At 69.2% G+C, this 224,908-nt stretch carries 218 protein-coding genes, 3 tRNA genes and 7 pseudogenes (1 of these 228 cut by a window edge); 143 read left to right on the top strand and 85 right to left on the bottom strand.

Going from position 1 to position 224,908, the window contains the following annotated elements:
- Positions 1 to 691 carry the 3' portion of an RtcB family protein gene (locus AB0O76_RS11355; RefSeq protein ID WP_365487978.1) on the top strand. The gene continues 503 nt to the left of window position 1, outside the view, so only the last 691 of its 1,194 coding nucleotides appear in the window; the start codon falls outside the window, past its left edge; the stop codon is at positions 689 to 691.
- A gap of 76 nt (positions 692 to 767) precedes the next feature.
- Here the strand turns inward: AB0O76_RS11355 and AB0O76_RS11350 are convergent, their stop codons facing one another.
- The 3 genes from AB0O76_RS11350 to AB0O76_RS11340 form a co-directional block, all read right to left on the bottom strand.
- Positions 768 to 941: a hypothetical protein gene (locus tag AB0O76_RS11350; RefSeq protein ID WP_365487975.1), complete on the bottom strand. Its 174-nt coding sequence runs from the start codon at positions 939 to 941 to the stop codon at positions 768 to 770.
- Positions 941 to 1,720 (bottom strand): SDR family NAD(P)-dependent oxidoreductase, encoded by a 780-nt coding sequence (locus AB0O76_RS11345; protein WP_365487972.1) that lies wholly within the window; start codon positions 1,718 to 1,720, stop codon positions 941 to 943. Before AB0O76_RS11345 ends, AB0O76_RS11350 begins: the two co-directional genes overlap by 1 nt.
- Before the next feature lie 80 nt (positions 1,721 to 1,800).
- The gene (locus AB0O76_RS11340; protein ID WP_365487969.1) at positions 1,801 to 2,136 is read right to left on the bottom strand and encodes a YnfA family protein; all 336 of its coding nucleotides are present in this window, start codon (positions 2,134 to 2,136) and stop codon (positions 1,801 to 1,803) included.
- 131 nt (positions 2,137 to 2,267) lie between these two features.
- Between AB0O76_RS11340 and AB0O76_RS11335 the strand changes: the two genes are divergently transcribed.
- Complete coding sequence (locus tag AB0O76_RS11335) at positions 2,268 to 2,774, top strand: MarR family transcriptional regulator (RefSeq protein WP_365487967.1); 507 nt, start codon at positions 2,268 to 2,270, stop codon at positions 2,772 to 2,774.
- Here AB0O76_RS11335 and AB0O76_RS11330 read toward each other — a convergent pair.
- The gene (locus AB0O76_RS11330) at positions 2,771 to 4,213 is read right to left on the bottom strand and encodes an MFS transporter (RefSeq protein ID WP_365487965.1); all 1,443 of its coding nucleotides are present in this window, start codon (positions 4,211 to 4,213) and stop codon (positions 2,771 to 2,773) included. The genes AB0O76_RS11335 and AB0O76_RS11330 overlap by 4 nt on opposite strands.
- Before the next feature lie 163 nt (positions 4,214 to 4,376).
- Complete coding sequence (locus AB0O76_RS11325; RefSeq protein ID WP_365487962.1) at positions 4,377 to 5,231, bottom strand: helix-turn-helix domain-containing protein; 855 nt, start codon at positions 5,229 to 5,231, stop codon at positions 4,377 to 4,379.
- A gap of 102 nt (positions 5,232 to 5,333) precedes the next feature.
- Here AB0O76_RS11325 and AB0O76_RS11320 point away from each other — a divergent pair, with 102 nt between their 5' ends.
- Genes AB0O76_RS11320 through AB0O76_RS11310 form a run of 3 tightly spaced genes read left to right on the top strand, consistent with a single transcriptional unit; the run spans position 5,334 to position 7,589 of the window.
- A complete protein-coding gene (locus AB0O76_RS11320) occupies positions 5,334 to 5,951 on the top strand; it encodes a TIGR03086 family metal-binding protein (RefSeq protein WP_365487959.1) in 618 nt (205 codons plus the stop codon).
- Entirely contained in the window at positions 5,920 to 7,011 is a 1,092-nt protein-coding gene (locus AB0O76_RS11315) for an LLM class flavin-dependent oxidoreductase (protein WP_365487956.1), read from the top strand. The genes AB0O76_RS11320 and AB0O76_RS11315 overlap by 32 nt, the downstream gene beginning before the upstream one ends.
- The gene (locus tag AB0O76_RS11310; protein ID WP_365487953.1) at positions 7,008 to 7,589 is read left to right on the top strand and encodes an FMN reductase; all 582 of its coding nucleotides are present in this window, start codon (positions 7,008 to 7,010) and stop codon (positions 7,587 to 7,589) included. The genes AB0O76_RS11315 and AB0O76_RS11310 overlap by 4 nt, the downstream gene beginning before the upstream one ends.
- A 53-nt stretch (positions 7,590 to 7,642) precedes the next feature.
- Here the strand turns inward: AB0O76_RS11310 and AB0O76_RS11305 are convergent, their stop codons facing one another.
- From AB0O76_RS11305 to AB0O76_RS11270, 8 genes are all read right to left on the bottom strand, one after another.
- Positions 7,643 to 8,188: a Pycsar system effector family protein gene (locus AB0O76_RS11305; protein WP_365487951.1), complete on the bottom strand. Its 546-nt coding sequence runs from the start codon at positions 8,186 to 8,188 to the stop codon at positions 7,643 to 7,645.
- A 59-nt stretch (positions 8,189 to 8,247) separates the two neighbouring features.
- Complete coding sequence (locus AB0O76_RS11300; protein WP_365487948.1) at positions 8,248 to 8,628, bottom strand: hypothetical protein; 381 nt, start codon at positions 8,626 to 8,628, stop codon at positions 8,248 to 8,250.
- Positions 8,625 to 9,593, bottom strand: coding sequence for a hypothetical protein (locus AB0O76_RS11295; RefSeq protein ID WP_365487945.1), 969 nt, complete (start codon positions 9,591 to 9,593; stop codon positions 8,625 to 8,627). The genes AB0O76_RS11300 and AB0O76_RS11295 overlap by 4 nt, the downstream gene beginning before the upstream one ends.
- 110 nt (positions 9,594 to 9,703) lie before the next feature.
- Positions 9,704 to 11,971 (bottom strand): hypothetical protein, encoded by a 2,268-nt coding sequence (locus AB0O76_RS11290; protein WP_365487943.1) that lies wholly within the window; start codon positions 11,969 to 11,971, stop codon positions 9,704 to 9,706.
- Entirely contained in the window at positions 11,968 to 12,801 is an 834-nt protein-coding gene (locus AB0O76_RS11285) for a hypothetical protein (protein WP_365487940.1), read from the bottom strand. Before AB0O76_RS11285 ends, AB0O76_RS11290 begins: the two co-directional genes overlap by 4 nt.
- Positions 12,802 to 12,967: 166 nt before the next feature.
- Positions 12,968 to 13,645 (bottom strand): Crp/Fnr family transcriptional regulator, encoded by a 678-nt coding sequence (locus AB0O76_RS11280; RefSeq protein ID WP_365488095.1) that lies wholly within the window; start codon positions 13,643 to 13,645, stop codon positions 12,968 to 12,970.
- A 309-nt stretch (positions 13,646 to 13,954) separates the two neighbouring features.
- On the bottom strand, positions 13,955 to 14,077 hold the full coding sequence (locus tag AB0O76_RS11275; RefSeq protein WP_365488106.1) for a hypothetical protein: 123 nt from the start codon (positions 14,075 to 14,077) through the stop codon (positions 13,955 to 13,957).
- Between the two features lie 132 nt (positions 14,078 to 14,209).
- Entirely contained in the window at positions 14,210 to 14,896 is a 687-nt protein-coding gene (locus AB0O76_RS11270) for a transferase (RefSeq protein WP_365487937.1), read from the bottom strand.
- Between the two features lie 99 nt (positions 14,897 to 14,995).
- Here AB0O76_RS11270 and AB0O76_RS11265 point away from each other — a divergent pair, with 99 nt between their 5' ends.
- Complete coding sequence (locus AB0O76_RS11265) at positions 14,996 to 15,880, top strand: glycosyltransferase family 2 protein (RefSeq protein ID WP_365487934.1); 885 nt, start codon at positions 14,996 to 14,998, stop codon at positions 15,878 to 15,880.
- Between the two features lie 15 nt (positions 15,881 to 15,895).
- On the opposite strand, the gene AB0O76_RS11260 is transcribed toward AB0O76_RS11265, so the two are convergent.
- On the bottom strand, positions 15,896 to 16,996 hold the full coding sequence (locus tag AB0O76_RS11260) for an NAD(P)-dependent oxidoreductase (protein ID WP_365487931.1): 1,101 nt from the start codon (positions 16,994 to 16,996) through the stop codon (positions 15,896 to 15,898).
- A 366-nt stretch (positions 16,997 to 17,362) separates the two neighbouring features.
- Positions 17,363 to 17,809, bottom strand: coding sequence for a hypothetical protein (locus tag AB0O76_RS11255; protein ID WP_365487928.1), 447 nt, complete (start codon positions 17,807 to 17,809; stop codon positions 17,363 to 17,365).
- Positions 17,810 to 18,020: 211 nt separating this feature from the next.
- Here AB0O76_RS11255 and AB0O76_RS11250 point away from each other — a divergent pair, with 211 nt between their 5' ends.
- The 3 genes from AB0O76_RS11250 to AB0O76_RS11240 are packed head-to-tail and all read left to right on the top strand — an operon-like array spanning position 18,021 to position 20,207.
- The gene (locus AB0O76_RS11250) at positions 18,021 to 19,136 is read left to right on the top strand and encodes a helix-turn-helix transcriptional regulator (RefSeq protein ID WP_365487925.1); all 1,116 of its coding nucleotides are present in this window, start codon (positions 18,021 to 18,023) and stop codon (positions 19,134 to 19,136) included.
- Positions 19,137 to 19,149: 13 nt separating this feature from the next.
- Positions 19,150 to 19,734 carry an HD domain-containing protein gene (locus AB0O76_RS11245; protein ID WP_365487922.1) on the top strand — a complete coding sequence of 195 codons (585 nt, stop codon included), beginning with the start codon at positions 19,150 to 19,152 and terminating at the stop codon, positions 19,732 to 19,734.
- Positions 19,731 to 20,207: a hypothetical protein gene (locus AB0O76_RS11240; protein WP_365487919.1), complete on the top strand. Its 477-nt coding sequence runs from the start codon at positions 19,731 to 19,733 to the stop codon at positions 20,205 to 20,207. Before AB0O76_RS11245 ends, AB0O76_RS11240 begins: the two co-directional genes overlap by 4 nt.
- On the opposite strand, the gene AB0O76_RS11235 is transcribed toward AB0O76_RS11240, so the two are convergent.
- The 4 genes from AB0O76_RS11235 to AB0O76_RS11220 all read right to left on the bottom strand — a co-directional run bounded on the left by AB0O76_RS11235 (position 20,204) and on the right by AB0O76_RS11220 (position 24,749).
- Positions 20,204 to 21,880 carry a mobilization protein gene (locus AB0O76_RS11235; protein WP_365487916.1) on the bottom strand — a complete coding sequence of 559 codons (1,677 nt, stop codon included), beginning with the start codon at positions 21,878 to 21,880 and terminating at the stop codon, positions 20,204 to 20,206. The genes AB0O76_RS11240 and AB0O76_RS11235 overlap by 4 nt on opposite strands.
- Positions 21,870 to 22,373, bottom strand: a complete 504-nt coding sequence (gene mobC / locus AB0O76_RS11230) for a plasmid mobilization relaxosome protein MobC (protein WP_365488092.1) — start codon at positions 22,371 to 22,373, stop codon at positions 21,870 to 21,872. The genes AB0O76_RS11235 and mobC overlap by 11 nt, the downstream gene beginning before the upstream one ends.
- Before the next feature lie 428 nt (positions 22,374 to 22,801).
- On the bottom strand, positions 22,802 to 24,379 hold the full coding sequence (locus tag AB0O76_RS11225; protein WP_365487913.1) for a DUF3631 domain-containing protein: 1,578 nt from the start codon (positions 24,377 to 24,379) through the stop codon (positions 22,802 to 22,804).
- Positions 24,380 to 24,518: 139 nt separating this feature from the next.
- Positions 24,519 to 24,749: a helix-turn-helix domain-containing protein gene (locus tag AB0O76_RS11220; RefSeq protein WP_365487910.1), complete on the bottom strand. Its 231-nt coding sequence runs from the start codon at positions 24,747 to 24,749 to the stop codon at positions 24,519 to 24,521.
- Between the two features lie 424 nt (positions 24,750 to 25,173).
- On the opposite strand from AB0O76_RS11220, the gene AB0O76_RS11215 reads away from it, so the two are divergent.
- Positions 25,174 to 25,491 (top strand): helix-turn-helix transcriptional regulator, encoded by a 318-nt coding sequence (locus AB0O76_RS11215; RefSeq protein WP_365487907.1) that lies wholly within the window; start codon positions 25,174 to 25,176, stop codon positions 25,489 to 25,491.
- Complete coding sequence (locus AB0O76_RS11210; RefSeq protein ID WP_365487904.1) at positions 25,484 to 26,824, top strand: tyrosine-type recombinase/integrase; 1,341 nt, start codon at positions 25,484 to 25,486, stop codon at positions 26,822 to 26,824. Before AB0O76_RS11215 ends, AB0O76_RS11210 begins: the two co-directional genes overlap by 8 nt.
- A gap of 67 nt (positions 26,825 to 26,891) precedes the next feature.
- Here AB0O76_RS11210 and AB0O76_RS11205 read toward each other — a convergent pair whose 3' ends face one another.
- The gene (locus AB0O76_RS11205; protein WP_135332860.1) at positions 26,892 to 27,332 is read right to left on the bottom strand and encodes a hypothetical protein; all 441 of its coding nucleotides are present in this window, start codon (positions 27,330 to 27,332) and stop codon (positions 26,892 to 26,894) included.
- A 380-nt stretch (positions 27,333 to 27,712) separates the two neighbouring features.
- Here AB0O76_RS11205 and hemL point away from each other — a divergent pair, with 380 nt between their 5' ends.
- From hemL to AB0O76_RS11155, 10 genes and pseudogenes are all read left to right on the top strand, one after another.
- Positions 27,713 to 29,038, top strand: coding sequence for a glutamate-1-semialdehyde 2,1-aminomutase (gene hemL, locus AB0O76_RS11200; RefSeq protein ID WP_365487901.1), 1,326 nt, complete (start codon positions 27,713 to 27,715; stop codon positions 29,036 to 29,038).
- Positions 29,035 to 29,727, top strand: a complete 693-nt coding sequence (locus AB0O76_RS11195) for a histidine phosphatase family protein (protein WP_365487898.1) — start codon at positions 29,035 to 29,037, stop codon at positions 29,725 to 29,727. The genes hemL and AB0O76_RS11195 overlap by 4 nt, the downstream gene beginning before the upstream one ends.
- 284 nt (positions 29,728 to 30,011) lie before the next feature.
- On the top strand, positions 30,012 to 31,241 hold the full coding sequence (locus AB0O76_RS11190; RefSeq protein WP_365487895.1) for a hypothetical protein: 1,230 nt from the start codon (positions 30,012 to 30,014) through the stop codon (positions 31,239 to 31,241).
- A 66-nt stretch (positions 31,242 to 31,307) separates the two neighbouring features.
- Positions 31,308 to 31,937 (top strand): TlpA disulfide reductase family protein, encoded by a 630-nt coding sequence (locus tag AB0O76_RS11185; protein WP_365487892.1) that lies wholly within the window; start codon positions 31,308 to 31,310, stop codon positions 31,935 to 31,937.
- A gap of 10 nt (positions 31,938 to 31,947) precedes the next feature.
- Positions 31,948 to 32,715, top strand: a complete 768-nt coding sequence (locus AB0O76_RS11180) for a cytochrome c biogenesis protein CcdA (RefSeq protein WP_365487889.1) — start codon at positions 31,948 to 31,950, stop codon at positions 32,713 to 32,715.
- A 3-nt stretch (positions 32,716 to 32,718) separates the two neighbouring features.
- A complete protein-coding gene (locus tag AB0O76_RS11175; RefSeq protein WP_365487886.1) occupies positions 32,719 to 34,509 on the top strand; it encodes a cytochrome c biogenesis protein ResB in 1,791 nt (596 codons plus the stop codon).
- Positions 34,506 to 35,612: a c-type cytochrome biogenesis protein CcsB gene (ccsB, locus tag AB0O76_RS11170; RefSeq protein ID WP_365487883.1), complete on the top strand. Its 1,107-nt coding sequence runs from the start codon at positions 34,506 to 34,508 to the stop codon at positions 35,610 to 35,612. Before AB0O76_RS11175 ends, ccsB begins: the two co-directional genes overlap by 4 nt.
- A gap of 128 nt (positions 35,613 to 35,740) precedes the next feature.
- Entirely contained in the window at positions 35,741 to 36,334 is a 594-nt protein-coding gene (locus AB0O76_RS11165) for an RNA polymerase sigma factor (protein WP_365487880.1), read from the top strand.
- Entirely contained in the window at positions 36,331 to 37,254 is a 924-nt protein-coding gene (locus AB0O76_RS11160; protein ID WP_365487877.1) for a CU044_5270 family protein, read from the top strand. Before AB0O76_RS11165 ends, AB0O76_RS11160 begins: the two co-directional genes overlap by 4 nt.
- Positions 37,255 to 37,326: 72 nt before the next feature.
- Positions 37,327 to 37,710 (top strand): annotated as a pseudogene (locus AB0O76_RS11155) (SRPBCC domain-containing protein); the annotation flags it as partial.
- Here AB0O76_RS11155 and AB0O76_RS11150 read toward each other — a convergent pair.
- The 3 genes from AB0O76_RS11150 to AB0O76_RS11140 form a co-directional block, all read right to left on the bottom strand.
- Positions 37,694 to 38,701: a 2-oxoglutarate and iron-dependent oxygenase domain-containing protein gene (locus AB0O76_RS11150; RefSeq protein ID WP_365487874.1), complete on the bottom strand. Its 1,008-nt coding sequence runs from the start codon at positions 38,699 to 38,701 to the stop codon at positions 37,694 to 37,696. The pseudogene AB0O76_RS11155 and the gene AB0O76_RS11150 sit on opposite strands and share 17 nt — an antisense overlap.
- Before the next feature lie 36 nt (positions 38,702 to 38,737).
- Positions 38,738 to 39,730 (bottom strand): phospholipase, encoded by a 993-nt coding sequence (locus tag AB0O76_RS11145; protein ID WP_365487872.1) that lies wholly within the window; start codon positions 39,728 to 39,730, stop codon positions 38,738 to 38,740.
- A 94-nt stretch (positions 39,731 to 39,824) separates the two neighbouring features.
- The gene (locus AB0O76_RS11140; RefSeq protein ID WP_365487871.1) at positions 39,825 to 40,289 is read right to left on the bottom strand and encodes a nucleoside deaminase; all 465 of its coding nucleotides are present in this window, start codon (positions 40,287 to 40,289) and stop codon (positions 39,825 to 39,827) included.
- A 106-nt stretch (positions 40,290 to 40,395) separates the two neighbouring features.
- On the opposite strand from AB0O76_RS11140, the gene AB0O76_RS11135 reads away from it, so the two are divergent.
- Entirely contained in the window at positions 40,396 to 41,313 is a 918-nt protein-coding gene (locus tag AB0O76_RS11135) for a DMT family transporter (RefSeq protein WP_365487868.1), read from the top strand.
- Here AB0O76_RS11135 and AB0O76_RS11130 read toward each other — a convergent pair.
- Complete coding sequence (locus AB0O76_RS11130) at positions 41,258 to 42,169, bottom strand: LysR family transcriptional regulator (RefSeq protein ID WP_365487865.1); 912 nt, start codon at positions 42,167 to 42,169, stop codon at positions 41,258 to 41,260. The two genes, AB0O76_RS11135 and AB0O76_RS11130, sit on opposite strands and share 56 nt — an antisense overlap.
- Before the next feature lie 15 nt (positions 42,170 to 42,184).
- The gene (locus tag AB0O76_RS11125) at positions 42,185 to 42,511 is read right to left on the bottom strand and encodes a PLD nuclease N-terminal domain-containing protein (RefSeq protein WP_365487862.1); all 327 of its coding nucleotides are present in this window, start codon (positions 42,509 to 42,511) and stop codon (positions 42,185 to 42,187) included.
- A 71-nt stretch (positions 42,512 to 42,582) separates the two neighbouring features.
- Here AB0O76_RS11125 and AB0O76_RS11120 point away from each other — a divergent pair, with 71 nt between their 5' ends.
- The 9 genes from AB0O76_RS11120 (at position 42,583) to AB0O76_RS11080 (ending at position 51,097) form a co-directional block, all read left to right on the top strand.
- Positions 42,583 to 44,034, top strand: coding sequence for a menaquinone biosynthesis decarboxylase (locus tag AB0O76_RS11120; protein ID WP_365487859.1), 1,452 nt, complete (start codon positions 42,583 to 42,585; stop codon positions 44,032 to 44,034).
- A complete protein-coding gene (mqnP, locus tag AB0O76_RS11115) occupies positions 44,035 to 44,958 on the top strand; it encodes a menaquinone biosynthesis prenyltransferase MqnP (RefSeq protein ID WP_365487856.1) in 924 nt (307 codons plus the stop codon).
- 9 nt (positions 44,959 to 44,967) lie between these two features.
- Positions 44,968 to 45,648: a UbiX family flavin prenyltransferase gene (locus AB0O76_RS11110; protein WP_365487853.1), complete on the top strand. Its 681-nt coding sequence runs from the start codon at positions 44,968 to 44,970 to the stop codon at positions 45,646 to 45,648.
- 106 nt (positions 45,649 to 45,754) lie between these two features.
- Positions 45,755 to 46,210 (top strand): Lrp/AsnC family transcriptional regulator, encoded by a 456-nt coding sequence (locus AB0O76_RS11105; protein ID WP_190117749.1) that lies wholly within the window; start codon positions 45,755 to 45,757, stop codon positions 46,208 to 46,210.
- A gap of 54 nt (positions 46,211 to 46,264) precedes the next feature.
- On the top strand, positions 46,265 to 47,428 hold the full coding sequence (mqnE, locus tag AB0O76_RS11100) for an aminofutalosine synthase MqnE (RefSeq protein WP_365487850.1): 1,164 nt from the start codon (positions 46,265 to 46,267) through the stop codon (positions 47,426 to 47,428).
- 143 nt (positions 47,429 to 47,571) lie between these two features.
- Entirely contained in the window at positions 47,572 to 48,096 is a 525-nt protein-coding gene (locus AB0O76_RS11095; protein ID WP_365487847.1) for a GNAT family N-acetyltransferase, read from the top strand.
- A gap of 94 nt (positions 48,097 to 48,190) precedes the next feature.
- On the top strand, positions 48,191 to 48,481 hold the full coding sequence (locus AB0O76_RS11090; protein WP_365487844.1) for a DUF4229 domain-containing protein: 291 nt from the start codon (positions 48,191 to 48,193) through the stop codon (positions 48,479 to 48,481).
- Between the two features lie 429 nt (positions 48,482 to 48,910).
- On the top strand, positions 48,911 to 50,272 hold the full coding sequence (locus AB0O76_RS11085; RefSeq protein ID WP_365487841.1) for a dicarboxylate/amino acid:cation symporter: 1,362 nt from the start codon (positions 48,911 to 48,913) through the stop codon (positions 50,270 to 50,272).
- A gap of 207 nt (positions 50,273 to 50,479) precedes the next feature.
- Positions 50,480 to 51,097: a TetR/AcrR family transcriptional regulator gene (locus AB0O76_RS11080; protein ID WP_365488088.1), complete on the top strand. Its 618-nt coding sequence runs from the start codon at positions 50,480 to 50,482 to the stop codon at positions 51,095 to 51,097.
- Here AB0O76_RS11080 and AB0O76_RS11075 read toward each other — a convergent pair.
- Both AB0O76_RS11075 and AB0O76_RS11070 read right to left on the bottom strand, forming a co-directional pair.
- Positions 51,083 to 51,928, bottom strand: a complete 846-nt coding sequence (locus AB0O76_RS11075; protein ID WP_365487838.1) for a MaoC family dehydratase — start codon at positions 51,926 to 51,928, stop codon at positions 51,083 to 51,085. The two genes, AB0O76_RS11080 and AB0O76_RS11075, sit on opposite strands and share 15 nt — an antisense overlap.
- 57 nt (positions 51,929 to 51,985) lie before the next feature.
- The gene (locus AB0O76_RS11070) at positions 51,986 to 53,308 is read right to left on the bottom strand and encodes a 3-oxoacyl-ACP reductase (protein ID WP_365487835.1); all 1,323 of its coding nucleotides are present in this window, start codon (positions 53,306 to 53,308) and stop codon (positions 51,986 to 51,988) included.
- 72 nt (positions 53,309 to 53,380) lie between these two features.
- On the opposite strand from AB0O76_RS11070, the gene AB0O76_RS11065 reads away from it, so the two are divergent.
- The 5 genes from AB0O76_RS11065 (at position 53,381) to AB0O76_RS11045 (ending at position 59,653) form a co-directional block, all read left to right on the top strand.
- Positions 53,381 to 54,658 carry an acetyl-CoA C-acetyltransferase gene (locus AB0O76_RS11065; protein WP_365487832.1) on the top strand — a complete coding sequence of 426 codons (1,278 nt, stop codon included), beginning with the start codon at positions 53,381 to 53,383 and terminating at the stop codon, positions 54,656 to 54,658.
- Positions 54,659 to 54,732: 74 nt separating this feature from the next.
- Positions 54,733 to 56,652, top strand: coding sequence for an AMP-dependent synthetase/ligase (locus AB0O76_RS11060; RefSeq protein ID WP_365487829.1), 1,920 nt, complete (start codon positions 54,733 to 54,735; stop codon positions 56,650 to 56,652).
- An 84-nt stretch (positions 56,653 to 56,736) separates the two neighbouring features.
- Positions 56,737 to 58,395, top strand: a complete 1,659-nt coding sequence (locus AB0O76_RS11055; protein WP_365487826.1) for an alpha/beta hydrolase — start codon at positions 56,737 to 56,739, stop codon at positions 58,393 to 58,395.
- A gap of 56 nt (positions 58,396 to 58,451) precedes the next feature.
- Positions 58,452 to 59,111, top strand: coding sequence for a DinB family protein (locus AB0O76_RS11050; RefSeq protein WP_365487823.1), 660 nt, complete (start codon positions 58,452 to 58,454; stop codon positions 59,109 to 59,111).
- Between the two features lie 113 nt (positions 59,112 to 59,224).
- Positions 59,225 to 59,653 (top strand): hypothetical protein, encoded by a 429-nt coding sequence (locus AB0O76_RS11045; RefSeq protein ID WP_365487820.1) that lies wholly within the window; start codon positions 59,225 to 59,227, stop codon positions 59,651 to 59,653.
- Between the two features lie 986 nt (positions 59,654 to 60,639).
- Here the strand turns inward: AB0O76_RS11045 and AB0O76_RS11040 are convergent.
- The 5 genes and pseudogenes from AB0O76_RS11040 to AB0O76_RS11020 form a co-directional block, all read right to left on the bottom strand.
- The gene (locus AB0O76_RS11040; protein ID WP_365487817.1) at positions 60,640 to 61,053 is read right to left on the bottom strand and encodes a DUF4440 domain-containing protein; all 414 of its coding nucleotides are present in this window, start codon (positions 61,051 to 61,053) and stop codon (positions 60,640 to 60,642) included.
- The gene (locus AB0O76_RS11035; RefSeq protein ID WP_365487814.1) at positions 61,031 to 61,294 is read right to left on the bottom strand and encodes a DUF397 domain-containing protein; all 264 of its coding nucleotides are present in this window, start codon (positions 61,292 to 61,294) and stop codon (positions 61,031 to 61,033) included. Before AB0O76_RS11035 ends, AB0O76_RS11040 begins: the two co-directional genes overlap by 23 nt.
- Positions 61,291 to 61,824: pseudogene (locus AB0O76_RS11030) on the bottom strand (DUF5753 domain-containing protein); the annotation flags it as partial. The gene AB0O76_RS11035 and the pseudogene AB0O76_RS11030, both read right to left, overlap by 4 nt.
- Before the next feature lie 63 nt (positions 61,825 to 61,887).
- Positions 61,888 to 62,163 carry a DUF1876 domain-containing protein gene (locus tag AB0O76_RS11025; RefSeq protein WP_365488085.1) on the bottom strand — a complete coding sequence of 92 codons (276 nt, stop codon included), beginning with the start codon at positions 62,161 to 62,163 and terminating at the stop codon, positions 61,888 to 61,890.
- Between the two features lie 111 nt (positions 62,164 to 62,274).
- Positions 62,275 to 63,432, bottom strand: a complete 1,158-nt coding sequence (locus AB0O76_RS11020) for a lipase family protein (RefSeq protein WP_365487811.1) — start codon at positions 63,430 to 63,432, stop codon at positions 62,275 to 62,277.
- Positions 63,433 to 63,643: 211 nt separating this feature from the next.
- Here AB0O76_RS11020 and AB0O76_RS11015 point away from each other — a divergent pair, with 211 nt between their 5' ends.
- Positions 63,644 to 64,174, top strand: coding sequence for a hypothetical protein (locus tag AB0O76_RS11015; RefSeq protein ID WP_365487808.1), 531 nt, complete (start codon positions 63,644 to 63,646; stop codon positions 64,172 to 64,174).
- A gap of 53 nt (positions 64,175 to 64,227) precedes the next feature.
- A complete protein-coding gene (locus AB0O76_RS11010; protein ID WP_365487805.1) occupies positions 64,228 to 67,362 on the top strand; it encodes a tetratricopeptide repeat protein in 3,135 nt (1,044 codons plus the stop codon).
- On the opposite strand, the gene AB0O76_RS11005 is transcribed toward AB0O76_RS11010, so the two are convergent.
- The 3 genes from AB0O76_RS11005 to AB0O76_RS10995 form a co-directional block, all read right to left on the bottom strand.
- Positions 67,338 to 68,372: an AraC family transcriptional regulator gene (locus AB0O76_RS11005; protein WP_365487802.1), complete on the bottom strand. Its 1,035-nt coding sequence runs from the start codon at positions 68,370 to 68,372 to the stop codon at positions 67,338 to 67,340. The genes AB0O76_RS11010 and AB0O76_RS11005 overlap by 25 nt on opposite strands.
- A 114-nt stretch (positions 68,373 to 68,486) precedes the next feature.
- Positions 68,487 to 68,858: a hypothetical protein gene (locus tag AB0O76_RS11000; RefSeq protein ID WP_365487799.1), complete on the bottom strand. Its 372-nt coding sequence runs from the start codon at positions 68,856 to 68,858 to the stop codon at positions 68,487 to 68,489.
- A 46-nt stretch (positions 68,859 to 68,904) separates the two neighbouring features.
- Positions 68,905 to 69,453 carry a hypothetical protein gene (locus AB0O76_RS10995; protein ID WP_266863484.1) on the bottom strand — a complete coding sequence of 183 codons (549 nt, stop codon included), beginning with the start codon at positions 69,451 to 69,453 and terminating at the stop codon, positions 68,905 to 68,907.
- Between the two features lie 300 nt (positions 69,454 to 69,753).
- On the opposite strand from AB0O76_RS10995, the gene AB0O76_RS10990 reads away from it, so the two are divergent.
- On the top strand, positions 69,754 to 71,613 hold the full coding sequence (locus AB0O76_RS10990) for a long-chain fatty acid--CoA ligase (protein ID WP_365487796.1): 1,860 nt from the start codon (positions 69,754 to 69,756) through the stop codon (positions 71,611 to 71,613).
- On the opposite strand, the gene AB0O76_RS10985 is transcribed toward AB0O76_RS10990, so the two are convergent.
- Together AB0O76_RS10985 and AB0O76_RS10980 are read right to left on the bottom strand one after the other, a co-directional pair.
- Positions 71,579 to 71,893, bottom strand: a complete 315-nt coding sequence (locus tag AB0O76_RS10985; protein WP_365487793.1) for an AzlD domain-containing protein — start codon at positions 71,891 to 71,893, stop codon at positions 71,579 to 71,581. The genes AB0O76_RS10990 and AB0O76_RS10985 overlap by 35 nt on opposite strands.
- Entirely contained in the window at positions 71,890 to 72,660 is a 771-nt protein-coding gene (locus tag AB0O76_RS10980) for an AzlC family ABC transporter permease (protein ID WP_365487789.1), read from the bottom strand. Before AB0O76_RS10980 ends, AB0O76_RS10985 begins: the two co-directional genes overlap by 4 nt.
- Before the next feature lie 87 nt (positions 72,661 to 72,747).
- On the opposite strand from AB0O76_RS10980, the gene AB0O76_RS10975 reads away from it, so the two are divergent.
- Positions 72,748 to 73,326 carry an XRE family transcriptional regulator gene (locus tag AB0O76_RS10975; RefSeq protein ID WP_365487786.1) on the top strand — a complete coding sequence of 193 codons (579 nt, stop codon included), beginning with the start codon at positions 72,748 to 72,750 and terminating at the stop codon, positions 73,324 to 73,326.
- Between the two features lie 82 nt (positions 73,327 to 73,408).
- Here the strand turns inward: AB0O76_RS10975 and AB0O76_RS10970 are convergent, their stop codons facing one another.
- Positions 73,409 to 74,329: a MurR/RpiR family transcriptional regulator gene (locus tag AB0O76_RS10970; RefSeq protein ID WP_365487784.1), complete on the bottom strand. Its 921-nt coding sequence runs from the start codon at positions 74,327 to 74,329 to the stop codon at positions 73,409 to 73,411.
- A gap of 109 nt (positions 74,330 to 74,438) precedes the next feature.
- Here AB0O76_RS10970 and AB0O76_RS10965 point away from each other — a divergent pair, with 109 nt between their 5' ends.
- From AB0O76_RS10965 to AB0O76_RS10940, 6 genes are read left to right on the top strand one after another with little or no spacing between them, the layout of a single operon-like run.
- Positions 74,439 to 75,587, top strand: coding sequence for a C45 family peptidase (locus AB0O76_RS10965; protein ID WP_365487781.1), 1,149 nt, complete (start codon positions 74,439 to 74,441; stop codon positions 75,585 to 75,587).
- A complete protein-coding gene (locus AB0O76_RS10960; RefSeq protein ID WP_365487778.1) occupies positions 75,584 to 77,245 on the top strand; it encodes an ABC transporter substrate-binding protein in 1,662 nt (553 codons plus the stop codon). Before AB0O76_RS10965 ends, AB0O76_RS10960 begins: the two co-directional genes overlap by 4 nt.
- A 12-nt stretch (positions 77,246 to 77,257) precedes the next feature.
- Positions 77,258 to 78,208, top strand: a complete 951-nt coding sequence (locus AB0O76_RS10955) for an ABC transporter permease (protein ID WP_365487775.1) — start codon at positions 77,258 to 77,260, stop codon at positions 78,206 to 78,208.
- Complete coding sequence (locus AB0O76_RS10950; RefSeq protein ID WP_365487772.1) at positions 78,208 to 79,053, top strand: ABC transporter permease; 846 nt, start codon at positions 78,208 to 78,210, stop codon at positions 79,051 to 79,053. Before AB0O76_RS10955 ends, AB0O76_RS10950 begins: the two co-directional genes overlap by 1 nt.
- Before the next feature lies 1 nt (position 79,054).
- Complete coding sequence (locus AB0O76_RS10945; protein ID WP_365487769.1) at positions 79,055 to 79,996, top strand: ABC transporter ATP-binding protein; 942 nt, start codon at positions 79,055 to 79,057, stop codon at positions 79,994 to 79,996.
- Entirely contained in the window at positions 79,996 to 80,781 is a 786-nt protein-coding gene (locus AB0O76_RS10940) for an ABC transporter ATP-binding protein (protein ID WP_365487765.1), read from the top strand. The genes AB0O76_RS10945 and AB0O76_RS10940 overlap by 1 nt, the downstream gene beginning before the upstream one ends.
- Positions 80,782 to 81,069: 288 nt before the next feature.
- On the opposite strand, the gene AB0O76_RS10935 is transcribed toward AB0O76_RS10940, so the two are convergent.
- The gene (locus tag AB0O76_RS10935; protein ID WP_006138897.1) at positions 81,070 to 81,273 is read right to left on the bottom strand and encodes a cold-shock protein; all 204 of its coding nucleotides are present in this window, start codon (positions 81,271 to 81,273) and stop codon (positions 81,070 to 81,072) included.
- Positions 81,274 to 81,632: 359 nt separating this feature from the next.
- Here AB0O76_RS10935 and AB0O76_RS10930 point away from each other — a divergent pair, with 359 nt between their 5' ends.
- Both AB0O76_RS10930 and AB0O76_RS10925 read left to right on the top strand, forming a co-directional pair.
- On the top strand, positions 81,633 to 82,490 hold the full coding sequence (locus tag AB0O76_RS10930) for a menaquinone biosynthesis protein (RefSeq protein ID WP_365488082.1): 858 nt from the start codon (positions 81,633 to 81,635) through the stop codon (positions 82,488 to 82,490).
- Positions 82,491 to 82,594: 104 nt separating this feature from the next.
- Positions 82,595 to 84,310, top strand: coding sequence for a serine/threonine-protein kinase (locus tag AB0O76_RS10925; RefSeq protein WP_365488079.1), 1,716 nt, complete (start codon positions 82,595 to 82,597; stop codon positions 84,308 to 84,310).
- A 90-nt stretch (positions 84,311 to 84,400) separates the two neighbouring features.
- On the opposite strand, the gene AB0O76_RS10920 is transcribed toward AB0O76_RS10925, so the two are convergent.
- On the bottom strand, positions 84,401 to 84,700 hold the full coding sequence (locus AB0O76_RS10920; RefSeq protein WP_365487760.1) for a WXG100 family type VII secretion target: 300 nt from the start codon (positions 84,698 to 84,700) through the stop codon (positions 84,401 to 84,403).
- Between the two features lie 269 nt (positions 84,701 to 84,969).
- Between AB0O76_RS10920 and AB0O76_RS10915 the strand changes: the two genes are divergently transcribed.
- On the top strand, positions 84,970 to 89,601 hold the full coding sequence (locus AB0O76_RS10915; RefSeq protein ID WP_365487757.1) for an FtsK/SpoIIIE domain-containing protein: 4,632 nt from the start codon (positions 84,970 to 84,972) through the stop codon (positions 89,599 to 89,601).
- Between the two features lie 25 nt (positions 89,602 to 89,626).
- Here the strand turns inward: AB0O76_RS10915 and AB0O76_RS10910 are convergent, their stop codons facing one another.
- Entirely contained in the window at positions 89,627 to 90,310 is a 684-nt protein-coding gene (locus tag AB0O76_RS10910; RefSeq protein WP_365487754.1) for a hypothetical protein, read from the bottom strand.
- A gap of 157 nt (positions 90,311 to 90,467) precedes the next feature.
- On the opposite strand from AB0O76_RS10910, the gene AB0O76_RS10905 reads away from it, so the two are divergent.
- Genes AB0O76_RS10905 through AB0O76_RS10890 form a run of 4 tightly spaced genes read left to right on the top strand, consistent with a single transcriptional unit; the run spans position 90,468 to position 93,314 of the window.
- On the top strand, positions 90,468 to 90,779 hold the full coding sequence (locus AB0O76_RS10905) for a hypothetical protein (RefSeq protein WP_365487751.1): 312 nt from the start codon (positions 90,468 to 90,470) through the stop codon (positions 90,777 to 90,779).
- The gene (locus tag AB0O76_RS10900; protein ID WP_365487748.1) at positions 90,776 to 92,029 is read left to right on the top strand and encodes a putative T7SS-secreted protein; all 1,254 of its coding nucleotides are present in this window, start codon (positions 90,776 to 90,778) and stop codon (positions 92,027 to 92,029) included. The genes AB0O76_RS10905 and AB0O76_RS10900 overlap by 4 nt, the downstream gene beginning before the upstream one ends.
- Before the next feature lie 41 nt (positions 92,030 to 92,070).
- Positions 92,071 to 92,739, top strand: a complete 669-nt coding sequence (locus AB0O76_RS10895; RefSeq protein ID WP_365487745.1) for a hypothetical protein — start codon at positions 92,071 to 92,073, stop codon at positions 92,737 to 92,739.
- A complete protein-coding gene (locus tag AB0O76_RS10890; protein ID WP_365487743.1) occupies positions 92,736 to 93,314 on the top strand; it encodes a hypothetical protein in 579 nt (192 codons plus the stop codon). The genes AB0O76_RS10895 and AB0O76_RS10890 overlap by 4 nt, the downstream gene beginning before the upstream one ends.
- Positions 93,315 to 93,358: 44 nt before the next feature.
- Here the strand turns inward: AB0O76_RS10890 and AB0O76_RS10885 are convergent, their stop codons facing one another.
- From AB0O76_RS10885 to AB0O76_RS10835, 11 genes are all read right to left on the bottom strand, one after another.
- A complete protein-coding gene (locus tag AB0O76_RS10885; RefSeq protein ID WP_365487740.1) occupies positions 93,359 to 93,937 on the bottom strand; it encodes a hypothetical protein in 579 nt (192 codons plus the stop codon).
- A 470-nt stretch (positions 93,938 to 94,407) separates the two neighbouring features.
- On the bottom strand, positions 94,408 to 95,415 hold the full coding sequence (locus tag AB0O76_RS10880; RefSeq protein ID WP_365487737.1) for a hypothetical protein: 1,008 nt from the start codon (positions 95,413 to 95,415) through the stop codon (positions 94,408 to 94,410).
- Positions 95,412 to 96,056, bottom strand: a complete 645-nt coding sequence (locus tag AB0O76_RS10875) for a hypothetical protein (RefSeq protein ID WP_365487734.1) — start codon at positions 96,054 to 96,056, stop codon at positions 95,412 to 95,414. The genes AB0O76_RS10880 and AB0O76_RS10875 overlap by 4 nt, the downstream gene beginning before the upstream one ends.
- A gap of 368 nt (positions 96,057 to 96,424) precedes the next feature.
- Entirely contained in the window at positions 96,425 to 97,153 is a 729-nt protein-coding gene (locus AB0O76_RS10870) for a hypothetical protein (protein WP_365487731.1), read from the bottom strand.
- Positions 97,150 to 97,902, bottom strand: coding sequence for a hypothetical protein (locus AB0O76_RS10865; protein WP_365487728.1), 753 nt, complete (start codon positions 97,900 to 97,902; stop codon positions 97,150 to 97,152). Before AB0O76_RS10865 ends, AB0O76_RS10870 begins: the two co-directional genes overlap by 4 nt.
- The gene (locus AB0O76_RS10860) at positions 97,899 to 99,164 is read right to left on the bottom strand and encodes a putative T7SS-secreted protein (protein ID WP_365487725.1); all 1,266 of its coding nucleotides are present in this window, start codon (positions 99,162 to 99,164) and stop codon (positions 97,899 to 97,901) included. The genes AB0O76_RS10865 and AB0O76_RS10860 overlap by 4 nt, the downstream gene beginning before the upstream one ends.
- Positions 99,161 to 99,475, bottom strand: coding sequence for a hypothetical protein (locus AB0O76_RS10855; RefSeq protein WP_365487722.1), 315 nt, complete (start codon positions 99,473 to 99,475; stop codon positions 99,161 to 99,163). The genes AB0O76_RS10860 and AB0O76_RS10855 overlap by 4 nt, the downstream gene beginning before the upstream one ends.
- A 213-nt stretch (positions 99,476 to 99,688) precedes the next feature.
- Positions 99,689 to 100,774 carry a hypothetical protein gene (locus AB0O76_RS10850; protein WP_365487719.1) on the bottom strand — a complete coding sequence of 362 codons (1,086 nt, stop codon included), beginning with the start codon at positions 100,772 to 100,774 and terminating at the stop codon, positions 99,689 to 99,691.
- Positions 100,771 to 101,442 carry a hypothetical protein gene (locus AB0O76_RS10845; RefSeq protein ID WP_365487716.1) on the bottom strand — a complete coding sequence of 224 codons (672 nt, stop codon included), beginning with the start codon at positions 101,440 to 101,442 and terminating at the stop codon, positions 100,771 to 100,773. Before AB0O76_RS10845 ends, AB0O76_RS10850 begins: the two co-directional genes overlap by 4 nt.
- Before the next feature lie 231 nt (positions 101,443 to 101,673).
- Positions 101,674 to 102,423 carry a hypothetical protein gene (locus AB0O76_RS10840; RefSeq protein WP_365487714.1) on the bottom strand — a complete coding sequence of 250 codons (750 nt, stop codon included), beginning with the start codon at positions 102,421 to 102,423 and terminating at the stop codon, positions 101,674 to 101,676.
- 492 nt (positions 102,424 to 102,915) lie between these two features.
- Positions 102,916 to 103,083, bottom strand: a complete 168-nt coding sequence (locus AB0O76_RS10835) for a hypothetical protein (RefSeq protein WP_365487711.1) — start codon at positions 103,081 to 103,083, stop codon at positions 102,916 to 102,918.
- A gap of 164 nt (positions 103,084 to 103,247) precedes the next feature.
- On the opposite strand from AB0O76_RS10835, the gene AB0O76_RS10830 reads away from it, so the two are divergent.
- The 6 genes and pseudogenes from AB0O76_RS10830 (at position 103,248) to AB0O76_RS10805 (ending at position 106,051) form a co-directional block, all read left to right on the top strand.
- The gene (locus tag AB0O76_RS10830; RefSeq protein WP_365487708.1) at positions 103,248 to 103,475 is read left to right on the top strand and encodes a GntR family transcriptional regulator; all 228 of its coding nucleotides are present in this window, start codon (positions 103,248 to 103,250) and stop codon (positions 103,473 to 103,475) included.
- Between the two features lie 63 nt (positions 103,476 to 103,538).
- A pseudogene (locus AB0O76_RS10825) lies at positions 103,539 to 103,601 on the top strand (Arc family DNA-binding protein); the annotation flags it as partial.
- A 26-nt stretch (positions 103,602 to 103,627) separates the two neighbouring features.
- The gene (locus tag AB0O76_RS10820) at positions 103,628 to 103,840 is read left to right on the top strand and encodes a hypothetical protein (RefSeq protein WP_365488103.1); all 213 of its coding nucleotides are present in this window, start codon (positions 103,628 to 103,630) and stop codon (positions 103,838 to 103,840) included.
- Between the two features lie 262 nt (positions 103,841 to 104,102).
- Positions 104,103 to 104,381: a hypothetical protein gene (locus tag AB0O76_RS10815; protein ID WP_365487705.1), complete on the top strand. Its 279-nt coding sequence runs from the start codon at positions 104,103 to 104,105 to the stop codon at positions 104,379 to 104,381.
- Positions 104,378 to 105,283, top strand: a complete 906-nt coding sequence (locus AB0O76_RS10810; protein WP_365487702.1) for a hypothetical protein — start codon at positions 104,378 to 104,380, stop codon at positions 105,281 to 105,283. Before AB0O76_RS10815 ends, AB0O76_RS10810 begins: the two co-directional genes overlap by 4 nt.
- Positions 105,284 to 105,535: 252 nt before the next feature.
- Positions 105,536 to 106,051, top strand: coding sequence for a hypothetical protein (locus AB0O76_RS10805; protein WP_365487699.1), 516 nt, complete (start codon positions 105,536 to 105,538; stop codon positions 106,049 to 106,051).
- 81 nt (positions 106,052 to 106,132) lie between these two features.
- Here AB0O76_RS10805 and AB0O76_RS10800 read toward each other — a convergent pair whose 3' ends face one another.
- From AB0O76_RS10800 to AB0O76_RS10790, 3 genes are all read right to left on the bottom strand, one after another.
- Positions 106,133 to 107,473, bottom strand: coding sequence for a hypothetical protein (locus tag AB0O76_RS10800; protein WP_365487696.1), 1,341 nt, complete (start codon positions 107,471 to 107,473; stop codon positions 106,133 to 106,135).
- The gene (locus AB0O76_RS10795) at positions 107,463 to 109,634 is read right to left on the bottom strand and encodes a hypothetical protein (protein WP_365487693.1); all 2,172 of its coding nucleotides are present in this window, start codon (positions 109,632 to 109,634) and stop codon (positions 107,463 to 107,465) included. Before AB0O76_RS10795 ends, AB0O76_RS10800 begins: the two co-directional genes overlap by 11 nt.
- 271 nt (positions 109,635 to 109,905) lie before the next feature.
- Entirely contained in the window at positions 109,906 to 110,793 is an 888-nt protein-coding gene (locus AB0O76_RS10790; protein WP_365487690.1) for a serine protease, read from the bottom strand.
- Between the two features lie 569 nt (positions 110,794 to 111,362).
- Between AB0O76_RS10790 and AB0O76_RS10785 the strand changes: the two genes are divergently transcribed.
- The 11 genes from AB0O76_RS10785 (at position 111,363) to AB0O76_RS10735 (ending at position 120,400) form a co-directional block, all read left to right on the top strand.
- On the top strand, positions 111,363 to 112,103 hold the full coding sequence (locus AB0O76_RS10785; RefSeq protein WP_365487687.1) for an RcpC/CpaB family pilus assembly protein: 741 nt from the start codon (positions 111,363 to 111,365) through the stop codon (positions 112,101 to 112,103).
- A 17-nt stretch (positions 112,104 to 112,120) separates the two neighbouring features.
- On the top strand, positions 112,121 to 112,948 hold the full coding sequence (locus AB0O76_RS10780) for a hypothetical protein (RefSeq protein ID WP_365487684.1): 828 nt from the start codon (positions 112,121 to 112,123) through the stop codon (positions 112,946 to 112,948).
- The gene (locus AB0O76_RS10775; RefSeq protein WP_365487681.1) at positions 112,945 to 114,255 is read left to right on the top strand and encodes an ATPase, T2SS/T4P/T4SS family; all 1,311 of its coding nucleotides are present in this window, start codon (positions 112,945 to 112,947) and stop codon (positions 114,253 to 114,255) included. Before AB0O76_RS10780 ends, AB0O76_RS10775 begins: the two co-directional genes overlap by 4 nt.
- A 7-nt stretch (positions 114,256 to 114,262) precedes the next feature.
- Positions 114,263 to 115,321: a type II secretion system F family protein gene (locus AB0O76_RS10770; protein ID WP_365487678.1), complete on the top strand. Its 1,059-nt coding sequence runs from the start codon at positions 114,263 to 114,265 to the stop codon at positions 115,319 to 115,321.
- Entirely contained in the window at positions 115,318 to 116,247 is a 930-nt protein-coding gene (locus tag AB0O76_RS10765) for a type II secretion system F family protein (RefSeq protein ID WP_365487675.1), read from the top strand. The genes AB0O76_RS10770 and AB0O76_RS10765 overlap by 4 nt, the downstream gene beginning before the upstream one ends.
- Positions 116,248 to 116,327: 80 nt before the next feature.
- Positions 116,328 to 116,579 (top strand): hypothetical protein, encoded by a 252-nt coding sequence (locus AB0O76_RS10760; protein ID WP_365487672.1) that lies wholly within the window; start codon positions 116,328 to 116,330, stop codon positions 116,577 to 116,579.
- Between the two features lie 35 nt (positions 116,580 to 116,614).
- Complete coding sequence (locus AB0O76_RS10755) at positions 116,615 to 117,061, top strand: TadE family protein (protein WP_365487669.1); 447 nt, start codon at positions 116,615 to 116,617, stop codon at positions 117,059 to 117,061.
- Positions 117,061 to 117,507, top strand: a complete 447-nt coding sequence (locus tag AB0O76_RS10750; protein WP_365487666.1) for a TadE/TadG family type IV pilus assembly protein — start codon at positions 117,061 to 117,063, stop codon at positions 117,505 to 117,507. Before AB0O76_RS10755 ends, AB0O76_RS10750 begins: the two co-directional genes overlap by 1 nt.
- Positions 117,508 to 117,509: 2 nt before the next feature.
- Complete coding sequence (locus tag AB0O76_RS10745; protein ID WP_365488076.1) at positions 117,510 to 117,968, top strand: pilus assembly protein TadG-related protein; 459 nt, start codon at positions 117,510 to 117,512, stop codon at positions 117,966 to 117,968.
- Between the two features lie 1,311 nt (positions 117,969 to 119,279).
- Entirely contained in the window at positions 119,280 to 120,131 is an 852-nt protein-coding gene (locus AB0O76_RS10740) for a helix-turn-helix transcriptional regulator (RefSeq protein ID WP_365487663.1), read from the top strand.
- Complete coding sequence (locus AB0O76_RS10735; RefSeq protein ID WP_365487660.1) at positions 120,128 to 120,400, top strand: DUF397 domain-containing protein; 273 nt, start codon at positions 120,128 to 120,130, stop codon at positions 120,398 to 120,400. The genes AB0O76_RS10740 and AB0O76_RS10735 overlap by 4 nt, the downstream gene beginning before the upstream one ends.
- On the opposite strand, the gene AB0O76_RS10730 is transcribed toward AB0O76_RS10735, so the two are convergent.
- Positions 120,397 to 120,771: a DUF4345 family protein gene (locus AB0O76_RS10730; RefSeq protein WP_365487657.1), complete on the bottom strand. Its 375-nt coding sequence runs from the start codon at positions 120,769 to 120,771 to the stop codon at positions 120,397 to 120,399. The genes AB0O76_RS10735 and AB0O76_RS10730 overlap by 4 nt on opposite strands.
- A gap of 77 nt (positions 120,772 to 120,848) precedes the next feature.
- Positions 120,849 to 122,429, bottom strand: a complete 1,581-nt coding sequence (locus tag AB0O76_RS10725) for a substrate-binding domain-containing protein (RefSeq protein ID WP_365487654.1) — start codon at positions 122,427 to 122,429, stop codon at positions 120,849 to 120,851.
- 273 nt (positions 122,430 to 122,702) lie between these two features.
- Here AB0O76_RS10725 and AB0O76_RS10720 point away from each other — a divergent pair, with 273 nt between their 5' ends.
- From AB0O76_RS10720 to AB0O76_RS10710, 3 genes are read left to right on the top strand one after another with little or no spacing between them, the layout of a single operon-like run.
- Complete coding sequence (locus AB0O76_RS10720; RefSeq protein ID WP_365487651.1) at positions 122,703 to 123,017, top strand: hypothetical protein; 315 nt, start codon at positions 122,703 to 122,705, stop codon at positions 123,015 to 123,017.
- Positions 123,018 to 123,067: 50 nt separating this feature from the next.
- Positions 123,068 to 127,450 (top strand): DUF6531 domain-containing protein, encoded by a 4,383-nt coding sequence (locus AB0O76_RS10715; RefSeq protein ID WP_365487648.1) that lies wholly within the window; start codon positions 123,068 to 123,070, stop codon positions 127,448 to 127,450.
- 16 nt (positions 127,451 to 127,466) lie between these two features.
- A complete protein-coding gene (locus AB0O76_RS10710; RefSeq protein ID WP_365487645.1) occupies positions 127,467 to 128,027 on the top strand; it encodes a hypothetical protein in 561 nt (186 codons plus the stop codon).
- A 20-nt stretch (positions 128,028 to 128,047) separates the two neighbouring features.
- Here the strand turns inward: AB0O76_RS10710 and AB0O76_RS10705 are convergent, their stop codons facing one another.
- A complete protein-coding gene (locus AB0O76_RS10705; protein ID WP_365487642.1) occupies positions 128,048 to 128,356 on the bottom strand; it encodes a helix-turn-helix transcriptional regulator in 309 nt (102 codons plus the stop codon).
- On the opposite strand from AB0O76_RS10705, the pseudogene AB0O76_RS10700 reads away from it, so the two are divergent.
- The 8 genes and pseudogenes from AB0O76_RS10700 to AB0O76_RS10665 all read left to right on the top strand — a co-directional run.
- Positions 128,276 to 129,376: pseudogene (locus tag AB0O76_RS10700) on the top strand (RHS repeat-associated core domain-containing protein); the annotation flags it as partial. The gene AB0O76_RS10705 and the pseudogene AB0O76_RS10700 sit on opposite strands and share 81 nt — an antisense overlap.
- A 281-nt stretch (positions 129,377 to 129,657) precedes the next feature.
- A complete protein-coding gene (locus tag AB0O76_RS10695; RefSeq protein ID WP_365487639.1) occupies positions 129,658 to 130,251 on the top strand; it encodes a hypothetical protein in 594 nt (197 codons plus the stop codon).
- Between the two features lie 95 nt (positions 130,252 to 130,346).
- Positions 130,347 to 130,754 (top strand): annotated as a pseudogene (locus tag AB0O76_RS10690) (hypothetical protein); the annotation flags it as partial.
- A 284-nt stretch (positions 130,755 to 131,038) separates the two neighbouring features.
- Positions 131,039 to 131,242, top strand: coding sequence for a hypothetical protein (locus AB0O76_RS10685; protein ID WP_365487636.1), 204 nt, complete (start codon positions 131,039 to 131,041; stop codon positions 131,240 to 131,242).
- Between the two features lie 113 nt (positions 131,243 to 131,355).
- On the top strand, positions 131,356 to 132,159 hold the full coding sequence (locus AB0O76_RS10680) for a colicin immunity domain-containing protein (RefSeq protein ID WP_365487634.1): 804 nt from the start codon (positions 131,356 to 131,358) through the stop codon (positions 132,157 to 132,159).
- Positions 132,160 to 132,292: 133 nt separating this feature from the next.
- Positions 132,293 to 132,676, top strand: coding sequence for a hypothetical protein (locus AB0O76_RS10675; protein WP_365487631.1), 384 nt, complete (start codon positions 132,293 to 132,295; stop codon positions 132,674 to 132,676).
- Positions 132,677 to 132,756: 80 nt separating this feature from the next.
- Positions 132,757 to 133,398 carry a hypothetical protein gene (locus AB0O76_RS10670; protein WP_365487628.1) on the top strand — a complete coding sequence of 214 codons (642 nt, stop codon included), beginning with the start codon at positions 132,757 to 132,759 and terminating at the stop codon, positions 133,396 to 133,398.
- Positions 133,399 to 133,402: 4 nt separating this feature from the next.
- Positions 133,403 to 133,753 (top strand): annotated as a pseudogene (locus AB0O76_RS10665) (SMI1/KNR4 family protein); the annotation flags it as partial.
- A gap of 251 nt (positions 133,754 to 134,004) precedes the next feature.
- On the opposite strand, the gene AB0O76_RS10660 reads toward AB0O76_RS10665, so the two are convergent.
- The 3 genes from AB0O76_RS10660 to AB0O76_RS10650 are packed head-to-tail and all read right to left on the bottom strand — an operon-like array spanning position 134,005 to position 136,101.
- The gene (locus AB0O76_RS10660; protein ID WP_365487625.1) at positions 134,005 to 134,346 is read right to left on the bottom strand and encodes a hypothetical protein; all 342 of its coding nucleotides are present in this window, start codon (positions 134,344 to 134,346) and stop codon (positions 134,005 to 134,007) included.
- Positions 134,347 to 134,362: 16 nt separating this feature from the next.
- The gene (locus tag AB0O76_RS10655; protein ID WP_365487622.1) at positions 134,363 to 135,463 is read right to left on the bottom strand and encodes a hypothetical protein; all 1,101 of its coding nucleotides are present in this window, start codon (positions 135,461 to 135,463) and stop codon (positions 134,363 to 134,365) included.
- Positions 135,451 to 136,101 (bottom strand): hypothetical protein, encoded by a 651-nt coding sequence (locus AB0O76_RS10650; RefSeq protein ID WP_365487619.1) that lies wholly within the window; start codon positions 136,099 to 136,101, stop codon positions 135,451 to 135,453. The genes AB0O76_RS10655 and AB0O76_RS10650 overlap by 13 nt, the downstream gene beginning before the upstream one ends.
- Positions 136,102 to 136,531: 430 nt before the next feature.
- On the opposite strand from AB0O76_RS10650, the gene AB0O76_RS10645 reads away from it, so the two are divergent.
- From AB0O76_RS10645 to AB0O76_RS10620, 6 genes are all read left to right on the top strand, one after another.
- Positions 136,532 to 139,537: a BTAD domain-containing putative transcriptional regulator gene (locus AB0O76_RS10645; RefSeq protein ID WP_365487616.1), complete on the top strand. Its 3,006-nt coding sequence runs from the start codon at positions 136,532 to 136,534 to the stop codon at positions 139,535 to 139,537.
- A 71-nt stretch (positions 139,538 to 139,608) separates the two neighbouring features.
- On the top strand, positions 139,609 to 140,313 hold the full coding sequence (locus tag AB0O76_RS10640) for an A24 family peptidase (RefSeq protein WP_365487614.1): 705 nt from the start codon (positions 139,609 to 139,611) through the stop codon (positions 140,311 to 140,313).
- Positions 140,314 to 140,408: 95 nt separating this feature from the next.
- Positions 140,409 to 141,608, top strand: coding sequence for a cyclic dehypoxanthinyl futalosine synthase (mqnC, locus tag AB0O76_RS10635; protein WP_365487611.1), 1,200 nt, complete (start codon positions 140,409 to 140,411; stop codon positions 141,606 to 141,608).
- Positions 141,609 to 141,615: 7 nt separating this feature from the next.
- Complete coding sequence (locus tag AB0O76_RS10630) at positions 141,616 to 142,215, top strand: hypothetical protein (protein WP_365487608.1); 600 nt, start codon at positions 141,616 to 141,618, stop codon at positions 142,213 to 142,215.
- A 154-nt stretch (positions 142,216 to 142,369) separates the two neighbouring features.
- Complete coding sequence (locus tag AB0O76_RS10625; RefSeq protein ID WP_365487605.1) at positions 142,370 to 143,062, top strand: demethylmenaquinone methyltransferase; 693 nt, start codon at positions 142,370 to 142,372, stop codon at positions 143,060 to 143,062.
- A 152-nt stretch (positions 143,063 to 143,214) separates the two neighbouring features.
- Positions 143,215 to 145,929, top strand: a complete 2,715-nt coding sequence (locus tag AB0O76_RS10620; RefSeq protein WP_365487602.1) for a zinc ribbon domain-containing protein — start codon at positions 143,215 to 143,217, stop codon at positions 145,927 to 145,929.
- On the opposite strand, the gene AB0O76_RS10615 is transcribed toward AB0O76_RS10620, so the two are convergent.
- Entirely contained in the window at positions 145,919 to 146,248 is a 330-nt protein-coding gene (locus AB0O76_RS10615; protein ID WP_365487599.1) for a PASTA domain-containing protein, read from the bottom strand. The two genes, AB0O76_RS10620 and AB0O76_RS10615, sit on opposite strands and share 11 nt — an antisense overlap.
- Before the next feature lie 144 nt (positions 146,249 to 146,392).
- A complete protein-coding gene (locus AB0O76_RS10610) occupies positions 146,393 to 146,917 on the bottom strand; it encodes a GNAT family N-acetyltransferase (RefSeq protein WP_365487596.1) in 525 nt (174 codons plus the stop codon).
- A 97-nt stretch (positions 146,918 to 147,014) separates the two neighbouring features.
- On the opposite strand from AB0O76_RS10610, the gene AB0O76_RS10605 reads away from it, so the two are divergent.
- Together AB0O76_RS10605 and AB0O76_RS10600 are read left to right on the top strand one after the other, a co-directional pair.
- On the top strand, positions 147,015 to 148,304 hold the full coding sequence (locus AB0O76_RS10605; protein WP_365487593.1) for a geranylgeranyl reductase family protein: 1,290 nt from the start codon (positions 147,015 to 147,017) through the stop codon (positions 148,302 to 148,304).
- A gap of 225 nt (positions 148,305 to 148,529) precedes the next feature.
- On the top strand, positions 148,530 to 148,856 hold the full coding sequence (locus AB0O76_RS10600) for a putative quinol monooxygenase (protein WP_365487590.1): 327 nt from the start codon (positions 148,530 to 148,532) through the stop codon (positions 148,854 to 148,856).
- Positions 148,857 to 148,967: 111 nt separating this feature from the next.
- On the opposite strand, the gene AB0O76_RS10595 is transcribed toward AB0O76_RS10600, so the two are convergent.
- Entirely contained in the window at positions 148,968 to 149,792 is an 825-nt protein-coding gene (locus AB0O76_RS10595) for a C40 family peptidase (protein WP_365487587.1), read from the bottom strand.
- An 852-nt stretch (positions 149,793 to 150,644) separates the two neighbouring features.
- Between AB0O76_RS10595 and AB0O76_RS10590 the strand changes: the two genes are divergently transcribed.
- The 15 genes from AB0O76_RS10590 to recQ all read left to right on the top strand — a co-directional run bounded on the left by AB0O76_RS10590 (position 150,645) and on the right by recQ (position 168,680).
- Positions 150,645 to 151,004 (top strand): NADH-quinone oxidoreductase subunit A, encoded by a 360-nt coding sequence (locus AB0O76_RS10590; protein ID WP_003992243.1) that lies wholly within the window; start codon positions 150,645 to 150,647, stop codon positions 151,002 to 151,004.
- Between the two features lie 21 nt (positions 151,005 to 151,025).
- A complete protein-coding gene (locus tag AB0O76_RS10585; protein WP_365487584.1) occupies positions 151,026 to 151,580 on the top strand; it encodes an NADH-quinone oxidoreductase subunit B family protein in 555 nt (184 codons plus the stop codon).
- Positions 151,577 to 152,314 (top strand): NADH-quinone oxidoreductase subunit C, encoded by a 738-nt coding sequence (locus tag AB0O76_RS10580; protein ID WP_365487581.1) that lies wholly within the window; start codon positions 151,577 to 151,579, stop codon positions 152,312 to 152,314. Before AB0O76_RS10585 ends, AB0O76_RS10580 begins: the two co-directional genes overlap by 4 nt.
- Positions 152,314 to 153,636: an NADH-quinone oxidoreductase subunit D gene (locus AB0O76_RS10575; protein ID WP_365487579.1), complete on the top strand. Its 1,323-nt coding sequence runs from the start codon at positions 152,314 to 152,316 to the stop codon at positions 153,634 to 153,636. The genes AB0O76_RS10580 and AB0O76_RS10575 overlap by 1 nt, the downstream gene beginning before the upstream one ends.
- Entirely contained in the window at positions 153,633 to 154,406 is a 774-nt protein-coding gene (gene nuoE / locus AB0O76_RS10570; RefSeq protein ID WP_365487576.1) for an NADH-quinone oxidoreductase subunit NuoE, read from the top strand. The genes AB0O76_RS10575 and nuoE overlap by 4 nt, the downstream gene beginning before the upstream one ends.
- Positions 154,406 to 155,767: an NADH-quinone oxidoreductase subunit NuoF gene (gene nuoF, locus AB0O76_RS10565; RefSeq protein WP_365487573.1), complete on the top strand. Its 1,362-nt coding sequence runs from the start codon at positions 154,406 to 154,408 to the stop codon at positions 155,765 to 155,767. The genes nuoE and nuoF overlap by 1 nt, the downstream gene beginning before the upstream one ends.
- Positions 155,764 to 158,298: an NADH-quinone oxidoreductase subunit G gene (locus tag AB0O76_RS10560; protein ID WP_365487570.1), complete on the top strand. Its 2,535-nt coding sequence runs from the start codon at positions 155,764 to 155,766 to the stop codon at positions 158,296 to 158,298. The genes nuoF and AB0O76_RS10560 overlap by 4 nt, the downstream gene beginning before the upstream one ends.
- On the top strand, positions 158,298 to 159,656 hold the full coding sequence (gene nuoH, locus AB0O76_RS10555) for an NADH-quinone oxidoreductase subunit NuoH (protein ID WP_365488073.1): 1,359 nt from the start codon (positions 158,298 to 158,300) through the stop codon (positions 159,654 to 159,656). The genes AB0O76_RS10560 and nuoH overlap by 1 nt, the downstream gene beginning before the upstream one ends.
- Complete coding sequence (gene nuoI, locus AB0O76_RS10550) at positions 159,649 to 160,311, top strand: NADH-quinone oxidoreductase subunit NuoI (RefSeq protein ID WP_365487567.1); 663 nt, start codon at positions 159,649 to 159,651, stop codon at positions 160,309 to 160,311. The genes nuoH and nuoI overlap by 8 nt, the downstream gene beginning before the upstream one ends.
- The gene (locus AB0O76_RS10545) at positions 160,308 to 161,123 is read left to right on the top strand and encodes an NADH-quinone oxidoreductase subunit J (protein ID WP_365487564.1); all 816 of its coding nucleotides are present in this window, start codon (positions 160,308 to 160,310) and stop codon (positions 161,121 to 161,123) included. The genes nuoI and AB0O76_RS10545 overlap by 4 nt, the downstream gene beginning before the upstream one ends.
- Positions 161,120 to 161,419 carry an NADH-quinone oxidoreductase subunit NuoK gene (nuoK, locus tag AB0O76_RS10540; RefSeq protein ID WP_016640174.1) on the top strand — a complete coding sequence of 100 codons (300 nt, stop codon included), beginning with the start codon at positions 161,120 to 161,122 and terminating at the stop codon, positions 161,417 to 161,419. Before AB0O76_RS10545 ends, nuoK (AB0O76_RS10540) begins: the two co-directional genes overlap by 4 nt.
- 14 nt (positions 161,420 to 161,433) lie before the next feature.
- Positions 161,434 to 163,329 carry an NADH-quinone oxidoreductase subunit L gene (nuoL, locus tag AB0O76_RS10535; protein WP_365487561.1) on the top strand — a complete coding sequence of 632 codons (1,896 nt, stop codon included), beginning with the start codon at positions 161,434 to 161,436 and terminating at the stop codon, positions 163,327 to 163,329.
- Positions 163,330 to 163,334: 5 nt separating this feature from the next.
- Positions 163,335 to 164,906, top strand: a complete 1,572-nt coding sequence (locus AB0O76_RS10530; protein ID WP_365487558.1) for an NADH-quinone oxidoreductase subunit M — start codon at positions 163,335 to 163,337, stop codon at positions 164,904 to 164,906.
- Positions 164,903 to 166,567, top strand: a complete 1,665-nt coding sequence (gene nuoN / locus AB0O76_RS10525) for an NADH-quinone oxidoreductase subunit NuoN (RefSeq protein WP_365487555.1) — start codon at positions 164,903 to 164,905, stop codon at positions 166,565 to 166,567. The genes AB0O76_RS10530 and nuoN overlap by 4 nt, the downstream gene beginning before the upstream one ends.
- Positions 166,568 to 166,736: 169 nt before the next feature.
- Positions 166,737 to 168,680 (top strand): DNA helicase RecQ, encoded by a 1,944-nt coding sequence (gene recQ / locus AB0O76_RS10520; protein WP_365487552.1) that lies wholly within the window; start codon positions 166,737 to 166,739, stop codon positions 168,678 to 168,680.
- Between the two features lie 89 nt (positions 168,681 to 168,769).
- Here recQ and fahA read toward each other — a convergent pair whose 3' ends face one another.
- On the bottom strand, positions 168,770 to 170,065 hold the full coding sequence (fahA, locus tag AB0O76_RS10515; RefSeq protein ID WP_365487549.1) for a fumarylacetoacetase: 1,296 nt from the start codon (positions 170,063 to 170,065) through the stop codon (positions 168,770 to 168,772).
- Positions 170,066 to 170,273: 208 nt separating this feature from the next.
- On the opposite strand from fahA, the gene AB0O76_RS10510 reads away from it, so the two are divergent.
- From AB0O76_RS10510 to AB0O76_RS10500, 3 genes are all read left to right on the top strand, one after another.
- Positions 170,274 to 171,515, top strand: a complete 1,242-nt coding sequence (locus tag AB0O76_RS10510) for an ATP-grasp domain-containing protein (protein WP_365488070.1) — start codon at positions 170,274 to 170,276, stop codon at positions 171,513 to 171,515.
- Positions 171,516 to 171,610: 95 nt separating this feature from the next.
- Positions 171,611 to 172,813 carry an FAD-dependent oxidoreductase gene (locus AB0O76_RS10505; protein ID WP_365487546.1) on the top strand — a complete coding sequence of 401 codons (1,203 nt, stop codon included), beginning with the start codon at positions 171,611 to 171,613 and terminating at the stop codon, positions 172,811 to 172,813.
- A 235-nt stretch (positions 172,814 to 173,048) separates the two neighbouring features.
- Positions 173,049 to 173,855 carry an HAD family hydrolase gene (locus tag AB0O76_RS10500; RefSeq protein ID WP_365487543.1) on the top strand — a complete coding sequence of 269 codons (807 nt, stop codon included), beginning with the start codon at positions 173,049 to 173,051 and terminating at the stop codon, positions 173,853 to 173,855.
- Between the two features lie 109 nt (positions 173,856 to 173,964).
- Here the strand turns inward: AB0O76_RS10500 and AB0O76_RS10495 are convergent, their stop codons facing one another.
- Positions 173,965 to 175,953 carry a CocE/NonD family hydrolase gene (locus tag AB0O76_RS10495; protein ID WP_365487540.1) on the bottom strand — a complete coding sequence of 663 codons (1,989 nt, stop codon included), beginning with the start codon at positions 175,951 to 175,953 and terminating at the stop codon, positions 173,965 to 173,967.
- A 22-nt stretch (positions 175,954 to 175,975) separates the two neighbouring features.
- Positions 175,976 to 177,490, bottom strand: a complete 1,515-nt coding sequence (locus AB0O76_RS10490; RefSeq protein ID WP_365487537.1) for a peptide MFS transporter — start codon at positions 177,488 to 177,490, stop codon at positions 175,976 to 175,978.
- 280 nt (positions 177,491 to 177,770) lie between these two features.
- Between AB0O76_RS10490 and AB0O76_RS10485 the strand changes: the two genes are divergently transcribed.
- From AB0O76_RS10485 to AB0O76_RS10465, 5 genes are all read left to right on the top strand, one after another.
- Positions 177,771 to 178,781, top strand: a complete 1,011-nt coding sequence (locus tag AB0O76_RS10485; protein WP_365487534.1) for a polyprenyl synthetase family protein — start codon at positions 177,771 to 177,773, stop codon at positions 178,779 to 178,781.
- 180 nt (positions 178,782 to 178,961) lie between these two features.
- Positions 178,962 to 179,945, top strand: coding sequence for a CHRD domain-containing protein (locus AB0O76_RS10480; protein ID WP_365487531.1), 984 nt, complete (start codon positions 178,962 to 178,964; stop codon positions 179,943 to 179,945).
- Between the two features lie 302 nt (positions 179,946 to 180,247).
- Positions 180,248 to 181,507: a DUF2092 domain-containing protein gene (locus AB0O76_RS10475; protein WP_365487528.1), complete on the top strand. Its 1,260-nt coding sequence runs from the start codon at positions 180,248 to 180,250 to the stop codon at positions 181,505 to 181,507.
- Between the two features lie 123 nt (positions 181,508 to 181,630).
- Complete coding sequence (locus tag AB0O76_RS10470) at positions 181,631 to 182,557, top strand: ABC transporter ATP-binding protein (protein WP_365487525.1); 927 nt, start codon at positions 181,631 to 181,633, stop codon at positions 182,555 to 182,557.
- Positions 182,544 to 183,476 carry an ABC transporter permease gene (locus AB0O76_RS10465; protein WP_365487522.1) on the top strand — a complete coding sequence of 311 codons (933 nt, stop codon included), beginning with the start codon at positions 182,544 to 182,546 and terminating at the stop codon, positions 183,474 to 183,476. The genes AB0O76_RS10470 and AB0O76_RS10465 overlap by 14 nt, the downstream gene beginning before the upstream one ends.
- A 24-nt stretch (positions 183,477 to 183,500) precedes the next feature.
- On the opposite strand, the gene AB0O76_RS10460 is transcribed toward AB0O76_RS10465, so the two are convergent.
- From AB0O76_RS10460 to AB0O76_RS10440, 5 genes are all read right to left on the bottom strand, one after another.
- Complete coding sequence (locus AB0O76_RS10460; protein WP_365487519.1) at positions 183,501 to 184,097, bottom strand: NAD(P)H-dependent oxidoreductase; 597 nt, start codon at positions 184,095 to 184,097, stop codon at positions 183,501 to 183,503.
- Between the two features lie 100 nt (positions 184,098 to 184,197).
- On the bottom strand, positions 184,198 to 185,139 hold the full coding sequence (locus tag AB0O76_RS10455) for a M28 family metallopeptidase (RefSeq protein WP_365487516.1): 942 nt from the start codon (positions 185,137 to 185,139) through the stop codon (positions 184,198 to 184,200).
- Between the two features lie 74 nt (positions 185,140 to 185,213).
- Positions 185,214 to 186,761 carry a hypothetical protein gene (locus tag AB0O76_RS10450; RefSeq protein WP_365487513.1) on the bottom strand — a complete coding sequence of 516 codons (1,548 nt, stop codon included), beginning with the start codon at positions 186,759 to 186,761 and terminating at the stop codon, positions 185,214 to 185,216.
- On the bottom strand, positions 186,758 to 187,030 hold the full coding sequence (locus AB0O76_RS10445) for a GrpB family protein (protein ID WP_365487510.1): 273 nt from the start codon (positions 187,028 to 187,030) through the stop codon (positions 186,758 to 186,760). The genes AB0O76_RS10450 and AB0O76_RS10445 overlap by 4 nt, the downstream gene beginning before the upstream one ends.
- Positions 187,031 to 187,087: 57 nt before the next feature.
- Complete coding sequence (locus AB0O76_RS10440; RefSeq protein WP_365487507.1) at positions 187,088 to 187,657, bottom strand: dihydrofolate reductase family protein; 570 nt, start codon at positions 187,655 to 187,657, stop codon at positions 187,088 to 187,090.
- A gap of 139 nt (positions 187,658 to 187,796) precedes the next feature.
- Between AB0O76_RS10440 and AB0O76_RS10435 the strand changes: the two genes are divergently transcribed.
- On the top strand, positions 187,797 to 188,366 hold the full coding sequence (locus AB0O76_RS10435; protein WP_365487504.1) for a TetR family transcriptional regulator: 570 nt from the start codon (positions 187,797 to 187,799) through the stop codon (positions 188,364 to 188,366).
- Between the two features lie 48 nt (positions 188,367 to 188,414).
- On the opposite strand, the gene AB0O76_RS10430 is transcribed toward AB0O76_RS10435, so the two are convergent.
- Positions 188,415 to 188,903, bottom strand: coding sequence for a helix-turn-helix domain-containing protein (locus AB0O76_RS10430; RefSeq protein ID WP_365487502.1), 489 nt, complete (start codon positions 188,901 to 188,903; stop codon positions 188,415 to 188,417).
- A gap of 88 nt (positions 188,904 to 188,991) precedes the next feature.
- Here AB0O76_RS10430 and AB0O76_RS10425 point away from each other — a divergent pair, with 88 nt between their 5' ends.
- Positions 188,992 to 190,572, top strand: a complete 1,581-nt coding sequence (locus tag AB0O76_RS10425; RefSeq protein ID WP_365487499.1) for an MFS transporter — start codon at positions 188,992 to 188,994, stop codon at positions 190,570 to 190,572.
- Here the strand turns inward: AB0O76_RS10425 and rarD are convergent.
- Positions 190,476 to 191,423 (bottom strand): EamA family transporter RarD, encoded by a 948-nt coding sequence (gene rarD, locus AB0O76_RS10420; protein WP_365488067.1) that lies wholly within the window; start codon positions 191,421 to 191,423, stop codon positions 190,476 to 190,478. The two genes, AB0O76_RS10425 and rarD, sit on opposite strands and share 97 nt — an antisense overlap.
- A 232-nt stretch (positions 191,424 to 191,655) precedes the next feature.
- On the bottom strand, positions 191,656 to 192,516 hold the full coding sequence (locus tag AB0O76_RS10415; protein WP_365487496.1) for an SDR family oxidoreductase: 861 nt from the start codon (positions 192,514 to 192,516) through the stop codon (positions 191,656 to 191,658).
- A gap of 99 nt (positions 192,517 to 192,615) precedes the next feature.
- Between AB0O76_RS10415 and AB0O76_RS10410 the strand changes: the two genes are divergently transcribed.
- Positions 192,616 to 192,987 carry a helix-turn-helix domain-containing protein gene (locus tag AB0O76_RS10410; RefSeq protein ID WP_365487493.1) on the top strand — a complete coding sequence of 124 codons (372 nt, stop codon included), beginning with the start codon at positions 192,616 to 192,618 and terminating at the stop codon, positions 192,985 to 192,987.
- 38 nt (positions 192,988 to 193,025) lie between these two features.
- Here the strand turns inward: AB0O76_RS10410 and AB0O76_RS10405 are convergent, their stop codons facing one another.
- The 5 genes from AB0O76_RS10405 to AB0O76_RS10385 form a co-directional block, all read right to left on the bottom strand.
- Entirely contained in the window at positions 193,026 to 194,123 is a 1,098-nt protein-coding gene (locus AB0O76_RS10405; protein WP_365487490.1) for a 2-oxoacid:ferredoxin oxidoreductase subunit beta, read from the bottom strand.
- Positions 194,116 to 196,047, bottom strand: coding sequence for a 2-oxoacid:acceptor oxidoreductase subunit alpha (locus AB0O76_RS10400; protein WP_365487487.1), 1,932 nt, complete (start codon positions 196,045 to 196,047; stop codon positions 194,116 to 194,118). Before AB0O76_RS10400 ends, AB0O76_RS10405 begins: the two co-directional genes overlap by 8 nt.
- A gap of 340 nt (positions 196,048 to 196,387) precedes the next feature.
- Positions 196,388 to 197,047 (bottom strand): response regulator transcription factor, encoded by a 660-nt coding sequence (locus AB0O76_RS10395; RefSeq protein WP_365488065.1) that lies wholly within the window; start codon positions 197,045 to 197,047, stop codon positions 196,388 to 196,390.
- Between the two features lie 413 nt (positions 197,048 to 197,460).
- Positions 197,461 to 198,816 (bottom strand): sensor domain-containing protein, encoded by a 1,356-nt coding sequence (locus AB0O76_RS10390; protein WP_365487484.1) that lies wholly within the window; start codon positions 198,814 to 198,816, stop codon positions 197,461 to 197,463.
- Between the two features lie 132 nt (positions 198,817 to 198,948).
- Positions 198,949 to 200,139 (bottom strand): sensor domain-containing protein, encoded by a 1,191-nt coding sequence (locus AB0O76_RS10385; RefSeq protein ID WP_365488061.1) that lies wholly within the window; start codon positions 200,137 to 200,139, stop codon positions 198,949 to 198,951.
- Between the two features lie 248 nt (positions 200,140 to 200,387).
- Here AB0O76_RS10385 and AB0O76_RS10380 point away from each other — a divergent pair, with 248 nt between their 5' ends.
- From AB0O76_RS10380 to AB0O76_RS10315, 14 genes are all read left to right on the top strand, one after another.
- Positions 200,388 to 200,777 carry an NADH-quinone oxidoreductase subunit A gene (locus tag AB0O76_RS10380; RefSeq protein ID WP_365487482.1) on the top strand — a complete coding sequence of 130 codons (390 nt, stop codon included), beginning with the start codon at positions 200,388 to 200,390 and terminating at the stop codon, positions 200,775 to 200,777.
- The gene (locus AB0O76_RS10375) at positions 200,768 to 201,394 is read left to right on the top strand and encodes an NADH-quinone oxidoreductase subunit B family protein (protein ID WP_365487479.1); all 627 of its coding nucleotides are present in this window, start codon (positions 200,768 to 200,770) and stop codon (positions 201,392 to 201,394) included. The genes AB0O76_RS10380 and AB0O76_RS10375 overlap by 10 nt, the downstream gene beginning before the upstream one ends.
- A complete protein-coding gene (locus AB0O76_RS10370) occupies positions 201,391 to 203,166 on the top strand; it encodes an NADH-quinone oxidoreductase subunit C (protein ID WP_365487476.1) in 1,776 nt (591 codons plus the stop codon). The genes AB0O76_RS10375 and AB0O76_RS10370 overlap by 4 nt, the downstream gene beginning before the upstream one ends.
- The gene (locus tag AB0O76_RS10365; protein WP_365487474.1) at positions 203,163 to 204,131 is read left to right on the top strand and encodes a complex I subunit 1 family protein; all 969 of its coding nucleotides are present in this window, start codon (positions 203,163 to 203,165) and stop codon (positions 204,129 to 204,131) included. The genes AB0O76_RS10370 and AB0O76_RS10365 overlap by 4 nt, the downstream gene beginning before the upstream one ends.
- Entirely contained in the window at positions 204,131 to 204,691 is a 561-nt protein-coding gene (locus AB0O76_RS10360) for an NADH-quinone oxidoreductase subunit I (RefSeq protein WP_365487471.1), read from the top strand. Before AB0O76_RS10365 ends, AB0O76_RS10360 begins: the two co-directional genes overlap by 1 nt.
- Complete coding sequence (locus AB0O76_RS10355) at positions 204,688 to 205,332, top strand: NADH-quinone oxidoreductase subunit J (protein ID WP_365487468.1); 645 nt, start codon at positions 204,688 to 204,690, stop codon at positions 205,330 to 205,332. The genes AB0O76_RS10360 and AB0O76_RS10355 overlap by 4 nt, the downstream gene beginning before the upstream one ends.
- A complete protein-coding gene (gene nuoK, locus AB0O76_RS10350; RefSeq protein ID WP_365487466.1) occupies positions 205,332 to 205,736 on the top strand; it encodes an NADH-quinone oxidoreductase subunit NuoK in 405 nt (134 codons plus the stop codon). Before AB0O76_RS10355 ends, nuoK (AB0O76_RS10350) begins: the two co-directional genes overlap by 1 nt.
- A complete protein-coding gene (locus AB0O76_RS10345; RefSeq protein WP_365487463.1) occupies positions 205,733 to 207,727 on the top strand; it encodes an NADH-quinone oxidoreductase subunit L in 1,995 nt (664 codons plus the stop codon). Before nuoK (AB0O76_RS10350) ends, AB0O76_RS10345 begins: the two co-directional genes overlap by 4 nt.
- Before the next feature lie 6 nt (positions 207,728 to 207,733).
- The gene (locus AB0O76_RS10340) at positions 207,734 to 209,323 is read left to right on the top strand and encodes an NADH-quinone oxidoreductase subunit M (protein WP_365487460.1); all 1,590 of its coding nucleotides are present in this window, start codon (positions 207,734 to 207,736) and stop codon (positions 209,321 to 209,323) included.
- Positions 209,320 to 210,858, top strand: coding sequence for an NADH-quinone oxidoreductase subunit N (locus AB0O76_RS10335; protein ID WP_365487458.1), 1,539 nt, complete (start codon positions 209,320 to 209,322; stop codon positions 210,856 to 210,858). Before AB0O76_RS10340 ends, AB0O76_RS10335 begins: the two co-directional genes overlap by 4 nt.
- 175 nt (positions 210,859 to 211,033) lie before the next feature.
- Positions 211,034 to 211,897, top strand: coding sequence for a zinc metalloprotease HtpX (htpX, locus tag AB0O76_RS10330; protein ID WP_365487455.1), 864 nt, complete (start codon positions 211,034 to 211,036; stop codon positions 211,895 to 211,897).
- Entirely contained in the window at positions 211,894 to 212,286 is a 393-nt protein-coding gene (locus AB0O76_RS10325; protein WP_365487452.1) for a YccF domain-containing protein, read from the top strand. Before htpX ends, AB0O76_RS10325 begins: the two co-directional genes overlap by 4 nt.
- 64 nt (positions 212,287 to 212,350) lie before the next feature.
- Positions 212,351 to 212,881 carry an SMI1/KNR4 family protein gene (locus AB0O76_RS10320; RefSeq protein WP_365487449.1) on the top strand — a complete coding sequence of 177 codons (531 nt, stop codon included), beginning with the start codon at positions 212,351 to 212,353 and terminating at the stop codon, positions 212,879 to 212,881.
- Between the two features lie 90 nt (positions 212,882 to 212,971).
- Complete coding sequence (locus tag AB0O76_RS10315; RefSeq protein ID WP_266863265.1) at positions 212,972 to 213,238, top strand: GlsB/YeaQ/YmgE family stress response membrane protein; 267 nt, start codon at positions 212,972 to 212,974, stop codon at positions 213,236 to 213,238.
- Positions 213,239 to 213,416: 178 nt separating this feature from the next.
- Here AB0O76_RS10315 and AB0O76_RS10310 read toward each other — a convergent pair whose 3' ends face one another.
- Positions 213,417 to 213,575, bottom strand: coding sequence for a DUF6228 family protein (locus AB0O76_RS10310; RefSeq protein WP_365487446.1), 159 nt, complete (start codon positions 213,573 to 213,575; stop codon positions 213,417 to 213,419).
- A gap of 90 nt (positions 213,576 to 213,665) precedes the next feature.
- Between AB0O76_RS10310 and AB0O76_RS10305 the strand changes: the two genes are divergently transcribed.
- The 5 genes and pseudogenes from AB0O76_RS10305 to AB0O76_RS10285 form a co-directional block, all read left to right on the top strand.
- A complete protein-coding gene (locus AB0O76_RS10305) occupies positions 213,666 to 214,349 on the top strand; it encodes a DNA-binding protein (protein WP_365487443.1) in 684 nt (227 codons plus the stop codon).
- A gap of 13 nt (positions 214,350 to 214,362) precedes the next feature.
- Positions 214,363 to 214,839, top strand: a complete 477-nt coding sequence (locus AB0O76_RS10300) for a hypothetical protein (RefSeq protein WP_365487440.1) — start codon at positions 214,363 to 214,365, stop codon at positions 214,837 to 214,839.
- Between the two features lie 709 nt (positions 214,840 to 215,548).
- Positions 215,549 to 215,836, top strand: coding sequence for a hypothetical protein (locus AB0O76_RS10295; protein WP_365487437.1), 288 nt, complete (start codon positions 215,549 to 215,551; stop codon positions 215,834 to 215,836).
- Positions 215,837 to 216,044: 208 nt separating this feature from the next.
- Positions 216,045 to 216,230, top strand: coding sequence for a hypothetical protein (locus AB0O76_RS10290; protein ID WP_365487435.1), 186 nt, complete (start codon positions 216,045 to 216,047; stop codon positions 216,228 to 216,230).
- A gap of 695 nt (positions 216,231 to 216,925) precedes the next feature.
- Positions 216,926 to 217,198, top strand: a pseudogene (locus AB0O76_RS10285) (tyrosine-type recombinase/integrase); the annotation flags it as partial.
- A 28-nt stretch (positions 217,199 to 217,226) separates the two neighbouring features.
- Here the strand turns inward: AB0O76_RS10285 and AB0O76_RS10280 are convergent.
- Entirely contained in the window at positions 217,227 to 217,715 is a 489-nt protein-coding gene (locus AB0O76_RS10280) for a YajQ family cyclic di-GMP-binding protein (protein WP_055564526.1), read from the bottom strand.
- 197 nt (positions 217,716 to 217,912) lie between these two features.
- On the opposite strand from AB0O76_RS10280, the gene AB0O76_RS10275 reads away from it, so the two are divergent.
- Positions 217,913 to 217,994: transfer RNA gene (locus tag AB0O76_RS10275), tRNA-Tyr, on the top strand.
- Positions 217,995 to 218,062: 68 nt separating this feature from the next.
- Complete coding sequence (locus AB0O76_RS10270; protein WP_365487431.1) at positions 218,063 to 218,275, top strand: hypothetical protein; 213 nt, start codon at positions 218,063 to 218,065, stop codon at positions 218,273 to 218,275.
- Between the two features lie 71 nt (positions 218,276 to 218,346).
- On the opposite strand, the gene AB0O76_RS10265 is transcribed toward AB0O76_RS10270, so the two are convergent.
- The 3 genes from AB0O76_RS10265 to AB0O76_RS10255 all read right to left on the bottom strand — a co-directional run bounded on the left by AB0O76_RS10265 (position 218,347) and on the right by AB0O76_RS10255 (position 220,784).
- Complete coding sequence (locus tag AB0O76_RS10265) at positions 218,347 to 218,721, bottom strand: nuclear transport factor 2 family protein (protein ID WP_365487428.1); 375 nt, start codon at positions 218,719 to 218,721, stop codon at positions 218,347 to 218,349.
- Positions 218,722 to 218,757: 36 nt separating this feature from the next.
- Positions 218,758 to 219,414, bottom strand: coding sequence for an SDR family oxidoreductase (locus AB0O76_RS10260; protein ID WP_365487425.1), 657 nt, complete (start codon positions 219,412 to 219,414; stop codon positions 218,758 to 218,760).
- 74 nt (positions 219,415 to 219,488) lie between these two features.
- Positions 219,489 to 220,784 (bottom strand): amidohydrolase family protein, encoded by a 1,296-nt coding sequence (locus tag AB0O76_RS10255; RefSeq protein ID WP_365487423.1) that lies wholly within the window; start codon positions 220,782 to 220,784, stop codon positions 219,489 to 219,491.
- 284 nt (positions 220,785 to 221,068) lie between these two features.
- Here AB0O76_RS10255 and AB0O76_RS10250 point away from each other — a divergent pair.
- The 7 genes from AB0O76_RS10250 (at position 221,069) to AB0O76_RS10220 (ending at position 224,710) form a co-directional block, all read left to right on the top strand.
- Positions 221,069 to 221,141 (top strand) — tRNA-Thr (locus AB0O76_RS10250).
- Between the two features lie 47 nt (positions 221,142 to 221,188).
- Positions 221,189 to 221,261, top strand: a tRNA-Met gene (locus AB0O76_RS10245).
- Between the two features lie 91 nt (positions 221,262 to 221,352).
- On the top strand, positions 221,353 to 221,517 hold the full coding sequence (gene rpmG / locus AB0O76_RS10240; RefSeq protein ID WP_004571794.1) for a 50S ribosomal protein L33: 165 nt from the start codon (positions 221,353 to 221,355) through the stop codon (positions 221,515 to 221,517).
- An 84-nt stretch (positions 221,518 to 221,601) separates the two neighbouring features.
- Positions 221,602 to 222,054 carry a MaoC family dehydratase N-terminal domain-containing protein gene (locus tag AB0O76_RS10235; RefSeq protein ID WP_365487419.1) on the top strand — a complete coding sequence of 151 codons (453 nt, stop codon included), beginning with the start codon at positions 221,602 to 221,604 and terminating at the stop codon, positions 222,052 to 222,054.
- 3 nt (positions 222,055 to 222,057) lie between these two features.
- Entirely contained in the window at positions 222,058 to 222,486 is a 429-nt protein-coding gene (locus AB0O76_RS10230) for a MaoC family dehydratase (RefSeq protein WP_266863215.1), read from the top strand.
- A gap of 141 nt (positions 222,487 to 222,627) precedes the next feature.
- Complete coding sequence (locus tag AB0O76_RS10225; protein WP_365487415.1) at positions 222,628 to 223,185, top strand: TetR/AcrR family transcriptional regulator; 558 nt, start codon at positions 222,628 to 222,630, stop codon at positions 223,183 to 223,185.
- Between the two features lie 76 nt (positions 223,186 to 223,261).
- Positions 223,262 to 224,710, top strand: coding sequence for a DHA2 family efflux MFS transporter permease subunit (locus AB0O76_RS10220; RefSeq protein WP_365487412.1), 1,449 nt, complete (start codon positions 223,262 to 223,264; stop codon positions 224,708 to 224,710).
- Positions 224,711 to 224,908 lie beyond the last annotated feature (198 nt).

Genomic DNA, 224,908 nt, shown 5'->3' with positions numbered 1-224,908 from the left:
CCTCGACGAGTCGGGTTCGGTCTGGCTGATGCTGCACTCCGGATCCCGGAACATCGGCAAGGAACTCGCCGACCACCACATCGGCGTGGCTCAGAAGCTGCCGCACAACCAGGGCCTTGTCGACCGTGACCTGGCGGTCTTCGTCGCGGACACCCCGCAGATGGCGGCGTACCGGAACGACCTCTTCTGGGCCCAGGAGTACGCGAAGTACAACCGCTCGATCATGATGGGGCTCTTCCAGGACGTGGTCCGCAAGGAGTTCAAGAAGGCGAAGGTGACCTTCGAGCCGGTGATCTCCTGTCACCACAACTACGTCAGTGAAGAGCGGTACGACGGGATGGATCTGCTGGTCACGCGGAAGGGCGCGATCCGCGCCGGCAGCGGTGACTTCGGAATCATCCCGGGGTCCATGGGCACGGGTTCGTACATCGTGAAGGGTCTCGGCAACGAGAAGTCCTTCAACTCGGCCTCGCACGGCGCGGGTCGGCGGATGAGCCGCAACGCCGCGAAGAAGCGCTTCTCGACGCAGGACCTGGAGGAGCAGACGCGGGGCGTCGAGTGCCGCAAGGACTCGGGCGTTGTGGATGAGATTCCGGGCGCGTACAAGCCGATCGAGCAGGTCATGGAGCACCAGCGTGACCTTGTCGAGGTCGTGGCGAAGCTGAAGCAGGTCGTCTGCGTGAAGGGCTGAGCCGTGAGGTCAAAGGGCTCTGACGGCGGGCGTCAAGTCGCGTGGCTGGAGGGGAGTTCCAGTTTCGTGGTCGGAGTCATTTCGCGTTCTTGATGGCGAAGATCATGACGAACGCGATGATGTGGATGCCGAAGAGGAAGTACGCCAGGTACCACCACATCAGTTTCTCGTTCTTCGTCTCCTGGGTGAGGCGTTTCTGTTCGGCGGTCGGCTCAGGGCCCGGTGTCGGCGCCTCTTCGGGGGTCGGCATCACAGTTCCCTGTGGACCTTTGTGTTCGAGGCCTGGGCGCGGGGGCGGACCACCAGGAGGTCGATGTTGACGTGGGGCGGGCGGGTGACCGCCCAGGTGATCGTGTCCGCCACGTCGTCCGCCGTGAGCGGGGCGGCCACGCCCGCGTAGACCTTCGCGGCCTTCTCCGTGTCGCCGCCGAAGCGGGTCGTGGCGAACTCCTCCGTCTTGACCATGCCGGGGGCGACCTCGATCACGCGGACCGGGGTGCCGACGATCTCCAGGCGGAGGGTCTCGGCGAGGACGTGTTCGGCGTGCTTGGCGGCCACGTAGCCGCCGCCGCCCTCATAGGTGCCGTGGCCTGCGGTGGAGGAGAGGACCACGATCGTGCCGTCGTTGCTCGCGGTGAGGGCGGGGAGCAGGGCCTGGGTGACGTTCAGGGTGCCGATGACGTTCGTCTCGTACATCTGGCGCCAGTCGGCGGGGTCGCCCGCGGCGATCGTGTCGGCGCCGAGTGCGCCGCCCGCGTTGTTGACCAGGACCGCGACCTTGCGGAAGGCGGTCGCGAACTCGTCCACGGCCGTGCGGTCGGTGATGTCGAGCGCGTACGCCATCGCGTCGTGGCCCGCGGCCGTGAGCTCGGCGGCGAGTGCCTCGATGCGGTCCTTGCGGCGGGCGGTGAGGACGACGCGGTAGCCGGCGGCAGCGAGTTGCCGTGCGGTGGCGGCGCCGATGCCGCTGCTCGCGCCCGTGACGATCGCGATGCGGGATGCGGGCGCGGCGTTCGCGGCGGCGGTCATGGCTGCTCCTTGTGCGTCCTGATGCGTACGTACGTTCCTGTCCTGTCCTTCGCCAAGGATAGGCGGGGCCATCGATGTTCTCAGCGGCCTCTCGGGGCGTACATGATCACTGCCATGCCCGCGAGGCAGATCAGCGCGCCTGTCACGTCCCAGCGGCCGGGCCGGTAGCCGTCGGCGACCATGCCCCAGGCGATCGAACCCGCGACGAAGATGCCGCCGTACGCGGCGAGGATGCGGCCGAACTCGGCGTCCGGCTGGAGAGTGGCGACGAAGCCGTACACGCCGAGCGCGATGACGCCGGCGCCGATCCAGGCCCAGCCCTTGTGCTCGCGCACGCCCTGCCAGACGAGCCAGGCGCCGCCGATCTCGAAGAGGGCGGCGACGGCGAAGAGGGCGGCGGAGCGTGCGATGAGCATGGGGAGATCGTGGCATGTGCCGTCCTGGGGCCTCCCGCCTCAGTTCTCTGCGCCGTACGATTTCTGTCTGACGCAGATGTCTGATGGATGTCTGATGTAGATGTCTGATGGGTGGAGGAGGGTGGTCCGTCGTGGCCAGCAAGAAGACCGGTGGGCGGCGTGCGGCTCTGGTGGACGAGTTGTCCGTCGAGTCGCGGCGCTACACGGCCTCGTACGCCCTCTTCAATCAGGCAGTCGCTGATCATCTGAAGCTGCACCCCACCGATCTGCAGTGCGTGAACCTGCTCAGCCTGGAGGCCGAGCCCGTCACCACGGGCCGTATCGCCGAGCTGACCGGTCTGACGACCGGCTCGGCGACGCGGCTCGTCGACCGTCTTGAGAAGGCGGGCTATGTCGTGCGCGAGCGGGACGCCGCCGACCGGCGGCGGGTCCTGGTCTCGACCGTGCCGGAGAAGGTGGCGGAGTTCGGGCGGATGTGGGACCGGCTCGGCGGCGGCTGGTTCGCGCTCTTCGAGCGGTACGACGACGATGAACTGGCCCTGCTGATCGGCCATATGCGCCGCACCGTGGAGTTCAGTGCGGCGCAGGTGGCGCGGTTGCGGGGCGGGGAGTTGGATGCCCCGGCCGTCGGCGGCTAGTGATGCTGCTCCTCCTGCGCCTTGCGTGGAAGCAGTCGTACGAGGGGGCAGCACAGCAGCGTGATGCCCGCGACCACGGCGAGGCTGACGGTCATGGCGTGCGCGGGGCCGTCGTGGACGGTCTTGAAGAAGACCGTGGTGACGGTCGCCGCGCCGATCGCGTTGGCCAGCTGCTGCACCGCGCTCAGTGAGCCGCTTGCGCTGCCCGATTCCTCGGGGGCGATGTCGCCGATGGTGACGTCGTAGACGGTGCCGAAGCAGGTGCCCATGCCGATGCCGATGACCAGCATGGGCAGTACGAGGGCCCAACTGCCGACCCCCGTACCGGAGATGGCGACCAGCGCGAGCAGCGAGCCGGTGCCGGCCAGGGTGATCAGGAGGCCGGCGAGGATGAGCGTGCGGCCGAATCTGCCGATGAGCCGGTAGCAGGCGATGGATGCGATGACGATGCCCGCGGAGAGCGGCATCAGGTTCAGCGCGGCGCCGGATGGCGAGCGGTCGAGGCCGGTCTGCAGGAAGAGCGAGATGACGTAGAGCAGGCCCGATACGGCGGCGAAGAAGACGACGCCGAGGACGAGGCCCGAGGTGAAGCCCCGGTTGCGCAGCAGCGATGGCCGGATCAGCGGGCTCGCGGCGGTGCGCTGGCGGTGGCAGAAGAGCGCGAAGAAGACGAGTCCGGCGCCGGTCAGGGCGATCGGGGTGGTGGACCAGCCGTTGGTGGAGCCCTCGATCAGGCCGGAGAGCACGCCGAGCATGGTGGCGCCGAGCAGCCCGGAGCCGATGCCGTCGACGGAGGTGGCGCTGTCGCCGGTGTCCTTGGGGAGCAGCCGGGCGGCGGCGATGAGGGCGGCGCCGCCGAGGACGAGGTTGATCAGGAACATGGGGCGCCAGCCGAGGCCCGCGATGTCGGCGTCGATGAGGAATCCGGCGAGGATCGGGCCGCCGACGGCGGAGAGCCCCATGACGGGCCCGAAGAGGCTGAACGCCTTGCCGATCTCCTCGCGGGGCCAGACCGCGCCGAGGATGCCGAAGCCCTGCGGGATGACGAGCGCGCCGAAGGCGCCCTGGGCGAGCCGGGCGACGACGATCGATTCGGGGCTGAAGGCGAGGCCGCAGGCGACGGACGCGGCGGTGAATCCGGCGAGGCCGAGGAGGAAGAGGCGTCGCCTGCCGTACTTGTCGCCGAGGCGGCCGCCCACGACGAGGAGTACGCCGAGGGCGAGCGCGTAGGAGGCGCCGAGCCACTGGACGAGGGCGGGGCCGCCGTCGAGGTCCTTGGCGATGGTGGGGGCGGCGACGTTGGTGATGGTGGCGTCGACGAGGTCGAGGACGTCGGCGGCGAGGATCACGGCGAGGACGGCCCATGCTCGCCTCGGGGTCGTCGGGGGGTGGTCTTTGGTGGGGGCCTCGCTGGTGGGCGTGGCGGAGTCCGTGTGCACGGTGGGTCCTTACATCTGCGATGCGAGAGGTTTTGGGTACGCGGCCACAGCGGGGCAGGGGCAGATTTACGCGGCGCTGTGCAGAAGCTGCGTGACGCAGATAAATGTGCGGGAGGAGGGCCGGTGCTGTCAAGGCGGTTCCGTTACGGCCGGGATTCCTTGGCTACGGGCCGGAATTTCCGTACGCCGTCGGCGGTACCCCCACCGTCGCGGTGAAGTCCCTGATCAGGTGGGCCTGGTCGGCGTAGCCGAGCGTGGCGGCCAGGTCGGCCCAGTCCACATCCGTCTCCAACTCCGCTTGTTCCAGGGCCTCGTGGATCCGGTGTCGCAGGATCAGCCACTTGGGCCCGACCCCCACGTACGCCGCGAAGAGCCGCTGCAGTGCCCGTACCGACATGCCCTCGGCGTGTGCGAAGTCGCCGACGCGGCGGATCGTGCGGTCCGTGCGGATGCGTTCGGCGAGGGCGGTCGCGTGGTCCGCCTGGGGGTCGGCGGTGGGGCCGAGGCTCAGCAGGAAGGCGTCGAGTGCCGCCACGCGCGCGTGCTCGTCGTCGGGGGACAGGACCGCTTCCACCCAGTCGTCCCAGTCGCCGGGGCCGAAGACCTCCGTCAGGGGAAGCAGCCGGCGCCCCGTCCACGCGGACACCGGGGTCGACGGCGCGAACGGGCGGAAGCCGCCGGGGCGGAATTTCACCCCGCACACCCGGCCGCGGCCCTCCAGCTTCTGAGTGAAGAGGTCGAGCCCGATGCCCGCCACCTCGGCGAAGGGCTCCTGCCCTGGGAGGTCCTGGAAGACGACATTCACGGACGGGTGCGGCACGACGTGCGAGGCGTAGGGCTGGGTCAGGTCCCAGTCGATCAGCCAGTACTGCTCCACGTACGGGCGCAGTGCGGGCGCCGCCAGGTGGCGGCGGAATCGCGTGCGGGCGAGGAGCCCGGCGGCGTCGACGATGCCCTTGGTGTCGGTGCGGGGGCTGCTGTGCGGGGTGCCGTGCGGGGAGGGGGCGGCGTCGGCCATGGCTGGATCGTATGACGGGGCCCGGCGTCGTATGGCGGGGTCCCGGCGCATCCGTCGCGTTTCTTCAAGCCCGGGCGGGCCGGTCGCTCGTACGGTCGGAGCATGACTGACACCTCCGCGAACAAGGCCCCGGTGAACAAGCTCGGTGATCTGCTGAGCGTGGCCGTCGAGCGGGCCGTCCCCGTGGTCCGCGCGATCCCGGACGACCGTCTGGCCGCGCCCACGCCGTGTGCCAAGTACGACGTGAAGGACCTGGTCAACCACCTCCTCCAGGTGATCGTCCAGTTCCAGGCGCTCGCCGCCAAGCGGGACTCCGACTTCGATCAGAGCGTCGATTACGTCGCGCAGGGCCCCGACTGGCGCGAGCGTTTCGTCGACGAGACCGGAAAGCTGATCGCCGCCTGGTCCGTGCCCGGCGCCGAGGAAGGCACCACGGGCGCGATGAACATGCCCGCGCGGACCGTCGGCTCCATGGTGCTGCTCGACCTGACCGTGCACGCCTGGGACCTGGCACGCGCCACGGGGCAGACGTACGAACCCGCCCCGGAGGGCAGCGGCGTACTGAAGACGCTGCGCGAGACGGTGGCGGACCTTGCGCCCACCGCTCGGAAGATGGGCGTCCTCGGGGAGCCGGTCGTGGTGCCCGGCGACGCCCCTGAGCTGGAGAAGCTGCTGGCCGATACGGGGCGTGACCCGCGCTGGGTCGCTGCGGCGGCGTAGCCGGGGCTGCCGCACCCCCACCGAGCGCGAGCGGATCAAGGCCATGGTCGCGATCGCGCTCAAGGCGGAGGAGGTCGGGCTCGACGTCTTCGCGACCGGCGAGCATCACAACCCGCCGTTCGTGCCCTCGTCACCCACCACGATGCTCGGCTACATCGCCGCCCGCACCGAGAACCTGATCCTCTCCACCTCCACCACCCTCATCACCACGAACGACCCGGTGAAGATCGCCGAGGACTTCGCGATGCTCCAGCACCTCGCCGACGGGCGGGTGGATCTGATGATGGGGCGCGGCAACACCGGCCCGGTGTACCCGTGGTTCGGCAAGGACATCCGGGAAGGCATCAATCTCGCCGTCGAGAACTACGCGCTCCTGCACCGCCTGTGGCGCGAGGACGTCGTGACCTGGGAGGGCAAGTTCCGTACGCCCCTGCAGTCGTTCACGTCCACGCCCCGCCCCCTGGACGGTGTCGCGCCCTTCGTCTGGCACGGCTCCATCCGCTCCCCCGAGATCGCCGAGCAGGCCGCGTACTACGGAGACGGGTTCTTCCACAACAACATTTTCTGGCCGCAGGAGCACACCAAGAAGATGGTCGATCTCTACCGCCGCCGGTTCGCGCACTACGGACACGGCACCGAGGAGCAGGCGATCGTCGGGCTCGGCGGGCAGGTCTTCATGCGGAAGAACTCCCAGGACGCGGTGCGGGAGTTCCGGCCGTACTTCGACAACGCACCCGTCTACGGACACGGTCCTTCCCTGGAGGAGTTCACCTCCCAGACGCCGCTGACCGTCGGCTCCCCGCAGGAGGTCATCGAGCGGACGCTGTCGTTCCGCGACACCGTCGGCGACTACCAGCGCCAGCTCTTCCTGATGGACCACGCGGGCCTGCCGCTGAAGACCGTCCTTGAGCAGCTGGACATCCTCGGCGAGGAGGTCGTTCCCGTCCTGCGCGAGGAGTTCGCCAAGAACCGCCCGGCGAATGTCCCGGACGCGCCGACGCACGCTGCACGCGTGGCGGCGTCTCAGGCCGGGGACCAGACCGAGGAGGTCACCGCATGAAGCTCGTCGTCGTCTCCGCGGGGCTGAGCGTCCCGTCCTCGACCCGCCTGCTCGCCGACCGTCTGGCAGCGGCCACCGGACGCCACACCGACGTGGAGATCCAGGTCGTCGAACTGCGCGACCTGGCCGTGGAGATCGCGCACAACTACGTCACCGGATTCCCCGGCCCGCAGCTGAGCGCGGCGGTGGAAGCGGTCAAGGGCGCGGACGGCCTGATCGCCGTCACGCCGGTCTTCTCCGCCTCCTACAGCGGCCTGTTCAAGTCCTTCTTCGACGTACTGACCGTCCTCGACAAGGACGCGATCGCCGGTACGCCGGTCCTGATCGCGGCGACCGGCGGCACCCCGCGCCATTCGCTGGTCCTGGATCACGCGCTGCGTCCGCTGTTCGCCCATCTGCGGGCGGTGGTCGTCCCGACGGCCGTGTACGCGGCGTCCGAGGACTGGGGTGCGGACGGGCTCGACGAGCGCATCGAGCGGGCGGCCGGAGAACTGGCCGGAATCATGCGGCCCGCGCCGGTCCAGGAAGAAGAGCTGATCCCCTTCGAGAGGCAGCTCGCGGCGTTGCGGGCGGAGTAGATCGGTCGTAGACGCCGTCACGTCCCGACAGGGCCTGGTTGAAAGCCCGTGGCTCAGGCTCCCGCCAGCGCGCTCCCTCCGAGCGCGAGCGTGCCGAGAAGGAAGCAGGCAAGTCCCACCCTGATCCACCGGTGCTTGGCCGCGACGATGTGACTCGTGTCGCCGAGGGCGATCACCAGGCCGGTCAGCCGGTCCTCCTCGGTGCCGTGCAGTGCCTCGGTGAGTAACCCGGAACTGGCGGCGAGGCGGATGTCGAGGAAGTACGTCAAGGGACGACCTGCCCGCCACCGGCTGGCCCGGTAGCGGGGGGCCGTAGCGAAGAGCAGGAAGCCGAACGCGAGAGCCCAGGTCATGCCGCCTGCCACGCCGAGGAAATGACCGGCACCGTCGGCCGGCAGGGCATCCCAGAACCTGCTCACGACGGCTCCCGCGCAGACGCCGACGGCACCGATGAGCACGGACGCCTTGGTGTCGGCCCGGCTGATCTCCGCCCGCAGGTCGGCCAGCAGTTGTTCTGCCGTACGGATTCCGCCCGCCGTCTCGGACGGTGGGAAGGGAGTGCGCCCAAGAGAGGTGGTGGTAGGTGTCGTATCCGTCATGTCCGGTACTCCTCACCATTCGTTTGGGATCTGGCTCTCGTACCACCGCTGAGTGGTCGCTACCAGCGGAACAACAACAGGGCACCCGAGCCCAGCAAGGCGCCCCACAGCGCACCGCGGTGGCCGAGCCGGCCGATCGCCTCGCGCAACGCCGAAAGCAGAGTCCCCACGAGGCGGTGCCCGGCGCTCGCGAGCGTGCACACCGCGTCTCCGTATGTGTAGGCGAAGGGCGCGGCATGCCCGGAGAGCCGTCGCTGGGCCTTCGTCCAGCAGTACTCGGGGAACAGCAAGCCGACGACGACGACGTTCACCGCGTACTCGACGCCCGTCTCCAGGTGGGTCAGCAGGGACGTGGCCGCCCACCGCAGCAGTACGTAGCAGGCGGCACCCAGCAGGAGAGCGGGAACGAAGTCCCGCAGTACGTCCTGTTGCGTGCTCACCGCTCGTCCTCCGCCTCGTCTGGCCGCTCGACGTGTCCACGCTCCAGCTGTTCGCGGTAGATGGGCTGTTTGCGGGTGCGGCCCTGGCCGGCGTCGGAGAGTCGCTCCTTCACGCCTTCCAGAGCCATGCGCGCGGCGTCCTCCACCATGTGGTCCTCGACCGCGCCGGAGTCGAGGATCCGTTCGATGAAGCGGATCTGGTTGGCGCTGGCCTCGCGCTCGTCGTCCCGGATGGACGCGATCGCGAGCGGGATGTCACCCGGGTTCTGCGCCAAGTGGGCGCCCCAGCGTCCCATGTCGCCCTGGGCGAGCAGGCGGGTGTAGAAGGTGCTGTCTTCTTCCATGACCTCCTGCTTGTTGTGCGTGCGCAACCGTGTCAGCTCGTGCTCGCTACGGGTCCGCTCCTTGGTGTAGGTGAGGGAACGCAGTGAGGCGAGCTGGCTCATTGCCTCCTGATCGAGGCTGAGCCTGACCTCACAGTGGATCTCCAGCCCCTCCGCGTCCGCGAGAGGTTCGGCCGCGAGGGCGTCCATCACCGCGATCTCTGCAGGCGCGCTCTCCTCGATGGAGTACTGGCGGCTCTCGCGACGCATCCGAGTCAGCAGGCGCGGCTCGACCAGCGCGCGGATGTCACGGACCTGCTTCTCCACGATCTTGGCAGGGTCGGTGACCCGCCAGGTCAGATCGACCTCCGCGGAGAAGAACGACGCATCCCCGTCGCTTGGCAGGCGGTGCTCCAGGGACATGTGCTGTATGCCCATCTCCACCTCGTACAGAGTCCGGAAGTTGCTGGTCACGAGCTCACCGCGGGTGGGCTGCTGATGGGGGAGGTATGTCTGTGGCCGCCCTCCAGACGTGAGGAAGACCAGTGCGCGTTCCGCGTAGGTCGGTGGCCGGTGGCGCACGTATTCGAAGCGGCCCAGGTTGCGCACCTGGCGTACTGGGTCATTGACGATCGATGCCATGTCGTTCTCCTGCTTTCGGGTACACCGCACGGCGCACGGTGGGATGCGTGAGGGTGAGGAGCCGGGAAGAGCCTTGGTCCTCGGGGGAGGAGTGGTGGCCGTTCGGGCCGTCAGACGGTGCCGGGCAGTGCCGGGGGCTCGTCGTGGAGAACGGCCCGCAGACGAACGGCGGTGCGGCTCGGGGTTCGGCCGTGGTCGTTGAGCCGTCGCAGGAGGTAGTCCAGCCGGTCCCAGTCGTTGGGGGTCTCGACCAGCCTTGGCAGCAGCCGGGCCAGCGCCGACTCGACGTCCGACACCGCCTCCGGCAGCTCCATCCCTTCGGACAGCGGCATGCCCTCGAACGCGTGGGCCTGAGCAGCCCGCGCGGAGGCCCGCTCTGCCACGCGAACCCAGCGTTTCAGGCCGTTCTGGGCGTCGTTGCGGGCGGCTCGGTCCCCCAGCAGCTCCCGCCACATCGCGATGACCTGCTGCTGGGCACGACGGTCATGGTCCGCCAGCCACAGCAGCCGCGGCCAGGCGGTCGCGGTACCCGGCTCGCAGTGATTCCTGCGCGCACCCCGCAAGAAACCCGTCGTTGCCAGCTCGCCCAGCGCGCCGCGGTTTCTGTGCCAGTGCACCAGCTGCTCCAGGACAACCGGGGCAGCTGGTCCCTGCAGCAGCGATTCCAGGGTCTGTTCCAGCGCGGAGTGGAGTGGGGCGTCCGGCTCCGGTCCTGTCGTGGCCATCAGCTCGATGTCCCGAAGCGCGGTCATCACTGTGGCGCCCCCCAGGAGGGCGTAGGTGCGTGCCACCGTCCACCGCCGTGCGAGGTCGTGCCGCTTGCTCCAGTCACCGAGCAGGCGCCGGACCGCTGTGCCCATGTCGTGTTGGGCGGACGTGTACAGAGCCCACGCGGCGAGCTGCCGCTCCATAGGCCTAGGCGAAGAACCCCAACGGTTCAGGTACCTGTCGAAGGCGTACCCGAAGTCCGCGGCTGCCAGCACTCCCGCCGTCACCGCCGCCCGCAGCCGTACGACGGACCGCCGGTCCGACACCAGGTCGTGGAGCCAGTCCAGCAGAGGGATCCTGACCGCCGGATGGCTGGTCCAGACGTGCCGCAACACGGTGCTCCATAGCGAGCTGTTCTCGAACGCGACGACCCACTCGGGCAGTCGGCCCCACGGAGTGTCGGTCTCGTCCTCGTATTCTCTGGCCCTGGCAAGGGCCAGGCGGTCTGCCGGAGACGCGCCGAAGACCTCGTACCCCGCGGGGCGACCGGGTTCCTGCACGGCGAGCAACCGCCTGTAGAGCTGGTCCCCGAGATCGGCTATCAGCGAATAGGGCGAACCGTCGAACACGGCGAGTGAGATCAGGAACGCCTTGTCGCGCAAGGTGACTTCGCCCTCTGAAGCGCTGCCTTTGCCGAACCATCCGCTCGCGGTCAGCTCGGTCGACAGACGGCCGTATCCGGACAGAGCCGTCTCGTCGCAGTGGCCTGCGTCGTATTCGAAAAGCAGCTGAGCGAACCCAGCGGCTTCCCGAGGCGACGGACCTGCGCTCAAGTACCCAACGGTCACCTCCAGTTCCAGTAGCCGCTGGACCGTGTCGATCTCATCCGGTCCCCAGGATGGTCCGTCCGCTGCGGAGCGGCGGATCGCGTGGGACAGATGTGCTCGTACGACATCGGCGGGCGATGGCGGCACCCAGTCGCAGGCTTCTACATCGACAGTGGCGGTGCGATGGGTCGTTACGAGAATGAAGAGCCCGTGCTTGCCCAAGCGCCGACGGACGGCATTGAGGTGGATGTCCCGCAGCGGTCCGTCCTCATCGGTGACCGGGTCCAGCACGAGGTGGGCCCGGTCCGGCTTGATGTGGTCGGCGAAGTCGGCGGGCTCGATCCCCGGGTCCAACGCGATCACCTCACCGTCCTTGGAGCCGATCTGAACGAGCATGCGCAACGCCGCGGCCCTGCGACCGGTGTTGGGCCGCCCTCGCAGGACGATGAGGCGTCGGTCGGCGAGTTCCGCGCACAGGTCGCCGTACCGCTGGTTCGGCGCGAACGTCTCGGACAGGTCCAGCAGTTCCGAGGCAGGCAGCGGACCGACGGTGCGCAGCCGGGGCGAGGGCTCGCTGTGCAGGTGTACGCCGATGTGCTTGTCCCCGGCGACGACATCGCCGGACACCTCGGTGTCCCCCATGACATTGGCCCGGCCTGAACGCAGGTGGGGTACGAGCGCGAAGAGCTGCTCGATGGCCTCCCACGCCTCTGGGGCGGGGGCCTCCTCGGCCGTCGGCCGTGCGCCCTCGTCGTCGGTGCCCTGTGAAGAGGGCTCTTCCTCCACACCGTGTCCGCCCTCGGTGGCGTCGTCAGGGGGCGAGGCGTTCGCCTGCTGGTTCAACGCTCCGTCCTTCCCTCAGTCCGGTTCCGCGCCTGCTCGGCCGGGCCGGCTTCGACATGTTTGTCACCCGCCACGGCGTCTCCGGCGACGCGCGTGGTCCCGAAGAAGAAATTGCCCGTGCTCGTGTGCAACACGGGCGTGGGGCCCGCGCCGCCTGACGGCTCGCGTTCTGGTTCCCGTACTGGCTGTGAAGCCGGCGCCGGGGAAACGGCCGGTTGTGCGGCGGATTTCTCCCGCCCGGCTTTGTCGGCACGCGTGACGGATCCGCTGTCGTGGTACCAGGCCGTCAGCGTGACGTCTTCCTTGGTGTCGACGGTCATTTGGTGGAAGTGTTCGGGCCTGACCCCTGGGTATGCGTGGTCCACCACGCCCCGGTGGACGGCTTTGGACACACACAGGACACTCGGCTCAGATGTAGTGCGCAGTGCCTCCTTCAACGCCGGGGCGTCCAACAGCCGGAAGGCGTGGATGAGTTCGGCGCCGACTGCCCCGAAGTCGTCGAGTGCCACCTCGCCTGTGTGAACGACGATCCGCAGCCTGATCCGGGCACCCTCGGCGGCCAGTCGGTTGTTGCTGACGAGCCGCTCCCGGGTGGTGGTCAGCAGAGCTCTGAGGAGCGCAGGTTTGGGCACGGACGGGTCGATGAGGACCAGGACGCCGTCGCCCCTGTCCTCACAGTGGTACTGGGTCGGTTCGATCGAGGCGGCTGACAGACTCTCGTGGAGGACCGCGTACAACATGCGGTGGATGACGGCCTGTTCGGTGTCTCGACGTCGCCCGGATCCCTCCATATCCATGAGCAGGATCGTCTTGTTGCTGGGTTCCGCCATGTGGGCGTCTCCTCGGGTGTGCGCGGACCATCGCGTCAGTGTCAAAGAATGAAGGGGACGGAGCGGAAGGGTTCGTGACCCTGCCGGCCTTGTCTTCACCGTCACCCAGGGTTCAGCAGCTCGGTGTGTTCCGGGAGGACCGTTGCCGCACGGCCGATGTGACGGATTACGCAGATCCGCCGATGCGCCGCAGTATTTCTGGCCGGAGTACGACCAAGGCCTGACGGCGTGTGGTCACGCAACCACGTTCCCGCAGTTCGCGCAGGAGCCGGGTGACGGACTCACGCGATGAACCCACAGCCCCCGCGAGCTCCTGCTGTGTGAGTGGCACGTGGATGAGAACGCCCTCGGGAACCCGTTTGCCATGATGTTCCGCCAGTTCGAGCAGGAGTCGGGCCAGTCTCTCCTTGACGCTGCAGACGGCGAGTTCCAACCGTTTGCGGTCTCCGGCACGCATCCGGTCCGTGATCACGGCCATGAGTTGGCGTGCCGCTACCGGATGTTCGTCCAGGAAAGCGGTGAATCGGTCCGCCGCGATGACCACGGCCTTGACCGGCTCCAACGCCGTCACATAGGCGGACCGCGACGTGCCGTGCAGCGCCGCACTCTCTCCGATGACGTCTCCCGGTCCACGCAGGGCCAGCATCGCCTCATGTCCGGTGGGGGAGTCGTCTGTCACCTTCAGCCAGCCCTCGCGGATCAGGAGGACGTGGGAGGACGGCTCGCCCTTCCTGAGCACCATCGCACGGGACGGATACGCAAGTTCGACGCCAGCTGCTGTGAGAGCCGCCGAGGTCGCCTCCGGGAGCCGCGCGAGAAAGGGGACGCGGTCGTCAGGCAACAGGGGTACGGCAGCCTTGGCCGACGCTCGTAAGGCTCCCGAGTCCGCGCTTACAGCGGCGCTCTCCACAGCGATGTCCTTCCCACAGTGGCACGCTCTCGCCGAGGCCCAAGCCGTCGAGCACGCTCCGAAGAGCTCAGGGTTTCCTGCGGGGCACCTGCGGGACGCGGCCTTCTCAAGCGCTCGACGATTCTGGCGCATGCCGCTGATGGCGGGCAACGTTTCAAGGAAACGCGTCACCGGTACCGGCACGGTCAAGCGTTTCGTTGAGCGCTTCCGCTCATGACGGAGGCCGGGACCTAGAGTTCAGCCTCAGGGCCACACCAGGCAGTACGCCTGATGCCCCGCGTCGTGCAGCCGGTGGCTGAAGTCCTGCCATTCGTGCAGGAACTGGTGGGGGCGGTGGGGTGACCTGCGGCTTCGCTGCGAAACCACTGCGGACCAGGGAAAACTACGCTTGGTAGTTCTCACTGGTCCGTGGTGTTTTCCGGTGCGTTGTGCCCTGGTTGTGCCCGCTGGGGATGGAGACCTGAGCCTTGCGCGCGGTGGCGGTGGTGATGGCGGAGGTCATGGTCGTTGGCGTCTGACGTGGACGTCCGCGGTGTGCGGGGCGCTGACAGTGTGGTGAGCTGGGATGGCGCGGGCGGCGACGGTGACGCCGCTGGCAATGCGGCAGTAGCGGCCGACTGCGATGCCCGGACCGAGGCTGATGTTGTTGCCGGTCTGCACGCGGTCGCCGATGAGGGCACCGAACTGGGGCGTGCCGCAGCGGTACAGGCCCTCGGGGGTGCGCAGGATGATGTCGCGTTCCGGGCGGCGCATGTCGGGGCTCCACATGCTGATGGCGGCGACAGTGACGCCGGCGGAGAGGTGGACGTCGGCGCCGACGAGCGTGCGGTTGACGCCGATGCGGTGGCCGAGGACGGAGCCGTGGCCGATGAACGCTTTGGTGACCTCGCAGTTGAAGCCGATCGAGACATCGGCGCAGAGCACGGAGCCAGCTCGGACGGTGGAGAACTCCCAGACCTGGACGCGGGGCCCGATGATCACGTCGTCGCCGATGATCGCCGTGCGGTGGATCTGGGCGGTGGGGTGGATGCGATGCGGGAGGTGAGCGAGCGCCTGGTGGTGCAGGTCGTCCCAGTCGGTGAGGAAGTCGGCGAGCTCGTACTCCGCGAGGTGGCTGTAGGGGGTGTGGTGCAGGTCGTGGTCGGCGCGGGTGGTGAGGTAGTCGCCCAGCTTGATCGTCGGCATAGCGGGGCCTCCCTTGAACGAGTGGTGACGGGCGAGGGATGGACGGGTGAAGGGCTACGATCGCGGGCACCGCCGCCGAGCAAGCTGGGAGTGGCCGCTGTGTCTGATCCGCGTGTGGGTGTGGTCGTGGTGACCATGGGCAACCGGCCTGCCGAGGTCGAGGCGCTTCTCGCTTCGGTGGCCAAGCAGGACGCGCCACCCGAGCGGATCGTGATCGTCGGAAATGGCACGCCGTTGCCCGACTTCCCCGGTCTGCCCGGCGAGGTCACGGTCTTGGAGCTGGAGGAGAACCTGGGCTGCCCAGGCGGCCGGAACGTCGGCATCGCCCGACTGCGTGCCTTCGGTGACATCGACGCCGTGATCGAACTCGACGACGACGGACTGCTCGTCCAGACCGAGGTGTTCGACCAGGTGCGGCGCCTGTTCGCTGCCGATCCCCGCCTCGGCATCGTGGGCTTTCGCGTCGCCGACGAGCGCGGCGAGACGCAGCCGCGGCATGTCCCGCGCCCCGGCGGGCGCGATCCGATGCGACGGGGTCTGGTGACCGGATTCCTCGGTGGCGGGCACGCGTTCTCGATGCGCATGCTGAACGAGATTGGCGACTGGCCGGCGGAGTTCTTCTTCACCCACGAGGAGACCGACCTGGCCTGGCGGGCCCTGGACGCGGACTGGAAGATCCTTTACGAGCCTGACCTGTTGCTGCAGCACCCCAAGACCTCCCCGGCCCGCCATGCCGTCTACTACCGCTTCACCGCCCGCAACCGGGTCTGGCTGACCCGGCGTCGCCTGCCGCTACCCCTGGTCCCCGTGCACTTGGGCGTCTGGACGCTGATCACCCTGCTGCGTACGCGATCGCGGGGCGGGCTGCGGGCCTGGGCGGGCGGCTTCCTCGAAGGCTGGCGCACTCCGTGCGGCGAACGGCGACCGATGCGCTGGCGCACGGTGGGGCGAATGGCCCGGCTCGGCCGCCCACCTGCGATCTGAACGGCCCGGATCCTGTCACGCGGGTGCTGTCTGGCGCAGCCAGTCGGGGATCGCCTGCGGGGTGCGCTGAAGCCACGCGGCGTAGCGGGCGATCCCGTCCTCGACTGTGATCGCGGGCTGCCAGTCCAGCAGGTGCAGCATCCGGCCTGTGGCCGCATAGCCTCCCTGTGGGTCGCCCGGCGGCATCGGGGTCTCCATGAACTGCGCCTGCGGATAGTGGTGTTGGACCTGCTCGGCCACCTGGCGGATCGTCGTGGCGTGCCCGGTGCCCAAGTTGATCGTCTCGTTGTGCGCTCGCGGCGCGACCAGCGCCCGCACCGTTCCCGCGGCGACGTCGTCGACGTGGATCAGGTCGCGGACCTGGTGCCCGCCGCCGTTGAGGTGCAGCGGCAGTCCGAGGGCAGCGCGGGCGGCGAACCAGGCGACCACCCAGGAGTGGGAGCCGCGTTTGACGGTCTGCGGCTCTCCGTACACGGAGAAGTAGCGCACGATCGCGTACGAGGTGCCGACCTGGGCCAGGTGGAGCGCGGTCTGGAACTCGCCCCACAGCTTGGTGTTGGCATACACGGACAGCGGCTGCAGCACGGTGCTCTCACCGAAGCAGGGCGGCATGTGTCCGTAGACCGCCTCAAGGAGTTGGCGCATCGAGCGGGTCTCCGCACAGGCGGGGCGCTCGTCGCGGTTGCCATTGCCATAGACGCTGGCCGAGGAGACGTAGCAAAAGCGGCGCACCCGCTCGCAGGCGGCCACGGCGTCCAGCACGGTCTGGGTGCCGATCACGTTGGTGGTGATCGCGTTCATCGGGTGGCGGGTGCAGGCGGCCACGTCGGCGAGTGCGGCGGCGTGGATGACGTAGTCACAGTCGGCGACCAGACTCCGTACCAGCTTGGCGTCGGTGACATCGCCGATGGCGAAGTCCGCGTCGTCCTCATCGACGCCGAACAACTCCCGGTACACCGCTGGCGGGTAGGCGTCCAGACGGCACAGGCTCACTGGCCGCGCTCCCACCTCGCGCAGGTGAGCCGCGATACGGCTGCCGATCAGCCCGCCTCCACCGGTTACCAGTACGGTTCGGCCGCACAGTTCTGCGGTCAGGTCGTCGCGCGTAGCCTGCACAGTGCCTCCTGGCGTCAGGGGGTGGCGCGCGCCGGCGGGTAAGCGGCCCGATGGGCCGGTGCGCGCGGGTGAAGGCGTGGCTCGCGCAGGTGGCCGCCTGCCGCGAGTCACGCTGGTGTCGCTCGGTGCAGCGGGTTGCCCGGTGCCGGGGTGACGCGCAGGAAGGCGGTCACGATCTCCCGGAAGCCTGTGTGCCCGGTGGTCCCCGCATGCGCCAGAGCCCATCTGTCCGGCTGGAGTTGGCCGGTGCTCGGCTCCGAGCGTTCCAGGCACGTGGTGCACTCGATCTCCCGGATCGGCGCCGAGCGCCCGGTGTGCGGTCCCGCCCGATGGTCCAGTCGGCGAATCGGTAGACGGTGCCCGCGTTCATCCCGCGGCCTCCGTTCCCCTGACCGCCGTCAAGGCGGCAAGGCGAGCTCGGCCGGTGTCCGCTACGTCGGCGACGTCTGCCAGGTGGCACAGGCAGGCCGGTGACCGCGGTGCGACGGACCAGTACGTGCCGGGCGGCTGGGTGCGATCGGGGCGGGGAACCCCCAGCCAGGTGTCGACTCCCAGGTGCTGTACGCCGGGTTGTTCAACGTCCGGTCCGGCATCCGGGGGGACGAGGGCGTAGTAGTGGCGGTTTCCGCTGTCGTGGATCACCGGGCCGAGCTGGAGCCGTCCGGCCAAGTAGTCGGCCACCGACTCGGGTTCGACGCTCCCGGCGGCGGCGTGCACCAGCCTCTCCTCGATCCGCACCGCGGCGAACAGACGGCCCAGCGGCAGCAGCGCCACCGTCCATGTCGACCACTCCGACAGCGCCCGGCCTGGCATCGGATGAGCCTGTGCGAGCCATTCGGAGATCATCCTGTCCGTCGGCTCCTGCGGCATCACCGCGCACCCACATTCGTAACGGCGTCCATACCGGCTCTCTCCCTATTACGCTCAGTGGTCGATGGGTACGACGGTAGGCAGCGGTGATCTCCGCTTGAAGTGACCACCAGTACGGGTGGTCAGCCGCGGCCCACAGGGGAATGGGGGTGTCATGCCGTCAAGTTCCCGGCCAACCCTGACCGGCAGTCAGGGAACGACCTCCCGCCCCCGCACGGGGATCATCTCCGGCTACGTATTCCGGGTCCTCCGTGAGCAGTTGGGGCAGACGCAGGAGTCGGTGGCAGAGCGGTTATGGGTGGCCGCCGACACGATCGCGGGCTGGGAATCCGGTCGGCGCCCGCTCACTGCCGTGCCCGTCGGGCAGATGCTCGTGCACCGTCACCGGCTCCTGCAGCTGGGCACCGCTCCGGCCCTGCTGAAGGCTCTCGAACGAGCCATGGAGGCCGATGTCCTTCTGGCCAGTTCCCTGGACGACGCGGCGCCGGTCGAGGAGAGCCCGCTCGGTGCGTGGGTCTTGCAGCGCGACTTGGTCGAAGTGCTGTCCTGGCCCCTCACCGGCGTACCGCCGCAGCCGGTCCGCGATCTTCCCGCACCGCCCCGGCCACGGCGCGGGCCGGTTCCCTCGGCCCCGGAGCTGTCGTCCGAAGACCGTCGGCGGTTCTTCACGCGCATGCGCGGCGCGGCCGAACAGGCCCGCGAGGAGAGTCAGTTCCTCCTGCGTCGCCAGGCCCTGTACCTGTCGGGCTACGACGACCAGGACGACACCTCGGACTGGCTCGCCCACCAACAGGGCACCGAGCGGCCGAACGACTGGCTGACGCAGTGGCTCAACGCCCGCTCCGTCGCCGCCGTCGCGGCCCGCCAAGGCGACCTGGACCGGATGAGCCACTTCATCGACTCCGCCCTCGCGGACGACGACGCGGGCGAGGCCGCCAACCTCAACTACTGGGCCTACTGGATCGGCGAGACCCCGCATCTCGAACTGTCCGACGACTTCATCGCCTCACGCACGCCCGGCCCGTGGCCCGGCCACAAGCTCCTGGCCCACCTCGCACACGGCCTCGCGCCTCAGCACGGCTATCTCGACCTGAACATCCACAGCCTGTGGGCCCTGCTCACCATCCGCCCCAACCTGCTGCGTTCCGGTGCGGTGTCCCGCACCCTGCACGACCGACTTCCGATGATGTTGGATAGCCAGGAGCTGTCGGCGCGTGCACGCCACGAGCTGGAGAGCATCCGGTACGCGATCCGCCTCGCAGAGGCGTGAGAGGAGACGGACGGTGGCAGACGACCTGACCGCGGTGGCCCGATTCCTGTACGAGGCGGGAACGCTCAAGCAGGCCAGGCGCACCGGCTGGTGGATGGCCGGTGTCCGCGACCCCGAGAGCGTGGCCGAACACTCCTGGCGCACCTCGCTGATCGCCTCGGTCATCGCCAAGCTGGAAGGCGCGGACCCCGCGCGGGCCGCGTTCCTCGCCGTCTGGCACGACTCCCAGGAAACCCGCACCGGCGACGTGAACCACCTTGGCAAGAAGTACGCCGAAGGAGCCGACCCGGAGGCCGTCACCGCCGACCAGACCAAGGGCATGCCGGAGCTGCTCGCCTCCACCATCCGGGAGCTGGTCGCGGAGTACGAGGCCAAGGAGTCCGCCGAGACCCTCTGTGCCCGCGACGCCGACAAACTCGAATGCCTGCTGCAGGGCATCGAGTACAAGGCCCAGGGCTACCAGAACGCCCAGCGCTGGATCGACAACAGCCGCGCCCGCCTCACCACCGAGACCGCGAACCGCCTCGCCGACGAACTGCTCGGCATGGACTCCCTCGACTGGCTGCGTACCGCCATGGGCGAAGAGCCGACGTCTTGATCCTCCTCATACCGGTGGTGTTTCTCGCCGCCGTCGCTTTGGTCTTGTTCTTCCTGTTCCGGTCCCTGGGCGTTGCCTTACCTGGGGAGCGGCGCTGGTCTGGATGGCGCCGTGTGGTCGTCGCCGCCGCCTTTGCCTGCGCGGCCGTGGCCACGGCCGCGTACTCGTTGGGGGCTATGGCTCTGATGTCGACCGTGGCCGTGGCGCAGGACGGTGGGGCAGACTCAGCCCCGTTCCCCTACAACCACCCATGCAGGGAGCAGTTGAAGGGGGCGGTGGACTATGACGTCCAATTCCTCACCCTGCGCACCGTGTGTGTCATGGAGGACGGGGAGCGCAGAGCGGTGGAGGACGTACCGCAGGGGGTTCGGGTGACGGCAGCGGCATCGGCGGCCTCCGCAGCCGTGCTGGCGGGGATCGTGCTGGCCGCCGGAGCCTCGCATGCGCGTCCGACCGTCAGCGGGCGCCGTTAGCGACGTCGGCGCCGCTCTGTGATCTGCTCCGACGCTGTTGTATGCGTGGGCTGCCGTGTGGGTGTGACCGGTGCGGTGCTGCGGGTGCTTCGGCGGCGTGCTGCCTGCGCCCGCTTGTTCGGCTGGGCGGTGATGCGCCAGGTGAGAACTTCGGCGGGGCGTTCGGCGGTGTCGAGTTCTCGGCTGGCGGCCACCTCGGCGAGGAGGCGTTGGGCGTTGTGGCCGGCGGATTCCGCCATGGCGAGGGTGGTGGCCAGGGCGGGCCAGGCGGGGTCGGTGAGGATGCGGTCGGCGTGGTCGGGGACGGCTTGGCGTACGGCGGCCTCGAAGCCTTGGACGGTCTGGGGGCGGGGCGCGCGCTGGGTGAGGTCTGCCAGGTGGGGTTCGGCGGTTTGGCGGTAGGTCTCCTTCAGGTGGGGGAAGGCTTCCTCGGCCGCGGCGGCCTGCTGTTCGTGGCCGCGTTGGGCGTGCCAGTGGGCGGCGGCTCGGGCCAGGTGCAGGGCGGTGAAGATGAGGGCGATGGCAAGGCCGCCGGGAATGTTGGCGGAGTAGGTGAGTTCCCTGGCGGCTTGGCTGAGTTCGGTGGCGGCCTGGCGGTCGGCCCAGATCGCCGAGCGGCGTGTCCGGTTGAACGCCCTTGCTGCTACTTGCAGTTCGGCCTGGTGGGGGCCGGGGGTCTTGCGGGCCAGGTTGTGCAGGGTGTCCGCGAAGGCGTCCAGCTGGCCCTGGGCCACGGCATCGTCGCCCGAGTCGAGGACGGTGCGGGCCGTGCGCAGGGCGGTTTCGGTACGCCGCCACGGCTCGGCCGGGTCGGTCACCTGCTGGGGCCGGTCGGGCACGTCCTGGGTGGGGAGGCGCTCGCACAGGCGGGTGTAGGACAGGTCGGGGGCGAGTTTGGAGCCGCCGAAGAAGATGGTGTCGCCGGGGGCGGCCAGGCTGTAGCCGTCCACCTCGCCGGTCTCGGCGCTGATACGCGGCTTGACCTGGATGCCCAGCGAGCTGAGCACGGTGAAGTAGTCGTCGATGCCGCGCACGGCAGCGGCGACCTCGTACGCGCGCTCGCGCAGCCACTCCCGCGCGACCTGCTCCTGGCCCAGGCGCTCGGCTTTGGCTCGCTCGGCCCCGGTGGGCGTCTTGGGAGCGGTCAGGTCGCCGGACTTGAGCTGCCGCAGCCCGAACTCGGCCTCGATCCTTCGGCATTCCTTCTGGGCCCGCCAGCCGTCGCGGTTGGTGCGCGGGCGGCGGCCGTCGGCGCGGACTGTGGTGGCCAGGATGTGGATGTGGTCGTCTGCGTGGCGCACCGCGATCCACCGGCACGCCTGGTCATCGCCCTCGGGCGCGATGCCGGTGGCAGCCACGATCCGGCGGGCCACCTCGGCCCATTCCGTATCGGTCAGGTAGCGGTCGCCCGGCGCGGTGCGTACCGGGCAGTGCCACACGTGCTTGGGCGGCTTCTTCCCGCCCAGCTCGCGGGTGCGCAGGTCGACGTGGTGGTCCAGGCGGCGGGCGAGGTGGGTGTAGGTGGCGTTGGGGTTGCGGCCGGGGTCGGGGGCGTCGGCCATGTCCCAGGCGGCGACGATGTGCGGGTCGGTGTGCTCATCCCGACGGCCCTTGCCGAAGAGGTAGTTGATCAGGCCGAGGGTGTCGGAGCCGGTGGAGACGTCAGGAACCATGGCTGCCGCCTTCCGCCACGACCTCGTCCATCACCTCGTAGCTGCGCTGGACGGCCTGGTCGACGTGGTCCAGGACGGCCTCGGCCTGGTCGGGGATGGTGCCGCTGTGGATGGCCGTGGTGATCTGGTTGAGGTTGGTGCCGATCCGGTTCAGCGCCTTGGTGTGTGCCTCGACGGCTTCCACCAGCGGGCGGATGGGATCGTCCTCCGGGCTGCCGACCATGTTCGCTTTGCCGAGCGCGACCGCGAGGGCTGCGTCGCCGACGAACCCGGCGAATGTCAGATCACGCCGCTTGGCTGCCTCGTCGATGATGCGGACCGCGGTCGGGGTGAAGCGGATCTTCTTCTCCTGGTCGCGGTTCTCGGTGGTGCGCTTGCGGTTCCTCCGCGCGGGCAGCGTGGGGGCATCGGGCTCACGCCTGGAGGGCTGCTCGACGGGTAGCGGAGTCTGGGCAGGTGGCTCGGGCTGTGGAGCAGCGGTGTCGGCGGGCAGTTCGTCGTGCGTGGCGGAGGTGTTGGTGACGGACGTGGTGCTGGGCTCGGTCGTCACCTCCCCCTGCTCGGGTGCCCGCTGGCGCCCGGCCTCCTCCTCCGCCCCCGCAGGGGCGGGGGCAAGCGCGGACGAAGCCCCGTTAGGGGCTCGAACGCTCCAGCTTGCTGCTGTTCGTCGTCCCAGGCCGAACCATCCCCGGCGGCGGGAGGAAGCGGGGTTGCTGTCGTTGTCAGTGTGCATGGTGGTGCTCCGGTGGCGATGGGCTGGGGCGGTGTCACGTGCGTCGCATGCGTCGCATGGCTGGTCAGCACAGGTACGGACATCCGGGCAGGTACGGAGAAGTGCGTCCCGGCGAGAAAGTCCGTCCCCGCGCTGACCTGCGCGGGGACGGACGCGACGCAGAGATACGGACTACGCCCCTGGTGGGATCAGAGAGTCCGCTTGGGCCCGGCGACCCCGCCGGGCGGGCCGATGGGCAGCGCCCCGGTCGGGGCGGCGGGCGGCTTGCCCTGGGCCGGGCGGGCAGGCGCAACGCCGGGTGCGGGCTCGGGCGCTGCCTCGACGAGGTCGGGGCAGTTGCGCGCCCAGGCATCCAGGAACCGGTTGCGCTGATATGCCTTGGCCTGCCTGCCGCCCGCGAACCGGTAGTTGGCCGAGCCGATACCGAAGTCCCGCAGCAGGTTGCCCAGGTGGTAGGCGTTCAGCCCCTTGGTGCCGTACTCCGCCCACGGCGCATCGGCGTCCTGGATCAGGGCCGCGACCAGGTCCTGGGTGGACAGTGCCTCGGGGTTGTTCTCCCGCTCGAAGATGCGGTGGATGTCGCGCAGCAGCCGCGTCTTCAGGCTGCTCTGCACGTCCTGGACCGCCTCGTGCCGGGTCATCGTCACGCACGCCGCCCGCGCGCTCGCGGGCCAGTGGCCGCCGGCCAGGTCGGCGACGATGACCAGCGGCTCCCAGGTGTCCGCCGCCCGGTCCTCCACCGGCATGCCGGGCACCATGCGGGCAGCCGTGCCGCGCAACGGGCCCAGCCAGGCGGCCAACCGGTCACGCAGCGCATTGAGTTCGGGCACGGCGTACCGCGAGCGGAACGGGGCGACCTTCTCGCCCGGCTTGCGCTTCTGCATCCGCAGCACGACCGCCCGGTCCGTGATCGTGTCCGGCAGATCGCCGATCCCGGCGATGGCGGCCATGGCGAAGGTGGGGAACGGGGTGGGCTTGTGCTCCGGTCCGACGATGCGCCAGGCCGGGCGGTTGCGCTGGTGCCCGGCGTTCAGCAGGCCGCGCAGCTCCTCGTTGTCGCCACGCGCGTTGGGGCCGAAGATGGTGTCGGCCTCGTCCACCAGCAGCGTGGGCGGGTCCTGGCCGATGGACCGGAAGAGCACCGCCGTGGACATGTTCACCGTCATCATCGGCTTGTAGACGGTCTCGTGGAGCACGTCCAGGACACGGGACTTGCCGCACCCCTTGGTCGGGCTCATCACCGCCAGGCGCGGTGCGTGCTGCAGCACGGTCTGGATGTGCGTGGCCGCCACCCACAGCGTGACCGCGGTCAGCGCCTCCTCGCTCGGCAGCACCACGTACTTCCCGATCGCCGCCCGCAACTCATCCAGCAGCATGGCGCCTTCTCCGGAAGTCCGCTCCGTATGGCCTCCCGGCCCTTGTGGGTCGACGGGACCGGCCCCGTCCTGTTGGGGACCGTCGGCTCCCGGCAACGGTCGGGGACCATGATCACGGTCCCCATTGCGGTCCCCTGGTGTAACGTCCGCAGCTTGGGGACCGGTCCCCGTTGACATGCCACTGGCCTGCACGTTTAGACCGACTGTGGGTATCGGGACCGCAGCCTGCGGGGACCGGGGATCGGGTTCCTCGTGGGGACGGTCCCCAGCCGCCGTGTCGGCGTCCGCCTGGTCCCCACGGTGCCAGGGGATGCCCTCACCGGGGACGGCGGTGGTGGGCCAGACGGTCGGGGATGTGTTCGTGGTGGTGGGGGACGTAGAGTCCTCCATAGACGTTCCTCTCCGGTGAGAGGCAGGACGGGCAAGGTCCCGCCCCTCACCAGCTCGTTCGTTCAGGGATGGGCAATCTGTTGGGGAATCTGGGGCCCTCGGCGTTGGCGCGCCGGGGGCTTCGTCATGAGTCCGCCGGTCAGGCGGTGAGGTCGTACGAGGTCTGGGCGTCCAGCCACGCGTCCACCTCCTGCCAGCGGTAGCGCAGATGACGGCCGACCTTGCGGACGTTCGGGCCGGTACGGCGGTGCCGCCACTGGTAGAGCGTCTTCACGGGCACGCCGAGGTAGTCGGCGACCTCCTCCGGCGTGGCCAGCGGCGCACGGCCAGCACCACCGGCATCGGCTGTGGGGCGGGGGGTTCGGGGCATGGGGCTCCTTCACGGGAATGGTGGGGTGGACAAGACAGCCACAGGTTGTCTGCCGCGTCCAGCGGCATCGTGTGGAAATTCCACGGCCGCACCAAACGGCGGTTCGCCGAGTGGAGTCAAAACCGTAAACCCAAATCCCCGGTTGCCGAAATCATTCCGGAAAATGAGGTGAATCTGTCCGGCTTCTTTCCGGATTGCCCCCGCCTTGCGGGATGCTCCAGCCCGCGTTGAAGCTCCAGGCCAGAGCCATCAAGGCCCCCTCGGGCGGTCACTGTCGGATTCGCCCTCGATTCCGCGGCGCGGGACCATAGCACGGAAATCCGGCTTCACCGAACCGCCCGAATAGCCCGGCGCCAGCGAGTTTTCTGAAGTTCTTGAGTAAACCCTTGCCATGGCCAGTCTTTTCGAGTTACAGCTATCCGTCATGGCTACCCGACCAATTGAAATAGGCCCCGCCGGAATCCAAACCGCGTGCAATATCGAGCGCCAGCGCCTCGTGCGCGGCCTCTCCCAGCGACAGCTCGCGGAGCGCTGCGCCGCTCTGGGACGGCCGATGACCAACACCACCCTCAGCCGCACCGAACGCGCCCGCCGCCGCTGCGACGTCGACGACCTCGTCGCCATCGCGGCCTCACTCGGGGTTCCCCCAACGGCGCTGCTTCCCCAGTGGACTTCGCACAGCGTCGCCTCCCACTTCGCGGCCCAGGCCCTCACCCGCATCCAGGGGGTCCTGCATGGCTGACGTCTACGACCGCTGGCACAAGTCGCACCCCAAGCCCGACGAGGCCGACTGCGGCGAGCACAAGAGCCGTACGCGGCGCACGGTCCCCACCGGCGACCACGGCACCGGCAAGCGCTGGCAGGTCCGTTACCGCGACCTTGACGGGCATCAGCGCAAGGAGAACTTCGCGACCAAGGCGGACGCCGACAACCGCGCCGCCGAGGTCGATGTCGAACTGCGGCGCGGCACTTACCTGGTGCCGAGCGCGACCAAGCAGACGCTCGGCAGCTACGCGCAGGAGTGGCTCGACGCGAACTCCGCGGGCCCCACCACCGCCTTGCGGTACGAGGCCGCAGTCCGGAACCACATCGTCTCCCACCTCGGCAGGCGTGAGCTGCGCTCGCTCAACCAGCCCTCCACCATCCAGGGTTGGATACGCAAGCTGCAGGACGGCGGCCTCGGAGCCTCGACGGTCGAGGGGACCTTCGACATCCTCTCCAGCATCCTCAACGCGGCTGTCGACGACGGGCTGATGCCCAAGAACCCCTGCAAGGCGGCCTCGATCAAGCTGCCGACGGCGATCAAGAAGAAGATCGTCCCCTGGCCGATGGAACGAGTCCGTGCCGTCGTCGCGGGACTCCCGACGCGCTTCCAAGGCGGTGGCAGGCTCGCCTTCGGTTGCGGTCTGCGCCAGGGAGAGGTGTTCGGGTTCGCCGAGGAAGACATTGACTTCGACGGCGGCTGGGTGCACATCAGGCGCCAGGTGCGGCTGGTGGGAACCAAGCCCGTCTTCGCGTTGCCCAAGGGCAACAAGATCCGGTCAGTGCCGCTGCCCGCTCAGCTCGCAGCCGCCCTCAAGGCGCACATGCGGGAGTTCCCGCCGGTTGAGGTCACCTTGCCCTGGGGCAAGCCGGACGCAGAGTCGAAGACCTTCGGCCTGCTCTTCGCCGACGGGAAGGGGCGGGCGTACAACCGCAGCGTCTTCAACCAGGGTGTGTGGAAGCTCGCGCTGGCCGCTGCTGGCGTCATTCCGCCCCGCGAGCGTGGTGCGAAGTACCTGCGGGCGGCTCCGGAAGACGGCATGCACGCCCTGCGGCACGCCTACGCCTCGGTGCTCCTCGACGCGGGGGAGAGCATCAAGGCGCTCTCCGAGTACCTCGGCCACTCCGACCCCGGCTTCACGCTGCGCACTTACACGCACCTGATGCCGAACAGCGAGACCCGTACGCGCAAGGCCATCGACGCGGTCTTCGCCGAGGACAAGGACGGGGAGGCTGGAGAGGCCGACGCCACCCAAAGCGCCGACGAGGCACGACCTCACGCGGTGTGCCCTCAATGTGCCCTGGCGGCTTGACGGTCGCCTTCGTGGGTGCCTCGTCGGACCGGTGGAGAACCCTGCTGGCATCCCCCAAAGGGCCAGGTCAGGGCCACACCAGGCAGTAAGCTTGATGCCCCGCATCATGCAACCGATGCGAGAAGTCCTGCCACTCGTGCAGGAGTTGGTACACATTGAACGCGTCGCGCGGGCCGCCGCGGTCGGGGACCGTGGACCAGATGAACGCCGCGGCGCCGACCGACTCCTCGCCGATGCCGCGCAGCGGGTCGACGACCGTCATGGGGAGCTTCACCACGGCGTAGTCGGGGTGCAGGACGACCAGTTCGAGCGGGGGGACCTTGTGCAGGGGTATGCCCTCGATGCCGGTCAGGACCATCGCGGCCACCGTCTCCGGCTTGATCTTCGTGAACATGCCGCCCATGCCGAGCTCATCGCCGCCGAGCTCCTCGGGGCGCATCGAAATGGGCACACGGGCGGCGGTCGCGCCGTCCGGGGCTCCGAAGTATTTGTACGTCACCCCGCCCACCCGGCCACTCCTGGTTGCCGCCCGGTCATGCTCCGTCTCGCCCCGTGCCGACGTCCGTGGTGTCTCCGTCTCGGCCGCTTCCGCCTCGCGCCGGTGCTTGCCGATCCGCCGGGCACGCCGGGGACCCAGGCCGTCGGTCCCCTCGCCCAGTCCGCCACCGCGATGCATATCTCCACCCGACTGCTTTTCCAGGGCGCCCCGCCCCTGCTTTTCTAGGCCTCGCGGCCCCCGCCACGCAACCCGATCATCGTGTCAGTGACCTCCCCCACGGTCACCCGCTAAAACGTGGGGTGAAACACCTGTCCGCAGGATGCCCGCGCCCCGGGCCCGGAGCGAGACCGGACCAGGGCCCGAACACGATGCCCGGAGCCTCTGACACCATGGTTCATGTGAGCTTCCCGTATAGCGCCCCAGTTTCGCAGACTCTCTTCGACCGTGCGGCGGCCGTGACGCCCGGCGGTGTGAACTCTCCCGTGCGCGCGTTCCGCGCTGTGGGTGGTACGCCCCGCTTCATGGTGTCCGGTACCGGTCCGTACCTGACGGACGCCGACGGCCGTGAGTACGTCGACCTCGTCTGCTCGTGGGGGCCGATGATCCTCGGCCACTCCCACCCCGATGTGATCGCCGCCGTCCAGGAGGCCGTCTCGCGCGGCACGTCCTTCGGTACGCCGGGCGAGGGCGAGGTCGCGCTCGCCGAGGAGATCGTCGCCCGTATCGAGCCCGTCGAGCAGGTGCGCCTCGTCTCCAGCGGTACGGAGGCCACGATGTCGGCCATCCGGCTCGCGCGCGGGTTCACCGGCCGCGCCAAGATCATCAAGTTCGCCGGGTGCTACCACGGCCATGTCGACGCCCTGCTCGCCGCCGCCGGTTCCGGTGTCGCGACCCTCGGTCTTCCGGACACCCCCGGCGTCACCGGCGCCCAGGCGGGCGACACCATCGTCGTCCCGTACAACGACCTCGAAGCGGTGCACGAGGTCTTCCACCGGTACCCCGGCGAGATCGCGTGCGTGATCACCGAGGCGTCGCCGGGCAACATGGGCGTGGTGCCGCCGCGGCCGGGCTTCAACGAAGGCCTCAAGGCCGCGTGCGCCAAGAACGGCGCCCTCTACATCTCCGACGAGGTGATGACCGGCTTCCGCACGTCGAAGGCGGGTTGGTACGGGGTCGACGGCGTACGCCCTGACCTGATGACCTTCGGCAAGGTCATGGGCGGCGGCTTCCCGGCCGCCGCTTTCGGTGGCCGCGCCGATGTCATGGCGCACCTCGCGCCCGTCGGGCCGGTCTACCAGGCGGGCACCCTGTCCGGGAACCCGATCGCGACGGCCGCGGGCCTGGCGCAGCTGCGGCTCCTCGACGACGCGGCGTACGTGAAGGTCGACGCGGTGTCCGAGCAGCTGCGCGGACTCGTGACGCAGGCGCTCACCAAGGAGGGCGTGGCACACCGGCTGCAGAACGCGTCGAACATGTTCTCCGTCTTCTTCACCGAGCGTGAAGTGCGGAACTACGACGACGCGAAGGCGCAGGAGTCGTTCCGCTTCACCGCCTTCTTCCACTCGATGTTGTCGCAGGGCGTGTATCTGCCGCCGTCGGCGTTCGAGTCCTGGTTTGTGTCCACCGCCCACGACGAGCGGGCGATCGAGCGGATCGCCGCCGCCCTGCCGGGTGCCGCGCGCGCGGCCGCGGAAGCTACGGAGGTCACCGCATGAGCGGTACGGCAGCGGGCGACGAGCTCACCGTCGTCCACGTGATGCGCCACGGCGAGGTGCACAACCCGGAGGGGATCCTCTACGGACGCCTTCCCGACTACCACCTCTCCGAGCTCGGCCGGCAGATGGCCGACCGGGTCGCCGAGCATCTCGCGTCCCGCGACATCACGCATGTCGTCTCCTCCCCGCTGGACCGCGCCCAGGAGACGGCCATGCCGATCGCCAAGGTGCACGGCCTGGACCTGGCGACGGACGTCCGGCTCATCGAGGCGGGCAATGTCTTCCAGGGCAAGACCTTCGGCGTCGGCGACGGCGCGCTGAAGAAGCCGGAGAACTGGAAGCATCTGATCAACCCCTTCAAGCCGTCCTGGGGCGAGCCGTACATCGAGCAGGTCGTGCGGATGATGGGCGCGCTTGACGCCGCGAAGGACGCGGCGCGTGGTCATGAGGCCGTGTGCGTCAGTCATCAGCTGCCGATCTGGGTCGTGCGCAGCTTCGTGGAGAAGCGGCGGCTCTGGCACGACCCGCGCAAGCGGCAGTGCACGCTCGCTTCGCTGACGACGTTCACTTACCGCGGCGACAAGATTGTTTCGGTGGGGTACACGGAGCCTGCGCGGGATCTGGTCCCGGCCCATCTGCTGGCCGGGGCCAAGCCGGTCAAGGGGAAGGGCAAGGCCTTCGGGGCGTAACGCTTCGCTGGAATTGCCGTTCGGGGCCGTCGTTTGTCTGCGGCCCCGTCGTGGCTTGTCGCGCCCGCGCGGCGGAGCTGCATATGTAACAGCCCCGCGCCCCTAACGGGGCGGTGTTACCCACGCCGGGTAATCGGCTCGCGACTGTATGTCCGTTCTTGGTAAAAGGCACTAAATATATGCCTAGTTACCGGAACCCCTGTGTTCGTCGTGCCCTCTAACGAGGCGTCCGTCCTGTGTGACCTGCAGGGACGGGCCGAGGGCGCGACGAACAGGGGAATGGAATGCGCGACATCAGTCGCAGGGGAATGCTGGGCCTCGGGGCCGGCGCCGCAGCCGCTTTGGGACTCGCGGGCTGTGGAACAGGCGGCGGCAGCGACAGTCATTCGGCAGGGCCGGCCAAGGGCGGGAATGGCGGCGGCGACAAGCCTTCGGCGAAGCCGATCGGGGACGGTTCGACGGCGTATACGGGGCAGCAGCCCCGGCAGCCCGCCAAGCCCGTTCCGCTGGAGCCGGGGCAGACGCCCCCGCAGTTCGTGGTCTTTTCCTGGGACGGTGCGGGCGAGGTCGGCAACGGTCTCTTCCCGCGTTTCCTGAAGCTGGCCGAGGACCACGACGCGCGGATGACGTTCTTCCTGTCCGGGCTCTATCTGCTGCCCGAATCGAAGAAGCGTCTCTACCGGCCGCCGAACAATGGCGTGGGCGCATCCGACATCGGCTATCTCACCGACGGTCACATCAAGGAGACCCTCAAGTACGTCCGCCAGGCCTGGATCGAGGGCCATGAGATCGGCACGCACTTCAACGGGCATTTCTGCGCAGGCACCGGCAGCGTCGGCAACTGGACGCCCGCGCAATGGCAGGACGAGATCGACCAGGCCACGTCCTTCGTCAAGGAATGGCGGACCAATACCGGCTGGACCGATCTGCCGTCGCTGCCTTTCGACTACGACAAGGAACTCATCGGCGGCCGTACGCCCTGCCTCCTCGGCCAGGACAATCTGCTGCCGACGGCGAAGAAGCTCGGCTGGCGCTATGACGCCTCATCGCCGGGCGGCCGTCAGCGCTGGCCCGAGAAGAAGCTGGGAATCTGGGATCTGCCGCTGCAGGCCGTGCCGTTCCCCGGGCACTCCTTCGAGGTCCTCTCGATGGACTACAACATCCTCGCCAACCAGTCGCAGAACTCCACGAAGGCGCCGCCCCACAACTACCCGGGCTGGCGCAAGCAGGCGACCGAGGCCTATATAGCCGGTTTCAAGCGGGCCTACGAGACGAACCGCGCGCCGTTCTTCATCGGCAACCACTTCGAGGAGTGGAACGGCGGCATCTACATGGATGCCGTCGAGGAAGCCCTCAAGCACATCGCCGGGAAGAAGGACGTACGCCTCGTCTCCTTCCGGCAGTTCGTCGACTGGCTCGACGTCCAGGACCCCAAGGTGCTCGCCGAACTCCAGGGCCTCGACGTCGGACAGCGTCCCGGCGGCGGCTGGAAGGGGCTCGGAAAGGCCGCCTGAAATGGGACTTTCCGCTACCGCGGGGGGTGCGGAAGATCCCCGAAACAGACATGCGAAACTTTTCACATGAGTGCCGCCTGCCGCGCCCCCCACAGCACGAACCGCAGTCGTAGCCGCAGCCGCGCCGCCCTTCTGGGCGCTGGGGCCGCGGTCGCCGCGCTGACCCTGTCGGCCTGCGGCTCCGGCGGTACGTCGGGAGGCTCGGGCAACACCAACTTCGTGGCCGGCTCCGACGGCATCGCCACCCTCGACAAGCGGGAGCGCCAGGACGGCCCGAAGATCGAGGGCAAGACCCTGGAAGGCGAGAAGCTGAGCCTCGACGACTACAAGGGCAAGGTCGTCGTCCTCAACGTCTGGGGTTCTTGGTGCCCGCCCTGCCGGGCCGAGGCGCCGAACTTCGTGAAGGTCGCCAAGGACACCGAGGACGAGGGCGTGCAGTTCGTCGGGATCAACACCCGCGACAACGACAAAGGCCCCGCGCTCGCCTTCGAGAAGGACTACAAGGTCCCCTACCCGAGCCTGCACGACCCGATGGGCAAGCTGATGCTCCGCTTCCCCAAGGGCACGCTCAACCCGAACTACATTCCCTCCACGATCGTCATCGACCGGGACGGGCAGGTCGCGGCGCGCTCGCAGCAGCCGCTGAACGAGAAGAAGCTGCGCAAGATGATCGACCCGCTGATCGCGGAGAAGTGATGTCCTCGTGATGTCTCATCTTGCCGCCGCCGTCGGCGAACCCAACCAGACCGTGATGAACGGGGCGCTCCTCCTTGCGCTGCCCGTCGCCCTCCTCGGGGGTCTTGTCTCCTTCTTCTCGCCGTGCGTACTGCCGCTCGTGCCGGGCTATCTCTCGTACGTCACCGGGGTCGGCGGCACCGATCTCGCGGAGGCCAAGCGGGGGCGGATGGCCGCCGGGGCCGGTCTCTTCGTGCTCGGCTTCACCGCCGTCTTCGTCTCCACCGGCGCGCTCTTCGGCTACGCGGGACAGAATCTGCAGGACTACCAGGACGTCATCACCAAGGTGCTCGGCGCCCTGATGATCGTCCTCGGCATCTTCTTCATGGGGCTCATGCCCTGGCTGTCCCAGCGCGAGTTCCGCTTCCACAAGAAGCCCGCCGCCGGGCTCGCGGGCGCCCCGATACTGGGCGCGCTGTTCGCCGTCGGCTGGGCGCCCTGCGTCGGGCCGACCCTCACCTCCGTCAACACCCTGGCCCTGGACCAGGCGAGCGCGGGCCGCGGGGCCATACTGAGCGTCGCGTACTGCCTGGGGCTCGGCGTCCCGTTCATCCTCGCCGCCATCGCCTTCCGCAAGGCGCTCGGCGCGTTCAGCTGGGTGAAGAAGCATTACGTCTGGGTGATGCGCATCGGCGGCATCATGATGATCGCGACCGGACTGCTCCTCCTCACCGGCGTGTGGGACGGCATCGTGCAGCAGATGCAGGTCTGGTCGAACGGCTACACGGTGGGGATCTGATCCATGAGCGACACCAAGACGAACACCGAGGCCACCGACGACGGCAAGGCCACGGACGACAGCTCGCAGGACCTGGGAGCCGCGGGCGCCCAGCTGTCCACCGCCCCCGTGGACCGGGTGATCCCCGGCTCCTTCGGCGGGAAACGGGCGCCCGGCGCCGCCGGCTGGCTGGCCTGGGCGGGCCGCGAAGTCGTCGGCTGGGTGCGCTGGATGTGGCGGCAGCTGACCTCCATGCGGGTCGCGCTCCTTCTGCTCCTGCTGCTCTCGCTCGGCGCGATCCCCGGCTCGCTGATCCCGCAGACCAGCATCGACGAGCTGAAGGTCCAGGACTTCAAGAAGGCGCACACCACGCTCGCGCCGATCTACGAGAAGTTCCAGCTGTTCGACGTCTACAGCTCCGTGTGGTTCTCGGCGATCTACATCCTGCTCTTCGTCTCCCTCATCGGCTGCATCGTGCCCCGCACCTGGCAGTTCATCGGCCAGCTGCGCGGCCGCCCGCCGGGCGCCCCCAAGCGTCTCGACCGGCTGCCCGCGTTCACCACCTGGCGCACCGATGCCGAGCCCGAGCAGGTGCACGAGGCCGCCCTGACGCTCCTCAAGGGGCGCCGCTTCCGCGCGCACACCACGGGCGGGCAGGGTGCCGCCGGTGCTTCCGTCGCCGCGGAGAAGGGCTATCTGCGCGAGGCCGGCAACCTCTTCTTCCACATCTCGCTGATCGTGCTCCTGGTCGCCTTCGCCGTCGGCGCGCTGTTCAAGTCCGAGGGCGGCAAGCTCGTCGTCCAGGGCGACGGGTTCTCCAACACCCTCACCCAGTACGACAACTTCAAGTCCGGCAGCCTCTTCGACACCGACGAGCTCGCGCCGTTCAGCTTCAAGCTGGACAGCTTCGAGTCGTCGTTCGAGCGGTCGGGCCCCGAGCGCGGCACCGCCCGCACCTACCGGGCGAACGTCACCTACACCGAGGGCGCCGACGGTCCGGAGAAGAAGCAGGCGATCGAGGTCAACAAGCCGCTCGAGGTCGACGGCTCGAAGGTCTACCTCATCGGCCAGGGCTACGCGCCGACCGTCACCGTCCGCGACGGCAAGGGCAAGGTCGTCTACAAGGCGTCCGTGCCGCTGCTTCCCATCGACTCGAACGGCACCGCCACCGGCGCCATCAAGGTGCTCGACGGCTACCGCGACAAGAACGGCAAGAAGGAGCAGCTCGGCTTCAACGCCTTCTTCGTGCCGACGTTCGCGGGCTCCGGCCAGGGCAACATGTTCTCCCAGTTCCCCGCGCTCGACTATCCCGTGCTCGCGCTGTCCGCGTACCACGGAAGCCTCGGCGTCGACTCGGGTCTGCCGCAGAACGTGTACCAGCTGGACACCAGCAAGATGACGAAGTTCGAGGACTCCAAGGGCGAGCTGCTCAAGCAGCGGATCAGGCCCGGCGAGACGATGAAGCTCCCGAACGGCGCGGGCTCGATCACCTTCGAGAAGGACATCAAGCACTGGGCCACCTTCCAGATCTCCCAGCAGCCCGGCAGCATGTGGGCGCTCGTCGGGGCGGTCTCCGCCATCGTCGGGCTCGCCATGTCGCTGTTCATCCAGCGCCGCCGCGTGTGGGTGCGGGCCGTGCGGGGTGCCGACGGTGTCACCGTCGTCGAGATGGCCGGGCTCGGCCGCAGCGAGTCCGCGAAGCTGCCCGAAGAGCTGGCCGACCTCGCCGCACACCTTCATGAGAAGGCGCCCAGCGCACCTGACCCGGCCGACCCCACCCCCGATGTTGTTCCCGCAGAAGGGGCCGAGAAGTGAATCTCGCCACCACCCTCGCCGCCGAACCGAATGAGAACCTCGCGAACATCAGCAATGTGCTGATCTACTCCGCGATGGCCGTCTACCTCCTTGCCTTCTTCGCGCACATGGCAGAGTGGATCTTCGGCAGCCGCAGCAAGGTCGGCCGCACGGCCGCCGCGCTGACCGCCGAGACCGACGCCGCCGCCACGGCGCCCGCGGTCACCGTCAAGGCCACGGGCGGCACCGCCGTCCTGGAGCGGCCGAAGACGGCCCCCAAGGTCGTCACCCGGTCCGTGAGCGGATCGCGCGATGTGCCGGACGGTCCCGGTGCGGCGGCCGGTGACGAGAAGGGTGATCTCTACGGCCGTATCGCCGTGTCCCTGACCGTGCTCGCCTTCCTCGTGGAGTTCGGCGGTGTGCTCACCCGCGCGCTGTCGGTGCAGCGGGCCCCCTGGGGCAACATGTACGAGTTCAACATCACCTTCTCCACCATGGCCGTCGGTGTGTACCTCGCACTGCTCGCCCTGAAGAAGAACGTGGGCTGGCTCGGGCTTCCGCTGATCACCACGGTCCTCCTCGATCTCGGTCTCGCCGTCACTGTCTTGTACACCGCCAGCGACCAGTTGGTTCCCGCCCTTCACTCGTACTGGCTGTGGATCCACGTCTCCACCGCGATCTTCTGCGGCGCGACGTTCTACCTGGCGGGCGTCGGGACGATCCTTTACCTCTTCCGCGACTCCTACGAGAACAAGCTCGCGAACGGCGGTCGGCCCGGCCGCTTCGCGACCTCCGTCCTGGAGCGGCTGCCCGCCGCGGCCAGCCTCGACAAGTTCTCCTACCGCGTGAACGCCGCCGTCTTCCCGCTGTGGACGTTCACGATCATCGCGGGCGCGATCTGGGCGGGCGACGCGTGGGGCCGCTACTGGGGCTGGGACCCCAAGGAGGTCTGGTCCTTCATCACCTGGGTCGCCTACGCCTGCTACCTGCACGCCCGCGCGACGGCCGGATGGAAGGGCCGCAAGGCTGCCTACCTGGCCCTGATCGCCTTCGGCTGCTGGCTGTTCAACTACTACGGCGTGAACATCTTCGTCACCGGCAAGCACTCGTACGCCGGGGTCTGAACCCCGTACCGCTGCTGCCTCCAGAGGCCGGTTCCCGTGACCCAGGTCACGGGAACCGGCCTCTGTCGTACGGACAGATAAGGGGCGTGGAGATGAATCAGGGGGAACCTCAGGCACACCGGAGAGCCTTGCGCGTCCGCATCAGGGACGGTGACGCGGACGCCTTCGGTGAGCTCTTCGACGCGTACGCGCGCTCCGTCTACAACCACGCCTACCGGCTGACCGGCGACTGGTCGGCGGCCGAGGACGCCGTATCGCTGACCTTCCTGGAGGCGTGGCGGCTGCGCGGCAGGGTCGACGAGGACGGCGGTTCGCTGCGGCCCTGGTTACTGGGCGTCGCGACGAACGTGACGCGCAACGCGCGGCGCGCGACCCGGCGGCACGCGGCGGCCGTCGCACGGCTGCCGCGCGACGAGACCGTCGCGGACTTCGCCGACGAGGTCGCCGAGCGCATCGACGACAAGGAGCAGCTCGCCCTCGTACGCAAGGCGCTGAACGCCCTGCGCCGTCCCGAGCGTGAGGTGCTCGCCCTGTGCGTGTGGTCGGGGCTCGGCTACGCCGCGGCCGCCGATGCGCTCGGCATCCCGGTCGGTACCGTGCGCTCCCGGCTCTCCAGGGCCCGTACAAAACTCGCGAAACATATGGAACCGCCTTCCGGGCGCGGACAGATGAGAGGTGACCGCACCACCGTGGTCAGGCCCATCAGGGAGGGAAACCGATGAGTGAATTTCCCGAGCGCGACCTTCCGCCGGGCCGTCATCACCTGCTCAGGGAGCACCTGTTGACCGAGATCCGGCAGAGCGAGGCCGCGTCCGCGGTTTCGCCGAAGAAGACCTCCAAGCGCTGGTTCCGCCCCGCGCTCGTCGCGGGAGCGGTCGTCGCGTCCGTCGCGGCGGGCCTGCTCGTCGCCTCGCCGTTCGGCGGCCAGTCGGCGCAGGCCGCGCCGTCGGAGGAGACCGTGCAGATGTTGGAGGACATTGCCGCGGCGGCGAAGAAGCAGCCCGTGCCCAAGGACATCCGCGACGACCAGTACGTGTACATCAAGAGCAAGGGAGGCTACTCGGAGGTGGAGGAGGGCAAGCCCGCCAAGCTCGATCCCGTGCACCCGCGTGAGTTCTGGCTCTCGGTGGACGGCAAGCACGACGACCTGCTGCACGAGCCCGCCAACGGCTTCAACCACGAGGTCCTGAAGGCGGAGGGGCCGCCCATGCCGTCCGACACCAACTACCGCAACCTGGAGAAGTTGCCGACCGACCCCGTCAACATGCTGGACTGGCTCCACAAGGAGAGCGACGGCAGCTCCAGCGAGGACCAGGCCACCTTCGTGCTCGTCGGCGACCTCTCGTACGAGTCGCTGATGCCGCCCAAGCAGGCGGCCGCGCTCTACCTCGCGGCTTCGAAGATCCCCGGCGTCAAGCTGCTCGACGACGCGGTGGACGCCGAGGGGCGGCACGGCATCGCCATCGCCCGCGAGGACCAGGGGGAGCGTCAGGAGCTGATCTTCGACAAGGAGACGAAGCAGTTCCTCGGGGAGCGGCAGGTCGCGGTCGAGGATCTGCCGTACGCGAAGAAGGGTGACGTGATCGGCCGCAACGCGGTCCTGGAGCGCACGGTCGTCGACAAGGCGGGCCAGCGCCCGTAAGCAGTCCCGTCAGTGGTCCCGTAAGCAGTCGCAGGGGGTGCGGAACGGGACGTACCGGGCCAGGCTTGTGCCATGAACGCGACGATCGGGCAGGGCACAAGCCGGACGGAGGGCTCCACAGGTGCCGGGGGGCCGACCCAGCACCTGCACTTCGAGATCCACCTTCCCCACCCTGTGGAGGAGGTCTGGGCGGCGGTCGCGACGCCGGAGGGACTTCCGGGGTGGCTGGCCGCCGCCGACGTGCTTGAACCCCGGCTCGGCGGCGCGGTCACGCTGCGCTGGCTCAACGGGGGCGAGGCGGCGAGCCACTCCGGGCACATCACCGCCTGGGACCTCGAACACGTCGCGGAGTACACGATCGACCTGCACGGACGCTGCCGCTTCCACCTGGAGCCCGCCGACGGGAAGACCGGCACGACCGTCCGCTTCACCAACGAGTTCACCGGCGACGACGAGCTGCGCCTCGACTGCCTGGCCGGCTGGCACAACCACTTCGAGTTCCTCGTCGACGCGCTCGACGGGCACCCGAAGGACTGGTCGACGTGGAGCCTGGACCGCTGGCGCGAGCTGCGGGAGATGTACCGCGAAAGCGAGTGATCAGCACACGGCGACAGCCAGTGATCAGTCCACCGTGATCGAGTCCAGCTTCGCCCGCCGGTGCGTCGGCCGGGGGCGGCAGGACCCGGTGGCGGCCTGAGCGCCAGCGGTCGCCGGTCCAACGGGCCATCAGATCCCCGATGTTGATGGTGAAGGCGTCCGGGTCGTACGGCGCGTCCTCCCAGCCGCCCTCGTCGGTGAAGACCTGAAGGCCGCCGTTGCCCGACTGCCGGTCGAGGATGGTGACCGTGCCGACGACGTGCGTGCCCGGATACCAGTTGATGTTGAAGCCGTACGTGGGGTGGCTCATGTGCCGGGTGAAGAAGTCGGGTTCCTCACCGAGCGCCTCACCGAGCAGGGTCAGGAGCCGGTTGGTCAGCTCCTCCATCCGGGCCAGGTAGTCCGCGCACAGCGTCTTGAGCTCGCCGGCCTCCGCGGGCCAGACGTTCGGCTCGTACCACTCGGCGTTGATGGCCGGGTCGTCGAAGGGGCGGTCGGTCGCGAAGGTCAGGGACTCCTTCAGGTCGGGCGGCGTCTCGGTGCCCTCCGAGTAGGCGTTGGCCTCGGCGCCGGGGCCGAGCCAGCCGCGGCCGCCGACCTTCGCGGCGTAGGGCTTCTTGGCCGAAGCGGGCAGCACGAAGAACGCGCGGGCCGCCGCGCGGATCCGGGTACACAGCGACGGGTCCACGCCGTGGCCGGTGACCAGCAGGAACCCGGCCGTCTGCAGCGCGCGGTCGACGGTCCGCGCGACGGCGGCGCGGGCCGCCGGGTCGCCCGTGAGCCACGGCCGCAGATCGATGGTGGGGATACGGGGCTCGTCCCTGGCGGGTTCTCCGGAGGAGGTCGTCATGGTGACCACTCTCCTCCGGTGGCGGCGTCCGGAGGGTCAGCTGCCGAAGGGGATGTCCTCCGGTCCTGCCATGCGGCGGGTGTCGGGGTGGGCCTTCACGTAGTCCGTGATGTACGACAGTGACTCCCGCACCCCGCTGTCGTCGGTGCCGCAGCCCTTCAGACCGCTGACGCCGTCCGGGTAGCACGACATCCGGTTGCCGTAGATCAGGCTGTCGACGGCGGCGCTCCCGTCGGACGCGTCGAGCAGGGTGGCGGCGCGCTCCCCGTCGCCCTTGCCCACCGTCCAGCCGACGGTCTGCGCGAGCTCTCCGGCGTCCCGGGGCTTCCTCGCGGCCTCCAGCTCCTGGCGGATGGTGCCGAACTTCAGGGCCATGTTGAACAGGCCGTTGTCCATCACGCGCTGGTTGCCGGGGACGTTCGGCCCGTGCTCGGCGAAGCCGTCACGGACGTCGGCGTAGGCGCCGCTGTAGCTGACCGCTTCCTTGGAGTTCAGGGCGCCGAGGGCGTTCTTCCAGCCGCTGCCGCCCTCCTTGCCGTAGAAGCCGTACAGCACCCGGATGCCCCTGCTCTCCAGCTTCTCGCGCGCCATGTCCCGCAGCGCGGCCACGGAGCAGTGGCGCCACTCGGGGTCGGCGCTGTCGCACCAGTCGGGGTTCTTCATGTCCAGCCAGACGAAGGAGACGTGCCGCCCGGCGTCGTGCTCCTTGGCCACCTGGTCGAACATGTCCGACATGGTGTCCCCGGCGCTGGTGAGGGTGCCGTCGTGGTCCGCCCACCAACCCTGCTTCCAGGCCGTGGCGTCGATCTCCAGCGCGTTGGCCCCGTTCCCGAGCGCCGTGGTCACTCCGCCCGTGGTCAGCACCCGGTGGGCGATGGCCCAGGTGGGGCGCTGCTCGGCGGTGCTCGGCGCGGCCTGCGACGGCTCGCCCTCCGGTGCGGCCATGGCGGCTCCGGTGCCCAGGGTGGCCGCGGAGACGACCAGGGCCAGCGGTAGCAGTACGGAGCGAAGGCGGCGGGGGGCGGCCATGAGGACGGTCCTATCTGTTGCCTGGGCTGAGTGCAGCTTCACCGTACGTCAAGTTACCCGCGGGTAGTCGTCGGCTGCGCTCCGTACACGACCGCTACTCGCCGATGTCCTCGTTCCACAACTGTGGACGCGCCGCGATGAACTCCTTCATCATCGTCGCGCACTCCGGATCGTCGAGGACGACGATCTCCACGCCGTGCTCGGCCAGCCAGTCGTGCCCGCCGTGGAACGTCTCCGCCTCGCCCACCACGACCCGCGAGATCCCGAACTGCCGCACCAGACCGCTGCAGTACCAGCAGGGCGAGAGGGTGGTCACCATCGTCGTGCCTCGATACGTACGCTGCCGTCCGGCATCGCGGAACGCCGACGTCTCCGCGTGCATGGACGGATCGCCGTCCTGGACGCGCCGATTGTGCCCGCGCCCGAGCAGCGTGCCGTCGGCGCCGTAGAGCGCGGCGCCGATCGGGATGCCGCCCTCCGCGAGCCCCTGCCGGGCCTCCTCGACGGCGGTCGCGAGCCATGCGCGGGCCTGCGCCTTGTCCATCGGGGCCTGGTCCATGTGCACACCTTTCATCGGGACCCATCGTCCCCGCCGATGGCCCCATCGGCAGGACGCCCCACTGGCGCGTGGACCAGCACCTACGCCCGCTCGTAGCTTCATGGGCATGACCTCAGAGAACAAGGGCACGGCCCAGCTCACCGCCGCGATGGTGCTCTCCGGCACCCTCGGGATCTTCGTCGTCGAGTCCGGCGCTTCGGCCTTCAACGTCGTCTTCTTCCGCGTCCTCTTCGGCGCCCTCGCCCTCGGGGCGTACGCAGCCGCCCGCGGCTACTTCAAGAACCACGGCCTCACCCCGAAGAAGCTCGGACTCGCCGCGCTCGGCGGGGCGTTCATCGTCTTCAACTGGGTGTTCCTGTTCAAGGCGTACGAGGCCACCTCGATCTCCCTGGCCACCGTCGTCTATCACACACAGCCGTTCCTGCTGGTGCTCATGAGCGCCCTCATCTTCCGCGAGCGCCTGACGAAGCATCAACTAGGCTGGCTGGGAGCCGCGTTCGCGGGCCTCGTGCTCGTCTCCGGCGTACGCCCCGGCGATCTCGGCTCGCTCGCAGGCATCGGCTTCGCGCTCCTCGCGGCCCTTCTCTACGGCCTTTCCACGCTCGTCACCAAGCGCATCACCGGCGTCCGCCCCCACCTCATCGCCCTCGTCCAAGTCCTCGTGGGCATCCCGCTGTTGCTGCCCTTCGCCGACTTCGGCGCGATGAGCGGCACGGGCGCCGGATGGGGCTGGCTCGTCGGGCTCGGCGTCATCCACACCGGTCTGATGTACGTCCTGATGTACGCGGCGTACGCCAAGCTCCCCACCGCCAAGATCGCGGTGCTCGCGTTCACCTACCCGGCGGTCGCGATGGTCGCCGACTGGGCCGTCTACGGGCACCACATCGGGCTCGTCCAGGCGCTCGGCGTCCCGCTGATCGTGCTCGCGAGCCTGCAGATCAACCGCGCCAAGTCGTCGAGGACCGTGGTCAGTTCACCGGCTCAGCGGCCTGCTCCCGCACCAGCCGCACCGACTGCTCGATGAAGAGTCGCACGTGGGCGGGGAGCCGCTTCCCCGACCGCCACGCCAACTGCGTGTGCAGGACGAACGGCGGCTCCCACGGCAGTGCGACGAGCACCCCCGAGGCCAGCTCGTCCCGCACCGCCATCCGCGGAAGCAGCGCCACCCCGAGGCCACCGGCGACACCCCGCTTGGTGGCCTCGATCGTGCCGAACTCCATGAAGGGCGGCGGCGCGCCGTTCCGCTCGCGCAGCTCGTCCTCGAAGAGGTCGCGGTACGGACAGCCGGGCTCCGTGCCGACCAACTGGACCGCCGCCAGGTCGCCCGTGGCGAGCGAGTCCGCCCCGTGCGCGGCCAGCGGATGCGTCGGCGAGCAGACGAGCACCAGCGGCTCCTGAGCGAGCACCTCGGTCTCCAGGCCCTGGTGCGTGGTCTCCCGCTCCATCAGGAATCCGACGTCGTACGTTCCCTGCCGCAGCGCCTGCCGCGTCTCGTCGCCGAGGGTGGGGCGCAGCGAGAGCTGCACCTTCGGGTAGCGGTGGTGGAAGAGCTCAAGGAGCGGCGGAAGCCGGTAGGAGGTCAGCGACTCCATCGTGCCGACTGCGATCGCGCCGCTCGGCTCACCGGCGTCGACGACCGCCGCCCGCGCCTCGTCCGCCAGCTCGATGATCTGCCGCGCGTACGGCAGAAGGCGTTCGCCCGCGGCCGTGAGGCGGATCCGGCTGCCGAGCCGGTCGAAGAGCTCGGCGCCGAGCGAGGACTCCAGGGAGCGGATCTGGCTGGTGACGCTGGACTGGGCGTACTTCAGCTCGGCGGCGGCCTGCGTGAAGCTCAGGACGGTCGCGACTTTCTCGAAGGTGATCAGCAGCCGCAGTTCCATCAGCCCTCGCTGCCCCTAGTCCTTCTTCTTCTCGTCCGGGTCCTCGTCCCGCAGGGACTTCAGGAACTCGGGGTTGTCGTCCGGCGCCACCCACTGCCCGCCGCGCCCGCCGCGTACGGAACCGCCGCCGCCCGGAGCGTTGCGCACCTTGCCGGTGACGAACCAGGCGATCGGCCCGAGGAGCACCTCGCCGAAGAGCAGCACGATGATGACCCACACCACCTTCGGCAGATGCCTGACCTCCTTCTCCGGAGTGTTCAGGACATCGATGAAGGCGTAGATCCACACCGCGAGGACCAGCAGGAACGGCAGATACCTGAGCATGGTTGCGCGATTCCCCAAGGGACGAAGGTAGGGCGGTGTCAGGGCCCCGGTGACGGGGCCAGGGTAGCCGGTGACCGATACTGGAACGCATGGCTTATGACGATCTTCGCTCCCTGCTCCGGGCTCTGGAGCGCGAGGGCGATCTCAAGCGCATCAAGGCCGAGGTCGACCCGTATCTGGAGGTCGGCGAGATCACCGACCGGGTGCAGAAGTCCGGCGGCCCCGCGCTTCTCTTCGAGAACGTCAAGGGCTCGGCGATGCCCCTGGCCATGAACGTGTACGGGACGGACCGCCGCCTCCTGAAGGCGCTCGGCCTGAAGTCGTACAGCGAGATCAGCGACAAGATCGGCGGCCTGCTCAAGCCGGAGCTGCCGCACGGGTTCGTCGGAATCCGGGAGGCGTTCGGGAAGCTCGGCGCCATGACGCACGTACCGCCGAAGAAGGTGAAGGACGCTCCCGTACAGGAAGTGGTCCTCACCGGCGACGACGTCGACCTGGAGCAGCTGCCCGCGCTCTTCACCTGGCCCGAGGACGGCGGCTCCTTCTTCAACCTGGGCCTGACCCACACCAAGGACCCGGACACCGGCATACGCAACCTCGGTCTGTACCGCCTGCAGCGCCACGACAAGCGCACCATCGGCATGCACTGGCAGATCCACAAGGACAGCCGCAACCACTACCAGGTGGCCGCCCGCAGGGGCGAGAAGCTGCCGGTCGCGATCGCCTTCGGCTGCCCGCCGGCTGTCACGTACGCGTCGACCGCGCCGCTGCCCGGTGACATGGACGAGTACATGCTGGCCGGGTTCATCCAGGGCAAGCGTGTCGAGATGGTCGACTGCAAGACGGTCCCGCTCCAGGTGCCCGCGAACGCCGAGGTCGTCATCGAGGGCTGGCTGGAGCCCGGCGAGATGCTCCCGGAAGGTCCCTTCGGCGACCACACCGGGTTCTACACGCCGCAGGAGGACTTCCCCGCCCTGAAGATCGACTGCGTGACGATGCGGAAGCGTCCGCTGCTCCAGTCGATCGTGGTCGGCCGCCCGCCGACGGAGGACGGCCCGCTCGGCCGCGCGACGGAGAGGTTCTTCCTTCCCCTCCTCAAGGTGATCGTCCCGGACATCGTGGACTACCACCTGCCCGAGTCCGGCGGCTTCCACAACTGCGCGATCGTCTCGATCGACAAGAAGTACCCGAAGCACGCGCAGAAGGTCATGCACGCCATCTGGGGTGCGCACATGATGTCGCTGACCAAGCTGATCGTGGTCGTGGACAAGGATTGCGACGTCCATGACCTGCACGAAGTGTCCTGGCGCGCGCTCGGCAACACCGATTACGCGCGCGACCTGACGGTGGCCGAAGGTCCCGTCGACCATCTCGACCACGCCTCCTACCAGCAGTTCTGGGGCGGCAAGGCGGGCATCGACGCGACGAAGAAGCTGCCCGAAGAGGGATACGTACGGGACGGGGGCTGGCCCAACATGGTCGAGTCCGACCCGGAGACGGCGTCGAAGGTCGACCGCCGCTGGAAGGAGTACGGGCTCTAGATGAGTGCTGATTCAGCAACCCCGGATCTCTTCGGCCCGGAGCCCGCGCCGCCCGGCAAGGTCAAGGCCTTCCTGCGCCTCGTCATGATCGAGCACTCGGTCTTCGCGCTGCCCTTCGCGTACATCGCGTCCCTGACCGCGATGTACCAGTGGGACGAGAACATCCACTGGGGGCGGCTGCTCCTGGTGACCATCTGCATGGTCGGCCTGCGGACGTTCGCCATGGCGGCGAACCGGATCATCGACCGCGAGATCGACGCCCGCAATCCGCGCACCGCCCACCGTGAACTCGTCACGGGCGCGGTGTCGGTGAAGTCCGCGTGGACCGGCGCACTGATAGCGCTCGTCGTGTTCCTCGGCTCGGCTGCGCTGCTCAACCCGCTGTGCCTGGCGCTCGCGCCGATCGCGGTGATCCCGATGGTGGTCTATCCGTACGGCAAGCGGTTCACGAACTTCCCGCAGGCGATCCTCGGCTTCGCGCAGGCGATGGGCCCGGTCGGCGCCTGGATCGCGGTCACGGGGGAGTGGTCGGGGCAGGCGGTGATCCTCGGGCTCGCGGTCGGCGTGTGGATCGGCGGCTTCGACCTGATCTACGCCTGCCAGGACGTGGAGACGGACCGCGAGGTGGGCGTGCTCTCGGTGCCCGCGCGCTTCGGCATCCCGGCCGCCATCTGGGGTGCGCGCGGCTGCCATCTGGTGACCACGGTCCTGCTCGTCTGGTACGCGGCGTCCACCGACGCGGGGACGTTCTTCTGGCTGGGGCTCGCGGTCGTCGCCGGCGCGTTCGTCTACGAGCATTCCATCGTGAAGCCTCATGACCTGTCCCGGCTCAACCGCGCCTTCTTCCAGGTCAACGGCTTCATCGGCATCGCGCTGTTCCTCTGCGCGCTGCTCGATCTGCTGGTGCGTGGTCTCACCGTCTAGGCTCACAGTGTGAACCCAGGAGATACGCAGCGTAAGCCTTGGATCGTGGGGGTGTCCGGCGCCTCGGGGACCCCGTATGCCGCAGCCGTGCTGCGCGCGCTCCTTGCGGCCGGGGAGAGCGTGGACCTCGTCGTCTCGCGGGCCTCGCGCCTGACGCTGCTCGACGAGACGGGCATCGCCTTCCGGGACGCGCACTGGCGTGACGATCTGCACGAGTGGCTGGGCCGTGGCGCCGAAGGGAAGCCGGGGACGTTCGACGTGCCGGTGGACGACGTGCGGTACTGGGCGCCCGGTGATCTCGCGGCGGGCCCCTCGTCGGGGTCGTACGCGACCAAGGGAATGCTGATCGTGCCCGCGTCCACGGCGTGCGTGGCGGGGGTGGCGCTCGGCCTCTCGAAGGACCTGCTGCAGCGGTCGGCGAGCGTGACGCTCAAGGAAGGGCGGCAGCTGGTCGTCTGCGTACGCGAGACGCCGCTGAACGGGCCGACGCTGAAGCACTTGGTGAGCCTGGACGAGGCGGGCGCGGTCGTGCTGCCCGCCTCTCCGGCGTTCTACGCGGGGGCGACGCACATCCAGGACCTGGTGGACTTCGTCGCCGGGCGGGTGCTTGATGCGGCGGGAGTGCCGCACACGCTGTACCGCCGGTGGGAAGGGGAGCTAGGAGGCGCTTCCCGTGCTACCGCTTCTTAGCTGCCTGCGGCTTCTTGAGAAAGATTCACAGGGTGTTGACCCTGTTACGCCTTAGATTCAACACATAGACTCGCGGTATCGCTGAATAATGAAAGGCATCGCACCTATGGACGCCGTGGACAGGCAGCTCATCCAGGCACTGCGGGAGAACGGCAGGGCTTCGTACGCCGAACTCGGCCGCCTCGTCGGTCTCTCCGGCCCCAGCGTCACGGACCGGATCAACCGCCTGGAGGCGGCTGGTGTCATCACCGGTTACCGCGCGACCGTCGACTCGGCATCGCTGGGCCTCGGCGTCATCGCCCTCATCGGCATCTCGCTCTCGGACGCCGCCGACCACGAGGACGTGGCGCGCCGCCTGAAGGACCTGCACGAGATCGAGGACTGCTGGTTCATCGCGGGCGACGACTCGTACATGCTCAAGGTCAGGGCCAGTGACGTGGACGGCCTGGAGAAGACGATCCGCAGGCTGAGCGGCACGAAGGGCGTCTCCAGGACGCGTACGACGATCGTGCTCTCCACGAAGTGGGAGAACCGGGTCGGGGAGCTGCCCGAAGAGGTCTAGGCGTACCGTGGGCGAGGCCTGATTTACGTAGACATCGGAGAGGCGGCCAGAGGTATGGACGCGGGACTCAAGCGCGAGCTCGAGGAGAAGGTCCGGGCGGGTGAGCGGCTGTCCCGCGAGGACGGCATCGCGCTTTACGAGTCGGACGATCTGGCCTGGCTCGGCGGTCTCGCCCACGAGGTGCGCACGCGCAAGAACGGCGACGTCGTGCACTTCAACGTCAACCGTCACCTCAACATGACGAACGTGTGCACCGCTTCCTGCGCCTACTGCTCGTTCCAGCGCAAGCCGGGCGAGAAGGACGCGTACACGATGCGCATCGAGGAGGCCGTCCGCCTCGCCAAGGCGATGGAGGGCGAGAACCTCACCGAGCTGCACATCGTCAACGGCCTGCACCCGAACCTGCCGTGGCGGTACTACCCGCGTTCGCTGAGCGAGCTCAAGAAGGCGCTCCCGAGCGTCTCCCTGAAGGCCTTCACGGCCACGGAGATCCACCACTTCGAGACGATCTCCGGCATGTCGGCCTCCGACATCCTGGACGAGCTGATCGAGGCGGGCCTTGAGTCGCTCACCGGCGGCGGCGCGGAGATCTTCGACTGGGAGGTCCGCCAGCACATCGTCGACCACCGCACCCACTGGGAGGACTGGTCGCGCATCCACCGCCTCGCGCACGAGAAGGGTCTGAAGACCCCGTGCACGATGCTGTACGGCCACATCGAGGAGCCCCGCCACCGCGTCGACCACGTGCTGCGGCTGCGTGAACTCCAGGACGAGACGAACGGCTTCCAGGTCTTCATCCCGCTGCGCTATCAGCACGACTTCGTGGACATGAAGGACGGCAAGGTCCGCAACCGCCTCCAGGCGCGGACCACCATGGCGTCCGGCGCCGAGGCCCTGAAGACCTTCGCGGTCTCGCGGCTGCTCTTCGACAACGTCCCGCACGTCAAGGTCTTCTGGGTCATGCACGGGCTGCACACCACGCAACTCGCCCTGCAGCACGGCGCGGACGACATGGACGGCTCGGTCGTCGAGTACAAGATCACGCATGACGCGGACGACTTCGGCACCCCGAACAAGCTGACGCGCGAGGACCTCCTCGACCTCATCCGCGAGGCGGGCTTCCGCCCCGTGGAGCGCAACACGCGCTACGAGGCGATCCGTGAGTACGAGGGGCCCGACCTGTCGCTCCGTGAGACCCCGCAGGCGATGCGGGTCTGACCCCGCCGCAGTGCACCGTGCGCGAGCCCCGGCCTCCAAGGCCGGGGCTCGCTGCGTCGTCCGGGATGCGTCGTCCGGGCTGTGTCCGTCCGGGATGCGGAATGTGGTTGAGGCGAGGTGGTGGTAATGGTTACTCTCGCCCTATGACTCTTACCTTCCGTCTGGACCCGGAGATCGACCCCGCCCTCCGCGACGGCGTGCTCGCGCTCTGGGCCGATGTGTCCAACGCCGGCGGCGCGGTCGGTTTCGTACCGCCCGTGACGGTCGAGGACATACGCCCCGAGTGGCTCAAGCGCCTGGCCCAGCTGAGTCAGGGGGAGACCCGGCTGCTCGTCGGGTACGACGAGGACGGCGCCGTCGCCGCGACCGCGTTCCTCGCCTACAACACGCACCGCCTGATGAAGCACTGGATCTGGCTGTACGTGGTGATGGTGCACCCCAAGCATCAGGGCAAGGGCTACGGGCGGGATCTGATGGCCGCCGCGGCCGACGCCGCCCGGGGGATCGACGGCATCGATGCGATCCGGCTGACCTGCCGGGGCGGCACCGGAGTCGACCGCTTCTACGAGTCCTGCGGATACAAGGAGGTCGGGCGGGTGCCCGGCGCCATCCGGGTCGCCCCCGGCGACGACCGCGACGACATCACGATGCTGCTGCCGCTCGGCTGAGGGCTCACCCCCTTGCCGGGCGCGACCCCTCCCGTGCTTCACTGGAGGGGCTCGTCCTACTCGGGCCCATTTCGGAACGGAAGAGTGGATTGACATGCTCCGCTACACGCTGATGCGCCTCGGGATCTTCGTGGGCTGCTTTTTCGCGGTCTGGGGACTTGTCTTTGCCGGGGTCCTGCCCAAGGGTCTCGGGGACTCCAACCTCCTCTGGGTGCTGCTGCTCGCCCTCGTCGTCTCCGCGCCCATCAGCTTCGTGGTGCTGCGCAAGGAGCGTGACCGGGCCTCGATCCAGGTCGTCGAGCGCGTGGAGCGGACCAAGGCCAACCTCGAGGCGAACCGCACGCAGGAGGACCTCGCCGACGACGCGGCCCGCGCGCAGTCGTGAGGCCTCGTAAGACCGCGTAAGGCCCCCGTAAGGTTCGTCACACAGATCTCGGCCCCGGTACCGGAGCGATCCGCTCCAGTACCGGGGTTTTGTGCGTTTTGGGGGCCGGTCAGCCTCTGATTGGCCGCCTTTACCTCAAACAAGACCTTTGATGTTCCCAAAGTTTGAGTGTTAGCGTGTTCGACATGAAGACAGCAGCCGCGCCCCACGTCCCCATGAGCGTTCCGCTCGTGGCGCGCCTGCATGTCGATCTCTGCCGCTGCATGTCCGCGGCCTGTCGTTGCCGTCGTTGAACAGCGCGAGCGAGAACAGCGCGAGCGACAAGCACCAAGTGACATCTGCATTGCAGCGGCGCCGTTACGGCCGTTCCGTCTGACCCCTCGCGGTCGCCGCTCCCTCACGTCCCCTGCCATTACCCGGAGTGTGTCCGTGTCCGCGAACTCCCCCGTATCGACCGGCGACCAGCCGGACGCGAAGCCCAAGTCCGGCTTCCGGATACCCAAGTTCCTCAAGGTGCCCTTCTGGGCCCAGATCCTCGGCGGTCTGGTCATCGGCGTCCTGCTCGGCTGGCTCGCCCGCAGCCAGGACGTCTCCTGGCTGGTCACCACCCTGGACAAGGTGGGCGGCACCTTCATCGGGCTGCTGAAGCTCGCGGTCGCCCCGCTCGTCTTCTTCGCCATCCTGGTCTCGATCACCAACCTGCGTAAGGTCAACAACGCGGCGCGGCTCGCCTCGCAGACGCTGGTCTGGTTCATGATCACCTCGCTGATCGCGGTCGTCATCGGCCTCGCGATCGGCCTCATCACGAACCCCGGCGCCGGCACCGGACTCACCCCGAAGGACGGCGCCAAGCCGGACGAAGCGGGTTCCTGGATCGACTTCCTGACCGGGATCATCCCGACGGACGTCGTCACGCCGTTCACCGACCTCAACGTCCTGCAGATCGTCTTCATGGCCGCCGTCGCCGGTATCGCCGTACTGAAGATCGGTGACAAGGCGCAGCCCATCCTGGACCTGAGTGAGTCCGTGCTCGCCCTCCTCCAGAAGGCCCTGTGGTGGGTCATCAAGCTCTCCCCGATCGGCACCATCGGCCTCATCGGCTTCGCCATCGCCGACTACGGCTGGGACCTGATCTCCAAGTACGCGACGTTCACCGCCGACATCTACATCGGCTGCGCCCTGGTGATGTTCGGCGTCTACCCGCTGCTGCTCGCGTTCGTCGCCAAGGTCAACCCGCTGCAGTTCTTCAAGGGCGCCTGGCCCGCGATCCAGCTGGCCTTCGTCTCCCGCTCCTCGGTCGGCACCATGCCGGTCACCCAGAAGGTCACCGAGCGCCTCGGCGTCCCGAAGGAGTACACCTCCTTCGCCGTACCCTTCGGCGCCACGACCAAGATGGACGGCTGCGCCGCGATCTACCCGGCGATCGCCGCGATCTTCGTCGCGCAGATCTTCGACGTGAACATGGGCATCAAGGAGTACCTGCTCATCGCCTTCGTGTCGGTCGTCGGCTCCGCCGCCACCGCCGGTCTGACGGGCGCCACGGTCATGCTGACCCTGACCCTGTCGACGCTGGGCCTCCCGATGGAGGGCGTCGGTCTGCTGCTCGCCATCGACCCGGTCCTCGACATGATGCGCACCGCCACCAACGTGGCCGGTCAGGCCGTCGTGCCGGTGATCGTCGCCGCCCGCGAGAAGATCCTCGACCGCGAGGCCTACGAGAACGCGTCGGCATCGCCGCTCGACTCGTTCGACGGGGCCGACGAGCCGCGGGCGGTTCCCGCCGCCGCCTGATCTTCCCCGGCTCGTTCCCTCTGCCGCGCCCCGTTCCCGGATCTTTCCGGGGGCGGGGCGCGGTGGTCGTCGGGGGCTGACCGTAGGCTGGGCCGTCTGTGCACAAGTTGTGTGGAAGGCGGGCGGCCGGGGGTGGGCGAAGTGAAGGCCGGGGTGGCCGGAGGGGACAGCGTTCCCGGAGCGACGGCCGGGAAGCGGCAGAAGCGGATGCCGCGGGCGGTGCGTGAGCAGCAGATGCTGGACGCCGCCGTGCGGATCTTCGGGCAGCGTGGCTACCGTGCCGCGTCCATGGACGAGATCGCGGAGGTCGCCGGGGTCTCGAAGCCGCTCGTCTATCTCTATCTGAACTCCAAGGAAGAGCTGTTCACGGCGTGCATCCGGCGGGAGGCGGCGGCGCTTGTCGCCGCCGTGCGGCGCGGGGTGAGCGGCGGCGGGCCCGCCGACCGGCAGCTGTGGTCCGGGCTGCATGCCTTCTTCACGCACACCGCCGAGCGGCCCGACGCGTGGGTGGTCCTGCACAACCAGGCGCGGACGCAGGGGGAGCCGTTCGCGGCCGAAGTCGCCGTCATGCGCGAGGAGATCCTGGCGTTCGTGACGTCCCTGATCGCGGAGGCGGCGCGGGAGGCGCACAGGAATCCTGCCCTGGCCGAGCGCGAAGTGGCGGGGCTCGCCCAGGCGTTGGTGGGCGCGGCGGAGTCGCTGGCCGGCTGGGCCAACGAAGACGCCTCCGTCTCCGCGAAGGAGGCCGCGGCGACGCTGATGAACTTTGCCTGGGCGGGGCTCGGGGATCTGATGGAGGGGCGCCGGTGGTCAGCCGGGGGGTAGCGCCGTGCCGGTGAGGTGGACGGCCCCGGCGGGGGAGCGTAGTTCGAAGGCGGGGCCTTCGGCGGCGTAGACGACGGTGCCGGGGAGAAGTACGGGGGCCTTGAACTCGGCGCGTACGTGGACCGGGCCCGGGGTGTCGTGCTCCCGCCGCTCGGCGAGGCAGCGGGCGACCGTCCACATGCCGTGGGCGATGGCTCGGGGGAAGCCGAGGGCGCGGGCGGTCAGCGCGTACAGGTGGATGGGGTTGCGGTCGCCCGTGGCGGCGCCGTAGCGGCGGCCGAGGTCTGGGGGGAGCTGCCATTCGGCTCGCGCGGGGAGGGGCGGGGTGTCGGCCGGGGGCCGGACCGTGCTCGGCGTGCTGCTGGTCTTGTGCCGGTTGGTCTTGTGCCGGGCGAGGTAGGTGCTGCTTGACGTCCAGACGACCGCCCCGTCCGAGGCGCGCGCCTCGGTGACGACAGTGGCTTCGGTGCCGCGGCGGTGGGGGCTCAACTTGGCCGCGTGTACGCCGATTTCGAGCTCCTCGGTGGGGCTGAGGGGCCGCTCCTGTGTGATCTCGATGGAGGTGTGGACGAGGCCGAGCACGGGAAGCGGGAAGTCCCGGGCGGTCATGATCCTCATGGCGGGGGGAAAGCCGAGGATGTGCGGATACGTGAGGGGGAGCGCGGCGTTATGGGCGTCGCCGTACCCGCAGAGCTCCGAGTAGCGGGTGAGGTGGCGGGGGTCGGGGCGGGCTGCGGGGAGGGTTCGGGGGGTGGTGTCGAGGGGTGCGTCGGGGCGGGGGCGCTTGAGGGGGGAGAGGAGGGCGCCGCGTAGTAGTTGGGGGGCGAGCATGGGGGTCCTTGTCTGCTGGTTAACGGGCGGGTGGGCGGGTGGGTGGGAAATGCTTGTTCACGCACCCAGCAGGGACTGCCCGCAGACCCGGATCACCTGGCCGTTCACCCCGCCGGAGGCGCCCCCGCACAGCCACGCCGTCGTCTCCGCCACGTCCACCGGAAGACCCCCCTGCGCAAGGGAGTTCATGCGGCGCCCCGCCTCCCGGATGAGGAGAGGAACCGCCGCCGTCATCTTCGTCTCGATGAACCCGGGTGCCACCGCGTTCACCGTCACGCCGTACTCCGCAAAAGCCCGCGGGGCCAAGGCGCGCACCAGGCCGATGATCCCCGCCTTGCTGGCGGCGTAATTCGTCTGCCCCACGTTCCCCGCGATCCCGGCGATCGACGCCGTGGCGACTACGCTCCCGCCCCGCTTCAGCGTCCCTGAAGACAGCAGCGCGTCCGTCGTGCGCAGCACACTCGTGAGGTTGACGTCGAGGACCGGATCCCAGCGGTCCGCCGCCATGTTCGCCAGCTTCCGGTCCCGCGTGATGCCCGCGTTGTGGATCAGTACGTCAAGGCCGCCCCCGGCGGACACCGCCGCCGCGATGCGTTCGCCCGCGTCGTCCTTCGTGATGTCCAGCGGCAGCGCAGTCCCGCCGAGCCGGTCCGCCACCCGCACCAACTCCCCTTGCGCGGACGGCACATCGAGTACGACGACATGCGCCCCGTCCCTGGCGAGGACCTCCGCCACCGCCTCGCCGATACCCCGCGCCGCACCCGTGACCAGCGCCGTACGCCCGGCCAGCGGGCGGTCCCAGTCGCAGGGGGCGGGCTCCGCGTCCCCGATCTCGATCACCTGCCCGCTGACATACGCCGACCGCGGCGAGAGAAGGAAACGGAGGGGCGACTCCGCCGCCGACGCCGAGCGGATACGGATGAGGGTCGCGGTGCGGCCCTTCCCCAGTTCCTTGCCCAGCGACCGTACAAAGCCCTCCAACGCTTGTTGCGCTGCCGCCTGGTGGTGGTCGGAGGGCGAGACCGGCGCTCCGATGACGACGATGCGGCCGTTGTCCGCCACCTGGCGCACGACGGGGTGCAGCGCCGCGTGGACCTGGGCCAGGCCCGGAGTGTCCGAAAGGGCCGTCGCGTCGAGAACGACCGCCGCGGGGCGCCGGGCGTCGGTCGCGGTGACTTCCTTCAGGCCGGTACGGGCCAGGATCTCCGCCAGGGCCGGGGTGTGGATGGAATCCCCTGCCGTCAGGTGCAGCAACTCGCCCTCCAGCGTGGGGTGTTCGGCTGACCAGCGGCGCAGTGGCGCCGGCTGGGGGAGGCCGAGCCTGCGGGTGAGGAAGCGGCCGGGTGCGGTGCCCGTGAAGTTCAGATAGCGGTCGGCCATTGTCCAACTCCCAGCTCGGTCGTAAATTTACTTCAGAGTAAGGTTACTCAAGGGTCAGGAGCTGGTCGAGACATGAATCTGCCCACCACCCGCCGCGTGGCGGTCATCGGCGGCAGCCGCATCCCCTTCGCGCGCTCCGACGGCCCGTACGCGACCGCCTCCAACCAGGAGATGCTGACCGCCGCGCTCGACGGGCTCGTCGAGCGGTTCGGCCTTGAAGAGCCGGGCGCCGTGGGGGAGTTCGTCGCCGGTGCCGTGCTCAAGCACAGCCGCGACTTCAACCTCGCCCGCGAGACCGTCCTCGGCTCGCGGCTCGCGCCGACCACTCCCGCGTACGACATCCAGCAGGCCTGCGGCACCGGGCTGCAGGCCGTCATCGCCGCCGCCAACAAGATCACGCTCGGGCAGACGGAGTCCGCGGTGGCGGGCGGTGCCGACACGGCGAGCGACGCGCCGCTCGGCGTCAACGACTCCCTGCGGAAGATCCTCCTGGCCGCGCGGCGGGCGAAGTCCGCGGGCGCGCGGGTGAAGGTGCTCGCCGGGATCCGCCCCGGGCATCTCGTGCCGGACATCCCCCGCAACGCCGAGCCCCGTACCGGCCTTTCGATGGGAGAGCACGCCGCCGTCACGGCGGAGGCCTGGGGCATCTCACGGGCCGCCCAGGACGAACTGGCCGCCGCGAGTCATCGGCGGCTCGCCGCGGCGTACGAGCGGGGCTTCCTGAAGGGTCTCGTCGTTCCCTTCCGGGGGCTGGAGATCGACCAGAACCTGCGCCCGGCTTCGAGCGTGGAGAAGCTGGGCGCTTTGAAGCCGGTCTTCGGGGGGAAGCGGCCCAACCCGACGATGACCGCCGGGAATTCGACTCCCTTGACGGATGGGGCGGCCGTTGCGCTGCTTGCGAGTGAGGAGTGGGCGGGGGAGCGGGGGCTTGAGCCGCTGGCGTATCTGACCGCCCATGAGACGGCCGCCGTGGACTTCGTCGGTGGTGATGTCGTCGGGGGTGAGGACGGGCTGCTGATGGCGCCCGCCCATGCTGTTCCCCGGATGCTGGAGCGGGTGGGTCTCGGTCTCTCCGACTTCGACTTCGTCGAGATCCACGAGGCGTTCGCCTCGCAGGTGCTTGCGACTCTGGCCGCGTGGGAGAAGCAGGGGCTTGGCGCGGTGGACCGGGAGCGGCTCAACGTCGCCGGGTCGTCGCTGGCCACGGGGCATCCCTTTGCTGCTACCGGGGCGCGGATTGTCGCCACGCTGGCGAAGCTGCTTGCTGAACGGGGGGCTCCTGGGCGGGGGTTGATCTCCATCTGCGCGGCGGGTGGGCAGGGGGTGACGGCCGTTCTCGAGCGGCCCTAGCTGTCCCTGCGGGGCTTCCCCAACCCCGTCCACCTCTCCCCCCCCCGCCCCCCCGGACATAGGAGCCGCCACCCATGTCACCCAGCCCTGACACTCCCCAACCCGCCCTCGTAGAACCCCACATACGCCCCATCGACGGAGTCGTACGCGAATGCGCCACTCCCCCTCTCGCCGCCCCCGTAGCCACCGGCTCCCTCGCCGACATCCCCTTCGACAACGCCCGCGAGGCCCCCACCGAAGCCGTCCTCTCCCGCAAGGGAAGCGACGGACGCTGGCAGGACGTCAGTGCCGGTGACTTCGCCGAGGAGGTACTCGCCGTGGCGAAGGGGCTCATCGCCGAGGGCCTCGCCCCGGGCGACCGCCTCGCCATCATGGCGCGTACGACGTACGAGTGGACGCTCCTCGACTTCGCGGCCTGGGCGGCCGGACTCGTCACCGTCCCCGTGTATCCGACCTCGTCCGCCTATCAGACCCGGTGGATCGTCCAGGACTCCGGAGCCGTCGCCCTCGCCGCCGAGACCGCCGAACTCGCCTCCTCGCTCGGCCCGGAGCGCGACCGGATGCCCGACCTGGAGCACCTCTGGTCCTTCGAGAAGGGCGACATCCGGCGCCTCGCCGAACTCGGAAGGGGGAGCGCGCTCACCGACGACGAAGTCCACGCGCGCAGAGCCGAGTTGAGCCCGAACGACATCGCCACCCTCATCTACACCTCCGGCACCACCGGCCGCCCCAAGGGCTGCGTCCTCACCCACGGCAACTTCTTCGCCGAGGTGGACAACGCCATCGAGCTGCTCCATCCCGTCTTCAAGTCGGTCAGCAAGGAGCCCGCCTCCACGCTGCTCTTCCTGCCGCTCTCCCACGTCTTCGGGCGCATGGTCGCCGTCGGCTGTCTGCGCGCCCGCGTGCGGCTCGGGCACGCGCCGAGCATTCAGACCGAGGATCTGCTGCGGGACCTGGCGAGTTTCCGGCCGACCTTCCTCCTCGCCATTCCCTACGTACTCGAGAAGGTCTTCAATACCGGGCACGCCACCGCCGAGAAGATGGGGCGTGCTTCGTCCTTCGACCGTGCGGCGCGGATCGCCGTGCGGTACGGGGAGGCCGTCGAGGCGGCGCAGCACGGCACAGGCCCCGGGCCGGCGTTCGGGCTGCGGGCGGCCCGTGCGCTGTACGACCCGCTGGTCTACCGGCGGATCCGCGCGGCTCTCGGCGGCAAAGTGCGGTACGCGATCTGCGGCGGCTCACCGCTCGGGCGCCGCCTCGCCGCCTTCTACGCGGGCGCGGGCATCGAGATCTTCGAGGGGTACGGGCTGACCGAGACCACCGCGGCCGCGACCGTGACGCCGCCGCTGAAGCCGCGCCTGGGGACGGTCGGCTGGCCGCTGCCCGGCACGAAGGTGCGGATCGCGGACGACGGGGAGGTGCTGCTCGCCGGCGGGCAGGTCTTCGCGGGGTACTGGGACGGGCGTACGGGGCGTGCGGTGCCTGCCCAGCGGGAGTGGTTCGCCACCGGGGACGTCGGGGAGCTCGACGCCGAGGGGTATCTCTCGATCACCGGGAGGAAGAAGGACCTGCTCATCACGACCGGCGGCAAGAATGTCGCCCCCGCCCCGCTGGAGGACTGGCTGCGCGCCCATCCGCTGGTCGGCCAGTGCATGGTCCTGGGTGACGCCCGGCCGTACATCACCGCCCTGATCACCCTTGAGGCGGACGGCATCGCGCACTGGTGCCGTATGAAGAAGAAGCAGTCGAGCGCGGTGGCCGATCTTGTCGATGACGTCGAGTTGCGGGAGACGCTGCAGCGTGCGGTCGACGAGGCGAACAAGCTCGTGTCGCGTGCCGAATCCATCCGGCAGTTCACCGTTCTGCCCGTGGATTTCACGGAGGAGAGCGGTCATCTCACGCCGTCCCTGAAGCTGCGGCGGGCAGCCGTCGAGCGTGACTTCGCCGAGGAGATCGAAGGACTGTACGGACACGGAAACGGACACGGTCGGTAGTGGTCGTCACTGGCTGTTAGCTGGACGGGCGGGGCCGGACCTGCGCGCTTAGGGTGATCGAGGGGCAGACCCTGGGAGGTTGCCGTGCGCAGAGCTGTTGCGCTCGCCGGCGTCACCGCGCTGGCCGTCATGGGGACAGGTCTCGGACTGCCGGGCATCGGAGCGGCAGCGACCGCTGCTTTCGCTGCCGAGCTGTCCGCGTCGCAGGCCTCCGCCTTGCAGGACTCCCCGTCGCCCGATCAGCGGCCCGATCTCTCCCGGTACTACACGCAGAAGATCAAGTGGGGCGCCTGTGAGGAGGAAGGGGCGGCGGGTCTGGTCACCGAGAGCCCCGCCACTCCGGCTCCCGAGGACGACGACGTGCAGTGCGGCAAGATAACCGTTCCGCTCGACTACGCACAGCCCAAGCGCGGCAAGGTCGACCTCGCCATGGTCCGCGTCAAGTCCAGTGGCGAGAAGCGCGGTTCGCTGCTGCTCAACTTCGGGGGTCCCGGCGGTGCGGGGGTCTCCGGACTGCTCTCGTCGCAGAAGGAGTTCGCGTATCTCGGCAAGGGGTACGACGTCGTCTCCTTCGATCCGCGCGGGGTGGGCCGGAGTTCGCCCGTGACCTGCGGTGACGTCGACGCCGAAGATCCGACGGCGCCGGCCGAGGAGGCCGATGGCGACCCCGGCGCCGTGCTCGACGAGATCAAGAAGATCTCCGACAGGTGCGCCAAGGAGTCCGGGCCCGTTCTCCCGTACGTCGGGACCGTCAACGTCTCGCGCGACATGGACGTCATGCGGCAGGCGCTCGGCGACAAGAAGCTCAACTATCTGGGCTTCTCCTACGGGACGCGGCTCGGCGCCGTCTACGCCACCCAGTTCCCCAAGAAGGTCGGCCGGATGGTCCTCGACGGCGTGGACACCCTGACCGAACCGGTCGCCGAGCAGGCCCTGGTGAGCGCGGAGGGCCGGCAGACCGCACTCGACAACTTCCTCAAGTGGTGCACGGACAACGCGGGTTGTGTCTTCGGCACGGATGCGCGGGCCGCGCGCGAGCACATGGCCGAGCTGATCCGGGGGCTCGACAAGTATCCGCTGCAGTCCACGGACGGCGCGGAGTTCACCGGCCAGGACGTCGTCGACGTACTGGGACAGGCGCTCTACAGCAGGCAGGCGTGGCCCGCCCTTTCGCAGGCGCTCGGCGCGCTGATGGCCGACGGGGACCCCCGGGCGCTGCTGCGGATGAGCGGGTCGATGGCCCATCAGACGCGGGGCCTGAAGCCGGGCCCGAAAGACCTGACGGAGGACGTTCCCGCCGACAACATGGCTGCCGCGCTCATGGCCGTGAACTGCGCGGACGACCCCGACCGGCCGGACGCGGACAGCATCGAGAAGGAAGTCGGCAAGCTCCAGAAGGAGTTCGCGTCGACCTCCGCCATCTTCGGGAAGCAGATGCTGATGCCGGTGCTCTTCTGCTTCGGGCGGCCCGCAGGTACGGACTACATCCGTGACGAGGTACGTGATGTGAAGAGCCCCGACTTCCTGCTCGTCGGCACGCGCGGCGACCCGGCGACCCCGTACCGCTGGACCGAGGAGACGGCCGAGCGGCTCGGCTCGCATGCCATCGTCCTGGACAACAAGGGGGAAGGGCACACCGGTTACGCGGGGTCCAAGTGCGTGCGGGAGAAGGTGGACGGGTTCCTGCTGTACGGGGAGATGCCGAGGAGCGGGAGTTCTTGCGGGGCGGACGAGGAGGACTGAGGCTGGGCGCTGAAAGTCGGTGGGGTTCCGGGGCACCCGCGACTAGCGTGCCCCGCATGCGCCGAGAAGCCGAACAAGATGCCGCAACGCCTGGACCCGTCACCGCCGACGACCTCGACCAGTCCATCCAACTGGCCCTCGCCACCCTCCGCGAGGCTCCCGAGGAGGCCTGGCACAGCAAGGCGGGCACGCTGCGGTGGACCTGCTGGGAGACGGTCGAGCACCTGAGCGACGACTATTTCGCGTACGCCGCCCAACTGGGCCCGCGAGACCCGTCCTTGGACGGCCCTGTCCCCTTCATCTGGGAGCCGCGTCAGACGGAGGGCCCGTGGAACGCTATCCACGCGGACCGCGATTCGGGTCCGGAGGGCCTCCTCCAGGTCCTGGAGGCGACGGGCGCGATGCTCACCGCCATGGTGCGTACGGCGCCGCCGGAACTCCGCTCGTTTCACGGCTTCGGGGTTTCGGACCCGGAGGGCTTCGCCGCGATGGGCATCGTGGAGACGGTGGTCCACACGTACGACTTGGCCGAGGGACTGGGGCTGAAGTGGACCCCGCCGGCGGAGGTGTGCGCCCGGGTCCTCCACCGCCTGTTCCCCGACGTCCCGCAGGATTCGGACCCCTGGCCGACTCTGTTGTGGGCGACGGGGCGGGGGGAGCTGCCGGGACAGGAGCGACGTACGTCGTGGCGGTGGTACGGGAAGCCGCGGGGCTAGGTCTGCAGATGCTGGTCGCCAACTGATCTGTATTGGCAGTGCGTTGGGCAATTGTTGGGCGGTCCGGTGAAGATCCTTCCTGCTACGCATCTCGACCACAGAAGGAATCACCCATGCGCATATCCCGCCGGGCAGCAACCGTTCTGAGCTGCGCTCTTCTCGCCTCGGCCGGTGCCGGTCTGACGTCCACCCCTGCTTCCGCAGCGGCCGGAGTCACCTTCAAGACGGAGAGGTACGGCAACGGGGTGGAGATCACCGCCTACAGCGGAAGCAAGATGATCGCCTACACCGGCTGGCGCAAGGATGACAACGATGGTTACAAGGGCGACACGCTGTGCGTCGGGGACAAGGTGTCCGACGGGCAGAACGTGACCGGCTGGGCCAGCACCGGCAAGCACAAGGTGAAGTCTCAGGGGCACAATGCTCCGTTCCGCAAGTGTGTGACGAAGAACGTGCCGGAGAACCGTACGTACAAGATCAAGATGTGCGTGACCTCGTCGGATTTGCAGTGGTGCTCGGAGGCGGCGCGGGTCACCTCGTAGAGCGCTGACCGGGGTGGGGCGGAGGTTTTGGTCACTCGGTGCTTGATTGGTGCCGGGGCCGCCCGGTTGTCCGGAGGATGGCGGTTCCGGGCTGGGCGTAAAGGGCGCTCCGCTGCGCTGCGCGTCGGCTGCGCCGATTCCGCTGCGCTCCACCCTTGACACCCACCCCTCCACCGCGAGAAGCGTGATGACCGGGCGGCCACGAAGCGGGGCTCACGGGGTTGCGGGGTTGGGTCATCCGGCTTGGGCGCCGGGTGCGGACTAGTTCGTTTCACGTGCCGTCCGTCCGGCTGGAGGGGTGCGCGGCCGCTCGGGGATGGGTCCAGGTTTCGTCAAGCGGGTGCGGACCGGCCCTTGTGGGTGTGGGTGTGGGTGTGGGTGTGGTTCGGGTTCGGGTTCGCGGGGAGCCGTGCCCGTGCGGCGACTGGCAGTCCGGCGGGGTCGGGCTCGATCGGGCGGGGTCGGCGCGGGTGTGGGCTGGGGGTGGGGGACCTACTTTGGGAAAGTTGTGTTCTGGCACAAGGGGGGCGCGCGGGATTCGAAACGCAACTTTGCCAAAGTAGGTCCCCCACCCCCCCTCGCCAGCCAGCCCCGGGGGTCAACTGGCCATCAGCTTCGGTGAGTTACACACCTGACACCCTGCGCCCGCCCCGGAAGATCCGGTCGGCGGACGCTTGACGAAGCCGGGACCCATCCCCGAGCGGACCGCGCGCACCTCTCACCCGGTGCGCTGTAACGAACTAGTCCGCACCCGGCCGCGAAGCCGGATGGCCCGCCGGGTGGTCCCCGTGAGCCCCGCTTCCAGGGCCGCCCGGTCAATTCGCTTCTCGCGGTGGAGGGGTGGGTGTCAAGGGTGGAGCGCAGCGGAATCGGCGAAGCCGACGCGTAGCGCAGCGGAGCGCCCTTGACTCCCGGCCCGGAACCGCCAATCTCGGGACAACCGGGCGGCCCCGGCGCCAATGAACCGCCGGGTCCCCGAAGCTGCGCTACTCGTCGTCCCAGGCCATCGAACTCATCCGCCAGCCGTCGGGCGTACGGACGTACTGGGTGGTCTTGTGGCCGACTCCCTCGAACCACTCGCCGTCGAGGTAACCCGACTTCCGGTACTTGCTGAACCGGTGCGCGATGGACCCGAAGATCTCGGTCCGTTCGGCGACTTCCCACTCGGAGAACTCGGTCAGCTTCCCGCCGTCGCTCAGCATCTCCTCGCGGGGCGCGATGAAGCCCTCGATGTCGTACACCACGGGTGCGCCGTCGCCGACGTTGCTGATGATCATTCCTTGCGGGATGAATACGTCACGGACCGCGCCGAGGTTCGCCTTGCTGCCACCGGTGTTGGTGAACGCACCGAGGAACGTGCGCATCAGTTCGTCGAGTTCAGCCTTGGTGACGTCGGTCATGGGATCCCGTCTGCGTGATGAAGGCGGTCCAGGTGGCGGGGGCGACTGTGAAGGTGGGGCCTTCGGGGTTCTTGGAGTCGCGTACGTGGATGGCGTTGGGGGAGGGGGATACCTCGACGCATGAGCCTCCTTCGCCTCCGCTGTGGCTGGACTTGCGCCAGGTGTAGGCGACTTCGAGGCATTCGCCGCCCGCGCCACCGCTGTAGCTGGACTTGAACCAAGCGAGTGCCTCGGTGTTCATCGCTCCCCCAGAATCTTCTCGATCAGGGCGGACTCCCGTGGATTGAGAGCCAGTGCGCGCATGATCCCATAGCGGTCGACGATGAGCCGGACCTCTTCCGGATCGGTGATCAGGCGGGGGTACCCCTGGACCTCCGTGTACGCCACCTGCTGATGCCCCTTCGGGGTCACCAGGTTGAACGCGCCGTCCATATTGGGGTGTTCCTCGCGATTGGTCGGCAGAACCTGGATTGCTACCGTCCGCTTCCGGCCGAGACGCAGCAGCTGTCGCAGCTGGCCCTCGTGGACAGCCCGTCCACCGATTGGCCGTTGCAGTACGACCTCCTCCAGTACGTAACTGAAGGAGGGGGAAGGCCAACGCTCGAAGATCTGCTGGCGAGCGAGTCGGTCGACGACTCGCTTCTCGATAGTCTCCTCGTCCAGCAGCGGTCGCCGGTGGGAGAACACTGCCCGCGCGTAATCCTCCGTCTGAAGCAGACCCGGCACGCCCTGGTTGGCGTAGAAGTGCAGCTCAATAGCCTCCGACTCCAACCTCGGGCAGAGCTGAGGGTCCGCCCGAGGGACCAGTGATGCTCGGGCGGACCGCAGCCGGCGTCACTGCAGTGCGTGCGACGTCCTTCCCGATGCCTCGTCTATCTCGTCGTGCGCCTTCGTCAGCAACTGCATCGCCAGTTCGTTCAGGGCGCGCGCTCCCGCTATCTCCTCGCCGACCCGTGCCTGTTGCGCGTCGGAGGGGTGGCGGCTCGCGTATCCGTGGGCCCGGACCTCGTTGCCGTCGGGGAGCCGTACGAGCGCGGCCGCGCGCGTTCGGTGGTCGTCCTCCTCGAATTCCAGGTCGATGTGCCATCCGACTGCGGTCTTCATCGTCATCACCTCCGGAAGTGCTGATTCCAGGGTGCGCCCACCTGACCGGGTGGTCCAGCGGGCGGCCCTGACGGTCACCGTCGGTGTGGGACGGTATGCGAGCTGTCAGGGTCCCGGCTAGCAGTTGCCTCGGGGCGGCTTCCCCGCGAAACGGTCCGCCAGCCAGTTCGCGGCGAGGGGGGACTGTGTGATCACGCCGGAGACGTGTTCGCCCAGTGGGACCGTGTGCCACTCGACGTTCGCGCCCTTCGCGCACCAGTCCGTGCGGACCTGCTTGCCGACGCCGTACGGGATCAGCTCGTCGGTGATCACGTGGTACTGGTACACCGGCGCGTCCGGCGCCCGTGTGCCGACCGTCGACTCGCGCAGGCGTTGTTGCCAGTCCGGTTGGTCCAGGGGGTTTCTCGTCGTTACGTCGGTGATCTTCTTGAAGGCGCCGAGCACCGCGCCGTCCGCCACACAGCTGTTGCGCAGTGTGCCGATCAGCTTCTTGCCTGCCGGGTTGAGGTACGACTCCAGGTTCAGTTCGGGGAAGGCCGCGTTCTGGCCGATCGCCGCCATGAAGATCAGGCCCGAGCCGTACGAGCCGTCGTTGAAGTCCGCCACCTTCATCAGGTCGCCGGGGACGCCGCCGGTCGCCGTGCCTTTGACCTTCAGGTCTGGCGCGTACGAGCCGTGCAGTTCGGCCGCCCAGCCAGCGGCCTGGCCGCCCTGGGAGTAGCCCATGATGCCGACCGGGGTGTCTGAGGAGAGGCCCGCCTCTGGGAGGCGGATCGCGGCGCGGGCGGCGTCGAGCATGGCCTGGCCCTCGGCGCGGCCCACCGTGTAGGTGTGGTCGCCGGGGGTGCCGAGGCCCTCGTAGTCCGTCACCGCCACCGCCCAGCCCCGCAGGGTGAGTTGCTGGATGAGGTTGGCTTCCATGGTGGTGCCGCGCGGGAAGCCCGCGCTGGGCGCGCAGTGGTCGCCCATGCCGATCGTGCCGACGGCGTACGTGATGAGGGGACGGGGGCCATCGCGGCCGTCCTGCGGGACGATGACCGTGCCGGAGACCGTGTTCGGCTCGCCCTTCGCCGTTGTCGAGCGGTAATTCACCTTCCACGCCTTGGTGTTGGTGGGCTGGCCGGGGAGGGGGTGGAAGCTGCTGGGTTCGGAGGTGACGATGTCGCCGGGGGACGCGGTGTCCGCCGGGGTGGCGTCGGCCGTGACCGGGGTGATGGCCGACAGGCCGAGCGCGGCCACTACGGCGAGGGCTCTCGCGCCGGTACGTATGTGCATGCGGCTCTCCCAACTGTTCTCAGTGGGTACCAACTTGGTGTGGTGGCATGGGTGTTCAGCCTTTGCGTGTGTCGTGCAGGCGTCGACCGTAGTGACGCGCGAGGCGGTTTCGCGCTGACGGGACCGCTCAGCTTCGTTGACTCTGTGTCTCTCGCGCCGTTCCGGCGCTACGTTCGCAGGGGGAGCCTTCGGGCGTATGGAGGTGTGGGGGATGCTCGACAGCACGATGACAGCACTGGCCGCGGCGGGTGGCCTCGCCGTCGCGGGGGCCGCGGGCACGGACGCGTGGGCCGGGATCCGGCAGGCGGTGGCCCGGTGGTTCGGGCGGGGGAACGAGGAGCGGGAGCGGGCGGAACTGGCGCGGCTCGATCGGACTGCTGTGGCGCTGACCGTTGCCGGCGGCGGTGGGGAGGGAGCCCTGCGGGCCCGCATCGAGGAAGAGGCCTCGTGGCGTACGCGCTTCGAGGTGGTTCTGGAGTCCCTTGACGACGCCCGGCGCCGGGAGGCGGTGGCGCAGCTGCAGGCACTGATCGAGGGGCGTTCGGCAGCCGGCGTCGGAGAGATCTCGGTCTCGGGGACGGGTGCGACGTCTGTGGTGGGGTCGTACGAGAACCATGGCACCACCTTCAACATCGGCGAGGTGCATGGAGGGTTGTGGCCGGGAGGTCCCGGGCAGGGAGGTCCCGGGCAGGGAGGCGCGCCTCACGGAGGCCCTACTCCGCCGGCTCCGTCCCAGGGCTGAACGGACCGGCTGCGGGAAGCCCACCCCCTGGGGAGTGGCCGCACCTCGTCGGCGTGCTGCCCCAGGAAGCGCACTGTTTCCAAGGGCGGGCCGTCGGCGGGCGGCTCGCCCGGGAGATGGCCGACGGGGGGACGGCCGTGCTCGGCCAGGTGCTCGCGGGGACCGGAGGTGTCGGCAAGACGCAGCTGGCGGCGCGGTATGCGCGTGAGCTGCGGGACAGCGGCGAGATCGACCTGCTCCTGTGGGTCACCGCCGTCAACCGCGAGGCCGTCGTCACCGCATACGCCCAGGCGGCAGAGGAGTGGCTGGGCCTTGCCCGCTCCGACTCCGAGCGGGCGGCGGCCCGCTTCCTCGCCTGGCTCGAACCCCGGCCGGCCGGCGGCCCCAGCTGGCTGATCGTGCTCGACGACCTGGCGGACCCCGTCGACCTCCTCGCGGACCCGGCCCAGGGCCGCGGCGGCCTGTGGCCGCCGGCGAGCCCGCGCGGCCGGACGCTGATCACGACGCGGCGGCGGGACGCGGTACTGACGGGGCACGGCCGAAGGAGCATCGATGTGGGGCTGTTCGAGCGGGAGGAGTCGGTCCATTACCTGACACAGGTGCTTGCCCCGGGGCATGAGGGAGCGGGGTGGGAAGGGGCGGGGCGGGAAGGGCCGGGGCGAGAAGGGGCGGGGCGCGAGGGAGCGGGGCCGGAAGGGGCGGGGCGAGAAGGGGCAGGGCATGAGGGAGCGGGGCCGGAAGGGCCGGGGCGCGAGGGAGTGGGGCGAGAAGGGGCGGGGCACGAGGGAGCGGGGCCGGAAGAGGCGGGGCGAGAAGGCGCGGGGCGCGAGGGAGTGGCGGACGGGCCGGTGGCGCGTGCTGCCGCCGGATACGGCACCCCGGAGGGCGGCGCGGCAGGACGAGGCGCTGCGGGGCAGCCTGTCGGCGCCGGGCCCGGTTTCGCCGGGAGTGGCGGCGACGCGTGCGCTGCGGGTGACCGGGCCGCCCCCGAGCACCCGCCCGGCTGCCCCGCCCGTCACGATCCGCCCGGCTGCGTGGCCCAACTCGCCGCCGATCTCGGGGATCTGCCGCTCGCCCTCTCCCAGGCAGCCGCCTACCTGCTCGAAGCCAGGGACGTGACCTGCGACGCGTACCGGCGGCAACTCTCCGCCCGCTCCCGGGAACTGGCGCCGCTCTTTCCCGAGCGCGGCATGCTGCCCGACACCCAGGCCGTCACCGTGACCGCCACCTGGTCGCTGTCCGCCGAGCGTGCCGACGCGATGCGGCCCCGAGGTCTCGCCCGGCCCATGCTCGCCCTCATCGCCCTGCTCGACCCCAACGGCATCCCCGCGGCCGTCCTCGTCAGCCCGCCCGCCCTCGCTCATCTCGCGGCGCGCCGCACCCAAAGTACCCAAAGTGCCCAAAGTGCCCAAGGCGCCGTGACCGCCGAGGACGCCGTCGGCGCGCTGCGCGCCCTGCACCGCATGAGCCTCATCGACTACACGCCCGGCGTTCCGCATCAGGCCGTCCGCGTGCACCAGCTCATCCAGCGCACCTTCCGCGAATCCCTGGACCGGACCACCTTGGAGGAGACCGCCGTCGCGGCCGCCGACGCCCTCGTCGCGGCCTGGCCCGACGTCGAGCGCGACACCGCGTTCGCCCAGGTCCTGCGGGCCAACGCCGATGTCGTACAACGGGTGGCGGAGCCGGCCCTGTGGCGGTCCGGCATCCACCCCGTGCTCTTTCTCGCCGGAAACAGTGTCCAGGAGAGCGGGCAGGTCACGGCCGCCGTCGTCTACTTCCGCACCCTGGGGCGGCTCGCCCACACCCGCCTCGGTCCCGACCACCGTCACACCCTGCGCATCCGGCTCCAACTGGCCGATCTGCGGGGGATGGCGGGCTACCCGGACGAGGCGCTGACCGGACTCCGGGAGGCGCTGGTCGACTGCGAGCGGGTCCTCGGTCCGCACGACCGCGACACCCTGCGCGCCCGGCACGAACTGGCCCACGCACACGGTCTTGTGGGAGACGTGGCGGGCGCGTTGGCCAGCCTGGAACAGGTGCTCGTGGTCCGCCAGTGGGTGCTCGGCGACGACCATCCCGAAACCCTCGACACCCGGGGTTCACTGGCCCTGTGGTGGGGCGACGCGGGCGACACGGCAGGGGCCATCGCCGCGCTCGAACAGCTCATCGCCGACCGCGAGCGCGTCCTCGGCCGGGATCACCCCGATCTCTTCAGGGCCCGCCACAATCTCGCGCTCTACCGGGGTGAGGAGGGAGACAAGTCCGGAGCCGTCGCCGCGTACCGGCAACTGCTCGCCGACCGGGTGCGCGTGCTCGGGCCCGACCACGCGGAGACACTCGGCACCCGCCGCGAACTCGCCCACTGGCAGCGGGACTCCGGCGACGTGACCACCGCCCTTGTCACCTTCGAGCTGCTCGTCCCCGACATGGACCGCGTACTCGGCGCCGACCACCTCGACACCCTCACCACGCGCCGGAGCCTCAGCTATGCCTGGGGCGTGGCCGGGGACACGGCCGGATCGGTCATCGCGTACCGGCAGGTCCTCGCCGATCTGCGGCGCGTACTCGGCCCCGACCACGCCGAGACGCTGGCCACCGCCGCGGTGCTCGCGGGCGGTCTGGTGGACCGGGGCCGGCAGCACCTCGGCGGCGGAAGCCCGCAATTCCGGCACGCCCACCCGCACATGGGTCCGCGCACCGTCTGGTACGCGCAGGCCCTCGCCTGCTTCGAGGAGGCCAGGGGCCTGACGAGCCCCGAGGAATCTCCGGGCGTCTATGGCGGCATCCTGCACGACATCGCGGACACCTACCGACGCGCGGGGGAATTCAAGGAGGCCGTCGAGCACTACCACCAGGCCATCTCGTACCGACAACGAGGCGAAAGTCCAGGCGAGTTGGCCGCCACCATGAACGCCCTCGCGAACTGTCTGGTCGCGATGGGGGACCTGGGCGAGGCCTCGGCCGTCCTTCGCCGGATCACCGGAGAACTGCTGAACTTCCCGGAGCCCGCCGGACGTGCCTCGTTCCTCCGCGATGTGGACCTCACCTATGAGGAGCTGGGGGACGCGCTGAAGGCGCAGGGGCAGCTGGAGCAGTCGCATGTGGCGTACTCGCACCGGTGGGGGACGACGGCAGGCCCGCCGGAATCGCATCGCTCAGATCACTCGGACGAGTCGCAGTCGTAGGGATGCGCCATCCGATAGGCACCCGGCGTCGTCCCCGTCCACCGCCGGAAGGCCCGGTGGAAGGCGGTGTCCTCGGAGAAGCCGAGCCGTGCGGCGAGGTCGGCTATCGGCTCGCGGCCCTCCGCCAGGCCCGCGATGGCCGCGTCGCGTCGTACCGCGTCCTTCAACTGCTGGTAGGAGGTGGCCTCCTGGGCCAGGCGGCGGCGCAGTGTCGCGGGGCTCACCGCAAGGCGGGCGGCGATCTCACCCAGCGAGGGGAGGCGCGGCGAGGAGCGCAGGGCGCGGGCGAGGGTGCGCCGTACCTGCTCGGCGACCGTCGTGCCGTACTCGCGACGGGAGAGGAGGTCGAACGGCGCCCGGTTCAGCATCGCCTCCAGCGCCGCCTCGTCCCGGATCAGCGGGGCGGTCAGCCAGTGCGCGTCGAACCCGGCGCCGGTACGCGGCGCGCCGAAGCGGACGGGGCAGCCGAAGAGGAGCCCGTACTCGTCCTTGTGCGGGGGCGGCGGGTGGCCGAACTCGGCCCAGTGGAGGGGGATGCGGCGGCCGATGAGCCAGCTGCACAGCCGGTGCCAGATGATGAGGAGGCACTCGGCGAGGAAGTAGTCGTGTGCGAGGTCGTTGCGTACGGCGAAGACGGCGTCGCCGCTTTCGGGGCCCTCGCGGTGTTCGAGGGTGAGGTCGGGGCCGCCCGGAAACAGCCCGTAGAAGGTGACGCCTCGCGCTATCGCGGCTCCCAGGTCGCGGCAGCCGAGGGAGGCGTGGCACATCATCGCGAACGTCCCCGGCCGGCTGACGGCCGAGCCGAGGCCGAGGAACTCGTCACCGGTGGCGCGGTACAACTCCCTGAAGAGCCGGGCGAACTGGACCTCGGTGACGCGGGCCCGGTCGTCGCCGAGCAGGAGCGGGGGAATCTGGGCGGTGCGCAGGAGCGGAACGGTGTCCACTCCACGCCGCTCGGCGCCGCGGAGCACGGAGCGCACATGGTGCACGGTGATGGTCCGCCTGGGCATGAGGGTCCCTTCCCCGCCGCGCCGCCGCCCGAACCCGAAGGTGCCGCACGGCGGCCGGTCGAGTGCGGTGGGCGGGGGGACGTGTACGCCCCCGCCCACCGCACGTCCAGGGCGTCAGACGCCGGACAGGCCCGCGAGCAGACCGAAGCCGACGGGCAGCAGGAAGGCGATGCGCCCGTACTCGGGCCGCCCCTTCTCTCCCCGGCGCAGGAATGCCGCGAATCCGGCGGTGACGATGCCGAAGGTCACCGCGTACAGCAGGACGTCGCTCGTCGAAAGGCCGCTCCAGCCGTCCGAAAGCAGCGCGGTCAGCGTCATCGTGCCGCCGAACAGCGCGGCCGCCGCCAGCGCGTCACCACCGGTGAACACCAGGGGTGATGTGCCGCCGTGCCGCTCCTTGCGCGCGACCTGGAAGACCAGGACGGCCACCAGGACGACCTCGGCTGCCACGGCGAGCATGAACGATGCCTTGAAGGCGGTCTCCATGGTCAAGGCCTCCTCACATATCTAGGGCAGCGTGTCACGTGCGGACTCAGCCGCAGGCCGTTGCGACGGTCGACAGGCCGGTGACCTCGCCGAAGATGGCGACGAGGAGCTTGATGCGCTCCTCCTTGTTGCCCGCCTGCACGATGAGCTTGGCGCCCTTGAGCACGCCGCCGAACTTGGTGGCCTTGGTCACCAGGAGCGCGTTGCCCGCGATGAACGCGCCGATCGAGCCCACGCACTTGGTCACCTTCCAGGCGGTGTCCCAGCCGCTGCGCAGCTGCACGCCCTGCGGCTCCAGCTTGGCGAGCGCGGCCTGCTGTGCGGCCTCGTCGCCCGGGTACATCGCCTCGACGAGCTGCTGGGTCGTCGGGTTCTGCGGAAGCGCCCCCAGTCGCTCCTCCAGACCCTCTTCGACGATCTGCGGTGCGCCGGTGTCGTCGGCGACCGCCGTCAGCACACCGGCGGCGGCCTTGTGCTGCTCGGCACGGGCGTTCGCGGCCTCGGTGGCGGAGGCGATGGGTCCGGCCGCGGCGAGCGCGAGGGCGGCGGAGACGGATACCGCGGCGGTGCGCAGCACGGTTCTCGATATGGACATATGTGTTCCCCTTTTTGTTCATCGCGTGGCGATGCACCCGCGCCGGCTGGTTACGCCCTGGTCAGGGGCGTTGGGCTCGGGCTTGGGAGGGATACTGGTGCCGGGGCCGCCGGGGCAACAAGAGTTTTGAGGATCTTCTGAGCCTTGCGGTCAAACCTTTGGCACTTGCGGCGAGTTGCGCCGTGGAGTCGTGGCGGTCCCGCTGAGCTTCCGGCCGTCCTCTTGCTGAGCTTCCCGGCCAACCCCGCTGACGTTTCCCGTCATCCCGCACAAGGCCGCGGTGTCCCTAGCGTCGTACGCATGCAGCCGACCGAGCGCCCCGAGACCCTGGCCGTCCTCGCCGAGTGGGCGGCGGACCGCCACGGCACGCTGCCCGCCCTCCGCTTCAAGGCCGAAGGAGGGGCGGCGGCATGGGATCAAGTCGACTACAAGCAACTCCGGTCCCGGGTAAGGGACTTCGGGCATCAGCTCCTCGCTCTCGACGTCCGCGCGGACGACCGCGTGGCGATCCTCGCGGAGACCCGCCCCGAGTGGACCTACGCCCACTTCGGCACCTTCGCGGCGGGCGCGGTGGTCGTCCCCGTCTACCCGACCGCGGGGGACGAGGAGGTCGTCTGGGTCCTGGGCGACAGCGGCGCCTCGGTGGTGATCTGCGAGGACGCGGCGCAGGCGGCGAAGATCGAGCGGCTGCGGTACCGGCTGCCGGGGGTGCGGCACGTGCTGCTGATGACGGAAGTACCGGCGGGGCAGGGGTCGGGGGCAGGGCTGGGGGTGAGGGCCGAGCGGCCAGGTTCGGTCGCGGGTCCAGGGGCTGAGCCGCCGGATCCCGCCGACCTGTTGGCCCGCGCCCGCGCCCGCACCCCCGCCGACCTGGCCACCATCATCTACACCTCCGGCACGACAGGACCGCCGAAGGGCTGCCTCCTCACCCACGCCAACCTCGGCGCCGTCCAGTCCGCCACCCTCCCCCTGATCGAGGGCGGCCCGGGCGACTCCACATATCTCTATCTCCCGCTCGCGCACCTCCTCGCCCAGCTCATCGAGTTCACGACCCTGATCCAGGGTGGCGAGCTGTGCTTCTTCGGGGGGCGGATCGAGAACGTCGTGGCCGAACTGGCCGAGGCAAGGCCCACCCATCTTCCGTCCGTGCCACGGCTCTTCGAGAAGGTGCACTCCGTGGTTCTCTCCTTCGCGGAGGCCGAGCCCGGGGGCCGCGAGCGCTTCGAGGAGGCGGTGCGCATCGGGGTCCTGGCGGCGGACGCCGCCTTGCCGCCCGAACTCCAGGACGCGTACGAAGCGGCCGACAAGGCCCTCTATGGCCTGGTCCGGCAGGCGCTCGGCGGGCGCGTCCGGTGGGCGCTGACCGGCGGCGCCCCCATCGCCCCGCATGTCATCGACTTCCTGCGGGCCTGCGGTATCGCGGTCTTCGAGGGGTACGGGATGACCGAGTCGGCCGGGGTCATCAGCCTCAACCACCCGGGCGCGGTGCGGTACGGAACCGTCGGCCGCCCCGTCGAGGGCTGCGAGGTCCGCATCGCCGATGACGGGGAGATACTCGCCCGGGGCGAGATGGTCTTCCCGGGCTACCACGCCGACCCGGACGCCACCCACGAGGCACTGGACGGCGAAGGGTGGCTGCACACAGGGGACTTGGGTGCCGTCGACGCCGACGGCTTCCTCTCCGTCACCGGCCGCAAGAAGGACCTGATCATCACCTCCGGCGGCAAGAACATCACGCCCTCGCTGAGTGAACTGGCCGTCCAGCGCTCGCGTTTCGTGTCGCGCGCCGTGATGGTGGGCGACCACCGCCCTTACCCCGTGGCCCTGATCACCCTGGACGCGGAGGAGATCGGCGGCTGGGCGGCCCGCGAGGGCGTGGAGTTCAGCGGCCCGCCGTCCCGCGACCCCCGCGTCCGCGCCCTGGTCCAGGAGGCGGTGGACGCGGCCAACGCGGAGGTCTCGCGCCCGGCCCGCATCCGCGAATTCGCGCTCCTGGACGAGGACTTCACGGTGGAGGACGGACTGCTCACGCCGAGCCTGAAGGTGCGCAGGCGTGCTGTGGCCGAGCGGTACGCGGAGGTGGTGGAAGGGCTGTACGGCTCCGGGAGCGGCGCACCTGACGGGGCTACGCGACCCCCGCGAGACGCAGCAGCGCCGTAGTCGCGGCGGCGCCGATCACGACCACCGCGAACGGCGCCTTGCGCCAGGCGAGTACGCCGCCGACCAGGACACCGAGCGGGCGGGCCCACCCGGCGGGGCCGCCGCCCTCGGTGAGTGCGCCCGTGGCGAGCAGCGCCACGAGCAGGACCGTCGCGCCGACGGTCAGCAACTCCTGTACGCGGGCGGGGAGTTCGATACGGCCGTGGAGTGCGGGTCCGGCCAGGCGGAAGGCGTACGTTCCGGCGGCGAGGACGAGGACGCAGGCGAGCTGGGCGTTCACGAGGCGCTCCTCGGAGTGGTGCGGCGGCTGGTGGAACGGGCGGGGCGGCTCGGCCCGCGCCGGGCGGCGAGCAGGCCGAGCAGGGCGAGCAGCACCGGCACCCCGGCGGGCAGCAGCGGCGTCGCGACCACCGCGATCACGGCACCCGCGGCCGCGGCCCGCCGCGTCATGCTGTCGCCCCGCAGTGCGGGAAGGACCAGGGCGAGGAGGACGGCCGGGAACGCCGCGTCGAGCCCGAAGCGGGCCGTGTCGCCGATCGCGGAACCGGCGAGCGCACCGCCGAGCACGCTGACGTTCCATACGGCGAACAGGCCGACCCCGGATATCCAGAACGCCGCCTTGCGTCGCTTCTGGTCAGGCTGCGCGAGGACGAACGCCGCCGTCTCGTCGGTGATCAGATGCGCGCCCACGAGCCGCGCCGCCCAGGACCGCCCCAGGCTGTCGGCCACGGCCAGACTGAACGCCGCCGTACGGGAGTTGAGCAGCAGGCCGGTCGCCGCCGCGGCCACGGGGCCGCCGCCCGCCGCGAGGATCCCGACCGCGCTGAACTGGGCGGAGCCCGCGTACACGAGCAGCGACATCAGCACGGGCACCCAGACCGGAAGCCCGCCGGCGACGGCGATCGCGCCGAAGGAGGCGCCGACGACGGCGTCGGCGAGCCAGACGAGGGCGATGTCGCGCAGGACGCCGCGGGGGAGGTGGGAGAGCCGGACGAACCCCTCGCTCGTTCGGTCGGGCGGGCTGTCTGTTCGGTGTGGCGAACGCATACGTCGTAGGATGGGTGGGACGGGTGCTGTTCGTCAAGCCGAACGAATGGTCCCCTATAGCGAACGAATGAGAGAGAGCGGTACGGCATGACTGACGGCAAGGGCGACGCCGCCCGATCCCGGCTGCCCCGTGAATGGGTCGCGGCCGCGCTGCGCAGGGAGCGGGCCAAGGCGGGGATCTCCCTCTCCGAGCTGGCCAAGCGGGCCGGGATCGCGAAGTCGACGCTTTCGCAGCTGGAGGCGGCCACCGGCAATCCCGGCATCGAGACGCTGTGGGCGCTCGCGGTGGCGCTAGGGGTGCCGTTCAGCGTGCTGGTGGAGTCACCCGCCCCCGCCGTCACGGTGATCCGGGCGGGGGAGGGCCCGACCATGCACGCCGAAAAGGCCTCGTACGCGGGCACGTTGCTGTCGCCGGGTCCGGCCGGGGTGCGCCGCGACATTTACCATGGGGCTATGGAGCCGGGGGCTGCGCGGGAGTCGGACGCGCATATCCCGGGGTCCGTGGAGCACCTGGTCGTCTCCACGGGCCGGCTGCTGGCTGGGCCTCGCGGGGAGACGGTGGAGCTGGGGCCCGGGGACTACATGTCGTACCGAGGAGACGTCCCTCACCTGTACGAGGCGCTGGAGCGGGGCACGACCTTCGTGCTGGTGATGCAGCACAGCTAGTGATCCCCTGCGGGTACGTCGTGGCTGATCGCGCAGTTCCCCGCGCCCCTTCGGGGCGCTCCTGCAGCCGTAACTCGACCTGCTACCCCTTACGAGGCCTAGGGGCCAGCAACTGCTCCCGCAGGGCAGTCAGTTGATGCGAAGTCTCCACCGCCCGGGCCTCATCCAGCGTGGCCAGCGCCAGCAGCAACGCATCGGCCACGACCAGCGCCGTCAACGCCTCCGTAGTGATGCCGGTCGGCGTATGCGGCGCCGTGAGCACCGCATCCACCCGCGCCCCGTACAGCTCGGCCAGCTCGTCCGTGACCAGGACGACCCGCGCCCCGACCGCCCGCGCCCGCTCTATCAGCACCGTCAGCTCGGCAAGCGCACGCCCCGGCTGGAAGATCACCACCGCGTCGCCCTGCCGCACCGCCAGCAGATGGTCGGCCAGCGCGAAGCCCGTATCGCCGAAGTAGCGCGCCCTGCGGCCGATCCTGCCGAGCGCCAACGCCAGGTGCCGCGCGGCGAGTTCGGACGCCGCGATGCCGTAGCAGTGGATCTCGGGAGCTTCGGCGAGTACGCCGACCGCGTCCCGCAGCGCCTCGCCCGGCGTAAGGCGCCGCGCGTGCTCGATGCGCTCCTGCGCCTCGTCGAAGACCTCGCCCCAGATGCCGTCAAGGTCCCGGCCCACATGCGCGATGCGCTGCTTCAGGCGCACCTCCGGAGCCACCGCCGATGTGAAGTCCGACGCCAGTTCACGCTTGAGTGCGGGCAGGCCCGCGTAGCCGAGGCGCTGCAGGGCGCGCACGACCGTCGCGTTGCTGGTGCCGCTCGCCGAGCCCAGCTCCTGCGCGCTGGCGAAAAGGAGCGACTCCGCGGGGGCGCTGACCAGGTACTGGGCGACGGCCCGCTCGGACGTCGACAGCGTCTCCCACTGGTCCCGCACGGCAGCCCGCAGCCGGGCAAGGCCCGCTCCGCCGGAGGCCCCGGTCTCTTCCGTCCCACCCTCTGAAATTTCCATTACAGCTATTGACTCTCGTGTGATGGACGTTACTCTCCTGGGCAACGCATTCCAAAAGGAGAGCTGCTCGTAACGAACGTTACAGCAGCTCTCTGCCGCGAGGAGAACAATGGCACTGCCCCTCATCGAGATATCCGGCACCCCGATCGAACGCGGCCACCAGTACGGCGAAGCCGTCCGCCCGCAGCTGCACGCCGCGCTCGCCTACTACGAGGAGGCGTTCGGCCAGTCGTCGGGCCTGACCTGGAACCAGGTCGCCACCCGCGCCGCCCGCTGGCTCCAGCCGGTCCGCGACTACGCGCCCCACCTCGTGGAGGAGATGCGCGGCATCGCCGATGGCGCAGGAGTCGACCTCCCCGACATCCTCGCCCTCAACGCCCGCGGCGAGGTCATCTACGACCGTTCGTTCGCGGATATGGAGGCGCAAACACAGGCCGACGAGGAGCCCGCCGAGGGCTGCACCTCCTTCGCCGCGTACGGGGAAGCCAGCGGGGACGGTCACGTCTGGGCCGGGCAGAACTGGGACTGGCGGGCCGGGGTCGCCGACACCGTCGTCATGCTGCGTATCGTCCAGCCCCCGCGCCCGACCCTGATCATGCAGGTCGAGGCGGGCCAGATCGGCCGCCAGGGCGCCAACTCGGCGGGCATCGCGCTCAACGCGAACGGCCTCGGCGGCCGCTTCAGCGACGCCATCGGGCTCCCTCAGACCGTCGTACGCCGCAGTGTCCTTGACCAGCACACCATCACCGACGCCCTCGAAGTGCTCTGCCGCACCCGCGCCCACATCGCGTCCAACGCCCTGCTCACCTGCCGCGAGGGCTTCGCCGTCGACCTGGAGACGACACCCGTCGGGCACGGCTGGATGTATCCGACGGGCGGGCTGCTCGTGCACGGCAACCACTACCAGGCGGGCGTCCCGGCCGCGATCGCCGCCAACTACCGCCCCATGTCGTCCGATTCACTCGTCCGCGTCCCGCGCGCCGAGCTCGGCCTGAAGGCCCTGCGCTCCTCCACAGGACCCGACGAGTCCCGGAAGCTGATCAAGCAGGCCATGTCCGACCACCTCGGTTACCCCGAGTCGCTGTGCACGCACCCCGACCGGCGCAGGCCCGAGGTCAAGCACTGGACCACGCTCGTCTCCTCCTGCGTGGACCTGACCAGCGGCGACTACCACGTCACCGCAGGCACCCCCTGTGACCGCGACTACCAGCACATGCCCTGGAACCTCTACGACGGCCCGTACGGAGACAGCAGATGACGACGACCCGGACCATCAGCAGGCCCCTGGTCGCGGGCCTCACCGCGGCCACCCTCCTCACCGCCGCGGCCTGCAGCGGCGCCGACACCGCCGCCACCGGCGGGAAGCCCGCCGACGCGGCGAAGCTGAAGCTGAGCGCGACCACCACGGCCGCCAAGGGGCAGCTGGACAAGGCCAATTGGCTCCTGGAGGACGAGCCGGACTCGCTCGACCTCGACACCCAGGGATCGAGCGCGGGCCGCGTCGTCCTCACCAACGTCTGCGAGCGGCTGTATCAGTTGCAGCCCGACATGACGACGAAGCCCTTCCTCGCCGAGAAGGCCGCCACCCCCGACGACAGGACCCTCGTCCTGACCGTCCGGGACGGTGTCACCTTCCACGACGGCTCGCAGCTCACCGCCGACGACGTGCTCTGGTCGCTGAAGCGGCACGCGGACCCGGACATGGAACAGGCCGACGAGTTCGGCAACGTCAAGTCCATGAAGAAGACGGGCGATCGCGAGATCACCGTCCGCTTCAAGGCCCCCGACGCGCTCTTCACCAAGGCGCTCGCCGGTGACGCGGGCATCGTCTGGAACAAGGAGCAAGTGGCCGCCGCCGGAAGGGACTTCGGCACGCCGGGGCAGGGCGACGCGTGCAGCGGACCGTACGCCCTGAAGGGCTGGAAGTCCGGCGACTCCATCACCATCGAGCGCTACGGCAAGTACTGGGGCGACGAGCCGCTGACCCGGCAGGTCGTCTTCCGCTGGGCCTCCGACAGCGCGCTTGTCAACGCGCTGAAGACGGGCGCCGCCGACGGAACGTACGCGGAATCCCCGAACACCGCCTCCGCCCTGCGCTCCACCAAGGGCCTCGACCAGCACTACGGCCCCTCCACCGCGTCCCTCGTCCTCATCCCGACCGCGCGAGGCGGCCTGAAGGACCCGCAGATCCGGCAGGCGCTGTCCCTCGCGCTCGACCGGTCGGGCATCGCCAAGTCGGGCTACGGCGGACTCGTGCAGCCGTGGGCCACTCCGGTCGGTTCAGGCGCCTGGGGCTACGAGAAGCCCGAATTCGCCGCCGCACAGAAGGAGTTGGAGGCATCGGCACCCGCCACGCCTTCCGCCGACGACCTGGCCGAGGCCAAGGAACTTGTGAAGAAGGCAGGCGCGCCGAACGACCCCATCGTGATCGGCACGGACAGCAGCCAGGGCCGCACGGTCGTCGCGAACGCGGTGCGCTCCGCGCTCCAGCGCATCGGGCTCAAGGGGCAGATCAAGACCGTCCCGACCGCCCAGTTCGAGGAGTTCTACAGCGATCCGGCCCCGCGCGGGGACATCGACGTCCTGGTCGGCGACTGGTACATCTCCAAGGCCGACCCCATGGGCTTCTACGACAACGGCCTCTCCGACTCCGCCAACAACTGGGTCGGCTTCAAGGACGCCACGTACGACAAGAAGGTGCGCGAGGCGCTCAGCACGCTGGACGACGCCAAGCGGGCCGAGCTCGCCATCGACGTACAGAAGAGGTTCGTGGACGCGGGTGTCTGGATCCCCGTCGCGCAGGTGCCGTCGACGCTCGTCATCAGCGACAAGCTGACGGGACCGCCCGCCTCACAGGCCTACCTCTACTACCCGTGGGCGGCCGGACTCGGCGCCAAGAGCGCCAAGAAGGGCTAGGTGAGGAGCGCCATGCTCGCCTCTCGACTGCTGCGGCGCCTGGCCGGTCTTGTCGCCACGCTCTTCGCCGCGTCGTTCGTCATCTTCGCCGCCGTGTACGCGGCACCCGGTGATCCCGCGGTGTTCCTCGCGGGCGGCCGCGACAAGCTGACACCCGAGCGGCTCGCGCAGGTCCGCTCGCAGTACCACCTGGACGAGCCGCTGGTCGTCCAGTACGGCCGCTGGCTGTGGGACTGCGTCCACTTCGACCTGGGCCGGTCCTTCAAGTACAGCGACCAGGTCGCCGACCTGATCACAGCCCGCTTCCCGACCACGCTCCAACTGGTCGCCTACGCAACGGTATTGTTCGTGGTCCTCGGCGTGGGCGCCGGAATCCTGGCCGCCGTCAAGCGCTCGACGTGGATCGACTCGGCGGTGGTCGGCGGCACGACACTCGCGGCCTCGGTCCCGTCCTTCGTGGCGGCGATCGCGCTCGTCTCGCTCTTCGGCGTGCAACTCGGCTGGTTCCCTGTCACGGGATCGGGCGAGGGCTTCACCGGAACGCTCCACCATCTGACGCTGCCCGCCCTGTCGTTGGCGCTCGGCGCGCTCGCCATCATCAGCCGGGTCACCCGGCAGGCGATGGCGGACGCGGCGGCATCGGACCACGTGGAGGCGGCACGGGCGTCAGGGATGCCGGAGCGGGACATCATCCGCCGCCACGTCCTGCGCAACGCGCTCGGCCCGATCATCACCATGTGCGGTCTCGTCATGGCCGGAATACTCGCGGGGACAGTGGTCGTGGAGACGGCCTTCGGCATCAGCGGCATCGGCTCGCTCCTGGTGGGCGCGATCAACACGCATGACTTCCCGGTGGCGCAGGCGGTTCTGCTGCTCATGGTCACCGGCTACATCGTGGTGACGACGCTGGTGGACGTCGTCCATCCGCTGCTCGACCCGCGCGTCAAGGAGGCGAGGGCCTGATGGCTTCTGCTGTTGTGGGGCTCACGCCCTTGGTCGTACGTCGCAGGCGCCCCGTCGGAGTGATGGTGGCCGCCGGTCTGCTCGCCCTCGTGGTCCTCGCGGCGGTGTTCGCACCGCTCCTCGCCCCCTACGCCCCGGACGCCATCGACCTCTCGGCGTCGCTGGTCGGCACCTCGGGGGACCACCTCCTGGGCACCGACTCCTCGGGCCAGGACCTCCTCTCCCGCGCCCTGTACGGCACTCGCACGAGCCTGATCGCCCCGATCCTGCTCCTCGCCGTGGCCGCCGTACTCGGCGTCACGCTCGGCGTGCTCGCGGCCTGGCGCGGGGGATGGGTGGACGCACTGGTCTCACGGATCACGGACGTGATGTACGCGTTCCCCGGCCTGCTGTTCACGGTCCTGATCATCGCGGTGTTCGGCGCGGGCATGACGACGTCGGTCCTGGCCCTGGGCCTCGCCTTCACTCCGACGATCGCCAAGTACGTACGCTCCCTTGCCCTTTCGGAAGCACGCAAGCCGTACGTCGACGCCTACCGGGTGCAGGGCATGGGCGGGGCGAGGATCTGCGTCGCGCACATCGTCCCGAACCTGGGCCGAGCGATCCTCGGCTACCTGGTCGTCCTCTTCGGCGAGGCGCTGATGTCACTGGCGACCCTCTCCTACCTGGGCTTCGGATCCCAACCCCCGTCCTCCGACTGGGGCTTGATGGTGCAGGAGGGCCAGGCGGCGGTCGTCCAGGGAGCCCTCCTCCCCGCACTCGTCCCCGGCACGGCCATCGCGCTGGTCGTCGTGTCCTTCAACGTGGTCGGGGTCTGGGCCGCCGACCGGCTAGGGAGGCAGTGAAATGACACTGCTCGAAATCGAAGACCTGACCCTGCGGGTCCCGGCCGCCGCACGCCCCCTCCTGGACACCGTGTCTCTGTCCGTCTCGCCCGGTGAAGTCGTCGGCCTGGTCGGCGAGTCGGGCTCGGGCAAGTCGACCACGGCGAAGGCGGCGGTGGGCCTGCTGCCGGCCGACGCGGTGACGTCGGGCTCGGTCCGCGTGAACGGCACGGAAGTCCTCGCCCTCACCGGCGAGGCCCTGCGCACCCACCGCGCGCGGACGGTCGCGATGGTCCACCAGGACCCGCGGGCCGCGCTGAACCCCGTACGCAGGATCGGCGACTTCCTGGTGGAGCGGGGCGCGAGCCGCGAACAGGCGGTCGAACTCCTGGACGCGGTAGGCCTTTCGGACCCTTCCCGCCGCGTACGCCAGCGCCCGCACGAACTCTCCGGCGGCATGCTGCAACGCGTGGTCATCGCGGGCGCGCTGGCGGCGGAACCGAGCCTGCTCCTGGCGGACGAGGCGACGAGCGCGCTTGACGTCACGACTCAGGCGGAAATCCTCGCCCTCCTCCGCGAGCTGCGCGCGACCCGCGACCTGGGCCTCCTCTTCATCACCCACGACCTCCACCTGGCGGCCGCGTACTGCGACCGGGTGTACGTGATGTACGCGGGCCGGGTCGTCGAAGAGCGTTCGGCCGAGGCCCTGTTCAAGTCCCCGGCGCACCCGTACACCCGAGGCCTGCTCTCCTGCTCCCCGACCCTGGGCGAAACGCACCACACCCTCCGCCCCATCCCCGGCCGCCCCCCGTCCCTCTCGGACACGTTCGAGGGCTGCCCCTTCGTCTCCCGCTGCGAGGACGCGGAACCGGGCTGCGAAACATGGACTCCGGAGCGACTGAGGCTCCCGGACGGGGGGACAGCGGCCTGCCCCGTCTCTGTTCAGCGAAAGGTGAACGCCTGATGCCGTCAGACCTGCTGGAAGTCTCCGGCCTCAGCAAGAGCTACCCCCTGCCGGGCGGCGGCCGCCACCAGGCCGCCGAGAACGTGACGTTCACCCTGCCTCCCGGCGGCTCCATAGGAATCGTCGGCGAATCCGGCTCGGGCAAGACGACGGTCGCCCGCATGCTGGTGGGCCTTGCCCGGCAGGACACCGGCACGGTGTCCATCGCGGGCCGCCCCCGCGCATCCCGTACGCCACGAAAGCGAACCGCGCGCCTGGCCAGGGCCAGAGAGATCCAGATGGTCTTCCAGGACCCCTACCTCTCCCTGGACCCCCGCCTCACCTCGACCCAGTGCCTCCGTACGGCACTCACCCTGCACGGCAGGGACGAGTCCCTGGCGTCAGCGCTCCTGGACCAGGTGGGCCTGGGCCCACGCGAGGCCGACGCCCGCCCCCGCGAACTCTCCGGCGGCCAACGCCAACGCCTGGCCATAGCGCGAGCCCTGGCGGTGGACCCGCAGGTCCTGGTCCTGGACGAGGCGGTGGCAGCACTGGACGTATCGATCCAGGCCCAGATCCTCCAACTGCTGGCCGAAATCCGCCGGGACACGGGCGTGGCCCTGGTCTTCGTGAGCCACGACTTGGCGGTGGTCCAGCACATCACGGACGAGGTCCTGGTGATGCGCAGGGGCAAGGTGGTGGAACAGGGCAGGACAACCCAAGTCCTGACAACACCAGAGGACCCGTACACAACCCTGCTGCTCGCCGCGGTCCCCCACGAGGGCTGGACCCCGAGGACGGGATAGCGCCCCAAAGGGGCGCGGGGCTGTGACATTTGCGGCTCCGCCGCGTGGGCGCGAGCAACGCCCCGTAAGGGGCGCGGGGAACTGCGCGAGCAACCACAACGCACCCGCAGAAAGAAAAGCACCCCCACCGCTCAAGGCGCCCACGCCAGCAAAGGCGCCCCCGCCAGAAAAAGGCAGGGGCCCCGCGCCTCACCGTAAAGGTGAGGGCAGGGCCCCTTGGGTACTGCTATCCATGTCCGGATCAAGTCACCGGAACTGTCACACGCCCCACGCGAATGGGGCGCCCCACTACATGGGGGTGACGTTCTCCGCCTGCGGACCCTTCGGGCCCTGCGTGACGTCGAAGCTCACGGCCTGGTTCTCCTCAAGGGAGCGGAAGCCGTTCGCGTTGATCGCGGAGTAGTGGACGAAGACGTCGGGGCCTCCGCCTTCCTGGGCGATGAATCCAAAGCCCTTTTCGGCGTTGAACCACTTCACGGTTCCGGTAGCCATAAGCCCTCCTTGGGCCAAAGGGTTGCCCTGCTCCAGAACCTGCGATTGTTGAAACAACTGCATAAGTCTGAAAACGACGAGAGCCCGCGGGTCACATGCTCCGCAGGCTCTGTACTGCAAGGGAAACCAAACTGCAACTTGCGGCGAGCTTAGCACGCAGGCAGCCGAAAGCAATAGGGGGCAAGATCACGTCACCCGGATGTTTGACGGACCCCCCAGAGGGGTTGACGGACCAGGTCCGAAGGGGTTGACAAGGGCGCATTTCAGCCCCGCTCACTGCACGGTACAGCAAGGGGGCTAGCCTCCCCGATGTGGACAATTCTCCCGTTGACACCCTCGCGGGGGCGGGCGCCGATCAGCTGCCCAGCCCCCGCCGCACGCCCCGGCCGCGCGTCGGTCACATCCAGTTCCTGAACTGCCTGCCCCTCTACTGGGGACTCGCGCGCACCGGAACGCTCCTCGACTTCGAGCTGACGAAGGACACCCCGGAAAAGCTCAGCGAGCAGCTGGTGCGGGGTGAGCTCGACATCGCGCCGGTGACGCTCGTCGAGTTCCTCCGCAACGCCGACGACCTGGTCGCCTTCCCCGATCTCGCGGTCGGCTGCGACGGCCCCGTCATGTCCTGCGTGATCGTCTCGCAGGTGCCCCTCGACCGGCTGGGCGGCGCCCGGGTCGCGCTCGGCTCGACGTCACGCACCTCGGTGCGCCTGGCGCAGCTGCTGCTCGCCGAGCGTTACGGCGTACGTCCCGATTACTACACGTGTCCGCCCGACCTCGGCCTGATGATGCAGGAGGCGGACGCCGCCGTGCTGATCGGGGACGCGGCGCTGCGGGCGAACCTGATCGACGGGCCGCGGCTCGGCCTCGACGTCTACGACCTGGGCCAGATGTGGAAGGACTGGACGGGTCTGCCGTTCGTCTTCGCGGTCTGGGCGGCGCGGCGCGAGTACGCGGAGCGCGAGCCCGCCGTGGTGCGCGAGGTGCACAAGGCGTTCCTGGCCTCGCGTGATCTCTCGCTGGAGGAGGTCGGCAAGGTCTCCGAGCAGGCGGCGCGCTGGGAGGCCTTCGACGCGGGGGTGCTCGAGCAGTACTTCACGACGCTGGACTTCCGGTTCGGCAGCGACCAGTTGAAGGGCGTCGCGGAGTTCGCGCGCCGGGTGGGGGAGACGACGGGCTTCCCCGCGGATGTACGGGTGGAGCTGCTGGAGCCCCAGTAGGACAACTGCGTGGCCGCAGCCGAGCGGACTACGCTGAGCTGCAGACAATGCCCGCGGTCCCAGTGGCCGCGGCCGCGCGGCACCGTCTGGGGGAGGCCTTCGTCATGCACCCGCTCGATCCCGGCGAACCGACCGTCATCGGGCCCTACCGGCTGCTCGGCCGGCTCGGCTCGGGCGGCATGGGCCGGGTCTATCTGGGGCGCAGCACGGGCGGCCGTACGGTCGCGGTGAAGGTCGTCCATCCGCACTTCGCGCTCGACGAGGAGTTCCGCGCCCGCTTCCGGCGCGAGGTGGACGCGGCCCGGCGGGTCGGCGGCGACTGGACGGCGCCGGTCCTCGACGCCGATCCGGAGGCGGCCGTCCCGTGGGTGGCCACGGGGTACGCGGCGGGGCCTTCGCTGGCGGAAGCGGTGCGCGATCTCGCTCCACTTCCCGCCCATTCGGTACGAGTCCTGGTGGCGGGCCTGGCCGAGGCGCTGACGCACGTACACGGACTCGGCCTTGTCCACCGCGATGTGAAGCCGTCGAACGTGCTGCTCACGATGGACGGCCCGCGCTTGATCGACTTCGGTATCGCACGGGCGACGGACGGCACGGCCTCACTCACCTCGACCGGTGTCTCCATCGGTTCGCCCGGCTATATGTCGCCGGAGCAGATCCTCGGCAAGGGGGTCGCCGGGGCTGCGGACGTCTTCTCGCTGGGCGCGGTGCTTGTGTACGCGGCGACAGGGGCGTCACCGTTCCCCGGCGACTCGTCCGCTTCCCTCCTCTACAAGGTCGTACACGAAGAGCCGGAACTGGACGGCCTCGACGGTGAGTTGCGCGACCTCGCGCTGGAGTGCCTGGCCAAGGACGCGGCCGCGCGGCCGGCTCCCGCGGAGATCGCGCGGCGCCTGGCGCCCTCGGGTGCGGACGGTCTGGTGGCGGCGGGGTGGCTGCCGGGACCGCTGGTGGAGCGGGTCAGCCGGAGCGCGGTGCGGATCCTCGACCTGGACACGGACGGGACGGGCATCGCGGAACAGCCTTCGGGGCCCGTGCCGTTCGGCAATTCGATGGTGGGCGGGCCGCCGTCGACGGTGGGCTCGGCGGGAGGGTCTTCCGATGCGCGGGTCACGGGACGTGAAGTGCCGCAGGGCAGCGGCTCGTTCGGCCCGCCGGACGCGTCGTACGCACCCGTCCCCGAGGCGTATGTCCCCACACAGACGTCAGCCCCGTCGGGACCTCCCGGCCGGGTCAGCGTCTCGGTGGCCGCGACCTCGGCGCCCAGCGGCCTCGACGGCAAGGGCCGCAAGGTCAGTTGCACCCTCGTACTCGGCGTCGCGGGCGCGCTCGCCGCGGTGACGGTCGGCTCCGTCTTCGTACTGGGACTGCTCCCCGGGGACGGCGGGGAATCGAGCGACGCGGGCAAGCGGCCCCCGAACGCGACCGCGAGCCAGCAGCCCGGCGACGGCGCGGACCAGGGCGGCGGCAAGGTCCCCGCCTCCTACCGCGGCACCTGGGAAGGCCAGGCAGTCGCGGCCAACGGTGCTGTCCCGATGGGCACGTTCAGGCTCAAGGTCGAGCAGGGCAAGGTCGGCGAACGCTTCGCGGTCATGACCCAGACCGACCAACTGGGCGGCACCTGCGCCGTGGACCTCGTCCTGAAGTCCGTGTCGGCGAAGGAGATCGTCGCTCAAGGCAAGGGGCAGGCGAAGAGTGCGGCCCAGTGCACGAAGAACGCGCACACGGTGCGACTGCGGCCGGTGGGCGACGACTTGCGCTATCTCTCGGAGAACGCCGAGTCCGGGAACCCGGAGGCTCGGATGTCGCGGGTGGAGTGACCCCCGGCGTATCTGGCATAAGGAGACGGCCCGGCTCAAGTCTCGCTGATCCGGGCCGTCCCCTTGAACTGCCGCCAGATGCCTGGCTTGTTACTTGTTCGAGTTGGCGAGCTCCTGGTCCAGGTCCTCGTAGGCCTTGCGGGCCTTGGTGATGAACTCGGACATGCCCTGGAGGCCCTCAAGGGTCTTCTTCGCGCCCTTGGTGAACTCCTTGAAGGACTTCTCGAAGGCCGCGGAGCCCTTCTGGGTGGTGTAGCCGTTCTCCACCAGGAGGTCGATGCGGCTGTCGATCGCGTCGAGTTCGCGGTGGAAGTCGTCCATGTCCTTCAGAAGCTTGCCGGCTTCCTTGTCCATCTCGGCGTATGTGAGATCGGTGTCCTTCTTGGCCATTGGCGCACACTCCCTTTTCCGACTTGCCGCAGGGCCAACCCCCGTGGCTCCCGTGTTCGCTGATGCGGAAGATCCGATCGTCAGCGTGGCACAGAAGCTTACGGGGGACGGGCGGGGGGCGCACAGCCCTCTGGGGAGCGAGGGCTCTGTGGGGTCGTGCACAAGGTGGTTGCGGATGGGAAGTGCGGGGTGGGTAGGGTGCGCTGACACCATGGGCAGTGGTCCGTGCTCCGGCCGGGGCGGGCCTCGGTCTGATGAGGAGGACGTTCGTGCGCCTGAACCTGACCGTCGTCGATCCCATGAGGGGCATGAGCTCTGATGTGGTGCTCGATGTCGACCCCGAGTCCGTTGTCGGGGACATCGCGCGCGAGTTGGGCCGACATGTCGGGTATGTCGATGAAGGGTCGCAGGCGCAGGTCATTCCCATCGGCGACGGACGCGCCGGGATCGGCGGGACCGGGCTGCCGAACGGCGGCCCCCCTGCCGTCTTCGTCGACGGGTACGCGGTCGACCCCCATGCGACGGTGGGCGGGTCCCCCCTGCGCGAGGGGGCCGTCGTCAGTCTGCATGACCCCGCGGGGTGCCTCCCCGGAGAGCCGGCCGGCCTGGTTGAGCTGCGCGTCGCGAGCGGGCCCGCCGCCGGGGCCGTGCACCGGCTCGGGGTCGGGCGCTACGAGATCGGCAAGGGCGCGGCGTCGTACGTACGCATCGACGACCCCGAACTCGCGGACCGAGCCGTCGCGTTGTCGGTGAACGTGAACGGGATATGCCAGGTCGCCATACATGGGGACAAAGAGGGTGTAACTCTCGACGGTGAAGAGCTCGACGGTGACGAATGGCCGGTGGGCGGGCAGCTGGCCGTCGGCAACACGCTGCTCGAACTCCACCGCTACACGCCGCCGGACGCCGCGCTCAAGTGGTCCGAGGACGGCACCGGACTCGACTACAACCGACCGCCGCGGCTGCGACCCTCCGAGCGGCAGACCACGTTCCGGCTGCCCCAGTCGCCGCGGGAGTTCGAGGCCCGGCCGCTGCCGTGGCTCATGGCCTTCATGCCGCTGGTCGGCGCCGTCGTCTCCGCCTGGGTCTTCGGGCGCTGGCAGTTCCTGATCATTGCTGCCCTGAGCCCGATCATGCTCTTCGGCAACTACTTCATGGACAAGAAGCACGGCCGGCAGTCGCATGCGAAGCAGGTGAAGGAGTACAAGGAGCAGAAGGCGCGCATCGAGCAGGACGCGCGAGACGCCCTCGTCACCGAGCGTCTCGACCGGATCAAGGCCATTCCGGACCCCGCGCTCGTGCTCGCTCTGGCCACCGGCCCCCGGAGCCGGCTGTGGGAGCGCAGGCGCGCCGACGCCGACCATCTGCTGCTGCGCCTCGGCACCGGCCGGCTGCCGTCCGAGGTCGTGCTCGATGACCCGGAGCAGGACGAACACCGGCGCCAGGTCACCTGGAAGATCGAGGACGTCCCGGTGGCCCTGCCGCTGCGGGAGCTCGGGGTGGTGGGCATCGCCGGTCCCGACGACACGGCACGGTCCCTGGGACGCTGGGCCGTCGCCCAGACCGCGACGCTGCACAGCCCGATGGACGTGCTGTTCTACGTCCTCACGGAGAACTCGGCGCAGGAGAGCTGGGACTGGGTGCGCTGGCTGCCCCATTCCCGCCCCGGCGGCGACCACGCCAATGTCCTGATCGGCGTCGACTCCGAGACCGTGGGAGCCCGCATCGGTGAGCTGACGCAGATCCTCGACGCCCGCCAGAAGGCCGCGAAGGAAGGCGGCCAGCGGGACGCCACCTCGTTCGGCGACCCCGACATGGTCATCTTGTGGGACGGATCGAGGCGGCTGCGGTCGATGCCCGGTGTGGTGCGGCTCCTCCGCGAAGGTCCCACGGTCTCGATGTTCTCGCTCTGCATCGACGCCGAGGAGCGGTTCCTGCCCGGCGAGTGCCAGGCCGTCGTTGTGGCCGAGCCGCGTCCGGTTGAGGCCGAGGGGACGGAGACGGGCGCCGGGAAGGGTACGAGGACCACCTCCGATCGGCTCAGAGGCAGGCGGCCCGCGAGTGCGGCGCCCGAGGCCCCGCCTGGTGGGTTCCCTTCCTTCAGCGCCTGGGATCACGCCGGGTCCGCTGCGGCCGACGTCGATCACAGCTCGGGCCTGCGGCTGCGCGTCCACCAGACCGGCGCCCCGGTCATCAGTGGCGTACGGCCGGACTTCGTCGCGCCCGCCTGGTGCGCCCGGCTCGCCCGCTCCCTCTCCCCGCTGCGGGACATCAGCGGCGAGACCGAGGACTCGGCACTGCCCGCGTCCAGCCGTCTGCTCGACGTCCTCCAGCTGGAGCCGCCGACCGGCGACGCGATCACGGCGCGCTGGCGCATGGGCGGTCAGTCGACGATGGCGGTCATCGGAGAGTCGTACGACGGCCCGTTCGGCATCGACCTGCGGCGGGACGGACCGCACGGATTGATCGCGGGCACCACCGGATCCGGTAAGTCGGAGCTGCTCCAGACGATCGTGGCCGCGCTCGCGGTGGCCAACACTCCGGAGTCCATGACCTTCGTACTGATCGACTACAAGGGCGGCTCGGCGTTCAAGGACTGTGTGAAGCTGCCGCACACGGTCGGCATGGTCACCGACCTCGACGCGCACCTCGTCGAGCGCGCCCTCGAGTCGCTGGGCGCCGAACTCAAGCGGCGCGAGCACATCCTGGCCGCGGCCGACGCCAAGGACATCGAGGACTACCAGGACCTCGTACGCCGCGACCCGTCGCACGCGCCGGTACCCCGACTCCTCATCGTCATCGACGAGTTCGCGTCCATGGTCCGGGACCTGCCGGACTTCGTCGCAGGACTGGTCAACATCGCTCAGCGAGGCCGGTCCCTCGGCATTCACCTGCTGCTCGCCACGCAGCGGCCCAGCGGTGTCGTCTCGCCCGAGATCCGGGCCAACACCAACCTGCGCATCGCGCTGCGCGTGACCGACGGCGGCGAGTCCAGCGATGTCATCGACTCTCCCGAGGCCGGGCACATCGCGAAGAGCACGCCGGGACGCGCGTATGTCCGTCTCGGACACGCCTCCCTGATCCCCTTCCAGTCGGGCCGTGTCGGTGGCCGCAGGCCCGGGGCCGCCGACCCGCAGGCCCTCGCCCCCTGGTCGAGCCCGCTGCAGTGGCAGGACCTCGGCAGGCCCGCGCTCGTGAAGCCCAAGGGCGAGTCCCGCGAGGACGAGGAGATCACCGACCTCAAGGTCCTTGTCGACGCCGTACGCGACGCCAACGACAGCATGCGCATCCCGGCTCAGCACAGCCCCTGGCTGCCCGCGCTCGGCGACACCCTGCTCCTCGACGAGATCCCGGCCGCGCAGGGCGCGGGGGCGCTTCCCCCGGCCCCGTACGGCATCGCGGATCTGCCCTCCGAGCAGGCGCGCATCCCGGTGGCGGTGGACTTCGCCACCTTCGGCCACCTCCTCATCGGCGGTGCGCCCCGCAGCGGACGCTCCCAGGTACTGCGGACCATTGCGGGCTCGCTGGCCCGCACGCACTCCACGGCCGACGTGCACCTGTACGGCATCGACTGCGGCAACGGCGCGCTCAACGCCCTGTCCCGGCTGCCGCACTGCGGCGCGGTCGTCAGCCGCGCGCAGACGGAGCGGGCCATCCGCCTCATCAACCGGCTGAGCGGCGAACTCACGCGCCGCCAGGACGTGTTCGCGGAGAAGGGTTTCGCGGATATCGCGGAACAGCGGGCCGCCGTACCCGAGGACGATCGACTGCCGCACCTGGTGATCCTTCTCGACCGCTGGGAGGGCTGGCTTCCCGGCCTCGGCGAGTACGACCACGGTGTGCTGACGGACGAGCTCATGGCCATGATGCGGGAGGGCGCGAGCGTCGGCATCCACCTGATCATGACGGGTGACCGGCAGGTCCTCTCGGGCCGCATCTCCTCTCTCACCGAGGACAAGTACGCCCTGAGGCTCTCCGACCGTGCGGACTTCTCGATGCTGGACATCAACGCGCGCAAGCTGCCCGAGGAGATCGCCCCCGGCCGCGCCTTCCAGAACGGAACCGCGACCGAGACCCAGTTCGCGCTGCTGAGCGAAGACGTCACGGGCCAGGGACAGGCGGCGGCCCTCACCGCCATCGGTGAGGCGGCGGCCGAGCGGGATGCCGAAGTCCCGCGCGCCCGCAGGCCGTTCAGGGTCGACGTACTGCCCTCCCGCATCTCCTTCGACGACGCCTGGCGGCTGCGGGACACGTCCGTTCCGACGTCCCCGCTGTGGGCCCTGGTGGGCGTCGGCGGCGACGAACTGACAGGATTCGGCACGGACTTGAGTCAGGGCATGCCCACCTTCGTCATCGGCGGTCCCGCCAAGTCCGGCCGCAGCACGGTCCTGATGAACTTCGCCCGTTCCTACCTGGGCCAGGGCGTACGCCTGGTGATCGCGGCGCCGCGCCAGTCGCCTCTACGTGAACTGGAGGGCCGCGAGGGCGTCTTGAAGGTGTTCACGGAGGATGACATCGAAGAGGACGACCTCAAGGAGGTTCTGGAACCGGCGACGCGAGAGGAGCCGATCGTGGTGCTCGTCGACGACGCGGAGGCGCTGGACGACTGCGACGCGGAGGACGTGCTCAAGCGCATCGTCCAGCGGGGCGGCGAGGAGGGACTCGCCGTCGTCATCGCCGGTGACGAGGAAGAGATCTGCGGCGGCTTCTCCGGCTGGCAGGTCGACGCGAAGAAGGCGCGGCGCGGCATCCTGCTGTCTCCGCAGGACAGTTCCGCGGGTGACCTGATCGGCATTCGCACGACGCGCAGCACGGTCGGTGGGCCGATCTCGCCGGGCAGCGGTCTGCTGCACCTTGGGGACGGGGAGACGCGGACGGTTACTACGCCTATGCCGGTGTAGAGGAGATGAACTGGTGGGGGAGGCGTCAGTTGTCTTCGGGCAGGGGCTGGCGGAGCAGGTACTTGTGCAGGTCGCTGTGGGTGTCCTCCGTGTCGATCCGCAGCCACGAGCCGTCGCGGAAGCGCAGGAGCAGCATCCGAGTCTCGAACTCCCAGTTGAACGGGTCGACCAGGCCGGCCTCCTCGGCGGCGAGCCGGGCGACGACCTCCGTGTGCTTCTCCCGGGACAGGACGGCACGCACAGGTGGTGCAGCGAGGACGATGCCGTCCTGGGTGATGAGCACGAGACGCTGGTCGTCGGTGGAGTGGGTGTACCAGTGCAGTAGGAACTGCCCTGCCGCACCTTGCCAGTTCCCGTCGAAGACGCGGTCGAGCCCCTGCTCGACGATGAAGGCCTCATGCCGCTGGGCTTCGGCCTTCTTCCCCCGCAACCGCTCCTTCTCGCTCCCTGGGTCGAGAGTGCGCAGGACTGCCTCCCTCGCTTCCGTCACGAGCTCCGCCAGCCAAAAGATCAACTTGAACGGAGCGGCGAGCACCTCGAAGACCATCTCCAGGGGGTGCATCCGCCCCGGCCGGAGCCGCGGGGACCCGGCCGCCTGGAACACGTCGGCGGGCGGCGTGGGAATCTTGCCGACCGTGCACCACTCCGCGGCTTCGGCCTGAATGCCCAGCCGGTCGGCGATTACGCGTTGTTCGTCCCTGGATGTCACGTCAGGCACTCCTCATGTGCGTCGCAGAATGGCTTGGTGTTTCGTTAGGCTATCCGGTACAGGGTGCTGTGAAGAGGGCGGACGGCGGTCATTTTCCGCCCCATTGTCTCCAGATGTACGAGCAATATGGTCAGGGAAGCGAACGGGGAGGGGTCCCGTGGCGGATCATCAGAAGGCGGATATCGCCCTTATCAAGCAGGCGTCGCGAGATATGGGAAAGATCCACAACGAGTTCGAGCGCAACGGCAACCCTGCCGACGAATACGGCAGCGCCGTGGGCCATGGCGGCCTGAAAGACGCCTTCTCGGACTTCGGGGACACATGGAAGAAGACCAGGAAGAAGCTCATGAAGGAGCTTGAGAAGCTGGCCGAGTTCACCTCGATCGCCGCCAAGGAGTACGAGAAGATCGACCACAAGCTGGCCGAGGCGATCCGCGGCGCCAAGGCGGAAGGCAAGGGCAAGAAGTGAGCAGGACGGACAGCGACTGGCCACCCCTCTGGCACGACGACCCCACCCCGGGAGATCCCGAGGAGGTGGCGGAGCTGGGGCGCAAGCTGCGCAAGATGGCCAAGATGATCGACGGGCAGTCCCGCGTCATCAAGGCCCTTGGTTCCGTGGAGGGTTGGGACAGCGAGGCGGGGCGGGCCTTCCATGACATGGCGGGCGGCACCGGGGACAAGCTGAAGAAGTCCTTCGAGCGCTACGACGAGGCCGCCAAGGCTCTTGGTGAGCAAGTGCGGGAAGGCGAGTCGAACGAGTTCGCCGGCGAAATGCGCAGAGCGCAGCGCAAGGCGGACAAGGCGCTGGCTGACTATCGCGAAGCCAAGGGTGACTTTGACCTGGCGGAGCGCGAGGTGGAGAAGTACGACAAGAAGTACCCCACCCACAACGTTCCCGCAGGGGAGAAGGAGGATTACGAGCGCTGGAAGGAGAAGAAGGCCGACGCGCTGCTTCGCATCGGCGGCTCCCGGAAACTGGTGAAGGAGGCCAGGGAGATATATGACGACGCGGGCGACAAGGCCGCTCGGCATATCAGGGATGTCGTGCATCATGACGACGTCCGGGACCCCGGGGGCTTCCTCAACTTCCTTGCGGACTGGGCCGATGCGCTATCGAACATTTCTGCCGTACTGTCTGTTCTGGCGGTTATCTGTGCATTTGTTCCTCCATTGCAGTTCCTCGTTCCCATCTTCACGGCACTCGCGGTGATCAGCAGCGCTGGGGCGCTGGCCGGGCACGCGTACGACATGACGGCGCGTGGCGGAAAGGTCAACTGGCTGAAGCTGGGCGCCGACGTGCTGGGAGTGATGCCTGGATTTGGTGCTCTTAGGGGGTTCACGGCGCTTAAAGGGCTTAAAGGCCTCAAGGGCCTGTCGAAGCTCAAGGCCTTCAGGTTCAGCGGGGGAGCCGCTGCCGAAGGCGTCGGGTACAAGTTCATGAACGGCCTTGGCGTCACGATCATCAACGGTACCCGCGCGCGGTTCGGGAAGGGCGCCATCGAAGGCTTGAAGCTCACGGCGGTCATGAAGGGGGCAGGTCTCGCGAGTGCCCTGAATCGGATGGCGCACGGGGAGAACGGCGAGAGGACCGGATACCAGGAGCCAAAGCCGGCCCAATCCACCACGCCCACGCCCACTCCCGCTCCCTCTCCTCAACCTTCCCCCACCTCCACCCCCAACGCTTCGCCGAAACCGTTCAACGCGGCCTTGGCGGCTTAGGTCGTGTTTGGCGGCATGCCGACCGAGAGTAGGTTCCACAGTTGACTACCGACACCATCGAAGACAGTCGGCGTAGCCTCACAGGAGGCGACGGTATAGAAGTTCGTTGGATCATGCCTGAAGGGTTTCTCGAGCTCCCCTTCGAGGCGGATGACCTGGACGAACTAATCGACAAACTCGTGGAGTTGGCCCAGCGAGCGCTGCCGGGGGGCAGCGAGGAAGTGCAGTACGAGTGGGCTGCCATGTGCGGGGCGAACTATGACGAATTCATGGAGGCGGGAGTTCAGTACGCCGGTTTCGTCACGACGGAGGTCGACGGCGTTCGCTGTACGGCCACGGTGAACGTCAGCCTCGTAGACCTGGACGAACGGGCCGGGACCAATCCGGCGGGCTTCATCGCAACCACGATGCGACACCTGGAGATGGGGCAGGTGGACGAGGTGAAGCTGCCCTGTGGTCCGGCAGTGACCTGCATCGGCATCCGGCAGGCCAGCGTGGACGGCAGCCTCACGGAGTCGGGAAAGGACGAGCCCATCTGGACATCGTTCATCCAGGTCCAGATTCCATTGAGCAACCAGACCGTGCTGCTCTTGGAGATGGGAACACCGACCGCCGAAGGGTGGGACACCTTCTCTGCCATGTTCGCCGGCGTCGTGAAGAGTGTCCGGTTCTTCGACGAGCACGGGCTGCCTCTGGTGATGCCAGGGTGAACGAATCGCCAGAGGTCGCAGCTTCGCCGCCCGCTGCGGCCCCCAAGGACTACCGCCTGCTGGTCCCCCGCGAGTGGTTCCGCGTCGACCTGACGCAAGAACGCTGGCGCGGCCAGCTCAAGACCTTCGTGGACCGTCAGATGCAGGGGCGCAGCGCCTCCCCGGACCTCGCACGGAACGTATGGACGACCCTGCGCAACACTGCTGAGGTCGGCCGGGCGCGTGGCGCCATGGAGTTCTTCCTTCTGACGACCTCGCAGAACGGCGGTCTGCCCGCCTCGCTGCTGGTGTCCTTGGTGCCGCTGGGCGAGTCGCCCGCCGACCCGCAGGAGTACGCGACTTGGCTCGAAGCGAGAGAGCCCGAAGGCGATGCCGGGCGACAGGTGTCCGTGGTGGATCTCACTGCGGGTACCGCTGTGCGCGTTCTGGGCATCACGAGTCTGGACATCCATGTCCATATGCCGGGCGGGACAGGCTACTTGACGCTCTCCTTCTCGGCACCACTCACAGGGATGTCCGGCCCCATGGAGCAGCTGTGCGACGCCATGGCCGGCTCGCTGCGGTGGGTGATGTGACGGTGCCCGCCCGCTCCTGAACGGAGCGGGCAGCACAGAGCGCCTCAGAACCTGTTCTTCTCCGGCAGGTCGAGGTCGGCGGCGTCGGCATGGAAATTCGCGGCGAATGGGTACGGCCCGTAGTGGGGGTAGAAGGCCGGCACATCGCCGCCGTTCTCTGCTGCGATGTGCGCGATCTTCCGGTACGCGGCTGCCCTGGCCCGGACTTTCTGGCGGGGGCGGTTGCTCCACTGCCGGATCGCCATGACGGCGAAGAACGCAAGGGTGCACGCGATGACCAGTCCAGCCCCTGCGTAGAAGAGGGACTGTTTTCTGGCGGACTCCCAGTACTGGACGTAGGCGCCCCAGTAGAAGAAGAGCCCGGAGAGGATCAATGCTGTGGGGATTCCGGCTTTCAATCCGGAGTTTTGCAGCTGCACGTCATCGATATGGCGAAGGCGAAGCATCTTCAGGACCGCATCGTCGTCGAGGAAGTCGAACTGCAGCCTCCGGCCCTCGGATTCGGCGGCCTCCAGGGCAGCCGGAACCGCGGCGATGACGTCACCGGGAATCATCTTCCTGATGATTCCCTTATGCGCCCTGTACTCCCACGGTCCGGGTTCACGATCTTGATCGTCCGACATGTGGCTTTCTACTCCTTTTCCAGGGTGATCAGCGGCGCTTTCACCGGGCTTGTGGTTCGCCTGGCTTCGATCTCTCGTCGTGCCCACTCCAGTTGGAGCTACCCCGCAGGCCGTCAGCGGGCGACGGTGGTTGCGTCCGGCGCGGTGGGATCTGTCAACCGACGCTATCGGGGTGACCGCCGGTTTCGCCAGAGCAAACTCTGTCGCGGGGGTACGGCTCGGGGTGCCTGAGGTGGCGTGCATGCCGTAGTGCCGATAGAGAAGCGAGATGTTGGTGGATGAACATCCGGATCCCGGCCTGGCTGACGAGGGGGGGGCGAACCGCACCTCTCGCCCGTACCGGTCGGCAGCCTTCCGCGCCGCCGGGAATGAGGCGATGACGATGACGGAGGAGGGGGCCACCGTCATCGCCGAACTCCCCGCACCAGCTTCCAAGCCAAGCCACGCCAGAACCCGATCGCGGAGTGTCTTCAGCGGTTGATGGACTGGATTTCCTTGACCGTGACGTCCTGCTCGAAGGTGGACAAGCCATCAGGCAGCGTCGGCTGCTGCACAGGGCCGTCAGGGTCGGCGGAGTTGGTCCAGGTCACCTTCCAGGTGATCTGAGCCTGCAGCGGATAGGAGCCATCGCCCGAGGATTTCCGGTAGGCGATGTTGCAGCCGGACTTTGAAGTGTCCACCTGGTAGCCGGATTTGGACTTGGTGAGGTCGTAATCGCAGGTCTTGGGGTCGGCGAAGTCCGTTCCCGCATCCACGCGTAGGGCGACAGGGGTCGCGACCGTGGTGGCGGCGAGGTTGACGCCGAGGTGGTTGAAGCTGGCCGTGACCCAGACCCGCTCTAGGGGGGCGTCGAACTTTACGCGCGTAGCCAGGTTCACGATCTGGTTGTCGGCGGCAGGACGAAGTGTGACCGGAGGCGCGGGGAGCTTCGTCTCGGCGTAGGCGAGGCCTGCGAGCGCCAGGGGGGAGATGGCGTTCTGGGGAGGGTCTCCTTGCTCAACCCATTGCACGCCCTTGATGGTGGTGCACTTCTCCATGTCCCCGAGCTTGATGTTCCCCGACTTGAGCTGGTCTACGGCGTAGGTCCGATACCACCAGGCGCCCTTGTCGCCCTCGTGGAATTCCTTTCCGTCGTTCCAGCCGGGAAGGGTTTTTCCTGTGTTGGGGTCAATAGGGGCGGTCTTTTTTTGCTCTTCCTTGTACTGCTTGGGTGTGAATTTGGGCTGAGTCCAGCACAAGGGCGGCTCCCACGGCCCTTCGCTTGGGGCTATGTAGTCAGACCCTGAGGTGCCCTTGAAATTGGTCTCATACTGCACTTGAGCTCCGATGGAACCGCTGCCGGACGAGCCCTCTCCGTCACCACCAGGCGGTTTTCCCGAGCTACCGGTACCGTCGCCGGCGCTCGCCACTCCCGCGCACCCAAAGGTCAGCAGGGCTGCGATGCCTGATGCGGCCGCAGTGCGAGTCAAACCATTCACTGGCACTCCTTCGCCGAGGTTTCTCCGCGGAAGGATTGAACCAGCCAAGTGTTGTGCTCGGTCTTCCTGAGCGTTGCGGTATTGCGGATGAAGTCCTCTGGGCTTGGCTCTACCTTCAGCGTCTTGCCCGACTTGATGTCTTTGGCGAACGCCTTGGAACGGTCCTCGCAATAGGTGACGATCGCGCGGTCGTCGGTGTTCTGCTCGACCTTTCGGTCGTAATACCGGTAAGTTCCGGTGATGGTGCGGCCTGCAGACTTGGACTTTTTGATCTCCGCGACGTAGAACTCTCGTGCCTCGTCGGCGTAATAGCGCGTCAGATAGGGCGAATTGGGGTCCAAGTCCACGTAGAGCCGTTGCCGAGCCATGAGCCCTTCGGCTTGCTCCTTGAGGATCTGATCCTTCGCCTTGTTGCCCGTCTCATCCGACTCGATCTCGACCTTGATGTCATCAGGGAGGTCGAAGTCGGAGACCTTGGCTGAGGCGGTGGGGGATGCCTTGGGGCTCGGCGGGCTCGAACTCTCCTCCTGCCCTGCTCCCTCAATCTTGTCGTCTGGGCCGGAGTCACTGCTGCAGCCTGTCAGGAGAAGAGCCGCGGCTGCGGCGAGTGCGGTGGTGACGGGCATGGTGCGGCGGTTCACAGTCGGCTCCCGGTGGGGCGAGGGGTGTCTCCAACAGGTCGACGTTATCTGTGGGGTTGCTGGTCCCGCCAGGGCCGATTGCGGGCAAGTCGCCGCATCTCGGTGGATTGTCATCGTGTCGTGACGCGAACGGCACGGCGGCGTATAACCCCGGCAGCCTTGGGGCTGCCGGGGTCATGGTGCGCGGTGCGTGTTTGCCGGTGCTATCGGTCGGCGCAGTGCGGGCAGGCGCAGATCGGGTACGCCGATGTGTGTGGCAGTGGATCGATGCGGCTGCCGGTCCAGGTGTGGATCTTGCCCCGGTCCTCGACCGGTCTACGAAGGGCTTGAGGTCGGTGTGATGGACTTGAACCGCTGAGCCCGCTCCGTCAGCGGGGGCCGGGTGGCGGCGGAGGCGGTGGCGGTGATGCGTGGGGCAGGGGGGTGTGGGACAACTCCCAGGACCAGCGGGCGCGTTCGCGGCGGATGCCGATCGCCGCCGACCAGGTGACCGATGCCGTGAACGCGACGTTCGCGGCTGCCGCAAGGGTGAGCCAGAGCGCGACATCGGGGGCGGTGTTGCTCGCGCCAACCTCGCCCTCGGGGTCCACGTACAGGCGAATGCGTTCGCCGACGCCCGTACCCCGGCAACCGCCCATCGGGCCCTCCGCGACGCGGCCGTCGTCGAACCGCACCCGGCAGGAGGTCCGGTCGCCCTCCTGCGAAGTGTCGACGACGACACCCCCGACCGTCCGGCCCCGGTCGTCGAGGACCTTGTCCTGGACGAGGAACAGGCCGAGGAGGACGAGTGCGGCCGTCGCGAAGATGAAGGACGCCATCGGCCACAGTCGCTGGTTCGTCAGCATGGCGATGAACCAGAGCAGGGCCAGGGCGAGTGCGATGCCGGGGAGCACGAGCCATTGGCTGATGACCGTGGAGATCATGGCGCCCACGGTGAAGGCGACGACCGCGACAGCGGTGTGGAATGGGGCCGGAGGCGTCCCGCGCAGCAGGCGCGCCAGCCAGGCCGGCGGGCGACGGGTGTCGATGCCACGGGGTTTGTCCGCCGGGTCGTAGGCCGCGAAGTCCTCGTAGTCGGCGTTCGTCGGCGGCTTCACCGGGTGACCTCGCCCTCACCCTCGTACCGCCGCACCTTCGACTTCCCGCAGATCAGCGCCACCAGCGCAGCCAGCGAAACCACCTGCTCCGGGTCGAGGCAGTTGCCCACGACCAGGAGACCCGACCCGCCCCCCACCGGGCAGGACAGCGCCGCCGACATGCCCAGCTGCGCCGCGTACCGGCTGCTCACCGGCGCCCCTCCGGGCGGCGGAAGTTCGGGGAACGTGTCCACCTCGCCGGAAGGGGTGATGCCGGGCTGGGAGACCAGGCCGAAGCCCGTGCCCATCTCCGTGGGGAAGGACTCCACGTACACCTGTTTGCCCTCAAGGCGTTCGCCGAAGTGGCGGGACAGCACCTCGCCCGCGTTGATGTCGGGGTCCAGCGGGCTCACGTCGATGACTCCCGCGCAGATCTGCCAGGTCACCGGCCCGTCCTCCTCCGTGGTCGGCAGCGCGATCAAGCCGCAGCTGATCATGCCGTCGTCGAGGAAGAGGCGGCGGGCCGTGCCGAAGGTGTCGGCGATGGAGTCCCGGATCCCCTGGTCGCGGTGTGCGTAGGCCTGTGCCACCAGCTGCTCGATACGTGCCTGTGCCGCCTCGTCGTCCTGCCCGTCGGTGAGCAGGTCGAACCAGTCCGTCGGCGCGAAGAGACTGACCTCGCCCAGAGGGGTGGGCAGTTCACGCAGGGATCCCGCTGTTGTGCCCCCGGTCGCGGTCGCTGTCGCGGTGGCTTCTGGCGTGCTCGTCACTTGTTCGCCGCCTCCTTGAGTGCCCACGGGTTGAGCGCGTCCGGCCAGACATCCTTGCCGGGGCCCTTGGTCTGGTCCCCGGGGATGGCCTTCTTGCCCACGTCGATGCCGATCTGTGCCGCACCGCCCGGTCCGAGGCCCACCGAGTTCACACCCCAGTTGCCCACGAACTGCACGCCCTTGAGGCCGAGTTCGGTGCCTCCCATGACCCGGCCCGGCTGTGTCAGCACAGTCTTGAAGAGTCCGGCCGCAGGCGCACCCATGCCCTTGAGCCCCTTCATCGCGGCGAACGCCCCGCCGCCGAAGGCCAGTCCGGCCGCGTCGACCAGGACCGTCGGCGAGGTCAGCGCCTTGCCGAAGCTGCCGGTCTCGCCCACTGCCTGGAGGTAGTGGGCAAGCAGCCCCACACCCGCGAGGGCCAGGCTCAGCCCCGCGAGGGCCGGGAAGGCGAGTGAGAGGAGGCCGATGACCGAGCTCAGGAAGCCCGCCACGTTCCCGATGAACGCGAAGGCCCAGGAGTACTCCTTGAGGAAGTCCTTGATCCCATCGAGGATCATGTCGTCGAGCTTGTCGATCGCCTCCGCGAAGTCCCCGATGGCCTTGCCGACCTTGTCCCAGAACCCGGGCTCGTTCGGCGCCATGTCCATCGCGTGCTTGAGCCGCCCAGCGACCGCCTCCCCCTCTTCCGTGTACGCCGACCGCAGGCGCTCGGCCCGCCCCCGGATCTCCTCAAGTTCGGCGTTGGCCGTGTGCGCGGCCTTCTCCTTCTCGCTCCGGTCCGCCTCCTGGCGTTCCTGTTTCGCCTTGTCCTCATGGGACTTGTCCTTCGCGAGGTCCAGCACGCCCGGTTTCGGAGGCAGCCCGTCAAGGGCCTTCTGCGCGGCGCCCGCGCGCTCCTTGGCGCGCCGGGCCTCGTCCTCCAGCTGTTCGGCGTACTCCCGCTTCGCCTTCATGTACGTCGCCCAGTCCTCCAGGGCCTGCGCGGCCTGGCGGAAGGAGTCGCGGGCGTCGTTCACCTTGGGCCGGAAGTTGTCGTGGAACTGCTCGCGGAAGGCCTCCGCCGCCTTGCCCTTCCAGTCACCGCGGCCCGTGCCGTTCAGTACGTGGGCTATGTCGCGCAGGGCGTTGGCGGTGCGCCGCACAATGCCGGCGACGTCGGTGGCGGTCCGCTGGTCGCCGGGGCAGGGGCAGTAGCCGATCGCGGGGAAGCGGGCGTCGGCAGCGGGATCTGGGCGGAGCCACGGCGGCTGGTCACCACTCACGCAGCGGCGCCCCGCGTCGGCTCGGGCTTCTTGCGCAGCTCCGTGTCGATCTGATCGTCGAGATCCTCGAAACTCTTCTTGATCTTGCCGAGGGCCTTCGACGCGGATTTGGAGAACTTCGCCAACTGCTTGATCCCGTACGACCATTCGTCGCCGAAGTCGTCCATGCGGCGGGCGAGTCTGAGCACCCCCATCGACGCGCCGTCGACCTCCTCCATCTCGCGACAGGGCTTCTTCATGACGTCGGAGATGTTCCCGATGTCGCGCTGGGTCTGCTCCAGCATGGCGTAGTCGATGTAGAGGTCGCTCATGGGGCAAGTGGACTATGGGGCGGGCGGGTCGGGCAGAGGATCACGCCCTGTTTGATGTCCGGCTGATGCGGAATTGACGCGGTGTTGACGGTGCTTCTGTGCCGGACCGGCGGCTGGATGCCGTATCCCGGGGTCGGAGGTTCAACAGAAAGTCCCGCCGGCGGCCGCATATCGCGGTGTGCCGGCGGGACTCTGCTGCGACTGGCCATGGCCTCAGCGGTTGATGGACTGGATTTCCTCCACCGTGATGTCCTGCACCGCCTCGATCGTGCCGTTGGGCAGACCGACCGGTGCCGCCTGGCCCGTACCGACCCAGCTGATCTCCCAGGTGAGGGAGGCCTTCAGCGGGAAGGTGTCGCCGCCGGACGAGCGGCGGTAGGTGACGCCGCAGGGCGGGGTCTCCTTGGACTTGCCCTTGGCGTAGGGCTCACCGATCTTGCCGTCGACGATGGGGCATTCGCCGTTGGCGGGGATGGTGGTGGCGTCCTTGGTGCCGGGGTCGAGCGTGAGCGACTTGGGCTTCGCGGTCGTCGTCGCCTGGAGGTTGAAGCCGGGGACGTTGATCTCCGCCGTGGCCTTGACCTCGTCGAAGACGGCCTTGTCGAGCCAGGCCCACGTGGGCAGATTCACCTTGGTGACGGCCTCGGGCGCGAGGGTGACCTTGGTGCCCGGCAGCTCCATGTGCTGGTAGGCGAGGGCGGCCAGCATCTCGGGGGTGATGGCTTCTTCGTGCTGGGGCGGCGGGGGCTCGCCGTTGTCGACCCAGAAGGGCAGGTCTGTGCACCCGGTCCGCTTCAGGTAGTCCGGCTCGTTGGGGTTCTCGACCCCTGCCCAGAACATCCCCTCGCCGTCCTTGTCGACGTTGTAGTCCTTGTAGCCGGGGGTGTCCGTCCAGCCGTAGTCGTCCTCGTAGTGACGTTCCATCTCGTTGATTGCCGCGCCGGCGTGGCCCGTCATGCCGGGTGTGTTCTTGGCGTCCTTGATGTTCTTGGACATCTTCTTCTTGAAGTCCTTGGCGCCGAGGTACGGGGCGTACCAGCAAGGCGGCGGCGTCCAGTTGACGTGTGCCGAGGAGACGTTTCCGCTGCCGCCGTCCTTGGTGACGGCTCCGGAGTACTGGACCTTCGCGGCGGCGTAGATGCCGGTTCCGTCGCCGCCGCCCTTCTCTTCAGTGCTGGCTCCGTTGCCGTTCTTCTCCGGCTCTCCCGCGTAGGCGGGGCCCGTGAGGGTGAGGGCGCCGAGGGCGAGTGTCAGAGCGGCGGTACCAGTACCGAGGGCCGCACGTCGTGGTCTGTTCACTGGCACTTCTCCGCCTTCTCTTCGACGAACACCTTGGATGCCTGCCAAAGACCCTTGCCTGTGGGGAACTTGACCATGATGATCTTGAAGTGGTCGAAGTCCGAGATGCTGGGCTTGGTCTTCTGGACCTTCCCGGTCTTGACCTCTTTGCCGTAGAACTTGCTCGAGTCCGCGCAGAACGCGACCTCCACCGAGTTGCCGTTCGCCGTGGACCGCGTGGTCGCTTCGTAGTGCCGTCGCGTGCCAGTGGCGGTCCAGCCGTCTTCGACTCGGCTGTCGATCTGCACCTTCGCGTAGTGCAGACCCTCACCGGTGGCGTAGGTGGTCACGGCCGCGTTCTTGGCCGTGCGCTTGTCGACGCCGTGGTAGATGGCCCGGACGAAGTTGGCGGCATCGCCCATCGCTGCCGCCTCGTTCTTGTCCTTCGGCTTCTCCCAGTCGAAGACCAGCTTCATGTCCTTGGGCAGCGTCAGGTCCACGCCGTCCGGCTTGTCCTCGGCCGGTGCGCCTGACGGCTCGGCCGACTTCTTCGGCTTCTCTGCGCCCTGCTCGGCGCCGGCGATCTTGTCGTTGTCCTTGGCGCCGTCGTCCCCGCTGCCGCAAGCCGTCAGGAGCAGGGCTGCGGTCGCGGCGAGCGCGGCGGTGACGGGCATGGTGCGGCGGTTCACGGTCGGCTCCCGGTGGGGCGAGGGGTCTCCAAGGGGCCGACGTTAACTGTGGGGTTGTTGGTTCCGCCAGGGTCGATAGCGGGGCAAGGCGCGCCATTTCGGCGAACCGTCATCGTGTCGTGACGCGAAGAAGGCCGCTATGAAGGGCCTCGGCCGCTATGAGGGGCCGGGGCTCTGCGGTGAGGGGCGTTCCGTGGGGACGTCTGGGTCGGCCGAGACGGCCCATTGGCCTCAACTGAGCTTCTTCTCTTGCGACTTGACCACTGCGGGGAAGATCTTGGCGTCGCCGGCACGTGACTGGAGGTACGCGTTGCCGTCCACCGCGAAATAGATGGCGATGGTGTCACCGTGCCGGGTGGCCTGAGTGCGCACGGTATGCGTGTTGCCCTGGTGCTTGCTCGTGGCCCTGAAGGCCAGGGACTCGTCGGCGCCGGGTGTGGGTGCGATCCCGGTGCTCTCGGAGGCGACGGACTCGTACACGTTGGAGGCGGCCTTGTCCCCCTTCGCCGTGAAGCCGCCCGTGCAGGCGCCGACCGCCTTGGTCATGTCAGCCATGGCGTCCTGCGCTTGACCGGGTGCGTACGTGGCGAGCGTGATGTATGTGAAGGTGCCGTCGAACTCCTTCGCCTCCGCGACGCGGACGAAGCTGTCCTGCGAGTCGCCGACGGGGAACTGGCTCATCGCGTACCCGAGCGGGGCGCAGACGGGCTTGCTGAGCTTGATGTTGGCCCTCGACTTGGCGAAGACGTAGTCGTCGGCGGGCTCCACTATGGCGTGGGCGGGCACTTCGTTCTTGGTGAGGGCGAGTTGGGCAGCCGATTCGGTGGGCTTCTCCTCGGCGGGGGGCGCGGAGGAGTCGGTCGCCTTGTCGGAGTTGCCGTCCTTGCTTCCCTTGTCGCCGTCACCGCCCCCGCAGGCCGTCAGAAGCAGGGCTGCGGTCGCGGCGAGCGCGGCGGCGACGGGCATGGTGCGGCGGTTCACAGTCGGCTCCCGGTGGGGCGAGGGGTGTCTCCAACAGCCCGACGTTATCTGTGGGGTTGTTGGTTCCGCCAGGGTCGATTACGGGGCAACTCGCCTTATTTCGATGGGCTGTCATCGTGTCGTGACGCGAAGGGTGAGGTGGGGGGAGACCCCGGCTGCCGCGGAGTTGCCGGGGTCGTGGTGCTCGGCCGGGGTGTCGCGTCGAGGAGTTCCAGTGCGTCGGTGGGTGGCGGGTAGTGCGTGGCGCAGGCCTGGCACGCGTAGACGTTGAAGCCGGGACCCGTGGCCGCGTGCACCTCGTGTACGAGGACGGGGGCGTCGGTGGTGTGTTGGCAGCGGGCGCACATGCGGACCGGTGGGCGCGGGTGTGGGGTCATCCGGCGGCCACCCGTACGCCGTGGATGTTCTGCGGGCCTACGTCGATGCCGAGCGTGGCCAGGTACAGGGCGCGGCGGCGGGCGCGTTGGCGGCGCAGTTCCTCCGGGTCAAGTACTAGGGGCGTACGAGGAGTTGGGTGCTGACGTCGAGGAGTTCGGTGAAGGGGCCTGGCAGGGAGGGGGCGTGCCGTACTGGTGCGGCGTCGGCGCGGTGCCGACCGCGCGGATGCGGGGTGCAGTACGTGAGGGTCCAGCGTAGGAAGCGGGCGATAAGGTCGCGCATGTCGGCGCTCCTTCGAAGCGTTCGGCCATGCCCCGGGGCGGCCTTCATCCGTCGCCGGGGTCTCTTGTTGGCTTACCGTAGAGCGAGATGTAAAGACCTGTCTATACCTAGGCTATGACAGCAGCTTCTATGCCTGGATCGCGCCGCCTACGTACAGTTCGGTCGTGTTCGAATTCAATCCGACCAGGCCCAAGTGGGAGCAGATCGCCGAGGAGATCCGGAGGCGGATCGCCGACGGGACGTACCCCGTGCACGGACTGATCTCCGAAGTGAAGCTGGAGCAGGAGTTCGGCGTATCCCGCGTCACTGTCCGCAAAGCCACCGCCGCCCTCCGCGCCGAAGGCCTCATCGTCACCACGCGCGGGATGGGCTCCTTCGTCGCCGACAAGTGATGTCGCCGCCGAGGGGGCCACGTCCGCGTATACGCGCCGGATGCCGACTGCCTCGCCGACGTCATGATCCGCGTGCCCGCCGAGGTGCGAGACCAGCTTGCCGCTGTCGCCGAAGCGCGCGGCCGATCCAACCCGCACTCGGCAGTGATGACGTGCTGCTCTGGGTTCCGGTCGTCTGCTCCTTGGAAGCGGAGCGGGAGCGGCCGGGAATCGTCGAGTACATCGGCGTCATGGTGGACGTGCTGCATCTGATCGACGACGACTACGCGATGGCTGTGACGCCGGCGGCACTTCAGCGCGACGGCGTGCCATACGGCATCGGCGCTGCCGTGCATGCGGCGCGGCCGAATCACGTGTTGCCTTGAACCGCTGACGCTGAGCGTCGAACCGGTGTGGCGCGTTAAGGCTGCGTGAGTGGTGTTGTCCTGAACTGCCGTTGTGGCAACGGTAGTCGTACGGTTGCGCTCTGGCCCGGTCACCCGCGGAAAGTAGCGGTGACGGGTGTCGGTGAACTGGGGGCGGTATGAGTGATTTATCGGTCGACTATGCGGTGTTGCTCAGGGTGAAGGGCAACCTTGACCACATTGCCCACCTGATGAAGCAGCCCGGCCGCGACACCGGGACCTGATGCTGCCCGGCGCGCTCTGCGGTCTGGACGAACCCGTCCCCACCACGATCCGGTTCGTGGAAGTCTGCGTGCCGCTGAAAACCGGTCCCGGTTCGGCGCTCTTTCTCTTCATGACGGAGGACAGGGAGCACTGGGACGATTACCTCCAGATCCTGAGCGTCATCATGAAGTCGGTCTCGGCGGACGAGGCCTCGGCGGACGAGGTCCCGGTGGACGAGGTCCCGGCGGACGAGGTCCCGGAGGTCCCGAGGGGAGAAGGAGCGTCGCGCCGGCCATGAGCGTTGACACAGGCGGCCTGGCGCGGCCACGGCGTACGCGGTATCGCGCCGTGGCGGCGATCGTCGTCGGCTGCTACGTGACCGCGGTGATCGTGGGAATGTATCTGGTCGCGGGCGCCTTCGGTCTCGGCCTCCAGGTACCCCTGTGGATTCTGCACGGGGTGCTTCTCGTCGTGCTGATCCACCGGCTCGGCGTCTCCGGTGAATCCAGCCTGTACGCAACGCTGTTCATCGTGTTCACCTCTGTGCTCTCCGTGGGGGTCGCAGGCATGGCCCGCGACGACCTCACCCTTGAGCGGCGCGGCGAGCAGATCACCGCCACGGTCACGAAGGAACGCCTCGATCCGGCGCAGGGGCGCAAGGCCCGGCACTCCCACTACACGCTGGAGCGGCGGGACGGCACGAAGGTGTTGGGGCCGGAGCTGGAAACGACCTCCGATGTGTACGACATCGGGCAGGTCCTGACGGTTCTGGAGGATCCCGAGGGCGAACTCGCCCCCCGGACGCTCGGCGAGGCGAGCGCAGCAGGTGAACTGCTCGGCGCCGGATCGTTCGCCCTCGCCGCACTCGGCTCTGTCGGTTGGATGACATGGCGAGGCTCGGCGGCAGCCAGGCGCAGGGCCGCCCGCGAGCCGGCCAACAGGATGCGGAAGGCGTACAAGGTCATCACTCGCAACCACGCCACGCAGGACGAGCAGGAACTGAAACTCCGCGAGGCCTTGCGCACGTACCCCGCTGACCGTCGTGGCTACATCACGGTGTATCCCGAGGACTACCCCGACGTATCGCATCACCGGGCCGCCCGCATCGCTTGGGAGACGGGGCTGCGCGCGGAGGCTTATGGCAACCGGGGCTCGTGGCGCTTCCGGGAGACCGTGGTCGAGGAAGTCCCGCACGACTGAGTGCTGCCCGGGGCGTGCGGCCCGGTGGGTGCGTTTGCCAGCAGCGCCGGGTCGTTCCAGGCGTACGTGACGGACAGCATCAGGACGCCGTCGGGGCCCGTCCAGCTGCGCAGGCAGCGGATGCCCTCGCCGAAGTGGGGCGCGGCCTGGGGCGGCATTGGGCCGAAGATGAAGCCCTGGGTAGGGCAGGGTGCGGAGTTGCCGACCGCCACTGGCCGCGTGCGCCGCAGGGGCCTCGCCTAGGGTGGCCGCATGTTTGTCGCGCGCCAGGCCCTTGATGGCAGCCGTCGATACCGTCTCGCCGTCGGCATGCTGCTGTTTCTCATCATGCTCGTGCTGTCGGTGGGGCTGACGTCCGGGGCGCTCGGCCGCGGTGTCGAGCCGTTGGCACGGTGCGCGCTGGGGGCTGCGGCCGTGTCTGTGTATGCCGTCGGCTGGTGGTGTGCCCGCTATTGGTACGCAGCGTTCTGCGAGGGGCGGCGGGAGGAGCCGGTGGCGGAGCCGCATCCGTGGCCGTGGCTGCTGCCGGTGACGGTGTTGTCCGTGACGTTTCTCGTGAGCGGGGTGCGGCAGTTGGGGCGGGGCGAGAGCGGGGGGTGGTTCTCGCTCGGCTTCGGGGGGTTTCTGGCGATCCTGGCCGCCCTCGGGGTTGCGGCGGCCGTGTCGTTGCGGGTGGGGGCGCGGCAGGATGCGAGGAGGGCGGCGTCCCGCACCGCAGCTGCCGCCGAGCCGTCTCGGCCGCGGCGGAACTGGGGCCCCGTCGGGTGACGGGCCGCTCTCGGTCGGCGTAGGGCCGGCGCAGGGCTGTCTTCCGGCCGGCTTCCGGCTGTCTCTCGGGGCGGCGCCCCGTCACCCCCGCCCCCGCGAAAACTCCCCCCGCCCCACTCGCCCCGCGAGCCCGTCCTCCCCGTCCCGCAGCAGTGAGCCGTACCCCGTCGCCGCCCACACGCTCCGGTCCGCCGGGATCTCGAAGTACGGGACCGAACGCCCATCGGCGTCGGTGTCCGTCAGTACCTCCGGGGCGCGACGCGTGCGCACTGCCGTTCCGCACGCCTCGCATGCCGCGATGTGCAGGTGATCGCGGCGGCCCAGCGGGCGCCACCGGATGCGGCGTTCGGCGCGGCCGTGCAGGGGGTTGAAGAAGCAGAGGGGGAGCGGGGTCGACGTGCCCTCCAGGGCGTCGTCCCGGCCATCTGCCACCAAGGCGTCCCGGCCCTCTGCCACCAGGGCCAGCACCCCCGCCAGGTCCGGCAGACCGCGGGCCGCGTCGAGAACCGTGCCCGCGGCCGCGTAGGCATCAAGTGCCTGCTGGAGAGCGGGAGTTGACGTGTCCGCTGCCTGCGCCGCATCGCCGAGCGCCACGACCTCCGCCTCCGTCTGGCGGCGCAGAGCCGCCTCATCCGCCTCCCGCGCCGCGGCGAACACGGCCTGGGGGAAGGCGAACGGGGAGCCGGTCGTACCCGGGCCGCGCCGCCGACGACGTACGAAGAAGAAGAGGACGCCGGCGGCGAGGGCGAGGGCGAGGGCGAGGGCGAGCGCGGCTGTGATCAGCGGCTGCCATGTGGAGTCGCCCGCACCGGAGTCGCTCTTGTCGGACCCCGCCGCGCCATCATCGGGCCGCGCACTGCTCCCGCCACCAGAATCCGGGCCCAAAGCCTCGTCCGTGGCCTCCTCGTACGCCTTCTCCCCGTCCCCCCGCTCGATCAACTCGACCGCCTTCGCGGTCTGTTCGGCGAGACCGGCGTCCTTCATCTCGTCGAGGAAGCCGACGGTGCGGACCGCGTCGGCGGCCTGCTGTTCCTCGCCAGGCCACTCGAAGCCGTTGAGGTCGCCGGTCCATCGGTCGCCGGCGGTGACGAGGATCAGCTCGCGCTCGTCGAGCCGGTCGTGCACGACCTCCGCGAAGACGTCGGACTCGCCGTCGTACGCGTCGCCCTGGACGATCGGTACGAGGGCCACCTTGATCGGCAGGCCGGTCTTCTCGATCTGCCGTACGAGCTGCTGCTGGCGGGCGGTCGGTACGGAGTCGGCGTACGCGGCATCGACGTACACCGGTGAACGGCGCAACGCGTCGGCGATCTTCTCGCCCGGGCTGGGAGCGGCGGGCGCCTGCGCGGCGGCCGGGGGCGCTGCCACGACGAGAACCGTGAGGGCCATGGCCGCTGCGGCGCGCTTCAGGTCACTGAACACCGGCGTACTCCCGTACCTGGCGGATGAGTTGGGGGATTCCCTGCTGTATCGAGGGCAGCGGGCCCGGTGCCTCCTCGTACGGCACGCGTACGAACCGTGCTGACCCCGGCAGGGTCAGCCGCAGCGTGTGCGCCTGGCGCGGCTGCGCGCCGACCAGGACGCGGCACTGCGCGCACACCGGGATGGTGCGCAGCCGCTGCTCCTCGGGTGCGTACTGGGCGTCACGCCAGCCCGTCGCGGGGCCGTGCAGCGGATTGAGGGCGCAACATGGCTTGTCGGCGCCGGCGAGCACGGCCCGGCCCGTCCGTGCGAGGACGATGGCGGCGGCGAGGTCGGAGGGCGTGGCGTCGTCGTCGACGTGCCCGTCGGGGTCACGGTCGACGAGCAGCGTGGCGGCGTCGAGACAGTCCCAGACGCGGGTGCGGAGACTGGAACGGAGAGCGGCGTCGGGATCGAACTCCCGCCCGAGCGCATCGAGTTCGTCACGCGCGGTGCGACGCAGGAAGTCAAGGGAAGGCGCCGGGGGCGCGTCGAATTCGGGATGGGAGGTCGCAGACGCGCTAGTGGTGTTCGCACGGGGCCGCCTCAGGCTCGGCACGGCGAGGCGGGTGATGCCGAGCAGCGAGGCGACGACGCCGAAGAGGATCCCGGCCGCGAAGGCACCGACCAGCAGCCCCGGCCAGAAGTCCCCGGAGAAGAGCGACGCGAGCTCGCCGTCCTCGACGGGTTCGGGAGCGTCGTCCATGCCGAGCGAGGAGGTCTCAGGCTGCTTGACGCGCGGCGCGTCATCGAGGAGCGTCATCAACTTGCCGAGGCGCTGGCCGAGTTGGTGGTCGCGTGACCGGTCGTCGTCATCGCCGTAGCGAAGGGAATCGGGAATCTCGAAGGCGACGAGATTGGCATCGATGCGTACGTCGTACGTGACGACGTCGATGTACCCGCCGAGGGGATCGGCGACGACGTAGACGCCACGCTCCCCGGCCGCCCCGATCCGCTTGCGCACCGCCTCGACGAAGATCTCGGGCTCGCCCGCGGACTCGTCCTCGGTCAGCTGCGGGACGAGGGCCACGAAGACGGGACCACGGTCGAAGTCCTTGATCTGGCCGCGGAGTTCGCGCAGCTGCCGCGCGTCGAGGACGCGCGGACTCTCGGGGTCGCTGTAGACGGGGCTCCGCTTCAGGCCGTCGGCGACTCGTTCGACGCGGGTCGACAGATCGGCGGCGGTGGGTTGCGGGGAGGCGCTCGACGTCTCCTGGTCGAAGACGAGGGTGGCGCTCAAGGCGATGGCGACGGCGGCGAGTGCGGCGAGGCCGGCTTCGACACGCAGGGGAGTGAAGTGCCGCTTCTGCGCAGCAGTTTGGGGAGGGGCTGGGGCCGCCGTCACCCTCCGCCGCCAACGACGTACATAAGGACTGATGGCAAGAATGATGAGGGGTACGCCGGTCAGCGCGATCCCGGTGGCGAAGGACTGATTGTCGCGGTCGACCGGATCGATGTGCATCTCCGCGGCCTCTTCACCGCTGTCGCCTCCGTACTTCTTACGGGCTGCCTCCGCACGCTGGGCGGCCTTCTCGCGTCCCTGGGCGACGACGTCGACGAACCGCTCGAACGTCCGCAACGGCCCGGCGTCGTGCGGCAGTTCATAGAGGGAGACGGTGTACGCGTCGTCGGCGGGCGCTCGCACTCCGAAGGCCTCGGCGTCCGTGACCCCCATGTAGTCGACGAGCACGTACAGACCGTCCCGCCCGAGCCGGTCGTGCACGGCCCCCAGCAGCCGGTCGCCGCCGATCCCCTGATCGGGGAGCACGAGGACGTAGGTGGGAACACCGGTGCGCTTGGCGAGCTTCGCGAAGTCGGGCGCGGTGGAGCGGGGGATCTCGCGGGGCAGTTGGTCGGATACATAGATGGGGTCGTCGCGGAGCCGGTCGGCGAGGGCGGCGGCCTGGGTGGGGGTGTCGTCGGCGGGGGCGGCGGTGGCCGGGGGTGCGGTGAGGCCGCCGAGCAGCGTCAGGAGGAGACAGATGCCGGCTGTGGCGAGCAGCGCGAGATCGCGTCTGCCACGGCCGCCGCGCGCAGGGTCCGCCCCTGCGGACGTGTCCTCGACCCCGCGGACGGCCTTGGCCACCCCGACCCCTGTCACCCGTCCCGCCCCTTTGCTCATTGGGCGCACTTTACTGTCGCTACGGTCGACGGGACACTCGCCATCAGCGGTTGATGGACTGGATCTCCTCGACGGTGATGCATTCGGGATGATGCCGAGCAATGTGCCCTATTGGCGCGATGGGTCACAGAATGGAGAGGGGCGGAGTAAGACGCCTGTGGGAGACGCCTGTGGGAGAACCTCACCGCCGAGGGTGAGGCTCTCCCGTCCGCGGGATCAGCTCCGCGGGATCAGCTCCGAGTGGTCAGCTCCGAGCGATCAACTCGGCGGATCAGCGGCGGTTCATCGCCCGCTTGATCTTCTTCCCCCCAGCCGACTCATCCAGCGTCTTCCACAGCTTCGACGAGCTCACCGACGTGTAGACACCCGGAGCGCCCTGCGCACCGCAGCCCTCGCCGTACGAGACGACGCCCACCTGGATGGGGGCGCGGCGGCCGGGGACGTGGCGGAAGATGGGGCCGCCGCTGTCGCCCTGGCAGGAGTCCTTCGTCTCAACTCCCGCGCAGAAGTTGACCTTTGAGTCGTACTCCCCGTAACTCGTCTTGCATTCCGCGTGCGAGAGGATCGGGACCTTCACCTCGCGGAGGCGGTCAGGGGTGTTGGGGAGTTCCGTGTCCGTGTTTCCCCAGCCGGCGACCGTCGCCTTCTGGCCCGGGCGGATCAGCGCGTCCGTGCCCTGGGTGGGGAGGGCTATCGGGCTGATTCCCCTTACTGGCTTGCTGAGTTGGATGAAGGCTACGTCGTACGCCTCCTGGCCCTTGAGGTAGCGGGGATGGACGACCACACCGCCCTTCGCGGCGTTGCGGACCTGGCCCTGGCCGGAGGAGGAGAGGACCGTACGGCCGACCGCCACCTGCAGCGTCTTCGGGCTCGCGGGCTTGCCCGCGTCGTCGACGAGGCAGTGCGCCGCCGTCATCACCGTGTCCGCGGTGACGAGGCTGCCGCCGCAGAACTGGCGGTCGAGCGCGCTGCCCTGGCCCTTGTCCATGACGGCCACCATGAAGGGGTAGGCGTCGTTGGAGACCTCGGTGCCGCCGATGATGGCGTGCGCGGCGGGGGTGCTTGTGGCCAGCAGGGCCAGGGCAGCCGTGGCTACGCCGGTCGCCGCCACCGTCTTGCGCGAGCCGCGTCGTGCGCGTGAGGGAAAGGAAAGTCTCATGGGGGTTGAATTTCTCTTTCGTGTGAGCAGGAGTTTCCGGCGCGCGGGACCGTGCCGCTGCTGCCGCCCGTTCAACGAGCGTTCGCCGCGCGGCCCTTGCGCCGGACTGTGAGACGGGGGATAAGTGGCCGAGGTTCATTGGCCGCCCCCGGGAACCGGCCCCGGGAACCGGCCCCGGGAACCGACCCCGGGAACCGGCCCCGCCCCTTCCGGCGTCATCCGTGCGGCTGATGGATCAGCGGTCCAGTTGTCACGGATCGGTCGGTGTTCCTCATCACCGAGCCCCGCGCCGCCCGTTGCGCAAAGGGCGTCTATTCGCGTACGCACATCTTTGCCTCTCCAGAGGTTCCAGGAATGGGTGGGAACCATGGAGCGGGGATTGCGCGTGGATAACGATGAGGGGTGCGGGCTCCGGCAGCCTTGACGCGCCTTGAGGGGCTTATGTGCTGCTGATACGGTGCGATGACTTGACACTGTGCCTGGGGCTGAATAGCCCGCCCGAGGCGGGCGAGAGAGTCGCGAGTGTCCGAAAATGACCGAATCTTCTTGGGCGTGCGGGGAGCAGTTGCGTGAAGATCCAAGAGCGTACGGGGGCGGGCAACAGCCGTTCTGCCGCGCCGGTTCAGCCAGCGGTCGGTGAGCGCCTTCCCGCGCCGCCTCGCGAGCGCAAACCGGCACTCGCCGCCCTGGCCGTTCTGCTCATCCTCATCGGCGCGCTCGGCGCCACCGTTCTCGTGCTGCGCGCAGGGGAACGTATCGAGGTCGTGAAGATCACGAACGAGATCCCGGCGGGCGAGTCCGTGAACGACGGCAACGTCACCTCGGTGATGGTCGCCGACGACTCCGGCATCAACTACGTGAAGTGGTCCCAGGTCGACAGCCTGAAGAAGCTCAAGGCCACCAACACCATCCCCAAGGGCGCCGTCGCCGTCGGAGAGATGTTCTCCAGCAAGAGCGGGCTGCCCGCGGGCAAGTCGGCCGTCGGCGTCTCCCTCAAGGAGGGGCAGTACCCGGCGGACGGCCTGAAGACCGGCGACACCGTGGACGTCTACCAGGTCGGCGACTCGGCATCATCCGGGTCCAACGACAAGGAGACCGGCGGCTCCGCCGGAGCCGGTGGCGGCGCGAGCGACAGCCCCATCGTCGCCGCCGCCCGCGTCAGCTCCATCGCCGACAAGAGCGACGCGACCGTGAGCACCGGCGCCCTCGGCGTCACGCTCCTGGTGGACAGCGCCGATGCCGCCGCCGTCACCAGGGCCGCGTCCGCGGGGCAGGTCTCCCTCGTCCAAGTGTCTCCCAACGGCAACTAGAGGCGAGTAGAAGAGACATGGCGCTCATTGCTCTCGCCGCAGACAAGGGGTCTCCCGGGGTCACCACCGCGGCCGTCGCACTGGCGGCCGTCTGGCCGCGGCGCGTCCTCGTCGCGGAGACCGACCCCGCCGGCGGCGACCTGGTCTACCGCAGTGCCGCCGCGCACGGCGGACCGCTCAACCCCAACACCGGCATGCTCAGCATCGCCGCCACCGCGCGTCGGGGACTTGTCCCCGATCAACTGTGGGACCACACCCAGCCGTTGGCCGGTGGGCTCGAAGTCCTGGTCGGGCTCGGGGTGGCCGAACAGGCCGCCGGGCTCGCGGGGCTCTGGCCCACCCTCGGTCGCGCCTTCTCGCAGCTCGCCGACTCGCCCCACGCTCCCGCCGACGTGATCGCCGACTGCGGTCGCATCAGTGGGGACACCCCGGCCGTCGAACTCTTCCCGCAGGCGGCTCTCGTGCTGCTCGTCTCGCGGACCGAGCCCGAGGCCATCGCCCGCGTGCGCGACCGTGCCGCGGCGCTCGCCGCCAAGCTGCACGGCGGATCCCGTGGGGCCGCGTCGCTGGCGACCCCACTCATCGGCGTACTCCTCATCGCGGATCCCTCGACATCCGCCAAGCTCGTCCACCAGGTCAACGACATGCTGGTGGCCGGGCAGACCGGCGCGCGCGTCGTGGGCACGCTCGCCGACGACCCTGCGGGCGCCGACCAGTTGGCAGGACGCAAGCGCGGCCGCCTCGACAAGTCGATGCTGATCCGCTCCGCCCGCAAGGTGACCGTCGACCTGTACCAGCAGTACGGCGCCGCCTGGGCCAACCCGACCGCCGGGGCGGGCCGATGAGCGTGCCGGTCGATCACCAGCTCGTCAAGCGGTTCCGGCAGGACGCCGGTGACCGCATCGCCGAGCAGCGCCGCCTCGACCAGATCTCCGGTGTCACCCCCATGTCGGGCGAGGACGAGCGGCAGTACGCCCGTGCCGTGATCGCCCAGATCCTGGAGGAGTACGCCCGGATAGAGATCAACGCCGGGCGCACCCCGCTGGATGCCGAGACCGAGGAGAAGTACGCGGCCGCCGTGCACGCCGCGCTCTTCGGCGTCGGCCGCCTCCAGCCGCTCCTGGACGACCCCGAGGTCGAAAACATCGACATCAACGGGTACGACCAGGTCTTCGTCGGATATGCCGACGGGCGTGAGGTCAGGGGCGACCCGGTCGCCGAGACGGACGAGGAGCTCATCGAGCTCATCCAGATCCTCGGCGCCTACTCCGGTCTCTCCTCCCGCCCCTTCGACTCCGCGAACCCGCAGCTCGACCTCCGGCTCCCCGACGGCTCGCGTCTGTCGGCCGTCATGGACGTCACGCGGCGCCCCGCGCTCTCCATCCGACGTGCCCGCATGGGCAAGGTCTTCATGTCGGACCTGGTGGGCAACGGCACGGTGACCCCCGAGGTCGCGCACTTCATGGCGTGCGCGGTGCGGGCTCGCAAGAACATCATGATCGCGGGCGCGACGAACGCCGGTAAGACGACGCTCCTGCGTGCCCTCGCCAACGAGATCCCGCCGCACGAGCGTCTGGTGACCGTCGAGCGAGCCCTGGAACTCGGTCTCGACCAGTACGCCGATCTGCACCCGAACGTCGTCGCCTTCGAGGAGCGCCTGCCCAACTCCGAGGGCCAGGGCTCCATTTCGATGGCGGAGCTCGTGCGCCGTTCCCTCCGTATGAACCCTTCCCGCGTCATCGTCGGTGAGGTCCTCGGCGACGAGATCGTGACGATGCTGAACGCGATGTCGCAGGGCAACGACGGGTCGCTCTCCACGATCCACGCCAACAGCTCGAGTGAGGTCTTCAACCGCATCTCGACGTACGCCCTCCAGGCCTCCGAGCGGCTGCCCATCGAGGCGAGCCAGATGCTCGTGGCCGGAGCCGTCAACTTCGTCGTCTTCATCCAGCGGCGCAACAACTACCAGACCGGCGGCAAGCTCCAGCGCATGGTGACCTCGGTCCGCGAGGTCAACGGCGTAGACGGCCGTGTCCTTTCCAGCGAGGTCTTCGCGGAGGCCGCGAACGGGCAGGTCGTCGCGCATGCGCCGATAGCTTGCATGGACGACCTGGCCGCCTTCGGCTACCGCCCCGCCGGGCAATGGGGGTGAGCACGACATGAACTCGACCGAGCTTGCGGCTTTGAGTGGACTCGGCTCGATGGGCGGCCTCTTCTCGCTGCCCGTCCTGTACGCACTGGGCTGCGGCATCGCGGTCGGCGGAGGCCTCGCGGTCCTCGCGATCGCGCTGCGCGGGCTGCCGGTGAAGCCGGAGCACGAGAAGCAGAAGGCCAGCGAGCGGATGAGCGAACTGATCCGCTTCGCGGGCCAGCGCGGCTCGTTGGCCGTCGGCGTCGGTCTCGTGGTCCTCCTCCTCACCCGCTGGGCGGTGGCGGGCATCGCGTCCGGCATCCTCGTCTTCTTCTGGGACAAGCTGTTCGGCGGTGCGGCGGAGGAGCGCGCCCAGATGAAGCGCGTCGAGGCCCTCGCCGCCTGGACGGAGTCCCTGCGCGACACGATCGCGGGCGCGGTCGGCCTGGAGCAGGCGATCCCCGCTTCCGCGCGGGCGGCGGCGCCGGTGCTCCGGCCCCATCTCGACGCTCTGGTAGACCGGTTGCGGGCGCGTACGCCGTTGCCGGAGGCGCTGCAGGTCCTTGCGGACGAGATCGACGACGCGTCGGCCGACATCATCGTGGCGGCGCTGATCCTGAACGCGAAGCTGCGGGGGCCGGGGCTGAGGCAAGTTCTCGGCGCTCTCGCCAAGTCGGCGCGTGAAGAGGTCGACATGCGGCAGCGGGTCATGGCGCAGCGGGCGTCGACGCGGCGGTCGGTGCAGATTGTCGTGGCGGTTTCGATCGCGTTCGTCCTGGGCCTGTCCATCTTCAACCGCGACTTCGTCTCGCCGTACGGCACGGCGGTCGGTCAGCTCGTACTCGCCTGCGTCTGCGGTCTGTTCGCGCTCGGCTTCTGGTGGCTGCGGAAGCTGTCGACGGTGGAGACGCCGGACCGCTTCCTGGTCCGGGACGAGCCGGGGGTGCAGTTCGTGCGGCCTCGGGGGGCGGGTGCGCCGGGTCCGGGGGAGCCGCAGGCGCCGTTGACCGGACAGGCGGGGCCTTACGGCCAGCCTGGCCAGCCGGCGCAGCCGGGCTTCTCGAATCCTGAGGGGGTACGTCGATGAGCCTGACGATGCCGATCGTGATCGGCGCTGTCATCGGCCTGGGGATCTACGTCCTCGTACGCGCGTTGATGCCGTCCAAGCGGAGTGCGGTTGCCACTGTCGCGCGGATCGATGCGATGCGGGCGAGGGGCGCGGCCTACGAGTCGCACCGTTCCCCGGACAGCAAGCCGGAATCCGGCCGGCTTGGTTCGGCGCGGGCCCGCGTGGGCGAGAGGGTCGCTGAGTTCTATCTGCAGCAGGGCTGGGAACAGCGCTCGCTGCGGGCCGACTTGGCAGTGCTTGATCGGAGCTGGGAGAAGTTCCTGGCGACGAAGACGTTGCTGGCGGCCACGGGTGTCGTCTTCGGGCCGTTCCTCTTCGCCATCGTCTGGACGCTGGGATTCGGCAGCAGCCCGATCATCCCGGTGTGGCTGGCGCTGGTGTTCGGTGTTCTGTTCTTCTTCCTCCCCGACCTCGAGGTGCGGCGTGACGCCCAGGACAAGCGGCGTGATCTGCGCCGTGTCATCGGCGCCTATCTGGACCTGGTGTCGATGAGCCTGGCGGGCGGCCGCGGCCTCCCCGAGGCCCTGATGGCGGCGGCGGAAGTCTCCGACGGATGGGCGACACAACGTATCCGGAACGCGCTGGCCGATGCCCGGATCACCGGCATCAGCCAGTGGCAGGCGCTCGGCACGCTCGGCGAGCAGCTGGGCGTCGAAGAGCTCAAGGACTTGTCGGCTTCTCTCGGCCTGGTGGCGGACGACGGAGCCAAGGTGCGCGAGTCGCTCGCCTCCCGAGCGGAGACGATGCGGCACCGCGAAATGGCCGAGATCGAGGGCAGTGCGGGCGAGAAGTCCCAGTCGATGCTCGTCGCGCAGTTGCTGCTGTGTGCCGGTTTCCTGGTCTTCCTCATCTTCCCGGCGGCGATGCGCGTGTTCCAGGTCTAACGAACTTCACGGCGACGGACGGATCCGCCGGACGGTAAGTGTCCGGCGACCTCCCCCCACTCCTGAGAGGACAACTCACCATGAATGGACGGAACTTCAACACCGGGATCCCGGCTGTGGACTTCCTTGTCACCTTCCTGAAGGGCCGCGTCGAGCGTGCCCGCTCGGGCGAGCTCGACCGCGGTGCGTCCGCAGTCGAGTGGGTCATCATCTCGGCGGTCGTCGTGGCGATCGTCGGCGTGGTCGCCGCCGTCATCAACGGCGCGCTCAAGGGCGGCGCGGAAGACGTCAAGGACTGCATCGAGGGCGCCGACGCCGGCAAGACCTGCTGATCAGCGGTTGGCCGGGGAGCGAAGGGCGGGGACGAGTGCGCGGGAGCGTGAAGCGATGGGTACGCCGCAGGGTGGAGGCAGCCTCCACCCGCGGTGAATCCGGCATGACCGCGATCGAGTTCGTGCTGCTCACCCCGGTACTGTTCTTCATGATCTTCGCGACGGTGCAGTTCGCTCTGTACTTCTTCGCGGACCATGTCGCCCAGGCGGCGGCCCAGGCGGGCGCACGCAAGGCCCGCGCGACGGCCGACGAGAACCCGGGCGGCTGGCGGGGCGAGGCGCGCGACGTGGTCGACGACTACATCCAGCAGCTCGGTCCGCAGCTGGTGATCGGCCCGGACGTGAAGATGCTGGAGCCGAAGGCGAACACGGTCGGAGTGGAGATCACCGCGAAGGTGCCGTCCGTCTTTCCCGGCCTCGACATGACGGTACGCGCGCAGTCGGCGGGCCCGGTTGAGCGGTTCGTGGAGGACAACGGCTGATGAGGAACGCATGGGCCCGTGCTGTCCTCAACGGGATGCGCGCGTCGGGCCGTCGGTCGGATCGAGGGCTCTCGACCATCGAGGTGGTCATCCTCGCACCCGTGATGATCCTCTTCATTCTGATCCTGGTGGCCTTCGGCCAGCTTGTCGACGCCCGGGGGGCTGTTGACGGGGCGGCGCGTGACGCCGCGCGTGCCGGTTCGATCCAGAAGGATCAGGGCACGGCGATGGCCGAGGCGCGGGCTGCGGCGCAGGCCGACCTAGAGGGCGTGTGTGTCGGGCCGATCAACGTCGACCAGACGAGCACCGGCTTCGTCTCCGGCACATTCTTCACGGTCGAAGTGAGCTGTCAGGTAAGGGGCTTGGCCATTCTCGGCCTCGACATGGAGACGACACTGAAGGCCAGCTTCAGCTCTTCGCTGGACCCCTACAGGAGGTCGGCGTGAGCATCGCTCCTCGTATCCGTTCATGGGCTGCTGACCGTCGCGAACGCCTGGACGACCGAGGCTCGGGCGCGGGTGCCGTCATCATCTTCGCGCTCGTCTTCCTCACGCTCTCGGCCTTCGTCATCGACGGCGGTCTGTCCATCTCCAAGCGGGAGCGGGCCGCCGACATCGCGGAACAGGCCGCGCGCTACGCCGCCCAGGACCTCAACACCGAGGGCATCTACGAAGGTGCCAAGGGCGCACCCATCAACTACGAGAACTGCGACGCGCGCGCCAAGAAGTTCGCCGGAACGATGGGCATGCGGGGCGCGGACATCGCGGCGACGCACTGCGTGACGGCCAACGCTGCCCAGGTCGAGGTCGAGGTCCAGATGACGTACAGCCCGGTGTTCACGGGGATGTTCTACGGCGGCGACGTGACGGTGCGGGGACGCGCGGTCGCGGAGAACGCGGTCGGCTAGCGACGCCGAAGGCTACTCGGCCTTCCTCTGGGTGGCCGTCATCGCGTACGTACGGAGATTGTCGTTCTTCGCCGGCTCCTTGTTGACCTTGGTGATCCACAGGTGGGCCACGCGCAGATCCGCTCCGCGCGCGGCGGTCTGGCACGCGCTGAGTGTGGGGCGCGGAAACCTCGATGCGGGGCTTCGGCGAGCCGGTGCTTGGTTGGCGCCGGGGCCGCTCGGTTGTCCCGAGAGTGGCGGTTCCGGGCTGGGTGTAAAGGGCGCTCCGCTGCGCTGCGCGTCGGCTTCGCCGATTGCGCTTCGCTTCACCCTTGACACCCACCCCTCCACCGCGAGAAGAGATTTGACCGGGCGGCCACGAAGCGGGGCTCACGGGGACTGGGGGGTTGGGTCATCCGGCTTGAGCGCCGGGTGCGGACTAGTTCGTTTCACGTGCCGTCCGTCCGGCTGGAGGGGTGCGCGGCCGGTCCGGGGATGGGTCCCGGTCTCGTCAAGCGTGTGCGGACCGGATCTTCTGGGGCGGGCGGGCGTCAGAGGCGCAACTGACCGCACACGACGGCCAGTTACTCCGCAGTGGCGGACTGGTCAGGGGGGTGTGGGGGACCTACTTTGGCAAAGTTGCGTTTCGAATTCCGCGCGCCCCCCTTGTGTCGGAACACAACTTTCCCAAAGTAGGTCCCGGACCCCCGCACTCGTGACGCGAGACGGTCACCTCGGAGGGTCCGGTCGGTAGACGCTTGACGAGACCGGGACCCATCCCCGGAGCGGCCGCGCGCCCCGTCTGCGATGCGGCGCGCTGCTCCGAACTGGTCCGCACCCGGCCGCGAAGCCGGGTGGCCCGCCGGGTGGTCCCCGTGAGCCCCGCTTCCAGGGCCGCCCGGTCATCTCGGTTCTCGCGGTGGAGGGGTGGGTGTCAAGGGTGGAGCGAAGCGGAATCGGCGAAGCCGACGCGCAGCGCAGCGGAGCGCCCTTGACTCCCGGCCCGGAACCGCCAATCTCGGGACAACCGGGCGGCCCCGGTGCCAACTCGATGCCGGGACGCCACCGTCAAGTGGCCCCGGAAGGTCGGTTTCCGCCCAGATTGTTTTGCAGGGGGTCTGGGTCGTCCGAGTCCGGACGGTTTCTTGGTTCACGTCACTCAGCGTGGTCGTCCGTGCGTACCGTGAATAGCGGTGCGGGCTGTGCGTACCGCGTTTGTCCGGTGCTTGTCCCGGGTTGTCCCGGCTGTCCCGGGTGACGTCTGGGTACGAGTGCGCGTTGGGCTTGGACGGCACGTCGGAGGTGGGCGCGGTGGACGTTGGGCGTGGTGGCGTGGAGCGTAACGACGGGGCGGATGAGCCTGGTTGGGACGTCGACCCCGAAGACGAGATCAGTGCGGTGGTCGAGATGGCGGGCCACCATCTGAAGCTGCGGCGCGAGGCGGCGGGTCTTCGGGTGGCTGAGTTCGGGGAGGCCATCGGGTACGGGGAGGACCTGATCCGGAAGATCGAGCGTGGGGCGCGGATTCCTCGTCCCGAGTATCTGGACAAGGTGGACGAGGTGTTGGGCGCGGGTGGGCTTGTCTCCGCGATGAAGAAGGAGATGCGGGAGGCCCGGTATCCGAAGAAGGTGCGGGAGCTGGCGAAGCTGGAGGAGCGGGCGGTGGAGTTGGGGTTGTACAGCAACCACAGCGTCCATGGGTTGTTGCAGACGGAGGGGTACGCGAGGGCGCTGTTCGGGATGAGGAGGCCCGCGTACTCGCAGAGCGAGGTGGAGCGTGTCGTGGCCGCACGCTTGGCTAGGCAGTCAATCTTCGAGCGTTCGCCTGCTCCCGAACTCAGCTTTATCCAGGAAGAGGTAACGCTCCGACGCCCGCTTGGAGGGAGAATGGTATTGCGGCAGCAGCTCGAACGCCTCCTTGAGGTGGGGCAGTTGCGGAACGTCGAGATTCAGGTGATGCCGATCGACCGCGAGGAGCATGCAGGGGTGGATGGTGGGATCGAGGTGCTGAAATTCGGCGACGGCACGGCGGTGGGGCGCTCCGATGGAGCGTTCAATGGCCGCCCGGTCTCCGACCTGAGGCAGCTCCGTATCCTCGAACTGAGGTATGGCATCATCCGGGCCCAGGCTCTTTCGCCACCGGAGTCGCTGGCCTTCATCGAGCAAGTGCTGGGAGAGACATGATCCGCAAGGCCTCTGCCGGGGACACCACCAAGCTGAGCTGGTTCAAGAGCAGTTACAGCAGCGGCAGTGAAGGTGACAGCTGCGTCGAGATCGCCCTGGAGTGGCGTAAGAGCAGTTACAGCAGCAGCAGCGACCCCAACGATTGCGTCGAGGTAGCCACCACCCCCACCACCATCCACCTCCGCGACTCCAAGAACCCCCAAGGCCCCCAACTGGCCTTCGTCCCAGCCGCATGGGGCGACTTCGTCACGTACGCATCCGGCAGCTAAGCAGCTGCGGCCAGCAGCCCGGCTGCCCCCACGACCTCGACCCAGAAGTAGAACCACGCCGGATAGAACGCCGACGGGCGCTCCACCGCACGCGCCGCAAGACGCCCCAGAGCCATCCCCGCAAGCGCCACAGCGGCCGCCAGCACGATCCCTCGTCGCAGATCGCCGGAAGCGTGGAGAGCCGCCCAGCCGAGCAGGCATCCGAAACCGATACCGAACCCGCCGTAGACGGCGCGGACCTCGGCACGCGCTTCCGCGACGGTCAGCTCGACACCGAACGGCCGGATGAGCGCGGCGGGCGCGATGAGGCCGAAGCCGCCCATGCCGAGGAAGAAGAGGGCAACGACACCTATCCAAAGGTCAGAGAACATGGCGAAGAGGCTGCCGCCGAGGCGGATATGCCTTCAATTATCCCCGGGGTAAAGGGCGATGGCCCACAGGACTGCGCTCAGCCGACCGGGCGGCACAGCAGCGGCTTCTCCAGCTCCGAGCACGGGCGGTGGCCGTGGGACGGGAGGCTGTCCTTGCCGGCGCCCTCCGTCAGATAGCGCAGGAAGCCGGCCGCGATCGAGTCGGCGGGGGGCTCACCGTAGGTGTACGCGAACTCCGTCTGCCAGTACGGGTACGCACCCGCGTCCGCACCCTCCACCGTGGCCGGGTAACCGGCGATGCGGACCTGATTGATGCCCTCGTGGGTGAGCGCGGCGCCAGCCTCGCTGTGGCCGAGAGCTCCTGGGACCGAGGAGACGGTGTCCAGAAGCATCCCGGTGTCACCGACCTCGCAGCGGCCCGGCTTGCTCCGGTCCATGCCCGCGCAGTCCCCCGAGGTGACCTCCAACAACTCCTTGCCGTCGAGGACTTGCTTGACGAGGGTGGAGCGGGTGCCGGAGCCGGGGTGGCGGCTGACGAGGTGGATGGGGACGTCGTTGCCGTTCACCTGGCGCCAGTTGGTGATGGCTCCGGAATAGATCTGACGTACCTGCTTGAGGGAGAGATCCTGGACCCCGGCGTCCTTGTTGACGGCAAGGGTGAAGAGGGAGAGAGCGACCGGCCGGGGAAGCAGCTGAGGACGCCCGTCACCTTTCGCCCCATCCGTGAAGGCAAGCCGATCGGGCAGACCGCCACCACCCGCCTTCCCGGCCTTCTGGACGGTCTTCGACTTCCTTCCCGCGGTCGCCAGCGAGTCGAGCCCCGCGACGCTCCCCGTGAAGGTGTCGTCCGAGATCGGAATCCGCGCGCCGGTGCACTTCTTCACGTACCGTTTCGCCGCCTCCGCGACGGCGTCCTTGAAGGCGGTGGAGCCGGAGAGGGTGAGAGTCCCCTCGGCGCAGTCGACGGGAGCGGCCTGGGCCGGGCCGTCGTCCCTCGTGAATGAGGTGAAGGACTGAGCGGCGGCGACAAGGACAAGCAGCGCGATGAAGACCATGACCGGCCGCGAGGCGAACGTATGGCTCTCGGTCTTCTTGATGCGTCCGCCGCGTACGCCGCCCTTTATGCCGGCGAGGACGTCGGGGTCGGGGAACTTCCGCTCGGGCGGGAAGTCGGGGTCGCGTTCCAGGACCGCGAGGACCTTGTAGTGGGTGCCGCGGTTGAGGGGGACGCGGGGCAGCTCGATGAGCCCGTCGTTCATGCGGAGCCCGGCGGCGCCGTCGAAGCACGGGCCCAGATAGTCGTGGCTGTACTCGGTGACGACCATGCCCTCGACGCGCCGGCCGGGGAAGCTGATCCGGATGCCGACCTGGTCGTCGTCGCGTACGACGTAGTCGTTGGCGTCGATGTGCGTCCAGCCGCTGTTCTGGATGCGGAGCAGGACGAACGAAGGGTCGACGAGCGCGGTGCCGTGCTGCTGCATCTGCCGCAGCACTCCGGCGTGGGGATGGGTGTCCGCGTTCTTCGCGGTGGTGTCCATCTGCACGCGGTAGCCGAGCCGCTTGCGCCCGGCGAACCCGAACTCCCACAGGGCGGCGCCGACAGGTATCGCAAGCCCGAGGGCGGCGACCACCGACTCCCAGGAAAATCCACCACTCATCGCCGAACGACCCCCCGCTGGCTGAACGCTCAGTTGTTTGGGTGGCCAAGCTATGAGCGGGGAGGCGGGGGGAGCCGGTCAATAGGCCCTGTTTCAGGGGGAGTTCATCGGGTGGCCGCCTGTGACGGCCGGGGGTTCACCGGTTGTTGGGGCGGGTGTTGCCGTGGGCGCTGATCGCCGCCCGATGGGCAAAGGATTACCTTTCGTAAACACCTGGCGATTAGTGTTGGGTCGGCACATGAACACGGTCGGACGCGGGGGCGGACAACAGTCATGGGTGATCTGGGCAAGGACTCGGAGTCGATAGCAAAGGCGGCACCGCTGTTGCGGCGGGCTCCGCATCACATCGCCAAGCCGCTGCACGATTTCAAGGCGGCGTCGCACGATCTGTCGGCGCTGGGCGCGCTGGGTGCGTTGATGAGCGCGACGGACGATGTGCGCGAGGGCATGGAGACGCTCTCCGAGCTGGCGAAGGACCTGGTCGGTGAGTGGCACGACGAGGCGAAGCTGATGACGGACCTGTCCGAGGCCTTCGATGTGCTGGACCTCATGATCGAGGCCGCCACGCGCGGTGAGAAGCAGGGCTGAGCGCCGTGGTCGACCTCAACCCTTTGCACTACATCAACAAGTTCAACCACATGGCCGGCGACAGTATGGCCAGCATGATGGAGTTCCTGGGGATCTCCGACCCGGCGGTGGATCCCGACGGCGTACGCGAGATCGCCAAGAAGTGGCGCGCCCTGGCCAAGGCGATCGATGCCTCCGTCAAGGAGGCCGAGCACGCGCTGAAGGATGTGACCTGGGAGGGCAAGACCGCCACCGCGTTCAGCAAGCGGGCGAAGAAGGCGCGTTCGCAGGCGACCACGATGGCCGACTCGCTGCGTGACGGCGCGGACGCGCTGGACAAGTTCGCGGACGAGGCCCACGAGCTGCTGACCGAGCTCAACGTCATCATCCTCGAGATCATCGAGGTCGAGATGGCGGGTCTGGCGCTGTCGGTCCTGACGGGCGGGGCCAGCGCGGTGGTCGGCAGCCTGGCGGCGGGCGCGCGGTTCGCGAAGGCGATGGCGCTGATCGGCCGGATCGAGCGCTCCGGTACGGCGATGGCGCGCACGATCCGGGTGGTGCTCGAAGTCATCCGCGGTCTGTCGCGGGCGCTGAAGGCGCTCAAGGACATCAAGTCGATCGCGAAGGCCGGCAAGCTGGCGGGTTCCGGCGCCAAGTACGCCGCGCTGGATGCCCTGTTGCAGGACCCGGCCACGTTCAAGGACCCGGGCAAGCTGGCCGAGACGCTGGCGCTGGGGGCCGCGCTCGGGGTGGGCATCGGAGGCCTGGGCAAACTGCTCGGCAAGGGTCTGGGCAAGCTCAAGCCCAAGGACCTGGCCAAGCTCCGCAGCGCGATGAAGCTGAACTGCGCCTCGTTCAAGCGGCTTTCGATGCGGCCCGGCTTCGACAAGCTGCCCGCCTCGGTGCGCAACGCACTCAAGAAGTTCGTGCGGGACCCCATCGACGTGGCCACCGGCGACATGGCGCTGCCGCGTACGGACATCCAGCTGCCCGGCGTCCTGCCGCTGCTCCTGGAGCGCACGCACATCTCCTCCTACCGCTTCGGCGGCTGGTTCGGCCCCTCCTGGGCCTCGACGCTCGACCAGCGGGTGCAGGCCGACGACGAGGGATTGGTCTACGCGGCCGCGGACGGCGCCCGCCTCTGCTTCCCCATGCCCGATCCAGAGGCAGAGGCGGGCGGCCCGGTCGCGCCGGAGACACCGGGCTCGCGCCTGACCCTGTCCTGGGACGGCGAACTCGACGGCGCCGTCCGGGTCACGGACCCCGACAGCGGCCTGACCCAGGTCTTCCACAGCCCCGTCCCCGCAGCCGACGGCGAGGCGGTCGACCTGCCGCTGCAGTACGTCCAGGACCGCAATGGCAACCGCATCACCATCGAGTACGACGAGGCCGACATCCCCGCAGCGGTGGTGCACTCGGGCGGCTACCACATCGCCCTGGACCGCGACGCCTCCAACTCCCGCATCATGGGCCTGCGCCTGCTCGACCCCGCGTCACCGTCGAGCCCCGGCACCACCATCGTCACCTTCGGCTACGACGAGACCGGCCGCCTGAGCGAGGAGACCAACTCCTCGGGCCTGCCGATGCGTTACACCTACGACGAGGCCGGCCGCATCACCTCCTGGACCGACCGCAACGGCACCACCTACTGGTACACCTACGACGAGCGGGGCCGCGTCACCGAGACCGGCGGCACCGGCGACGCCCTCGCCTCCACCCTCGTATACGACGACACCACCCACACCACCCGCGTCACGGACTCACTCGGCCACACCCGCATCTACGAACACAACGACGCGTGCCGCCTGATCCGCGAGACCGACCCGCTGGGCCACCTCACCACCCAGGAATGGGACGAGGACCTTCAACTGGTCGCGGTGACGGATGCACTCGGCCACACGACTCGTTACCGCTATGACCACAACGGCCGGATCGTGCTCGTCACGCGTCCGGACGGCCATGAGCTCAGATCCGAATACAACGAACTCGGCCTGCCCACTGTCATCACGGGACCGGCGGGCGATGTATGGAACCAGCAGTACAACGAGTACGGCAACCGCGTCGCCGTTACCGACCCGGCCGGGGCAACCACCCGCTTCACTTACACCTCAACAGGCCATCTGACCTCGATCACCGACGCACTTGGCAATCTGACCCTCTTCCGGTGCGACACCACGGGCCTCCCGCTCGACATCACCGACCCGCTCGGTGCACGCACGCGGTACATCCGTGACTCCTTCGGTCAGCCGACGACCATCACAGATCCCCTGGGCAACAAGACCCGGCTGCAGTGGACGGTCGATGGCAAGCCTGCCCGGCGAACCGCTCCAGACGGCACCGAGGAGACATGGACGTACGACAACGAGGGCAACTGCCTCAGTCACAGCGACCCCAAGGGGGCCGTCACCAGGTTCGAGTACACCCACTTCGACCTGATCTCAGCCCGTACTGATCCGGACGGCGCACGACACACCTTCCGCTACGACACCGAACTGCACCTCATCGAAGTCACCAATCCGCAGAAACTGACGTGGAGTTATCACCACGATCCGGCTGGTCGTCTGGTATCCGAGACCGACTTCGACGGTCGCACCCTCACCTACACACTCGATGCGGCGGACCGACTCACCGCCCGCACCAACGCCCTCGGCCAAACCACCCGCTTCGAGCGGGACGCCGCCGGCCAGACCATCCGGAAGACAACCGAAGACGGAGACACCAGCTTCGTCTACACCGCCGCCGGGCAGCTCGTCACAGCCTCAGCGCCGGACACAACCGTTCATCTGGAGCATGACGCACTGGGCCGTGTCCTCTCCGAAACGGTCAACGGCCTTACCACCGCCTACGAGTACGACCAGCTCGGGCGGCGCATTCGTCGCACCACGCCTTCCGGCGCCCGGAGCAGCTGGAGCTATGACGCCGCCGGCAACACCACACAGCTGGACAGCGGAAACCACACCATCGCCTTCGAGCGTGACGTGAGTGGACAAGAGCTGACCCGTCATATCGACGCCGTCACCACTCTGTCCCACACCTTCGACGAGTTGGGCCGCCTCACCTCGCAGAGGGTTCGCAACGCCGACGGCCGGGATATTCAGCGGCGCGACTACACCTATCGGGCCGATGGCCATCTCATCGGTCTCAACGACCACTTGAACGGCCAGAAGCACTTCACCCTGGACAGGGCGGGCCGCGTCACGACTGTCGACTCGGCCAACTGGGCTGAGCGCTACGCCTATGACACGGCAGGCAATCTGACCGACGCGGCCTGGCCCGCCACTCACCCTGGTCACGACGCCACCGGTGAACGCGCCTACGCCGGCACGCGCATCATGCGCGCCGGCCACGTCCGTTACGAACACGATGCGCTAGGCCGCATCACCCTGCGCCAGAAGAGCCGAGTGTCGCGGAAGCCCGACACCTGGCGCTACACCTGGGACGCCGAAGACCGCCTCGTCGCCGTCATCACGCCTGACGGAGCGCAGTGGCACTACCTCTACGACGCTCTCGGGCGCCGCATCGCCAAGCAGCGGATGGCGCCCGACGGCACAACCATCGCCGAGCGGACCTTCTTCACCTGGGATGGATCCACCCTCTGCGAACAGACCACCGTCACACACGACTGCCCTGACCCGGTCACCCTCACCTGGGATCACGCAGGGCTCCAGCCGCTCGCGCAGTCCGAACGCATGGTGGCCGCCGACTCCTCGCAAGATGAAATCGACTCGCGCTTCTTCGCAATCGTCACCGACCTCGTCGGTACCCCCACCGAGCTCCTCGATGAACAAGGGGTCATCGCGTGGCGCTCCCGCTCCACGCTCTGGGGCACGACAGCATGGACGGCCGGCAGCACGGCTTACACCCCGCTGCGGTTTCCCGGCCAGTACTTCGACCCGGAGACCGGCCTCCACTACAACAACCAGCGGCATTACGACCCGGAGACAGCTCGATACCTGACGCCGGACCCGCTGGGACTCGCCCCGGCCCCCAACCCCACGGCCTACGTTCAGAATCCACACCGGTGGGCCGACCCGCTGGGGCTCGCCCCAGAATGCACCGTCGATGGCTACCGCAAGCAGACCGATCACCCGCTGAGCCGACGCATCCATATCGGCGAGGACGGAAAGGTGACCATCACCGGAAAGGGATCGCTCTACGTGAACCTTAGTGGGGACATCCGCCATACCGTCGAATTCCGCGGCGAAGGTGGACAGATCGTGCAGTTCAAGATCTCCGAGGAATTCCGCGACAAGATCAGGCGACTGGCAGTTCCACAGAAGCAACCGGCGGGTCTCGGTTTCACGGATGCGGAGTGGAAGCAAGTGAAGAAGATCTACCCCGAGATTTCGGATCCCACCAGGGGCGATGATCTGTACGGGATCCCGAGCGGCATGCTCGACGAATTCAGGAGAGAAGTGGCCAAGTACCCTGGTCGGGTCGTTCAAGAAGGCTGATGAGGAACCTGCTGACATGCTGCACGAGATCGAGGACATCGAGCGGGAGAGGCTCCGCGTCGCCCAGCGCCCCTCTCCTCAGGACACACCGCCGGTACTGAGCTTCTTTGATGTGACACCGACCGTGCCGGCCGATGAGTACGAGGCTCGCCTGCGGCCCGTACTCGATGCCGCGCTGGCCCTGGCCCTCTCCGAAGACTTCGACACCGACTTGCCCGTGGACTCCGTCCCCCAGTGGTTCGCCACGGTGAGCGGCCCTCTGTCCGGGGAGTCCCCTGAATTCGCGAGGCGCGGCAGAGAGCGCTACATCTCCGCGTTCCAGGGAGGACCTTGGAGGCTTCAGGAGTGGCTTTACGAGTTCGATCCCGAGTCCGAGACCAGAGGCTGGGCCTGGTGGGATCTGACGCGGTCGGCAGAAGGCAGGATCCGGATCTGGGTCGACACCTGGGGTGAATCCTTCTTCGCCTGTGACGAACTGCGCTGGCTCGTGCTCGTCGCGGGCGCCGATGAGGTGAGCGGGCCGCATCTCGCGGGCGCGAAGGCGTACACGGACACCCGTGAAGGGGATGAGGGCTAAGCCGTCGAGGACGCGGCGCCTCACCCAACCTTCCGCAGCTCCCCGTCCCCGAACACCGCGACCATCACCAGGCTGCCGCCCAGCGCCTCGACATAGCGCGCCACGACATCCGTGCCGGACACCTGGCCGCTCTCGATCTGGGAGACCCTGCCCTTGCTGACCCCCATGCGCTCGGCCACCTGCGCCTGGGTGCAGCCGCGCTCCTGCCGCATCTCGGCAAGGCGCCACGCGCGAGCCTCGGCGAGCATGCCTACGACGCGGTCGGGAACGTGACTGCGCTGACGACGGCCGGACGAACACTGGCCTTCGAGCACGATGCGATGGGCCATGAGATCACCCGCCGTGTCGGCGACCGACTCACCTTTACCCGCACCTTCGACGAAATGGGGCGGCTGGCGACCCAGGCTGTCACAGGCCTGGGAGGGCGGCGCATCCAGGAGCGCACGTACCGGTACCGCAGGGATGGATACCTGAGGGGCATCGAGGACGAACAGCCGGGTGGGACCAGGGACTTCGAGCTCGACGTGGTCGGTCGTGTCACCGCTGTGCGTGCTCAGGGGTGGCGCGAGACGTACGCGTACGACGCGGTGGGCAACCAGACGGAGGCTTCCTGGCCCGTGGAGCACCCCGGCCAGGAGGCGCTGGGTCGGCGCGGATACACAGGGACGAGGATCCTGAGGGCCGGCGGCATCCGGTACGAGCACGATGCCGCGGGCCGCATCGTGGTGCGCCGGCAGACCCGGCTGTCCCGCAAGCCCGCCACATGGCGGTACACCTGGGACGCCGAGGACCGACTCACTTCTGTGATCACCCCGGACGGCACCGAGTGGCGCTACGCGTACGACCCTCTCGGGCGGCGCATCGCCAAGGAGCGGATCGCGGACGACGGGCAGACGGTCGCCGAGCGCTTCGACTTCACCTGGGACGGCACCACACTCTGCGAGCAGACCAGCCAAGGCGAGGGGCTTCCCGCCCCTGTCACGTTGACGTGGCTCCACGACGCGACCCGACCGCTCGCCCAGACCGAGCGAATATCCGGGGGCGGCGCGGACCAGGAGCAGGTCGACGAGCGTTTCTACGCCATCGTCACCGACGTCATCGGCACTCCGACGGAGCTGGTCGACGAGGACGGCGACGTCGCTTGGCGCACGCGCTCCACCCTCTGGGGCACTACAGCGTGGCCTGCCGAAAGCGCCACCTACACCCCTCTCCGTTTCCCAGGGCAGTACTTTGACCCGGAATCCGGCCTGCACTACAACTACTTTCGGTACTACGACCCCGCCACGGGCCGCTACCAGTCGCCGGATCCGCTCGGACTCAGCGGAGACCCACCTCCGAGCAATTGGGTCCAGGATGAGAACTATTCCGGTCCGGCCCACAGCCCGAAGCCCGACTTCTATCAGGGTGGTAATTCTCGCGCCGGCAAGCGGTGGAAGGATTCGCCCATCTACGACAACGGTGATCCGTCGAGTCAGGCGCGAGTAGTGGTCGACAAGGACGGCAACATCGCCTACTTCGGCAGGCGTAAGGACGGGTCGCACAATTACGATCAAGTCATTCGTCATCCTTGGGCGAAGAGGCCATAGCCGGGGCGGCTGAGGGTCGTCACGATGATTCTTAGGGGATTCCCGTGCGGGAAACGGAACTTGCACAGTCACTGGCGGATGCCGGCCTGAAGTACCTGGGCATGGCTGATGATTCCGCTCCATTGATGCCGCCCAACCTTGCGTCTTTTGCGAACTCGACAGCTGCCGAAGGCCGGGCAGTCGGTGTCGGTCTGGAGAATGGTCTCCCGGACCTTCAGGCGACGGCGAACAGCGAGTGGTACAGGCTCGCCATGAACGAGGGGTTGTTTCCGGCGGACGATCCGGAGTTCCTGCTGTCCGTCAGCGCCGGTGACCCCGAGAGCCCGCGCGTCCTGTGGTGGGCCCGGGTGGCGCTGGAGGCGGAATGGGACCTGGCCGGTGCCGGTGCTGCCTCCAGGGTCACGGGGAACGGATGGGGGCATCCAGAGTTTGTGATGCTGTCTGTCGACGGTGATGTCGTCGCCAGGGGGTCGACCGGCGAGGAGTACACAGACCTTGTGTTCTTGAGGGATCCGCACCGAATCCAATCGATCAGAAACTTCGGTGCCGACATGGCCCACTGGCCGGATCTCCCGAAGGCCACGCGAGACGCTGTGGCGCGCTGGCTGGAACACACCGCATGTCCTGGGCCGTCTTGAAGGCGCCGTCGGGCAGGTCGTCGCCCGTGGGCCTCCGTGCCCACGCTGCCGGGCTCCTGCCGACGACACTTGGGCTTCGTCGGCACAGGCTCCTTTTGTTGGAGCTGGCCCCGTACCGGGAGACTTTCGAGGCGTTCCTGCGCCAGGCGTCGAAGGACGCCTGGCAGTCCGGCGCCCTGTACTGCGGCTGCATGGCGGAGAGCTTCGGCGGTGATACGCCGGTCACCGGCTCGGTCACGGTCTCCCTGGTCGGCGCCCGCACGCCGGACGGCGACGTCTTGCCGACGGACCCGGACCGCATCGTCGCCCAGCTCGGCGTGCGCCAGGCCAAGCGGGAGGGCGATGCGTGGCGGAAGGTGAAGACGGTCGACATCCCGGAAGTCGGCCTCGCGGCGCGGACGTACGGCCTAGAGGACATCTCCGTACTGGGCGACGAGCGGACGATCCGCGTCGTCCTGATGCAGACGTTCATTCCGGTGCCGGGGCAGGAGGGGAAGGTGGCGGCTACAACCTCCTCCATGAGGCGCAGGAACACGCGGAGATTCTGGCCGGTTTGTGGGACTTCGAACCCAAGCCGCCGCAACTGCTGCGGGACGACGGGGCCGAGGTCCTGCCCTGGGCGTACATCGAGGGAAGCGGCGCTCTTCGGAGAGGATGTGACCTGGGAGGGCAAGACCGCCACCGCGTTCAGCAAGTCAATTCTCGTTCGTGGCATAGATGAGGTATGGGCTCCGTGAATGGATTGAACCCCGATCCGTCAACCGTGACTTCCCGTGAGGATTTGTCAATGTTCCTCTTGGAGTTGGCGCGAAATGTGGAGGACGGCCGATTCCCCATGGAAAATGAGACGTCGGTCGATTACGTGCAGGCGGCCGGCTACTGGGTGCGCTCCATGGAAGGTTTCTTCGCGAATCGCGGGGAGGAGATTCCGGAGACGCCGGACTGGAGCACTATCGCCATGATCTTCTCTGCCGCGTTCGTCTACGAGTGACAGGCTGCGGGCGGCCGGTTCGACGACGACCTGTTGTACGCGGTCGTCTCACGCTACGTCAAACAAGAGATTGAACAACTTCTCGCGTCACTTCCTGAAGACGGGTGAATGCAATGGCAGGATCGCTGAACCTTGTCGTCTCCGGGGCGCTCTCCTTTAGACGCGAGTGGATTGCCGAGGGCGGTAGGCGGGTTGTGCCACTGGCATCCCGCTCTCATCTGGACGAGCATCTGGCGCGCCGCTTGAGCTCCGGAGCCGGTCAGGCAGGTCACGATCACTTCATCGCAGGCCGTGTGGGGAGCGCGAGCGTCGTGCAGCCGGAGATCGAAATCCCTGCGTCGCAAGAGCAGATTCTTCAGCAACTCCCTTGGAGAGAAGGGAGCTTCCTGGTAGCGCTTCCCGACCTCTCTGGCGCGGTCCTCGTGACGGACCAGGGGTATTCCTTGATCGCGGGGGAGGGGGATTTCCTCAGGTACGGGGTTCCTGAAGGGTGCGATCAAGCGGTCGTCGACTTCAAGCGGTATGCGAAGCGTGTCGGGCGCAGCCATCCGGTCGTTTTCCAGGTCTCGAAGGAGTTTCAGCCGAACCAGGTGGCGTGGGCGTCGAGAAGCGACGTTTCCGCGGGGTCCGCCACCGCGGAACAGGTATCGCTCATGGACGCTTTCGCGGCCAACGACATCAGCGGCGAAGACTTCGCCACGGCATGGCTTGACGCCCGGCGACGCGCGCTGCAGCTGCGCGAGCGCTTGCGGGAGCCCTTTTCCAGGATTCTTGACCAGGTCTTCTACGCGCTTGACGATTACGTCATTGATCCGAGACTCCGTGACCCGGACGACATGACGAATGAGCAGCTACGGATGATCATTCGTGGACAACTCGTTGCGCTCAACTCTCTTGAGCGCAACGAGAATCCCTGATGGGGGATTCCCGTGCTGGCCGGATCTCCACTTCAGCCGAAGCGCCGTCTCTATTACAAGCAAGGGGGTAATTGTGGTTAGTGAACTGCAGCGCAAGCTCATGGAACGGCGCGAAAGGCAGGAACTCGACCGGATGCTACGTGCTGCCTCCGAGGTGGTCACGGCGCGCACGCTGGCGTCCGCAGAGGTGCCCGACGGGGTTCTGGAGGCCGTACGGGGATTCTGGGGTATGTCCGCCGAGCCCGCCGCGACACTGGACGACGAGGCCCCCGACGAGCGTCTTGACTCCTGGGTGGAGGAACTCCTCGCAGGGCACGGCTTCCGTGCATCGGCCTTCCTGTTCACCGACCTCGACCTCGCACCGTGGATCGAGGTCCGGATGCCGCCCGCCTGGTTTTCCTCGATCCGCCGGGCCAAGGAATCCTCGTGGGTCTTCCTAAGGAGCGACCTCCGCGCGGTGGCAGCGGTCAGCGAGCAGGAGTACCGGTTCGAGTTCATCGTTTCGCACCTGACGTAGAGCCACGGGGTAGCGGCCCGATGACAGCTCGTAAGCTGGCCCGGACCCGGCGAGCGCCGACGGAGGAGACAGGAACAGCCATGGCCCGGTACACGGAACCGCAGACCATCGCACGCGGCGGATTCAGCATCAAAGTGCCGGAGACGTGGTGGGAGTTCGACGTGCGGCCGGAGTCGCGCGATGCCGCCATCCGGCAGATGATCAACGATCGCGTGCGCGCACGCCCGGAGCTGGCCCCGTACCGGGAGACTTTCGAGGCGTTCCTGCGCAAGGCGTCGAAGGATGCCTGGCAGTCCGGCGCCCTGTACTGCGGCTGCATGGCGGAGAGCTTCGGCGGCGATACGCCGGTCACCGGCTCGGTCACGGTCTCCTTGGTCGGCGCCCGCACGCCGGACGGCGACATCCTGCCGACGGACCCCGACCGCATCGTCGCCCAGCTCGGCGTGCGCCAGGCCAAGCGGGAGGGCGATGCGTGGCGGAAGGTGAAGACGGTCGACATCCCGGGAGTCGGCCTCGCGGCGCGGACGTACGGCCTGGAGGACATCTCCGTACCGGGCGACGAGCGGACGATCCGCGTCGTCCTGATGCAGACGTTCATTCCGGTGCCGGGGCAGGAGGGGAAGGTGGCGCTGGTGTCGGGCAGCAGCCAGATGCTTGAACTCGCGGACTCGTTCTTCGACATCTTCGATGCGGTGACTTCTACGTTCCGGTTTGCGGAGTAGGGGGATGCCGAGTCAGATGTCCCCCGCCGTGGAACGCCTCGCCGCGATCATTCCTCCCGCCGGCCCTCGCCGCTCGCGAGACTGGGCCGCGGTGGAGCAGCAACTCGGCACCCCGCTGCCGTATGACTACAAGGAACTCGTCGAGACCTACGGAGGCGGAGTCTTCGACGAGACCGTCTGGCTCCTGGACCCCGAATGCTCTGACGAGGGCTACAACCTCCTCGACCAGGCGAAGGAACGCGCCGAGATTCTGGCCGACTTGTGGGAGTTCGAGCCCAAGCCGCCGCAGCTGCTGCGGGACGACGGGGCCGAGGTGCTGCCCTGGGCCTATATCGAGGGAAGCGGCGCCTTGCTGTATTGGCTACGACGGCCGGGGCAGAAGCCGGAGGAGTGGACCGTCATGTTCAACGAGGGCCGGGGCCCGGAATGGGAATACCACCCCACTCAGTGCGCGCCCTTCCTCCTTGCCGCCCGACAGGAGAGGCGGACACGGTGTACTTCCCCGACTTTCCCCCTGATGAGCATCAGTTCGACTCGAATGACGACATCCTCGGGTAGCGGTCCGGGCCGTGACCAACGGGCGCCTGATACCCGCCGCCCATGGGGCTACTTGCCGCCGTCCTTGCCGCCCTTGGGCTTGTCCGCCTTCACCGCGTCGTTGGCTTTCTTGTCCAGCTTGTTGTCCAGCTTCTTGAACTCGCGGACGACGGCGTCGGACATGTTGGCGAGGGCGGTCAGTTGCTGGCCGATGTCCTCGCGACCGTCCTCCCAGTTGGACTCGAAGTCCTCAAGGGAGTCGTAGACGCCGCCGTCGCCGATGTCGTCCTTGTAGGACTCGAAGGTCTTTTTCGTCCGGTTCATGCGGTCCTTGATGGAGCGCAGCCGGCTGCCGTAGTCCTCCAGATCGGTCAGCGGAACCGCGAGGTCACTCTTGCCCTTGCTGCCCATGTGCGCCTTGCCCCCGTCAGCGGTTGATCGACTGGATCTCCTGTACGTCCATGTCCTGCGTCGTCTCGAAGGTGCCGTCGGGCAGGTCGTCGCCCGTGCCCTGTGAGCCCTCCCAGGAGATCTCCCAGGTTACTGATGCCTTCAGCTGGTACGGCTTCCCGTTCGTGGCGCGGAGGTAGTTGATGCCGCACGGCGGGTCCTGCTTGGACTTGCCCTTGGTGTACGGGGTGCCGATGCTGCCGTCTTCGTTGATCTTGCACTCGCCCGATGCGGGGAAGGTCTCCGCGTCCGCCGTGCCGGGCTCCAGGTGGAGGCTCTTCGGCTTTGCCGTGGTCTCCGCCCACAGGGGAGTGTTCGGGAGCTCCGCGCGGACCTTGACCTCCTTGAAGGTGCCCTTGTCCAGCCAGACCCAAGTCGGCAGGTTCACCGTCGACTTGGCCTCGGGCTTCAGCTCGACCTCGGTGTCGGGGACCTTCACCTTGTCGTAGGCGTACTCGGCGAGCATCTCGGGTGTGGGCGCGTTCGGGTCGTCCGGGATCTCGCCGTCGGGGACCCAGAACATGATCCGGCCGCAGTCCCAGGACTTGGGGTCCGAGTCGTCGGGCGCGACGCCGCGCCAGAAGCGGCCGTCCTTGCCCTCGTTGTAGTCCTTGTAGCCGTCGGCCGAGCTGTTCGTCGGCTTGTGCAGGTCGAAGTTGTCGGCCGGCTTGCCGTCGCGGTAGTGGTCGGTCCAGAGCTCCTTGCCGAACCAGGACTCATGGATGCCGACGTCGCCGCCGCCGTCCGTGTCCACGAACTTCTTGAGCTCGGCGGAGGTGAAGGCCGGCTCGTACCAGCAGGCCGGGGGCTCCCAGTTGGGGTCGATCGGCGCGAGGTTGCCCTGCTTCCCGCCGCCGTCCCCACCGCTGGGATAGCTGAGCTTGATGGAGGAGACTCCGGCCGACAGATTGCCGTTCTTGTCGGCGCCTCCGGCCGGTTCTTCGGTCGGGGGTTTCGTGGTGCCGCCGGGGATGTCGTCGGCGTGCGCCGTTCCCGCGGCCCCGGCCCCCAGGATCAGTACCGCCGCGCCTGCCGCGACGCAGCGCCGTGCGCGAAGGTTCTTGGTCATCCCCGGCATTCCTTGACCCTCCCCTGGACCTCGATCTTCTGTGCCTTCCAGATCTTGTCCTCGCCCCTCGGCGGGCTCATCAGAACGCTGAACTTCTGATAGCTGTCGAGGGATTCCTTGCTGTAGTGGATCTTGTCGCCCTTGATGTCCTTGCTGAACGACTTCGCCTGGTTGCGGCAGAAGGTGACGAGTACGGCCTTCCCGCCGCTCAGCTCGGTGGCCTCGGACTTGAAGTAGCGGTCCGTCCCCGTGGGCACCCAGCCGCCGTCGATCCACGCCTTGATCTGGGTCTTCGCGTACGTGGACGCCTGCGCGCCCGAGTAGTACTTGTAGGCGGGGTCGTTCACGTCCTGCTGGACGATGCCGTGCTTGAGCGCCCGGATGTAGTTGGCCGCGTTGTCGACGGCCTTCGCATGCTTCGGGTCCGAAGGCTTGGCGAAGTCGAAGACGAGGTTCAGGTCCTTCGGGACGCTGACGTCCGGACCCTCTCCTTCGGGTGACTCCGACGCCGCCGGCTTCTCCGACCCCTGCCCCGCCCCCTCGATCTTGTCCGAGGATTTGTCGTCCCCACCGCCCCCGCAGGCGGTCAGGAGCAGGGCCGCGCTGGTCACCAGCGCGGTGACGGCGGGCATGGTGCGACGGGCCACGGTTGCAGTCCCCCAGAGGTCGGCATGTGTGCAGGAGAGAATGAAGCCGGACGAAGCTATCAGGAGCGGTTACCGGCACTGGTGCGCTGTGTGAAGGCTCCCGCGTCCGGCGTGATGACGGAAGCGAATGGTCCTCAAGTGCTACGCGGGCGCAGCGAATCCGTGCCGGAACTGTGACGAGGGGGACGTGCGCGGTCGCCTGCCCGGTCAGCGCGGGCGCCTGCCCGGTCAAAGGGGAGGCCCGACAGTTCATCAGCACGCAGAACGAGTTGGGCCTTCGGTGCAACTCGGGCGTAAACGGGCACCCGTAAGGGCCGCTGCCCCTGTTTGACCTTCCGTCGCTTCCGTACCATCGCCTAAGAAGGTCGAATCGCCGACCTCCAGCCGCTCATCCGCTCCCTCCCCAGCAGAGGACACCAGGACTCCCGCCATGGCGCGCACCACTTCAAGCTCTACGGGCCCGTCGGCTCCGCGGAACCGGACGCCGCAGCCGCTGCCCCGGCGTCGTCGTACGTTCGGGGACTTCGTCAAGGCGTTCTTCGCCTTCGTCGCCCTTGTCGCGCTGGTCGTCGGCGTGCCCGGAGCCCTCGCGTACGCCGTGGGGTGGCCGCTGCCGGGCGGTTCGCCATCGCTGGACTGGCTGCAGCAGGAGATCACGGTCGGGACGTTCATCAACGTACTGACCGTCGTCGTCTGGCTCGCCTGGGCCCAGTTCACCGCCTGCGTGCTCGTGGAAGTGAAAGCCGCGCTCTCCGGTGTCGGCATGCCGAACCGGATTCCCGGTGCCGGTGGGAGTCAGCTTCTCGCCCGTCAGCTCGTCGCCGCGCTGCTGCTCGTGGGTGCCACCGCCGCCAGCTTCGCGCCGGGGCTCTCGCAGTTCGGGCAGTCGTTGGAGGGGAACCAGAAGCCCGCTTCCGCCGCCTCCGCCCAGCAGACGCCCGGTGGTCTCTTCGGGCAGGAGCAGGCCGGGAGCGCCGCGAATGCCATCGCCGAGCAGGCCGACCAGGCCGCCGCCCACGCGGAGGGCGGTGGCAGCAACAAGAAGGACGGGGACACCAAGTACTACCGGATTCAGCCGCCTGAAGGGCGTCATCACGACTCCATGTGGGAGATCGCCGAGCGGCACCTTGGCGACGGGCGCCGGTACAAGGAGATCTACCAGCTCAACAAGGACCGTGAGCAGCCGGACGGGTCGCGGTTGTCCGAGGCCAGTCTGATCCGGCCCGGCTGGATCATGGAGATGCCCGCGGACGCGCACGGCGGCGAGCTCGTCGAGATGCCCGACGAGGCGCCCGAGATCTCGCAGGACGTGAAGGAGCAGATCTCCGACTACGCCAAGTCCGGGGATCACAAGGAGGGTGGCGGCGCCAAGGAACAGGGCGGCGGCCAGGAGCAGGGTGGTGGCGGGTCCGTCGATCGCGATACCGCGCACATCACCATTCCTGAGCAGCGGCCCTCCGAAGGGGGCGGGCAGGGGCAGCAGGAGGCGCCCGTCGCCGGCAGTGGGAATGACTCCGAAGGGTTCTCCTTCGGGCTCCCCGAAGCGCTCATTGGCGCGCCCCTCCTCGCCGCCGGACTGCTCGGCGCGCTCGGACGCCGCCGGCGCCACGCGCTGTGGCAGTCGGCCATGGGTGCCGTCGGCGGCCGCCGCGGCATGGAGCCGCCGACGCCGACCGGGGGTGCCGCGGCCGCGCAGGACGCGCTGCTCGTGGGCGCCGACCCCGACGGCGTACGCCTGCTCGACCTCTCGCTGCGCGGGCTCGCCGCATCGCTCGCCGAGGAGTCGCGTGCCCTGCCGACCGTCTACGCGGCCTGGCTCAGCAACGGCGACCTGCATCTGCAGCTCGCCCAGCCCGCCGGGCGGCCGCCCGCGCCGTGGCAGCTGGGACAGGACCAGACCTTCTGGATGCTGGCGCGCACCGACGCCGAGCGGTACGAGGATGTGGATACCGCCGCTCCCTATCCGGGGCTCGTCAGCCTCGGCACACTCGACGACTCGCGACTGCTCCTCAACCTTGAGGCCGTGCCCGGCGTCGTGTCGCTGAGTGGACGTGAGGCCGACCGCGCCGCCGTGTTCGCTTCCGTCGCCGCCGAGCTCGCCACCAACGGCTGGTCGGACCGCATGACCATCACGCTCGTCGGCTTCGGCCAGGACCTGACGCCGCTCGCGCCCAACCGGCTGCGGCACCTCGACGACATCGAGGCGCTGATCGAGACGATGGAGGCCGAGACGCGGCAGCGGCGTGGTGCGCTGGGGGCTGCCGGGCACGACTCGGTGCTCACCGGGCGTACCGGCCCCGCCCAGCACACCCGCTGGGCGCCGCACCTCGTGCTGCTCGCCGCCGAGCCGACCGGCGACGACGCCGTGAAGCTAGCCGAACTGGCCGCAGACGCCGGTCGGTTGGGGATCGGCTATCTCGTCGGGACCGAGTCCGGTGATCTGCCTGGCGCCGCCTGGGAGATGGAGATCACCCGCGAGGGCAAGCTGCTCGCACCGCTGCTCGGGCTCGAACTGGAGGCGCAGACGCTGCCGGAGGCCCTGCAGCGGTCCGTCGTCGAGCTGTTCGTCGAGGCCGACCCGGGGGACGGGGCCGGCGGCTCCGGATCCGCCGGTTCCGGTCGTGCGGCGACCGCTCCGCCGTTCCTCGTCGACGTCACCGAGCAGGGCCGGCCCGCGGTGTACGCCCGCCTTGTCGGTACGTACGAGATCATCGGCCTCGACACTCCGGACGGCGAGCGCAGTCCGCTGATGCACGAGGCGCTCGCGTTGCTCCTGCTGCACCGCGAGGGTGTGCACCCCCGGGTGCTCGCCTCCGCGCTGTGGCCGCGCGGTGTCACCGAGGACGTGCGGGACGCGCTCGTCGACCGGCTGCGGGAGTGGCTGGGGACAGAGCCGGACGGGTCGCCGCGGCTGCGGACCGACCAGAGCGGGCGGCTCACGCTCGCCAAGTCCGTCGTCTCCGACCTGGATGTGCTGCGCTCGCTCTACCACGAGGCCACGCAGGGGCGCGGCGCCAACAGCCGGGCCGTGCGCGGGCGGATGCTCACCGACGCTCTGGTGCTGGTGCGGGGGCCGCTGCTCGCGGACCGGCCGCAGGGGCGGTACGGCTGGCTCACGCACGAGATCATCGACGCGCAGCTGCCGCTGCTCGTCGCCGACATCGGGCTCGCCCTCTCCGAGTTCCACCTGGAGAAGGGGCGCGCGGCGAAGGCCATCGAGGCGCTGAACGCTGCGCTCGGCTCCGCGCCGGGCGATGAGCGGCTCTGGAACGAGTTGCTGCGGGCCACGCATGCCACGGGCGACTCCGCGCGGTTGCAGGCGGTTGCCGCGGATCTCGTCGCCCGTAGCGGGGCGCGGGGCGTGCCGCCCCGGACGGAGGCCTTGCTGGACGAACTGCTTCCTGCTTGGCGCAGTGGGTTGACCGCAGCCAGCTGACGCCTGGCTGTATCGGAACTCGGCAGCCGGGATGCAGAACGCCTGCCCACAACGGGGGAGTACGGAGTCTCTTGGAGCTGATCCTCGCCCTCGGCGGCGCCCTCTGGGGCGCCCTCGCCGGGCTCTTCGTGCCGCGTGCCGCCTATCGGCTGTCCGTACCGCCCGACGAGAACTGGCGCGCCGAGACCCCAGAAGGGGCTGCCCTTACCTCCTGGGTCGGGCTCGCCGGGGGGTACGGTCCCCGGACCTCCGGGACCGTAGTCACCACCGCCCTCGTCTGCGCCGCCCTCGCCCTTACCACCGGCGCGCGCCCCGAGCTCGGTGTCTGGATGCTGCTCGCGCCCTTCGGCGTGCTGCTCGCCGTCGTCGACTTCACCGTGCACCGGCTGCCGGACGTGCTCACGCTGCCGCTCGCCGGCGCGGCGCTGGTGCTGCTCGGGGGCGCCGCGCTCCTTCCCGAGCACGGCGGTTCCTGGCTGAACGCGCTGTACGGGGCGCTCGCGCTCGCCGGTGCGTACTTCGTGCTCTTCCTCATCAGCCCCAACGGCATGGGCTTCGGCGACGTGAAGCTCGCCCTCGCTCTGGGCGCCGTACTCGGCTGGTACGGCTGGGGCGTGCTGCTGCTCGGCACCTTCGCCGGATTCCTGCTCGCCTCGCTGCACGGCGTGGGTCTCGTCATCGCCCGCCGCGCCGGGCGCAAGACGGCGATTCCGTTCGGTCCCTTCCTCATCGGCGGCGCGTTCGTGGGCCTCATGATCGGGGCGTACGCCGCCTGACGTGGCAGCGGGGCGGACGCCTGACGTCGGTTGGCTGAAAGGGCTGGCGTACGCTGGATCAGTCCGTCCGCAACCCCTATGAAAGGGACCTCCCGGTGACCGAGAAGGCCGACCTTCAGTCCGTCCTCGACCGTGCCGCCGCAGGTGGGCGGATCACCCCGGAGGAGGCGCTCGTCCTCTACCGCGACGCCCCGCTGCACGCGCTCGGCGCCGCCGCCGACGCCGTGCGCCGCCGCCGGTACGCCGGGACCGAGCACATCGCGACGTACATCATCGAGCGCAACATCAACTACACGAACGTCTGCGTGACGGCGTGCAAGTTCTGCGCCTTCTACGCCGCCCCGAAGGACACCAAGAAGGGCTGGAGCCGCGACCTCGACGACATCCTGCGCCGCTGCGCGGAGACCGTCGAGCTGGGCGGCACCCAGGTCATGTTCCAGGGCGGTCACCACCCGGACTACGGCGTCGAGTACTACGAGAAGCACTTCGCCGCGATCAAGAAGGACTTCCCGCAGCTCGTCATCCACAGCCTGGGGGCGAGCGAGGTCGAGCACATGGCCCGGATCTCCAAGGTCAGCGTCGAGGAGGCGATCCAGCGCATCAACGCCGCCGGCCTCGACTCCTTCGCCGGTGCCGGCGCCGAGCTGCTCCCCGAGCGGCCGCGCAAGGCCATCGCCCCGCTCAAGGAGAGCGGCGAGCGCTGGCTGGAGATCATGGAGACCGCCCACAACATGGGCGTCGAATCCACCTCCACCATGCTCATGGGTACGGGCGAGACAAACGCCGAGCGCATCGAGCACCTGCGGATGATCCGTGACGTACAGGATCGGACCGGCGGCTTCCGCGCCTTCATCCCGTACACGTACCAGCCCGAGAACAACCACCTCAAGGGCCGCACCCAGGCGACGATCTTCGAGTACATCCGCATGATCGCGATCGCCCGGATCTTCCTCGACAACGTCGCCCACATCCAGGGCTCCTGGCTGACCACCGGCAAGGAGGCCGGCCAGCTGACCCTGCACTACGGCGCGGACGACCTCGGCTCGGTGATGCTGGAGGAGAACGTCGTCTCCATGGCCGGCGCCAAGCACCGGAACAACCTGCGCGAGATGATCGACATGATCCGTACCGCGGACCGGGTCCCGGCCCAGCGCGCCACGACGTACGAGCACCTCGTCGTGCACGACGACCCGGCGAACGACCCGGTCGACGACCGCGTCGCCTCGCACATCTCCTCCACGGCGATCGAGGGCGGCACGGCCCACCCGGAGCTCAAGCTCCTCGCCTCCAACTGAGGTTCCGTTGCTGACACTTCACGTCGCCGAACGCTCGCCGGAGGCGGCGGTCCTGGCCGACGGCGCGAGCATCGCCGCCGTCGGCCCGTACGAGGAACTGGCCGCCGCGCACCCTTCGGCCCGGGTCCGGCACTGGCCCGGCATCCTCACGCCGGGCCTGCTCAACCCGTACGGCCCGGAGCTCCTGGAAGCCACGTACCACCCCGACCCGCGCGAGGCGGACCGGCTCGGTACGGAGCCCATCGGCGGGGAGCGGGCGGCGGCCATCTTCCGCGCGGACCCGTCCCGTCTGGGCGCCAGCGCGCGCCGGGGCGTGCAGCGTCTCCTGGCGCACGGCACGGTGGCGGTAGCGGGCGAACTCCGGGCCCGCCCCGTCATCGACGCGGTCCGCAGGGCGGGCCTGGCGGTGGGCCAACGCCCACCGCGCCTTCCGGGCCCGCCGTCCCTGTCACCGACCCCGCTGGTCCTGCTGCCGCCGCTGGCCGCGGGAGGTCCGGCCCGCTTCGCGGTCTTCGATGTGGCGGACCGGGGGGAGCTGGTGCGACGCGGGGCGGGAACGTGCGTGGCGACGGTGGTGGGCGGTCGTCTGGTGTACCGCAGCCGCTGAGTACTTCCGAGGAGGGGCGCTGAGGGGCGCCCCGTAGGGGCGCGGGGAACTGCGCGAGCAACCAAAAACCGACCCGCAGCCGCAGGCGATGCGCGACACGGCAGACGCGGACGCGCCCGAAGGGAAAGAAGACCGGCCTGCCACAATAGGCCGGGTGACCCGAGCCTCCTTGGACAAGCAGCCGCACGAAGTCGCCTCGATGTTCGACGACGTGGCGGAACGGTACGACCTCACCAACGACGTGCTGTCGCTCGGGCAGGCCCGGCTGTGGCGCAAGGAGGTCGCGAAGGCCGTCGACGCGCGCCCCGCGCAGAAGATCCTCGACCTCGCAGCGGGCACGGCAACCTCGTCCCAGCCGTTCGCCCGAGCGGGAGCGTACGTCGTGCCCTGCGACTTCTCCCTCGGCATGCTGCGGGTAGGCAAGGGGCGGCACCCCTGGATGCCGTTCACCGCGGGCGACGCGACGAAGCTGCCGTTCAAGGACGACACGTTCGACGCCGTCACGATCTCCTTCGGCCTTCGCAACGTCCAGGAGACGGACCAGGCGCTGCGCGAGATGTACCGCGTGACGAAGCCCGGCGGCCGGGTCGTCATCTGCGAGTTCTCACACGCCACGTGGGCGCCGTTCCGCACGGTCTACGAGGAGTACCTGATGCGGGCGCTGCCGCCGGTGGCGCGCGCGGTGTCGTCCAATCCCGATGCGTACGTCTATCTCGCCGAGTCCATCCGCTCCTGGCCGGACCAGCCGGAGCTGGCCGCGCGGCTGCGGGGCGCGGGCTGGTCGAAGGTGGCGTGGCGGAATCTGACCGGCGGTGTGGTGGCGCTGCACCGGGGGTTCAAGGCGTAGCTCCGGGGGCTTCCTGAAGGGGAGTTGACGGGAACCGGCCACGGGGCAAGATGTGTCCGTTGATACGACTCTGCCGAACCGCCTCGGGCGCTGCGAGCTCGGTGGGCACGAGTCGGTCCTTCTGGTCATCTCCCCAATGACGGAGCGTTCCCATGGCGTCGCCGCAATGTCCCCAATGCGGGTCATCCATTCCTGATGAGGCTCGCTTCTGCATGAAGTGCGGGCGGGAGCGGGTGCGGGACACGTCTGTGGACGCGGGGCCCGACGTGCCGCCTGAGGCCGAGTTGGGCGTACCCACGGGGGTTGAGCCCAGCGGCGACGAGGCTGCTGCCGGAGCAGAACCGGCGGTCCCTGCCGCGCCCCTCTCACCACCACCGCCCCCACCACCGCCCCCACCCCCGCCCGCGTACGTCCCCGCGCCGCCGTCGCCGGTAGGAGCCTTCCTCGGGCGGGCGTTTCGCGGGGACTGGGCCGGAGCCGCGCAAGCCGCGCTGTGGCCCGTAGGTCTCGTCCTGATCGCGGCCGTGGCGCTGGCAGTTCCCTCCTACGGGCAGGGCGACGACGGGGACGTCGTCGTCGGGTTCGGCACTCGGATGCGGATCGCGCTCGCCCTGCTGCTCCAGGCGGTCGGCGGCGGCTTCGAGGTGTCGGGCGGCGAGCGGCAGGAGTCGATCTTCGGCGGGAGTTCCGGGGACGTCGCGTTCGACGGCAGCGCCACGCTGCACCTGATTCCGCTGACCGCGACCGCGCTGTGGATCGGGGCCCTCTTCATCGGCGTACGCATCCTGCGCAGTCGTGTTCTCGTACGCGGCGGGGGACACGGAGGCGGCACCGCGGGTCTTGAAGCGGCCCTGCGCGTCACGCTGTTGGTGACCGGCGGGATCCTCGTGCTCGGTCTCTTCGCGCAGCCCGAGATCGAGGGCGTCGAGATCTCCTCGTCGCCCGTGCTCGCCACCCTCGGCGCGCTGGTCCTCGCGCTCGCCGTCTCCTGCGGTGTGCTGCACCGTGACGATTTGGGCCAGTGGCTCGCCCAACGCCCCGCCTGGCAGGCGCTGTTCCGCGCCACCGGCACCGCGTTGCGCGCGCTCGCCGTCGTGCTCGTGCTCTGCTCGGTCGTCGCGTTCATCAGCCTCACCCAGATCGATGACCTGGCCGGCGCCATGGACCTCGACGACGCCGATGTGTCCCCGCTGGTCATCGCCCTGCTCGTGCTTCCGAACCTCGGCGCCGCGCTCCTCGGTCTCGGCTGGGGGGCGCCGCTCGACGCGTCGGTGCAGAGCAGCAGTTCGGGGTTCGGCGGCGGCTACGAGAGGGAGTCGTTCGGCCTCTCCGAGCTGGGCGATGTCACCAACTCCTGGGCCGTCGTGGGTGCGTTGGCGCTCGGTCTGGTCTGCGCGCTGACCCTCGGCGTCCTCGCCGCGCGCCGCTCCGCGCACCGGGGTGAGCAACTGCTCGCCGCCGGAGTCTTCTTCGGGCTCGTCCTGCTGCTCGCCGGGGTCGGCGGAGTCAGTGTGGAGGCGACCGGGAACGCGTCGTCGGAGTTCGGCGGCGGCATGGGCGGCTCGGGCAACGGCAGCTTCGATGCGGGCGTGAGCGTGCCGGACGCGCTGCTGTTCGGGCTGCTCTGGGTGTCCGCGGCGGCGTTCGTCGCGCCGTATCTGCTGCAGATGGCGGGGCAGCGGACGGGGCTTGTCCCGGCGCCGGTTCCGCCGATGCCGGGGGCGCCTGCGGGTGCGGCCGGATCGGCGGCCGTCCTTCCGGCTGGTCCAGGCGTCCCTGCGGGTGGCCCCGTCGGACCTGCGGGTGGCCCGGCCGGGCCTCCGGCTGGCCCCGCCGTCCCTGCGGCTGGTCCCGCTGCCGGGCCGGCGGGAACTGGCGCTCCGGCACCGGGAGTTGCGTCAGCCACACCGCCAGCCGCATCGCCAGCCACACCGCCAGCCACACCGCCAGCCACACCGCCATCCGCACCTTTGGCCACCCCCTCAGCCACACCGCCGACCGCACCCCCGAACGCGTACGACCCGGCAGCCACCCCCGCGCAGACGCCGGCCGCATCACCTGTCCCGGCCGCATCCCTCGTACCGGCAGCCGCCTCACCCGCATACGACCCCCACACCTTCCACCTCGGCCAGCGGCCCCCCAAGCCCCGCAGCCGCACCGGCCTCTGGGTCGGCACCCTCGCCGCCGCCTTCCTCGTCGGCGGCGGCGCCACGGCCGGTGTTCTGCTCTGGCAGAGCAACGGCGACGACAAGGCCGACAATGCGGGCAAGGACGACAAGCCCGCCGTCAGCCGCACCGAGGAGCCCGACGGGTCGCCGTCCCCCTCGGCCACCCCCACCTCCACCCCCACGGACGAGCCGACCGCGACCCCCGACGCCGTGGACGACGAAGAGGGCGCCGGCGGTCAGGTGCCCGCGGGGTCCGAGCTCGTGAGCGACGTCAGCGGCTTCGAGTTCGCCGTGCCCGAGGGGTGGACCCGGCAGGGCGAGGACCGGCCGGGGCAGATCGTGTACGCCGGGTCGACAGGCCGCGAGGAGTTCCTCGTCGGCGTAGTGCCAAACGCCACGTACACCTCGTACGAGAACTTCACGACGATCGAGAAGGACGCCAAGAAGGACCCGGAGAAGTCCGACTACGAGCGGATCCGCCTTGAGCCGAACACCTTCCAGGGGCGCGGCGGCGCCATCTGGGAGTACACCTACACCGATACGGCGGGCCGCGAGATCCATGCGCTGAACCAGAGTTACGTCGCCGACAACGGCACCGAGTACGCCATCCAGCTCTCCTGGCGCGCGGACTTCTGGCCCGCGGGCGAGGGCGAGAAGATCCACCGGATCGCGCTGGAGCACTGGCGGGTCAACGGCTGACGCGGCCCGGCTCGTCCAGCTCCCGGAGCAGTCCGCCGTCCGGCGGGGCGGGGCGGCGCGGTTCACGGACCCCCGCGCCGCCCTCGCCCTCGCCGGGCCCGAGTTCGAACCAGACGGTGACGACGGCGTTGCGCGGGATCCACGTGCCGGGGAGCGGGTACTGCCGCACCACGTAGTCGGTGACGGCGAGCCGGAAGTCCGGGAGGTCCGGCGCCACGAGCAGCACGCCGTGCCGCGCGGCCGACTCGCGCGCGTCGACGGCCATGAGCCCGACCAGCCGCGGCACGCGCACTTCGGCAGTACTGGGCGTGTTCGTCACGGATGTCACCCCCCAGCGGCACGCGCCCCGAAGGGGCGCGGGGCTGTCACATGTGCGGCTCCGCCGCGTGGGCACGACAAGCCACGACGGCGCCGCGGACAGAGAACGGCACCCCGTCGCCTCCCCAGCGAAGCACTCAGCGAGCTAAAGAACCAGACCGAAGCGATGCCCCTGCCGTTGGCCCCCCGGAAGCGTGAACGTCTCCTCAAGCCGCATGCCCAGCCGCCGCGTAACCGCCACCGACCGCTCATTACGGACGTCGACCATAGCCACCACATCCGCTGTCCCCGCGGCGCGAACCCGCTCCAGGGTCGTCCGCGCCGCAGCCGTTGCGTACCCCTTGCCCCAAGCGGCCCGCCCCAGCCGCCAGCCGATCTCGATCTTGCCCTTGGGGCCCCAGTCGTGCGGCCACGGCTGCGCACCGACAAAGCCGAGCGGCTCGCCCCCCGCGTCGAGCAACGTCCAGAAGCAGAAGCCCAGTTCGGCGTCGTGTCTGCGTTGCCGGGCCGTCAGCTCCTCGTACACGGAGATCTCGGCCGACACACCGCCGTGGAACTCCATGACGTCCGGGTCGTCGAACAGCCGGTGCCAGACGAAGGCGTCTTCGTCGGTGGGGACGCGCAGCTGTACGGCGGGCAGGGTCTGATGCGGCGGTGCCTGCTTTGTCACGGGTGGCCCTTCGGCTGGTGGATCAGTACCGCTGCATAGACTGCCCATATCCCGTGCCCGCCGGCACACAGATTTCGAGCCTTGGGGAGAACCCGCCGTGACCGAGCCCCAGCCCCTCACCGAACACACCGCAGATGTGATCGTCGTCGGGGCCGGGCCCGCCGGCTCCACGACGGCGTACTACCTGGCGAAGGCCGGACTCGACGTACTGCTGCTCGAAAAGACCGCGTTCCCTAGGGAAAAGGTCTGCGGCGACGGTCTGACGCCGCGTGCGACCAAGCAGCTCGTGTCCATGGGGATCGACATCTCCGAAGAGGCGGGCTGGCTGCGGAACAAGGGCCTCCGCATCATCGGCGGCGGCGTTCGGCTCCAGCTCGATTGGCCGGAACTCGCCTCCTATCCGAACTACGGCCTGGTCCGTAAGCGCGACGACTTCGACGAGCAGCTCGCCCGGCAGGCCCAGAAGGCGGGCGCGCGCCTGCACGAGCGCTGCAACGTCGGAGCCCCGATCGTCGACGACCGCACCGGCCGCATCACCGGCGTGCACGCCAAGCTCGGCGAGGAGAAGACCCCGGTCACCTTCCACGCGCCGCTCGTCGTCGCCGCCGACGGCAACTCCACCCGGCTCTCCCTCGCGATGGGTCTGCACCGCCGCGACGACCGTCCGATGGGCGTCGCCGTCCGTACGTACTTCACCTCGCCGCGCCACGACGACGACTACCTGGAGTCCTGGCTGGAGCTGTGGGACCGCCGCGGCGCCCAGGACCGGCTGCTTCCCGGCTACGGCTGGATCTTCGGCATGGGCGACGGCACGTCGAACGTCGGGCTCGGCATCCTCGACTCCTCGGCCGCCTTCAAGGAGCTCGACTGGCGCGAGGTGTTGAAGGCCTGGTGTGCGTCGATGCCGGAGGACTGGGGTTACACCCCGGACAACATGACGATGCCGATCCGCGGCGCGGCCCTGCCGATGGCCTTCAACCGCCAGCCGCACTACACCAAGGGCCTGCTCCTGGTCGGCGACGCGGGCGGCATGGTGAACCCGTTCAACGGCGAGGGCATCGCGTACGCCATGGAGTCCGGGCAGATCGCGGCGGACGTCATCGTCCAGGCGCACGCCCGCTCGACGCCCGCCCAGCGGGAGTTGGCGCTGCACCGCTACCCGAAGGTCCTCAAGGACACCTACGGCGGCTACTACTCGCTCGGCCGCGCCTTCGTGAAGCTCATCGGCAACCCGAAGGTCATGAAGATCGCCACCCAGCGGGGCCTCACCCACCCTCTTCTTATGAAGTTCACGCTGAAGATGCTGGCCAATCTCACCGATCCGACGGGCGGCGACGCGATGGACCGCATCATCAACGGCCTGAGCAAGGTGGCTCCGAAGGCCTAGGGCCTGTCCGATGGGTCCTGCCGGGGTCGCGGGCCCTGGCACGCGCATCTGCGGCGTTGTCGTCGGTTGCCAACGCTCCGCGTTGTCGCCCTCCTCCGCCTTGCAGCTGCACGCACCAGGGCCCGCTCGGCCCTGCTGAATCGGCACCCGGCGCGAAGACCGGCCTGACCCATCGGACAGGCCCTAGCGGCGCGGGCTCCGGGCGAGACGGTGCAAAATGGACGCATGATTTTTATTGCCGTCAAGTTCACCGTCCGCCCCGAGTACAGCGACAGCTGGCTGGAGCGGACCGCCGCGTTCACCGCGGCCACCCGCGCGGAGGAGGGCAACCTCTTCTACGACTGGTCCCGCAGCGTCGACGACCCCAACCAGTTCGTCCTCCTTGAGGGCTTCGCCTCGCAGGAGGCGGGCGCCGCGCACGTCAACTCCGACCACTTCAAGGCCGGCATGGAGACGATGTCCGAGCTGATCGCCGCGACCCCGGAGATCATCCACATCGAGATCCCGGGAAGCAGCTGGTCCGAGATGGGCGAGCTCTCCCCGAAGGCCTGACCGAAGGGCTGGCCGAAGGGCTGAGCCTTCACCAGAAGCGCACAGAAGGGCCGGGAACCCCGCTGAGGGTTCCCGGCCCTTCTCTGTGGCTGTGTGCGGCTGTGAGGGCCCTTAGAGGACGCGCACGGCGCCGTCGGCCGGGTAACCCGACAGATCCTGGATGACAACGCCCTTGCTGGGGTTGGCGGCGTCGAGGTACTGACCGTTACCGATGTACACACCGACGTGGTACGCGGAACCGGCGCCACCCCAGTAAAGGATGTCGCCCACCTGGACGTTGGAGAGCGCGACCGGCGTACCGGAGACCGACTGGTCCTGCGAGACGCGCGGAAGGTCCACGCCCGCCTGCTTGAACGCGGCCTGGACGAGGCTGGAGCAGTCCCAGGCGTTGGGCCCGGAGGCACCCATGACGTACGCGTCGCCGAGCTGGGCCTTGAGGAAGCTGATGACCGTGCCGACGCTGCCGCTGGCCGGGGCGGCCACATCGGCATCGGCGGAAGCGCCGGAGCCGGATCCTGCGGTGGCGCTGAGCGTGGTGCGCTCGGCGGCGCGCGACGCGCGCTCCTCTTCCGCCTTCTTCTTGGCGGCGGCCTCGGCCTTCGCCTTGGCCTCGGCCTTCTTCTCGGCCTGCGCCTGGTCTTCCTTGGCCTGCTTCGCGGCCTTCACGGCGGCCGCGTCCTGCTCCGCGCGGAGCTCGTAGCTGTCGGCGGCCTGCTGCGTGGCGTCCGCGGACTGCGCGATCTGCGTGGAGAGATCCGTGGTGAGCGTGGGCATTTCGATGGTCTCGGTCACCGGCTCGGCGGCGTTCGCCGTGCCAGCGGCGGCGGCCACTGCCAGGGTGCTGAGGACGCCACCGGCAACTCCGGCGCGCAGGGCCATCTTCGAGGCGCTGCGACGGGGCTTCCGGTGGCTGGGTATGTGAGCGGTGTGGGACATGAGAACAACCGCTATCAGGGAGTCAGGGTTCCCTTCAAGAAACGTGTGCTGCGCCACAGTTGCTCCCGGCGGCCCTGAATCCCGGGCGTGTCACTTCTTATTGACGCCGTAACGGGCAATCCAGACAACGGTGATCACGCCTGTGATCATGGGCTTTCAGTGATACGTCCGAATTGCCCATGGACTACCACCCGTTGAGGCGGTTGGCCAAGCCCGGCTTCTTGAGCGCGATTGGTGCTGTGGCGCAGGTCACATCGGCGACCCTAGGGGATCTCCCTGAGATCCCGCCGAGACCTTCCTGAGATCTCCCGCGGATTTCGGGGGTGTTGCCCGGCACGGAATCGCCGCGTGCCGAGCACCGAATCCCCGCACGGGGGTCACCGCTCCTTCCGCGTTCCCTCTGCGCTCCTTCCGTGCTCCTTCCGTGCGTGAGATGGCGCCGCTCTCGCTCGTGAATCGGTGCACACGTCCACATCCGTCCACACCTCGCCCGCCAAAGCGTGAACGGGGCGCCACTATCAAGCTGATGTGTCCAGCGCCAATTTGCTTGCGGCCGCCATCCCTTGATAGGGCGACACCCTCTCGACCAGGGGTAACTCGCTGAGATGTCACCTCTGGTGATCACTCAGGCGCTTCGCGTATGAAGATCACCGCTCATCCGACTTCATGATCCTTCGTCAGGTGGTGGAGATCACAAAGCCGTTGTCGCACCCCGTGTCGCAGATCACAGACCGGCGGGCATAAGATGCGAGGCAGTTGGGCTTGTGACCTGCTTCACATGTACGCGATCTTCGCGGGCCTCGGCCCAACGCAACCGCCAACAGTCAGTGCCGACTGAGAGGAGCGAGGAGCGTGAACGCCTATGCGCCCATCCTCGTGCTGGGAGCCCTCGGGGCAGGCTTTGCGATCTTCTCCGTGGTCATGGCCACGCTTATCGGTCCAAAGCGGTACAACCGCGCCAAGCTCGAGGCGTATGAGTGCGGTATCGAGCCGACGCCGACTCCGGCCGGCGGTGGGCGATTCCCCATCAAGTACTACCTGACGGCGATGCTCTTCATCGTCTTCGACATCGAGATCGTCTTCCTTTACCCCTGGGCCGTCACCTTCGACGCCCTTGGGATTTTCGGGCTCGTGGAGATGCTGCTCTTCGTGCTCACCGTCTTCGTCGCGTACGCGTACGTATGGCGGCGTGGCGGCCTGGAATGGGACTAAGGGTCTGAGGGGCCAAAGAGCATGGGACTCGAAGAGAAACTGCCGAGCGGTTTTCTGCTGACCACCGTCGAACAAGCCGCGGGCTGGGTGCGCAAGTCATCCGTCTTCCCCGCGACCTTCGGCCTGGCGTGCTGCGCCATCGAGATGATGACGACGGGGGCCGGGCGCTACGACCTGGCGCGCTTCGGCATGGAGGTCTTCCGCGGTTCGCCGCGCCAGGCGGACCTGATGATCGTGGCCGGGCGGGTGAGCCAGAAGATGGCGCCCGTCCTGCGGCAGGTCTATGACCAGATGCCGAACCCCAAGTGGGTCATTTCCATGGGGGTTTGTGCGTCATCAGGCGGGATGTTCAACAATTACGCGATTGTGCAGGGCGTGGACCATATCGTCCCCGTTGACATCTATTTGCCCGGCTGTCCGCCGCGGCCCGAGATGTTGATGGACTCCATCCTCAAGCTCCACCAGAAGATCCAGGGCTCCAAGCTCGGGGTCAACGCGGAGGAAGCGGCCCGCGAGGCGGAGGAGGCGGCCCTCAAGGCGCTCCCCACCATCGAGATGAAGGGGCTGCTGCGGTGAGCGACGAGCACCGACACGGGAACGCGAACGGGAACGGTGACGCGAACGGCGTCCCGGCTCCCCGTGACGCGGCCGGCGAGGTCATCGGCGTACGCAAGGGCATGTTCGGCGCCGAGAACGGCGGCGACACGTCCGGCTACGGCGGACTCGTACGGACCATCACCCTGCCGGGCGCCTCCACGCGCCCCTACGGCGGCTGGTTCGACGAGGTCGCCGACGAGCTGGAGGGAGCCCTGGAGGAGCAGGGCCTCGTCCCGGAGAACGCGATCGAGAGGACGGTCGTCGACCGCGGCGAGCTCACCTTCCACATCGCGCGCGAGCATCTGCTCCGGGTCGCCCAGACCCTGCGCGACGACCCGGCCCTGCGCTTCGAGCTCTGTACGGGCGTCTCGGGGGTGCACTTCCTCGAGGACAAGGGCCGCGAGCTGCACGCCGTCTACCACCTGCGCTCGATCACCCACAACCGCCTGATCCGGCTCGAAGTCAGTGCCCCTGACGCCGATCCGCACGTCCCCTCGCTGGTCTCGGTCTATCCGACCAACGACTGGCACGAGCGCGAGACGTACGACTTCTTCGGCCTGATCTTCGACGGCCATCCGGCCCTCACGCGGATCATGATGCCGGACGACTGGCAGGGCTTCCCGCAGCGCAAGGACTACCCCCTCGGCGGCATCCCCGTCGAATACAAGGGCGCCCAGATCCCGGCTCCGGACCAGCGGAGGTCGTACAGCTGATGTCTACTTCTCACGCTTCCGCCCGGGAGACGACCGAGGGGACTGTATATACAGTCACCGGCGGCGACTGGGACGAGGTCGTCCAGTCCGCCGCCCGGTCCGACGACGAGCGCATCATCGTCAACATGGGGCCCCAGCACCCCTCCACGCACGGCGTGCTGCGGCTGATCCTGGAGATCGAGGGCGAGACCGTCTCCGAGGCCCGCTGCGGCATCGGCTATCTGCACACGGGCATCGAGAAGAACCTCGAGTACCGCACGTGGACGCAGGGCACGACGTTCGTCACGCGCATGGACTATCTGACGCCGTTCTTCAACGAGACGGCGTACTGCCTCGGGGTCGAGAAGCTCCTCGGCATCGAGGACCAGATCCCGGACCGCGCCACGGTCCTGCGGGTGCTCCTGATGGAGCTCAACCGCATCTCCTCGCACCTGGTCGCCATCGCCACCGGCGGCATGGAGCTCGGCGCGACGACGATCATGATCTACGGCTTCCGTGATCGTGAACTCGTTCTCGACATCTTCGAGTTGATCACCGGCCTGCGGATGAACCACGCGTACATCCGGCCCGGCGGACTCGCCCAGGACCTGCCGCCCGGCGCGGTGGACCAGATCCGCGAGTTCCTGAAGAAGATGAAGAAGAACCTTCCCGAGTACGACAAGCTCGCCACCGGGAACCCCATCTTCAAGGGCCGCATGCAGGACGTCGGCTATCTGGACCTCGCGGGCTGCATGGCCCTCGGCGCCACGGGCCCGGTGCTCCGCTCCGCGGGCCTGCCGCACGACCTGCGCAAGTCGCAGCCCTACTGCGGTTACGAGAACTACGAGTTCGACGTGCCGACCGCCGACACCTGTGACTCCTACGGGCGCTTCCTGATCCGCCTGGAGGAGATGCGCCAGTCGCTGCGCATCATCGAGCAGTGTCTTGACCGGCTCGCCCCGGGCCCGGTCATGGTCGCCGACAAGAAGATCGCCTGGCCCGCCCAACTGGCGCTCGGTCCCGACGGTCTCGGCAACTCGCTCGACCACATCAAGAAGATCATGGGCACCTCCATGGAGGCCCTCATCCACCACTTCAAGCTGGTGACCGAGGGCTTCCGGGTCCCGGCCGGGCAGACATACGCCGCCGTCGAGTCGCCCAAGGGCGAGCTCGGGGTGCATGTCGTCTCCGACGGCGGCACCCGCCCCTACCGGGTCCACTTCCGCGACCCGTCCTTCACCAACCTGCAGGCCATGGCGGCGATGTGCGAGGGCGGCCAGGTCGCCGACGTCATCGTCGCCGTCGCGTCCATCGACCCCGTGATGGGAGGCGTCGACCGGTGACCACCACTCCTTCCCAGCAGGGTGCGGGCGTCAGCCTGGGCATGCCCCAACTCCCCGCCCCCGACTACCCGGACGACGTACGGGCCCGGCTCGAAGCGGACGCCGAGGAAGTCATCGCCCGCTACCCGGACTCCCGCTCCGCGCTCCTTCCGTTGCTGCACCTGGTGCAGTCGGAGGAAGGCCACGTCACGCGCACCGGCATGGCGTTCTGTGCGGACGTGCTCGGCCTGACCACGGCCGAGGTCACCGCGGTGGCGACCTTCTACACGATGTACCGGCGCAGGCCCTCCGGTGACTACCAGGTCGGCGTCTGCACCAACACGCTGTGCGCCGTCATGGGCGGCGACGCGATCTTCGAGTCGCTCCAGGAGCACCTGGGTGTCGGCAACGAGGGGACCACAGAGGACGGCAAGGTCACGCTGGAGCACATCGAGTGCAACGCGGCCTGCGACTTCGCTCCCGTCGTGATGGTCAACTGGGAGTTCTTCGACAACCAGACCCCCGAGACCGCCAAGCGGCTCGTCGACGACCTGCGCGCGGGAGTGCAGGTCGAGCCGACCCGCGGCGCCCCCTTGTGCACGTACAAGGAGACGGCCCGGATTCTGGCGGGCTTCCCCGATGAGCGCCCGGGCGCCGTCGAGGCGAGCGGCGGCGCAGGGCCCGCCTCGCTGATCGGACTGCGGCTCGCCAAGGGCGAGTTGGCACAGCCGCGGGTGGTCCACCCGCGGGACGAGTCGACGTCGGACGCGGTCACCGAGGAGGGGGAGTGATGACCTTGGCAGCCGAGATCGACCACGAGACGAGCCCCGAGAAGGTGCTCGCGCCGGTCCTTTCGGCGTTCTGGGACGAGGAGAAGTCCTGGACGCTGGAGACCTACCGGCGGCATGACGGGTACGAGGGCCTGCGCAAGGCCCTGGCGATGGCGCCGGACGACCTCATCGCGTACGTGAAGGACTCCGGCCTGCGTGGTCGGGGCGGGGCGGGATTCCCCACCGGAATGAAATGGCAGTTCATTCCGCAGGGCGATGGAAAGCCTCACTATCTAGTTGTCAACGCCGACGAATCGGAGCCGGGGACCTGCAAGGACATCCCGCTCCTCTTCGCGAACCCGCATTCCCTCATCGAGGGGATCGTGATCGCCTGCTACGCGATCCGTTCTTCGCATGCCTTCATCTATCTGCGTGGTGAAGTCGTCCCCGTGCTCCGACGGTTGCACGAGGCCGTGCGTGAGGCGAAAGAGGCGGGATTCCTGGGCGAGAACATCCTGGGCAGCGGACTCGATCTGGAACTCACCGTGCACGCGGGCGCGGGCGCGTACATCTGTGGTGAGGAGACCGCGCTGCTCGACTCGCTCGAAGGCCGCCGTGGCCAGCCGCGACTGCGTCCCCCTTTCCCTGCCGTCGCGGGCCTCTACGCATGCCCCACTGTTGTCAACAACGTCGAGTCCATCGCGTCGGTTCCCGCGATCCTCAATCGCGGAAAAGACTGGTTCAAATCGATGGGCAGCGAGAAGTCCCCGGGCTTCACGCTCTATTCACTCAGCGGGCATGTCACCAATCCCGGTCAGTACGAGGCGCCGCTCGGCATCACGCTGCGCCAGCTGCTCGACATGAGCGGCGGGATGAGGGCGGGCCACCGGCTCAAGTTCTGGACGCCGGGCGGCTCTTCGACGCCGATGTTCACCGACGAGCACCTCGACGTCCCGCTGGATTACGAGGGCGTGGGCGCCGCCGGTTCGATGCTCGGCACCAAGGCGCTGCAGTGCTTCGACGAGACGACCTGCGTCGTGCGGGCCGTCACCCGCTGGACCGAGTTCTACGCCCATGAGTCCTGCGGCAAGTGCACGCCCTGCCGCGAAGGTACGTACTGGCTGGTGCAGTTGCTCCGCGACATCGAGGCCGGCAAGGGCGTCATGGCCGACCTCGACAAGCTGAACGACATCGCCGACAACATCAACGGCAAGTCCTTCTGCGCACTCGGCGACGGCGCGGCCTCGCCGATCTTCTCCTCGCTCAAGTACTTCCGCGAGGAGTACGAGCAGCACATCACCGGCAAGGGCTGCCCCTTCGACCCGGCCAAGTCGACGCTCTGGGCCGGCCGGCCCGCCGACAATTCGGAGGTGAACGCATGACAGTACTGCATTCGAATAGCGGCTCCGCCGCGGGCCAAAGCGCTCCCTCCGGGGGCGGTGAGGCGGCGGTTCCGCCGGAAGATCTCGTCTCGCTGACGATCGACGGCATCGAGATCAGCGTCCCCAAGGGGACGTTGGTCATCCGGGCCGCCGAGCTCCTCGGCATCGAGATCCCCCGGTTCTGCGACCATCCGCTGCTCGACCCGGCGGGCGCCTGCCGCCAGTGCATCGTCGAGGTGGAGGGCCAGCGCAAGCCGATGGCCTCCTGCACCATCACCTGCACCGACGGCATGGTCGTGAAGTCCCAGCTGACGTCGCCGGTCGCCGAGAAGGCCCAGCGCGGTGTGATGGAGCTGCTCCTCATCAACCACCCGCTGGACTGCCCGGTCTGCGACAAGGGCGGCGAGTGCCCCCTGCAGAACCAGGCGATGCAGGTCGGCGACACGGACACACGCTTCGAGGGCAAGAAGCGGACGTTCGAGAAGCCGGTGCCGATCTCCACGCAGGTGCTTCTTGACCGCGAGCGGTGCGTGCTGTGCGCGCGCTGCACCCGGTTCTCCAACCAGATCGCGGGCGACCCGATGATCGAGCTGCTCGAGCGCGGTGCGCTCCAGCAGGTCGGCACGGGAGAGGGCGACCCCTTCGAGTCGTACTTCTCCGGGAACACCATCCAGATCTGCCCGGTCGGCGCGCTGACCTCGGCGGCGTATCGCTTCCGCTCCCGGCCCTTCGACCTGGTGTCGTCGCCGAGCGTGTGCGAGCACTGCTCGGGCGGTTGCGCGACCCGCACCGACCACCGTCGCGGCAAGGTCATGCGGCGCCTCGCCCAGGACGACCCCGAGGTCAACGAGGAGTGGATCTGCGACAAGGGACGCTTCGGCTTCCGTTACGCGCAGAAGCCGGACCGGCTGACCACTCCCTTGGTGCGCAACTCGGACGGCGTTCTGGAGCCCGCCAGCTGGCCCGAGGCCCTGGAGATCGCGGCCCGCGGTCTCGCCGATGCGCGCGGCCGTGCCGGTGTCCTCGCCGGCGGCCGGCTCACCGTGGAGGACGCCTACGCGTACAGCAAGTACGCGCGCGTGGCGCTCGACACGAACGACATCGACTTCCGCGCGCGCGTGCACAGCAGCGAGGAGGCCGACTTCCTCGCGGCGCGCGTCGCGGGCCGTGGCCTTGACCTCGACGGCACCGGAGTCACGTACGCGGCACTGGAGAAGGCGCCCGCCGTCCTGCTCGTCGGATTCGAGTCCGAGGAGGAGGCGCCCGGGATCTTCCTGCGTCTGCGCAAGGCCTGGCGCAAGCACGGCCAGCGGACCTTCTCCCTCGCGACACATCAGACCCGCGGTCTGGAGAAGGCGGGCGGCACGCTGCTTCCGGCCGCTCCGGGCACCGAGACGGAGTGGCTCGACGCGCTCGCGGCCGGGGCCGGCCTGGAGGGTGACGGTGCCAAGGCGGCCGAGGCGCTGCGCACTTCGGGTGCGGTGATCGTCGTCGGCGAGCGCGCCGCCGGTGTGCGCGGCGGGCTCACCGCCGCCGTGCGGGCCGCGTCCGCGACCGGCGCCCAGTTGGTGTGGATCCCGCGCAGGGCGGGGGAGCGCGGTGCCATCGAGGCGGGCGCGCTGCCCTCGCTGCTGCCCGGCGGCCGTCCGGCCACCGACCCGCGCGCACGGGAAGAGGTCGCGGCCGCCTGGGGCGTCGCCGAACTCCCGCACCGCTACGGCCGCGACACCGGCCAGATCGTCGAGGCCGCAGCGACCGGCGAACTGCGGGCGCTCCTGGTGGCGGGTGTGGAGGTCGCCGACCTTCCCGACCCGCCGCGCGCGCGTGAAGCCCTCGCGGAGATCGGCTTCCTGGTCTCGCTCGAACTGCGCCCGAGCGAGGTCACCGAGCACGCCGATGTCGTACTGCCCGTGGCGGCGGTCGCGGAGAAGCCGGGCACCTTCCTCAACTGGGAGGGCAGGGCGCGTCTTTTCGCCGCCGCGCTCAAGCCCGACCAGATGACGCGCCCGCTCGCGCCGAGCGACGCGCGGGTGCTGCACATGCTGGCCGACGCCGGTGACGTACACCTGGGCCTCCCGGACCTGACGACCGCACGGCGCGAGCTGGACCGGCTCGGCGGCTGGGACGGGCCGCACGCCACCGAGCCCCTGGAGACGGGTGCTCAGCCGCCGAGGCCCGCCTCCGGAGAGGCCGTTCTCGCGGGGCACCGGCTGCTGCTCGATCAGGGGCGCCTCCAGGAGGGCGACGAAGCGCTCGCGGGGACGCGGCACGCGGCGCTCGCCCGGCTCTCGGCGGCCACCGCGGCGGAGGCTGGCGTCAAGGACGGCGACACCCTCGCCGTCACCGGTCCTGCGGGCGCGACCGAACTCCCGCTCCAGGTCACCGAGATGCCGGACCGTGTGGTGTGGCTGCCGCTGAACTCGACCGGGGGAGGCGTCGCTTCGGACACCGGAGCGCGCCCAGGCGATCTCGTCCGCATCGGCCCGGCGGTCCTGCCGGAGCCCACTGAGGCCCCGGAGGTGACGTCGTGATGCACACCGTGGTGCCGCTTGCGGCGGAAGACCTGTCCATGTTCGGCCGTGACCCCTGGTGGCTCGTCGCCATCAAGGCGGTCTTCTGCTTCGCGTTCCTGATGGTGACGGTGCTCTTCTCCATCGTGTGGGAGCGCAAGGTCGTCGCCTGGATGCAGCTGCGCATCGGCCCCAACCGGCACGGCCCCTGGGGCATGCTGCAGTCCCTCGCGGACGGCATCAAGCTGATGCTCAAGGAAGACGTGATCGTCAAGCGCGCGGACAAGGTGGTCTACATCCTTGCTCCGATCGTCGCCGCGATCCCGGCCTTCATGGCGATCGCGGTGATCCCCTTCGGGCCCGCGGGCAACGAAGTCTCGATCTTCGGCCAGCGCACCACGATGCAGCTCACCGACCTGCCGATCGCGATGCTGTACATCCTCGCGGTCGCCTCGGTCGGCATCTACGGCATCGTGCTCGCGGGTTGGAGTTCTGGATCCACCTATCCGCTCCTCGGCGGTCTGCGCTCCTGCGCGCAGATGATCTCGTACGAGATCGCGATGGGTGCGGCCTTCGCCTCCGTCTTCCTCTACTCCGGGTCGATGTCGACCTCGGCGATCGTGGAGGCGCAGGCGGACCGCTGGTACATCCTGCTGCTTCCCGTCTCGTTCCTGATCTACATCGTGACGATGGTCGGCGAGACCAACCGCGCGCCGTTCGACATGCCGGAGTCCGAGGGCGACCTCGTCGGTGGCTTCAACACCGAGTATTCCTCCATCAAGTTCGCGCTGTTCATGCTCGCCGAGTACGTCAACATGGTCACCGTCTCGGCGGTCTCGGTCACGCTCTTCCTGGGCGGCTGGCGGGCCCCGTATCCGGTCAGCACCTTCTGGGAGGGCGCGAACCACGGCTGGTGGCCGATGCTCTGGTTCGTGATCAAGGTCCAGCTGCTGCTGTTCTTCTTCATCTGGCTGCGTGGCACGCTGCCACGCGTCCGCTACGACCAGCTGATGAAGCTCGGCTGGAAGGTCCTGATCCCGGTCTCGGTCGTCTGGCTGATGCTCGTGGCCACGGTGCGGGTGATGCGGAACGAGGAGTACGACTTCACCTCGATCGCGCTCTATGTGGGCGGCGGAGTCATCGCGCTCCTGTTGCTCTCCGTCGTCGTCGACATCTTCCGCGACAAACGCGAGAAGGAAGCGGCCGTCGAGGAGAAGCCGGTCGCCTTCGACCCGATGGCCGGTGGATTCCCGGTCCCGCCGCTGCCCGGACAGAGCCTGCCGCCCGTGCCGCGCCGACGCTCGCGCCAGGAGCGGGAGTTGATTGTCAGTGGTGGGCCGGATACTCAAAGTGATGGAAAGGAGGCGTCCGATGGCTGAGCCGAACGAGGGCTCGACCCACGAGTCGAACCAATCGAAGCAGGGGTTCCAGAACCCCGTCGCGGGCTTCGGCGTGACCTTCAAGGCCATGTTCAAGAAGCGGCTGACCGAGCAGTACCCGGAGCAGGAGAAGACCACCGCTCCCCGCTTCCACGGCAGGCATCAGCTCAACCGCCATCCGGACGGCCTGGAGAAGTGCATCGGCTGTGAGCTCTGCGCCTGGGCCTGTCCCGCGGACGCCATCTATGTGGAGGGCGCGGACAACACGGAGGAGGAGCGCTACTCCCCGGGCGAGCGGTACGGCCGCGTCTACCAGATCAACTACGCCCGCTGCATCCTGTGCGGCCTGTGCATCGAGGCGTGCCCCACGCGCGCGTTGACGATGACGAACGAGTTCGAGCTGGCGGACAGCACCCGCGCGAACCTCATCTACACCAAGGAGCAGCTGCTCGCCGGCCTGGAGGAAGGCATGGTCGAGTCACCGCACTCGATCTTCCCGGGCACGGACGAGCAGGACTACTACCGCGGCTTGGTGACGGAAGCGGCGCCCGGCACGGTTCCCCAAGTGGCCCTCTCCAAGGGGGAGACGCCCCAGGAAGCCGCCTCCACCTTCGGCGACGACGAGCCCGCGTCGGAGAAGGTGATCAAGCGATGACGCAGCTCGCCGCCTACACCACCTCCACCGGTGAGGCCGTCCAGTTCTGGGTGCTCGGCACGGTCGCCGTGATCGGCGCCCTGTGCACGATCCTCATGAAGAAGGCCGTGCACAGCGCGCTCTGCCTGGCCGGGACCATGATCGTCCTGGCGGTCTTCTACCTCGCCAACGGGGCGTACTTCCTGGGCATCGTCCAGGTCGTCGTCTACACCGGCGCGATCATGATGCTCTTCCTCTTCGTGGTCATGCTCGTCGGCGTCACCGCCGCCGACTCCCTGAAGGAGACCATCAAGGGCCAGCGCTGGCTGGCGGGTCTCTGCGGCTTCGGCTTCGCCATCCTGCTCTTCGCGGGGATCGGCAACGCCTCGGTGAACGAGTTCGCGGGCCTCTCGAAGGCAAACGCGGGCGGCAACGTGGAGGGTCTCGCCGAGATCATCTTCACGAAGTACGTCTTCGCCTTCGAGATCACCGGCGCCCTGCTCATCACCGCAACGGTCGGCGCGATGGTGCTCACCCACCGCGAGCGCACGGAGCGCGCCAAGACGCAGCGCGAGATGTCCGAGGCGCGCGTGCGCTCCAGCCACCTGCCGCCGTTGCCCGCCCCCGGTGTCTACGCACGGCACAACGCCGTGGACATCGCGGGACTGCTCCCGGACGGCACCCCGTCGGAGCTCACGGTCAACAAGACGCTGCGTGAGCGCGGCCAGATCCGTGATGTGTCGGACGAGGCGCTGGCCGATCTGCGGGCGCTTGAGCAGCGCTCCACGGAGCGTCTGGAGCGGTCGCCCGAGGCCGAGGAGGCGTCGAAGTGAATCCGGTCAACTACCTGTATCTCGCGGCGCTGTTGTTCGCGATCGGCGCCACCGGCGTGCTGATCAGGCGGAACGCGATCGTGGTGTTCATGTGTATCGAGCTGATGCTCAACGCGTGCAACCTCGCCTTCGTCGCCTTCTCCCGGCTGCACGGCAACCTCGACGGCCAGATCATCGCCTTCTTCACGATGGTCGTCGCCGCCGCGGAGGTCGTGGTGGGCCTCGCGATCATCGTGTCGCTGTTCCGCTCCCGCCACTCGGCCTCGGTCGATGACGCCAGCCTGATGAAGCTGTAAGGGGTCGCTGAAAAGTGGAGAACCTGATCGCGCTGCTGGTAGCGGCGCCTCTGCTCGGAGCGGCCGTACTGCTGTGCGGCGGGCGGCGGTTGGACCGTGTGGGCCACTGGCTCGGCACGCTGCTCGCGGCCGCCTCCTTCGTCGTCGGCGTGCTGCTCTTCACCGACATGCTGGGCAAGGGCGCCGAGGAGCGCTCCCTGTCGCAGCACCTGTTCAGCTGGATCCCCGTGGAGGGCTTCCAGGCGGACGTCGCCTTCCAGCTCGACCAGCTGTCGATGACGTTCGTCCTGCTGATCACCGGTGTGGGCACGCTGATCCACATCTACTCCATCGGGTACATGGAGCACGACGAGCGGCGCCGCCGCTTCTTCGGCTATCTGAACCTGTTCCTCGCGGCGATGCTCCTCCTGGTCCTCGCCGACAACTACCTGCTCCTGTACGTCGGATGGGAGGGCGTGGGCCTCGCCTCGTACCTCCTGATCGGCTTCTGGCAGCACAAGCCCAGCGCGGCCACCGCCGCCAAGAAGGCCTTCCTGGTCAACCGGGTCGGCGACATGGGCCTGTCGATCGCCATCATGCTGATGTTCACCACCTTCGGGACGTTCGCCTTCGGTCCTGTCCTGGAGGCCACGGGTGAGACGTCGGAGGGCAAGCTCACCGCCATCGGCCTGATGCTGCTGCTCGCCGCGTGCGGCAAGTCCGCCCAAGTGCCGCTGCAGTCCTGGCTCGGCGACGCGATGGAGGGCCCGACCCCGGTCTCGGCCCTGATCCACGCGGCGACGATGGTGACCGCGGGCGTGTACTTGATCGTCCGCTCCGGAGAGATCTTCAACGCCGCTCCGGACGCCCAGCTCGCCGTCACCGTCGTGGGCGCGGTCACGCTCCTCTTCGGTGCGATCGTCGGTTGCGCGAAGGACGACATCAAGAAGGCCCTCGCCGGGTCGACGATGTCCCAGATCGGCTACATGATCCTGGCCGCGGGTCTCGGCCCCATCGGCTACGTCTTCGCGATCATGCACCTGGTGACGCACGGCTTCTTCAAGGCCGGGCTCTTCCTCGGCGCCGGTTCGGTCATGCACGGCATGAACGACGAGGTCGACATGAGGAAGTACGGCGGCCTCAGGAAGTACATGCCGGTCACCTTCGTGACCTTCGGCCTCGGCTATCTCGCGATCATCGGCTTCCCCGGTCTGTCCGGCTTCTTCTCCAAGGACAAGATCATCGAGGCGGCGTTCGCCAAGGGCGGCACGGAGGGCTGGATCCTCGGCTCGGTGGCGCTCCTGGGCGCGGCCATCACCGCGTACTACATGACGCGCGTGATGCTGCTGACCTTCTTCGGAGAGAAGCGCTGGCAGCCCGACGCGGAAGGCAACGAGCCGCACCCGCACGAGTCGCCCAAGTCGATGACGATCCCGATGATCCTGCTGGCCTTCGGGTCGGTCTTCGCAGGCGGGCTCTTCAGCGTCGGCGACCGCTTCATGCACTGGCTCGAGCCGGTCACCCACCACGACCACGGCCACTCGCCGCTCAGCGCCGCCACGGTCACGGGCGCCACGATGGTCGTCCTGGTCATCGGCGTGGCCCTCGCCTACGTCCAGTACGGGCGCCGGCCGGTCCCGGTCACCGCCCCGCGCGGTTCGCTGCTCGTCAGGGCGGCCCGCCGCGATCTCCTCCAGGACGACTTCAACCACGTCGTCCTGGTGCGCGGCGGCGAGCACCTCACGCGCTCGCTGGTGTACGTCGACCACACCCTGGTCGACGGAGTCGTCAACGGCACGGCGGCCTCGGTCGGCGGGCTCTCCGGGCGGCTGCGCAAGATGCAGAACGGCTACGCCCGCTCCTACGCGGTCTCGATGTTCGGCGGCGCTGCGGTACTCATCGCCGCGACCCTGCTGATGAGGGCGGTCTGATACCGATGTCCTTTCCTCTGCTGACAGCGACGGCGGCCCTGCCCGCGGTCGGCGCGATCGCCACGGCAGCCGTCCCGGCCGCCCGGCGGTCCGCCGCCAAGTGGCTCGCGCTGCTCGTCTCGCTCGCGACGCTCGCGCTCGCCGTGACCGTGCTCGTGCGGTTCGACCCGGACGGGGACCGCTATCAACTCACCGAATCCCGGTCCTGGATCGCGGACTTCGGGGTGCGGTACGAACTCGGAGTGGACGGCATCGGTGTCGCGCTCATCGCGCTCACCGCGCTCCTGATCCCCTTCATCATCCTGGCCGGCTGGCACGACGCCGATCCCCTGGAGACGAAGTCCTCGCGCTGGCGGCCGACTCAGGGCTTCTTCGCCCTGATCCTCGCCGTCGAGGCGATGGTGATCATCTCCTTCGAGGCCACCGACGTCTTCCTCTTCTACATCTTCTTCGAAGCCATGCTCATCCCGATGTACTTCCTCATCGGCGGCTTCGGAGACCGTGCCCACGCGGGCAGCGACGAGAAGGCATCGGCGCAACGCTCGTACGCGGCCGTGAAGTTCCTCCTCTACAACCTGGTCGGCGGCCTCATCATGCTGGCCGCCGTGATCGGGCTCTACGTGGTGGCGGGGAACTTCTCGCTCCAGGAGATCGCCGAGGCGCGGGCCAACGGCACGCTCGACATGGCGACCAACACGGAGCGGCTGCTCTTCCTCGGCTTCTTCTTCGCCTTCGCGGTGAAGGCGCCGCTGTGGCCGCTGCACACGTGGCTGCCGAACGCGATGGGCGAGGCCACGGCCCCGGTCGCCGTACTGATCACGGCCGTTGTCGACAAGGTCGGCACGTTCGCGATGCTGCGGTTCTGCCTCGGGCTCTTCCCCGAGGCGAGCAAGTGGGCGACGCCGGTCATCGTCGTACTCGCGTTGATCAGCATCGTCTACGGCGCGCTGCTTGCCGTCGGCCAGCGCGACATCAAGCGGCTTGTGGCGTACGCGTCGATCTCGCACTTCGGGTTCATCATTCTCGGCATCTTCGCGATGACCTCGCAGGGCCAGTCCGGCGCGACGCTCTACATGGTCAACCACGGCATCTCGACCGCCGCGCTGATGCTGGTGGCCGGCTTCCTGATCTCGCGGCGCGGTTCGCGGCTCATCGCGGACTACGGAGGCGTGCAGAAGGTCGCACCGGTGCTCGCGGGCACCTTCCTGATCGGCGGTCTCGCGACGCTCTCGCTGCCGGGGCTCGCCCCGTTCGTGAGTGAGTTCCTGGTTCTGGTCGGCGCGTTCGCGCGCTATCCGGTGGCCGGGATCATCGCGACCTTCGGCATCGTGCTCGCCGCGCTCTACACCCTCGTCCTGTACCAGCGGACGATGACGGGCCCCGTGAAGCCGGAGGTCTCGGCCATGCCCGACCTGCGGGTGCGGGAACTGGTCGTCGTCGCCCCGCTGATCGCGCTCCTGATCGGCCTCGGCGTCTACCCGAAGCCGCTCACCGAGCTGGTGAACCCGGCGGTCAAGCACACCATGTCCGACGTACAGCAGAAGGACCCGAAGCCCGACGTGGAGGCGGCCAAGTGAGCGCATCGGCTGTCCACAGCCTGTGGACAATGGCGTCGGCCGCGGCGCCCCAGGACACGATCGACAAGATCGACACTCCCACGATCGAGTACGCGCAGCTGTCACCGACGTTGATCGTCATCGGCGCGGCGGTCCTCGGGATCCTCATCGAGGCCTTCGTACCGCGTAAGTCCCGCTACTACGTCCAGGTGTTCGTGGCCGTGGTCGCCATCACCGCGGCCTTCGCCGCGGTCGTCGGGCTCGCTGCCACCGGATACGGCACGACAAAGGCGCACATCGCCGCGATGGGCGCCATCGCCGTCGACGGACCCGCGCTCTTCCTGCAGGGCACGATCCTCCTCGCGGGGCTCGTCGCGATCTTCACCTTCGCCGAGCGGCGGCTCGACCCGCTGGCGCACGGCAACCGCGTCGACTCGTTCGTCGCGCAGGCCGGCGCCGTGCCGGGCAGCGAGGGCGAAAAGGCCGCCACGAAGGCCGGGTTCACCACAACCGAGGTGTTCCCGCTGGCGCTCTTCGCGATCGGCGGGATGCTCGTCTTCCCGTCGGCGAACGACCTCCTGACGCTCTTCATCGCCCTTGAGGTCTTCTCACTGCCGCTCTACCTGCTGTGCGCGCTCGCCCGCCGCAAGCGCCTGATGTCGCAGGAAGCCGCCGTCAAGTACTTCCTGCTCGGCGCCTTCTCCTCCGCCTTCATGCTCTTCGGGATCGCGCTGCTCTACGGGTACGCGGGCTCGGTGTCGTACGGCACGATCGCGAAGGTCGTCGACGGCAGCATCGAGACGGTCAACCCGGCGCTCGCCGACACCATGGGCAACGACGCGCTGCTCCTGATCGGCGCCGCGATGATCGTCATGGGTCTGCTCTTCAAGGTCGGCGCGGTGCCGTTCCACATGTGGACCCCGGACGTCTACCAGGGCGCTCCGACCCCGGTGACCGGCTTCATGGCGGCGGCGACGAAGGTGGCCGCCTTCGGCGCGCTGCTCCGGCTGCTCTACGTGGTCCTGCCGGGCCTGCGCTGGGACTGGCGGCCCGTGATGTGGGGCGTCGTGATCCTCACGATGCTGGCCGGCGCGATCGTCGCGATCACCCAGACCGACATCAAGCGGCTGCTCGCGTACTCGTCGATCGCGCACGCGGGCTTCATCCTCGCCGGCGTCATCGCCATGACCCCGGACGGCATCTCGTCGGTCCTCTTCTACCTGGGGGCCTACTCCTTCGTGACGATCGGCGCGTTCGCCGTGGTCACGCTGGTGCGGGACGCGGGCGGCGAGGCCACGCACCTGTCGAAGTGGGCGGGGCTCGGCCGCAGGTCGCCGCTGGTCGCCGCGGTCTTCGCCGTCTTCCTGCTCGCCTTCGCCGGTATCCCGCTGACCTCCGGGTTCTCCGGGAAGTTCGCGGTCTTCAAGGCGGCGGCCGAGGGCGGCGCGGGCGCGCTGGTCGTGGTCGGTGTGATCTCGTCCGCGATCGCCGCGTTCTTCTACATCCGTGTGATCGTGCTCATGTTCTTCAGCGAGCCGAAGGCGGAAGGACCGACCGTCGCCGTGCCCTCGCCGCTGACGATGACGGCGATCGGTGTGGGCGTCGCGGTGACGCTGGTCCTGGGCGTGGCCCCGCAGTACTTCCTCGATCTGGCGAACCAGGCGAGCGTCTTCGTCCGGTAGCCCCGTAGCCCACCTGTTCTACTCGCCGCCGCCCGGCACCCCGTCCGACAGGGGTGCCGGGCGGCGGCCTGTGGATAACACTCCCAGAGCTGTCGGTCCTGAGCCCTATCGTTGAGGCAGTGGTCGAAGCGCGACGTACGGGGGCAGGGCGATGGATGGGATCAATGGCATGAGCGAGGTGACCGTACCGAGCGCGGTGGCGGACAGTGACGCGCTGAGGACGCTGCACCGCGTCTTCGGGTACGACGCGTTCCGCGGCGAGCAGGAAGCGATCATCGAGCATGTGATCGCGGGCGGGGACTCCGTCGTGCTGATGCCCACCGGTGGCGGCAAGTCGCTCTGCTATCAGATCCCGGCCCTGGTCAGATCCGGCACGGGCGTGGTGGTCTCGCCCCTCATCGCGCTCATGCAGGACCAGGTGGACGCGCTGCGGGCGCTCGGCGTGCGGGCGGGGTTCATCAACTCCACGCAGGACTTCGACGAGCGGCGCGTCATGGAGGCCGAGTTCCTCGCGGGGGAGCTCGACGTGCTGTATCTGGCGCCGGAGCGGCTGCGCCTGGAGTCGACCCTCGATCTGCTCTCCCGCGCCAAGATCTCCGTCTTCGCGATCGACGAGGCGCACTGTGTCGCGCAGTGGGGCCACGATTTCCGCCCCGACTATCTGGCCCTGTCCCTCCTCGGGGAGCGCTGGCCCGACGTGCCGCGCATCGCCCTGACGGCGACGGCGACGCACGCCACCCACCGGGAGATCACCGAGCGGCTCGGCATGCCGAATGCCAAGCATTTCGTGGCGAGCTTCGACCGGCCCAACATCCAGTACCGCATCGTGCCGAAGGCCGAGCCGAAGAAGCAGCTCCTGTCCTTCCTGAAGGAGGAGCATGCGGGGGACGCGGGCATCGTCTACTGCCTGTCGCGCAACTCGGTCGAGAAGACCGCCGAGTTCCTGTGCAAGAACGGCATCGAGGCCGTGCCGTACCACGCGGGCCTTGACGGCGGGACGCGCGCCGCCCACCAGTCCCGCTTCCTGCGCGAGGAGGGCCTGGTCGTCTGCGCCACGATCGCCTTCGGCATGGGCATCGACAAGCCGGACGTCCGGTTTGTCGCCCACCTCGACCTGCCGAAGTCGGTCGAGGGCTACTACCAGGAAACGGGCCGTGCGGGACGTGACGGACTGCCCTCCACGGCCTGGATGGCGTACGGCCTGCAGGACGTCGTCCAGCAGCGGAAGCTGATCCAGGGCGGCGAGGGCGACGAGGCGTTCCGCCGCCGGGCTGCCTCGCACCTGGACTCGATGCTGGCCCTGTGCGAGACCGCGCAGTGCCGCCGGGGTCAGCTCCTCACCTACTTCGGCCAGGACGCGGACGGCCAGTCCTGCGGCAACTGCGACACGTGCCTCACGCCTCCGGAGACCTGGGACGGCACGGTGGCCGCGCAGAAGGTCCTGTCGACGGTCGTGCGGCTCCAGCGTGAGCGCGGGCAGAAGTTCGGCGCGGGCCAGATCATCGACATCCTGCTCGGCAAGAAGACCGCCAAGGTCATCCAGTTCGACCACGACCAGCTCTCGGTCTTCGGTATCGGCGAGGAGCTCGCGGAGGCCGAATGGCGGGGCGTGGTGCGGCAGTTGCTCGCGCAGGGGCTGATCGCCGTCGAGGGGGAGTACGGGACGCTGGTCCTGACCGAGGAGAGCGGAACAGTCCTCGGCCGGGAGCGGGAGGTGCGGTTGCGCAAGGAGCCGAAGCGCGCGGCCACCGCCCGGGCCACAAAGGGCGAGCGGAAGGCGAAGACGGCAGCCGCCGTGGCCGAGCTGCCTCAGGAAGCGGTGCCGGTGTTCGAGGCGCTGCGGGCGTGGCGCGGTGCGCAGGCCAAGGAGCAGGGTGTTCCTGCGTACGTGATCTTCCATGACGCGACGCTGCGGGAGATCGCGTCCTTGCGGCCGTCGTCCCTCGCGGAGCTGGGGGGAGTGAGCGGCCTCGGTGAGAAGAAGTTGGCTACGTACGGGGAGGGCGTACTGGGGGTCCTTGCGGAGCTGGACGGTTCGGCGGGGCCCGCGTCGGCCCCACAGGCCCCGGAACCCCCGGAGGAGGAGTGGCCGGAGCCGCCGGACGACTTCTGAGCCGGGGGTGAGTTCACCCCCGGCCCCTAATTGCCGTCTGCGGGTGCGTCGTGGCTGGTCGCGCAGTTCCCCGCGCCCCTTCGGGGCGCTCAGCGAGCGGCGGTGATCTTGCCCGTGACCTTCCCGAGGCCCACCCGGGTCCCGTCCGGCCCGGGGGCCCACGCGGAGAGCGTCACCTCGTCACCGTCCTCAAGGAACGTCCGCTTGCCGTCCGCAAGGACAAGAGGATCGCGGCCGTTCCAGGTGATCTCGATGAGGGAGCCGTACTGCCCCTCCGAGGGGCCGGAGACGGTGCCCGAGCCGTAGAGGTCACCGGTGCGCAGGGACGCGCCGTTCACCGTCATGTGGGCCAGCTGCTGGGCGGCCGTCCAGTAGACGGTGGAGAACGGCGGCTCGGAGATGACGTGGCCGTTCAGGGTCACGGTGATCCGCAGGTCGTAGCCGCCCGGCTCGTCCGCGGCGGACTCGGCCGAGTCGTCCAGATAGGGGAGGAGTTCGTGCGTCCGCTCGGGCGGGGTGACGCGCGCCGCGTCCAGCGCCTCCAGCGGGGTGATCCACGCCGAGACGGAGGTGCAGAAGGACTTGCCGAGGAACGGACCGAGCGGGACGTACTCCCAGGCCTGGATGTCGCGTGCCGACCAGTCGTTGAGGAGCGTGAGGCCGAACACATGCTCACGGAAGTCCGCGAGCGGCACCGGCGTGCCGAAGTCCGACGGCGTACCGACGACGAAGCCGACCTCCGCCTCGATGTCGAGCCGGACCGAGGGGCCGAAGACGGGTGCCGTGTCGGCGGGCGTCTTGCGCTGCCCCGTCGGACGTACCACCTCCGTCCCGGAGACCACAACGGTGCCGGACCGGCCGTGGTAACCGATGGGCAGGTGCTTCCAGTTGGGGGTCAGTGGTGTCGGCGAATCCGGGCGGAAGATCTTGCCCAGGTGCGTCGCGTGGTGCTCGGAGGCGTAGAAGTCCACATAGTCCGCGACCTCGAAGGGGAGGTGCAGCGTCACGTCGGACAGCGGGTGAAGCAGCGGGCGGACCACCTCGCGGTGGGCCGGAATCGTCACCCACGCCGTGATCGCGCGCCGGACGTCGGACCAGGCGGTGCGGCCCGCGGCGAGCAGCGGGTTCAGCGTGGGCCGTGCGAGCAGCGAGACATAGGGCGAACCGAGCGCGGCGGCCGCGGCGCCCGCGTCGAGGACATGGTCGCCGAGTCGGACACCGACCCGGCGCTCGGTATCGCCCGTGGCCGCGGCCGGGGAGAACACGCCGTACGGGAGATTGTGCGGCCCGAAGGGGTCGCTCTCCGAGAGGGCGAAGGGGTCGCCGCCCTCGGAGCGCACGGAAGGGTCGCTCCCGGCCGGCTCGAGCGGGGTCTGCTCGGACATGCGTACCTGCCTCGCTTTCCATTGGGTGTGCCACACGTTACGTGGGAAGTCCCCGGTTCGGGCAGTGCCTAAAGAGTTCGCAATGTCCGAATAAGCCTTGCTGGAGTGGTCAATTCCGGCTTAGCGTCCTTTGGGGGACGCGGACGGGGTGGGTCCGGGTCAGACGGAGGGACACGTGGGGGGACCCGTGGCCAGGACGAACGACAGCGTGCCCGTGGCGGCGGACCGGGAAGTGCCCGGTCTGATCGTGAAGTTCGGCAACTATCCGCTGCACCACGGAGGCGTCGGCGCGATCCGCAGCCTGGGGCGTCTCGGCGTGCCCATGTATGCGATCACGGAGGACCGTTACACGCCCGCGGCTGTCTCACGCCATCTCACCGGGGCCTTCCCGTGGCCGACCACGGGGGCGGAGGAACCGGAGCGGCTCGTCGAGGGGCTGCTGCGCGTCGCCCGCCGGATCGGCAGGCCCACGGTCCTGATCCCGACCGACGAGGAGGCGGCCGTCCTCATCGCCGAGCACCAGAAGCCGCTCGGTGACGCGGGGTTCCTGTTTCCGCGCGTGGAGCCGGAGTTGCCCCGCCGACTCGCCAGCAAGCAGGGCCTGCACGAGCTGTGCGTGGAGCACGGCATCGCGTCGCCCGCGGCGGCCTTCCCCGAAAGCATCGGGGACATCAAGGAGTTCGCCGCCACGGCGGTCTTCCCGGTGGTCGCCAAGAACCGGGAGGCGTTCACCCGCCGCACAAGGCCCGCCGTGAACGGGACGACGCGTATAGAGACCCCGGGGGGCCTGCTCAGTCTGGCCCGTGACTGGGGCGGGCGCCCCGGTGTGATCCTCCAGGAGTATCTGCCCCGTGAGCAGGCCGAGGACTGGATCGTGCACGCGTACTTCGACGTGGACTCGACGCCGCTCGCGATGTTCACGGGCGTCAAGGTGCGCTCCTGGCCGCCGCACGCGGGGATGACGGCGAATGCGTACGTCGTCGACAATCCGGAACTCGCGGACCTCGCCGCACGTTTCATCAAGCAGATCGGCTTCACCGGAATCATCGACCTCGACCTGCGCTTCGACCGGCGCGACGGTCAGTACAAACTGCTCGACTTCAACCCGCGCATGGGCGCCCAGTTCCGGCTCTTCGAGAGCGAGTCCGGGATCGACGTCGTCCGTGCGATGCATCTGCACCTGACAGGCCGCCCGGTCCCGGAGGGGGAACAGCGCGCCGGTCATCGGTACGTCGTGGAGAACATCGACCTGCCCGCGCTCCTCGCCTACCGCCGCAGCGGATATACGACGCCGCACGCGCCCACCCACGCGAGCGGCACGGAACTGGCATGGCTCGCGGCGGACGACATGAAGCCGTTCTTCACGATGCTCGCGAGGTTCGTACGGCCGGGGGCCAAGCATCTGTACCAGCTCTGGCGGACGAACCGGCGGGGGAGTACGACGAGTTGAGCCGAGGCGCCGCAATGCCTCGGCGTGAGCACAACTGAATCCAGCACCACACGAAGTAGGCACACGCAACAAGTGACGTCCTGGGGAGGGACTTCGTGATCCAGCCAGTAGCAGTCATCGGGGCGGGCCCGTTCGGCCTGTCCACCGCGGCCCATCTGAGGGCGCGCGGCATCCCGATGCGGATCTTCGGCGAGCCCATGGTGAGTTGGCGCGCCCATATGCCCGCGGGGATGCTCCTGAAGTCGACACCCGTGGCGTCGAACATCGACGCGCCGCAGCGTGGCCACAAGCTGGTCGACTACTGCGACGCGGCGGGGATACCGCGCCTGGTCACGGACGAGGACATCATCCCCGTAGAGACCTTCGTGGCCTACGGGGAGTGGTTCAAGCAGAAGCTCGTGCCCGAACTCGAACAGGTGCGGGTGGTGTCGGTCGACCGCAAGGGCACGGCGGGCTTCGACCTGAAGCTGGACTCCGGCGAGCAGTTCACGGCCCGCGCGGTCGTCGTCGCGACCGGGCTCTCGGGTCTGGCGCAGCTGCCACCCGAGCTGGCCGCGGCCGTACCGGACGGACCGACCCCCACAGGGCCCGTCTCGCACAGCTCGCAGCACCACGACCTGTCGCGGTTCGCCGGGCGCGACCTGATCGTGGTCGGCGCCGGGCAGTCCGCCCTGGAGACGGCCGCGCTCGCCGCCGAAGCGGGCGCGAACGTACGGGTGGTGGCGCGCGGCAAGGGGTCCGTGGGCTTCGGGGCGCCGCCGTGGGAGCAGCCCAGGATGCGCCCCGAGTCGCCGTTCGGCCGCGCCTGGTCGCTCTACGCGATCAGCTACTACCCGCACCCCTACCGCTATCTGCCCCCGCAGGCCCGCCACTTCCTGGTCCGCCGCATCCTCGGACCGCTGGGCGCGTGGTGGCTGCGTGACCGCTTCGAGGGCAAGGTCGAGACGCGCGAGGTCCGCCGCATCGCGTCGGCGGACGTCCGCGACGGCAGCCCGGTCCTGCGGGTCGAGACGCTGGGCGGCCGCATCCGTGAACTCTCCGCGGACCACGTCATAGCGGCGACGGGCTACCGGGTCGACATCGCCGCGATGGACTTCCTGGGCCACGCCCTCCGCGCCCGCCTCGCGGTCAGCCGAGGTACGCCGAAGCTCGGCGCCGGGTACGTCTCTTCGGTCCCCGGCCTGTACTTCACGGGACTTCCGGCGGCGGCCTCGTACGGACCGGTGATGCGGTTCGTGTGCGGGACGGAGTTCGCGTCGCCGCGCCTTGCCCGGCATCTCGCGGCGGCGCACGGCTGAGGGGTGGGCGAGGTGGGCGAAAGGGCGGCGCGTGACGGTCAACTAGCGGTAAGGCGGCGGGGAATCAGGCGGATTCGGCGCCCGTCGCTCACCCCCGGCGTACGCCCCCGATCCGTGCGGAGCGACACGTCCCGGTGAATCCTCGGAGCGCCGGTTGTGCGACCGGCGCACTGCTCCCGTCACAGCTCCTGTCACGTTGCTTTCAGCATCGCCGTGGATCCGTATTCTCTGGATCATGGCCGCACCCCTCGCATATTCACTTATCGCCACTGACCTGGACGGAACGCTGCTGCGCGGCGACGACACCATCTCCGACCGGTCGCGGGCCGCACTGGCGGCGACGGTCGCCGCCGGGGTGCGGCACCTGGTGGTGACCGGGCGGCCCGCGCCGCGCGTGAAGCCGCTCCTTGACGATCTGGGCGGCGGCGGTCTCGCCGTCTGCGGGCAGGGCGCGCAGTTGTACGACGCGGAGTCCGACCGGATGGTGTGGTCGGTGACCCTGGACCGGGAGCTCGCCGAGGCCGCGCTCGGCAAGATCGAGGCCGAGGTCGGGCAGGTCTACGCCGCCGTCGACCAGGATGGCGTGGACGGGCTCACGCTCATCGAGCCGGGGTATCTGATGCCGCACCCCACGCTGCCGGCCGTGCGGGTGCGGCGGCGGGACGCGCTCTGGGCCGAGCCGATCAGCAAGGTGCTGCTGCGCCATCCCGAGCTGACCGACGACGAGTTGGCCGCCGTGGCGCGTGACGCCGTCGGGTCACTCGCCACCGTCACCATGTCCGGGCCCGGCACGGTCGAGCTCCAGCCGCGCGGGGTGACCAAGGCGACCGGGCTCGCGCTCGCCGCCGAGCGGCTCGGGATGACCTCCGCGGACACCATCGCCTTCGGTGACATGCCCAACGACGTGCCGATGTTCGTGTGGGCGGCCCGCGGCGTCGCCATGGCCAACGCGCATCCCGACCTCAAGTCGGCTGCCGATGAGGTGACTTCGTCGAACGAGGAGGACGGGGTGGCTGCGGTGCTTGAGCGCCTGCTCGGCTGAGCGCTTAGCGCTCCGCGGGGAGTGCGGTGGTGAACCCGCGGGCCGGTGGGGGCTGGTCGCGCAGTTCCCCGCGCCCCTTACGGGGCGCAACCCTTTACGGGGGCGCAACTCACCCCGCCGTCCGCGGAATCCGCTTCTCCCACGTCCGGTGGAACACCACTTCCCCACCGTCCTTGCACACCACCTCGTTCGACGTGATGAAGTCCGCCGCGTCACAGGTGATCTCGGAGCGCGACTCCACCCGTACGTCCCAGGCCAGTTCGGGGCGGTGCAGGCGGATCGTCCAGTCGGAGCGGGTGCGGGCGGAGAGAGGGTCGGACTCGTTGATCGTGTACGTCTCCAGCGCGTCCTCGGTGAACTCGAGGCCGTCCGGGTAGACCCGCGTGCCGCCGTAGCGCGGGTCGACCGCCAGGCGCCATTCGCCCTTCGCCACATCGCGTACGACCAGACGCTCGGGGCGCTGCTCGTCGAGCGTCGCCGGGTACACGACCTCCAGCGGCTGGGAGTGCTCGGGCGGGGCGAAGGTGATCTCCGGGTCCAAGTCACCGTCCCTGAACGGCAGTTCCAGGGAGCTGCCCGCCGGGTCGAGGACGAAGCCCGCCGAGTCGGCCTGCGGCCAGATCCACGGCCAGTACGCCGATGACACCGCGAGCCGGATCCGGTGCCCCGGCGGGAACGCGTACCCGATGGCGTTCAGGTCGAATGTCACGTCTTCGGTGTCGCCCAGCGGCCAGGCGTCCGCACGGTCGCGTCCGTGGCGGGCGGACAGGTTCAGGACGCCGCGCGTGACCAGGGTCGACGAGCCGTCCGGGGCCACGTCGCAGACCCGGGCGATCGCCTGCCCGAAGGGCACGTCCATGCGGAGCCGCAGCGTCACCCGGGGCCGGCCGAGGATGCGTACCGCCGATGGCACCTCGAACTCGAAGCACGCCGACTTGGCGTCCTCGTCCCGCTGGTCCGGCGGCAGGTCGGCGTCGTTGCCGAAGGGGAAGAAGCGGCCCGCGTCCAGGCCCGTGTGCTGCGGGGAGTTCACGATCAGGGGGTTGCCCCGGAGGGCGTACGACACAGGGGTGACGTTCGGGGACGGCCAGGAGGGGTCGCCGACCCAGCCGCCCGGCAGCTCGTCGTGCACCGTCGCGGGCCGGTGCGAATCGCTGATCCAGGAGCGGAGCTTCGGCTCCGCCATGACGTCATTCTCGACGCCCTTCAGGTGGTGGTCCCACCAGCGCAGCGTCTCCTGGAGGAAGCCGATCGCCGGGCCCGGCGGCAGGCCCCGGTCCGGGTACTGGTGCGACCACGGGCCGATCAACCCCCGTACGTCGCCCGGCAGATGTTCGACCAGGCGCAGGACCGTGTCCCGGTAGGGATCGTGGAAGCCGCCCACCGCGAGCACCGCCGCGCTGATCGCCGAGTAGTTCTCGCAGACGCTGCCGTGCCGCCAGTAGTCGTCGCGGGTCTGGTGGTCGAGCCAGGTATGGATGAAGGGGTCCACGGCTTCGAGACGCGCCAGCCACATCTCGCGCCAGTCGGTGCCGACGAACAGCGGGTCCGGCGGGCGGGACACGAACGCCAGCATCGTCGCCGCCCATGCGTGCATGTCCACCGCGAGGACGGAACCACCCATGTAGTGCACGTCGTTGTCATAGCGGTCGTCCGTCGAGCAGACCGTGACGACCGCCTTGAGCGGCTCGGGCGCGAGGGCCGCGATCTGGAGGGAGTTGAAGCCGCCCCAGGAGATGCCGAACATGCCGACCTTGCCCGAGCACCACGGCTGTTGGGCGAGCCAGTTGACGACCGCGACCCCGTCGGCCAGCTCGACCGCCGAGTACTCGTCGCCCGGCATACCCTCCGAGTTGCCGTGGCCCCGCACGTCCACGCGCACGGAGGCGTAGCCGTGGCCCGCGTACCAGGGGTGGCGCTGCCAGTCGCGTGGCGCCGTCCAGTCGCTGAGGCGGTAGGGGAGGTATTCGAGGAGCGCGGGGACGGATTCGTCCGTCACCGGGCGCCAGATGCGCGCGTACAGCCTGGTCCCGTCCGGGAGGGGTACCTGGACGTCCTCGCGGGTGGTCTCGTACGGGAAGGACTGGCGAATCTGCATGGCGGGAACCTCAGGGGACAGCTCAGTGGACGGGGTGCATGGTGCGGCGCAGCCACGGTGCGAGCAGGATGACGGCGACACCGGCGGCCACCGCGATGGCGCCGTTGACGCCGAAGTACGCCGGGTTGGAGACCTCTCCGTACAACTTCACGGTCTGCGCCTGGATGCCGTTGGCGAGGGCGAGCGAGAGGAACCAGAGGGACATGGTCTGGCTGGCGAAGGCCTTCGGTGCGAGCTTCGTCGTCGCCGACATGCCCGAGGTCTCCACGAGGATGTCGCCGAGGCCGAGCAGCAGATACGAGCCGACGATCCACCAGACGGCCATCTTGTACGTGTCGTCGGAGTGCCCCGAGGTCGGCAGGACCATCAGGAGGAACGAGAGGCCGCCGAGGATCACGCCGAACGCGATCTTGTTGGAGGCGTGCGGCTGGCCGTGGCCCATCTTGGCCCAGACCGCGGCGACGATCGGGGCGAGCCCGACCTCGAAGGCGCCGAGCGCGGAGGCGTACCAGCTTGCGGGGAAGGTGAAGCCGAGGATCGAGGTCTCGGCGTTCGTCGACGCGAGCAGGATCATCGTCGAGTACGCCTGGAAGAGGATGAAGTTGAAGACGACCGACGCCAGGAAGAGCACGACGTACGGCTTGAGACGGCCGCGTTCCTCGCTCGTCACGCGCGGGCTGCGGAACATGACCGCGAAGTAGACGACCGGCGCGATCACCGAGATCAGGGTGAGCAGGTCGACGAAGCGGTCCATGGTCAGCCAGCCGACGGCGGCGAGCAGACCGCCCACGGCGGCCGCCGCGACGATGCCCGCGACGATCAGGAGCACCGCCCGGCGCATCGCCTCCTGGGGCAGCGCGAATTCGGCGGACGCCTTGCGCCCGGCGAGATGGCGCCGCCCCCACACGTACTGGACGAGGCCGAAGGTCATGCCGATCGCGGCCGCCGAGAAGCCCCAGTGCCAGCCCCTGTGGTCGCCGAGCCAGCCGGTGATCAGAGGTCCCGCGAAGGCACCCACGTTGATCGCCATGTAGTAGAGCGCGAAGCCGGCGTCGCGGCGGTCGTCGTCGGTGCGGTAGAGCTTGCCGACCATGGAGGCGACGTTCGGCTTGAGCAGTCCGGTGCCCGCGCTGATCAGGCCGAGCCCGACCCAGGTCATCGTCGCCGTCGGCACCGCCATCGAGTAGTGCCCGCAGGCGATGAGGATGCCGCCCCACAGGACCGCGCGGTACGAGCCGAGGATGCGGTCGGCGAGCCAGCCGCCCGCGACCGACACGAGATAGACGAGTGTTCCGTACGCCGCCGATACGGACGCGGCGGTTCCGGAATCCATGCCCATGCCGTCGTGTCCGACGGAGTCCGCGAAGTAGAGGACGAGGATGGCCTGCATGCCGAGGAACGAGAAGCGCTCCCAGACCTCGAGTCCGGAGAGCGTGAGCAGACCGCGCGGCTGGCCGAAGAAGGCGTGGTCGTCGCCCGGCGGCGGCTCCGTGGAGGGGTCCGGGGGCGGTTCGGCGGCGACCTCGGTGCGGGACAAGGGCTGTGCTCCCGGTAGTTCCGTTGTTACTGGGGCGTTGCGGGCTTCTGGGTCGTATTGGCTGATCAAGAACATACCGGTGGTGATCGCACGCCGCCTGGGCGGCATTGCACAGGCGGGTGCCCACTGTGATCGAAAGGCGACCGGATACGCTGACTTGAGTGATGGCAGCGACACATCGACAAACCGTGTCATCGACCCCCGTCATCACGCCAAGATCGACCGAGTGATGATCGACCGAGTACCGACTTGTGATCGTCAGCAGACAGGAGAACCCCTCGTGACCGTCGTCGGGCCCTTCGGCCTCAGCGTGCGGGACCAGGCTCTCGAAGCCGATGTCCAGGCCGGATTGGCGGCCGTCGAGGAAGGTCTGCTCGACGCCACCAAAAGCGGGGTCCCCTTCATCACGGAGGCGGCACAGCATCTGGTGCGCGCGGGCGGCAAGCGGTTCAGGCCGCTGCTCGTGATGCTCGCCTCGCAGTTCGGCGATCCCTACGCGCCGGGCGTCGTGCCCTCCGCCGTGGTCGTGGAGTTGACGCACCTCGCGACGCTCTACCACGACGACGTGATGGACGAGGCCGATGTGCGCCGCGGCGTCGAAAGCGCCAACCAGCGCTGGGGCAACTCGGTGGCCGTCCTGACCGGCGACTTCCTGTTCGCCCGCGCCTCGTACATCCTGGCCGATCTCGGTCCTGACGCCGTCCGCATCCAGGCCGAGGCCTTCGAACGCCTGGTCACCGGCCAGATCCTGGAGACCGCGGGGCCGACCGAGGGCCGCGACCCGGTCGACCACTACCTGGACGTGCTCGGCGGCAAGACCGGCTCGCTGGTCGCCGTGGCGTGTCGTTTCGGCGCCATGATGTCGGGCGCCGACGAGACCGTCGTGGACGTCCTGACGCAGTACGGCGAGCGGCTCGGCGTCGCCTTCCAGCTCGCCGACGACGTACTGGACATCGCATCGGACTCGCACGAGTCCGGCAAGACCCCGGGCACGGACCTCCGTGAAGGCATCCCCACCCTTCCGGTGCTCCGGCTGCGCGAGCGGGTGGCGAAGCTCGGTCTTCCCGAGGACATCGCCCTGTGCGAGCTGCTCGACTCCGACCTGACGGACGACGCCCGGCATGCCGAGGCGCTCGCGCGGCTGCGTGTCCACCCGGCCCTGGAGCAGGCGCGCAAGGACACCGTGCGGTTCGCCGAGGAGGCACGGGCCACGCTCGCGCCGCTGCGGGACTGCGACGCGAAGACCTCGCTCGTCGAGCTCTGCGATCTCGTGGTGCACCGGGCCGGCTGAGGTCCGTGGTGCTCTGTGCCTTCGCGCCGGTCGGCGTAACCGCTGACGCGGCGGGTTGGTGTGATGCAGGTCACACCATCTGGGCAAGACTGGATTGAGTCCAGGCTCAGATCCACTCCGTACCCATGCTCAGAAGCTGACGCAGGGGGCGTCGGCTCAGGTACGGGGAGATTTCGGATCATGGGCATTCTTGGTACGTCGGGTACGTCGGGTACGTCGGGTACATCGGGTACGTCCGCGCGCCGCCGTCGGGCCCTGCTCGCCGCAGGCGTCGCCGTCGCGGCCGCGACGGGTGTGGCGGTCACGGTGCAGCCCGCAGCCGCGCACAGCGGCAGCGAGGACGGCGGATCGATCTTCGCCGCGAGCATGAACGGCGCGAACGAGGTGCCCGTGCAGGGCGGCCCCGCCGTCGGCGACAAGGACGGCAGGGCCCTGGAGTTCGTCAAGGTCAAGGGCGACAAGGTGTCCGTCACCGTCAAGTGGCGCGGCACCGGCAAGCCGACCGCACTCCACATCCACCAGGGCGAGCGCGGCGCCAACGGCGGAATCAAGGTCGACTTCACCAAGCTGCTCGACCAGAGCAAGGGCAAGCGCGTCACCGGCACGGTCAAGGTCGACGACGCGGCACTCCTCGACCAGCTGAAGAACAACCCCAACAGCTTCTACGCCAACCTGCACACCGCCGAGTTCCCGGGTGGTGCTGTCCGCGGCCAGCTCCACAAGGTGACCACCGACTTCGACTTCCGCAAGGCGGCGGCCAACTTCCAGGCCTCGGTGGTTCGGGGCGAGCAGATCTACGAGTGCAAGAAGGCCGACGACGGGTCCGGCAGGTTCGCCTTCGCCCAGCGCGATGTCAGCGCGCGGCTTCAGGGGGACATCGCGCACAGCTTCACCGCGCCCAACTCGGGCACCCCGCAGTGGGTGGCCCCCGACCGCAGCGCGGTCACCGGCAAGCTGATCTCCAGGACGCCGAACGGCGACAAGAACATCCCCGAACTCGACCTGGCGGCAACGCAGTCCGGCAAGCCGCGCGGGCTGCTCGCCGGCACGGCGGAGATCCTGCGCCTGAACACGGTCGGCGGGGTCGCGCCGGCCGGTGACTGCAAGGCGGGCGCCATCGCGAAGGTGTCGTACGGGGCGGACTACGTGTTCATCCAGCGCTGAGCCGCTTCATCCAGCGCTGAGCCACTTCATCCAGCTCTGATCCGCACCGGCACCGAGCGCGTCCCAAGTGGCGTCTCCCCTACGGGATGGGGGAGGCGCCACCGCTGTCTGTCATCCCACAGCAGTACGTGGAGTTGCTCCCGGGGTCTGACGCTTCTCGCTGGCCGATTTGGTCGTATGGAGGCAAGCAAGGTCCAGCAAGAAACAACCACTCCTGACCTATTCGGGTGAGAATGGCGGCGCGGGGTGGACGCAGGCACGTACAGGGAAGGCCGCCGCCGACCACGGAGGTAGGGCACACAATGGCACCGTACGAACCGGAGCAGAACACCAATGAGGCCGAGGCGCCACGCGCGGGCCGCCGCAAGGCGGCGCGTTACGCGGTCCCGGTCGCGGTGGCGGGGGTGGCGGCGGCGACCATCGGGCTCGTCCCGGCGCTCGCCACGTCGGGCGACCCCAAGCTGCCCGACGTCACAGCACAGGAACTCATCGAGAAGATCGCCGCGTCGGACACGGAACAGCTCTCGGGCACGGTGAAGATCAGCACCGATCTGGGACTCCCGTCCCTCGGCGGCGGCATGACCGGAGGCTTCGCCCCGGGCGGTGGCGGAGGCGGTGGCGAGGACGGCGAAGGCTCGTCCGCCGACCCGCAGTCCAAGCTGATGGAGCTGGCGTCCGGCACGCACACGCTGCGCGTCGCCGCCGACGGCCCCGACAAGCAGAAGCTGTCCGTCCTGGACGACGCGGCCGAGTACAGCCTGATCCACAACGGCGACGACGTATGGGCGTACGACAGCAAGTCGAACGAGGCGTACCACTCCAAGTCGGCGGGCAAGGCAGGGGAATCCGGGAACTCCGGGGACTCCGGGAAGAAGGACCTTCCCAAGGGCGTCCCGTCGACCCCCAAGGAGTTGGCCGAAGAAGCCCTGAAGGCCGCCGACGACACGACGTCGGTGAAGGTCGACGGCACCGCGCAGGTCGCGGGCCGCGACGCCTACCGCCTGGTCATCAAGCCCAAGCAGACCGGCTCGACGGTCGGTCAGATCACCGTCGCGGTGGACGCCAAGACCGGTACGCCGCTGAAGTTCACGCTGACCCCGGCGGGCGGCGGCAGCGCGGTCGTCGACGCGGGCTTCACGAAGGTCGACTTCGCCAAGCCTTCGGCATCGACCTTCGACTTCACGCCGCCCAAGGGCGCGAAGGTCACCGAGGGCGATGACGCCAAGGCCGAGAAGCACGACTTCAAGGGCGACGCCGAGGAGTTCAAGGGCGAGGAGGACCTGAACGGTCTGAACGTCATCGGCAAGGGCTGGAACTCCATCGCCGAGCTGGAACTGCCGGGCGGCCAGGGCCTCCCGACGACCGAGTCCGGGTCCGGGGACATGCCGCAGGACGCACAGCGCTTCCTCGACTCGCTCGGCGACAAGGTGACGGGCAAGTTCGGCGAGGGCACGGTCTTCAAGACACGCCTGATCAACGCTCTCATCACCGACGACGGCAAGGTCTACGCGGGCGCGGTGACAAAGGACGCCCTCGTCAAGGCAGCAAACGCGGCGAGCTAGGAGCGCCCCTACAGGGGCGCGGGGAACTGCGCGCCAAGCCACGACGCACTCGCAGAAGACATACAAGCGGCGGGCTCAGGGGAACGCCCCCTGAGTCCGCCGCACCGGTGAGGGGGAGGACAAGTGCCCGTAATCGAAACAGCCGCGCTAACCAAGCGCTACGGCAAGCAATTGGCCGTAGACAGGCTGAGCCTCACCGTCCCCACCGGCAGCGTCTTCGGCTTCCTAGGGCCAAACGGCTCTGGCAAGACAACAACCATCCGCATGCTGATGGGCCTGATCGAGCCGACTTCCGGCCACGCAAGGGTCCTCGGCCAAGCCATGCCGCAGGCAACCCGCACCGTGCTGCCGCACGTAGGCGCCCTCATCGAGGGCCCCGCCCTCTACGGCTTCCTCTCCGGCCGTGACAACCTCCTGCGCTACGACTCCGCCGACCCGACCGCGGACCCCCGCACCCGCCGCGCCCGCGCCGAATCAGCCCTGGACCGGGTGGGCCTCACGGCAGCCGCGGGCAAGAAGGCGAAGGCGTACTCGCTGGGCATGAAGCAGCGCCTCGGGCTCGCGGCAGCGCTGCTCCAACCGCGCAGGCTCCTTGTGCTCGACGAACCGACCAACGGTCTCGACCCGCAGGGCATGCGCGAAATCCGCACACTGGTCCGGGAGTTGGCGTCGGAGGGCACGACCGTCTTCCTCTCGTCGCATCTCCTGGACGAGATCGAGCAGGTCTGTACGCATGCCGCCGTGATGGCCCAGGGGCGGCTCATCACCCAGGGTCCTGTGGCCGAACTCGCCGCCGGTGCGCGCGGGCGGCTCGTGGTGACGACCCCGGACACGGGCGACGCGGCGCGCGTCCTGAAGGAGCTGGGCGTGACGGATCTCGTCGTGACGGAGGACCGGGTGACGGGCGAACCACCGGGCACGGAGCTCGCCGAGCTGAACGCCGCCCTGGTCGGGGCGGGTGTACGAGTACGGGGCTTCGGTGTCGAACGGGCCTCGCTGGAGGACGCGTTCGTGGCGCTGACGGGGGAGGGCTTCGATGTCGCGGGCTGAGGTCGCCGACGTACAAGACGCGCAATACGTAGAAGGCGCAGAAGGCGCAGAAGACGCAAGAGACGTACGCGACGTCCGGCGCATCTGGAGCCTCGGGCTCTTCCGCAGCGAACTGGCGATCACTTTCCGCCGCTGGCGGACGCTCGCGCTGCTCGGGGTGCTCGCCGCCGTCCCGATCCTCGTCGGTGTCGCCGTCAAGATCGAGACCAGCGACGGCTCGACGATCGGCGGCGGCGGTGAGGGCGGCGGTCCCGCGTTCATCGCGCAGGTCACCAACAACGGTCTGTTCCTGGTCTTCACCGCCCTCGCCGCGACGCTGCCGTTCTTCCTGCCCATGGCGATCGGTGTCGTCGCGGGCGACTCCATCGCGGGCGAGTCGAGTGCGGGCACGCTGCGCTATCTCCTTGTGGCGCCCGCGGGACGCACCCGTCTGCTGCTCGTCAAGTACGCGACGACACTGACGTTCTGCCTGGTCGCGACCCTCGTTGTGGCGGTCTCGGCGCTGGCCGTCGGGGCCCTGCTCTTCCCGGTCGGCGAGGTCACCACGATCTCCGGTACGCGGATCAGCTTCGGCGAGGGGATGCTGCGCGCCCTGCTCATCGCGCTCGCGGTCGCCGCGTCCCTGATCGGTGTGGCGGCGCTGGGACTCTTCGTGTCGACGCTGACCAGCAGCGGGATCGCCGCGATGGCGACCACCGTCGGCCTGCTGATCACCATCCAGATCCTCGACCAGATCCCCCAACTGCACGCCATCCAGCCGTACTTCTTCTCGCACTACTGGCTCTCCTTCGCGGACCTCCTTCGCGAGCCGGTCTACTGGGACGAGCTGGTCAAGAACCTGGGCCTGCAAGGCGTCTACGCGGCGGTGTTCGGCTCGGCGGCGTGGGCGCGGTTCGGCGCGAAGGACATCACTGCCTGAGAAAAGGACATCACTGCCTGAGAATCAGTCCTTGTCGTACGGGAAGCGGGCGAGCGGCGTCTCCTGGGCGAAGAAGGTCTTGGCGCGGGAGAGAGCCTCGGTGTCCTCGAGTACGTTGCCCGGCCGTGAGCCGTTGCCGAGCAGCACACCGCCGAAGCGCATCGGGAAGAACGCCGCGGTGTGGTTCAGCGTGCCGATCAGCGGGTCCGCCACTTCCTCCTCGGAGTGCGCGAGGGCGGTCACGCCCCACAGGGTGCGGTCCTTGAGGGTGGCCTTGAAGTCGAGCTCCGGGACCTCCAGCCAGGCGTCCCAGTAGTCGAGGTAGCGCTTGGTGGTGGCGGAGAGGGAGTACCAGTAGAGCGGCGACACGATGACGATGTCCGTGGCATCGAGGGTGGCGTCCAGGAGCAGCGCCTCGTTGTCGCCGACCGGGCGGGGGCGGGCGCGCGGGCGGTCACTGTCGTGCCGCAGATCCTCGAAGTCGGGCAGCGGATGCTCGGCGAGGTTCAGCCAGCGCTGCCCGACGCCGGACGGAAGCTGCTCGGCGGCCTTGCGGGCCAGCGTCTCGGAGTTGCCACCGGGCCGGCCGCTGCCGAGTACGAAGAGGAAGTTGCGGGTCATGGGGTCCCCCTGAGTAGGCGCTGCGAATTACCTGCGTGTGCACTATATGCACACGCAGGTAATTGCGTCTACGGGGTACTCGCGCCCGAAGGCGGATCCCTTACCCGGAGAGCCCCCAAACGGCATGCGCCACCGCATCGCTGTTGTGATCCAGCGCCTTCTCATCGATGTTCGAAGCCGTGTCGCACGACGAGTGGTAGCACTTGTCGAACGGCTCACCCGCCGTCCCGCCCCAGTTCTGCGCCTGCTCGGCCGTCTTCTCGTAGTCGGCGCCGCTGAAGAGCCCGCCGACGGGGATGCCCGCGTCCTTGAAGGGGGCGTGATCCGAGCGGCCGTCGCCCTCCTCGTCCGGCTCGGTGGCGATGTTCAGGCCGCCGTAGAAGTCCTTGAAGGTCTTCTCGATGGTGGGGTCGTCGTCGTAGACGAAGTAGCCGGGGTTCGGCGAGCCGATCATGTCGAAGTTCAGGTAGTCCTTGACCTTCGTACGCTCGTCGGCGGGCAGCTTGTCGACGTAGTGCGAGGAGCCGACGAGGCCCAGCTCCTCGGCTCCCCACCAGGCGAACCGCAGGTGCTTGGTGGGCTTGTACTGCTCCTTGGCCACCGTGAGCGCGGTCTCCAGGACGGCCGCCGAACCGGAGCCGTTGTCGTTGATGCCGGGACCCGAGCCGACGCTGTCGAGGTGCGATCCCGCCATCACGACCTGGTCGGCGTCGCCGCCCGGCCAGTCGGCGATGAGGTTGTAGCCGGTCTCGCCGTTGGAGGTGAACTCCTGGACGGTGGTGGTGAATCCGGCCTCGTCGAGCTTGCCCTTCACGTAGTCGATGGAGGCCTTGTAGCCCGCGCTGCCGTGGGCGCGGTTGCCGCCGTTGGCCTCCGCTATGGACTGCAGCTGGGAGAGATGGCCCTGGACGTTGGCGACGGAGATGTCGGGCGCGGCCGCCGTGGGGGAGGGGGCCGCGGAGGACATCGCGCTGGTGGTGAGGAGTCCGGTGACGGCTATGGCGGCGGCTGCCGCGGCGCGTCCTGGAACGGAGAACTTCATGTGGGGGGCTCCGAATTCCATGAAATCTGAACGGGATTGGCGAGCCCGATGGTGAGGGTGAGGTTGACCGTGCGTCAAGAGCGCATATCGGTCGGGGTGTTCCGGATGCCGGTCCGCGGTGGCACGAGGACCGTCCAGCCGGTGGCGTAGGTGTCCGGCACGGGATGGCGCCGCCAGTCGCGGGCCCAGTGCGGAGGCTGCCCCCCGCGCAGGACCAGGGCGGTGGGGCGCTCCGGGCCGCTCCGAGGGGCGGCCACGCATCCGGCCACGTACGCGAGGGGGATCACCGAGGCGTTGCCCTGGAGCACGCACGGGGCGCGGACCCCCTGCTCGCGCAGGACGTCGCTGACGCGGGCCCAGTCGCCGCGGGCGCCCGCCTGGATACGGCCGTTGCCGTGGGCGAGCGGGAGTTGGACGGCGAGATGCCCGACGAGTACGACGGTGAGGGCGGCCGCGAGGGCACGCGAGGCCCTCGCCCGGTCGGCGACGGCGAGCAGGCCGACGGCCGCGGGGAGCGCGAGGAGGGCGTGGCTCGGCAGCAGGAAGCGGGGGGCTCCGTAGGGGACGAGGAGGAGGTAGGGCAGAGCGGCGCACACCGCGACGGCCACGGCGAGCGAGAGCGCCCGAAGGGGCGCGGGGAACTGCGCGACCAGCCACGACGGCGCCGCAGATGACCGACGGCCCCGCACGGCACCACCAGCGGAGCGCCCGGCGGCCCAGAGCCCGACCGCCACAAGCACCGGCAGCAGGATCCACCACTCCGTGGCCACGACCCTGATCTGGTCGGCGCCGCACGGTCGGCAGAGCAAGGGCCCGTCCACCGCGGTGAACTGGGCGGTGATCGCGGCGAGCGGCCGCAGCCCGCCCTGTACGTCACTGGCGTCGGCGAGCCGTTCCCGTACGCCGCCGAAGCGTAGGTACGCCTCGATCACCCACGGCAGCGCACCGGCGACGACCCCGCCGAGCACGGCGAGCGCACGGGCCCATGAGCGCGGCGCGAGGACACCGAGGAGCGCGACGAGGAGCAGCGGGGCGGCGACGGCGGCACCGTCGTTGGGCCGCATGAGGGTGGCGACGGCGAGGCCCGCGCCGATTCCCGCGTACGTCAGGGGAGTCGGCGAGGCCCGCAGGAAGAGCCCGACCGCCGCGACGACGCCCATGGCGGTGTAGTGGTTCGGCATCGCGGCGCCCGCGTAGAACAGCGCGAACCACAGGGTGCCGTAAAGCCCCGCGGCCACGCCGACGGCGGCAGGCCGATGGGCGAGCACCCGCAGCCAGGGCCGGAACCCCAGATAGAGCGCCCCGGTGGCGAGCACCGTCAGCCAGACCCTGAGCAGCAGGACCGAGTCGCTCCAGGCGGCGACGGGGGCGATGAGCAGCGGGACGCCGCGGGTGCGGGGAGCGCTGAACGGGGTGGCGGGCGCGTACGGGCCGAACCGGCTCGCGTAGACGATCTCGTCCCAGCCGAGCGTCAGCGTGAGCGGGACGAGGATCAGCGAGAGCGCGGCGAAGCCGGCGCAGGCGGCGACGAGGGGGCGCTGTTCGCGGGGGATGACCCGGGCGCGCAGCGGCGTGCCCGCGTCGAGCGGACCTGGGGGACGCGTGGCGCCGGTCATCGTCATGCCGGTCTCGACGCCGCCGCGATCAGCTGCTCCACGAGGGTGCTCTTGGCCTCCGCGTAGCGCAGCCGGGCCTCGTCGTGCGCGTGGAACCGCCGGGCGAGCGCCGTCTTGAGCTCGCTGTAGCGGCGTACGTCGTCGGGGTTGCGGCGCAGATGGTCGCGGAGCCGGGCGAGTCCGCCGAGCCGCGGGGCGATCCGCCGCCGCAGCTCATCGAACTGCCCTGCCCATCGGGGGTCGTACTCCGTCACGACGAGCTGCCGGCCGTCCATTCGCCTGACCTCCTGTCAGGTCTTACCGGACTTGGCCCGCTTCTCGGTCATGTCCGGTCACTTCCGGTTGAAGGTAGTCATATGGACGCCGGAATCGAAGGACCGGTTCGCCGACACGGTGAAACCGGTCACCGCGAAGGGGCTCTCGAAGAGGGGGATGCCGGAGCCGATGACGAACGGGTTGCGCTTGATGATCAGCTCGTCGATCTCGTCGATGAGCGCCCCGGCGAGCTTGCCGCCGCCGCACAGCCAGATGTCCAGGCCGTCCTCCTTCTTCAGCTCGCGCACGAGCCCGACCGGGTCGTCGGCGACGAGCGTCACGTCCGAGGGCGTCTCGGTCAGCGTGCTCGAGATGACGTACTGCCTGAGCTGGGGATAGGGGCTGGTCATGCCTATGGGCAGGCCGGCTTCGTAGGTGCTGCGCCCCATGAGGATCGTGTCGAAGCGCTGGTTGGGGGTGTCGGTGAGGCCCAGCGGTCCGCGGGCGACCACGGGCAGGGTCTCGGGGCACTCGGCCATGATCGTCTCGCGGACCTCGCCCTCGAAGGGGAAGAAGTCGAACGATCCGTCGGGGCCCGCGATGAAACCGTCGAGGGTGACGGCGACGTAGTACGTGAGCTTTCGCAAGTGGGGTTCTCCTGGGTAGGACGGCGAGTTCTACGGCTGGGTGCTGCGCCTGATGTACTGTGCTTGAAGTGGTCAGAACTTAGTACTTCACTTGCAGTGGTGTCAACCGGCAACGCTAAACGATTAGGAGAGAACCCCCATGCGTCAGAATCCCGCCCGCCGCACCGCTCTGCTGGACGCCGCCATCGAAGTGCTCGCCCGCGAGGGCTCACGCGGGCTGACCCTCCGCGCCCTCGACACGGAGGCGGGCGTCCCCACGGGCACGGCGTCCAACTACTTCACCAACCGCGCCGACATGCTGGGGCAGATCATGGGGCGCACCCGCGAGCGGCTGACGCCCGATCCGTCGGACGTCGCCGAGACGCTCAAGGCCGAGCCGACGCACGAGCTGGTGAAGACCTTCATGCACCAGATCATCGAGCGGATGCGGGCCGACCGCAGCAGTCATCTGGCCATGCTGGAGCTGCGCCTGATGGCCACCAGGAACCCCGAGCTCCACGCCGAGCTGACGCGCTTCTTCCGTGACGAGCTGGAGGGCAACATCAACTTCCACCTCGACAGCGGGCTGCCGGGCGACACCACGGGCATGGTGCTGCTCTATCTGGCCATGTTCGGGCTGATGGTGGACGACCTGACCATCCCGGAGCTCCTGGCGCCGCATCAGCCGGAGCGTCTGGTCGACGAGATGGTGTCGCGGCTGCTGCTGTAGGGGCCCTCCGGGTCCGTCATGACGACCCACTCGCCACCCGGCTGCTGATCAGGGCGCTGTTGAGCCCGGGTGCCTGTCCGCCTCCTCGGACGTGGCCCGCACGTCGTAGGCCTCCCGCGCGGCCGCGATCTCGTTCTGGTGCTGCTCCGTCCAGGTCACCAGGGACTGGATGGTGTGGTGCAACGTGCCGCCCAGCGGGGTGAGTTCGTACTCGACGCGTGGCGGCACCACGGGATGCACCGTGCGCTTGACCAGGCCGTCGCGCTCCAGCTGGCGCAGCGTGACCGTCAGCATGCGCTGGCTGATGCCGTCGATCTCGCGGCGCAGCTCGGTGAAGCGGAGCTTGCGGTGCTCCAGGAGGGCGATGGTGAGCAGCGACCACTTGTCGGCGACGCGGTCGAGGATCTGCCGCACCTGGCAGTCCTCGCGGGTGTCCCACTGGAAGGGATCGGCGTCCCCGTAGTCCACGCCCGCACCTCCGCCCCCGCCCACGGTGCCTTCGCGGTGACTCGGTGACTTCAAAGTGCCTTCTTCCATACCTGCCGATGGTGCCGCAGGCTTCCAGTGGTTACAAGAGGGAACCGACCCTCGGCCGAGTAACCACTGACTCTCACCGGGAGACACCATGGGCGCACGGGCTTGGGCACTGCTGCTGGTCCTCTGCGGGACGATCTTCCTCGAAGGCATCGACATCGCGATGCTCGCGATCGCCATCCCCACGATCAGATCCGACCTCGGCCTCTCCACCGGCGCAGCGGCCTGGGTCATCAGTGCCTACGTTCTCGGGTACGCGGGCTTCACGCTGCTCGGCGGCCGGGCGGCCGACCTGCTCGGCAGACGGCGGATGTTCCTCACCTGGCTCGGGGTGTTCGTCGTCTTCTCCGGTCTCGGCGGCCTCGCCACCGAGGGCCTGACGCTGATCGTGGCCCGCTTCGTGACGGGCCTCGCGGCGGCGTTCATGACGCCCGCCGCGATGTCGATCATCACGACCTCGTACGCCGAGGGCCCCGAGCGCAACAAGGCCCTGCTGGTCTTCGCCGGCACCTCCGCAGGCGGCTTCTCACTCGGCCTGGTCGTCGGCGGGTTCCTGACCGAACTCGGCTGGCGGTGGGTGTTCTTCGCGCCGGTGCTGCTTGCGGCCGCGATCCTCGCGGCGGCGGTCCGGCTCATCCCGAGAGAGGCGGTGCCCGCGCGCCGCAGGCCCGGCCTGCGCGGCTTCGACCTACCGGGTGCCGCGACGGCGGCCGGGGCGATGCTGCTGCTCGCCTTCGGCGTCGTACGGCTCGAACACGGTCTTGCGGGCTGGCCGTTGACGGCCGGTGCGGTGGCCGCGGGGTTGCTGCTGGGCGCCGCGTTCGTACGGATCGAGCGGCGTACGGCCGAGCCGCTGGTGCGCCTCGGGATCCTGCGCACCGGATCGGTGGTGCGGGCCGGGCTCGGGGCGCTGCTCTTCGTCGGGGCGTTCATGGGCTTCCAGTTCGTCCTGACGCTGTACCTCCAGGAGCTGCGCGGCTGGTCGTCCTGGCAGACGGCCATAGCCCTGGTGGTGATGGGCTGCGACGTGATCCTGGCGCCGACACTCACCCCGCGCCTGGTCGCGAGGTACGGCCACGCCAAGGTGATCCTCGGCGGCTTCCTCCTGGCGACCGTGGCGTACGGCCTCTTCCTCCCCATCGGCATGGACTGGACGTACGCGGCAATGTTCCCGACCCTGCTCCTGGCGGGCACGGCCTTCGCACTGGCCCTGGGCCCGCTGATGATCGCGGCAACGGAAGGGGTGGCCGAGAAGGAACAGGGCCTGGCAGGCGGACTGCTCCAGACCGGCCTCCAGTTCGGCGCGGCGATCGGCATCTCGGGCGTAACGGCAGTCCACGGCCTCGCCCTGTCCGGCGCGGACGCGGCCTCGGACCTCTCCGCGTTCCGCACGGCCCTCGCCGTCCCGGTGACGATGGCGCTCCTGGGCGCGATCGTCTCGGCACAGGGCTTGCGGAGGCGCAGGAGCGGACGGATCGCGGGAGGCAGCGGCGGTCAGCCGCCGCCCCGAAGGGGCGCGGGGAACTGCGCGACCAGCCACGACGCGCCCGCAGACAAGAACGGCAGGCGGCAGCGTCAGACCGCGGACTCCGTCTCCCGCCCGGCGGCGGGAGTCATCGGCTCCGTCTCCCGCCCCGCGGGGGAACCGGAAGACGCCCCAGCAGCAGCCTGACGTACCGCGGCAAGCCGTACCGCATTGGCCCGAGCGGAGCGCAACGCATCCCAGGTCAGCAAGGTCAACGCCAGCCAGACAAGCCCGAACCCGGCCCACCGCTCGGCCGGCATCGCCTCATGGAAGTACAGAATGCCGAGCAGGAACTGGAAGACGGGCGCGAGGTACTGCAGCAGCCCCAGCGTCGACAGCGGCACCCGGATCGCCGCCGCGCCGAAGCAGACCAGGGGAGCGGCGGTGACCACACCGGTCGCCGCGAGCAGCGCCGCGTGCCCGACGCCCTCCGCGCCGAACGTGGCATCACCCTGCGAGGCGAGCCACAGCAGGAAGCCGACCGCGGGCAGGAACTGGATCGCGGTCTCGGCGGCGAGCGACTCCAGGCCGCCGAGGCCCACCTTCTTCTTCACCAGGCCGTACGTGGCGAAGGAGAAGGCCAGACAGAGCGAGATCCACGGCGGCTGTCCGGCGCCGATGGCGAGCACGAGGACCGCCGCGAGGCCGACACCGACGGCCGCCCACTGCACGGGCCGCAGGCGCTCGCCGAGCAGCAGGACGCCCATGGCGATGGTGACCAGGGGGTTGATGAAGTAGCCGAGGGACGCCTCGACGACATGGCCGGAGTTCACGGCCCAGATGTAGACGCCCCAGTTGATGGTGATGACCGCCGCGGCGATCGTCACCAGGCCCAACTTGCGCGGCTGCCGGATCAGTTCGCCGGCCCAGGCCCAGCGCCGTACGAACAGCAGCGCGATGCCGACCACGACCAGCGACCAGGCCATCCGGTGCGCGAGGATCTCGCCGGCCCCGGACGGCTTGAGCAGCGGCCAGAAGAGGGGCACAAGGCCCCACATCCCGTAGGCCGCGAAGCCGTTCAGCAGTCCTATGCGCGCCTCGCTCTTCGGCTGCCCCGCTGCTCCGCTGTCCACGGCCCCTCCTTGGTGCGCGGCAGCCCCACGCTGCCCTCACGAAGGTAGCGGCACAGGGGCCCACCTGTCATGCCCGTATCTCAAAGACGGTCATGACGTTCCGGGGCCCCTCCGCTTTCCCTCCGCTTCCCTCGGCTTCCCTCCGCGCCGCCCGGCGTCAGCCCTTGAGCGCCGCGGCGACCGCGTCGGCGAGGGGCGTGGTGGGCCGCCCGATGAGCCGGGTCAGATCCCCGCTCGTACCGGCGAGCAGCCCCCGCTCGATCGCCGCGTCCACGTCGACGAGGATCGCGGCGAACTGCTCGGGCAGCCCGGCGCCGGTCAGGTTCGCGAGGTTCTGCTCGGCGGAGACCTGTGCGTACGAGATGTCCTTGCCGCTCTGCCGGGCGATCTCGGCGGCGTACTCGGCGAGGCTCCACGCGACATCGCCGCTCAGCTCGTACGCCTTGCCCTGATGGCCATCGCCGGTCAGCACGGCGACGGCGGCCGCGGCGTAGTCGGCGCGCGAGGCGGAGGCGACCCGGCCCTCGCCCGCGGAGGCGACCACGGCGCCGTGCTCCAGGACGGGGGCGAGGTTCTCCGTGTAGTTCTCGTGGTACCAGCCGTTGCGCAGGAACGTGTACGACAGCCCGGATTCGAGGATCAGCTGCTCGGTCGCCTTGTGCTCGGCCGCGAGGTCGAAGTCGGCGTCGGGGCCGCCGAGTACGCCGGTGTACGCGAGGAGAGCGACGCCCGCGGCGCGTGCGGTGTCGATCACAGCGCGGTGCTGCGGCACCCGCTGCCCCATCTCGTTGCCGGAGATCAGCAGCACCTTGTCGCCGGCGGCGAAGACGCCGGTGAGCGAATCGGGCGTGTTGTAGTCGGCGACGCGCAGCTCGACACCGCGCGCGGCCAGCGGGGCGGCCTTCTCCTTGTCGCGGACGACGGCCGCTATCTGCCCGGCGGGGACCCGCGCGGCGAGCAGCCCGTCGATGACGAGACGGCCGAGGTGTCCGGTGGCTCCGGTGACGACGATGCTCATGTCTGAAATCTCCCTGAGTTCCCTTTGGGGCGGTTCGGGACCGAGCCTAGGTCGAACGCTAACTTCTGGAAAGTACCCACTTTGAAGTAAGGTACTGGCATGGGAGTAAGCGACTGGAACCTCGGGGACGAGCCGATGTGCCCGCAGCGCCTCGTCCTTGAACACGTCACGAGCCGCTGGGGTGTACTCGTCCTGCTCACCCTGGACGAGCGCTCGTACCGCTTCAGCGAGCTGCGCAGGGCTCTTGGCCGGGTCAGCGAGAAGATGCTGGCGCAGACCCTGCAGACCCTGGAGCGGGACGGCCTTGTCCACCGCGACGCCAAGCCGGTCATCCCGCCGCGCGTCGACTACTCGCTCACCGATCTGGGGCGTGAGGTCGGTGCGCAGGTCAGGGCGCTCGCCGAGTGGACCGAGCGGCGCCTGGGCGACGTACAGAAGGCGCGTCAGGAGTACGACGAAGCCCGGCCCTGAAGGATCAGGACCGGGCTTCGGGTGGTCGGCGTGCCGAGCTAGCCGACGACCGTCCAGGTGTCGCCGCCCGCGAGCAGTGCGGCCAGATCGCCCTTGCCGTTCTGCTCGATGGCGGTGTCGAGCTGGTCGGCCATGAGCGTGTCGTAGACCGGGCGCTCGACATTGCGGAAGACGCCGATCGGCGTGTGGTGCAGGGTGTCCGGATCGGCGAGCCGGGAGAGCGCGAAAGCCTGCGTCGGCGAGGTCGACTGCGCGTCATGGACCAGAATCTGAGACTCGGTCTCGGACGTGACCGGGACAACTTTGAGATCACCGGTCAGCGGGTCGCGCACCACGCCCTGGGACCCGAGGCCGCTCTCCAGCGGGGTGCCGAAGCGGATCGGCTGCCCGTGCTCCAGGCGGATCACCGCCTCCTCGGCCTGCTGCTTGTCCTTGACGACCTCGAAGGCGCCGTCGTTGAAGATGTTGCAGTTCTGGTAGATCTCCACCAGCGCCGTGCCGGGGTGATCGGCCGCCTCGCGAAGGACCGACGTGAGGTGCTTGCGGTCCGAGTCCACCGTCCGCGCCACGAAACTCGCCTCAGCGCCGATGGCGAGCGATACCGGGTTGAAGGGCGCGTCGAGCGAGCCCATCGGCGTCGACTTGGTGATCTTGCCGACCTCGGAGGTCGGCGAGTACTGGCCCTTGGTGAGGCCGTAGATCCGGTTGTTGAACAGCAGGATCTTCAGGTTCACGTTCCGCCGCAGCGCGTGGATCAGGTGGTTGCCGCCGATGGACAGCGCGTCACCGTCACCGGTGACCACCCACACGCTCAGGTCCCGCCGCGACGAGGCGAGCCCCGTCGCGATGGCCGGCGCACGCCCGTGGATGGAGTGCATCCCGTACGTGTTCATGTAGTACGGGAAACGGGACGAGCAGCCGATGCCCGAGACGAAGACGATGTTCTCCTTCGCCAGACCGAGCTCGGGCATGAAGCCCTGCACGGCCGCCAGGACCGCGTAGTCACCGCAGCCGGGGCACCAACGCACCTCCTGGTCGGACTTGAAGTCCTTCATGGACTGCTTGGCCTCGGCCTTGGGCACCAGCGAAAGCGCTTCGATCGTGCTCCCGGTGCCTTCGGTCTTCGTGTCAGCCATTGATGGCCTCCTTGAGAGCCGTGGCGAGCTGCTCGGCCTTGAACGGCATTCCATTGACCTGGTTGTACGAGACCGCGTCCACCAGGAACCTGGCGCGGACGAGCGTGGCGAGCTGCCCGAGGTTCATCTCGGGAATCACCACCTTGTCGTAACGCTTCAGGACCTCGCCCAGATTCCGCGGGAACGGGTTGAGGTGGCGCAGATGGGCCTGCGCGACGCTCTCGCCCGCCGCGCGCAGCCGGCGCACCGCGGCGGTGATCGGTCCGTAGGTCGAACCCCAGCCCAGGACAAGCAACTTGGCGTCGCCGGTCGCGTCGTCGAACTCCAGGTCGGGCACCTGGATGCCGTCGACCTTGGCCTGGCGGGTGCGGACCATGAAGTCGTGGTTGGCCGGGTCGTAGGAGATGTTGCCGGTGCCGTCCTGCTTCTCGATGCCGCCGATGCGGTGCTCGAGACCGGGCGTGCCGGGGATCGCCCAGGGGCGGGCGAGGGTCTGCGGGTCGCGCTTGTAGGGCCAGAAGACCTCGGTGCCGTCGTCCTCCGTGTGATTGGTGCCCGAGGCGAACTGCACCCGCAGGTCCGGGAGTTCATCGGTGTCCGGGATCCGCCAGGGCTCGGAGCCGTTCGCCAGATAGCCGTCGCTCAGGAGGAAGACGGGCGTGCGGTACGTGACCGCGATCCGCGCCGCCTCCAGCGCCGCGTCGAAGCAGTCGGCGGGAGTCTTCGGCGCCACGATCGGCACCGGAGCCTCGCCGTTGCGGCCGTACATGGCCTGCAGCAGGTCGGCCTGCTCGGTCTTGGTCGGCAGTCCCGTCGAAGGCCCGCCGCGCTGGATGTCCACGATGAGCAGCGGCAGTTCGAGCGAGACCGCGAGCCCGATGGTCTCCGACTTCAGCGCCACACCGGGCCCGGAGGTCGTCGTCACACCGAGCGAACCGCCGAAGGCCGCGCCGAGCGCCGCCCCGATGCCCGCGATCTCGTCCTCGGCCTGGAAGGTGCGCACGCCGAAGTTCTTGTGCTTGGACAGCTCGTGCAGGATGTCCGAGGCCGGGGTGATCGGGTACGAACCCAGATAGAGCGGCAGATCCGCCTGCTGACCTGCGGCGATCAGGCCGTACGACAGGGCGAGGTTCCCGGAGATGTTGCGGTACGTGCCGGTGGGGAACGCCGTGGACGCCGGGGCGACCTCGTACGAGACGGCGAAGTCCTCGGTCGTCTCGCCGAAGTTCCAGCCCGCGTGGAAGGCGGTGATGTTCGCCTCGGCGATGTCCGGCTTCTTGGCGAACTTCGTCCGCAGGAACTTCTCGGTGCCCTCGGTCGGCCGGTGGTACATCCACGACAGCAGGCCGAGCGCGAACATGTTCTTGCTGCGGCCCGCGTCCTTGCGGGAGAGGTCGAACTCCTTGAGCGCCTCGACCGTGAGCGTGGTCAGCGGCACCGGGTGGACGCTGTAGCCGTCCAGCGAACCGTCCTCGAGGGGACTGTTCTCGTAGCCGACTTTTTGCATCGCCCGTTTGGAGAACTCGTCCGTGTTGACGATGATCTCCGCGCCGCGCGGCACGTCGCCGATATTGGCCTTCAGCGCGGCCGGGTTCATCGCGACAAGGACGTTCGGCGCGTCGCCCGGAGTGAGGATGTCGTGGTCGGCGAAATGCAGCTGGAAGGAGGACACGCCCGGCAGGGTTCCGGCAGGAGCCCGGATCTCGGCGGGGAAGTTCGGCAGCGTCGACAGGTCGTTGCCGAAGGACGCCGTCTCTGAAGTGAACCGGTCACCGGTGAGCTGCATGCCGTCCCCGGAGTCACCCGCGAAGCGGATGATCACGCGGTCCAGACGGCGTACGTCTTTCTCACCAGCAGGCTTGCGTTGCTCTCCGACGACTGCCCCGTCGGCCTGCTCGGCTGGGCTACTGACCTGGCTGGTCACTGAACTGGACCTCCCTCGAGGCGGCGATACGGCAAAGGCCGGAAGACCAGCCTTCCCAAGGCCCACCCTACGTCGGTAAGGGTCGCCTTCCTGGGCTCGCTCGCATGATGGACGTGCTTTTGAGACGCGCAATTGCCCTGATTTGACATAGTCTGCCTCGCCCCCCGGCCCGACATGGAAGACGCCCCCCACTCATCCTTTGGTTCTAGGCCCGTTCTCCGTACTCGTGCTCGCGTTCGTACTCGTTCGTACTCGCTCGTGATCGTTCGTATCGTTCGTGCTCGGTTCGGCCTGATCACGCTCTTGTTGCGCCCTAAACATCTGACAGGGTGTCAGTTCCTTAGGAGTTGAGATAGGTCAGCACGGCCAGTACGCGCCGGTGATCTCCGTCACTCTGGGAGAGGCCGAGCTTCATGAAGATATTGCTGACGTGCTTCTCGACGGCGCCGTCGCTCACCACGAGCTGCCGGGCGATCGCCGAGTTCGTCCGCCCCTCGGCCATCAGACCGAGCACCTCGCGCTCGCGCGGCGTCAGGCCCGCGAGGACGTCCTGCTTACGGCTGCGGCCGAGCAGCTGCGCCACGACCTCCGGGTCGAGCGCGGTGCCGCCCTGCGCGACCCGCACCACCGCGTCCACGAACTCACGGACCTCGGCGACCCGGTCCTTGAGCAGATAGCCGACGCCACGGCTGGACCCGGCGAGCAGCTCGGTGGCGTACTGCTCCTCGACGTACTGCGAAAGGACGAGCACCCCGAGCCCCGGATACTGGTGGCGCAGATGGACCGCGGCCCGCACCCCCTCGTCGGTGTGCGTCGGCGGCATCCGCACATCGGCGACCACCACGTCGGGCAGCCCGCCCGTCGAGGAGAGCCCGTCGATCGTCTTGATCAGCGCGTCCGCGTCGCCCACCCCCGCGACGACGTCGTGCCCGCGGTCGGTCAGCAACCGGGTCAGGCCCTCCCTGAGCAGCACTGAATCCTCGGCGATGACCACCCGCACTTTGTCCTCCACGTTCCCGGCCCCCCGGCATATTTGGTTCTTGAGTCCCCCGGCACCTCAGTATCGCGCGTACGCGCGGGCGTTACTTGGTTCGTGGACAGACCGCTTTCCCGTGTTCGCTCTTGGCCTCTTTCGGGCGTACGCACGTGAAGTCGGCCTTGAGGCCGTAGTAGGCGCCGGGGGTCTTGTACTCCTTGACGGCGGCATCCAGCCGCGAGTGTCCCCGCGTACATGCCGAGGAGCACGGCGGTGCCGGTCGTGGGGCGCGTGCTGGGTCGCCGCTGTATCTGCTCACACAGGCGAGCGCGCCCTCGCTGCATGGTGTGCCTCCCCCGAGATGGCCCCTGCCTTCAGTGAGGCAGAAGGTACCCAACTCGGGGGAGGCGGGGCGCTGTTCAAGGAAAGGTCGCGGGCTACGCCCGCCACGGCAGTTCCGCCGTCACCGTCGTCGGCCCGCCCACCGGCGAGTTGACGACCAGGATCCCGTCGACCGCGTCGAGCCGCTCGGCGAGCCCCGCGAGGCCCGAGCCCGACGTCACGTCGGCGCCGCCCGCGCCGTTGTCGGTGACCTGGAGCATCAGCCGGTCCTCGACCTGCCAGACGTCGACCGTGCCGCGCGTCGCCCGCGCGTGCTTGGAGATGTTCTGCATGAGCTCGGAGACCGTGAAGTACGCGATGCCCTCGATCGCGGCGGCAGGACGCGCGGGCAGATCCACCTCGACCTGCACCGGAACCGTGCACCGTGCGGCGAGCGCGGACAGCGCGGCGTCCAGGCCGCGGTCGGTGAGGACCGCCGGGTGGATGCCGCGGGCCAGGTCGCGCAGCTCCTGGAGGGCGACCTTCACCTCGCCGTGCGCCTCGTCCACCATGCGCGCCGCGGCCTCCGGGTCCTCCGCCAGCTTCTCCTTGGCCAGGCCGAGGTCCATGGCGAGCGCGACAAGGCGGGCCTGCGCGCCGTCGTGCAGATCGCGCTCGATGCGGCGCAGATCGGCGGCGGCCGTGTCGACCACGACACCCCGGTCCGACTCCAGCTCGACGACCCGCGTCGCCAGGCTCGACGGGCCGAGCAGACCGACCACCATGACGCGGTCGACGGTGGTCAGGGCCCGGATGATCCAGGGGGTGGCCAGCGTGATCAGCAGTCCGATGAGGGCGGTGACGCCGATCTCGAAGGGGTTGTCCAGGTAGACGCGGTGCCCGTCGTCGCCGTAGAGCTGGATGCCGCCCTGGCCGCCGTACATCGGGAAGAGCCACTGCCACGCCGGGTAGGTCAGCAGCGTCCACCCGGTCGACCAGAAGACCACCGACACGCTGAAGGAGAAGACCGCCCACGGCATGTGGAGCACCGAGTAGAGGACGTGCCGCCAGGAGACACCGCTCTTGAGGACGGCGCCCATCCAACCCATCGGCCCGCCGTTCTTGGGCCGCAGCGGCTCCGGGTTCGCCACCTCGACGCCGAGCAGCGAGCGCGCCCGCACCCGCTCCAGGGCGCCGATGCCCCGGCAGCCGGCAAGACCGGCGGCGAGCACCGGGATGCCGACGAACGTGATCAGGAGGCCTGCGCCGAGCGACAGCATCGTGATCGCGTACGTGAACGTGACGATGCTGATGGGCAGGCTGAGCAGCACATAGCCGAGCTCCTTCCAGGCGCGGGCCTCGAACGGCGCGCGCAGCCCGGCCGGGACACGGTGCCGCCGCTCATCGAGATCGGCACCCCGGAACTCCGAACGGTCCATGCGTCCGTACTCCTGTCCGTACTCCGTGGCCATCGGTGTCGTCCGTTTCTGCTCGGTCGCTGCTCGGTCGGTCGCTGCTCGGTCGTGCGCTGTGTACCTACAGCCTGCTGGCCTGGGCGGATCCGGACCATGTGGTGGGTGGGTGTCTTGGACCGGGGGTTTTCCCTACCCCTGGTCCCGGTCCCGCCACGGCAGCTCCGCCGTGATCGTCGTAGGACCGCCCTGCGGCGATTCGATGACGAACAGGCCGTCGACCGCGCCGAGCCGGTCCGCGAGCCCCGCCATGCCCGTGCCCCCGTCGAGGCTGGCGCCGCCGTGCCCGTCGTCCCACACCTGGATGAGCAGGCGCTGGTCGGTGCGCCACACCTCCACGGACGCCGTGCGCGCCCCGCTGTGCTTGGAGACGTTCTGCAGGAGCTCGGAGACCGTGAAGTACGCGATGCCTTCGATCGCGGCGGCCGGGCGTTCGGGCAGATCGGCGGTCACCTTCACCGGGACCGTGCACCGCGAGGCCACGGAGGAGAGCGCGGCGTCCAGGCCGCGGTCGGTGAGGACCGCCGGGTGGATGCCGCGGGCCAGGTCGCGCAGTTCCTGGAGGGCGAGCTTCACCTCGCCGTGCGCCTCGTCGACCATCGCGGCCGCGGTGTCGGGATCCTCCAGGAGCTTCTCCTTGGCCAGGCCGAGGCCCATGGCGAGCGCGACAAGGCGGGCCTGCGCCCCGTCGTGCAGATCGCGCTCGATACGGCGCAGATCGGCGGCGGCGGTGTCGACCACGACGCCCCGGTCCGACTCCAGTTCGGCGATGCGCCGCTCCAGTTCGTCGGAGGGGGAGAGCAGCCCGCGCGCCATCGCCCGGTCGGCGTTGGTCAGACCGCGCGCGATGTAGGGGAGTACGGGCCAGAACACGAAGAGGCCGGTGAAGGCGACGGTGAAGGTAGCCACGCCCCAGGGCAGCCGGATGAACTCGTACAGCATCGCGCGCCAGCCCACCGGGTCCTTCAGGCTCGACCACAGCCAGCTGAAGAAGCCGTGCCCGTGCTGCCTCGGCAACGGACTCGGCTCGTCGATCCGCAGCCCGAGCAGCGCCCTGGCCCTGGCCCGCTCCGCCTTGCCGAGCTGCCGTGCGCCGATCAGCGCGCCCGCGAGCAGCGGCAGACCGACGACCGTCACGGACAGACCGCCGCCCACCGCCACGGCCACCGTCACGTACACGAAACCGGCCACGCCCAGCGGCAGATTGGCGAGGAGGTGCGCGATCTCCTTCCAGGTGTGCCGGTCGTACGCGGCGAAGCGTGCGGGCGGCGGGGGCGCGGCGGACGCGACGTACGCGGCGTACGCGGAAGGAGAAGGGGACATGGCGCTTGCGGTCATATGCGCAAGGGTGCCCGGCCCGCCGCTCCGGCGCCATGAGGATGACCGCCAGACTGGGTGGGGGATAACCCCACCCGTCCTGACCGAAGCGTGACGCTCTGCTTACCTTGCCTTTAGCAGGCCCTAGACTCCCGTGCGTACAGATCGTCGAACAGTGATCAATGAACTGTGATCACTGAACGGTGATCAATTTCAGAGGCGGTCGGGGACTGTCGGGGAGTGAAGGGGCTGACGTGCACGTGACGAACGTCGCGGCGAGCTACTACCAGTCGTACTCCGTCGTCGGACTGCTCGCCCTCGTCGGCGTGCTGTTCGTCGCCGTCGCCTTCGGCGCGGGGCGGCTGCTGCGGCCCGTCGTGCCGACCCCGGAGAAACTCCTGACGTACGAGTGCGGCGTCGATCCGGTCGGCGAAGGCTGGGCCCACACCCAGGTCCGCTACTACGTCTACGCGTTCCTCTACGTCATCTTCGCCGTCGACTCGATCTTCCTCTTTCCGTGGGCGACGGTCTTCGCCGCGCCCGGCTACGGTGCCACGACGCTGGTGGAGATGTTCATCTTCCTCGGCTTCCTGACCGTGGGTCTGCTGTACGCATACAAGAAGGGCGTCCTGACATGGACGTGACCCCCTCGGAGCCTGTGCTCCTGCCCGAGCCGAAGAAGCTGGGCGTGCTTTCCCGCCTGGCCCCCGAGCCGATGAAGGTGGTCCTCAACTGGGGCCGCCGGTACTCCCTCTGGGTCTTCAACTTCGGCCTCGCCTGCTGCGCGATCGAATTCATCGCGGCGTCCATGGCGCGCCACGACTTCATCCGGCTCGGCGTGATCCCCTTCGCGCCGGGCCCGCGCCAGGCCGACCTGATGGTCGTGTCCGGCACGGTCACGGACAAGATGGCGCCCGCCGTGAAGCGCCTGTACGAGCAGATGCCCGAGCCGAAGTACGTGATCTCCTTCGGCGCCTGCTCCAACTGCGGCGGCCCCTACTGGGACTCGTACTCCGTCACCAAGGGCGTCGACCAGATCATCCCGGTCGATGTGTACGTCCCCGGGTGCCCGCCCCGCCCTGAAGCGCTCCTCCAGGGGATCCTCAAGCTCCAGGAGAAGATCGCGCGGGAGTCGCTGGGGGAGCGGTACGGGGGCGGTGCGCGGCCTTCGGCGGCGGCGCTGCAGAGCGGTCTGGTGAAGCCGCCTTCTGCTCCTTCCACTCCTTCTGCTCCTGCTGCCTCGGGGGAGGACAAGGCATGACGGGCTGGCTGCCGAGCCCCGTGGAGGAGCTCTTCGGCGCGGAGGCGACGGCCGACGAGTCGTACGACCTCCTGACGGTGGACGTCCCGCCGACCTCCTGGATCGCCGCGCTGGAAACCGCGCGCACGACCCTGACCTGCACGTACTTCGACTGGCTGAGCGCGGTCGACGAACCGGGCACGGGCTTCCTCGTCTCGGCGCACGTCGTCGCCCTCTCTCCGGTACGACGTCTCCTCATCCGTACGACCGTTCCGCACGACGCCCCGGTCCTGCCGACGGCGGTTGAGGTCTACGCGGGCGCGGCCTGGCATGAGCGCGAGACGCACGAGATGTTCGGCATCGACTTCGAAGGCCACCCGAACCTGACACCGCTGCTCCTCCCCGAGACCTTCGAAGGCCACCCCCTGCGCAAGGACTTCGTGCTCGCCGCCCGTGTCGCGAAGGCCTGGCCGGGCGCCAAGGAGCCGGGGGAGTCGGAGCACGGCGGCCCCAAGCGCCGCCAGATGCTGCCCCCCGGCGTGCCGGACCCGAACGAATGGGGCCCCCTGAAGGGCCAACTCCCCGCGGCCCCGGCCCGCCCGGCCCGCGGCACGGCCCGAGCGGCAGGCGACCGCCCGGCCCGCCGCACCCGCACAGCGGGCGAAGGCTCGGCAAGCCAGTCCGCCGCAACAGCGGAGCAGCCCGCTCCCGCTACGGGCGCCCCGGGACAGCCCACCACCGGCACCCCGGAAGCGCCCCGCCCGCGCCGGTCCCGCAGCGTGAGCCAGGGCTCGGCGTCCCAGCGCCCGACGCCGGAGACTGCTCCTCCGACGCCGGGGACGCCGCCTGCACCTGAGGCGACACCGCCTGCGCCGGAGGCAAAGCCTGAGGCGAGTGCGAGTGCGAGTGCGAGTGCGAGTGCGACGGCGAAGGCTGAGGCGACGGCGGTGGCGAAGCCTGAGGGCGAGGTGACCGCGCCGACGAAGCCCGAAGCCGAGGCGAAGCCCGCGGCGGCGACCCCGCCCGTCTCCGACGCTCCGTGGCACAAGGCGCGCCCGGCATTCGACGACGCGGACCAGCCGAAGCCGACGCCACCGGGAGCCGAAGCGGCAACGGAAGCCGAGACGGCACCAGAAACTGAGGCGGCACCCAAGGCGGAGCCGACACCCCCGGCTGAGCCGAAGCCCAAGCCCGAGGCCGAGCCGCCAGCGGAGCAGACGCCCGCGGCCGAGCCGACCCTCAAGGCGGCGCCGGGGCCTGCGGTCGAGCCGACTGCCGAGATCCAGCCGACGCCCGAGCCGGCACCGGAAACTGAGGCGGCACCTAAGGCGGAGCCGACACTCCCCGCTGAGCCGAAGCCCAAGCCCGAGCCGCCAGCGGAGCAGACGCCCGCGGCCGAGCCGACGCCCAAGACGGCGCCGACACCTGCGGTCGAGCCGACTGCCGAGACCGCGCCCGAACCCGCGCAGATGCCCGCACCCGAGGCCAAGCCGACACCGGAACAGACGCCCGCGCCTGATCCGGAGCCCGCAGCCGAGCCGACGCCCGAGACCGAGCCGACGCCCAAGGCGGCGCCGACACCTGCGGTCGAGCCGACGCCTGAGCCGACTGCCGAGGCCCAGCCGACGCCGGAGCCCGATCAGACGCCCGGGCCCGAGCCGACACCCAAGCCCGAGCTGACGGCCGACGCGGAGCCCGCACCGGCACCGGCCCCCGAGCCCACCTCAGCAACCGACCCCACCTCCGCCCCTACCGAAACCCCCAACGACGACCGCCCAGGAGGCACGGAGTGAACGACGCTCTCGATGTTGCCCTGCGGCTCCTCATCGTCTTCGCTGTGTTCATGGTGCTGCCCCTCGTCATCGGGCAGACCGAGCACAAGGTGATGGCCCACATGCAGGGCCGCCTCGGCCCCATGTACGCGGGCGGTTTCCACGGCTGGGCGCAGCTCGTCGCGGACGGCGTGAAGTTCGCGCAGAAGGAAGATGTCGTACCGGCCGACGCCGACCGCCGCATCTTCCAGCTCGCCCCCGCCGTCGCCCTGCTGCCCTACCTCCTCGTCCTCGTCGCCATCCCCATCGGCCCGAGCGAAGGCGCCGTCGGCCAACTCGTCGACGCGGGCATCTTCTTCGTCCTCGCGGTCATGGGCATCGGCGTACTCGGCTCGCTGATGGCCGGCTGGGCCAGCGCCAACAAGTTCTCCCTCCTCGGCGGCCTCCGCACCGCCGCCCAGCTCCTCGCGTACGAACTCCCGATGCTGCTCGCCGCGGCGTCGGTCGCGATGGCGGCCGGGACGGTGTCGCTCCCCGGCATCCTCAACGCCTTCGAGTGGTGGTGGCTGCCCTGGCAGATCGTCGGCGCCCTCGTCTTCTTCGTCGCGGGCCTCGCCGAACTCCAGCGCCCGCCCTTCGACATGCCGGTCGCCGACTCGGAGATCATCTTCGGCGCGTACACGGAGTACACGGGCCTCCGCTTCGCCCTCTTCCTCCTCGCCGAGTACGCCGGAATCATCGTCCTCTGCGGCCTCACCACCGTCCTCTTCCTCGGCGGCTGGCACGGCCCCTGGGGCGCCGACGGCCTCGGCTGGGTCTGGACCCTCCTGAAGACGGCGGTACTCGCCTTCCTCGTGATCTGGCTGCGCGTCAGTTACCCCCGTCTCCGTGAGGACCAGCTCCAGAAGCTCTCCTGGACCCTCCTCGTCCCGCTCGCCCTCGCGCAGATCGCGCTCACCGGAATCGTGAAGGTGGCGATCAACTAATGCCTCCGATCCCTGGCAGCGGCCTGGCCAAGGGCCTCGCCGTCACCCTCCGCACGATGACGAAGAAGACCGTCACCCAGCAGTACCCGGAGCACCAGCCCGAACTCCCGCCCCGAACCCGAGGCGTCATCGGGCTCTTCGAGGAGAACTGCACGGTCTGCATGCTGTGCGCCCGCGAGTGCCCCGACTGGTGCATCTACATCGACTCCCACAAGGAGACGGTCCCGCCGGCCGTCGAGGGCGGCCGCGAGCGCAGCCGCAACGTCCTCGACCGCTTCGCCATCGACTTCGCGCTCTGCATGTACTGCGGCATCTGCATCGAGGTCTGCCCCTTCGACGCCCTGTTCTGGTCCCCGGAGTTCGAGTACGCCGAGACCGACATCCACGAACTCACCCACGAGCGCGACAAGCTCCGCGACTGGATGTGGACGGTCCCGGCCCCGCCCGCCCTGGACCCCGCCGCCGAGGAACCCAAGGAGATCGCCACCGCCCGCAAGGCGGCGGAGAAGCTGGCCGCGGCGCAACAGGCCCCGGCACCCGGACCGGAGGGAGACGCGTGAGCTTCGCAGCAGCCTCCGAAGCGGCGGCCAAGGCCGCCGAGAGCCAGGGCTTCCTCTCCCCGACGGGAGTGGAGATCGCCTTCCTCCTCGTCGGCCTTGTCACCCTCGGCTCGGCGATCGTCACCGTCACCACCAGGCAGCTGGTGCACGCCGCCCTGTGGCTGGTGGCGACGCTCGGCGGCCTGGCCGTCGAGTACCTCCTGCTCACCGCCGAGTTCATCGCCTGGGTGCAGGTACTGATCTATGTCGGTTCCGTCGTCGTCCTCCTCCTGTTCGGTCTGATGCTCACCCGGGCCCCCATCGGCCGCTCCCCGGACGCCGATTCGGGCAACCGCCCGGTCGCGCTCGCGGTGGCCGTCCTCGCGGCCGCCGCCCTGGTCTGGGTCGTCGTCGACGCCTTCCGGACCACCTGGATCGACCTGGACCGCGCCGCCGACGAGGCCCAGGGCTCCACCGCCGTGACCGGAAAGTTCCTCTTCCAGCACTGGGTACTGCCCTTCGAGGCCCTCTCGGTCCTGCTCCTCGCCGCCCTGGTCGGCGCGATCGTCCTCTCCCGCAGGAACGCCCGCATGACCCGGCTGACCAACACCCCCGGCGACACCCGCACGAACGGTGCCCCCAGCGACAAGGAGCAGCGCTGATGCACCTCGCCTATCCCGCCGTCCTGGCCGTCCTCCTCTTCTGCGTAGGCCTGTACGGAGTACTCGCCCGCCGCAACGCGATCCTGGTCCTGATGTCCGTCGAGCTAATGCTCAACGCCGTCAACCTCAACCTGGTCGCCTTCGACGTCTGGCTGCGCGACGCCCTCCACTCCGGCCAGGCCCTGACCCTCTTCACCATCGCCATCGCCGCCGCCGAGATCGGCATCGGCCTTGCGATCGTCCTCGCCGTCTACCGCAACCGCGGCTCCTCCGCCGTCGACGACCTCCGCGACACCGCCGAGGGCCCCGAAGACCCCGAAGACGATGCCGAGGGCGCGGCCACCGAAGAGCCCGCCCCGGCAGCGAAGTCGCAGAAGTCGCAGAAGGCTGAGGCCACCGCGTGACCACGACCACCCTCGCCGTACTCGTCCCCCTCCTGCCGTTCCTCGGCGCGGCCGCCGGCCTGCTCCTCGGCCGCACGATCCCCGGACTCGTACGCCCCCTCGCGGTGCTGCCCACGCTGGCCGCGCTCGTCCTCGCCGTCCTGGTCGCCACCCGCCAGGGCGGCGGCGCCGACATCGATTCCGCCACCGAGCTCACCCCGACCGGCTCGGTTCCGATCGAACTCGCCCTGCACATCGACGGCTTCGGCGCCCTGGTCGCCGTCCTGGTCGGCGTCGTCGCCTCCTGCGTGCAGATCTACTCGACGGGCTACCTGCGCGACGACCCGCGCTACCCCTCGTACGCCGCTCTCGTCTCCCTCTTCACCTCCGCGATGCTGCTCGTCGTCTACTCCGGCGACCTGATGGTGCTCCTGGTCGGCTGGGAGATCATGGGCATCTGCTCGTACTTCCTCGTCGGCCACTACTGGGAGACGCCCGAAGCACGCGCCGCCTCCCTCAAGGCCTTCCTGGTCACCAAGCTCGGCGACGTCCCCTTCCTGATCGGCCTGTTCGCGCTGGCCGTCGACGCGGGCTCCTTCCGCATCACGACCGTCCTCGCGACGGTCGCGGACGGCGGCCTCGACCACCCCACGCTCATCGCGCTGCTGCTCCTCGCGGGCGTGGCCGGCAAGTCCGCGCAGTTCCCGCTGCACACCTGGCTGCCCGACGCGATGGCGGGTCCCACGCCCGTCTCCGCGCTCATCCACGCCGCGACGATGGTCGCCGCCGGTGTCTACTTCGTCGCCCGGCTCCTCCCCGTCTTCGCCGCCTCCGCCGCGGCCCTGGTCGTCCTCGCCGTCATGGCGGCCGTCACGATGGCCGGTTCGGCCCTCGCCGCGCTCGCCCAGGACGACATCAAGCGCGTCCTCGCCTACTCGACGATCGGTCAGCTCGGCTATCTGACCGGCGCTCTCGCCGTCGGCGAACGCGGTGCCGCCGTCTTCCACCTCCTGTCGCACGGCGCCTTCAAGGCGCTCCTCTTCCTCGGCGCGGGCGTGATCATCCACGCCGCCGGCACCAACTCCCTCGCCGCGATGTCCCGCATGAAGGGCCTGCGCGACCGCGTCCCCGACGCCTTCTGGACGATGACCGTGGCGCTCTTCGCGCTCGCCGCGATCCCGCCGTTCAGCGGCTTCTTCTCCAAGGAAGCCGTCCTGGGCGCCGCCGAGCACGCGGCCACGGGTCACTCCGAGACCGCGCCCACCGCGGCGGGCTGGATCGTCCTGGTCGCCGGTCTGCTGACCGCCCTCCTCACCGCCGCCTACGCGACGCGCCTGTGGCTCCTCGCCTTCAACGGCAAGGGAGCCGAAGCCCCGGACCACGGCAGGCAGCCCGTCACGATGACCGCCGTGCTCTGGGTGCTCGCCGTCCCCTCACTCGCCTTCGGCCTCACCGTCGGCGTCCTGCCGGACTGGTTCGACGGCCACGAGCTCACCCCGACCCTCACCACCTCCGTCCTCGGTACGGGACTCGCCCTCGTCGGCGGGCTCGTCACGTACGGCGCGTGGCGTCACACCACCGCGCTCGCCGCCCGCGTCCCGATGGGCGCGGTCGCCGCCGACGCGGAGGCCGACGGCGGTCTCGTCGAGGCAGAGGCCATCGCTACGCACGCCCCCGCGTACGGGGATGTGGCCGCAGCCCACGACCCGGCGGACCCGGGCCGCCTCCTGCTCGGCCCGCTGTACCGCCACGCTGCCGTCGGTTTCCACGTCGACGCCGTCTACTCCGCCCTGTTCGTGCGCCCCGTCCAGGCGGCCGCGAGCCTCGTCCGGTTCCTCGACCGCGAGGTCGTCGACACGTACGTACGTGGCGCGGGCACCGCACCCCGCTGGCTCGGCACGGCCGTCCGCCGCGCCCAGACCGGCAATGTGCAGACCTACCTGAGCGCGCTGCTCGCAGGCACCGTCGTCCTGGCTGTCGCCGCCGTCCTCGTCGCCACCGTCGGAGCGTGAGCAGCCGTGATCGATATCAGCGAATCCGTGATGCAGTTCCTCCTCGCATTGATCATCGTCGGCCCGCTCATCGGCGCCGTCGCCGCCCTCCTGCCGGCCCCGCCCGGACTGAAGGGGAAGTCGCCCGACCAGGCCGTGCTCCGCCACGGCGTGACCGTGACCGGCGCGGTCCTCATCGCCGCGATCGTCCTCGCGCTCGGCTTCGACCACGACCACCCGTCGAAGATGCAGGCCACGACCGATATCAGCTGGATCCCCGCACTCGACGTGCGCATCCACCTCGGCATCGACGGCATCTCGCTCCCCCTCCTGGTCCTGACCGCGCTGCTGACCTTCCTCTGCGCGCTGTACTCCTACTTCAAAATGCCGACTGGGCCGTCCCCCAAGGCATTTGTGGCACTGATCCTCGTGCTCGAGTCCGGCACCCTCGCGACCTTCGCCGTCCTCGATCTGCTGCTGTTCTTCCTGGCGTTCGAGATGGTGCTCATCCCGATGTACTTCCTCATCGCCCGCTGGGGCGGTGAGCAACGGGTCCAAGCCGCTTGGAAGTTCATCCTCTTCACGCTGCTCGGCTCCGTCGTGATGCTGCTCGGTCTCCTCCTCATCGGCCTGAATTCCGGCACATTCGACATGGTGGCACTCGCCACTGACAACGGCCGTGGCCTGACAACATCCGTGCAGGTCATCGCAGTTCTGGCGATCGGGATCGGGCTCGCGGTCAAGACGCCGATGTGGCCGCTGCACAGCTGGCTGCCGGACGCGCACACCGCCGCGCCCACCGTCGGCTCGGTGCTGCTGGCCGGTGTGCTGCTGAAGATGGGCACGTACGGGTTCGTCCGCATCCTGCTGCCCATCACGCCCGACGGGATGAGCACCTTCGCGCCGTACCTCGCGGCCTTCGCGGTCGTCGGGATCATCTACGGATCGCTCGCCTGCCTCGCCCTCGCCAAGCAGGGCGCGAAGGGCGACCTCAAGCGCCTCATCGCCTACTCGTCCGTGGGACACATGGGCTTCGTGCTCCTCGGCATCTCGACGATGAGCCCGACCGGCGTGAACGGCGCGCTGTTCGCCAACATCGCGCACGGCCTCATCACCGGCCTGCTGTTCTTCCTCGTCGGCGCGCTGAAGGACCGCACCGGCACCAGCGACCTCGACACCCTCGCGCAGGAGTCGGGCGCCGCGCTCTACGGCAAGGCACCCCGCCTCGGCGGCCTGCTCGCCTTCGGCGCGGTCGCCTCGCTCGGACTGCCGGGCCTGGCCGGATTCTGGGGCGAGATGCTCGCCCTGTTCGGCGCGTTCAAGCCCGCTGACGACCTCAGCCGCCCCGCCTTCCTCACGTTCATGGCGATCGCCGCCTTCGGCACCCTGCTCACCGCCGCGTACATGCTCATCGTCGTACGCCGTGTCTGCATGGGCCCGCTGCCGCACGGCGCCGCCGCGACAGAATCCCCGGCGCTCGCCGACGTCCAGGGCTATGAGTTCGCCGCCTGGACCCCGCTCGTCGCCCTCACCGTCCTCGCCGGACTCTGGCCCGCCGCGCTGCTCGGCCTCACCGACCCGGCCGTGCAGCAGCTCCTCGCAGGAGGCAAGTCGTGACCGTGGCCGCCGAAAGCGCCGCCAGCGTCGTCCAGTCCGTCGACTGGCTCGCGATCGCCCCGCCCACCATCGCGGCGGTCGTCGGTCTCCTCGTGCTCGTCGCCGACCTCTTCGTGGGCGACAACAAGAAGGCGCTGCTCGGCTGGATCTCCGTGGCGGGTCTTGCCGCCGCCGCGCTCTCCCTGCTGCCGATCCTGAACGACGACCGGTCGACCTTCTGCCTGACCGGCGGCGCGGACGCCTGCAGCTACACCGCCGACCGCTTCACGCTCGTCATCCAGCTCCTCGTCCTGGGCGGCGCGCTACTGGCCGCCCTCCTGTCGATGAGCGCTCTGAAGGACGCGAACGGCACCAACAAGGAACTCCCCGAAGGGGAGTTCTGGTTCCTGCTGCTGTCCTCGGCCGCGGGCGCCGCGCTGCTGCCGGCCTCCCGCGACCTCGCGACCCTCGTCGTCGCCCTGGAGGTCGCCTCGCTGCCCGCCTTCGCGCTCGTCGGCCTCAAGTACGGCGACAAGCGGTCCTCCGAAGCGGCCCTGAAGTTCTTCCTCTCCTCGGTCGCCGCGACCGCCGTGACGCTGATGGGCGTCAGCTTCGTGTACGCGGCGACCGGCACCCTGCACCTCACCGAGATCGCCACCGAACTCCGCAACGTGGACGGGCAGCTGGACACGCTCGCCCAGACCGGCGTCGCCCTCACCCTCGTCGGCTTCGCCTTCAAGGTGGCGGCCGTGCCCTTCCACTTCTGGGTACCCGACACCTACGTAGGCGCCCCCTTGCCGGTGGCGGCCTACCTCTCCGTGGTCGGCAAGGCGGTCGGCTTCACCGGCCTGATCCTCGTCACCGTCGTCGCCTTCCCCTCGTACGCGGACGTGTGGGGCCCGGCGCTCGCCGTGCTCGCCGCCCTCACCATGACCGCGGGCAACGTGGCGGCACTGCGGCAGCAGGCCACGCGCGCGTACAGCGCGGTCCGCCTGCTCGCCTGGTCCTCGGTCGGCCAGGCCGGCTACCTCCTGGTGCCGATCGCCGCGGCCGGATACGCGGACAACCCGGCGGAGGCGGAGAAGGCCATCGGCTCCACCGTCGCGTACGCCCTGATGTACGCGGCCGTGAACCTCGGAGCCTTCGCCGTGGCCGCGCTCGTCGGCCGCACGCAGCGCCTGAACCGCGTCAGCGACTACCGGGGCCTGTACGCCAAGAGCCCCCTGTCCGCTCTGGTGCTCGGCTTCTTCCTGCTCTGCCTCGCGGGCCTGCCGCCGGGCATCATCGGCCTCTTCGCGAAGGTCACCGTCTTCTCGGCGGCGGTCGACGCGGGCCTCGGCTGGCTCGCCGTGGTGATGGCCGTGAACGTGGTGATCGCGCTCTTCTACTACCTCCAGTGGACCGCGCTCCTCTTCCGCGCCCCCGAGGGCGAGCCGGTGCAGCACCGCGTGCCCGCCCCGCTGACGGCGGCCATCGCCCTGACCGCGGTCCTCGGCGTCGCCCTCTCCGGAGCGCCACAACTCGTCCTGAGGTTCGCGGACACCGGCCTCTTCTGACGGCGCCCTTCCCACAAGGCCGCTCGGGGCCTCACCCGAGCGGCCCACACCGCTCCTGCGCGCACAAGGGAACTAGTGCTCCCCGCCTGGCGTTGACCAGTACGGGAGGGTCCACTGAAGAGTGGAAGCACCAGTAGGCAGAGGGTTCCCCCACGCACCACCAGGAGGGCGTACCGTGCACCGCCGGCACAACGGGCTGAAGACCGCCGTACTCCTCGGGGGACTGTCCGCACTCATCCTCGTCATCGGCAGTTTCTTCGGACGTACGGGCCTGATCGTCGCGCTCTTCGTGGCGCTCGGCACCAACGCCTACGCGTACTGGAACAGCGACAAGCTCGCCCTGCGCGCCATGCGTGCGCGCCCGGTGAGCGAATTCGAGGCCCCCGAGCTGTACCGCATGGTCCGCGAGCTCTCCACCCAGGCCCGCCAGCCCATGCCCCGCCTCTACATCTCACCGACCGAGGCCCCCAACGCCTTCGCGACGGGCCGCAATCCGCGCAATGCCGCGGTCTGCTGCACCGAAGGAATCCTGCGGCTCCTGGACGAGCGCGAGCTGCGGGGCGTCATCGGCCATGAGCTCAGCCACGTCTACAACCGGGACATCCTGATCTCCTCGGTCGCGGGCGCGCTCGCCTCGGTGATCATGTTCCTGGTCAACTTCGCCTGGCTGATCCCCATCGGCCGCTCGAACGACAACGACGGCCCCGGAATCTTCGGCATGCTCCTGATCATGCTCCTCGGACCGCTCGCCGCCTCTGTCATCCAGCTCGCGATCAGCCGCTCCAGGGAGTACGAGGCCGACGCGTCCGGGGCGCAACTCACCGGCGACCCGCTGGCACTCGCGAGCGCCCTGCGTAAGCTCGACGCGGGCACGAAGCAGCTCCCGCTGCCTCCTGAGCCACGCCTTGAGACGGCAAGTCACATGATGATTGCGAACCCTTTCCGTCCGGGGCAGGGCATGTCCAAGATGTTCTCCACGCATCCGCCGATGGCGGAGCGCATCGCCCGGCTCGAGCAGATGGCAGGTCGCCAGCAGTGAAGACAATCCTCAACATCATTTGGCTCGTCCTGTGCGGGTTCTGGATGTTCCTCGGTTATCTGGTGGCGGGGTTGCTCCTGTGCATCACGATCATCGGCATCCCGTTCGGCCTCGCCAGCTTCCGGATCGGCCGCTATGCCCTGTGGCCCTTCGGCTACACGACAGTTGAGCGCCGCGACGCGGGCGCGCCGTCCTGCATCGGCAACGTCCTGTGGCTGATCCTGGCGGGCTGGTGGCTCGCGATCGGCCACATCGTCACGGGCTTCCTGCTCTGCGTCACGATCATCGGTATCCCGCTCGGCGTCGCCAACTTCAAGCTCATCCCGGTGTCGTTGATGCCGCTGGGCCGCGAAATCGTGCGCACGGACCAGCCGTTCGCCTCGCGCTAGAGCGGTCTGCCGCCCGGCGGCCACGCGGAGCTCGATTGTCAGTGCCGTGGTCCACCATGAACGCATGACGGACATCGAGGAGTTGCTGGACCGCGTCGCCGCCGAGGCCCGGATCACCCGGCCCTGGGGCTGGGACACCCTGCCCGCTCCCGCGAGCGCGAGCACCCTGGCCGGGGCGGAGGCCGCCCTCGGTTTCCCCGTACCGCCGCTGCTCGCCGCCCTCTACACGCGGATAGGCGACGGCGGATTCGGCCCGGAGTACGGCCTGTTGCCCCTGCTCGACGGCAATTCGTCCGGAGGCGAGCCCTCCGCCGTCGAGAAGTACGCCGGGATGCGCGGCTCCGACTGGGGCTGGCCCGAGGGCGTCCTTCCGATATCCCACTGGGGCTGCGGGATGTACGCGTGCGTGGACTGCCGCGGCGAGTCCGCCCAGGTCCTGCTCTTCGAGCCGAACGGCGGCGACCCGGACCACGTCTGGTTCCTCGACTCCCCGAGCCTCGCCGACTGGCTGACCACCTGGCTGGACGGCACCGGCTGGTACGAGGAGGACAACGACGACCTGGACCTTCCCCCCTGTGTCGTACACCGCACCTAATCGATCACCGCAACCGCGCCACTCCGCAGTGACGTCCTCCAGGACAACAGCGCACAAAAGCTCACCGCGCGAGAAAGGCCGGGTCACTGCATGGGCATCATCAGCTGGATCGTTCTGGGGCTGCTGGCCGGCGCCGCCGCCAAACTGCTGCTCCCCGGCCGCGACCCGGGCGGCTTCATCGGCACGACCGTCATCGGCATAGCGGGCGCCTTCATCGGCGGCTGGATCTCCGCCCGCTACCTCGACCGCCCGATCACCAACCACTTCTACGACGGCGCCACCTGGGCGGCGGCCATCGGCGGCTCCCTCGTCCTGCTAGTCGGCTACCGCATCCTCTTCGGCCACTCACGCCGCTGAGACGCCGTTCCCCCGATCTGCGGCCAGCAGCAAGGGCGGGCACCCGGCCCGGGTGCCCGCCCTCCGCGGTCGTACAACGAACGCGAAAACTACTTTCGGTAGTTGTCGCGGTTTTCCGTGATCTTCTAGGGGCGTGTGCCCTCGCTGTGCCCTCGGGCAGAGCGCAGATCCAGGCGCGTCACGGGCAGCTCGCAAGGAAGGCACGGATCTCCGCGGCGAGGTTGCGCATGTCCTCGCCCGCTGCGTGCACGGTGGTGGTCTCGAAGTGCCATTCGTCCGAAGGCGGCCGGTCGTGCAACCCCCATGTCAGATGGACGTAGCCACCGGGGCCGTGCACGGCTGAGAGCGTCAGGTCGCGTTCGGCACCTGACCAGGCGGCACGCGCTCGCCTTGCGGCCGTGGGGAGCGAAGTGGCCAGCCTTGCAGGGTGGTTGAGCTGGGATATGGCCGACGCTGGTTCGGCTCCGCGATCAAGGCGGCGCGGCGCTCGGGCGACCCGCTGCTGATCGCGTACCAGCAGGGCAGCCTCGCGCAGTTCGAGGTCGAGGCGGACAACGTTGCGCAGGGACTGACCCTGATTCGCGGGGCGCGGCAGCAGCTCGGCAGCGAGCGGCCCGCCATCGCGGCGGCGTGGCTGTCCTCCCTTGAGGCGGTTGCGCACGCCACGGCGGGCGACGAGCGGGCCACCGAGCGGGCGCTGCTCGCCAGTGCGGCCGAGGCCGAGCAGATCCCGGGTGAGGAACCCCCACCATGGCCATGGGTGTTCGCATTCGACATGCGCAAGGTCGCAGCCGCCCGGGTCACCTGCGGCGCGCGGCTCGCGCGCCCCCGGTGGGTGCTCACCTCACTTGATGACGCCACCGCCGCGCTCTCCTCGGGCCATGAGAAGCAACGCGCCTTGCTCGGCCTCGACGTGGCGAGCGGACACATGGCGTCGGGGCGCCTCGACACCGCGTTCGCACTCGCCGCTTGCTCGCTCGATGTGGGGCTGCGGTTGCGGTCCGGCCGGGTCGTCGAGCGGGCCCGCACGTTCCGGCGCAACTACTCCTCGGCGACCCCGCCGGCCATCGTCCGCGAATTCGATACGCGGCTGCATGACGCTTACCTGTAGGCGAGAGGAAGACATGAGAGTCGGGATCACCGGTCACCGTGGGCTGTCCACCGAGGTAGAGCAGCAGGTGCGCCGCGCCCTGGTCGAGGAGGTCAAGACGTACGACTCCGCCGAACTGGTCGGCGTGAGCTGCATCGCGGACGGGCCCGACGGCTGGTTCGCGCAGGCCGTACTCGACCACGGCGGCCGGGTCGAGGTCGTGATTCCCGCCGAGCAGTACCGCGCGGATCTCCCCGACTGGCACCATCCCACGTACGACGCGCTGCTGCGCCAGGCATCGGCTGTGCACCGCACGGGCCTTGACGGCTCTGGCTCGCAAGCCCACATGGCCGGGAGCGAACTGCTCGTCGACCACGCCGATGCACTGCTCGCGGTGTGGGACGGACAACCTGCCCGCGGGTACGGCGGCACGGCGGATGTCGTCGCCTACGCCGAGCGCAAGGGCGTGCCGGTCCGTGTGCTCTGGCCCGAGGGAGCAACGCGAGACTGACGCTCACGCGCGCGGAGAGGGCAGCGACCGGTCGCGAGCCGTGAAGCCACCTACGCGCGGGAGGCGGCGTAACCGGATGCCCGGCACGTGTGAGCCTTGCGCGCGCGTGCAAGGCGCGACCGGTCGTAGTACAGCGGCGGGTTGCTCGCCCTGGGGACGGTGGGGACGTGGAGGACGCTGCTCCGGGCTTCCTCTCTACGCCCCTTCCTTCCTTATTGACTAGGGCAGAGGGGAGGCGGGGCGGAAGCGTCCCCCGCGTCCTCTGTGCCGGACGGTGGGCCCGTTCCGGTGGCGCGAGTAGACCCGAGGTGGGACGGGAGTAGCTGCCCCCACCAGCTGTTTCACAACTGGGAGTTGATCCTTCCGTAGCCGGTGGAAGCTCCCTTCCCGACCTGCAGGGACCTCGACCAAGATCGTCGTCAGGACCGCATCACTGACCAGCGGCAACCAGCCGATCAAGGAGCGTGACTCCAGTGATCGAACTGGCAAAGCCCCAGCTCAGCCAGTCCCTTCAAAGGAGCCGCACCCTTCGGGGATGGTCCGCCAAGGGCCCGCCCGTATGCGATGCGGCTTCAGGATGCGCCCGCAACAAGATTACGAGATCCGGCGCGTCGCAGGGCGTTTTAAGGTCATTTTCATACTAATCTCCCTTAACTGTACGAAGTCGATCTGTCACAGATCGCGTTCACCTCACTCCATCGGAGATGACATGCACAAACTTCGCAAGGCTGCCGTCCTGGTCGCTGCCCTCAGCAGCGTCGGACTTCTGAGTGCCGGTACTGCCCACGCGGGCGGGGGTGGCGACGGCCACGGCAAGGGTGGCCACAAGGTCCACCAGAGCTCCAACTGCAAGTCGCACGACCTGAACGTCGACGTCCTCGGTCAGGTCGGCATCCTCAACGGCGTGCTGGGCAATGCGCTCAACGGCGAGGGCAACCCGGGCGCACAGGACACCCACCTCGGTTCGAGCATGGGCTGCAACAACGGCGCCTTCTAGGCGCGCGACCGTCGCATAGGCGGCCGATAGGGAGAAAATGGGCGCGAATCGAGCCGTTACTCCCGGACTGGAGGCCGAAGCGAGGTGGTTGCTGACGAGATCACCGCCAGGTGATCGAGGTGATCGCCTCAAGTTCCAGACTGGAACGTAGTGGGGCCATCTGCCTGAGAGGTACGGCAATCTGGCGGGGCGCTATAACCCGCTGCGAATGTGGGCCGTCGACGGCACCTGGGAGCGGGTCTTCGCCGCGCTGATGGCCGACGCCGATGAGGACCTGACCTGGGCCGTGTCGGCGGACTTCACCATGGTGCGCGCTCACCAGCACGCGGCCGGGGCCCGCAAAAAGCGGCCCCGGTCGGCGTCGTTGATTGTGCCGCTCTCCTCGTCTCCCTGACTCTCCGCCCCCTCGTCTGCGCCACGCACAGCAATCCGAACATCCACCTCGGCACCCTCCCCGTTCCCCCATTGGGTACACAGCAACTACCCGTGTAGCACGGGTAGTTGGTCGCTAGAACCCGTCACCCCCCCGCTGTGTCCACTTCGAAACCGAGCTGGGTGCGGCTCCTTTGAAGGGACTGGCTGAGCTGGGGCTTTGCCAGTTCGATCACTGGAGTCACGCTCCTTGATCGGCTGGTTGCCGCTGGTCAGTGATGCGGTCCTGACGACGATCTTGGTCGAGGTCCCTGCAGGTCGGGAAGGGAGCTTCCACCGGCTACGGAAGGATCAACTCCCAGTTGTGAAACAGCTGGTGGGGGCAGCTACTCCCGTCCCTTTAAAGGAGCCGCACCCAAGTTGATTTGGCTCCACCCGGGGTGTTCCAGTGGGCACCGCACGAAGGGGAGGACCCACCCGTATGACGAACCCGCCATCTGACCGCGCCCTCCTGGTCCCAAAACAAGTGCTTACAAGCATCCCCCAGACACAGCAGCGCCCCGGGGCGGTTGGGTGCCGTGCCGGGGCGCGTCTGGGAAGGGCGGGGCGTCACGACGGCGGGGTGCCCGGCAGAAGGCGAACAAGGCGCTCGCCGCGGCGTACGACAAGGCGCACACGGCATGGGTCCACAGCGGCAGGCCGCAGGGCGGCGAATCGTCCCGCGTCGAGGTGCCGGACGGTGCCGGCCTCCACGACCTACGCCACTTCTACGCGTCGCTCTTGATCAAGCACCGGGAGAGTGTCAAGACGGTGCAGAAGCGGCTAGGCCACGCCAAGCCGTCGATCACGCTCGATACGTACATGCACCTTTGGCCCGATGAGCTCGATACGTACACGCACCTTTGGCCCGATGAGGAGGACACAACGAGGGCCGCCGTCGAGTCAGTCCTCGGCGATGTGCCCCCGTTGTGCCCTGCTAGGTCTGCCTAGTGACGTCCGTGCAGGTCAGGCCGGTTGATCACCGGTAGTTCACGAACTGCACCGCGAAGTCGAAGTCCTGCCCCTTGAGCAGCGCCTGCACGGCCTGCAGGTCGTCCCGGCTCTTCGAGCTGACCCGCAGCTCGTCGCCCTGGACCTGCGCCTTGACGCCCTTGGGGCCCTCATCGCGGATGATCTTGGCGACCTTCTTGGCGTTCTCCTGGGAGATGCCCTCCTCGATCGAGGCGAAGATCTTGTACTCCTTGCCGGACAGCTGCGGCTCGCCCGCGTCCAGCGACTTCAGCGAGATGCCACGCTTGATCAGCTTGGACTGGAAGATGTCGAGGATCGCCTTGACCCGCTCCTCGCCGTTCGCCTCCATCAGGATCTTCTCGCCGGACCAGGCGATCGAGGCGCCCGTGCCCTTGAAGTCGTAGCGCTGCGAGATCTCCTTGGCGGCCTGGTTGAGGGCGTTGTCGACCTCCTGCCGCTCGACCTTCGAGACGATGTCGAAACTGGAGTCGGCCATGTCCTGTGGCTCCTTGTATCGGGGTCTGCGTACTCAGCTGGTGCACGGCCGTCGGTCCCTGGCCGCACCCGCAAAGCCTAGCCACCGCCCCCGGCCCGGGCGCTGATCAATCGGGTGGCGAAGCACCCCTACCCATCAGGTATGGTTTACGTCGTTGCCACGGAGCGCCGCGCAAGCGGAACAGGGGCAGCAAACATGGCGGTGTGCCCGAGCGGCCAAAGGGAGCAGACTGTAAATCTGCCGGCTCAGCCTTCCCAGGTTCGAATCCTGGCGCCGCCACACGAAGGAGACCCTCTCCGATCTTGCGGAAACGCAGGACGGAGGGGGTCTTTTCGTACGCTGGGGCCATGTCGCCCCGCCGTAGGAACTGCCCCGAGTGCCGCCGCGAAATCGCTGTCGTCGCAGGCCGGTTCGCCCGCCACGACCCGCCGGGCCCGCGCGGTAGCGGCGAGCTGATCTCCTGCCCCGGCTCCCGCAGACAGGCTCAGCTCGGAGCCGCACAGCCTGCTCTGGACGGCTACGCGGTGCCGGAGTTCCCCGGGCAGCTCCCGCTGTTCTGAGGCGCTCACGCGGCCGCACAGGGCGTCCAGAGCCGCCGTCGTGGTCAGGGCCGCCGATCAGGCCGCCCGATTCATGGCTGTCGTACGTCCATCCGGCTCACCAGACCGTCGGCGCGGAAGCTGTAGACGTGCTCGACCGTCTGCGGCGCCCAGTGGTCGCCCGTCTCGTCCCGCAGTCCGGGCCGCACGGTCGCCACGACCCGGCGTCCGTCGTCGTCGAGCCGCAGCCGTTCCAGGTGCACCAGCGGGTGCATCACCGCGAACTGCCGTGCCCAGTAGGCCCGGACCTCCGCGATGCCATGGGCACGTGTGTCGTCCAGGAGTTTCGGCCAGTCCACGTCGGGCGCCAGCGAGCGCGGGATGAACGCGTCGCGCTCATCCGTACTGAAGACGGCGTACATCTGCCGCAGCAGGGCTTCCTGCGCGGCCGGCACCTCAGCGGTCAAAGGGTCCCCCCGGAAAGCGGACTTCAGTTCCGGACTTCAGTTCCCCGCAACGGACTTGACCGCCACGGACACCGGCGTGGAACCGCTGATCAGCTCCAGTGTCAGCCCCGCCGTCGCTGACGAGTCGACGAGCTCGGCGAGCACCGCGGCCACATCGTCACGCGGGATGGGCCCGCGTCCGGTCGACGCCTCCAGACGGACCAGGCCCGTGCCCGCGTCGTCCGTCAGCATGCCGGGGCGCAGAATCGTCCAGTCCAGGGCCGAACGCCCGCGTACGTAGGCGTCGGCCTCGCCCTTGGCGCGGAGATAGGCATCGAAGATGTCGTCGCCCTGGTGCGCGGGGTCCGCGCCCATGGACGACACCACTACGTAGCGCCGCACTCCGGCGCGCTCCGCCGCGTTCGCGAAGAGCACGGCCGCGTCCCGGTCCACGGTGTTCTTGCGGTCGGCCCCGCTGCCCGGCCCGGCGCCCGCCGCGAACACGGCGGCGTCGGCGCCTTCCAGGTGCCCCGCGACCTCGTCGACGGATGCCGACTCCAGGTCGCACAGGACCGCTTCGGCACCCGCGGCCCGCAGGTCGGCGTCCTGCCCGGCCTTGCGGACGATCCCGACCGCCTCGTCACCCCGTGCGGCGAGCAACCGCTCGAGCCGCAGCGCGATCTGACCATGACCTCCAGCGATGACAATGCGCATGTCTCCGACCGTACGGCAGCGCCCGCATGATCGCCCCGCGCGCGCGGGAGCACGCATCGAACGGACGCGCGCCCTCAGGACGGTTCGTCGCCCTTCGTCTGCCCAGGACCCGCCGTCTTCGCCCGCCCCTGCCGCGGCAGATCGAGGGCCACGGCGGCAGCCGAATCGCAGTACTCCCGCACCGCGCTCGTCCGCGCCACCACGCGCCCCCGGTGCACCACGATGCGGCTGTACGCGAGCGACAGCGCGCCCGAGAGGCGATCGCCCCGCACCGCGAGGAGCTCGGCGGGGAAGCCCGCCTCCACGCGGACCTCGGGGAACCCCATGGCCGACCGGGCGGCCCCGCTCACCGCGCCGTACGCGTCCTCGGAACGCAGCCCGCAGCGCGACGCGAGCAGGTAGGCGGCTTCCATCGGGTCGCCGCGCCCCACCGGGTTCGACACGTCCCGCATGGCCCCGCTGCCGGCGGCCACCCGCGCCCCGGCGGCCCGCAGCAGCCGCACCGGGGCGACCGCGCCGCGCCGGTCCACGCTCCCGCAGCCGCCCTGCGGCAGGCAGACCACGGTCACCCCGGCCGCCGCCAGCTGATCGGCGGTCCGCGCGGCCACGTCCGACGGCAGTCGGCCGAGCCCGCCGCACGGGCCGATCGTCACCCCGGGCCGCAGCCCGCCCGCCATCGCGGCGAGCCGCCCGAGGCGCGCCGGATCGCTGCCGTCCGTGTGCAGGTCGACGGGGCAGCCGTGCTCCGCCGCGACTTCGAGCACCGCCTCCACGTACCCCGTCGGATCGGGGTCCAGATCGGGGCAACCGCCCACTACGGAGGCGCCCATTTTCACCGCGTCCCGCAGCATCGCGAGACCGTCGGCACCGGCCACCCCGGTCAGCAGCCGCGGCACGGCCACAGCCGTCAGATCGACGAGCCCGCGCAGCGAACGCCGGGCCTGGAGCACTGCCTCCATCGACGTGAGCCCCTGCACGTCGCCGATCCGCACGTGCGAGCGCAGCGCCGTCGCGCCGTGCCCGAGCTGCAGCAGAGCCGCTTCGGTGGCCCGCCGCTGGACGTCCGGGAGGTCGTACGAGACCGGTCCTTCCGCGTCCGCCGACAGCGCGGTGTCGCTGTGCGCGTGCGGCTCGGCGGCCGCCGGGAGCAGGAGATAGCCGCCGAGGTCCACCCGCGCGGCGTGCGCGGTGAGGCTGCCCGCCGTGCCGACCGCCTCGATGCGCCCTGAGCCGAGCCGTACGTCCACGGTCCGGCCGTCGGTCAGCCGGGCGCCGCAGAGCAGCAGCGCGGTGGTGTCGGAGGCGTCGTCACCGGAGGAGCCGGAACCGGACGAGCCGGAGGAGTGGGGCTGCGGCTGGCTGTCGGGCATCGCGCTCCTGAGGTTCGGGGGCGGCTGCGGTCCCGGCGGCACGGCGTACCCGATCAGGCATCCAAGATCACGCAGCGTGAGTCGAGCCTAGGGCGACGACCGGCCCTCTTCGAGGAGGAGCGCAATAGTCGTACCGGTGTGGTGCGAGGCGTTTCAGGGGTGCGCCGAGAGGCGCTGATGTGACGTGGTGAGGCGGCTGAGGCGGGCTTCTCGATGCCCCTGGACAGCCCCGGCGAAACGGATTTGGGCGATCGGCGACCAACCGTGTAATGTCTTCATCGCTCGCCCCAATAGCTCAGTCGGTAGAGCGTCTCCATGGTAAGGAGAAGGTCTGCGGTTCGATTCCGCATTGGGGCTCTGATGTTGGTTGATCCTCGCCTTCGGGCGAGGGGATCCGGCATCGCAGCGGTGTAGCTCAGTCGGTAGAGCAAGCGGCTCATAATCGCTGTGTCACCGGTTCAAGTCCGGTCACCGCTACTAGTAGTAGTAGCCGATTGTGGGGTCGGTCCTCCGATCGGCTACTCTTTTATGCGTTCATCCGTCCATCCGTCCGTCAAGGAGCACTCACGTGGCTGCCACAGACGTCCGCCCGAAGATCACGCTGGCCTGCGTGGAGTGCAAGGAGCGGAACTACATCACCAAGAAGAACCGGCGTAATGACCCGGACCGTCTTGAGATGAAGAAGCACTGCCCGCGCTGCAACGCGCACACTGCGCACCGCGAAACGCGCTAAACACAGGCTCGTACACGAGGCCGTCCCCGATTGCTGGGGGCGGCCTCGTGTCGTTTACCCCAACCTGCAGGAGGTGCCGAGTCCATGGCGCTCGACCAGTCCTTCGTGGGGCGGTCCTACCCGCCCACCGACCCCTATGAGGTCGGCCGGGAGAAGATCCGTGAGTTCGCCGAGGCGGTGGGCGACGCGAATCCCGCGTACACCGACGCGGAAGCGGCCAAGGCTTTCGGTCACTCCGATGTGATCGCCCCGCCGACTTTTGTGTTTGCGATCACTTTCAAGGCCGCGGGCCAGGTCATCGAGGACCCGCAGCTGGGGCTCGACTACAGCCGCGTCGTGCACTTCGACCAGAAGTTCGCGTACACCCGGCCGGTGCGTGCGGGGGACCGGCTCGCGGTCACCTCGACCATCGAGGCCATCAAGTCCATGGCGGGCAACGACATCCTGGACATCCGCGGTGAGGTCCACGACGAGGCCGGCGAGCACGTCGTGACCGCGTGGACCAAGCTCGTCGCGCGTGCGGCAGAGGGGGCCTGAGCGATGACGGCGAAGATTTCGTACGAGGGCGTCGAGGTCGGCACCGAGCTGCCGGCCCAGAGCTTCCCCGTGACGCGCGCCACGCTCGTGCGGTACGCGGGCGCCTCCGGTGACTTCAACCCGATCCACTGGAACGAGAAGTTCGCGGTCGAGGTCGGTCTGCCCGACGTCATCGCGCACGGCATGTTCACCATGGCCGAGGCGATCCGCGTCGTGACGGACTGGGCGGGCGACCCGGCCGCCGTCGTCGAGTACGGCGTGCGCTTCACCAAGCCCGTCGTGGTCCCGAACGACGACAAGGGCGCGTTGATCGAGGTCAGCGGCAAGGTCGCGCAGAAGCTGGACGACAACCGCGTGCGGGTCGACCTGGTGGCGATGAGCGCGGGCCAGAAGGTGCTCGGGATGTCCCGCGCCGTGGTCCAGCTCGCCTGATCCGTACGGCGGCTCCGTACGGCAGTGAAGTGACTGAGAGTAAGGGGCACCCGCCCATTGCGGGTGCCCCTTACCTGTACGCAGCCTCCTGTGCGCCGCTCGCTATTGACGTAAGTAGTGATTGACCACTAACTTAGTCCCATGGTCAGGATGAGTGCAGAGGAGCGACGCGAGAGCGTCATTCGCGCGGCAATGATCGAGTTCGCCCGCGGCGGCTACAAGGGCACGTCCACCGAGGTGATCGCCAAGCGGGTGGGTGTCTCGCAGCCGTATCTCTTCCGGCTCTTCCCGGGCAAGCAGGCCATCTTCCTCGCCGCGTCCGTGCGCTGCTGCCAGGAGACCACCGCGGTCTTCCAGAAGGCGGCCGAAGGGCTGGAGGGGGAGGAGGTGGTGCATGCCATGGGTCAGGCCTATCAGGCGCTCATCGCCGACGACCCGGACAAGCTGCTCATGCAGATGCAGATGTACGTCGCCGTGGCCTCCGCCGAGGAGGCCGGCGATCGGGAGTTCGGCCAGGCGGTGCGGGCCGCCTGGATGGAGATGTACGACACGGTTCGCCTCGCGATGGGGGCGGACATCGGCGAGGCGACGCAGTTCCTCGCGTACGGGATGTTGGTCAATGTCCTGGTGTCGATGGGATTCCAGCGCGATCACCGGGTGTGGACCGGCTTCTACGAGTCGGTGCGGCCCACGGGGTGAGTCACTCGTGCCACGTAGGTGCGCGTTTTTGCGCCCACGCAAGTTAGTCAGCAATAACTAACCACAGGGGGAAGCAATGTCTCAGCAGACGGCACAGCGCGGGGGAGTCGCCTGGGCCCTTGTCATCACCGGCGTCGCCGGATTCATGGCGGCACTCGACAACCTCGTGGTCACCACGGCCCTGCCCGCCATCCGCGAGGACTTCGGGGGAGAGCTGCACGACCTCGAGTGGACGGTGAGCGCCTACACCCTCACCTTCGCCGTGCTCCTCATGTTCGGCGCCGCCCTGGGCGACCGCTTCGGCCGCCGCAGGCTCTTCGTCGTGGGCATCGCCGTCTTCACCGGGGCCTCCGCGGCCGCTGCCCTCGCGCCCGGCATCGAGGCGCTGATCGCCGCCCGCGCGGTGCAGGGAGTCGGCGCCGCGATCATGATGCCGCTGACGCTGACCCTGCTGACGGCGGCGGTGCCCGCGGCCAAGCGCGGTATGGCGTACGGCATTTGGGGTGCCGTCAACGGCCTCGCGGTCGCCAGTGGTCCGCTGATCGGCGGCAGCCTGACCGAGCATGTGTCCTGGCAGTGGATCTTCTGGCTGAACGTCCCGCTCGGCCTCGCCCTGCTGCCGCTCGCACGGTTCCGCCTGGCCGAGTCGCACGGCACGGGGGCGCCACTCGACCTCATCGGGACGGTGCTGGCCAGCGGCGGCCTCTTCGGGATCGTCTATGCGCTGATCCGCGGCAACATCGACGGCTGGACCAGCGCGCCCGTCCTCACCGGCCTGATCGTGGGCTTCGCGCTGCTCGCCGGGTTCGTCCGGCACGGCATCCGCGGCAAGAACCCGATGCTGCCGATGCGGCTCTTCCGCAGCCGCGCCTTCTCCGCGATCAACGCGGCGAGCCTGCTGATGTTCGTCGGGATGTTCGGCGCGATCTTCCTGCTCAGCCAGTTCCTGCAGACCGTCCTCGGCTACTCGCCCACCGAGGCCGGCCTGCGGATGCTGCCCTGGACCGGCATGCCGATGCTCATCGCGCCCATCGCGGGCTACCTCTCGGACAAGATCGGCGGCCGCCCGGTCGTCACCGTGGGCCTCGCCCTCCAGGCCATCGGCCTCGGCTGGTTCGCGGCGGTCGTGGCCCCTGATGTGTCGTACGCCGCCCAGCTGCCCGCCCTGATCATCAGCGGCATCGGCATGGCGCTGTACTTCGCGCCGGCGGCGAGCCTGGTGATGGCCAGCGTCACTCCGTCCGAGCAGGGCATCGCGTCCGGCGCCAACAACGCCCTGCGCGAGGTCGGCGGCGCCCTCGGCATCGCGGCCCTCGCCTCGGTCTTCTCCGCCCAGGGCGGCTACGCGTCCCCGCAGAACTTCGTGGACGGGCTCGGCCCCTCGCTCTGGGTGGGCGCCGGGGTGGTCGCCATCGGCGCGGTGGCCGCGTGGCTCCTGCCGCGGCGGACCGCGGCCGAGGAGACGGCCGTCACGGCTCCGGTCTCCGGCGGGCCGGTGGCCGAGCGCACTCCGGCAGGCGTGTGAAGGCCGAGCGCACCGCCGCAGGGAAGGCCGAGCGCACCGGCAGCCGTACGAACCGGCGCTGACCGGCCCTGACCTGCCCTGACCTGCCTCGGCCCGTACGGTCCGTGGCGCCCGCCCCCGCGCGGGGGCCCCGCCCGCCGACATGGAGACCGGGACGGACACCACCCATGCCCCCCCGCCCCCCGGGGCCCCGGACCG

The organism is Streptomyces sp. NPDC086554, assembly GCF_040686095.1.
In the GTDB taxonomy this organism is placed as follows: Bacteria; Actinomycetota; Actinomycetes; order Streptomycetales; family Streptomycetaceae; genus Streptomyces.
The sequence above is the reverse complement of the archived record's forward strand: the minus strand, read 5'-3'. Positions and strand labels throughout refer to the sequence as shown.

Coding starts and splice junctions, on each gene's coding strand:
- AB0O76_RS11350 (WP_365487975.1), bottom strand. CDS start 941: ATGCCGACCCCCGAAGAGGCGCCGACACCGGGCCCTGAGCCGACCGCC.
- AB0O76_RS11345 (WP_365487972.1), bottom strand. CDS start 1,720: ATGACCGCCGCCGCGAACGCCGCGCCCGCATCCCGCATCGCGATCGTC.
- AB0O76_RS11340 (WP_365487969.1), bottom strand. CDS start 2,136: ATGCTCATCGCACGCTCCGCCGCCCTCTTCGCCGTCGCCGCCCTCTTC.
- AB0O76_RS11325 (WP_365487962.1), bottom strand. CDS start 5,231: ATGGCCGACGCCGCCCCCTCCCCGCACGGCACCCCGCACAGCAGCCCC.
- AB0O76_RS11320 (WP_365487959.1), top strand. CDS start 5,334: ATGACTGACACCTCCGCGAACAAGGCCCCGGTGAACAAGCTCGGTGAT.
- AB0O76_RS11310 (WP_365487953.1), top strand. CDS start 7,008: ATGAAGCTCGTCGTCGTCTCCGCGGGGCTGAGCGTCCCGTCCTCGACC.
- AB0O76_RS11305 (WP_365487951.1), bottom strand. CDS start 8,188: ATGACGGATACGACACCTACCACCACCTCTCTTGGGCGCACTCCCTTC.
- AB0O76_RS11295 (WP_365487945.1), bottom strand. CDS start 9,593: ATGGCATCGATCGTCAATGACCCAGTACGCCAGGTGCGCAACCTGGGC.
- AB0O76_RS11285 (WP_365487940.1), bottom strand. CDS start 12,801: ATGGCGGAACCCAGCAACAAGACGATCCTGCTCATGGATATGGAGGGA.
- AB0O76_RS11270 (WP_365487937.1), bottom strand. CDS start 14,896: ATGCCGACGATCAAGCTGGGCGACTACCTCACCACCCGCGCCGACCAC.
- AB0O76_RS11255 (WP_365487928.1), bottom strand. CDS start 17,809: ATGCCAGGCCGGGCGCTGTCGGAGTGGTCGACATGGACGGTGGCGCTG.
- AB0O76_RS11250 (WP_365487925.1), top strand. CDS start 18,021: ATGCCGTCAAGTTCCCGGCCAACCCTGACCGGCAGTCAGGGAACGACC.
- AB0O76_RS11235 (WP_365487916.1), bottom strand. CDS start 21,880: ATGGTTCCTGACGTCTCCACCGGCTCCGACACCCTCGGCCTGATCAAC.
- AB0O76_RS11225 (WP_365487913.1), bottom strand. CDS start 24,379: ATGGAGGACTCTACGTCCCCCACCACCACGAACACATCCCCGACCGTC.
- AB0O76_RS11220 (WP_365487910.1), bottom strand. CDS start 24,749: ATGCCCCGAACCCCCCGCCCCACAGCCGATGCCGGTGGTGCTGGCCGT.
- AB0O76_RS11215 (WP_365487907.1), top strand. CDS start 25,174: ATGGCTACCCGACCAATTGAAATAGGCCCCGCCGGAATCCAAACCGCG.
- AB0O76_RS11210 (WP_365487904.1), top strand. CDS start 25,484: ATGGCTGACGTCTACGACCGCTGGCACAAGTCGCACCCCAAGCCCGAC.
- hemL (WP_365487901.1), top strand. CDS start 27,713: ATGGTTCATGTGAGCTTCCCGTATAGCGCCCCAGTTTCGCAGACTCTC.
- AB0O76_RS11195 (WP_365487898.1), top strand. CDS start 29,035: ATGAGCGGTACGGCAGCGGGCGACGAGCTCACCGTCGTCCACGTGATG.
- AB0O76_RS11190 (WP_365487895.1), top strand. CDS start 30,012: ATGCGCGACATCAGTCGCAGGGGAATGCTGGGCCTCGGGGCCGGCGCC.
- AB0O76_RS11185 (WP_365487892.1), top strand. CDS start 31,308: ATGAGTGCCGCCTGCCGCGCCCCCCACAGCACGAACCGCAGTCGTAGC.
- AB0O76_RS11180 (WP_365487889.1), top strand. CDS start 31,948: ATGTCTCATCTTGCCGCCGCCGTCGGCGAACCCAACCAGACCGTGATG.
- AB0O76_RS11175 (WP_365487886.1), top strand. CDS start 32,719: ATGAGCGACACCAAGACGAACACCGAGGCCACCGACGACGGCAAGGCC.
- AB0O76_RS11160 (WP_365487877.1), top strand. CDS start 36,331: ATGAGTGAATTTCCCGAGCGCGACCTTCCGCCGGGCCGTCATCACCTG.
- AB0O76_RS11150 (WP_365487874.1), bottom strand. CDS start 38,701: ATGACGACCTCCTCCGGAGAACCCGCCAGGGACGAGCCCCGTATCCCC.
- AB0O76_RS11145 (WP_365487872.1), bottom strand. CDS start 39,730: ATGGCCGCCCCCCGCCGCCTTCGCTCCGTACTGCTACCGCTGGCCCTG.
- AB0O76_RS11140 (WP_365487871.1), bottom strand. CDS start 40,289: ATGGACCAGGCCCCGATGGACAAGGCGCAGGCCCGCGCATGGCTCGCG.
- AB0O76_RS11135 (WP_365487868.1), top strand. CDS start 40,396: ATGACCTCAGAGAACAAGGGCACGGCCCAGCTCACCGCCGCGATGGTG.
- AB0O76_RS11130 (WP_365487865.1), bottom strand. CDS start 42,169: ATGGAACTGCGGCTGCTGATCACCTTCGAGAAAGTCGCGACCGTCCTG.
- AB0O76_RS11120 (WP_365487859.1), top strand. CDS start 42,583: ATGGCTTATGACGATCTTCGCTCCCTGCTCCGGGCTCTGGAGCGCGAG.
- mqnP (WP_365487856.1), top strand. CDS start 44,035: ATGAGTGCTGATTCAGCAACCCCGGATCTCTTCGGCCCGGAGCCCGCG.
- AB0O76_RS11105 (WP_190117749.1), top strand. CDS start 45,755: ATGGACGCCGTGGACAGGCAGCTCATCCAGGCACTGCGGGAGAACGGC.
- mqnE (WP_365487850.1), top strand. CDS start 46,265: ATGGACGCGGGACTCAAGCGCGAGCTCGAGGAGAAGGTCCGGGCGGGT.
- AB0O76_RS11095 (WP_365487847.1), top strand. CDS start 47,572: ATGACTCTTACCTTCCGTCTGGACCCGGAGATCGACCCCGCCCTCCGC.
- AB0O76_RS11090 (WP_365487844.1), top strand. CDS start 48,191: ATGCTCCGCTACACGCTGATGCGCCTCGGGATCTTCGTGGGCTGCTTT.
- AB0O76_RS11080 (WP_365488088.1), top strand. CDS start 50,480: ATGCCGCGGGCGGTGCGTGAGCAGCAGATGCTGGACGCCGCCGTGCGG.
- AB0O76_RS11075 (WP_365487838.1), bottom strand. CDS start 51,928: ATGCTCGCCCCCCAACTACTACGCGGCGCCCTCCTCTCCCCCCTCAAG.
- AB0O76_RS11070 (WP_365487835.1), bottom strand. CDS start 53,308: ATGGCCGACCGCTATCTGAACTTCACGGGCACCGCACCCGGCCGCTTC.
- AB0O76_RS11065 (WP_365487832.1), top strand. CDS start 53,381: ATGAATCTGCCCACCACCCGCCGCGTGGCGGTCATCGGCGGCAGCCGC.
- AB0O76_RS11060 (WP_365487829.1), top strand. CDS start 54,733: ATGTCACCCAGCCCTGACACTCCCCAACCCGCCCTCGTAGAACCCCAC.
- AB0O76_RS11050 (WP_365487823.1), top strand. CDS start 58,452: ATGCGCCGAGAAGCCGAACAAGATGCCGCAACGCCTGGACCCGTCACC.
- AB0O76_RS11045 (WP_365487820.1), top strand. CDS start 59,225: ATGCGCATATCCCGCCGGGCAGCAACCGTTCTGAGCTGCGCTCTTCTC.
- AB0O76_RS11040 (WP_365487817.1), bottom strand. CDS start 61,053: ATGACCGACGTCACCAAGGCTGAACTCGACGAACTGATGCGCACGTTC.
- AB0O76_RS11035 (WP_365487814.1), bottom strand. CDS start 61,294: ATGAACACCGAGGCACTCGCTTGGTTCAAGTCCAGCTACAGCGGTGGC.
- AB0O76_RS11025 (WP_365488085.1), bottom strand. CDS start 62,163: ATGACGATGAAGACCGCAGTCGGATGGCACATCGACCTGGAATTCGAG.
- AB0O76_RS11020 (WP_365487811.1), bottom strand. CDS start 63,432: ATGCACATACGTACCGGCGCGAGAGCCCTCGCCGTAGTGGCCGCGCTC.
- AB0O76_RS11015 (WP_365487808.1), top strand. CDS start 63,644: ATGCTCGACAGCACGATGACAGCACTGGCCGCGGCGGGTGGCCTCGCC.
- AB0O76_RS11005 (WP_365487802.1), bottom strand. CDS start 68,372: ATGCCCAGGCGGACCATCACCGTGCACCATGTGCGCTCCGTGCTCCGC.
- AB0O76_RS11000 (WP_365487799.1), bottom strand. CDS start 68,858: ATGGAGACCGCCTTCAAGGCATCGTTCATGCTCGCCGTGGCAGCCGAG.
- AB0O76_RS10995 (WP_266863484.1), bottom strand. CDS start 69,453: ATGTCCATATCGAGAACCGTGCTGCGCACCGCCGCGGTATCCGTCTCC.
- AB0O76_RS10990 (WP_365487796.1), top strand. CDS start 69,754: ATGCAGCCGACCGAGCGCCCCGAGACCCTGGCCGTCCTCGCCGAGTGG.
- AB0O76_RS10980 (WP_365487789.1), bottom strand. CDS start 72,660: ATGCGTTCGCCACACCGAACAGACAGCCCGCCCGACCGAACGAGCGAG.
- AB0O76_RS10975 (WP_365487786.1), top strand. CDS start 72,748: ATGACTGACGGCAAGGGCGACGCCGCCCGATCCCGGCTGCCCCGTGAA.
- AB0O76_RS10970 (WP_365487784.1), bottom strand. CDS start 74,329: ATGGAAATTTCAGAGGGTGGGACGGAAGAGACCGGGGCCTCCGGCGGA.
- AB0O76_RS10965 (WP_365487781.1), top strand. CDS start 74,439: ATGGCACTGCCCCTCATCGAGATATCCGGCACCCCGATCGAACGCGGC.
- AB0O76_RS10960 (WP_365487778.1), top strand. CDS start 75,584: ATGACGACGACCCGGACCATCAGCAGGCCCCTGGTCGCGGGCCTCACC.
- AB0O76_RS10955 (WP_365487775.1), top strand. CDS start 77,258: ATGCTCGCCTCTCGACTGCTGCGGCGCCTGGCCGGTCTTGTCGCCACG.
- AB0O76_RS10950 (WP_365487772.1), top strand. CDS start 78,208: ATGGCTTCTGCTGTTGTGGGGCTCACGCCCTTGGTCGTACGTCGCAGG.
- AB0O76_RS10945 (WP_365487769.1), top strand. CDS start 79,055: ATGACACTGCTCGAAATCGAAGACCTGACCCTGCGGGTCCCGGCCGCC.
- AB0O76_RS10940 (WP_365487765.1), top strand. CDS start 79,996: ATGCCGTCAGACCTGCTGGAAGTCTCCGGCCTCAGCAAGAGCTACCCC.
- AB0O76_RS10935 (WP_006138897.1), bottom strand. CDS start 81,273: ATGGCTACCGGAACCGTGAAGTGGTTCAACGCCGAAAAGGGCTTTGGA.
- AB0O76_RS10925 (WP_365488079.1), top strand. CDS start 82,595: ATGCACCCGCTCGATCCCGGCGAACCGACCGTCATCGGGCCCTACCGG.
- AB0O76_RS10920 (WP_365487760.1), bottom strand. CDS start 84,700: ATGGCCAAGAAGGACACCGATCTCACATACGCCGAGATGGACAAGGAA.
- AB0O76_RS10885 (WP_365487740.1), bottom strand. CDS start 93,937: ATGTCGGACGATCAAGATCGTGAACCCGGACCGTGGGAGTACAGGGCG.
- AB0O76_RS10855 (WP_365487722.1), bottom strand. CDS start 99,475: ATGAGCGACCTCTACATCGACTACGCCATGCTGGAGCAGACCCAGCGC.
- AB0O76_RS10835 (WP_365487711.1), bottom strand. CDS start 103,083: ATGCGCGACCTTATCGCCCGCTTCCTACGCTGGACCCTCACGTACTGC.
- AB0O76_RS10815 (WP_365487705.1), top strand. CDS start 104,103: ATGCTGCCCGGCGCGCTCTGCGGTCTGGACGAACCCGTCCCCACCACG.
- AB0O76_RS10810 (WP_365487702.1), top strand. CDS start 104,378: ATGAGCGTTGACACAGGCGGCCTGGCGCGGCCACGGCGTACGCGGTAT.
- AB0O76_RS10805 (WP_365487699.1), top strand. CDS start 105,536: ATGTTTGTCGCGCGCCAGGCCCTTGATGGCAGCCGTCGATACCGTCTC.
- AB0O76_RS10795 (WP_365487693.1), bottom strand. CDS start 109,634: ATGAGCAAAGGGGCGGGACGGGTGACAGGGGTCGGGGTGGCCAAGGCC.
- AB0O76_RS10790 (WP_365487690.1), bottom strand. CDS start 110,793: ATGAGACTTTCCTTTCCCTCACGCGCACGACGCGGCTCGCGCAAGACG.
- AB0O76_RS10780 (WP_365487684.1), top strand. CDS start 112,121: ATGGCGCTCATTGCTCTCGCCGCAGACAAGGGGTCTCCCGGGGTCACC.
- AB0O76_RS10775 (WP_365487681.1), top strand. CDS start 112,945: ATGAGCGTGCCGGTCGATCACCAGCTCGTCAAGCGGTTCCGGCAGGAC.
- AB0O76_RS10770 (WP_365487678.1), top strand. CDS start 114,263: ATGAACTCGACCGAGCTTGCGGCTTTGAGTGGACTCGGCTCGATGGGC.
- AB0O76_RS10765 (WP_365487675.1), top strand. CDS start 115,318: ATGAGCCTGACGATGCCGATCGTGATCGGCGCTGTCATCGGCCTGGGG.
- AB0O76_RS10760 (WP_365487672.1), top strand. CDS start 116,328: ATGAATGGACGGAACTTCAACACCGGGATCCCGGCTGTGGACTTCCTT.
- AB0O76_RS10750 (WP_365487666.1), top strand. CDS start 117,061: ATGAGGAACGCATGGGCCCGTGCTGTCCTCAACGGGATGCGCGCGTCG.
- AB0O76_RS10735 (WP_365487660.1), top strand. CDS start 120,128: ATGATCCGCAAGGCCTCTGCCGGGGACACCACCAAGCTGAGCTGGTTC.
- AB0O76_RS10730 (WP_365487657.1), bottom strand. CDS start 120,771: ATGTTCTCTGACCTTTGGATAGGTGTCGTTGCCCTCTTCTTCCTCGGC.
- AB0O76_RS10725 (WP_365487654.1), bottom strand. CDS start 122,429: ATGAGTGGTGGATTTTCCTGGGAGTCGGTGGTCGCCGCCCTCGGGCTT.
- AB0O76_RS10720 (WP_365487651.1), top strand. CDS start 122,703: ATGGGTGATCTGGGCAAGGACTCGGAGTCGATAGCAAAGGCGGCACCG.
- AB0O76_RS10715 (WP_365487648.1), top strand. CDS start 123,068: ATGGCCGGCGACAGTATGGCCAGCATGATGGAGTTCCTGGGGATCTCC.
- AB0O76_RS10710 (WP_365487645.1), top strand. CDS start 127,467: ATGCTGCACGAGATCGAGGACATCGAGCGGGAGAGGCTCCGCGTCGCC.
- AB0O76_RS10705 (WP_365487642.1), bottom strand. CDS start 128,356: ATGGCCCATCGCATCGTGCTCGAAGGCCAGTGTTCGTCCGGCCGTCGT.
- AB0O76_RS10685 (WP_365487636.1), top strand. CDS start 131,039: ATGTTCCTCTTGGAGTTGGCGCGAAATGTGGAGGACGGCCGATTCCCC.
- AB0O76_RS10680 (WP_365487634.1), top strand. CDS start 131,356: ATGGCAGGATCGCTGAACCTTGTCGTCTCCGGGGCGCTCTCCTTTAGA.
- AB0O76_RS10675 (WP_365487631.1), top strand. CDS start 132,293: ATGCTACGTGCTGCCTCCGAGGTGGTCACGGCGCGCACGCTGGCGTCC.
- AB0O76_RS10670 (WP_365487628.1), top strand. CDS start 132,757: ATGGCCCGGTACACGGAACCGCAGACCATCGCACGCGGCGGATTCAGC.
- AB0O76_RS10660 (WP_365487625.1), bottom strand. CDS start 134,346: ATGGGCAGCAAGGGCAAGAGTGACCTCGCGGTTCCGCTGACCGATCTG.
- AB0O76_RS10655 (WP_365487622.1), bottom strand. CDS start 135,463: ATGCCGGGGATGACCAAGAACCTTCGCGCACGGCGCTGCGTCGCGGCA.
- AB0O76_RS10645 (WP_365487616.1), top strand. CDS start 136,532: ATGGCGCGCACCACTTCAAGCTCTACGGGCCCGTCGGCTCCGCGGAAC.
- AB0O76_RS10620 (WP_365487602.1), top strand. CDS start 143,215: ATGGCGTCGCCGCAATGTCCCCAATGCGGGTCATCCATTCCTGATGAG.
- AB0O76_RS10600 (WP_365487590.1), top strand. CDS start 148,530: ATGATTTTTATTGCCGTCAAGTTCACCGTCCGCCCCGAGTACAGCGAC.
- AB0O76_RS10595 (WP_365487587.1), bottom strand. CDS start 149,792: ATGTCCCACACCGCTCACATACCCAGCCACCGGAAGCCCCGTCGCAGC.
- AB0O76_RS10585 (WP_365487584.1), top strand. CDS start 151,026: ATGGGACTCGAAGAGAAACTGCCGAGCGGTTTTCTGCTGACCACCGTC.
- AB0O76_RS10575 (WP_365487579.1), top strand. CDS start 152,314: ATGTCTACTTCTCACGCTTCCGCCCGGGAGACGACCGAGGGGACTGTA.
- nuoF (WP_365487573.1), top strand. CDS start 154,406: ATGACCTTGGCAGCCGAGATCGACCACGAGACGAGCCCCGAGAAGGTG.
- AB0O76_RS10560 (WP_365487570.1), top strand. CDS start 155,764: ATGACAGTACTGCATTCGAATAGCGGCTCCGCCGCGGGCCAAAGCGCT.
- nuoH (WP_365488073.1), top strand. CDS start 158,298: ATGCACACCGTGGTGCCGCTTGCGGCGGAAGACCTGTCCATGTTCGGC.
- nuoI (WP_365487567.1), top strand. CDS start 159,649: ATGGCTGAGCCGAACGAGGGCTCGACCCACGAGTCGAACCAATCGAAG.
- AB0O76_RS10545 (WP_365487564.1), top strand. CDS start 160,308: ATGACGCAGCTCGCCGCCTACACCACCTCCACCGGTGAGGCCGTCCAG.
- AB0O76_RS10530 (WP_365487558.1), top strand. CDS start 163,335: ATGTCCTTTCCTCTGCTGACAGCGACGGCGGCCCTGCCCGCGGTCGGC.
- recQ (WP_365487552.1), top strand. CDS start 166,737: ATGAGCGAGGTGACCGTACCGAGCGCGGTGGCGGACAGTGACGCGCTG.
- fahA (WP_365487549.1), bottom strand. CDS start 170,065: ATGTCCGAGCAGACCCCGCTCGAGCCGGCCGGGAGCGACCCTTCCGTG.
- AB0O76_RS10500 (WP_365487543.1), top strand. CDS start 173,049: ATGGCCGCACCCCTCGCATATTCACTTATCGCCACTGACCTGGACGGA.
- AB0O76_RS10495 (WP_365487540.1), bottom strand. CDS start 175,953: ATGCAGATTCGCCAGTCCTTCCCGTACGAGACCACCCGCGAGGACGTC.
- AB0O76_RS10480 (WP_365487531.1), top strand. CDS start 178,962: ATGGGCATTCTTGGTACGTCGGGTACGTCGGGTACGTCGGGTACATCG.
- AB0O76_RS10475 (WP_365487528.1), top strand. CDS start 180,248: ATGGCACCGTACGAACCGGAGCAGAACACCAATGAGGCCGAGGCGCCA.
- AB0O76_RS10465 (WP_365487522.1), top strand. CDS start 182,544: ATGTCGCGGGCTGAGGTCGCCGACGTACAAGACGCGCAATACGTAGAA.
- AB0O76_RS10460 (WP_365487519.1), bottom strand. CDS start 184,097: ATGACCCGCAACTTCCTCTTCGTACTCGGCAGCGGCCGGCCCGGTGGC.
- AB0O76_RS10455 (WP_365487516.1), bottom strand. CDS start 185,139: ATGAAGTTCTCCGTTCCAGGACGCGCCGCGGCAGCCGCCGCCATAGCC.
- AB0O76_RS10450 (WP_365487513.1), bottom strand. CDS start 186,761: ATGACGATGACCGGCGCCACGCGTCCCCCAGGTCCGCTCGACGCGGGC.
- AB0O76_RS10445 (WP_365487510.1), bottom strand. CDS start 187,030: ATGGACGGCCGGCAGCTCGTCGTGACGGAGTACGACCCCCGATGGGCA.
- AB0O76_RS10435 (WP_365487504.1), top strand. CDS start 187,797: ATGCGTCAGAATCCCGCCCGCCGCACCGCTCTGCTGGACGCCGCCATC.
- AB0O76_RS10430 (WP_365487502.1), bottom strand. CDS start 188,903: ATGGAAGAAGGCACTTTGAAGTCACCGAGTCACCGCGAAGGCACCGTG.
- AB0O76_RS10425 (WP_365487499.1), top strand. CDS start 188,992: ATGGGCGCACGGGCTTGGGCACTGCTGCTGGTCCTCTGCGGGACGATC.
- rarD (WP_365488067.1), bottom strand. CDS start 191,423: ATGTGGGGCCTTGTGCCCCTCTTCTGGCCGCTGCTCAAGCCGTCCGGG.
- AB0O76_RS10415 (WP_365487496.1), bottom strand. CDS start 192,516: ATGAGCATCGTCGTCACCGGAGCCACCGGACACCTCGGCCGTCTCGTC.
- AB0O76_RS10410 (WP_365487493.1), top strand. CDS start 192,616: ATGGGAGTAAGCGACTGGAACCTCGGGGACGAGCCGATGTGCCCGCAG.
- AB0O76_RS10405 (WP_365487490.1), bottom strand. CDS start 194,123: ATGGCTGACACGAAGACCGAAGGCACCGGGAGCACGATCGAAGCGCTT.
- AB0O76_RS10390 (WP_365487484.1), bottom strand. CDS start 198,816: ATGGCCACGGAGTACGGACAGGAGTACGGACGCATGGACCGTTCGGAG.
- AB0O76_RS10385 (WP_365488061.1), bottom strand. CDS start 200,139: ATGTCCCCTTCTCCTTCCGCGTACGCCGCGTACGTCGCGTCCGCCGCG.
- AB0O76_RS10375 (WP_365487479.1), top strand. CDS start 200,768: ATGGACGTGACCCCCTCGGAGCCTGTGCTCCTGCCCGAGCCGAAGAAG.
- AB0O76_RS10370 (WP_365487476.1), top strand. CDS start 201,391: ATGACGGGCTGGCTGCCGAGCCCCGTGGAGGAGCTCTTCGGCGCGGAG.
- AB0O76_RS10360 (WP_365487471.1), top strand. CDS start 204,131: ATGCCTCCGATCCCTGGCAGCGGCCTGGCCAAGGGCCTCGCCGTCACC.
- nuoK (WP_365487466.1), top strand. CDS start 205,332: ATGCACCTCGCCTATCCCGCCGTCCTGGCCGTCCTCCTCTTCTGCGTA.
- AB0O76_RS10320 (WP_365487449.1), top strand. CDS start 212,351: ATGACGGACATCGAGGAGTTGCTGGACCGCGTCGCCGCCGAGGCCCGG.
- AB0O76_RS10315 (WP_266863265.1), top strand. CDS start 212,972: ATGGGCATCATCAGCTGGATCGTTCTGGGGCTGCTGGCCGGCGCCGCC.
- AB0O76_RS10300 (WP_365487440.1), top strand. CDS start 214,363: ATGAGAGTCGGGATCACCGGTCACCGTGGGCTGTCCACCGAGGTAGAG.
- AB0O76_RS10295 (WP_365487437.1), top strand. CDS start 215,549: ATGCACAAACTTCGCAAGGCTGCCGTCCTGGTCGCTGCCCTCAGCAGC.
- AB0O76_RS10290 (WP_365487435.1), top strand. CDS start 216,045: ATGTGGGCCGTCGACGGCACCTGGGAGCGGGTCTTCGCCGCGCTGATG.
- AB0O76_RS10280 (WP_055564526.1), bottom strand. CDS start 217,715: ATGGCCGACTCCAGTTTCGACATCGTCTCGAAGGTCGAGCGGCAGGAG.
- AB0O76_RS10270 (WP_365487431.1), top strand. CDS start 218,063: ATGTCGCCCCGCCGTAGGAACTGCCCCGAGTGCCGCCGCGAAATCGCT.
- AB0O76_RS10260 (WP_365487425.1), bottom strand. CDS start 219,414: ATGCGCATTGTCATCGCTGGAGGTCATGGTCAGATCGCGCTGCGGCTC.
- AB0O76_RS10255 (WP_365487423.1), bottom strand. CDS start 220,784: ATGCCCGACAGCCAGCCGCAGCCCCACTCCTCCGGCTCGTCCGGTTCC.
- AB0O76_RS10235 (WP_365487419.1), top strand. CDS start 221,602: ATGGCGCTCGACCAGTCCTTCGTGGGGCGGTCCTACCCGCCCACCGAC.
- AB0O76_RS10230 (WP_266863215.1), top strand. CDS start 222,058: ATGACGGCGAAGATTTCGTACGAGGGCGTCGAGGTCGGCACCGAGCTG.
- AB0O76_RS10225 (WP_365487415.1), top strand. CDS start 222,628: ATGGTCAGGATGAGTGCAGAGGAGCGACGCGAGAGCGTCATTCGCGCG.
- AB0O76_RS10220 (WP_365487412.1), top strand. CDS start 223,262: ATGTCTCAGCAGACGGCACAGCGCGGGGGAGTCGCCTGGGCCCTTGTC.